Raw genomic sequence first — 230,686 nt, forward strand, 5'->3', positions numbered from 1 at the left:
GATGAACATCTACAATGAAGCATTTGGAATGCGAAAAATGGGGTATGCACAGGCGAAAGCGATGATTTTTCTGGTCATTATCGTGATTATCTCAGTGGTTCAAATCTCACTGACACGGAAAAAGGAGGTCAGCGCATGAAGCAATCAAAAGTGAAACATCCACGACAGGTTAAGAAGTCTCTACTGATTTTTAGCGGATTGTTACTTGCTAGTCTGTGGTTTTATCCATTTTTCTTAGTGGTGATCAATTCATTCAAAACTAAAGCAGAGATATTCCAAAACACACTCACTTTACCAACTGGGCTAACACTTGATAACTATATCGAGTCGTTCGAGCGATTGGATTTTTTCAAAAGTGCAGCTAATTCGTTACTGATAACGATCGGATCACTAGTGTTGATCGTGTTCGTTTCTTCAATGGCGGCCTATGCGTTATCGAGAAACACGAGTCGCTTAAGTTCATTTCTTTATTTTATTGTCGCAATTGGCTTATTGATTCCTTTTCAGGGAATCATGATTCCCTTGATTTCACTTTTTGGGCAAGTCAGTATGCTGAATCAACCAGGCTTGATGGTGATGTATCTAGGATTAGCAACAAGTATGTCGACCTTTTTATATTACGGTGCTTTACGAGGGATTCCGAAATCATTAGATGAAGCGGCATTGATCGATGGGGCAAATACCTTCCAAATCTATTGGCAAGTCATTTTTCCTTTGCTGAAGCCTACGACAGTGACAGTGATCGTGTTGAACGCCTTATGGTTTTGGAATGATTATCTGTTACCTTCATTAAGCATCAACAAAGCAGGGATGTATACAATTCCTTTACAGATGTTTTATTTCTTCGGCGAATTCAATAAGCAGTGGCACTTAGCACTGGCTGCGCTAGTGATCGTCGTCTTACCGATTATTATTTTATTTGTTGTCTTGCAAAAACATGTCGTAAAAGGCATTTCAGATGGCGCAGTGAAGTAGGAGGAAAATAAATGAAGTTTACAAACGGCTATTGGTTGGCAAAAGAAGGATTTCATCTTGAACACCCGAATCATGTCTATGAAGCTCAAGTGAAGGAGGATAACTTAACTCTTTTCTTGCCTTATAAACCGATCCAGACAAGAGGAGATACCTTGAACCTAGGGATGACGACCTTGTCTTTTGAATCACCAAGAGAAGATATTATCAAAGTACAACTGGTGCATCATGACAAAGCACAAATCGGTCCTCATTTTCAACTAAACAGACAGTCATCTTCTGTCATGATCGATATAGAAAATGAAGAATTTTATACGTTTCAATCAGGAAAATTAGTCGCACGAGTGCCGAAAAACGCCACATTCCAAATTGATTTTCTCGCGGAAGGGAAGCTTTTGACGTCTTCTATGCCAAAAGCACAAGCCACGATTCAAAGTAGTGACGGTATCCATTATATGCGGGAACAGTTGTCATTAGATCCGTATGAATATGTCTATGGCTTAGGTGAACGATACACCCCATTCATCAAAAATGGGCAAATCATTGACTGTTGGAATCAAGATGGCGGTACTGGTAGTGAACAAGCGTATAAAAATATCCCATTTTATTTAACGAACCAAGGGTATGGTGTCTTTGTCAATCATCCTGAAAATGTCTCATTTGAAGTTGGTTCGGAGAATGTTTCACGCACACAATTTAGTGTAGTAGGTGAACGATTGGAATACTATGTCATCTATGGACCCGATATGAAAACGGTCTTAAGAAAATACACTGATTTAACGGGTAAACCCGCATTGCCACCTGCATGGTCGTTTGGTTTGTGGTTATCAACTTCCTTTACGACGGACTATCGTGAAGAAACAGTCATGGGATTTATTGAAGAAATGCAGACACGAGAGATTCCGTTTGATGTTTTTCATTTTGATTGTTTTTGGATGAAAGAATTCGAGTGGTGCGGTTTTGAATGGAATCGCGAGCTGTTTCCAGATCCGCAACAACTGATTGAAAAAATCCATCAGAAGGGCTTGAAGGTCTGCGTATGGATCAACCCGTATATCGGACAAAAAGCGGCGGCCTTTCAAGAGTGTAAAGAGAAAGGCTATTTCATCAAAGATAAACATGGCGAAGTTTGGCAATGGGATCTTTGGCAAGCGGGTCAAGGAATCATTGACTTTACAAATCCAGAAGCGCGTCATTGGTACAAAGAAAGGCTGAAGGAACTCATAGAAATCGGTGTCGATTCCTTCAAGACGGATTTTGGTGAACGTATACCTACGGATGTGAATTATCACGATGGGTCTGATCCGCAAAAAATGCACAACTATTATGCGTATCTTTATAACGAAGTCGTCTTTGAATTATTAGCAGAATTACGCCCAGATGAAGCGGTCGTATTTGCTCGTTCTGCTTCGGTTGGTTCACAAAAATTCCCAGTTCATTGGGGTGGGGACAACTTATCGGAATACCCGTCCATGGCAGAATCATTAAGGGGTGGACTCTCATTTGTGTTATCCGGCTTTGGCTTCTGGAGCCATGACATTGGTGGATTTGAAGAGAATGCGACAGCGGATATTTATAAACGTTGGACACAATTCGGATTACTATCTACTCATAGTCGCTACCACGGCAACATTGAGTATCGAGTGCCATGGAACTTTGGGGAAGAAGCTGTGTTGGTCAGTCAACGATTTTCTAAATTAAAAAACCGCTTGATGCCTTATATCTATGAGCAAGCGGTAGAAACAGCGCAAACAGGTATCCCGATGATGCGCCCGGTGATGCTGGAATTTCCAGAAGACTATACGACGCATACGATCGATAAACAGTATATGTTCGGTGAACGGTTGTTGATTGCACCGATTTTCAATGAGCAAGGAAAGGTCACTTTTTATTTACCAGAGGGACGTTGGACGAATTATTTAGATAATCATGTATATGAAGGACAACAATGGCACACACAGACCTATGATTACTTCCACTTACCCCTCATGGTCCGTCCTAATTCATTGATTATTGAAGGTTCCGTGGATACGACCGCTGCATATGACTACACGAAAGACTTGACCGTACATGTCTTTGAGCTGACTGACACAGTGACGCAACAAGTGGTAGATCAACGGGGGTTTCCAGTTGGTACGATCACTGCTACCCCTGAAGATGATAGCTATCAGGTCAAGATAGAAGGGTTATCACATGTTCAAGTCGTGCTTAGAAATCGGAAAGTACAAGGATGGACGGAACATCCACTAGGCTGTTCCATCCTCGTTGAACACTAGAAGAGTCGTTTGATTTGAGACAACCAAAAAGACGAAACGACACTTTCACATCAACCAATGGGAGTAGGTAGAGTGTGCGTGCTGTTTCGTCTGTCTTGTCTAGCTATCAATGGTGGTTCCGAATGAATGGGAAATCGAAAGAGAGAAATTACTCTCCCATCACCATGACGTGACAGGTTCGGTTTCGTACACGGTTTTGGTCAAAGTCTATGAAGTATTAGAAGATATAAATGTGGTTCTGATACGTATAGATTCACCTTTTATGTAAAAAAATAGGTAGTTGAAGTGATTGGGATGCTTAGTGAGAAACTTTAAAAATGATTTAAGACTGGAAGCCTAGATACCTCTCAGTCTTTTTGTTATTCATTCCAACTTTTATTGACAAAGAGCCTGTTTCGTATTCCATTAGTTACAAAACAAAAAACTGTGAATCCCTTCATTAACAAAGGATTCACAGTTATTTTGATTATTCTATTCCCACTCCACTATGAAAATAGTATTACTTATGAATTTGTTGAGCTTAAAACTAAAGCTAGTAAACGAGTGATTGCTTTAGATGATGTAACAATTAAATATTTACATGAAAGGAAACAACGGCAAGATGAACAAGGTGGAATTACATTCGTATTGTCATATAATAGCGTTCCAACACAAAAACATACGATTCGGCATACTATAAGAAGACATGCTGACATTGCAAAAGTACACAGTATACGAATACATGGTTTAAGACACTCTCATGCATCTCTCCTTATTAGTATGGGTATGAATGCTCTTTTGGTAAAAGATCGTTTGGGTCATGAAGACATTCAAACTACTTTAGGAACTTACGGGCATTTATATCCCAATACGAATTTTACAGTTGCGGAATCTTTAAATAATTATATAAAGACTGAGATGCCAAAAGAAAGTTTAGTAAAAGATGTTAAGAACCAATTTAAGAAATAAAAGGAGTAGCTGTGATAAAAGTGTGATAATGAAAAGACAAAGAGCCGACAAATGTTGATTAAAAAAATGAAGATCGCACAAAAGGCACCACATTATCTGGTCGCCAATGCAGACCATGGTTCAGAAAGCAATTACCGCTATTTGGAGGAAGAACTTCCCCGGCATACAACAGTTAGGCTTGCTCATTATAGCAATCAACATGATGAAATTGAAAAAAAGCAGTGCCTTATCTACCCAAAATGAAAAGAAAAACAAGGAGCACTCGAAAAATCACATGATTTTCGAGTGCTCCTTGTTTGGGGAGAGAGTGTAACTAATGAACGTATGACACACTCTGGGGCTATATCAATTCTTAAGCTTATTTAATTCGTCACGCATTTCATTTAATTTGTGAAGTACATCGTCAAAGTCTTTTCTATTCTGCAAAATTAAAGTTTGAATTTGGACAATACAAGAAATTAACATCAAGATAACAATTGAAATAACAACGAAAAAAACAATATTATCCACTTTCATGCTCCTTTCCATTATCTCCGAAATGAAGAAATTCCAATATTGACGCTTTCGTTTGTTTCCCGCTTTTTTTGTAAATAACTTCTCCGTCAGAAATTTTTATAAGAGTGGGCACTGCATCAATAGATAAGTTTTCAGCAATGTCATCTAATTTCTTTGAATCAATTTTCCTAGCTTCATCAGTATTATAATAGAATATTTTTTCAGAAGCATCATTAAGAACATCTCTGAGTACCGGTTCAAATTCGTGACAATCTGGACAAGTGGGGCGTCCGATGTAAACCATAATATCCTCGTGCATATTCAGCTTGTTCTGTAATTCTTCGGATGTAATTAGTGGCAATACATCTGATAAACTAGCAAAACTTCGATAAGAAAATACAGATATTAACGATATTACAATAATAAAAACACTTATAATGAAACTCTTTCTTCTTTTGCTCATATATTTAGAGTTTGAAACAACCGCCGATTGTTGTCAACGATACACCAGCAAATGCACAAAATCCACCGATACAAGCTGCACAAGCAGTGCCTAAAGTGGCAATACATAAAGCGCTACAAGCTGCAAGAATAACTCCTGCTAAATAATAACTAACACCCAAAACAACAACAAGACAAGCGATTATCTGCACAGCTCCTCTTTTGTTGGAATTTTCTAGTACTTCATTTGTAACATTTTGAATGTCATTTTTGATTTGTTCGTTAGAAACGAATGTATCATCTAAAATTTCATGATTTACCAAGTTATTGTTTGAATAAGAATGAATTTCAAATGTATTTTTTTGTGACTTAGTAATCAAAGTTTCTTGAAGTGCTTTCAATTCTCCATTTGAAGAATAAGTTGCAGTAACATTACTAATGAAACTATAGTCTTCACTAGCAACAGGGAGAGTAATTACATAATATTCTTCATTTGTTATTTTATCTATCGTTTGTACAACAACTATTTTTGCTTTGTCTAGGTAGGTGTTATCGATGTGCAGCTGTACTTTATTGTTCGCTAAATCTTTTGAAAAATAGTTGGTTACATTTTCTTTTTCGATTTGGCTTACTTCAAAAGTATTTTGAGAGGTTTCTACCATTTTATCTACTAATGTATTCTGTTCATCAGTAAGTGAGGTTAAGTCAACTCCCATTTTTTTAATCTCTTGCATGATTGATTCTTTGGTTTTAGATAATTCATTAGTATTTTTGATTTCTGATGCTTTAGCAATACTTGTCATTGAAGGTACTATAAAAGAAGCTAACGTAATAACTGTCAGTAATAATGTTAGGAACTTGAATTTTTTCATATAAATATTCTCCTTAAAAATTGAATTTACATAACCATTGGAGTTGCTCTTAATTTCCTGAAAATTATCGATATATTAATCCATCAGTCATCAGTTCAAATTCTTCTGTTTTACAAGGTAATTCATTGATTATTGAACATCAATGAACCACTCTCTGAATAGTTGCATTAAAAAATCAAACATATTTTCACCACCTTATTATTTTATTCTTCACATATGGTATTATAGTAGCAAAGAAAAAGGAATTTAAATTATGGTCAAAATTTTCACATCAAAAAAAATAAAATAACGGAGAGTGTATGGAGGTTTATGAGCTATTGAGAAAACTTCGTGTAGAAAGAGGTATTTCTCAAAAATATTTATCCGATAAAATAACAACCAGAGAAACTTATGTGAAATACGAAAATGGCAAAACAAATATTCCGTTTGTTATTTTAATTGGATTACTGGAAAAAATGAATTTAAATTTAGATGAGTTTATTTTTTACCTAGACAAGGATAGTGTAAGAGAAAAGAATTGGAGCTTAAAGAAATTAGTAAAGAATATTAGGAAAGATGAACTAAATTTCCAACGTACATTGCGAGTACTTCGAGAGAAAGCTAGAGATACAAATGATATAGTAGATATTAGGAATTATTTAGTTGTTAAGACAGTGGAGTGGTACCAATTAGTAGATAGCGAAAGAAAATTAAGTAATTCTGATAAAAAATATTTATTGAAGCTAAAAAATTATTTGGAAGCTGTTGATGAATGGGGTAGATTTGAAATAGCAACCTTTAGTACACTTTTATTTGTATTTGAAACAACTTATATAAAAGGTCGGTTAGCAGATATTGAAAGGAAAATAGAAAAAAATAAAGATTTTGAGATTTTTCATTCAATATTACTTGGTATGTATAACAATGCTTTTTTATTAATGCTCGAACGCAAAGAATCAAATTTAGCTAAAAAATATTTAGAGAAGATAAGTGATGTTCGTCATAGTCTTTTATTTTTTGGAGATACAGGAGTTTACTATAATTTTTATAAATTACTTTTCAATCATTTAACAGAAGAATCTGGACGAGTTGCTGACTTGTTACAGTATTTTCAAGGGTTAAAAATGATAGGTTCTCATAGCTTATCCAGACGTTGTAAAAGCGATTTAAGGAAGTTTGAACTTATTTACAATATTACACCAATATTTTTTGTGGATTAATCATTACAAGCGTGGGTGAAAACGGGAACAATTCTGGAACATGCACTGCACTATCATTTAGAAAAGTAGTGAAATTTTTTCTCACTAAATTTATTAGTACATTAACTACTCATTAGTCTTAAGTATTAATTGAGGATCACTGGGACTATAAAGACATTCAATTTACTTTAGGTACTTCTGGATAATCATATAAATACTGAATTATCAAAAAGAGTTTTGCCAAAGATGTAAGAAATGAAATAACGATTAACTGTGATAAAAGTGTGATAATGAAAAAACAAACAGCCGACAAACACTGATTTAAAAGAGTTTGTTGGCTGTTTGTTATTATTCCCACTCCACAGTTGCTGGTGGTTTAGAGGTAATATCGTACACGATACGGTTCACGTGTGCGACTTCATTGACGATACGTACAGAGATTTTTTGTAGTACATCCCATGGGATACGTGCAAAGTCAGCTGTCATACCATCGATCGATGTGACCGCACGGATACCGACTGTGTAGTCATACGTACGACCGTCGCCCATGACACCAACAGAACGGATACCAGGTAAAACAGTGAAGTATTGCCAGATGTCACGGTCAAGACCGGCAGCGGCGATTTCTTCGCGTAAGATCATATCTGATTCACGGACGATCTCCAATTTTTCTTCAGTGATTTCACCTAAGACACGGATACCAAGACCTGGTCCAGGGAATGGTTGGCGCCAAACGATTGAGTCAGGCATACCAAGCTGTGTCCCTAGTTCGCGGACTTCGTCTTTGAATAATGTGTTCAATGGTTCGATCAATTCAAATTGCATGTCCTCAGGCAAGCCACCTACGTTGTGGTGTGATTTGATCGTTTGGGCAGTTTCTGTTCCACTTTCGATTACGTCGGTGTAAAGTGTTCCTTGTGCTAAGAAAGACACACCTTCTTCGCCGGCAAGCTTTGTTGCTTCATCGTCAAATAAGTATACGAATTCGTTACCGATGATTTTACGTTTTTCTTCAGGATCAGAGACACCTGCAAGTTTATTTAAGAAACGTTCTCTTGCATCTACTTTGATGATGTTCAAGCCGAATTTTCCGCCTAAGCTTTCCATGACTTGATCCGCTTCGCCTTTACGCAATAGACCATGGTCAACGAAAATCGATGTTAATTGATCACCGATGGCTTTTTGTAAAAGGACACCAACGACACTTGAATCCACTCCGCCAGATAAACCAAGTAAGACTTTTTTATCGCCAACTTGTTCACGGATTTTTTCGATCTGCATGTCGATGAAATTGTTCATTGTCCAATTGCCTTCACAGTGACAGATGTCAAAAGCAAAATGACGTAATAATTCGATCCCATATTCTGAATGACGGACTTCTGCGTGGAATTGGATACCGTAGAAGTTACGTTCTTTGTCTTGGATCGATGCAATTGGGCAATCGCTACTTGTAGCAACAGTTTCAAAACCTTCTGGTACTTTGGTTACTAGATCCCCATGGCTCATCCAAACGGTTTGTTGTTTCGGTGTTTGGCTGAATAGTGCCGCATCATCGGCTGTTACTTCAAGCAATGCTTTGCCGTATTCACGGTTTTTTGCAGGCTCAACAGAACCGCCAAGTTTGTACGTGATCAATTGCATACCATAACAAATACCCAACACTGGAATGCCTAAATTGAAGATTTCAGGATCAATGCCAAAAGCATTCTCATCATAGACACTGTTTGGTCCTCCAGAAAGGATGATCCCTTTCGGATTCATGGCTTTCACTTCTTCAGCTGTAATACGGTGGCTCAATAATTCAGAAAAAACACCTAAATCACGGATGCGTCGTGTAATCAATTGATTATATTGACTACCGTAATCTAGTACGATGATTTTTTCAACGTTTGTCATATCGGCAACGTTCGTCACATTTATTACCCCTATCCCTTTAAAATTTATCTCAAAATAGTTGAACTATTTTAAAATGCTAATATTTTCGCATGAAAATCGAATCGATAATATGATTTTCAGTTTTATGGAGAATTATATCGGCTCTTCCACGAGTAGGCAAGATATATTCGTTTAAATTCTTCAAATTCACATTTTTCCATACATCTCTTGCCATTTTAAATGCATCTTCACGATTACCAATGGCAAATTGGTAGTAATAGTTTTGTGGATGTTGAAAAGCTGTATCAAGTAACGCACCAAAGCGATCCAAATACCATTTTTCGATCAATTCAGAATCTGCATCAACGTAGACAGAGAAATCAAAAAAGTCACTGACGTAAATCTGTTGATTAGCTGGTAGTTGAAGCGTGTTGATTCCTTCGACGATCAAAATGTCCGGTTGTTGGATCAGTTCATATTCATCGGGAATAATATCATAGACATCGTGAGAGTAGACGGGAACTTTGGTTGTTTCTTGACCGGATTTCACTTGATTAAGAAAATCGATCAACCTTTCCATGTCATAGCTTTCCGGAAATCCTTTCCGGTCCATAATACCACGTTCTTTTAAGACTTTATTCGGATATAAAAAACCATCTGTGGTGATCAGCTGGACATTTCTTCGTTTGAATGTCCGAGACAAAATCATTTGCAATAAGCGCGCGGTGGTGCTTTTACCAACTGCGACACTTCCGGCAATCCCGATAATAAAAGGTGGGACTTGAGTATATTTATGAAGGAATAACCCTTTGCTCAGAGAGAGGGATTCAAACTCTTTCATATGCAGAAAAATCAAGTGCGCAAGTGGTACATAAATGTCGCGAACATCTTGCATGGAAATACGGTCATTCAAACTTTTTATACTATCTAGTTCATCTTGTGTCAATGGAGCTTGACCATTTCGGTAAAATTCGCGCCACTCTTCTCTTGCCACACGGTAATAATTCATTGGATCATTCATACATAGCCTCCTGGATTCTCCCATCAATGGACCTATTTTAACATAAATGCGTGTCAAACCCTACCACTTAGGCGAGAAACTAATTGGTTTTTTCTCATATCAGAGGATGGAAGAATAGGCGTTCTTTCTTTTTTGATAACTGAAAAGAGGCGAGGAGAATAGAGGATTGTGTAAGAAAAAAGTAACAGTTTAACTCAAAGTTAGCTGAAATGGCAGGAATAGAAGTAACATTTTGGGAAGTAAATAGACACCCACCAAAATTTGAAGAACAAATTCAGTGGATGCCGCCTTACTTTCGAAGATTAATCTCTCTGGGATCTCTTATCGGTGTTCATTTACGACATTGAAATACTTGTCTTATTTTGATTTCAGTATTTATCGTTTTGGCAGTAATAGGTGCCAGTATCAGCAGAGTCCATCATTTGTGTAGTGTGACATGTTTGATTAAAAATCGCTTGGATTTCTTTTTCAACCTCTGGATAGAAGTAAAAATTTTCTGATTCACTGTTTTTATAAAGATAAAAATGAATGGTTGGAAATGTTGGTAGAGAGACAAAACAAACAGGTTCAATAGCTAAAAGTTCTTGCACAAAGGTATTGGCTAATAGCATTCCTTTTCCTTCTGTAATCATTTTCGCTGCCCCTAAACTATCTGGACAGACGACATATTTTGGTTCATTGATCAGCTGCTTGACTACTTTTTTCGTAATCACTTGATGTTCTACATGGTCGAGTAAAAAGATAAAAGGTAACTCTTCTAGTACTTCCGCGGATAATATCCCATCTGGTTTTACAAAATAGTTACTGATTGCTACTTTAAGTTCCAAAGTGGCTAACCTTGTTTGAATAAATTTGGGGTGATCTAAGGTAGCAGAAGTAATGGCAAAGTCGATTTCTTTCTGGCTTAGTTTATTTAGCAGATCCAATGAAGGAATATAACGGTAGTCGATCGTAAAGTTTTGATGCCGGATTGGATATTTGTTTGCTTCAAAGATAAACGAAGCATCGCTTGTACCGACACGCAAAGAAGGATAGTCTACTGATTCATTTAATGAGATATTCAATTTCTTCGCTTCCGCCAAAATCAATTCTACGGAAGGAAGGATTGATTTTCCATGGGTACTCAATATGATCTTTTTCCCGTGACGTTCAAACAAATCTGTCCCGATTTCTTGTTCTAAACTTTTTAAAGAACTACTTAACGAAGAAATACTAACATGTAGCTCTTTTGAAGCTTGTGAGAGGCTGTTGAAACGGGCAATCATATAGAAATATTCTAATTTTTCGATCGACATACAGCTATGCCTCCTTTATCATTTTATTCTCCTTTTAAATGTCTCATGGGCCTCTTAAAAAAACAATAGTTATCGTGAAGCACACATAGAGATTAAACAATCCTTAATATTCTGTGAAATAAATCACTATGAGATTGGATGTGAGTTGGTCATTAATAAGTTTTTTGCTGGGAGGACAGTCATTGATTTGTTGTAGTGGATGAAGCGAATCTCAACCAAGTAAGGAAATCGAAATAGTTGAAAATAGCAATAGGATACCAAGACAGCCATTTTTACGTCAAGCGATGGTCATCGTTTTCTCGGTGGTGCGATTTTTGCTGACAACCTAAAAAAGCCTCCTTAATACATAAAGGTCGGCGTACTCAAATAAACATTGGAACGTGTAATTTGCAATTGTGGTGCGAAATTGTAATCACGTTGATTGAGCTTTGGCTTTCTGAGACGTAAGAAACAAGTTCTAGTTATCTTGGAAAAGCCTTAATTCGACAATCCCTGCTTTACTCGTTACTGTCTCTCGACATTTCCGAGCGATAACCTATGTTCTTCAGAGTAACTTCACCTAATATGATTATTTTTTCATCCACATCATATCGGTCAGCGGAAGTAAGAGTCAATAATGCTCATTTGTTTAATTGGATGATTCTCTCACGATTTGTCATCATAAAGGCGATAATATCAAGGGTTATGCTCGTTCGATGTACCCTGTTCCTACTTTCACGAAACAGATTACGCAAATACCGAAAAAGGACAAATAGAGAAATGTTAAGGGATGTGATTTTTCCTTCTGTATTGCATTAATTCGCTTGATTTTGTAAAAGACAATCGAAGACATACAGTTTCGCTTGCACCTTCTCATGGAACACGTTAGACTATGAACAACTAACAGATAAGAAGGATGGAAACTATGACGAATCATTATTATTCCGAACACCCAGAGATTGCTCATGAGTTTGACGAATGGTCATTTGAGCTAAGAGGGAAAACTTTTCAGTTCGTGACGGACTCGGGTGTGTTTTCACGTGAAACAGTTGATTATGGCTCACGTGTATTGATCGATGCCTTTGAATGGGCACAGCTACCAGATGGCAAAATTTTGGATGTTGGCTGTGGTTATGGTCCAATCGGACTTTCTCTTGCCTATGCGAGTGAACGTTTCGTGGAGATGGTAGACATTAATGCTAGAGCGGTTGATTTAGCCCAAGGAAATGCGAAGCGAAATCGAATCAAAAATGTAGCGATTTACCAGTCAAACATTTATGAAGAGGTGACAGAAACAGATTACGCTGCAATTGTCAGCAATCCGCCGATTCGTGCAGGCAAAAAAGTCGTACATGAAATCTTGACAGGTGCGTATCCTCGTTTACGTACGGGCGGTACTTTAACGATCGTCATTCAGAAAAAACAAGGGGCACCTAGCGCACAAAAGAAAATGCAAGAAACATTTGGGAACGCAGAAATCGTGATCAAAGATAAAGGCTATTATATTATCCGAAGTGTGAAAGAAGACTGAAAGCAACTGAATAAAAGCAACGAAACAGTCGAAGAAATAAGCAGTATTTCTTTGACTTTTTTTGTTTGTACAAGAAGTTGCTCAATGGATGTGGAAGGAAAATGACAGGACAAATAAAGTGAAAAATAAGGAATGCAAGATAGAAAAATAACATATTATTTAATGCTTTTACATATCTAAAATAACAGTGAAAAAGCACGTCGAGCTTTTTTAAAAGTCTATAAAATCAGAGCAATTTACATACACTAGGGTGGGGCGGTCGATTTTTAGAGTATAGATGTTACTACATCAAATAAACGAATCGTCATCGGTGATGGGTAAATAAAGTAGGATGAGGGGAAATGAGAGTGAACCACGAAACATAAGACATTGTTATAAAATTTATCTAGTGAATCTCTATATGATACTCATTTACTTTTGACCAAGCCTTTTTTCCCTCTATCCATTTCGAAAACCATTTGGTACACTGTTAGGGAATTTACATATATAAAGGGGGAACAAAAGTGAAACTGACAATTCGAGATATTGCTGAGATGGCAGGTGTTTCAGTGACGACTGTGTCACAGATTTTAAATAATAAAGGCAGCCGTTTTAGTGAAAAGACACGAAAAAAAGTGTTGTCGATCGTAAATGAACATCATTACAAGCCAGATTATTTTGCTTCCAATGTGATCAATCGTCACTCAAAAACGATTGGCATGATCGTGCCAGATGTGACGGATTTCTTCTTTTCTAAAGTGATCGAAGGGGTTGAAAGTTATTTAAACCCCTTAGGATATGTCATCATTCTTTGCAACTCCAGACATAGTCAAGACAATGAACTGAAGTATTTAAGGGAGCTTTCTCATCGATCCGTAGATGGTTTATTGTTAGCGACGCCGAATGTGTTGCCTCAAGAGTATGCACTTGATAGTAGTTTTTATAACAACATGCCGATCATCCTGATCGATCGTGGGTTGAATCGTCGAGATAACGGTCGCTTGATCGTGAAAGAATATGAAGGCGCTTATCAAGCTGTCTCGTTATTGATCAAAAATGGTCATACTAAAATTGGTATGCTAAAAGAGACAACTGGCTATTATCAGTTAGAAGAGCGATTCAATGGTTATCGTCATGCACTAAAAGATCATGGACTGGCGTTCAACGGTAAGTTTGTAGAAGAAGGAGACCTGACTGTCCAAGGAGGGTACGAAGCAAGTAAGCGCTTGTTACGTCATAAAGATGTAACGGCGGTATTTTGTGGGAATGATGCCATGGCGATTGGTTGTTACCAGGCAATCGATGAAATGGGCAAGCGTATTCCAGAGGATATTTCGGTCATCGGCTTTGATGGATTAAAATTGTCTGAGTATATGATCCCTAAGTTGACAACGGTCAAGCAACCGAGTTTCGATATCGGTTTTTATGCAGCTCGCTTTTTGATTGACACGATTGAATTTCCACAAAGAAAAGTTCCGAACAAAGTCTTTGAAACAAAATTAATTATTCGTGAGAGCGTAAAAACATTGACAAAGGTCTAGTAGGGCGTTATATTGCTTATGTAAGTGTTTACAAAGTTGATAAGATACATTGTGGGAAAATAGTAAACCGGTTTACTAAAGTGGTTTACCTTTTTCGAAATTCCTGTATAATACCGAATGAAGAACGAGGAGGATTACGGCATGCGGATGGTCGATTTGATCGAAAAAAAGAGAGATGGACACCAATTATCAAAGGAAGAGATTTCGTACATTGTCACGAACTACACAAATGATAACATTCCTGATTACCAAATCAGCGCATTATTGATGGCTATTTTCTATCAGGATATGACCGATGAAGAAATCACTGATCTAACGTTGGCAATCGCTCATTCTGGCGATGTGATCGATTTAAGTTCCTTAGATGGGATCAAAGTCGACAAGCATTCTACCGGAGGCGTGGGGGATACAACTACCCTGATTTTAGCACCTTTAGTAGCAAGTGTAGGTGCAACTGTGGCAAAAATGTCAGGGCGTGGTCTTGGCTACACAGGTGGCACATTAGATAAGTTAGAAGCTATTCCTGGATTTCGGATCGAACTATCAGATGAAGAATTCATCCGCACCGTGAACGAAAGTAAAGTAGCGGTGATCGGCCAATCGGGCAATCTCGCTCCAGCAGATAAAAAATTGTATGCCTTGCGTGATGTGACGGCAACGGTCAACTCGATCCCATTGATTGCTAGTTCGATCATGAGTAAGAAAATCGCCGCAGGAGCGGATGCGATCGTGCTAGATGTGACGACGGGTGACGGTGCCTTCATGAAAAATATCGATGACGCGAGACGCTTGGCGAAGACCATGACACGGATCGGCAAATTAGCCGGTCGCCAAACAGTAGCAGTGATCTCTGATATGTCTGAACCGTTGGGTGAAGCAATCGGCAACAGCTTAGAAGTCGTTGAAGCCATTGAAACACTTCAAGGGAACGGACCGGAAGATTTAGTTGAAATGTGCTATGCTTTAGGTAGTCAAATGGTCGTTTTAGCCAAAAAAGCGGAATCGATCGAAGAAGCGCGCGAAATGCTAAAAGAAGCCCTTGAATCAGGGAAAGCTTTAGCTAAATTCAAAGAAATGATCCAGAACCAAGGGGGCGACCCAACAGTTGTCGATGAACCTGCGCGGTTATTAACTGCTCGTTATATTTATGAACTGCCAGCGAAGACAACAGGTGTCGTGACAAAAATCGTTGCGAACGAATTAGGGATCGCAGCAATGATGCTTGGTGCAGGACGTAAAACGAAAGAAGATTCGATTGATCATGCTGTTGGTTTACGATTGAATAAGAAAATCGGTGATAAAGTAGAAGCTGGCGAATCGCTATTGACGATCTATAGTAATGAAGAAGACATTTCGCCAGTGATCGACTTGTTATATAAAAATATTGAAATCGGTGATACGGCGGAGAAGCCTATCCTGATTCATGACATCATTACAGAGTAGAAGGAGAAGAGACATGGAATTAAATCGAATGATCGACCACACAATTCTAAAAGCAGATGCAACAAAAGCAGATGTGATGCGCATTATTGAGGAAGCAAAAAAACATCATTTCTATTCAGTATGTATCAATCCAACATGGGTTGCCTTGGCGAAAGAGGAATTACAAGGTGAGCCAGTCGCTGTTTGTACCGTTATTGGTTTCCCATTAGGAGCAAATACGGCCGAAACAAAGGCATTTGAAACAAAGAATGCGATCGAAAATGGCGCAGATGAAGTGGATATGGTCATCAATATCGGTGCCTTGAAATCTGAACAAGACGATGTCGTGAAAAAAGATATCGAAGCCGTAGTCGAAGCTGCTAAAGATCGCGCGTTCGTTAAAGTAATCATTGAAACAGCCTTGTTAGAACAAGCGGAAATCATCAAAGCTTGTGAATTAGCGAAAGCTGCAGGAGCTGATTTTGTGAAAACATCTACTGGTTTCTCAACAGGTGGCGCGAAAGTGGAAGATATCCGCTTGATGCGTGAAACGGTTGGTCCAGAAATGGGCGTCAAAGCTTCAGGAGGTATCCACAATGAAGCGGAAGCCCTGGCAATGATCGAAGCCGGTGCAACACGAATCGGTACAAGTGCTGGTGTATCAATCATGTCCGGTTCAACTGGCGAAGGCTATTAATATTCTAAGGAGAAAAAGATGTCAGAAATCAAACAAGAATGGATCGATATCGCTATCGACGCTTTGGATAAAGCGTATGTGCCTTATTCCAAATTTCCAGTAGGTGCTTGTTTAGTGACAGCATCTGGGAAAACCTATCAAGGATTGAATATCGAAAATGCGTCATTTGGCTTAACGAATTGCGCAGAACGTACTGCGTTTTTTAAAGCAGTATCTGAAAAAAAAATGGACTTTACACATCTAGTCGTTGCAGGTCATACACCTGAGCCGATTTCTCCATGTGGTGCTTGTCGCCAAGTAATGGCAGAATTTTGTGAGCCAGAGATGCCAGTCACGTTGGTTGGCGACAATGGTGTGACGAAAACGATGACCGTAAGAGAGTTATTACCTTACGCATTTTCAGAAAAAGATTTATAAATTATGTTCAATTCAGTCAGCTGACTGTTGAAAAAACAACTACTTTTAGGGGGCTTTACAGAAATGAAAAAAGCAAAATTATTTGGTTTAGGTGCTATCGCACTATCAGCAGGCTTACTTTTAAGCGCATGCGGTAACGGCGGTTCAGATTCTACTGATTCAACCGGTGGAAACAGTGCATCAGGAACAGCAACTGCAGCATTGATTACAGATACAGGTGGCGTCGACGACCGTTCATTCAACCAGTCAGCTTGGGAAGGGTTAGAAGATTGGGGTAAAGAGGAAGGCTTGTCACGTGGAAACGATGGCTTCCAATATTTCCAATCTGCCAATGAATCAGATTATATTCCAAATATCGATCAAGCGTTAAACGCTGGCTTCAAGACAATTTTTGGGATTGGTTTTAAATTGAAACCTGCAATCGAAGAACAAGCAACAAGTAACCCTGAAACAAACTTTGCAATCATTGATGATGTGATCGAAGGAAAAGACAACGTCGTTTCAGCAACATTCAAAGATAACGAAGCTTCTTATCTTGCTGGAGTTGCAGCAGCTTACACAACTGAAACAAATGTGGTTGGATTTATCGGTGGCGTTAAAGGGGAAGTAATCGACCGTTTTGAAGCTGGTTTCAATGCCGGAGTTAAAGCAGGCGCTGAAGCGTTGAATAAAGACATCGAAGTATTGAACCAATACGCAGGTGATTTCTCAGCTCCAGATAAAGGACGTTCAATCGCACAAGGTATGTACGCACAAAACGCTGACATCATTTTCCATGCTTCAGGTGGTACAGGTAACGGTGTCTTCCAAGAAGCAAAATCATTAAATGAATCAGGCGACAAAAAAGTTTGGGTAATCGGTGTTGACCGTGACCAATCTGACGAAGGAAACTACACATTGAATGGTGAAGACAAAAACTTCACATTGACATCAACACTTAAAGGTGTAGGAACAGTTGTAAAAGATTTAGCACAACAATCAGCAGAGGGTGACTTCCCTGGTGGCGAACACACTGTTTATGGTTTGAAAGAAGACGGTGTAGGTATCACTGAAGGCCAACTTTCTGATGAAGCGAAAAAAGCAGTAGATGAAGCAAAAGAAAAAATCATTTCAGGTGACATCGAAGTTCCTGAAACTCCTGAAAGCTAATAAATACCATTTCTATAGCCTTGTTGGACAATTGTTTAACAGGGCTATCGTTTAGTTATCTACTTAATGTTGTTTTTTTATGCAAGTTGCTAGGTATCCCGATTTGGATAAGGGAACAACTTGTAACAAGTAGCTTAGCTCCTTGGATTTTGGTTACTCGATGAGCGACGTTTTGTGAACGATCGTCATCGTCCCTTTTATTTTTTAAACAATGTCGTCTGGATATAAATTGTTAGGATGTGAAAAATGTGGATCAAGAAAATATTGTCATCGAAATGCGAAATATCACGAAACAATTCGGTACTTTCAAAGCAAATGACAACATCAACCTTCAAGTGAAAGCAGGAGAAATCCATGCCTTGCTTGGTGAAAATGGTGCAGGTAAATCAACGTTAATGAATGTTTTATCCGGTCTTTTAGAGCCAACATCAGGTGAGATTTTGATGCACGGCAAAGAAGTAAACATCACGAGCCCGACGAAAGCCAATCAATTAGGGATCGGAATGGTGCATCAACACTTTATGTTAGTCGATGCATTCACAGTAACAGAAAATATCGTACTAGGTAGTGAGCCAAGTACAGGCGGTATCTTGAACCGTAAGAAAGCCCGGGAAGAAATCAAACGATTATCTGAGCAATATGGCTTAGCAGTGAATCCGGATGCGTACGTTCGTGATATTTCTGTCGGTATGGAACAACGTGTGGAGATTTTAAAAACACTCTATCGTGGTGCAGATGTCTTGATTTTTGATGAGCCAACAGCCGTACTGACGCCGCAAGAAATCGATGAATTGATCGTGATCATGAAAGAGTTAGTCAAAGAAGGAAAGTCAATCATTTTGATCACACATAAATTAGATGAGATCAAAGCAGTTGCCGATCGTTGTACGGTCATTCGTCGTGGTCAAGGGATTGGAACGGTCAATGTTAAAGATGTTTCTTCGCAACAGTTAGCCGATATGATGGTCGGAAGAACCGTCTCATTCAAAACAATGAAAAAAGAAGCACGTCCACAAGAAGTGGTGCTTTCTGTTGAAAATCTTGTAGTTAAAGAAAACCGCGGATTAGAAGCAGTGAAAGATTTGAGTCTGGAAGTCCGAGCAGGTGAAGTCTTAGGTATTGCTGGAATCGATGGAAATGGACAATCGGAGTTGATTCAAGCGTTAACCGGTTTACGTAAAGTAGAAAGTGGAACGATTCGTTTGAAAGACGAAGAGATCACGAATAAAAAACCACGTAAAATCACCGAATCTGGGCTAGGACATGTGCCAGAAGATCGACATAAATATGGTTTGGTCCTTGATATGACTTTATCTGAAAATATTGCCATGCAAACCTACTATCAAAAACCGTATAGTAAAAATGGTCTGTTGAACTATGGTGTGATGAATGAACATGCTAGAGATTTAATCGATGAGTATGATGTGCGGACAACGAACGAATTAGTACCAGCGAAAGCTTTATCTGGTGGGAACCAACAAAAAGCCATCATTGCTCGCGAGATCGATCGTGACCCTGATCTACTGATCGTTGCGAATCCAACACGTGGATTAGATGTTGGTGCAATCGAGTTTATCCATAAACGTTTGATTGAGCAACGTGATAAGTTCAAAGCAGTTTTATTGATTAGTTTTGAATTAGAAGAAATTTTAAATGTGTCCGATCGTATTGCGGTAATCCATCAAGGAAAAATCGTGGGGATCGTTGATCCAAAAGAAACATCTGAAAACGAGCTAGGTCTATTGATGGCGGGGTATACTTTAGAAGAAGCACGTAGAGAGTTAGAAAAGGTTGGTGACACACATGAATGATCGTAGCGAAAGGTTCCGTAATCTGCTAGTGCCTATATTTTCGGTTATTTTAGGGTTGATTCTAGGTGCTATTTTGATGGTTGCCTTTGGTTACCATCCAATCCAAGGATATTCTTCCATGTTGAATGCTTCGTTAGGTTCACAACGAAGTATCGGTGAAACATTAAGACAAGCAACACCTTTGATTTTTACAGCCTTAGGTTTTTCTGTTGCAAATTCAGCCGGATTCTTTAATATCGGGCTTTCTGGACAAGCACTGTGTGGCTGGATCATAAGCATTTGGACCGCGTTAGCTTTTCCAGATCTACCAAAAATCATTCTCTTGCCAATGTGCGTGATTTTAGGTGCACTTGCTGGGGCAATGGCCGCAGCTATTCCAGGATTGTTACGTGCGTTCTTTGGAACAAGTGAAGTTATCGTAACGATCATGATGAATTATATTTTGCTCTATTTAAGTACGTATACACTTCATGAAATAATGCCTGAATCTTATCGTTCAAGTTTAGACTCTTCAAATATGATCAGTGAGAATGCATCTTTACGTATTCCTTGGCTGACCCAGATGTTTGGAGGCTCTCGTGTGAATGGCGGACTCTTCTTGGCGCTGATTGCGTTAGTGGTTGTATGGATCGTCATGAAGAAAACAACCTTAGGCTTTGAGATCCGTTCTGTTGGATTGAATCCATATGCCTCTGAATATGCGGGAATGAGTAGTAAACGAACAATTGTCTTATCTATGGTTATCTCTGGTGGATTAGCCGGACTAGGTGGTGTGGTCGAAGGACTAGGAACATATCAAAACTTCTTCGTACAGACAACCTCATTATCCATCGGGTTTGATGGTATGGCCGTGTCATTATTAGGTTCTGGTTCTGCGATTGGGATTTTGTTATCTGCGCTATTATTCAGTGTCCTAAAAATCGGTGGATTAGGAATGCAGACTGGTGCTGGAGTACCATTTGAAATCGTCAATGTATCGATTGCCTTGATCATCTTCTTCGTGGGGATCAACTTCTTGATTCGTTTCCTTATGGCGAAATTCTTCCAAGGGAAAAAACAAGAGGAAATCGTCGCAACGATTGAAACGAAACCAAATCAACAAAATCAAGAAGGAGGAGAGCTGTAATGTCAACAGTAGAACTGATTTCCTTGATCCTTACATCAACACTTGTTTATTCAACACCGTTGATTTTAACCTCCTTAGGCGGAACGTTTTCTGAACGAAGCGGGATCGTCAACGTTGGGTTAGAAGGCATCATGGTGATGGGGGCGTTTAGTGCGGTCGTCTTCAACTTGACGATGAGTGACACATTAGGCTCAATGACTCCTTGGATTGCTATTTTAGTCGGTGGCGTAGTTGGTGTTCTCTTTTCCTTGATCCATGCAGTCGCAACAATCAGCTTGCGAGCAGACCATATCATCAGCGGAACGGTCATCAATTTGATGGCACCTGCTTTAGGTGTATTTTTGATCAAAGCATGGTATGGTAAAGGACAAACAGACAATATCTCACAAAACTTAGGTTACTTTTCATTTCCTGGATTATCTGAGATTCCAGTGATTGGTCAAATTTTCTTTAGAAATACATTTTTACCAGCGTATTGTGCGATTTTAATTGCTGTTATCGCATGGTTCGTCATCTTCAAAACTAAATTTGGTTTACGTTTACGTTCTGTTGGGGAAAATCCTCAAGCTGCAGATACACTAGGGATCAATGTATATGCAATGCGCTATTCAGGTGTCTTGATTTCTGGTCTTCTTGGAGGCATGGGTGGAGCTGTGTTCGCTCAATCGATCTCTGGGAACTTTTCAGCAGGAACGATTGTCGGTCAAGGGTTCATCTCAATGGCTGCAATGATTTTTGGTAAGTGGAATCCACTAGGTGCGATGGGTGCATCCTTATTCTTTGGTTTTGCACAAAGTTTGAGTATCATCGGCGCGCAATTACCAGTGATTTCTTCAATTCCACCAGTTTTACTACAAATTGCGCCTTATCTATTAACGATTATCGTTTTAGTGGCGTTCTTAGGTAAAGCATCTGGACCAAAAGCCAACGGTAAGAATTATATAAAATCCAAATAATCGTTTAGTGATTAAAAAGGGCGGGTTACGGGAAGTTTTTTTCGGCTCGCCCTTTTTACTTTATAAAGAAAATAAATAGAAAGAAGGAATACTCATGTTTAAACGCGTACATTTGATCGTCATGGATTCAGTCGGAATCGGAGAAGCACCTGATGCTGAAAAATTCGGAGATAAAGGTTCGGATACATTAGGTCATATTGCTAAAGAAGCTGGGTTGACGGTACCGAATTTGGAGCAACTTGGATTAGGAACGATTCGTCCTTTAGAAGGGGTCGAAGCAGTGCAAGATCATCAAGGGTATGCGACCAAATTGGAAGAAGTTTCTGTCGGCAAAGATACAATGACAGGACATTGGGAAATCATGGGCTTGAATATCAAAACACCATTTCGTGTTTTTCCAAACGGCTTCCCGGATGAATTATTGAAGAAAATCGAAGAATTCTCTGGACGTAAAATTGTTTGTAACGAACCTTATAGCGGAACAGCAGTCATTGACGACTTTGGTGAACATCAAATGAACACCGGCGACTTGATCGTTTATACGTCAGCTGATCCAGTGTTACAAATTGCTGCACATGAAGAAATTATTCCTTTAGAAGAACTTTATCGGATTTGCGAATATGTTCGTGAAATTACAAAAGATGATCCTTATATGATCGGTCGGATCATTGCCCGTCCATATCTTGGTGAGCCAGGTAACTTTACGCGAACAAGCAACCGTCACGATTACGCATTAGATCCATTTGGACATACGGTTTTAGACTCATTGAAAGAAGCCGGCAAAGATGTTATTGCAGTCGGTAAGATCAATGATATTTTCAATGGCCAAGGCATCACCGATTCTGTTCGTACAAAGAGCAATATGGACGGTGTAGATCAATTATTGAATGTGATGAAACAAGACTTCACTGGGTTGAGTTTTACAAACTTAGTCGATTTTGATGCGTTATACGGTCATCGTCGCGATGTGGTTGGTTATGCGCGTGCTATCGAAGATTTTGATTTGCGTATTCCAGAATTATTAGATGCAATGGCTGACGATGATCTATTATTAATCACCGCTGACCATGGGAATGATCCAACTTTCACTGGTACTGACCATACTCGCGAATACGTGCCATTACTTGCTTATAGTAAACAAATGAGTGGGCAAGGTAGTTTACCACAAGGTTATTATGCGGATATCTCTGCAACGATTGCCGAAAACTTTAACGTAGCAGCAACTGAAAATGGCGAAAGTTTTTTAAAACTATTGAAATAACGACGTGCATCATCCATCAATGAATCATCATTGGCTTTATTATGTAAGATAGAATAATCAAAATTTTATATATAGGAGAAAAACAATGAAATTAAATGAGATGTTACAAGAGACGACTGCGTTTATCAAAAGCAAAGGTGTCGGAACGATCGATTTTGGCATGATCTTAGGTTCAGGTTTAGGTGAATTAGCAGAGGAGATCGAAGAAGCAATCGTGATTCCTTATGATAAGATTCCGTTCTTTCCAACTTCGACAGTCGTTGGACATGCAGGTCAACTTGTTTACGGAACACTTTCAGGCAAAAAAGTATTGGCGATGCAAGGACGTTTCCATTTTTATGAAGGTCATTCGATGCAAACAGTCACTTATCCTGTGCGAGTGATGGCTGCGCTAGGCGCGCATTCAGTTGTTGTGACCAATGCGTGTGGTGGCGTGAATGAATCATTTGCACCAGGTGATTTGATGCTGATCACGGATCATATCAACTTTACAGGTCAAAATCCATTGATTGGGCCTAATGACGAAGAAATGGGGCCTCGTTTCCCTGATATGAGTGAAGCTTATACAAAAGCGTATCGCGAAATGGCAAAAGCAGCAGCGACATCATTGGACGTAGAATTAAAAGAAGGCGTGTATATGGGCTATTCCGGTCCAACGTACGAAACACCAGCTGAGATTCGCATGTCTCGCGTGATGGGTGCAGATGCAGTGGGCATGTCGACTGTACCAGAAGTCATTGTTGCAGCTCATAGCGGATTGAAGGTCTTAGGGATTTCTTGTATCACTAACTTGGCTGCTGGTATGCAAGCAAACTTGAATCACGAAGAAGTCGTTGAAACAACTGAGAGAGTCAAACAAACATTTAAATCATTGATCAAAGAAACACTTTCTTTACTATAAAAAATTGATTGAGAGGTCCGGAAATGAGTGTTCATATTGAAGCAAAACCAGGAGAAATCGCAGACAAGATTTTACTTCCTGGCGATCCACTAAGAGCGAAGTATATTGCAGAAACTTTTTTAGAGAATCCCGTTTGCTATAACCAAGTACGCGGTATGCTTGGTTATACTGGAACGTATAAAGGGGAAAGAGTCTCTGTTCAAGGAACAGGAATGGGTATGCCCTCAGCGATGATCTATGCGCATGAGTTGGTCAATTCCTATGACGTAAAAAAATTGATTCGTGTTGGCACATGCGGTGCCTTGTCAAAAGACGTACACGTTCGTGACTTGGTCTTAGCACAAGGAGCCGCGACAAGTTCTTCTATGATCGAAAAGAATTTCAACGCGTTCCATTTTCCACCAATCTGTGATTTTGACTTGTTGTTGAAAGCATACGAAGTAGCGAAAGAAAAAGGTTTTACTACACACGTTGGCAATGTACTATCAGAAGATTCTTTCTACAAAGACGATTTGACAGAGACATTCAAGTTAGCAGAACTTGGTGTGATGGGCGTGGAAATGGAAGCTGCTGCGTTGTATTATCTAGGTGCAAAATACCAAGTGCAAACATTAGCGATCATGACGGTCAGTGACCATCTGATCACCGGTGAAGAAACAACTGCCAGCGAACGTCAGACAACATTCAATGACATGATTGAAGTAGGATTGGAAACGGCGATTCAAGGGTAGTAATTGTAATGAAAGAATTTGATTAAACGTAAAAGTCATAATAGGGAACTATTTTGGCTTTTACGCTTTTTGCGTAAGTGTTACTGTAGGTTACTAGTAGATAAAAAATACAAATGTTATCTGTACAAGATTTTACTAATAGGTTTCTTTCTCTGCACCTTGCTATACAAAAAAAGGAAGGGGTATAATGAAAATAAGTAATACTTAATGTTTTTAGATAATTGAGAAAAGTAGGATGAAAACAACAAACAGTACTTTTACATAGTAAGTTGATAAATTGGAGGGGAGATATAAGAAGATATTGTTTGTTTAATAAATATAAGCATTATATGTTAGGAATGCGATAAGAAAGAGAATGACAGTGTTTTAACTATCTATGCGATTACTGCTTGCTTTTTCAGGAGACGGTGAGAAGGGGGACAAGATGACTCATCGTTCGATTAATTGGTGGTCAAGATGAAGGTAGATCACATTCGGTTAACTCTAAATAAAAGTATCATTCTAACTGTCTGGATAACCATTTTTTGTATAACAAACTTCGGAATAATAAGAAGTAAGACCATTCTCATATTATTAGAAAATAACCAATTGATTCTAAATCTGATAATGATTTTATTTATTTACTTACTTACTTTGCATGTCCGAATTAAATCGAGCATTACAAGGTCTGAATATGTCAATGATGAAACAAGTAGGATTCACTTTGCTACTTTTGTTAGTGATGAATTTTATATATATGGTACTTGTATTTGGTAGTTTTGAAGTAGTCTCACAAAATTACGATAGTGTTGTTCTATTTTCTGTCATAGTGATTGCCCTAATAAGTGAATAGTTTACCGTTACCTATTTTTGAGTATAACTGATTCTAATTGGTTAAAAATAGTGTATGGGTTGGTTTCAACAGGATTGTTTTTCTATGGGCATAGCTTTACATATGGCGGAAATTTATTAGCAATGGTCCAAATTCTATTTTTGACTTTAGCTACAACATATCTATACGTGAAAACCAACAATATATTACCTGCTATTATGTTACATAGCTTATATAATCTATTTGTCCTCTCGCTATTTATGAGCTAATAAATAGCCCAGCTTAGAAAGAATAGCTAGGCTGGGCTATCAGTAAAATGTCTAATATTATGGATCTTTCGAGTTATTCAGAATGGATTACTGATTGATTCATAACCTAAAAAAGGAAATTTAAAGTATACAAAGACAAATCATAACAAACAAGGTATACAGAACTAATCCGATTCTACTTAATTTTGTCTCCTTACCTTTCTTGATCTTGTAATAGTAATAGCTGTATAGCGAGAAGAGATAGACTACCACTATTAAAATCTTTCCTAAGATCATAGCTTTTGAATTGGACTTTGTGTTAGTGTATTCAAACTTGCAATAGGGAACTCATCTGTAGCTGTGATGCGACAGCCACCTTTTGATGATCCAACATTGATCCATTTCTTCATATCAGAATTTGCATCTCTAAAGCGAGTACCTAATATTGTAGAGCCAATTAATCCAAGTAATGCGCCTGCTGGTCCTCCAGCCATTGCTCCTCCGAGAACCCCTACAGATTGTAGTAACGTTGCACAGGTTCCATAGTCGTCGCGAAGATTAGCCATGGAAGATTTTGAAGAAGCAAAAGCATTATAACCCCCTGTTTTAAACATTTCTGAGTAGGAAGCTCTGCCTGAAATATAGACAGTTGATTGCGCCCCATCGTATTTGTTTATTAAGTAAAATGCTTCTTCTTCAGAAAGTGAAGTATTTCCGGTTAATTGTTTTTTTGATTGAATCATTTGATTGAACTCTTGTTCAAACGCTAGCCACGTATCATTTGAAACACGTGTTACAGTAGCTTTTTGTTCTTCTGGAAGCTCGGAAGCATAAGCGGTTAAGGTTGAGGGGAATATGACGGATAAAATACAGAGTAGTCCCAAATTAGCAATAAAATACTTCTTTAACATTTTTTTCATGATCAATTATTCCTTCTTTCCAAAAAAATTATTTATTTTATAATAGTGTTTTTTGTATCAAAGTATGCATTTCTTGTATGTAAAAGTATCCACTATTTTAAAATGCTGAGTTGTTCTATCTCTTGACAACATTAATTGTAGAATAAAAAAATGCTTTTTAAAATAAGCAATGTGAGTTATTTTATTTCTCGTTTTACCTATTTAAAAACGAGTAGGCATGAAATATAATAAAAATAGAGAGTTTTTTTGTAAGCTTTTGTGTTCAATTATTGTGTAATAGAGAACTATCAGGGAGATACAGTTTGGTATAAATATAGTCACTGAATCAACAGAGGAAACTTGAGAAAAAGTTTTCAAGGGAATTTATTGGCTTATCTTCTTAGCTATTCTCCACACCTTATATAAATTACCAATGCTCTTTAGAAATAGCACTGTGTTTTTATTTAGAATTATCGGAGTATTTCATCGATTTAAATCGAAAGGGATGACAGATAGTAATGAAAATTATCTTATTTGATGACCATGAACTTTTTTTACAAAGCCTTGAATTATATTTAAGGAAGTATTTTGATCACTTTGTTACATGTAATCACCGTAAAGATTGTCTTGAAGTAGTCAAGCAAGAAAAACCAGATATTGTGTTGATGGATATTCGGTTAGGTGAGAAAAATGGATTAGAAGAAGGGGAAAAAATACTCAAGTTGTTTCCAGAAACAAAACTAATGTTTCTTTCAGGTAGCACATTGATAAGAAATTATGAAGAAGCAATAAACATGGGGGCAAAAGCATTTGTCAATAAAACAAGTTCAGTGGAAGATCTCGTGACGAAGATTCATCTAGTAAATGGGGGAGATACTATTTTTCCAGAATATGAAAAAATATATGTAAGTTTAACAAAAACGGAAAAAAAAATTTTGCAGTTGGTAGCTCAAGGTAAGAGCCAACAAGAAATTGCTGAAATTATTTATAGTAGTCGACGGACGGTTTCAACTCATATGCAACACATTTTCAACAAGTTAAATGTTCACTCTACCGTTACAGCTGTAGTACGTGGGATTGAGTTAGGAATTATTACAATTGAGATGTAGTTCTTATTTAAAAGTATGAGCATATTTTTTACATAATCATCTTCATCTACTTTATTGAATAGACAATTTCACATTAAGTAGTATATAAGTTTAGATGTCAATCTTACTATTTATTCGTTTAGTTAGATGAGTATTAACAATAAAACATTAAAGAAAGTGGACACTATCGCTTGGGGAATAATGTGGGTAGTGTCTATATTATTTTTTAGTCATTACTTGTATATGAAGAATAAGATTCTTTACCTAGTAACATTGATACTCTGAGCATTAAAGAGCTAAGACTACAGTTTATCCAATGTCTAAAAAAAACAGCCCCTTCATCTCTTACAATAATAGGAGGTGAGGAGGCTGTCATACTTACAATAGAATATCTATTATAAGTAGTATTTTTTGATGACAGTCAAGTCGTCGTTTAATTCATAAACAAGTGGTTGACCTGTTGGGATTTCAAGATCCATGATGTCTTCATCAGAGATTCCTTCGATGTGTTTTGCTAATGCACGCAAAGAGTTACCATGTGCAGCAACTAAGACAGTTTTGTTGTCTAACAAAGCTGGTGCAATTTCGTCTTGCCAGAATGGCAATGCGCGTTCTAAAGTAACTTTCAAGTTTTCTCCACCAGGTACGTCGCGTTTGTCTAACATTGCATAACGACGATCGTTTGCTGCTGAACCTTCATCAGTTGCTTCCATTAATGGAGGAAGAGTGTCGTATGAACGACGCCAGATGTGAACTTGTTCGTCACCATATTTTTCTGCTGTTTCTTTTTTATTTAATCCTTGTAATTTACCATAATGACGTTCGTTCAAGCGCCATGATTTGATTTGTGGTACCCAAAGTTGATCTGAGTATTCTAAAATCAAGTTACAAGTTTTGATGGCACGAGTTAATACAGAAGTATAAGCAACATCAAATTCGATTCCAGCTTCTTTGATTTTACGTCCGCCTTCTTTTGCTTCTTCGATTCCTTCTGGTGCTAGGTTTACATCTGCCCAACCAGTAAATTGGTTCAATGCATTCCATTCGCTAAGACCGTGACGAGAAAAAACTAATTTTGGCATGTTTAACTCTCCTTTAAAATAAGTGTTATTTCTGAAAATTTCAGTTCTGCCTTATTGTACAATGTTTTTCATAAGATTTCCATTGTAAAATGAAAGCTGTTTGTTTAAAAGACCACAGACGAACTAAAAAAAAGGCTGTAAACAAGCGTTATTACAGAGCTTTCACTCAAAAAACTTGTTTGACAACCTTTTTATCTATTAAGTAAAATAATTTCTGTTTGTTTAGTGTGGGTTCTTTCGATCAATTATTGAAATCAACGGGTTTGTACTTGCTAATTAATTGAATAATTGCTGAAGCTCTTTTTCAGGTAGGTTGATATATTTGTAGCAAGTGCCGACTGAAACGCCACATTTTGAAGAAATAAATTGGATCGTTTCTTTCTTTTCATAGTAGAGACGACGAATTTTTTTGATTGTTTTGGCATCGATTTTTGGTCGTCCGCCGATTTTTCCTTTTTTGCGTGCTTCATCTAATCCAATCAGCGTGCGTTCTTTGATCAATGCACACTCCATCTCAGCTAATCCTTCCATCAATTGGAAGTAGACCGTCCCCATAGGTTCGCGAGTATCGATTTTTTCTGTGATGCTGACTAGATGTAACCCACGGTCTTTAAATAATTTCGTGAATTCTGTTAGTTGTCTTGTCGATTTTCCTAGATGATGAAGCTGGCAAATCACTAATGTATCGCCTTGCTCCATTTTTTCGATGACTTTTTCTAAACAAATGGCGTCAGATAAACTGTCTTTTTGACCATACGTTTCGTGAAAAATTTCGTGACAACCAAAATCAGAGAGTTTTTGCATTTGAGCCGTCGAATCGACATCATTAATAGTTGTACGTGCATAACCGATAATCTTCATGGTGATTCCTTTCTAGCAAAGTTTTCTAAGTGTTTGAGACAAGTAAAAATGTAGCATAAAGTAACTGAAAAAGATAGTTTTTTTAGGCATTTTCAACGAATCTCTTTCGCATTATTTTTGAAAGGGAGTATCGAGTACAGACACGCCATTTTCAGAGGCAACGACAACCTTTGAAACCATATTTAAAAACAAGCCGTGTTCGACGACACCGACTAATTGATCCAAATAAGTCGCTAATTTTTCGGGATCTTCGATTCGTTCTAAATGAAGGTCAATAATATAGTGCCCACTATCTGTTACGACGGTCTCACCAGTTTCTGTTTGACGTAATACAGGCTGATAGTTTTTTTCTTTAAAAAGACGCATCAGTTGTTGAGAACCATAGGGGATGACTTCGACAGGGAGTGGAAAGCGCCCAAGTTGATCCACCATTTTTGATCCATCGACGATCCAGATCGTTTGTTTTGAATAAGATGCAACGATCTTTTCAAATAAAAGAGCAGCACCGCCACCTTTGATCCCCTGAAAATCGGCACTGATTTCATCGGCACCATCGATCGTTAAATCGACGACTGGGACTTCATCAATACTTTTCAAAGGGATACCTAAGCTTTCTGCTTGTGCTTTTGTACCGCTAGAAGTAGTGACACCAGTGATTTTCAATCCTTCTTCGCGCATGCGTCGGCCAATTTCTTCTACCATATAATAGGCAGTAGAACCAGTTCCAAGTCCAACGATCATGCCATCTTCAACAAATTCTGCAGCTTTAATGCCTACTAATTGCTTTAAGTTCATTTCTATCCCTCCAGCATTTTTATAGCTCTTTAACTGCTATTTTAGCTTGATTTAATCGAAAAAGATAGAGAGCATAACACAATTTTTATAGGATAGAAAAAAATGTATATGTTTGGTTGACATTCTTTTTTATCCGTGATATTCTAACCAAGGTGCTTTATCTACAGGTCTCTGTTAAGAGACGTGCTGACTGTTTATCAAAGCATATTTGATAAAGATGCATAACTGCATTTATTTTTTATCGCAAAAAAAGAACCACCTGGATGTGTGGAACTAGATGTGAATCGTGGGAAGGAGGAACTAGGAATGCCTACAATTAACCAATTAGTACGTAAACCTCGTAAATCAAAGGTGGAAAAATCTAATTCACCTGCTTTGAACAAAGGATATAACAGCTTTAAGAAAACTCAAACAAACGTGAACTCTCCTCAAAAACGTGGGGTAGCTACACGTGTGGGAACAATGACACCTAAAAAACCGAACTCAGCTTTACGTAAATATGCTCGTGTTCGTTTGTCAAACTTAATTGAAGTTACTGCTTATATCCCAGGGATTGGTCACAATTTACAAGAGCATAGCGTGGTACTATTACGCGGTGGACGTGTAAAAGACTTACCAGGGGTACGTTATCATATCGTTCGTGGTGCACTAGATACTGCTGGTGTGAACGACCGTAAACAAAGCCGTTCTAAATACGGTACGAAAAGACCTAAAGCTTAATTTTAATTATTTACTACAAATGAAAATCGAACCTACTATATAATAGTCGTTCGATCAACTATGAAGAATATTTCGGAAGGAGGAGTTACGGATGCCACGTAAAGGTCCTGTTGCAAAACGTGATGTTTTACCAGATCCTATTTATAACTCAAAATTAGTAACTCGCTTGATCAACCGTGTAATGGTTGACGGAAAACGCGGTGTTGCTGCTAATATTATCTATAATGCCTTTGATTTGATCAAAGAATCTACAGGTAACGATCCATTAGAAGTGTTTGAACAAGCAATGAACAATGTTATGCCTGTTCTTGAAGTTAAAGCACGTCGTGTTGGGGGTTCAAACTATCAAGTACCAGTTGAAGTTCGCCCTGAACGTCGCACGACTTTAGCGCTACGTTGGGTAGTTAACTACGCTCGCTTGCGCGGTGAACACACAATGGAAGAACGCTTAGCGAAAGAAATCATGGACGCTGCAAACAATACTGGAGCTTCTGTTAAAAAACGCGAAGACACACACAAAATGGCAGACGCGAACCGCGCATTTGCTCATTATCGTTGGTAAGATCCTCTCTGTCTGTCGGCTAATCCCACAGCAGAAAGTCAATTTACAATCGATTTAAACAAAGAGAGGAGTAAGAAAATGGCAAGAGAATTTTCGCTAGAAAAAACTCGTAATATTGGTATCATGGCTCACGTTGATGCAGGTAAAACTACAACAACAGAGCGTATCTTGTACTATACTGGTAAAATCCATAAAATCGGTGAAACTCACGAAGGAGCTTCACAGATGGACTGGATGGAACAAGAACAAGAACGTGGTATCACGATTACATCTGCTGCCACTACTGCGCAGTGGAAAGGTTACCGCGTAAATATCATCGATACACCAGGACACGTAGACTTCACAATCGAAGTTCAACGTTCTCTACGTGTATTGGATGGTGCTGTAACTGTACTTGATGCACAATCAGGTGTTGAACCTCAAACTGAAACTGTTTGGCGTCAAGCAACTGAGTACCGAGTACCTCGTATCGTATTCTGTAACAAAATGGATAAAATCGGTGCAGACTTCTTATACTCAGTAAAATCATTGCACGATCGTTTACAAGCGAACGCGCATCCAATCCAATTGCCAATCGGTTCTGAAGATAACTTCACAGGTATCATTGACTTGGTAACGATGAAAGCAGAGATCTACACAAACGATCTAGGCACAGACATCCAAGAAACTGAAATTCCTGAAGAATATGCAGAACAAGCACAAGAATGGCGTGAAAAATTAGTCGAAGCTGTTGCTGAAACAGACGAAGAACTAATGATGAAATATCTTGAAGGTGAAGAAATCACTCAAGAAGAATTGATTGCCGGTATCCGTCGTGCAACAATCAACGTTGAGTTCTTCCCTGTGTTAGCTGGTTCAGCATTCAAGAATAAAGGGGTCCAATTGATGTTGGATGCTGTTCTTGATTACTTGCCATCACCACTTGATATTGAAGCAATCAAAGGTATTGACTCAAAAACAGACGAAGAAACAACTCGTCCTGCAGATGACGAAGCTCCTTTTGCTTCATTAGCATTTAAAGTAATGACTGACCCATTCGTAGGTCGTCTAACTTTCTTCCGTGTCTACTCTGGTGTCCTTGAAAGTGGTTCATACGTATTGAACGCATCAAAAGGCAAAAAAGAGCGTATCGGTCGTATCCTACAAATGCACGCAAACACACGTCAAGAAATCGACAAAGTGTATTCAGGTGATATCGCCGCTGCTGTTGGATTGAAAGATACAACAACAGGGGACACATTGTGTGCATTAGATGCACCAGTTATCCTTGAATCAATCGAATTCCCAGAACCAGTTATCCAAGTCGCTGTTGAGCCTAAATCAAAAGCTGACCAAGATAAAATGGGTGTTGCGTTGCAAAAACTTGCAGAAGAAGATCCTTCATTCCGTGTTGAAACAAACGTTGAAACAGGTGAAACAGTTATCTCAGGTATGGGTGAGTTGCACTTGGACGTATTAGTAGACCGTATGAAACGCGAATTTAAAGTTGAAGCAAACGTTGGTGCGCCTCAAGTTTCTTACCGCGAAACATTCCGTGAAGCAACAAAAGCGGAAGGTAAATTTGTACGTCAGTCTGGTGGTAAAGGTCAATACGGTCACGTATGGGTTGAATTTACACCAAACGAAGAAGGAAAAGGCTTCGAATTCGAAAACGCAATCGTTGGTGGTGTGGTTCCACGTGAATACATCCCAGCAGTTGAAAAAGGATTAGAAGAATCAATGAATAACGGTGTTCTTGCTGGATACCCATTAGTGGATATCAAAGCAAAACTTTACGATGGTTCATACCATGACGTCGATTCAAATGAAACAGCGTTCCGTGTTGCTGCATCAATGGCTCTAAGAGCTGCTGCAAAACACGCACGTCCTGTGATCCTTGAACCAATGATGAAAGTTACGATTACTGTACCAGAAGATTACTTAGGTGATATCATGGGACACGTAACAAGCCGACGCGGACGTGTCGAAGGAATGGAAGCACACGGTAATTCACAAATCGTTAATGCAATCGTTCCATTGGCAGAAATGTTCGGATACGCGACTACATTGCGTTCAGCAACTCAAGGTCGTGGTACATTCATGATGGTATTTGACCACTACGAAGACGTACCGAAATCTGTTCAAGAAGAAATCATTAAGAAAAACGGCGGAAAAGCTGAATAATTTCTTAAAGCAAGGTAGTCTCGTGAAGAGATTTATCTAGAGACTGTATTTTTTATGCAGTTTCGTGTAAAATAACTTTTGATGATACGGGCATGTGATCGGCAATTTTGTCTATCACATACCTATCAGACAAATAAAAATTAAACTGTAATTTTAGGGAGGATATTTTAAAATGGCAAAAGAAAAATTTGACCGTTCGAAACCACACGTTAACATTGGTACTATCGGACACGTTGACCATGGTAAAACAACTTTAACAGCTGCAATCACAACTGTACTATCTAAGAAAAACGGCGGCCAAGCAATGGCTTACGATCAAATCGATGGTGCTCCTGAAGAACGCGAACGCGGAATCACTATCTCAACAGCTCACGTTGAGTACGAAACTGACGCACGTCACTATGCTCACGTTGACTGCCCAGGACACGCGGACTACGTTAAAAACATGATCACTGGTGCTGCTCAAATGGACGGAGCAATCTTAGTTGTTTCTGCTGCTGACGGCCCTATGCCTCAAACTCGTGAACACATCCTATTATCTCGTCAAGTTGGTGTACCATACATCGTTGTATTCTTGAACAAAGTAGATATGGTTGATGACGAAGAATTACTTGAATTAGTTGAAATGGAAGTTCGTGACCTATTAACAGAATACGAATTCCCTGGTGACGATGTTCCTGTAATCGCTGGTTCAGCTTTAAGAGCTTTAGAAGGCGACGCTTCATACGAAGAAAAAATTCTTGAATTGATGGCTGCAGTTGACGAATATATCCCAACTCCAGAACGTGATAACGACAAACCATTCATGATGCCAGTTGAGGACGTATTCTCAATCACTGGTCGTGGTACTGTTGCTACAGGACGTGTTGAACGTGGACAAGTTCGTGTTGGTGACGTTATCGATATCGTTGGTATCGCAGAAGAAACAGCTCAAACAACTGTAACTGGTGTTGAAATGTTCCGTAAATTATTAGACTACGCTGAAGCAGGCGATAACATTGGTGCGTTATTACGTGGTGTTTCACGTGAAGACATCCAACGTGGTCAAGTTTTAGCTAAACCAGGTACAATCACACCTCATACAAAATTCTCTGCAGAAGTATACGTGTTGACTAAAGAAGAAGGTGGACGTCACACTCCATTCTTCACTAACTACCGTCCACAATTCTACTTCCGTACGACTGACGTAACTGGTGTTGTTGAATTACCAGAAGGAACTGAAATGGTTATGCCTGGCGACAACGTAACAATGGAAGTTGAATTAATCCACCCAATCGCTATCGAAAACGGTACTAAATTCTCAATCCGTGAAGGCGGACGTACAGTTGGTGCCGGTGTCGTTACAGAAATCAAAGCTTAATTCATTTTAAGCCTAACAAAGTAACATTTATTCGGACGTTGAAGTTCGAGGTAAGGATCTTGATCCTTTGCCTCGAACTTTTTTTATTTCAGCAAACAATTGATTAGAGGAGAGGCTATGAAAGAGAGGAATATCCAAAAATATTCTTAATATGTAGTGAATTGCCTTTTTCCTCTAAATAGGAGAATGGAAATTGGAAGGAAAAACCACAAATCCTTCTATAAAAAAGAGGAGGATTTCTCTTTTTTTAATTGAATGAAAATTTATGAAAATAAATTGTTTTTTACAGCAAAAAAACCTTGCGTTGTGAATTTAGATATATTATAATGACAAAGGTGCGTTTACCTTAGGTGAATGGCACAGACGAAATCAAAATGATTTTGTCGGCTAAGAAACGAGAGGTTGCGACACGCCCGGACGCTTTGCCACGAACGAGCGTGACGGAAATTTTCGTGGAGCTATGTCTACTTTTCAAAATAGGCGAAGGAGGGAACAAGATGGCAAAACAAAAAATTCGTATCCGTTTAAAAGCGTATGAACACCGTATTTTAGATCAATCAGCGGATAAAATCGTGGAAACTGCAAAAAGAACTGGAGCTGGCGTTTCTGGTCCAATTCCATTACCAACTGAACGCAGTCTTTACACAGTTATTCGTGCGACTCACAAATACAAAGATTCACGCGAACAATTCGAAATGCGTACACACAAACGTCTTATCGACATTGTGAACCCAACACCAAAAACAGTTGATGCTTTAATGAAGCTTGACTTACCATCAGGTGTTAACATCGAAATCAAACTATAAAAACTAAACTAATAATAATGGAGGTGTACTCATGACCAAAGGAATCTTAGGGAAAAAAGTGGGAATGACACAAATCTTCACTGAATCTGGCGAATTAATTCCAGTTACTGTTGTAGAAGCTACGCCAAACGTAGTACTACAAGTAAAAACAATGGAAACTGATGGCTACGAAGCTATTCAAGTTGGTTACCAAGACAAACGTGAAGTTTTATCAAACAAACCTGCGAAAGGTCATGTTGCAAAAGCAAACACGGCTCCTAAGCGCTTCATTCGTGAATTCAAAAATGTTGAGCTAGGAGAATATGAAGTAGGAAAAGAAATTACAGTTGATGTTTTCCAAGCAGGAGACATTATTGATGTAACAGGTACTACGAAAGGTAAAGGATTCCAAGGGGTTATCAAACGTCACGGCCAAAGCCGCGGACCAATGGCTCACGGTTCTCGCTACCATCGTCGTCCTGGGTCAATGGGTCCAGTTGCACCTAACCGTGTATTCAAAAACAAACGTCTTGCTGGCCGTATGGGTGGCAACCGCGTAACTATCCAAAACTTGGAAGTTGTACGTGTAGATGCTGAAAGAAACGTAATCTTGATCAAAGGTAACGTTCCTGGAGCGAAAAAATCATTAATCACTATCAAATCAGCTGTGAAAGCTAAATAATAGTAGGAAGAAAGGAGGAACTAAGGAATGCCGAATGTAGCATTATTCAAACAAGATGGAAGCCAAAACGGTGAAATCACTCTTAACGAAGAAATCTTCGGAATTGAACCAAATGAAAGTGTTGTTTACGACGCAATCGTTATGCAACGCGCATCATTAAGACAAGGAACACATGCGGTTAAAAACCGTAGCGCTGTTCGAGGCGGTGGCCGTAAACCATGGCGTCAAAAAGGAACTGGTCGTGCTCGTCAAGGATCAATCCGTTCACCGCAATGGCGTGGAGGTGGCGTAGTCTTCGGACCAACACCACGTTCTTACAGCTACAAACTTCCTAAAAAAGTTCGTCGTTTAGCAATGAAATCTGTATTATCAGAAAAAGTTGCAGAAAACAACTTGGTAGCAATCGAAGGATTAAGCTTTGATGCACCAAAAACAAAAGAATTCAAAGAAGTTCTTGCTAAATTATCTATTGACTCTAAAGTATTGGTTGTACTAGAACCTGGTAACGACTTTGCAGCTTTATCTGCACGTAACTTATCAAACGTTTCTGTAGTAACTTCTGACAACGTTAGCGTTCTAGATGTTGTATCAAATACAAAAGTTTTAGCAACACAAACTGCTCTTACTCAAATTGAGGAGGTGCTTGCATAATGAACTTACTAGACGTAATCAAACGCCCAGTGATCACTGAGAAATCAATGCTTGCCATGGATGACAAGAAATATACTTTCGAAGTAGACACTCGCGCAAACAAAACTTTAGTAAAACAAGCGGTTGAAGCTGCTTTTGACGTGAAAGTCAAAAACGTGAACATCGTGAACGTACGTGCGAAATTCAAACGTATGGGCAAATATGCAGGATATACAAAAAAACGTCGCAAAGCGATCGTTACATTGACTGAAGATTCAAAAGAAATCCAATTATTCGAAGCTGCTGAATAAGCAACACTCGATAACTGATTAAATTAGGAGGGGAAAACGTGGCGATTAAAAAGTACAAACCTACCACAAATGGCCGTCGTAACATGACAGGTTCTGATTTTGCTGAAATCACAACATCAACACCTGAAAAAACATTGTTACAGCCATTGAAAAACCATGCTGGACGTAATAACAACGGCCGCATCACTGTACGTCATCAAGGTGGCGGACACAAACGCCAATACCGCGTGATCGATTTCAAACGTAACAAAGACAACGTTGTTGCTACTGTTCAAACGATCGAATATGATCCAAACCGTTCAGCTAACATCGCGTTAGTACATTATGAAGATGGAGTGAAAGCTTACATCTTAGCACCAAAAGGACTACAAGTTGGAATGAAACTTGTTTCAGGTCCTGAAGCAGATATCAAAGTCGGAAATGCTCTTCCTTTAGAAAACATTCCAGTTGGTACTGTGATCCACAATATTGAAATGAAACCTGGTAAAGGTGGACAATTGATCCGTTCTGCTGGTACAAGTGCTCAAGTACTTGGTAAAGAAGGCAAATACGTATTGATCCGCTTGAACTCTGGTGAAGTTCGCATGATCTTAGCTGCATGCCGTGCAACAATCGGTTCTGTAGGTAACGAACAACACGAACTTATCAATATTGGTAAAGCTGGCCGCTCTCGTTGGATGCGTAAACGCCCAACTGTACGTGGTAGCGTAATGAACCCTAACGATCACCCACACGGTGGTGGTGAAGGTAAAGCTCCAATCGGACGTAAAGCTCCAGTTTCTCCTTGGGGTCAACCAGCTCTTGGTTACAAAACTCGTAACAAGAAAGCTAAATCAGACAAACTTATCGTTCGTCGTAAAAATAAATAATTACTTTGACCATGTGTCGCACATTTTGAGAGGAGGTTCACCATGGGTCGTAGTTTAAAGAAAGGGCCTTTCGTTGATGAGCATTTAATGAGTAAAGTTGAAGCTCAAGCAGGGGCCGAAAAGAAAAAAGTAATCAAAACTTGGTCTCGTCGTTCGACAATTTTCCCAAGTTTTGTTGGATATACCATCGCAGTATACGATGGACGTAAACACGTACCAGTTTACATCCAAGAAGATATGGTAGGACACAAATTAGGTGAATTCGCACCAACTAGAACTTATCGTGGGCATGTCGCTGACGACAAGAAAACGAGACGCTAATTCGAGGGGAGGATAAAAGCAAATGGCAGAACAAATCACATCAGCTAAAGCAACTGCAAAAACAGTTCGCACTTCACCTCGTAAAGCGCGTCTAGTAATTGACCTTATCAGAGGTAAAAGTGTTGCGGATGCAATTTCAATTTTGAAATTCACACCAAACAAATCTGCTGGGATCATCGAGAAAGTATTGATGTCAGCAATTGCAAATGCAGAAAACAACTTTGACTTAGATGTTGAGAACTTGGTAGTATCTGAAGCATTTGTTAACGAAGGACCAACAATGAAACGTTTCCGTCCACGTGCAAAAGGTTCAGCTTCACCAATCAACAAACGTACAAGTCATATCACGGTAGTCGTATCAGAAAAATAAGGAGGGATAATCTGTGGGTCAAAAAGTACATCCAATTGGAATGCGTGTAGGCATCATCCGCGACTGGGATGCAAAATGGTTTGCTGAAAAAGAGTATGCAGAGTTCTTACACGAAGATTTAAGAATCCGTAAATTTATTTCAACTAGACTTGCTGATGCTGCTGTATCAACAATTGAAATCGAACGCGCAACTGGCCGCGTAAACATTTCAATCCACACAGCTAAACCAGGTATGGTTATTGGTAAAGGCGGATCTGAAGTCGAAAACCTAAGAAAAGAATTAAACAAATTAACTGGTAAAAGAATCCATATCAACATCGTGGAAATCAAAAAACCAGATTTAGATGCTAAATTAGTAGGTGAAGGAATTGCACGTCAATTAGAAAACCGTGTTGCATTCCGTCGCGCTCAAAAACAAGCGATCCAACGTTCAATGCGTTCTGGCGCTAAAGGGATCAAAACTCAAGTATCTGGACGTCTAAACGGTGCGGATATCGCTCGTTCAGAAGGATACTCAGAAGGAACAGTTCCTCTTCACACTTTGCGTGCGGATATTGATTACGCATGGGAAGAAGCAGATACAACATACGGAAAACTAGGAGTTAAAGTGTGGATCTATCGTGGAGAAATTCTTCCAACTAAAAAAAACACTGAGAAAGGAGGGAAATAAACATGTTAGTACCTAAACGTGTAAAACACCGTCGTGAATTCCGCGGAAAAATGCGCGGTGAAGCAAAAGGCGGAAAAGAAGTAGCATTCGGTGAATACGGCTTACAAGCTGTTGAATCACACTGGATCACAAACCGTCAGATCGAAGCTTCTCGTATTGCTATGACTCGTTACATGAAACGTGGCGGGAAAGTATGGATCAAAATTTTCCCTCATAAATCATATACATCTAAAGCGATCGGCGTTCGTATGGGTAAAGGTAAAGGGGCTCCTGAAGGATGGGTTGCACCAGTAAAACGTGGTAAAATCATGTTTGAAATTGCAGGCGTTTCTGAAGAAGTAGCTCGTGAAGCATTACGTTTAGCTTCCCACAAATTACCAATGAAAACTAAGATCGTAAAACGTGAGGAAATGGGTGGTGAATCGAATGAAGGTTAAAGAAATCAGAGAATTAACCACTGCCGAAATGCTTGATCAAGAAAAACAATTAAAAGAAGAATTGTTTAATCTTAGATTCCAATTAGCAACAGGTCAATTAGAAAACACTGCACGTATTAAAGAAGTACGTAAATCGATTGCACGCATCAAAACAGTTTTGCGTGAACAAGCTAAGTAATTATGGAAGGAGGCCATTAAGCGTATGACTGAAGAAAGAAATCAACGCAAAGTTTATCAAGGTCGCGTGGTATCAGACAAAATGGATAAAACAATTACCGTTGCTGTCGAAACAAAGAAAAACCACCCTATCTACGGTAAACGTATGAACTATTCTAAGAAGTACAAAGTACATGATGAAAACAACACAGCAAAAGTTGGCGACATCGTGAGAATTATGGAAACTCGTCCATTATCAGCTACAAAACGTTTCCGTTTGTTGGAAATAGTCGAAGAAGCAGTTATTATCTAATAACACGAGATTTTCCTATATAGATTGAATGCAAAATCTGAAAGGAGGATACACAACGTGATCCAAGCAGAAAGTCGTTTAAGAATCGCTGATAATTCAGGCGCACGTGAAATTTTGACGATCAAAGTCCTTGGCGGATCTGGTCGCAAAACTGCGAATATCGGTGATGTGATCGTTGCTACGGTTAAACAAGCAACGCCAGGTGGGGTTGTCAAAAAAGGTGACGTCGTTAAAGCCGTTATCGTTCGTACAAAATCAGGAGCTCGTCGTGCAGACGGTTCATATATCAAGTTTGATGAAAATGCTGCAGTGATTATTCGTGATGATAAAAGCCCTCGTGGAACACGTATCTTTGGGCCAGTTGCACGTGAACTACGTGAAAACAACTTCATGAAGATCGTTTCTCTAGCACCAGAAGTTTTATAATCTTGAGACACTTAACAAAGGAGGTGCGAAACAGTTATGTTTGTTAAAAAAGGCGATAAAGTTAAAGTGATCACCGGTAAAGACAAAAACAAAGAAGGCGTTGTATTAGCAGCGTTTCCTAAACAGGATAAAGTGGTTGTCGAAGGTGTGAACATGATCAAAAAACACCAAAAACCTTCTCAAGCTGCTCCTCAAGGTGGAATTGTTGAGATGGAAGCGCCACTTCACGTTTCTAACGTGATGGTCATCGACTCTACTGGTGTAGCTGGCCGAGTTGGCTACAAAGAAGTAGACGGAAAAAAAGTCCGTGTTTCTAAAAAAACCGGTGAAGTTTTAGATAAATAAAAAGTTTAAGGAAGGAGGGTCTTACTGAATGAACCGCCTAAAAGAAAAATATCTTAAAGAAGTAACTCCATCATTGATGGAAAAATTTGACTATAGCTCTGTTATGCAAACACCTAAAGTTGAAAAGATCGTCATCAACATGGGTGTTGGTGATGCGGTATCAAACGCTAAAAACTTAGACAAAGCAGTTGAAGAACTAACTTTGATCACTGGACAAAAACCAATGATCACAAAAGCTAAAAAATCAATCGCTGGATTCCGTTTACGTGAAGGAATGCCAATTGGAGCAAAAGTTACCTTACGCGGAGAAAGAATGTACGAATTTTTAGATAAATTAGTATCAGTTTCTCTACCACGTGTACGTGACTTCCATGGTGTAAGTAAAAAAGCCTTTGATGGTCGTGGAAACTACACTTTAGGTATTAAAGAACAATTGATCTTCCCAGAAGTAGATTATGATTTAGTAGATAAAGTACGTGGTATGGACATCGTCATTGTAACGACAGCGAACACAGATGAAGAATCTCGTGAGTTGTTGACACAATTAGGCATGCCATTCCAAAAATAATTAAAGGAGGCGAACTACGTGGCTAAAAAATCAATGATTGCTAAAAACAAACGTCCTGCAAAACACTCAACACAAGCTTACACTCGTTGCGAACGTTGCGGACGTCCACATTCAGTTTATCGTAAGTTCCATCTTTGCCGTATTTGCTTCCGCGAACTTGCCTATAAAGGTCAAATTCCCGGCGTGAAGAAAGCTAGCTGGTAAAAAAGTAAATTCGCATAAGAAGGAGGTAAAAGTTCAATGGTCATGACAGATCCAATTGCAGATTTTCTAACTCGTATCCGTAATGCAAACATGGTTAAACATGAGGCTTTAGAAGTTCCTGCATCAAAAATTAAACGTGACATCGCTGAAATCTTGAAACGTGAAGGTTTCGTCCGTGATGTTGAATATATCGAAGATGACAAGCAAGGCGTGATCCGCGTTTTCCTAAAATTTGGTAAAAGCGGCGAACGTGTTATTACAAACTTAAAACGTATTTCTAAACCAGGCTTACGTGTTTATGTTAAAGCTGGCGAAGTGCCAAAAGTTTTAAATGGCTTAGGTATCGCTATTATTTCGACTTCTGAAGGTGTTGTCACTGATAAAGAAGCTCGTGAGAAAAACATCGGCGGCGAAGTTATCGCTTACGTATGGTAATCAAGTAGAATCTACAAGGAGGTGTCTTTAAGTGAGCCGTATTGGAAATAAGATCGTTGTGATCCCTGAAGGTGTAACTATCACTCAAGATGGAAACAACGTTACAGTTAAAGGACCAAAAGGGGAATTGACTCGTACATTTTCTGCTGATATCAAAATGAATATCGAAGGAAATGAAGTGACATTCACTCGTCCAAATGACAGTAAAGAAATGAAAACTATCCATGGAACAACTCGTGCTAACTTCAACAACATGGTTGTAGGTGTTAGTGAAGGTTTCCAAAAAGGATTAGAATTAATCGGGGTTGGGTACCGTGCGCAAATGCAAGGAACAAAACTTGTATTGAACGTTGGTTACTCACATCCAGTAGAAATCACACCACCAGCTGGCGTGACTGTTGAAGTCCCATCTAACACACAAGTAATTGTGAAGGGTGCGAACAAAGAAGAAGTTGGCGAATTAGCTGCGAACATCCGTGGTACTCGTCCTCCAGAACCTTATAAAGGTAAAGGTATTCGTTATGTTGGCGAATTCGTACGCCGTAAAGAAGGTAAAACTGGTAAATAATCGTTTCGAAAAATTTCATAGAAGCCAGCAGCAGGAAAAAAGGATTTTGCTGAAGTATTTCTTCATTAAGAGAGAGTTTACTTGTGCCGCAGCTTCTATTTTTTCAAAACTGATCATTTCTACTGTCTGACAGTAGAAAAAATAAAAATAAAGAGGTGACAATTGTGATTACAAAACCAGATAAGAACAAAACACGTCAAAAGAGACACCGTCGTGTACGTAACACTATCTCTGGTACTGCTGAGCGCCCACGCTTGAACGTTTTTCGTTCTAACAAAAACATCTACGCGCAACTTATTGATGACGTAGCGGGTGTAACGCTAGCAAGTGCCTCTACCTTGGATAAAGAAATTTCAGGTGGAACAAAAACAGAAGCAGCACAAGCTGTCGGTAAATTAGTTGCTGAACGCGCAACTGAAAAAGGCATTAAAGTCGTAGTCTTTGACCGTGGTGGATACCTTTACCATGGCCGTGTGCAAGCTTTAGCTGAAGCTGCTCGCGAAAATGGACTAGAATTTTAGAAGAAGGAGGAATACCATTCATGGTTTATATCGATCCAAAACATTTGGAATTAGAAGACCGCGTTGTTGCAATTAACCGTGTAACAAAAGTTGTTAAAGGTGGACGTCGTCTACGTTTTGCTGCTTTAGTTGTTGTCGGTGACAAAAACGGACACGTAGGATTTGGTACTGGTAAAGCACAAGAAGTACCTGAAGCGATCCGTAAAGCAATTGAAGATGCGAAGAAAAACTTAGTTGAAGTACCTATGGTTGGTTCAACAATCCCACACGAAGTAATCGGTGCTTTTAGTGGTGGTAGAATCCTAATGAAACCTGCTGTTGAAGGTTCTGGGGTTGCTGCTGGTGGACCAGTTCGTGCCGTATTAGAATTAGCAGGGGTAGCAGATATCACTTCTAAATCTTTAGGCTCAAACACACCAATCAACGTTGTTCGCGCAACTGTTGAAGGTTTGAAACAATTAAAACGTGCTGAAGAAGTTGCAGCTCTACGCGGCAAATCAGTGGAAGAATTAATCGGATAAGGAGGACAAACATAATGGCTGAATTAAAAGTAACTTTAAAACGCAGTATTATCGGACGTCCTCAAAACCAACGCGATACTGTTAAAGCGTTAGGTCTTACAAAGATTAACAGTTCTGTGGTTAAGCCTGCTAATGAAGCAATCAAAGGCATGATCAACACTGTTTCTCACTTAGTGGACGTTGAAGAAGTTTAATTAAACAAATAAAATAAGAACTAGGACAATTAAGGAGGTGCCAAACCTATGAAACTTCATGAATTAAAACCCGCTGAAGGTTCACGCCAAGTACGTAACCGTGTTGGTCGTGGTACTTCTTCAGGTAACGGAAAAACTGCCGGACGTGGTCAAAAAGGACAAAAAGCTCGTTCAGGCGGTGGTGTACGTCTAGGATTCGAAGGGGGACAAACACCATTGTTCCGTCGTTTACCAAAACGTGGATTTACAAATGTTAACCGTAAGGACTACGCAGTCGTTAATTTAGATGTCTTGAATCGCTTTGAAGACGGAGCTGAAGTAACTCCTGTTGCTTTAGTAGAAGCTGGAATCGTGAAAAACGAAAAAGCTGGAATCAAAGTTTTAGCTAACGGAGAATTGAACAAAAAGTTAACTGTGAAAGCAGCTAAATTCTCAAAAGCAGCACAAGAAGCAATCGAAGCGGCTGGTGGCTCTGTTGAGGTGATCTAATGCTTAAACTATTAAAAGACGCTTTTAAGGTCAAAGATATTAGATCGAAAATCCTTTTTACTGTATTTGTTCTCTTTGTTTTTCGTTTAGGGGCACATATCACTGTTCCCGGCGTAAATGCAAGCTCATTACAAGACCTATCTAGCTTACCGTTTTTCAACATGTTGAACTTGGTAAGTGGTAGTGCAATGCAAAACTTCTCGATCTTTTCAATGGGGGTTTCGCCTTACATTACTGCTTCGATCGTTATCCAATTATTACAAATGGATATCGTGCCACGTTTTGTGGAATGGTCGAAACAAGGTGAAGTTGGTCGTAAAAAGTTGAATCAGGCAACAAGATATTTGACGTTAGTATTGGCATTTATCCAATCTGTCGGTATCACAGCAGGATTTAACCAATACGCTCAATTAGGTTTTGTCAACAATCCAAATGTCTCTACTTATGTAACGATCGGTTTGATCTTAACTGCAGGAACGATGTTTGTTACTTGGTTGGGTGAACAAATCACTGAAAAAGGTATCGGTAACGGTGTGTCAATGATCATCTTTGCAGGGATCATTTCGAGATTACCGGAAAGTGTACGTGAAATTTATGAAGATTACTTCGTAAATATCAATTCTTCCGATATCTGGAGATCTGCAATTTTCGTTGCCATCTTACTAGTTGCGGTTCTAGCAATCGTGACATTCGTAACATTTTTCCAACAAGCTGAACGTAAGATCCCGATTCAGTACACAAAACGTATAGCAGGTGCGCCAACAAGTAGTTATCTACCGTTGAAAGTAAATGCTGCTGGGGTAATTCCGGTTATCTTTGCAAGTTCATTTATTGCGACACCAAATGCTGTGTTACAAGCGTTAAGTGGCCGATTCGGATCTGAAAATTGGTATAAAATAATGATGGAGATCTTTAACTATAATACGGTGCCTGGCGCAACGATTTATACGGTATTGATCGTCGCATTTACATTCTTCTATGCCTTTGTTCAAGTAAACCCTGAGAAATTAGCGGAGAACTTACAAAAGCAAGGAAGCTATATACCAAGTGTACGCCCTGGTAAGGGAACTGAAGAGTATGTCTCAAGCTTATTGATGCGATTAAGTACAGTCGGAGCACTATTCCTTGGTTTAGTGGCGTTATTACCAATCATTGCACAAATGATTTGGGATCTGCCACAATCAATCGGGTTAGGTGGTACAAGTCTGTTGATCGTGATCGGTGTGGCTTTAGAAACTGCGAAACAGTTAGAAGGCTTAATGCTGAAACGTAAATATGTTGGCTTTATTGAGTAAGAAAGCGTGTTGAGGTTTTTCCTCAACACACGTTCTCACATTTATTAGGAGGGAAAGCAATGAACCTCATTTTAATGGGGCTGCCAGGTGCAGGTAAAGGAACACAAGCTGAAAAAATCATTGACGCTTATGGGATTCCTCACATCTCAACAGGAGATATGTTTCGTGCAGCTATCAAAAATGAAACAGCTCTTGGCTTGGAAGCAAAGTCTTATATGGATAAAGGTGCATTAGTTCCTGATGAAGTAACAAATGGAATCGTAAAAGAGCGTTTAGCAGAACCCGATACAGAGAAAGGCTTCTTATTAGATGGCTTTCCTCGTACAATCGAGCAAGCAGAAGCTCTAAATGCAATGTTAAAAGATTTAAATAAACAAATTGATGCTGTCATCGATATCCACGTGGGTGAAGAAGTTTTGGTTGAGCGTTTAGCAGGCCGCTTCATTTGCCGTAACTGTGGAGCAACTTACCATAAAATTTTCAACCCTACAAAAGTTGAAGACACATGTGATCGTTGTGGTGGGCATGAATTCTATCAAAGAGAAGATGATAAACCTGAGACGGTTAAAAATCGTCTGGCTATCAACATCAAAAATAGTGAACCAATCTTGGCTTATTATAAAGAACAAGGTTTGCTACACACTATCGATGGTGATCGTGAAATCGATGCTGTATTTACTGATGTCCAAAAAATCATTGAAAAATAGCACGATTGCCCGTAGCCGACTTGCATTAAGCAGTTACTCTTGTCAAGTTCAATAAATTATGATAGAATATGTCAGTCCGACTTCTAGAGAATCCTCTAGATGATCCATTTTGAGAATTTTGAGGTGGGAACTGCAGTTTCCGCCATTTTATCGTGTGAAAATGCGAAACAAGTACAAGGAGGTACTGTGCGTGGCAAAAGAAGATATGATTGAAGTCGAAGGTACAGTCGTCGAAACTTTGCCGAATGCAATGTTTAAAGTTGAACTAGAAAACGGACACCAAGTTCTTGCTACTGTTTCAGGTAAAATTCGTATGCACTACATTCGTATTCTACCTGGTGACAAAGTGACGGTTGAATTGTCTCCATATGATTTAAACCGTGGCCGTATTACTTATCGCTTTAAATAATTGTACTCCGTAAAACTACAGGAGGTATTATCATGAAAGTAAGACCATCAGTAAAACCAATGTGTGAACATTGTAAAGTAATTCGTCGTAAAGGACGCGTTATGGTGATTTGCCCAGCAAATCCAAAACATAAACAACGTCAAGGATAAATGGAGGTGCACTAAATATGGCTCGTATTGCAGGAGTAGATATTCCTCGTGATAAACGTGTAGTAGTTTCACTTACTTATATCTATGGTATTGGTAACACTACTGCGAAACAAATCTTAGCTAATGCTGGCGTATCTGAAGATGTTCGCGTTCGTGAATTAACGAATGAACAAACAGATGCTATCCGTGCAGAAGTAGATAAATTAAAAGTTGAAGGGGATCTTCGTCGTGAAGTGAACTTAAACATCAAACGCTTGATGGAAATCGGTTCTTACCGTGGAATCCGTCACCGTCGTGGATTGCCTGTTCGTGGACAAAACACGAAAAACAATGCACGTACTCGTAAAGGCCCAGCTCGCGCTATCGCTGGCAAGAAAAAATAATTCTTAAGTGAAGGAGGTTAAATCTTCATGGTAGCAAAAAAAGTGAATCGTAAACGCCGTGTGAAAAAGAATATAGAAGCTGGGATTGCACATATCCACTCTACATTCAACAACACAATCATCATGATCACTGATACTCACGGAAATGCTTTAGCGTGGTCATCAGCTGGTTCATTAGGTTTCAAAGGAAGCAAAAAATCAACTCCTTTTGCCGCTCAAATGGCAGCAGAAACAGCTACAAAAGCAGCAATGGAACACGGATTAAAAACTGTTGAAGTAACAGTTAAGGGACCTGGTTCTGGACGTGAAGCAGCAATTCGTTCATTACAAGCAACAGGTTTAGAAGTGACTGCAATTCGTGACGTGACTCCAGTTCCTCATAATGGTGCCCGCCCTCCAAAACGCCGTCGTGTTTAATGAGTGCCTCTCATTTTGAGTTCTATTAGTAACGTCATTGAACAAGACACTTTTCGTTTTGAAAGGGGTAAAGATAAGAATGATTGAGTTCGAAAAACCAAGAATCGCAAAAATTGATGAAGAAAAAGATTATGGCAAGTTCATCGTTGAACCTCTTGAAAGAGGGTATGGGACTACTTTAGGGAATTCCCTACGTCGTATTTTATTATCTTCTTTGCCAGGTGCTGCCATCACTAATATTCAAATCGATGGTGTACTGCATGAATTCTCTACCATCAAAGGTGTTAGAGAAGACGTCACTCAAATCATCTTGAACATTAAAGGTTTAGCACTGAAAATGTATGGTCAAGAAGAAAAAACCCTTGAGATCGATATTACCGGACCTGCTACAGTAACTGCTGGCGATATTATCGTTGATAGTGAGGTAGAAATTCTTAACAAAGATATGTACATCTGCAGTGTATCTGAAGGTGCTACGTTCCATGCTCGCCTAACGGTGAAACCAGGACGTGGTTATGTTCAAGCAGATGAAAACAAAAAAGAAGATATGCCAATTGGTGTTCTTCCAGTCGATTCAATCTACACGCCTGTACGTCGTGTCAACTACCAAGTAGAAAACACACGTGTTGGACATCGTGAAGATTTTGATAAATTGACAATGGAGATCTGGACAGATGGTTCAATCGAACCATTGGAAGCAATGAGTTTATCTGCAAAAATCATGACTGAACATTTAGACATCTTTGTCAACCTAACTGATGAAGCGAAAAACGCTGAAATCATGGTCGAAAAAGAAGAAACACAAAAAGAAAAAATGTTAGAAATGACGATTGAAGAATTAGACTTATCTGTTCGCTCTTATAATTGCTTAAAACGTGCAGGAATCAATACTGTACAAGAACTTACGAATAAATCTGAGCCAGAAATGATCAAAGTCCGTAACTTAGGACGTAAATCATTGGAAGAAGTTAAAGCAAAATTGCATGACTTAGGTTTAGGTTTACGTAAAGAAGATTAAACCTTTTACGAAGGAGGGAAACCAACGTGAGTTATCGTAAACTAGGACGCACATCTAGCCAACGTAAAGCGATGTTGCGTGATTTAACAACTGACTTATTAATTAATGAACGTATTGTGACTACAGAAGCTCGTGCGAAAGAAGTTCGCTCAACTGCTGAAAAAATGATCACTTTAGGCAAACGCGGAGACTTACATGCACGTCGTCAAGCTGCGGCTTTCGTACGTAATGAAGTTGCTAGCGTGCGTGAAGAAAATGAGGAAATCGTTATCGAATCAGCTTTACAAAAGTTATTCAACGATATTGCACCTCGTTATGCTGAACGTCAAGGTGGCTACACTCGTATCTTGAAGACAGAACCAAGACGCGGAGACGGAGCACCAATGGTTGTCTTAGAACTTGTCTAAAATCACACTAATAACATCACTTTATGGATGATTCTTTTAGAGTGTTATGATGTTGGAAGTTACTTATTCCGAGTCTAGCTCAGCGCTGCTCCCCAAGCGATTCGTTTGGGGAGTATGCACTCATCATAAAGTGTTTTTTTGTACCTTCAATTAACTGTCAAGACAGTCTTGAAGGTATAAAAAAACATTTTAAAAATCAGAAATGATTGAAAAATAAGCAGTTTTTTGATAGGGTTAATAGGAACTTTAGGATGAAGAGGGAGTACTTATGGAGCCGATTATTGAATTAGGAAAGATTAATTACAAATACCAACCAGAAGATTTACGACCAGCATTGAAAGATGTTTCTTTCACGATCAATAAAGGAGAATGGATCGCGATTATCGGGCACAATGGTTCTGGTAAATCAACGCTTGCAAAAACGATCAATGGCTTACTCCTTCCTGAGTCTGGGACGGTCAAAGTTGGTAATCAAATACTAAATGAAGAGAATATATGGACGATCCGCCAAAAAGTCGGCATGGTCTTTCAAAATCCGGACAATCAATTTGTTGGATCAACAGTAGAGGATGATGTGGCCTTTGGTTTAGAGAATCAAGGAATTCCTCGAGAAGAAATGATCGTTCGAGTGAAAGATGCTCTTGAAAAAGTTCGAATGTCTGATTTTGCGACAAGAGAACCGGTTCGTCTTTCCGGTGGACAGAAACAACGTGTGGCGATTGCCGGTGTTGTAGCCCTCCGACCAGAAATCATCATCTTGGATGAAGCAACAAGTATGTTAGATCCTGAAGGTCGTGAAGAAGTCATCACAACGATCAAAGAAATCAAAGAGGAAAGTCAACTGACCGTTATTTCAATCACGCATGATATTGATGAAGCAGCTAATGCAAATCGTATTTTCGTGATGAAAGAAGGCGAACTAGTGAATGAAGGAACACCGAAGGAGATTTTCTCTGCCGGACCTGAACTAATCAATCTAGGGTTAGATTTGCCTTTTCCTGAAAAACTAAAAAGTGCCTTGAAAGAACGTGGCATTGAAGTGCCTAAAGAATACATGACAGAAGAAAGGATGGTGGATTGGTTATGGACATCCGTTTTGAAAAAGTAAACTTTACGTACCAACCGAACACACCATTCGAGCAACGAGCTTTATTTGATATTGACTTGTTGATCAAAGAAAACAGCTACACTGCATTAGTGGGTCATACTGGAAGTGGGAAATCCACCTTGCTTCAGCATTTGAATGCGTTGATCAAACCGACGGAAGGAACCGTCCAAATCGGCGATCGTCAGATCAAACCCGATACAGATAATAAAAATTTGAAACCGATTCGAAAAAAAGTCGGTATTGTTTTTCAATTTCCAGAGGCACAGTTGTTTGAAGAAACGGTCGCAAGAGATATTGCGTTTGGCCCAAAAAACTTTGGTGTAAGTGAGGAAGAGGCGACTCTACTGGCAAAGGAAACCTTAGAACAAGTCGGCTTAGATGAGACGTATTTAGAACGCTCGCCTTTCGAGCTGTCAGGTGGTCAAATGCGACGTGTAGCGATTGCCGGTGTTCTAGCTATGAAACCCGAAGTTCTCGTCTTAGATGAGCCAACAGCTGGGTTAGATCCACAAGGAAGAAAAGAAATGATGGATATGTTCTGGCGTTTGCATAAAGAACAGCAAATCACGATTGTATTAGTCACCCATTTGATGGATGATGTGGCAAACTATGCCGATTTTGTTTATGTATTGGAGAAAGGTCGCATTGTTAAGTGCGGAGAACCAAAAGAAGTCTTCCAACATCTTGAATGGTTAAAAGAACGGCAGTTAGGGGTACCAACAGCCACTGAGTTTGCAGAGGAACTACGTGTAAAAGGCATCCATTTTGATGAATTGCCGATTACTGCAGACGCATTAGCGGACCAATTGGTCAAACTGGTGGGAGGTACTGCTCATGATGAATAAATTGATTTTTGGTCGTTATATGCCTGGAGACTCATTTATCCATCGGTTAGATCCACGTGCAAAGTTATTGGCAAGTTTCTATTTTATCGGCATTATCTTCTTAGCCAATAACTGGCAGACATATGCCTTATTAGCGGCGTTTACCTTATTTGCTGTTTTCTTGTCAAAAGTAGATATCAAATTCTTTATTCGAGGTATCCGTCCATTGATCTGGTTGATCCTATTCACTGTAGGCTTACAAGTACTGTTTACAAGTGGTGGAGAAACGTATTGGAGTTGGGGGATTTTCAATATCACTCAATTTGGTGTCATGAACGGACTATTTATTTTTTGTCGGTTTGTTTTGATCATCTTTATGTCCACTTTATTGACACTGACAACGCCGCCTTTAGAATTATCCGATGCGATCGAATATTTGTTACGACCATTGAAAGTTGTTCGCTTTCCAGTACATGAAGTATCGTTGATGCTTTCGATCGCTTTACGTTTTGTGCCGACATTGATGGACGAAACCGAAAAAATCATGAATGCACAGCGCGCGCGTGGTGTTGACTTTGGCGAAGGAAGTCTAGTGCAAAAAATGAAAGCGGTGATTCCTTTACTGATTCCGCTATTTGTCAGCAGTTTCAATCGTGCGGAAGATCTAGCTACAGCGATGGAAGCAAGAGGCTACCAAGGTGGGGAAGGTCGGACAAAATACCGTATCCTTCACTGGCACTTACAAGATACTATTGTTATGGTTGCTTTTGGGCTTATGACCATCGTACTGGTGTTTATCCGTAGCTAAACTTATCAAAGATGAATGAGAACAGGGGAAGATGAATGGTACGCTATAAAGCAATCATTGCCTATGATGGTACCCAGTTCAATGGTTTTCAGAAACAACCTAACGGACGAACGGTCCAAGAAGAACTGGAAAAAACCTTAAAGAAGATGGCAAATGGAAAAGAAATCACGATTTTTGGATCTGGACGGACAGATGCAGGGGTTCATGCAATCGGTCAAGTCATCCACTTTGATTATCCAGAAGAGCGACCTTTGGAACGTATGCGTTTTGGGTTAGATACGCAGTCGCCAGAAGATATTGCTGTAAAAAGTGTGGAGATTGTGCCAGAAACTTTTCACGCACGCTATCTAGTGAAAGAAAAAACCTATCAATTCAAAGTAGATATCGGAAAACCACGTAGTCCCTTCCGTAGACATTATGCAAGCTATTTTCCTTATCCAATAGATGTAGCAAAGATTGAACGAGCATTGCCTGATTTACTTGGTACGCATGATTTCACTTCGTTTTGTGCTTCTGGAAGTTCTATTGAAGATAAAGTACGGACTATCTATGAAGCCAGTTTACAGGTCAATGAAGCAGGCGATGAGTTGACGTTTACGTTTCGTGGTGATGGCTTCCTTTATAAAATGATTCGCATTTTAGTTGGAACGTTGTTAAAAATAGGCAACGATCGTTTGCCAGAAGATTGTCTGCCGGAAATCATTGCAAAAAAAGACCGCAATGCAGCAGGTCCGACTGCTCATCCGGAAGGGTTATACCTATACGAAGTAAAATATGAATAGCATACAAGAAAAAAGCGTTTCGGCAATCACCGAAACGCTTTTTTTATCTTACGCGACGACGTTCACGTCTTGGACGGTGATCATCGTTTTCGTTTATAGGATCAATAACGCCGCGAAACGGCTGACGTTTACGAAGGTACCATAGATACAAGATAAACAAGGCAATACATCCAATAAAGAGAAGTAAGCCAGGAATGAATCCTTTTGGCATGTAACTAAAAGTAATCGTATGTTCACCTTCAGGAACTTCCACCATCAAAAAGGCATCTTGGAATTTCTTCACAGGAACTTTTTCGCCATCGATTTTAGCGGTCCAACCACCATCATAAGGGATAGTCGTGGCTATCATCGTTTTTTCAGTCGCGGTTACTTTTCCTGTAGCTGTTCGACCGGTAGTAGTCATCTCTACACCGTTATTTCTGATTTGGTTGATTGCGGCTTGATACGCTACGACATCAAGTCCGACCACTTGTGGTTCCATAAAGCTGACTTCTTTGGTCCCATAGAAGCTTGCAGTGAAGGTAACTGTTGTGTCTTGTGGGTAATAACCTAAATCATAATATTGGCCAGTAATGTTAATTTGAGATTTTCTAGATACGCCATTGACGGTAATAGTTGCTGTAGAGCTTTCTAACTGTGCGAAATTCGTTGGAAACAGGCTGAGATATGCTTGGGTATTCGCAGGTACTTGGACTTCCCAAGTCAATTCTTTTGGTTGATTATTCGCTGTTTCACTATAAGTGACCCCATTTGTCGTTGTTGTGATCTTCGTGTTCTGTTGACTTTTTAGGGTTGGTTTGTAAAACGTAAAGAATGATTGATTCAACCCAGAAAGAGCATTCATCAAATTTGTTTGACTAGTTAGATTATCACCTATCGGCTGTTCGATCTTATTGATCGTCAAAGGTGCTTTAAAGGCTAATGGCACAGCATTACTATTTTCGTACAAAGTATAGTTGTCCGTTTGTTCGACGGATTGGAAGCCGTATTTATTAAAGCTACTGTCGTTTTTAGCAATATTGTATTTGATTCCCGTAAATCCATCCATCAACAAGGTGTTATTATTGTAGCGAATGTTCAAATTTGTTCCTCTAGAACGGAAGCCTAAAGTATCCAAGTAAGAGGAAGAGTTACGATTTCTGATTGAGGAGAACATACTGATTCCACTATAACCATAATTGATCGAATCATTCGGTGAAACAGGATCAAGGTTTTCTAATCGATAAAACGTATCGGAATCCTTTTTCGAGGCATCAACTAACGTTTTGATTTCAGGATAAGGTTCGGTATACAAACTTCTTGAGGCATAATTCCAATCATCGAGAATGCCATGGATCATACTGTTGGTATTGACTGCGGCTTCTGCTGTCATCAATAGTAACAGAAGAATACTCAAACGTTTCAGATCAAATGGGTGTTGTTGGAATAAACCAATCGTCAATGCGTAGAGCGCTAAAAAGACTAACGTCAAAACAAAGGATGTGAGCGTGACATACGTGTAACTGCCATCTGGTTTGATTCCCCATGCTGTAGCAAAAGCAGTCGCTAGTACAATGATGACGCCTAGCAATCGCTTCTGATCCTTCTCCTGTAGCTGTTCCCAACTATGAGCCGCTAACAAGAGTACGAGAAATGAAAAGAGATAGGCATAACGGAATAAGAACATATTTGGTGCGTGCATCCCATGCCAGAATAAATTCAAAGGAACGAAATAGAAGCTAGCAATCAAGATCGCGAATAGCCCACCGAACAACAACTTATTTTTCAAGGGGAATTTGCGACTGACAAAATACAAGAGGCATAATGCTAAAGGAAACAACCCAGCATAGATAAATGGGATCGATCCATATTTCGTCGTGTCATAAACACCCACCATGTTTTTCATCAATAAATCTAAATAAGAAGTTGCTTCCGTCTTCAATGAAGTGATCTGCGTCAACGCTTCGCCATTGGCACGTAGATCGAGAATGGCAGGCAGGATGATCACCATCGATGCACCTCCTGCTAATAAAGAGGTGATCCCATAAGGTAAAATCGTTCCTTTGTACCTCCGCCAATTCGTCAGTAGTCGTGTAACAAAGTATAAAAAGGAGAAGACCCCGACCATGAAGCCCATATAAAAACTGGATAAGAACAAAAGCAAGTAACTAACAAACAATAAAATAGGTTTCTTTTGGTCCATCACACGATGGATACCTAAAATGATCAGAGGAAGATAGACGAAGGTGTCTAACCACATGATGATCTCTGAATGGGCAGTGATAAATGAAATCGACGCATAACTGACACTTAATGCGACTTGCCCCCAATGTGGAATGCGATAGGTACGCGCTAGAAACCAGAAGGATAAACCTGCTGAACCAACCTTTAGTAAGGTGATGAGATACAAGGCATCTGGCATCAATTGATTCGGGAACAATAAAACGAGTGGTGTGAAAAGTCCACCTAAATAATAAGAAATCAATGATAGATAATTTAAGCCAAGTGAGGCATTCCACGTGTAAAAAATGCTTTGTTTCCCTAACAACATATTACGGAAGCTTGCATGAAAGTTTGAAAATTGTGAGAAAGCATCACTAGCCAAGATGCTCCGACCACTTCCTGGATAAATACCGATACTTAAATAAACCAATAAAAGAATCAGCAAAGGGATAAAGAAGCTAGCAGCTGCATAGCGGCCGTTTTCTTTTAAGAATTTTTTCAATGTTGTTTTCATTACAATTCAGTCACCAAATTTCTATTTGAAGTTATCATTAGTTTATCACATTCATGATTTTACTTGCTGAAAATACAACCAAATTCATAAAAAAATTACATTTGAAATTAAATAACATTTGTGAGTTTAAATTACATTTACATTAAGAAAATAACACAAAATAAGAAAACACTTTCTACTTTAAAATAAAGTGTTGACAGGCGTTTGCAAATACGTTATGTTTTATTTGTAACAATTATAAAAAAACATATACCTATCACTATCTGAGGGATAGTGGCACATAAAAGAAGACTTAAAACAATTATCTGGGTGATTGATTGTTTTAAGCCTTTTTTATTTTTTCTTCTTAAGTTTCATGTAGTTGAGGAAATGTCTCTCATTTGATAATGATTCGCAAAAAATAAAAACCGTTCATTTTGTTGAACGGTTCAAATCATTTCATTCAATTATACGCGTTCAACTTTTCCTGATTTCAACGCACGAGTTGACACCCAAACTTTTTTAGGTTTGCCGTCAATCAATACGCGAACTTTTTGTAAGTTAGGTTTAACTGTACGTTTTGTTGAGTTCATCGCATGTGAACGGTTGTTTCCACTTTTTGTCTTGCGACCTGTAAAGTAACAAACTTTTGCCATGTAAATTTCCTCCTTTGCCTTGATTTGGAGCAATAGTAAATTCAGCTCATACCAGAATAACATATCATATGGCGTAGGAATTTGCAAGCATATTTTCATAGAATTGATTGACATTTTCAGTGATTAATTGTAACGTGAACAAAGTCTTTTCCTAATTTTTTTCAATGGTTTTTGAGTACTTTAAGGGAACAACCTTTTATTTCGGTTGACGCTATGATAAAATGTGATAGTAGAAAAATGGGAATATTTTACCCGTTAAGGAGGCTCATTCATGGCTGTAAAAATTCAAACGTCAGCTGGAACCATTGAAATTACCAATGATGTCATCGCAACAGTTGTTGGTGGTGCCGCAACAGATGTATTTGGTGTTGTAGGAATGGCTAGCAAGAATCAAATCAAAGATAATATCACTGAAATTTTGCGTAAAGAAAATTACTCAAGAGGAGTAGTTGTCCGCCAAGAAGCTAATGGGATCGCAGTAGATGTTTATACAATCATTAGTTATGGCACAAAAATTTCAGAAGTTTCTCGTAATGTCCAAGAAAAAGTGAAATATAACTTGGAGACTTTACTAGGTGTTACAGCCAATTCAGTAAATGTCTTCGTGCAAGGTGTTCGTGTACTGCCAGACTAGGCAGGAGACTTGCTGACTGTTCAGCAGTCGATCTGAAGGAGGATTATCTAGGTGAGTGTAACAGAAATTAGTGCAAGCCAATTCCAGGAAATGGTTCAGTCCGGTGCGAATCGGCTACAAAAAAATGCAGAATACGTCAATTCCCTAAATGTATTCCCGGTTCCCGATGGAGATACCGGTACCAATATGAATTTATCAATGACAAGTGGTGCAAAAGCCGTTGTTGATTCTACCTCTGAAAAGGTAGGAGAATTAGCAGCGCTGTTATCTAAAGGTTTATTGATGGGGGCAAGAGGAAACTCTGGGGTTATTTTATCTCAGTTGTTCCGTGGTTTTTCAAAACAAATCCCTGATGTGACTGTTTTGACAGCAACAGATTTAGCTGCAGCTTTTACTCATGGGGTCGAAACAGCTTATAAAGCAGTAATGAAACCTGTCGAAGGAACGATCCTGACAGTCGCAAGAGAAGCTGCCAAAGCTGGTGAGAAAAAAGCAAAATCAACAGATGATGTGATCGAAGTCATGACTGCGGTCGTTAAAGGTGGGAAACGTGCGTTAGCAAAAACACCTGATTTATTGCCTGTATTAAAAGAAGTAGGCGTTGTTGATAGTGGCGGTCAAGGACTATTATTCGTATACGAAGGTTTTTTAACTGCGTTGAATGGTGAATACCAAGCAGACGAGGTCTATGAACCATCTCCTGCTCAAATGGACGATATGGTAAATGCAGAGCATCATCGTAGTGTGCAAGGTCAGTTAGCAACTGAGGATATCCATTATGGTTACTGTACAGAAATCATGGTGAAGATCGGTGAAGGTCCAACTGTAGATAGTACATTTGATTATGAAGAGTTTCGTAACTATCTAGATGGCCTTGGGGATTCCCTGTTAGTGGTCAATGACGATGAAATCATCAAAGTGCACGTTCATACAGAAAACCCTGGGGAAGTCATGAATTACGGACAGAAATTTGGTTCCCTAGTGAAAGTCAAAGTGGACAACATGCGTTTGCAACATGAAACGATCTTAGAACATGACCAAGCCCCTTCAGCGCCGGTCGCACAAACGAAGCCTCGTGTACCTTACGGGATCGTTGCCATCGCAGCCGGAAAAGGTGTGCAAGAGTTATTTGAAAGTCTAGGAGCAAACTACGTGATCAGTGGTGGACAGACGATGAATCCAAGTACGGAAGATATCGTGAAAGCGATCAATGAAGTGAATGCAGATAAAGTCATCATCTTACCGAATAACAAAAATATCTTTATGGCAGCTGATCAAGCGGCTGAAGTGGCTGAACTTCCAGTTGCTGTTGTTCCATCAAAAACAGTCTCTCAAGGATTGACAGCGATGTTGTCCTTCAATGAACAAGCAACGTTAGAAGAAAATAAAGAAACGATGACAGATGTGCTTTCAAGTGTTGTCAGTGGTCAAGTGACACATGCGATCCGCGACACGATGATCGACGGAGTGAAAATCACAGAAGGTGATTTCTTAGGGATGATCGATGGGAAAATCGTGATCTCTAATCCAGACATCTTAGCGACATCACTTGCTACATTAGAGCAAATGATCAACGAGGATACTGAGATCGTCACGATATTAACCGGAGAAGACGGGTCTGCAGAGCAAGCACAAGCATTTGCGGCTCAACTGAGCGACAAATATCCTGAGTTAGAAATCGAGATCCATCAAGGAGATCAACCTGTCTATCCTTATTTATTTTCTGCTGAATAATACAGCCTGAAGCCGATAGATAAAGCAGAAAATCATTTGAAAGGATCTTCGGTCAACGATTTGCAAATCGTTGACCAAGTTCCTTTTTTTGTTAAAGGAGGGAAATCTTATGCGTTCGTTAGCTGATCCAGTCACAGTGCTGGCAGGTGTTGGTCAAAAAAGAGCGGATAGCTTGGCTAGTCTAGGCATCCATACAATCGAAGACTTATTAACTTACTATCCTTTTCGTTATGAAGATATCCAAGAAAGAAATCTAAACGAAATCCAAGACCAAGAAAAAGTTACATTAAAAGGGTTAGTTGTCTCTCCGCCAGTAATGAGTCGTTTTGGCTACAAAAAAAGCCGTCTGCAGTTTCGAATGATGCAAGAACATGAAGTATTCAATGTTTCTTTCTTCAATCAGCCCTATTTGAAAGATAAAGTCATTTTATCTGAAGAAATCGCAGTTTATGGGAAATGGGATGCGAAACGTAAAGCACTAAATGGGATGAAGATCCTTGGTTCGCAAAGTCCAGATGATTTCTCTCCGATCTATCATGTCAACAAATCCATTCGCCAAACGACACTGGTCGATCTGATCCGTCGAGGGTTTAGTGAGTATGGTGATTTGATTGAAGAAAATTTACCACTATCTTTAATTGAAAAATACCGTTTGCTTGATCGTCCAACTGCTGTAAGAAGTATGCATTTTCCGCAAAATCATGAGGAAAATCATCAAGCCAAACGACGGATTGTTTTTGAAGAATTCTTTTTTTTCCAGATGCAGTTACAAGGACTGAAAAAAGCCGAAAAGTCTGAAAAGAATGGCTTAGAGATCCTTTATGATGTGGAACGATTAAAACAATTTACGAAAAAGTTGCCGTTTGAATTAACGACGGCACAAAAACGTGTCACTAATGAAATTTGCCGTGATCTCCGTAATCCACACCATATGCAGCGTTTGTTGCAAGGGGATGTGGGAAGTGGAAAGACCGTTGTTGCTGCGATTGCTTTATATGCGACAGTGACTGCTGGCTTTCAAGGAGCGTTGATGGTCCCAACAGAAATATTGGCGCAACAACATATGGAAAGTTTATCCCAATTATTTGACCCAAATGAAGTGACCGTTGCGTTATTGACCGGATCAACGAAAGCAAAAGAACGTCGCGAGCTATTAGAACGGTTAGAAAATGGGGAAATCGATATCGTTGTGGGAACACATGCACTGATTCAAGAAGGTGTCGCATTCCAAAATCTGGGTTTAGTGATCACCGATGAGCAACATCGTTTTGGCGTGAACCAACGAAAAGTATTGCGTGAGAAGGGTTGGCGTCCAGATGTGTTGTTTATGACTGCCACCCCTATCCCTCGAACTTTAGCAATTACAGCATACGGCGAAATGGATGTATCTGTAATCGACGAGCTTCCCGCTGGACGGATTCCGATCGAAACAAGATGGGTCCGAACACCTCAATTAGATAGCGTGCTAGAATGGACCTATAAAGAATTGCGCAGAGGGCATCAAATGTATGTGATTTGTCCATTGATTGAGGAGTCCGAAGCGTTAGATGTGAAAAATGCAGTGGAAATTTACGAAAAACTTCGTGAGTTATTTGCACCAGAATATGAAGTTGGCTTGTTGCATGGTAAAATGAAGAATCAAGAAAAAGATCAGATCATGGAAACATTCAAAGAAAATCAACTCCAGATCTTAGTGTCAACCACAGTGATCGAGGTCGGTGTCAATGTGCCGAATGCAACGGTCATGTTGATCATGGATGCGGATCGTTTTGGATTAGCTCAGCTGCATCAGTTGCGTGGGCGTGTCGGTCGAGGAAGTGAGGCTTCTTATTGTATCCTCGTGGCAAATCCGAAAAATGAACTGGGTGTCGAACGAATGAAAATCATGACAGAGACCACGAATGGCTTTATCTTGAGTGAAAAGGATTTAGAATTACGAGGGCCTGGAGAGGTATTTGGCTTCCGTCAATCCGGCTTGCCAGAATTTGCGATCGCAGATCTAGTAACAGATGGGAATGTCTTAGAGGTTGCCCGTGAAGAAGCTGCGGCAATCTGGCAAATCAAAGACTGGCAGTTATTACCTGAATATCAACCATTAACAGCCAAGTTGCAATTAGGCGAACAAGATAATCGTTATTTTGATTAACAGATTATCAATACTTTCAAAATGATGACAAGGAGTGGAAATAATAATGAGAATTGCAGTAGATGCAATGGGCGGAGATCACGCACCACAAGCCATTGTGGAAGGAATCGCTCTAGCACAAAAAGATTTCCCTGAGTTGGAATTTGTTCTTTACGGTAAAGAATCAGAGATCAAAAAATATTTGACAGACGAAAAAAATATCACAATCGTCCATACTGACGAAAAAATCAATAGTGATGACGAACCAGTTAAAGCGATCCGTCGCAAGAAAACTGCTTCAATGGTTTTAGCTGCCCAAGCAGTTAAAAATGGGGAAGCAGATGCGATTTTTTCAGCAGGAAATACAGGAGCCTTACTAGCAGCTGGCTTGTTTATTGTTGGACGCATCAAAAACATCGAACGCCCTGGACTAATGTCCACATTGCCAGTTATTGGCAAAGAAGGCGAAGGGTTTGATATGCTAGATTTAGGTGCAAATGCAGAAAACAAACCAGAACATCTTTTACAATATGGTATTTTAGGGTCATTTTATGCAAGAAAAGTTCGTGGTATCGGACGACCTCGTGTCGCATTGCTCAATAATGGGACGGAAGAGACTAAGGGCAGTGAATTGACAAAACAAGCCTTTGAACTTTTGCAAAATGAAACAAGCTTGAACTTCATTGGCAATGTGGAAGCGCGTGACTTACTAAATGGTGTGGCAGACGTCGTAGTAACCGATGGTTTTACCGGAAATGCAGTGTTGAAATCCATTGAAGGCACAGCGATGAATATGATGACCTTATTGAAATCTGCCATCTTGAATGAAGGCATCAAAGGTAAAATGGGTGCATTACTGCTAAAAGACGGTTTGCGCTCTTTGAAATCTGAAATGGACTATTCAAAACATGGAGGAGCTGTTTTATTTGGATTGAAAGCACCAGTTATCAAAACGCATGGTGCAACTGGACCAGATGCAGTTCGCTATACGATCCGTCAAATCCATACAATGCTTGAAACCAATGTTGTAGGACAACTGGTGGAGCAATTTGAGAAAAAAGAGGACTAAATTTTCTACGAATTGACAAGCTGATGGAGAAAAAAGGGTGGACATTCCAAAAAATTGTCAGTAAAATTAGCTATGGTGAAGAAAACGTAGTAGTTCTAAGAATTGTGGGGGTGAAAAAATTGACGCGCGAAGAAGTATTTAATAAGGTAGCTAAAATCATTTCAAATCACTTTGAAATGGATACAGACAAAGTGACAGATGAATTGAACATTAAAGATGATCTGAAAGCTGATTCAATTAGTATCATGGAATTTGTTCTTGAACTGGAAGATGAATTCGGTACAGAGATCTCTGATGAAGATGCTGAACAAATCGAAACAGTCGGCGGTGCCGTGGATTATATCAGCAAACACTTGAAATAAATTGAATAAATACACATCAACTGATGAATGAATTGGCAAAAGCCAATTTCAACTCAAAGCCAAGAAGTCAGAAATAGTTTAGCTATTTCATGGTTTCTTGGCTTTTTCAGTCATAATTATTTAAATAAAAGAGTTTTTTTAAAGAGAAGAAATATGTCACAACATTCGATAGAAAGAGGTAGTTTCACAACATATCTATTTCGTATGTATTGTATAATTATGCTTTTATAAAATAGGACACCTCTTAGGTTAAAACTGTTTTTTATATAAAAAGTGATTTTTGCAGATTTTTATAATGATTCTTAATTTATAAAAATAGTAGGATAAAGAGAAGGTTAGCCACATACCTCATTTTTTTTTAATCTTCTTTAGGAGCTGACATAGCTACGTAAGATTTTTCAGACAATTCTGGCAACAGTGTGAAATAATCTTGCAATATAAAACGGTTTTCTATATAATTATTAATAATTAATTACACACTCCTTAGAATGCTACTTATTTAATTTTTTTTTGCTAAGTTGTTATTCAGTGTAGGATTATTTTTTTTATTAAAAACTTCCATCGAGGGAGCAGAGAGGGGTATTCGATTGTCAGATAACCAATTATTAGATGTTCAGAACCTACACACAGGCTTCCGTCTAAAAGATGAATACTACGATGCAGTAGACGACGTTTCTTTTACTTTAGATAAAAACGAGATCTTAGCCATCGTTGGTGAGTCTGGTTGCGGGAAAAGTACGTTAGCTACAACGATTATGGGATTATTAGATCCTAACAATACAAAGATCACAGGGGAGATCATGTACAATGATTTAAATTTAATTGAATTAAATGAAACATTGTATAACAAGATCCGCGGAAATGATATTGGGATGATTTTTCAAGATCCATTATCTGCACTAAACCCTTTGATGAGAATTGAAGACCAAATCAAAGAAGGTTTGTCTTACCATACAAAAATGACTGCTGAGCAAAGACAAGCACGTGCATTAGAATTACTAGAACAAGTAGGGATTCCGAATCCTGCACGAGTTGGACGTCAGTATCCTCATGAGTTGTCAGGTGGGATGAGACAGCGGGTGATCATCGCGATTGCGATTGCATGTAAGCCACCGATCATTATCGCGGATGAACCAACGACTGCCTTGGACGTAACGATCCAAGCACAGATCCTTGACTTACTGAAAGATTTACAAGAAGAAACTAAAACTGGGATCATCTTGATCACACATGATTTAGGTGTCGTAGCTGAAATGGCGGATCGTGTTGCTGTGATGTATGGTGGACAATTTGTTGAAGTTGCAGGAGTCAAAGAGTTATTTGAAAATCCAAAACACCCATATACACAATCATTGCTAAATTCGATTCCACAAGAAGGAAATCACGAGGCAGAGTTACATGTGATTGAAGGCGTAGTCCCTTCATTAAAAAATATGCCACGAACAGGTTGCCGATTTGCGCCACGGATTCCTTGGATCCCAGCAAGCGCTCACGAAGAAAATCCAGTCTTGCATGAAATCGCACCGAATCATATGGTACGTTGCTCATGTTATAAACATTTCCACTTTAGAGACGAAAAAGGAGAGGTGTAGATGTCAGAATTAATTACAATCAAAGATTTGAAAGTTCACTATCCTATTCGCAGTGGGTTTTTCAACCGAGTAACAGACCATGTCTATGCAGTAGACGGTGTCGATTTTATTATTGAAAAAGGAAAAACATACGGACTAGTTGGAGAATCAGGTTCTGGGAAGTCCACAACCGGAAAAGCGGTTGTCGGCCTAGAAAAAGTGACTTCTGGCCAAATCATGTATGAAGGAAAAGACGTCACGAAAAGAAGTAACCGCAAAAAAATCGGCTACAACAAAGACGTCCAAATGATCTTTCAAGATTCAATGTCTAGTTTAAATCCTAAAAAACGAGTACTGGACATTATCGCTGAGCCGATCCGTAACTTTGAACGCTTGAGCGATCAGGAAGAAAAGAAAAAAGTCAAAGGCTTATTGGACATCGTTGGGATGCCAGAAGATGCGTTATACAAATATCCTCATGAATTTTCTGGTGGACAAAGACAGCGTTTAGGGGTTGCCCGAGCAGTAGCAACGAATCCTAAATTGATTGTTGCTGATGAACCTGTATCTGCCCTAGACTTATCTGTTCAGGCACAAGTATTGAACTTTATGAAACGCATCCAACAAGAATTTGGTTTGAGCTATTTATTCATCTCTCATGACTTGGGTGTCGTAAAACACATGTGTGACAACATCGCGATCATGTACAAAGGTCGATTTGTTGAAATCGGTACACGAGAAGATATCTATAATGATCCGCGCCACATCTACACAAAACGCTTACTATCTGCGATTCCACGAATTGATGTAGACAATCGGGAAATACAAAAACAAAACCGACGAAATGTTGAACGTGAGTATATCGAACATCAAAAAGATTACTACGATACAGCAGGGCGAGTGTATGATTTACGTACACTAACCACTACACACAAAGTAGCGTTGAAAGATGGAGGTGCTAGCTAATGTGGAAAACGATTCTACGAAGAGTTCTTTTGATGATCCCACAAGTGATCATTCTTAGTGTGTTGATCTTTATGCTAGCGCAAGCCATGCCTGGAGATCCGTTTACAGGATTGATCAACCCAAACCAAGATCCAGCTGTGATCGAGCAGATGCGTCAGGCAGCGGGCTTGAATGATCCTTGGTATGAACAATATTTCCGTTGGGTCGGAAATGCCTTACAAGGTGATTTTGGACAAAGTTTCTTGTATAAGCGTTCGGTTTCCTCTTTGATTGGAGAACGAATCGTCAATACTTTATATTTATCTATTTTAACTGTTATTATTACGTACTTGATTGCTGTACCACTAGGTATGTTAGCTGGTCGATACCAAAATTCGATTTTGGACAAAGCTGTTGTTATTTATAACTTCTTCAGTTTTGCTGTTCCATTATTCATTTTCGGATTGATCATGTTGTTTGTTTTTGGCTATCGTTTAGGTTGGTTCCCAACAAGTGGTTCTCAGACTTTAGGTTTCCAGGGAGGATTTTTCGCTCAATGGATGGATCGATTGCAATACATTTTATTACCATCGATCACACAGGCCTTTTTAGCCACAGCAGTAACGATCCAGTATTTACGAAGTGAAGTCATTGATTCGAAATCCTTAGACTTTGTACGTACAGCTCGTTCCAAAGGGGTGCCGACAAACAAAGTATTCAGTCGTCACATTTTCCGTAATGCAGCATTGCCGATGGCATCTCAAATGGGGTATGAAATTACTTCACTGATTGCTGGTTCTGTCGTTATCGAAAAAATCTTTGGTTATCCTGGTGTCGGAAAATTGTTTATTGACTCAATCGGTCAACGTGATTATACCGTAATCACAGCCTTAGTCTTGATTTTAGGAATCGCAACGCTCGTCGGAACACTGCTGTCAGATATTATCATGAGCATTGTTGATCCGCGTATACGAATCCAATAAAAAAATCAAACAGAAGGGAGAATCGATCATGAGTGATAAAAACAAAGAAGTTGCGCAAGAAAGTATCCCACCAATGGGTATACGAATGATTGCACGAGAATTCAAAAAAGATAAAGTAGCCATTTTTTCACTGGCTTTGTTAGTTGTTTTACTATTAGTTATTTTTATCGGGGCGATCTTTATTGACCAAGATAAAGTAATGTTTGTTAGTATTTTTGATAAGTATGCTGAACCTGGCGCCATCTCTTCTCAAGGATCAAAATTCCTTTTAGGAGCAGATGAAGGTGGACGTGATGTCTTCGGTCAATTGATTATCGGAGCAAGAAACTCTGTGATGATCGGTTTTGCGATTACGATCATTACGTCGATCATCGGAGTAGGACTTGGAATTCTTTCAGGGTTTTATGGTGGGATCATTGATAACGTATTGATGCGTATTGTTGATTTTATTATGATTTTACCGATCATGTTGATCATTATCGTGTTTGTTTCGATCATTTCGCGCTATAACGTTTGGTCATTTATTTTTATCATGAGTGCATTTTATTGGGTTGCTAAAGCCCGATTATTCAGAAGTAAGACGTTATCAGAAGCTAGACGTGATTATGTCAGTGCTTCAAAAACGATGGGAACAAGTGATTTCAAAATCATGTTCCGTGAAATCATGCCAAACCTTAGTTCATTGATCATCACCAACTTAACAATGAACTTTGCGGCAAATATTGGGATCGAGACCACTTTGACTTTCTTAGGCTTTGGATTGCCAGCTAATGTACCTAGTTTAGGAACATTGATCGGTTATGCAAGTAATGGTGAAGTTTTAGTGAATCGACAATGGATTTGGTTACCCGCGTCAATTCTAATTTTAGTGTTGATGTTGAGTATAAACTACGTTGGACAAGCATTTAAGCGTTCTGCAGATGCGCGACAACGTTTAGGATAAGAGAAGTGAAGGGGGAAAATAGGATATGAAGAAAACGATTTTTGGATTTGTCACACTGCTATCTGTGGGAGCATTAGCAGCGTGTGGAAATGGCGGCGGAACTAGCTCGTCAGGTAATAATTCAGCAGATAATGGGGATAAAAGTGAATTGACTTTCCCATTAGCTACAACGAATAATGATGAAGCAATCGAAGATGGACAGCTAGATGTGGCAGTAGCAACAGATAGTCAGTTCAAAGGATTATTCCAATGGGAATTTTACCAAGATGCCTTTGATGCAGCGTTTATGGCGCCTTCACATGAACCATTGTTTACAAATGATGATAACTTCACGATTACAAACGATGGAGCAGCCTCATTAGAATTAGATGAAGATGCAAAAACAGCAACAATCACACTTAAAGACAACGTAAAATGGTCTGATGGTGTCGATGTCACAGCAGATGATGTTATTTTCCCTTATGAAATCATCGGAAACTCTGAATACACTGGTATCCGTTACGATGATACATTCCGTAACATCGTTGGTATGGAAGAATATAACAGCGGTAGTGCAGATACGATTTCTGGAATTACAAAAGTAGATGATAAAACTGTTAAAATCGAATATAAAGAAATGAACCCAAGCATGCTTCAAGCAGGTGGTGGAATTTGGACATATGCAGCACCAAAACACACACTTGAAGGAATTGCTATCAAAGACATGGAATCAAGTGATCAAGTTCGTAAGAACCCTGTGACATTTGGTCCTTACTATATGAGTAACATCGTTGCTGGTGAATCAGTAGAATTCTTACCAAATGAATACTACTGGAATGGTACACCACAATTGAAGAAAATCACAATGAAATCATTACCAACAGCAAGTGCAACAGAAGCATTAAATTCAAAATTATATGACATGATTTTCCAAATGCCAACAGATACGTATGACACATACAAAGATATCGCTGGTTATACGAATCTAGGACGTCAGCAAACTTCATACACTTACTTAGGTTTCAAACTAGGTAAATGGGATGCTGAAAGTGGAAGTGTAGAATATGATCCAAACTCAAAAATGGCTGACAAAGCATTACGTCAAGCAATGGGCTATGCTTTAGACAATGCGGCAGTAGGTGAACGTTTCTATGCTGGTTTAAGAAGCAATGCAACTTCATTGATTCCACCAGTATTTGAAAGTTTCCACGATGCAGATCTAAAAGGCTTCACTCAAGATCTTGATAAAGCCAACAAATTATTGGATGATGCAGGATATAAAGATGTTGATGGCGATGGTATCCGTGAAGACAAAGATGGTAACAAGTTGACAATCAACTTTGCGTCAATGGCAGGTGGCGAAACAGCACAACCATTAGCAGATTACTACGTACAACAATGGAAAGAGATTGGTTTAGATGTTCAATATACAACAGGTCGTCTGATCGAATTCAACTCATTCTATGATCGTTTGGAAAATGATGATCCAGAAATCGATATCTACCAAGCAGCTTGGAGTACAGGAACAGATCCAAATCCAAGTGGACTATGGGGTGCAAATGCAGCGTTCAACTACACTCGTTTTGAGTCAGAAGAAAACACAAAATTGATCAATGATATCAATTCAAGTGCAGCATTTGATGCAGATTACCAAAAAGAAGCTTACAAAAAATGGCAAGAATACGCATTTGAAGAAGCTTTTGCTATTCCAACATTGTTCCGTAACGAAGTATTACCAGTAAACGACCGCGTCAAAGATTGGAACTGGGCATATGATGCTGTCAATCCATGGGCTGTTGTATCTGTAACTTCCGATTCACGTTCATAATCAACAAATGATAAAACCGAATCAGTTCGAGATAGGATTCTCCTATTCTCGGCTGGCTCGGTTTTTTTTAATAAGTAGGTCTGTGAAAGTTTTGTCACCATCAATCATTAATACATAACGAATAAACTATGGATGTTTTTTAATTAGGAAAAACAAGGAAATGTTTGTTTTTTAAGAATGAAAAATATATAATAAATATGAAAATAAATAAATTTAAAGAGAGTAGAGGGTATGTTTCATATATATACTTACTTTATCGACATTTTGAAATACTAAATCAAAAATAAAACATACAAAGGAGAATTTTATGAAAAACAAAAAATTAGTTGTTAGTGTTATTGGAACTGTTGCTGCTATAGGAATATTTGTCTCAATCGATCAAGTAAGTGCGTCAGAAATGAATGAACCTTTGATTATATCAAGCTATGCAAATATATTTGATATGGATATTGTGCAAGAACAAGCAGTAATGATTCAGCCGAAAATCACAATGGATACATTTTATGGCGGAGTAACCGGTATTCCTGGATTTGGTACAGTATGGGGAGAATTTACGCCATCTAGTAGAAGAGTCACAGTTCAGGCGAAGGGAACAAAAACTGTTAATGTCACAGGAGGACCTAGAGTAGAAGTAAGAGCAGAAGCTCCACGTGCATTTACGGGAAATACCTCTGGATGGTGGTGGGCATAGAGATTTAAGAACCTAAGACAAATTTTTTATACAGTATTACCCGAGCTATATAGAGATTACTGCTACGGTCAGGTTGTTACTAGAAGTCAACAATCTCTTCAGTGATATCTCAAATACAGTTCGGGTATTTAAATATTTGAAAACATATTTTAGGTCCTTTTTTTCTTTCATTATGAAAAAAATCTATCGAGGGTTATTTATAGTTACAGTGTTAAGTTTCCTTTATGCCATTTCTTTTATCGGAAATGAAGGAATCAAGAGTGCTATCCCAAATGCTCATTCGGGCATTGTGATTGAAGAAGCGAGTGGGACGATTGAGGAAATCAATCAAAAAATTTCTGCTTATGCAAAAAAACATCAAATTGCTATACATAAACTGGTTTTTAGAATTGGCGCTTCTGGTGAGACGACAAAGGAAATTTATACCTTTGACAAGGTGGAACGTTCGGAATACTTTTTTCCACCTATAAAATCGGATGTTGCCACCTATTTTTATGATTACACAGAGATGCAACATCAAGATGCGCTGGGTACTTATATTGTAACAGAAGCCCCTCCATCTGGAATGATTGCTGATTTTCATGATCAAGGAATCAAATTGGAGATTGAGGAGATAAAATGGTTCCAGTTATTGACAGCGGGTTTATTAATGAGTATTGGACAACTCTTCTTTATTCTATTTTTCTTTGTGATCTTAGCTTTACTGTTTTACAAAGCTTCTCTTCGTAAGAAAATTGGTGTGATTGAGATGTTAGGACATCGTTGGCTGATAGTGTCCTTCAAGGATAGTTTCATTGATAGTGCGATTTTTACTCTCTTGATGGTTGCTTTTTCTTGGTGGTTTCCACAATTACAGTTTCTTTATCGACCGATTTTTTTGGGGGGGCATTTAATGATTTGGGTTCTTCAATTATTTACGAGTGGGATTATTTTTTCGTTCGGTACGATTTCAGATAAAATAAAAGGAAGGAAACCTTACCGATTATTATTTAGTTTGAACCTTTTATTAAAGATCATCATCTTCACGTTTGTTACGGTGCAAGCCAGTACATTATCAAATAAAGTAATGGAGACGCGTGAACTTGAACAACAGCTCTCCCAATGGACAAGAATTCCTGACTATTATCAGTTAGCATTTAGTAGAGACACAAGTCTACTTGTAGACCCGGCAAAAAGTAAAGACGTGCGAAAGAAAGCACAAGCGTTGATCAATTCACGGTTACTTCCCTTGTTGGAAAAATCAGAACAGTCAGGTGGGATTTTTCTAAGAGACAATGAACTTGGTCATAGTAGTCCGACACTAAATTATATTGAAAATGACGCTTTTTGGTTAAGTAATCATCATGCCGTACAAGAATTGGCTATCAAGGATGCTGAAGGTCAATCGATACACTCATTAGATGATTCTTTTTTCTATCTGCTCATCCCTGAAAATAAGCGAATGTATACAGAAATGATCATTCAAGAAGCAGAGAATGAACTTGATTTTTATCAAAATTCTTTTGAGTACGAGACGAAAGCATATGAGGGGGAATTAAAAGTTCTCTATACGCAAGCAAACCAAGTCCTTTTTAACTATAACTTCCAACCCTATGAAAAAAATTTTTCTTCCAATCCAATTATCGTTTCCATGTCATTGCCATTGATCCAACCAAATATTGAAATATGGATACAGGATATTTCAAATGGGACTTACTTGTTTCGAGACCCTCAACTTGTCCAAGCATTTATTAAAGAAAATCATATGGAACATGATTTTTATGGATTGATTGCTGTAAAAGAAAGCATCAATCAATCTCTTATGGGTGTGAAACGTGAATATTATACAACCCTTAGTATTTTGTTCTTGATCCTTATTGGTTTTGTTTTTATTCAAGTTTATTTGAGTTTACTGTATGTGGAAATGAATAAGAAAAAACTGTTTCTCAAATATATTGCTGGTTGGGCTCTGCTACAGAGGCATCACAGATATTATAAAATAATATTAACCATTTCTACCGTTGTTGCGTTGATCTTACTACTCATCAATCATGCTTGGTGGCAGATTTTAATTCTATTACTATTATTTGAATTATGTATACTTTTATTCACTACGTATTTATCAGAAAAAAGAAAACGTCTGGAGGTGATCAAATATGATTGAAGCCAAAGAAATCACTAAAAAGTACAAAGGAAAAGTGATTTTTGAAAACGTATCTTTACATGTAGAGACTGGTTCAATAACTGTGATTACTGGAAGCAGTGGTGTAGGGAAAACGACGTTACTGAATTGCTTAGGACAACTGGAGCCCATAGATTCTGGTGAAATATGGATAGACAATCAATTCCTTCACCGTAAAAGTAAAAAACGTTTCTTTCGTGAGTATGCAGGATTTTTATTTCAGAACTTTGCATTGATCGATAATGAAACGGTCAAGCAAAATTTACAGTTAGTAGTAAAAAAAGAGGAAAAAATGATTGCTGCGCTCCGCAAGTTCCAAATGGAAGATTCATTGCACCAAAAAGTATTTCGTTTAAGCGGTGGTGAGCAACAACGAGTAGCTTTAGCTCGCTTGTTTTTGCAAATCCCTAAAATCGTTTTTGCAGATGAGCCCACTGCCTCTTTGGATAAAGGAAATCGGCAACTTGTGATCGAAGCATTGAAAGAATTGAATGAGCAAGGAGTGACGATCGTCTTAGTCACCCATGATTTAGATTTGGCAGAACAACTAGGTGGGCAAGTTGATATGAATGAACTGATAAATAGAAGGAAGTTAGTGTAGGTATAAGCATATAATGAATTGCGATACAGCCAATAAAAATCAAGGGAAAATATTAACGATCGTCTTTTTACACTTGTTTAGTGAGGAAGGATTTCCTGAGTTTCGCTCGATTTCCATCACATATTGTAAAGCTAACTTAGAGAACTTCTTCTCGGAGATTAACCAGCGAATGACTTAATGGCATAAGCTGAATTGTAAAACAATAGGATTCAAAATTAGGGAAAGATAGTCCAATTAAGTATCGATTAACGGATAAATTTTACAAGTATTCATAATAAAATACGACGATCTCACTCTGATAGAAAAAGAGATGAGATCGTCGCTTAAGTTTCTATTGATCTTTTGAGAGGGAGTGGTTTAGTATTGTACTGTTTAAAAAATTTTGTGTCATAGTTTATCTGTTCTCTAAGGTTGTGCTACTTTAGCTAAGATAAATAGTAGCTAAAAATGATTCTTTTCTTTTATTGTTTTTATTGCTTCAATCAACTCAGTCTCGATTTTACTTTTTGAGCGTAGCAAGCCAATTATTTCATTTAACTGTGCAACGATTTTTATTATACCGACAAAAACAACAACAAAAGTAAAACTAGATATTGAAAAAATTGTAATCACCAGCTTGCATTATATTTTGACGACCATAATTCGTCAGTTAACGTCACTCGAACGGTTCCGGCATTTCCGTGACTAGACACAAGACCACGGGCGCTCGCCGTTTTTCTAACTAATTCACCTGCAATTAAGTTACAAATAGCAACAATCACTGCACCAGCAACTGTAATTCCACATGTAACAGCAAGAGCATCTAATATGGCACTATACAATACACTACCTCCAGCTCCCATGACAAGTCTATCATAGAAATTATAGACAGACGTTTTACCAGTGCTAGTATTATAGTACATATTCCAGCCACCATTTTGCAGTTTGCCACCTACGCCTGCTACTGCACGAGAACTATAACTAGCACCATCAAACTCTTTCAGCAAATCATTGATGTTGTTCTTTACATCTTTGACTGTCATATTCATTACTTTCTTTTCAAAAGCAGTAGCAACGCTATTTTGAGTTGATGGTGTATTAGGTAGAGAACTAGAATATCTTAACTGTGCATCGTTCATTAATTCAGCAATTGTTTTGTCTTCAAATTTTTTTACTTGGACCACTTTTTGATTCTCACTATCTGATGCGTAAACAACAGAACTTAGTGAAGGAACTAATGGTGTTGCTAATGTTACTATTGCTATAGAGGTAGTTAAGAGCACTTGGAATTTGTTTATTTTCATACTATTCGACCTTCCATTATATGTAATTTTTTGATATTACGGATAGATTTTGAAAAAATTTTGTTCAACTGCTACAAATTGACAACTTCCCAACCAAATAATATCATTAAAGATGAAATCATTTTTCCTCCTATTTATAGTAGATTTAAAGTTTTTATCTTCCGATTATTGTAGGGAAACTTTACAAACCTTTGTTCTTTTTATTAATGTTTTCTCAAGTAATGTTCCTTATTTGGATTAGGTCAATTTCTAGTTTATCAAGATATGTGATTACCAAATAAATATGATTATCAGTGTTATAGATTAGATGCTTACTGCGTTATTATTTAGTGTATTACTAAATGTGATAATGTATCTTAGTTGTATAATAAGGTTATTTGATAGTTTGTACCAAAGTTAGTCAAAAATAAGTAGAAAATTTGGTGATTTTATATGGAACATGGGGAATTGATTAAAAAATTAAGAACCGATAGAAAAATAACGCGAAGAGATTTGAGCGAAGGGGTACATTCGATAAGCGCATTACAGCGGTTTGAAAATGATACCGCTAGAATTGACATAGATACCATTTGGCAATACTTGGAAAGAATGAATATCCAAATAGATGACTACTATTTGGAGTATTATAACTATCAATTAAGTAAAAAAGAGCACTTACGAAAAAAATTTAGGAGTGCAATTATTTCTGAGTATCATGCAAAAGAGTATCTAGACAACTTACAAGAAGAATATAAAAAAAGTAACGACATTTTTTTTCTGTATCTAATTGTTCAAATAAAAGCAGTTGCTGAAAAATTACCAAATTATAAACTTGGTAAGATAGATGAAAATGAATCAAAAAAAATTTTGGATTATTTGAGCAGGATAGAGGAGTGGGGATATTTCGAATTAGCAATGTATACTAATTGTTTAGGACTCTTTAAAAAGGAATACCGATTATTTCAATATAAGGATGTGCTCAATCAGTTTAGGAAATTTAAAGGTATACCTAAATATCAACATGCATTAATAAAATTTATTATAAATTCAATCATTTTAGAATTTTCTGATAAAAATTACGATAGAATTTTGGATTTGTTAGGAATTTTGTATGATGAAACAAAGGACTCAGATTACTTAAAAGGAAGAATTTATTGGAAATTTTTTTTCCGATTGTATCAGTCTGTCGTTGGGGATTTGGAATTTGATGGCTCGATAGCTATTGAGATGCTAAGGCTGCTTGGATATGAAGAAGAGGCAGTAAACTTTTTGGATATTGAAAGAACAATCTTGGACGATCATACATAAATTAGTTTGTCGAGTTAACAAGATGCATTAATCAGATCAGATATACTTTCACACCTATAAAATCTGATGTTGTTCCTTATTTTTTAAGATTACATAGAAATGAAAAAGAACAAGATTTGTTCAGTGCTTATATTGTAATGAAAGTACTCCTATTAAAATATTTGGACATTGTTTAAATATACGTGTGCTAAATTATACTGACTGAATAATCGCTGATTCCAACTACAATTAATATAACTTTAAACAGGCATTTTCTGTTTTTTGGAAAGTGCTTTTTTTGTTCTTTGATAAGTAATTAGCTGGATTTAGGAACATTACAAGGTTTAGTATACTTTTATGAAAAAGAATCTTCAACAAGGTTTATAAAGCTTTTCATACCTTTTGTCTCAACCATTTCATATTTTATAAAAAACCAGTATAATAAGGAAGTATTGAAAAAATAGCCATAAAGGAATGTGGGAAATGGACAATCAGCTAACAAAAGAATTGAAAGAAAAGTATAGCATCGTTTTTCACGATTTAAACTTACTTGAACAAGCTTTTACCCATTCATCCTATGTGAATGAGCATCGCAATTTGCAACTATCCGACAACGAACGTCTTGAGTTTTTAGGAGATGCTGTATTAGAGTTGATGGTTTCTGAATATCTGTATCGTTTGTATCCAGATATCCCAGAAGGAAAATTGACCAAAACTCGTGCAGCTATCGTACGTGAAGATAGTTTGTCCAAATTTGCCAAGGAATGTCGTTTTGATCAGTACATCCTGTTAGGAAAAGGTGAGGAGAACTCAGGCGGACGAACCCGTCCAGCGCTTCTTTGTGATCTGTTTGAAGCCTTTTTAGGAGCGTTGTACCTTGATCAAGGATTTGACGCAGCACATGCGTTTATTGAAACGGTGATTTTTCCGAAGGTGCGTGCCGGTGCTTTTTCCCATGAGATGGATCATAAAACAAGATTACAAGAAGTATTGCAAAAAGCTGGAGACGTGTTGATTGAATATCGTTTGATCAATGAAGAAGGTCCAGCACACGAACGTATTTTTTGGATCGAAGTATACGTGGATGATCGGTTGATTGGAACTGGACAAGGAAAATCGAAAAAACTAGCAGAACAAGCTGCTGCTGAGAATGCTTTAGCAGCACTAAGTAAGTGAGGGAAAGACTTCGTGTATTTAAAACGCATTGAAATAGCCGGCTTTAAATCATTTGCAGATAAAACAATCATTGAGTTTGAAAATAGTGTCACAGCGGTCGTTGGACCAAACGGTAGCGGAAAAAGTAATATTACTGAGGCTATCCGTTGGGTACTAGGAGAACAGTCTGCAAAAAGCCTTCGTGGTGGGAAAATGCCGGATATTATTTTTGCCGGTTCTGATTCCCGTAAACAATTGAATGTCGCTGAAGTAACCGTCGTATTAGACAACTCTGATCATTACTTGCCACTAGAGTATAGTGAGATCAGTGTAACACGTCGTTACCGTCGGACAGGTGAAAGCGACTTTTTCATCAATAAACAACCTTGTCGTTTGAAAGACATCCAAGAATTATTTATGGATTCTGGCTTAGGGAAAGAATCATTTTCGATCATCTCTCAAGGAAAAGTCGAAGCGATTTTTAGTAGTAAGCCAGAAGACCGACGAGGGATTTTTGAAGAAGCAGCTGGAGTCTTGAAATACAAACAGCGCAAGAAAAAGGCGGAGCAAAAGCTTTTTGAAACAGAGGATAATCTAAGCCGTGTCCAAGATATCATCTATGAACTTGAAGAGCAATTAACTCCTTTGGCCGCCCAGAGTGAGGCTGCGAAGGAGTTTTTACGATTAAAAGAAACATTGACTAACACAGATATCTCTTTGATGATTGCTGAAATCAAAGCGGCAAAAAAAGAGTGGGATGAACGACAACTACAATTAGATCAGTTCAACCAATCACTAACATCCTTAACGACACAGATCCAAACAAAGGAACAGTTATTAGCCGACAAACGCAAACAAAATAACCAGGCCGACCGTATGATCGAAAAAAATCAACAAACGTTATTAGCGTTGTCAGAAAAATTAAAGCAAACAGAAGGACAAAAAGAAGTATTACTTGAGCGAACGAAGCATACCCAAAAGAGCTCAAAAGAATACCAAGCTTCTTTAACTGAAGTGCAAGAAAAAGTGGCTCATTTTGAAGAATTACAAGCGACTTTGACCCAAGAAGTCAGTCAAAAAGAAGCAGAGATCCAACAGGCTGAAAAAGCACTGATGAGTACGCAACAAGAATTGGAAAAATACCAAAAATCAACCAAAGAATTGTTGGCAGAATTACGCGATCAGTATGTCGATCTGATGCAAGAACAAGCAACTGTCGGCAATGAATTGAAGTACTTGGAGCGTCAATATGTTCAAGAGACATCTAAAAGTCAGCAAACACTAGCCAAACAATCGGAAGTGGAAGCGAATGTTGCGGAAATGTCCGCCAAGCAAATCGAGTTGACAGAGCGACATGAAAAGCTACAGCAAGCATTGAATGAGGTCAAAGCGTCACTTGAAGTTGTGCAAACAAAAGGAAAACAAGCACAAGAGCGCTTGGCAAAAGAACAGCCCAAAATGTATCAACTGATGAACCAAGTCCAACAATTACGGGCACGTCAGAAAAGTTTACAAGAAATCCAAGAAAATTACTTTGGCTTCTATCAAGGTGTTCGTTTGATCTTGCAACAAAAGCAACGCCTCTCTGGGATCGTTGGTGCGGTTGCTGAATTGATCGATGTTCCAGCTGATTATACATTGGCAATCGAAACAGCTTTGGGTGGTTCAGCGCAACATGTCATTGTTGAAAATGAAGGCGATGCACGTCAAGCGATCACTTATTTGAAACAACAAAAAGGCGGACGAGCAACGTTTCTACCATTAACGACAATCAAACCTCGTCAATTACCTGCACATATTTTTGCACAAGCGCAAACAGTTGACGGGTTTATCGGGATCGCTAGCGAACAAGTGACTTATCCCGAACAGATCCAGACAATCGTTCACAATCTATTAGGGACGATTCTATTAGCAAAAGACTTAGCAAGTGCCAATGCCATTGCCCAACAGATTCGTTACCAGTATCGTGTGGTCTCACTAGAAGGTGATGTCATGAATGCCGGTGGTTCAATGACTGGTGGGGCGACGAAGCGAGGCAATCAAGGAAGTTTATTTGCACAAAATCAAGAATTAAAACAATTGACGAGTGAGTTTCAACAAGCGGATCAGGAGTTGCAAAGTCAAGAAAAGAAAGTCCAAGCATTGCAACAAGAAGTCACGGTTTTGGCAGAAGAACAAGAACTTCTGCGGACACAAGGGGAACAGTTACGCTTTGAAGAACAAGAAGTAGCAAATCAACGACAAAATGTGGCCAACGAACTCACTCGTTTTGAAAAAGAACAGCAAATCTCAAGTTATGAAACGCGTGAACTGCAACAATTCATGGAGAATTACCAAAAACAACAGGCAGAGCTTTTGGCAAAACAGCAAGAACTAGAAGTACAACGCCAAGAGATCAATGCTGAAATCAGTTCATTGAGTCAAGAAAGTGACAAGATGGAAGAACGTCGCGCGCAGATCCAGGAAAAACAAGCACAGGAGCAAGCCTCATTAGCCGTATTGAAAGAGCAATACAATCACTTACAGATCCAACTACGTGGCGCACGCGTACAAAAAAATGAGGCATTAGCCAAACAAGAAGGACTAGAACAACAACTGCATGCATTGACTGCGGACTTCTCTGATCACGAACTGACAGAAGAAAGTTTAGATCAACGAATTGCTGATTTAGCGACAGAAAGAGATCGCTTAAAAGCTTCTCTAGAAGACGCCAAACAGTCACGTGAAGAAATGCAAACGACTATCGATGCGTTGGATGCCGACCTATTAGCTGAAAACCGTAAACAAAAAGAACTTTTGACAGAGCAGTCACAGTTAGAGGTCCAAAAGAATCGTGCGGAAATGATTTTGGACAATCATCTGAATTACCTGCAAACGGAGTATCAGATGAATTATGAAAAAGCCTGTGAATCTTATGAAGAAACAACGGATGTAGCGAACAGCCGGGTAGAAGTTGCTTCGTTGAAACAACAAATCGATCGTTTAGGCCCAGTAAATCTAAACGCCATTGAGCAGTATGAGCAAGTGAATGAACGTCATACCTTTTTGGCTGCGCAACGGGATGACTTATTATCGGCTAAGGATCAATTATTTGAAACAATGGATGAAATGGATGATGAGGTACGGACTCGTTTCAAAGAAGTTTTTGAAGCAATCCGCCAAGAATTCAAAATCGTTTTCCCAAATATGTTTGGTGGCGGTCGCGCAGAGCTTGTGTTGACTGATCCGACTGATTTGTTGCAGACAGGGATTGAAATCGAAGTTCAGCCTCCAGGTAAAAAACTACAAAGTTTAAGTTTACTTTCAGGAGGAGAACGTGCATTGACTGCGATTGCGTTGCTCTTTTCGATTATTCGTGTCTGCCCCGTACCGTTTTGTATCCTTGATGAGGTCGAAGCTGCGCTAGATGAAGCCAATGTCAAACGCTTTGGTCGCTATCTCAGCGAGTTCCAAGACGATATACAGTTTATTGTAGTGACGCATCGTAAAGGGACGATGGTTGCTGCGAATGTCTTATACGGTGTGACCATGCAAGAGTCTGGGGTTTCAAAAATCGTCTCTGTCCGTATGGAAGACATCAATGAAGAAGGAAGAATGAGTGAAACGAAAGTGTAGGGGACGAAATGATCAAATTAATCGCTATCGATTTAGACGGAACACTATTGAACGAAGAAAAGAAAATCTCATCTGAGAATAAACAAGCTTTGGCTCAAGCAAAAGCACAAGGGGTAAAAATCGTTTTATGCACGGGGCGTCCGTTAGCAGCGATGGCTCACTATTTACAAGAATTAGGTTTAGTCGAAGAAGGCGATTATAGCATTACCTTCAACGGTGGCTTAGTCCAGAAAAATGATACTGGTGAAATCATCGAGAAAAAAGCGATGTCTGTGTCTGATATCCATCGTCTTTATGCGTTGGCACAAGAACTAGACTTACCGTTAGACGTCTTATCAGATAATGTCGTCTTGCAATTACCTAGTGCGCCTCAAAAGCAATCGATGTACAATGTATTAAACAACTTATTGCAATTCCAACCAGCAGTACTAGCTGATATCACAGATGAGTTTGTGTTGAACAAAGCAGTCATTGCCTATGAGCAAGAAGAACTAGATGCAAAAATCAAGGAGATTCCAAGCGCTTATTATGAGTCGTATGAAATTATCAAAACGCGCAATGTTTTATTAGAATTTATGCCAAAAGGTGTCACTAAGGCATATGGTATTTCTTTATTAGCAAAAGATTTAGGACTTGAACGTAGTGAGATCATGGCAATCGGAGATGAGGAAAATGATCTACCGATGATCGAATACGCAGGACTTGGTGTAGCCATGGAAAATGCGGTGCCTTTTGTCAAAGAAGCCGCTGATCATGTCACGGCAAGTAACATCGAACATGGGGTAGCAAAAGCGATCCAACAATTTGTTTTAGTGTAAAGGAGGTATACTATGGGATTTTTTGATAAGATCAAACGAGCCTTTACTGGTGAAGAAGCACCAGAAGAAGTAGAAGTACAAGAGAAATATGATAAGGGTCTAGAAAAGACCCGTAAAACGTTCGGTGAACGAATGAATGAACTGTTTGCGAATTTCCGTACGGTCGATGAAGATTTCTTCGAAGAATTGGAAGAAACATTGATCGGTGCAGATGTCGGCTTTGAAACAGCCATCAAGATCACTGAAGCGTTACGCCAAGAAGTGAAGCTAAGAAATGCCAAGAAACCAGCTGAGATCCAAAATGCGATCATCGAAAAATTAGTTGAGCTTTATGAGCAAGAAGGCATCGATGAAGTCAATACATTGAACCTCCAAGAAGAAGGATTGACAGTGATCCTCTTTGTTGGTGTCAATGGTGTAGGAAAGACGACGAGTATCGGTAAATTAGCACATCAATACAAAACGGAAGGCAAAAAGGTATTGTTAGCCGCAGCAGATACCTTCCGTGCGGGTGCGATCGATCAGTTAGTCGTTTGGGGAGAACGTGCAGAAGTTGAAGTGGTTCGAGGCAAAGCTGGTGGCGATCCTGCGGCAGTCGTTTACGATGCCATCGAAAAAGCCAAAGAACAACAAGCAGATATTTTACTTGTTGATACAGCTGGACGTCTGCAAAACAAAGTCAATTTGATGAACGAATTAGAGAAGATCAAACGTGTGATCCAACGAGAATTACCAGAAGCACCACATGAGATCTTACTTGTGTTAGATGCGACGACAGGGCAAAATGCCATGGTCCAAGCGAAACAGTTCAAAGAAACCTCTGATGTGACAGGGCTAGTTTTAACAAAATTAGACGGTACAGCTAAAGGTGGAATCGTCTTAGCCATTCGTAATGAATTGCACCTGCCGGTCAAACTTGTTGGTTTGGGTGAAGGCATCGATGATTTAGAAGCTTTTGATCCAAATGACTTTGTCATCGGTCTATTTAAAGGCTTATTGAAAGAAGAATAAACAGTATATGAGCATAAGTTCATCTAAAGAGCTTGTAACAAAGGTGTTCAACTTCAAGAAATAAAAAAGAAGCCACGGGAATCGTTCTTTAAATTTCCGTGGTTTTCCCTTTATTTTTGAAGAGGTTCCATTTGTTTCAGGCTCTTTTTTCTCCTTCCAATGGACTAGCGATATTCAAGGAACAATATTTCGAGTATAAACCAAAAATGAACCAGCGATTTTTTTGACTGTGTCCTGTCTGGCTATGTGCTATCTTATTGTTCAGTTTGGAGTCATTTTCCTACAATATCAGCTGTTTTTTTAAAAAAACACCCCTTTTTTCTCATTTTCAAACAATTTCATTCTTTTTCTTGGCGGTTTTTACTATAATGAAACATATGAATTGGAGGACATTTAACCATGAACTATAAAGAATTATTACTGCATCCTCGTTCACTACCATTCATTAGTCAAGCCCGTTTTGGGGTTGAACGTGAAGGGCAACGTGTGAACTTCTCTGGAAAGTTGGCAACAACCGATCATCCTGAGGTTTTTGGGGATCGTACGTATCATCCATACATCCAGACAGATTTTAGTGAAACTCAAGTCGAATTGATTACTCCGGTCACGGATTCTATCAACGAACTTTTTAAATACTTGGAAGCAATCTACGACGTTGCTTCACGCTCAATGGCAGATGATGAAATGATCTGGCCTTTAAGTATGCCTCCGGCTTTACCTGAAAAAGACGAAGAGATCATGATTGCGAAGCTTTCTAATTTTGAAGATGTCTTGTATCGTCGTTATTTAGCAAAGGAATATGGCAAACGCAAGCAAATGGTCAGCGGCATCCATTTCAACTTTGAGTTTGGTGATGATCTTTTACAATCCTTGTTTGTACAACAAACAGAGTTTACCGACTTTGCAGCATTTAAAACAGAATTATATTTTAAAACAGCACAGAACTTCTTGCGTTATCGTTGGTTGATCACTTATTTGTTTGGGGCGTCACCTCTAAGTGAAGACCACTATTTTGTCGGCAAGCCAGCACCAGCAGAACCGGTACGCAGTATTCGTAATAGTTCCTATGGTTATACGAACCATCCGAATGTCAAAGTATCCTATGCGTCAATGCAACAATATTTAACCGATATTGAAAAAATGGTGGAAGAAGGCAAGTTATCCGAAGAAAAAGAATTCTATGCACCGATCCGTTTTCGTGGTGGAAAACGTGTAGCTGATTTAGCAAAATCAGGTATTCGCTATATTGAACTGAGAAATATTGATTTAAATCCTTACGCACGTGTAGGGATCAGTCAAGCACAAGTTCAGTTTTTACAATCGTTCTTAATGTATATGCTATGGATGGAACATGACGTAGCAGTCGATGCATGGGTCGAAGAAGGCGAGCAGCGAAATGAACACGTGTCGTTAGAAAACCCTATGGATCAAACTGCTTTTTATGATGAAGGAATACTGCTTCTTCAAGGAATGAAAGAGATGCTTGTAGCTTTAGGACAATCCGAACGCCTACCATTGATCGATGACATGATCGCACAATTGGATGAACCACGTGAAACATTGGCAGGCAAGATTTATCAGCAAGCACAACAAACAAGCCAGCATGACTTTGCTTATACTTTAGGAAAACAGTATGAAGAAGAAAGTCATGAACGTTCGTATCAATTAGCGGGATTTCGTGACATGGAACTGTCGACACAGATTCTGATGTTTGATGCGATCCAAAAGGGCATCGAAGTAAAGGTCATAGATGAATCAGATCAATTTTTACGTCTACAGCATCAAGAGCATATCGAATATGTAAAAAATGCCAATATGACAAGTAAAGACAGCTACATTGTGCCATTGATCATGGAAAATAAAACAGTCACTAAAAAAGTGCTAAAAGAGGCCGGATTCCGTGTACCTGAAGGAGCCGAATTTACTTCAATCGAAGAGGCTTTGAACGCTTATCCACGATTTGCAGAACAAGCCTTTGTTATTAAACCTAAATCGACCAATTATGGGTTAGGGATCACGATCTTCAAAGAAGGAGCATCTTTAGAAGATTACCAGGCTGGTTTAGCAATCGCTTTTCGTGAAGATACTTCTATACTGGTTGAAGCATTCATGCCTGGAACAGAATATCGCTTCTTTGTGATCGATGGGCAAGTAAAAGCGATCTTACTTCGTGTTCCTGCCAATGTTGTGGGTGACGGAAAACGGACGGTGGAAGAACTTGTCGCTGAAAAAAACCTAGATCCATTAAGAGGCAGTCACCATCGTGCACCATTGGAATTGATCCAGTTAGGTGAACTTGAGCAGTTGATGTTAAAAGAGCAAGGACTAACCATCCATTCTGTACCTGAAAAAGATCAAATCGTGTATTTACGCGAAAATTCCAATATCAGTACAGGTGGCGATTCAATCGACGTAACAGATGAATTTTCAGACGCGTATAAACAAATTGCCCAACAAGCAGTGGAAGCCCTAGGAGCGAAAATCAGCGGCATCGATTTGATCATTCCTGATAAAGATATCGATCCTCAAACAGATGACCAAGCCTATGGCATCATTGAAGCAAACTTCAATCCAGCGATGCACATGCACGTTTACCCATTTGCTGGCCAAGGCAGAAGACTGACAATGAATGTCTTAGAGCTGTTGTATCCTGAAGTGATCAACAGACAAGAAGAGACTAAATAAATCATGAACCTGTAGGACAAAAAAATCATCCACATCACTAGATTTATCTAGTTTGTGAATGATTTTTTGTTTTGCCACAGGTACATACGAACGCTGACAAATTTTGATTAGAAACTCAAAGAATCGAGTGAACTTTTAGAAATTATTTGAATAATCGGTCCCAAAAGCTTTTTTTCTTTGGTTGTTCTTCTTCTTGTTTCGTTGGATATTTTTCTTCTACGTCAATAACGGGCTCATTCACCGCTTCTTTGGCCGCAATCAGTAGACCAATACTTTGCGGATCTTCAGAAACATGATCGTTTACAACCGTGAATTTCGTTTGATTTTTCGTTGCCAATTGGATGTATTGATTCTGGATATCCAGGGGTAAGGTCCCGTTTATCAGAATAAATGCTTCTGGTCGTTTCTCTAGTTCTTGTAGGAACTTTTCTTTATTTGTCGGCTCATTCATTTCAGCAACGGTCATACTGAGGTAGCAACGTTCACGAAAGGTACCTAGGTATTTATGCTGTTCTTCTGGGTTGACCAAGGGCGTGCCATACATTCCTTTGTCCAAATGATTTTTCAATTCATCTGATGCCATCCAATTTCCTCCTTTGTTGTTTTAAGTCATTATAACATAGAGGTTGTGACAGAAGCATTTTGACCTGATCAGTAAGCTAGAAAATTGAAAAATAGTTTTTCATATTTTGTCATTTTCTAGCTTAGTGTTGAAGGTTAGCTTTTGGATCACCGTGTAACCAGGTTGTGAGAAAGTCGTTTAGCTCCAAGCATTAAGGCAGAAATTGAGAAATAGCTTCCCACATTTTTAAGGTCAGAAACAAAAATGAATTTTATTTTTGTATCGTACACGTATTCTAAAATTTATAGGGATTGCTCTTATTTCATTAAAAAACGGTTGCTTTTGTTCAATGCTTCACTTAGAATAAGAATGAGAATCATTCTCAGTTAGCGAGGTAAAGGGAAATGCGCGTGGGTCGCTTGATGGTTTTGTTAGTTATTTTAAGTATATGTTCGCTATTTATTGGCGTGTCTCGAGTGGAATTCATGGAGATTATCCGATTTGAAGGACAGAGTATGCAATTGTTGTTGGCGACACGTTTTCCGCGAACGATCTGTTTAGTACTGGTAGGGGCAACGAGTAGTATTTGTGGGTTGATCATGCAACATCTGACTCAAAATAAATTTGTTTCACCAACGACAGCTGGCACGATGGATAGTGCGAGATTGGGTATCTTAGTGGTGATGCTCTTTTTACCGAATGCTTCTTTGTGGATTCGTTCAGCAACTGCATTTTTATTTGCTTTTGCAGGTACGCTCTTATTTTTATCTTTTGCACGATTTTTTCCACAAAAAAATCAGCTGATGTTACCATTGATCGGCGTGATGCTAGGAAATATTATCGGCTCTGCTGCAACATTTTTCGCCTATCAGTTTCAGTTAGTACAAAATATGTCTTCATGGCTACAAGGAAATTTTGCAACAGTCATACGGGGAAATTATGAATTATTGTATGTAACGATTCCTTTATTACTTATCTTATCTTTTTTTGCCTATCAATTTACGATCGTAGGCTTAGGTGAATCGTTCGCAGTGAATTTAGGGATGAATTATCGCAACATGCAACTACTAGGGATTGGCCTTGTTTCTTTAGCCAGTGCGATCACTTTGATCATGGTTGGGACGATTCCTTTCTTGGGAGTGATCATTCCAAATATCACAGCAAAGCTCTATGGGGATCAGGTACATAAAACGTTAGGAATTACCGCCATTTTTGGTAGTATCTTTTTGCTTATCTGTGACATGATCGCTCGTCTTGTGATTTTTCCTTATGAAATCCCAGTCAGCGTCATCGTAGGGATCATCGGTGGTTTGATTTTCCTTTACTTGTTAGTAAGGGGGCGCAAACATGGGTAAAAAGATCACTGGTCTATTTTTTATTTTGTCTCTACTCGTGATTGGCGTGACGATCGGCTATTTGACTATCAACACGTATGGTAATTGGGCTTTTGCATGGGCCTTACGAAGCAAAAAAATCATGGCGTTCATTTTAGTGGCACTCGCGACAAGCAGCGCGACCGTTAGTTTCCAAACGATTACCCAAAATCAATTTTTGACACCTTCTGTGTTAGGACTCGATTCCCTCTATGTACTTGTTCAAACCCTCCTCTTTTTCTTGATTGGTGGGGTGACGATGCTTCAGCAAACAGGCACAGCCTTTTTCTTAGTCAACGTGGCATTGATGGTTGGCTTAAGCCAGTTATTGTTTTTCTTTTTATTACGAAAAGAAGCCCCTAACTTATTCTTATTATTGATGACGGGGATGATTTTAGGGACACTTTTCAATAGTATCAGTACGTTTTTACAAGTGGTGATGGACCCGAATGAATATGATTTGTTGCAAGGGAAGTTATTTGCTAGTTTCGGTAATGTCCAGACCGCCTACCTCCTACCTGCTGCATTGTTGATTGGCTGTTGTTGGGTGTTCCTTTTTTATAAAAGACATTTTCTGGATGTCTTTCATCTAGGGAAGGATCAAGCAACGAACCTTGGGATTGAGACAGAGCGTTTTCAATTTTCTATTCTTTGTTGTGTCAGCTTGTTGACAGGAACAGCCACTGCTTTGGTGGGACCAATTACCTTTCTTGGATTTATTGTCGCAAACGTCAGCTATCGTTTGTTTGCAACGTATCGTCATGGTGTTTTGCTACTAGGAAGTTTTTTGATTGCTTTCTTGTTTTTGACTGGGGGACAATTGATCGTTGAGCAAGTGTTTGGGTGGAACACGACGGTCAGTGTGGTTGTAGAGTTCACAGGGGGTATTTACTTTATTACAAAATTGATTCGAGAAAGGAAGGAACTGGGATGATCAATTTGAATAGTGTCGAGAAGTCTTACCAAGGAAAAACGGTCGTCGAGGCCTTGCAATTGGAAATCTCGGATCAACAATTGACAGCCTTCATCGGTCCAAACGGCGCAGGAAAGTCAACCGTTCTTTCTATGATCAGTCGTTTGATTCCTAAAGATGCAGGTGAGATCTACTTGGATCACAATGAAGTAAAAGCTTGGAAGTCCAAAGAGATGGCAAAAAAACTAGCTATTTTGAAACAATCTAATGAGATCAGTATGAAAATCACAGTCGAGGAGCTTGTATCGTTCGGGCGTTTTCCTTATTCGAAAGGAAAGCTGACAACGAAAGACCATCAGATCATCGAAGAATCACTCCAGCATCTAGGGTTGGAAGAACTGAAGGACCAAACGATCGACACGCTTTCTGGGGGTCAGTTGCAACGAGCGTATATTGCGATGGTTCTTGCGCAAGATACTGATTACATTTTGCTGGATGAACCACTCAATAATCTCGATATGAATTTTGCGGTACAAATCATGCAAATTTTAAAGCGCCTTGTACAAGAATTAGGAAAAACGATCATCATTGTGTTACACGATATCAACTTTGCAGCGAGTTACGCAGATGAAATCGTCGCAATGAAACAAGGGAAGTTATTTAGACAAGGCAAAACGAACGATATTATTAAAAAAGAAGTACTAGATCAATTATACGAAATGGACATTCGAATCTGTGAAATCGAAGGACGCAGATTTTGTCTTTATTTCTAAAAACTACGAAGGAGCGTCAAAATGAAGAAAATAGTTTTAGGATTTTTAGTCATAGCATCATTAGGATTAGCAGCATGTGGAAATAACGAAGCACAAACGAGTGAAACCAAAGCATCAAGTACTGTCACAACGGATACAATGTTGACAGTCAAAGATAGCAATGGTGAGTCTGTAGAAGTGCAACAAAACCCTGAGAAAGTTGTAGTGTTCGACAATGGATCATTAGATACGCTTGATGCATTAGGTGTTGGAGACAAAGTCATAGGAGCGGCAACTAAAAATTTACCTGCTTACTTAGAAAAATATCAAGAAGTTGAATCTGCTGGAGGAATCAAAGAACCAGATTTGGAAAAAATCAATGAGATGCAACCAGATTTGATTATTATTTCCGGTCGTCAAAGTGATTATCAGGAACAGTTGAGCCAAATTGCCCCAACACTATATTTAGCAATGGATGCAGAAAAGCCATGGGAATCGATGCAAGAAAATGTGACAACATTGGCAAAGATTTTTGATAAAGAAAAAGAAGCAGAAGAAAAATTAACAGATTTAACGAAACAAATCGATGAAGTGAAAGAGAAAGCCAGCGCGCTTGATCAAACAGCTTTAGTTACTTTAGTGAATGAAGGGCAACTTTCAGCATATGGTTCAGGTTCACGTTTCGGACTCGTTCATGATTTATTTGGCTTTAAACAAGCCGATGATCAAATCGAGGCGTCTACACATGGTCAAAGTGTTTCTTATGAATATGTTTTAGAGAAGAATCCAGGGATTTTATTTGTGATTGATCGTACCAAAGCAATTGGTGGAGATACAAGCAACGATAACGTAGCTGCCAATGAATTAGTGGCACAAACAGATGCCGGTAAAAATGATCAAGTAATTTCATTGCAACCAGATGTATGGTATTTGAGTGGTGGTGGACTTGAATCAATGAACTTGATGATTGAAGATGTCAATCAAGCGCTAAAATAATTTTTCAATGAATAACTAAGAAAATGAGCCTGGTACATCAGTCATCTTGCATCCTACAACTGAATAAACGGTGTTCCAGAAGTAGCACCTTCAAAAATAAGCCGAGAAACCCAAAATTTGAAAAACAATTTTCGGGTTTCTCGGCTTATTTCTCGGAGCTAGGCACTTCTATCACAACCTCTGATTCAATGGGTGATTGTTTGATCGTTAGGAAAATCTAGTGTAAGGGTAAATTCATTATCGACTTCATAAGGATCGATTCGTGGGGTTGTATCATGGAAAAAGTGAGCAAGCCATTGTCGGAACATAAGATCGCCTCCTTTGATTTGATTAAAGGATACAAGGCGAACCTTAGAGAAAGCTTAAAGCATAGAATCAAGCATGTGTTTCGGCTAATGCTTGATAATTGACGATCTTGACTTGACGATAAAAGTCAGCTGGCAGTTTTGACCAACGTTTCAAAAGTTGATAAAAATAACTATCTTCCGCTTTGATTTTGTACTCACTTAAAATCAATCCGAAGTAGTTTGGTTTTTTCTTTGCTAATTTGTGATAGATCGACAATGCTTTTTCTTTGTCTTCATCAACAAATAGTGTTTTGACTTCAATATAAGATCCTTCAATGTTCTGTGTTTCTTCAATAAAGTAAATGCTTTTTATATACTCTGTCATAAGTAAGACCTCCAGCGCTTGTTTAGTTGTTAAGATAACAATAGCTAAAATTTGTTAATAAATCGTGAACAAATAATTATTCTTTTTCAGCAATTGTTTAAGTTTTTTCGCTTATCTATAGTTAATCTGTTATTTTAAGGAGATATTAAGTTTTGTCTTGCTTCTTTCCGTGAATTTCGATACAGTAATTTAAACTAAAGAAAAAAGTAGGGGATGCACATGGAATTATTGATCAATCGAAACTTAGTGTTTGCAGAAAATCGTGTCATAGAAACGGAACGTCTGATTTTAAGACCAATCACATTGGAAGACGTAGAAGATATATTTGAATATGCCCATGATGTAGAAACGACCCGCTTTGTTTTCCCTCGACATCAGTCGATCGAAGATACAAAAATCAGTGTTGCGAATTTTTTTATGGCATCACCGCTTGGAAAATATGCTATTGAATGGAAAGAAAACCGCAAGATGATTGGTACGATCGATTTGCGGATACAAGAAGGCGATGATACGGCTGAATTAGGTTACGCTTTAAATAAAAAGTATTGGGGAAAAGGAATCATGCCGGAAGCTGGAAAAGCGCTTCTGAAATTGGGCTTTGAAAAAATGGATCTCGTAAGGATCTTTGCTTATCATAATACGAAAAATAGTAAATCGGGACGAGTGATGGACAAGTTAGGAATGAGAGAAGAAGCTGTGATTCCTGATGCAAAACGAGAAAAAGGAGAAATTATTTCAATCGTTCTTAAAGGAATTACCAAAAAAGCTTGGTTGGAAGGTCACCCAAAAACAAGTTAGTTGCAACTTCGTACAAAAATCATTAAGCTAAAATTGAGGTGATTAAGATGGAATTTATCGTATCAAAAGAAGCGGAAGAACTGCTTCGTGGAAAAGTGAATGACAATGAACAATTATTGCTAGATGTAGAAGACGGAGATGGACCATTTGCGAATAGCCGGATCACTTGCCAAATCGATACTTCTTTTCGTCTGATTATTGTAGAAAAAGAAACATCGGCAGATCTAAGCTTATATTCTGAAGTAGTCGATACCCAAATGGGACCAATCAAAATCAAGAAAAGCGCACTCGTTTATTTGGATAATCCGACGACGTTAGCAGTAGAACCAACTTACAAGAGTCTGCAACTGAAAGGACCAGGAGGAATCATCAAAAATAACCTCCAAATCGTCACATCAACTATCTAAGATTTAGAAGGAAAAAGAATGGGAAATTTAGCGATCATCAGTGACTTACATGTGGACATCAATCAATTTGGCGAAGCTGAATTAATGCTCTTATGGGAAGTCTTACAACAAAAAAAGATTACTCGGCTTCATTTGGCTGGGGATACCGCCAATAAAGTCGATCGTTGTGTCGCAGTCGCTGAATTTTTTGCAGAGCGACTACCAACGACTTTCCATTTTGGCAATCATGAGTTAGCCGATGTTACTGGCGAAGCAATGATCAGTCATTTTCCAGACGTCCATTTTTTGAATGAGCGCTATATTCCATTAAATGAGAAAACCGTGTTATTAGGCATCAACGGTTGGTATGATTACCAATTCTCAGAAGAAAAAGACGTGAAGAAAATCGTTCGGATGAAGCGTTTGTACTGGTATGACCGCTTGATTGAGCGAGATGGAACGGATCTAGAAGTGAATGATCGAGTAGTAGAAGCAACACGATCATTATTGGATACGCTACACAAAAAGAAAATGAATGTGATCTTATCAACACATTTTGTCCCAAAACAAGAATTCATTGTTTACCAAAACGCGCCTTATGAACGTTGGAACCAACTCAATGCGTTCTTAGGTTCAGCTTCATTTGGAAAACTACTCGATCAATACGATAATCTTCAACAAGTCGTCTTTGGGCATACGCATCGACGGTTTGAGGATAAAGTACTCCAAGGAACGACGTATAGTTGTCGGCCGTTTGGCTATTATTACGAATGGCAATTGACACGAGATTTTATCGATGAATATCAATTGATTGATCGTTACAATCCAATGAAATTACGCGTATTATTACGAACGCATCGTCCAGAATTTAAAGAATACCAGTTACAACATTTAAAAAAAGAGTTTGAACAAGCAGTAACAGTGATTGCTTACTGAAAATTTGAAGACCACCAAGTATCGATTTAGATGACACTTGGTGGTTTTTCATATATTTTTTGGTTTTACTTCATCGATCGTGTAATCTAGCGTTACATCAGATAATAAGCTGCCAACTTCTTTTTTCAATTCACTTGTCTAAATGGATTCTTAATCGTTTTTTTGTCTTACTTGTGTCCATAATGATTAAATTCTCTCTTTGATGTACAAACTACGACCCTATCCTACCCTTATTTAGGGGGATATACGATAAGAATATTCTTTGTTACTCTATAGTAGAAACTGCTCCGAAGCGAATGGTTATACACTTCGGTTTTTTGTATTGATTTATCTAACCGAGATTTTATTCTTATTTTTGATAAAGATAAAACTTATCATGCCAATCACGAAGAGTACCAAGCCAAAAAGTAAAGTATGAGTGATGCCGATTGGCTAAGGTGCCACCTGTCCTTGACTAAAAACAAGTATTGAAGATATCCGATAAACAAAGAAACTGGCATCAAGATGATTTAAAGGATATTAAGCCAATCAGAGGATGATTTTAGCTTTGAAATCAATAAAAAACGGAAATCTAAGGAATTGTTTCCAAAGATTTCCGTTTTTATAGTACTCATTAATTTTATGCCATAAATAATGCTTTGTAGACAAATACTGCTACAACACCGGCACAAATTGGTGCAACAACTGGAACCCAAGCGTAATCCCATTGTGAAGAACCTTTATGTTTCAATGGTAACAACGCATGAACCAAACGAGGTGCAAAGTCACGTGCTGGGTTCAATCCAGGGCCTGTAGGACCACCTAGTGAAGCGACCAATGTCCAAACTAAGAAACCAAGAGCTAAGTGAGCTGTTCCTAAGTTATCTTGGAAGAAAGGTGCTTTTGTGATACCTAACGCGCCAAAGAATAAGACGAATGAACCGAAGAATTCGTTGACGAAACCATTGAATTTAGAACCAACACTGTTGATAGTTGAGAAAGTTCCTAAGACATGGTTTACATCTTCAGTTTGATCATAGTAAGGTTTATAACAAGCGACCACGATCAATTGTCCAAGAGCTGCTCCAAGTAATTGTGCAACGATATAAGGCACGACTTCTGCCCAAGGGAATAAACCATTAGAGGCTAAAGCGATCGTAAATGCCGGATTGATATGATTTCCGCTAATGCCACCAAAAATCATTGCTGGCATCATCACACCAAAACCATAACCAACAGCAATCAGCATCCAGTCACTGCCATATCCTTTTGTTCCTTTTAAATCTACGTTTGCGACAGCACCATTACCTAAAACGATCAATAATGCTGTACCAAGTAGTTCCGCCGCTAGACGGGTCATAAGTGAATAATCCATAATATCCTCCATTAATTTATTGAAATATAAAAAAGAAACAACAACACAGCGGGTGAAGTGTTCCGTAAGAGGTGTACTTCTGTTGTCGTGATAAGTGCAAAATAAAAAACGACTTCTTTATAGAAAGAAATCCGAGCAACAGTCGACACATTGATAAAACCCTATGACACAAAACACCAACCCTAACTATAAATATATCAAAAATAAATAGTGAATTTTATCAAATATTGTTGCTATCAACAAACATTTTTTGAAAATTTCAGAAAAAATGAAACTGAAATGGAACGAATAATCGCACTATGCACGATGAGTGAATCGTCTACAAAAAGAAGGGGATTACTGTAATTGAATGCCTCCTTAGCTTGTCTGTTTTGGTGTTTCAATAAGGATTATATGCTACAATGAGGAAAATAGTCGATAAGGGGTGAAGTCGTTGTATTTGTCTTCTGAGTACTTAAAACGTTTTGACAAAGACTTATATTACAAGGTGCTCTTACTCGAAAGCTTTGAGGATCAGGTAGGGCACACAGCGGCACAACTTGCACAAAAGGTTCAACTAGACGCACGAAGTGTAACCAGATATTTAGTTGAATTGATCAAAAATTATCAATTATTCAGTGGAAAAGAGCAATCTTTATTTACGAAGAATCATCGATCGGGTTATCATTTCTATGATTCTCTGGATCCTATTGAACGTGAACGCTTTTTGATTTACCTCGTGCAAAGTACGCTTAAATATCAGCTATTGCACGACATTTTTTTTGAAGAATTTCATACGCTCTATCAATTCTCACAAAAGCATTATATTAGTGAGTCAACTGCTCATCGGAAAATCAATGATTGGAAAGAACAATTTTCGAGGTATGGTATCCAACTCAAAAGAGGAAGCTATATTGCGTGTGGGGAAGAAGAAATCATTCGATTATACCTACATATGACTTTTTGGCAGTTATTTCGTGGTAAAGTTTGGCCCTTCGAAACTATTCCACAACAGGACGTCAAACAAATTGCTGACCAGATTTTACAGTTTTTTGATGTTCGGTTGAATGAGATCAAGAAACGGCGATTAGAGTATATGTTAGGTGCATTTTTCTTACGTAAATCACAAAAACATTTTGTGGTTTTAAATAATAAAAAACGACAGTTGATTGAAAAAAATCCACTCTTTGAAGCATTCAGTCAGTGGATGGCGCCTTTTTTTCCAAACTATTTCCAAGGGAAAGAAGAATTAGGTGCACTATTTCTAGTGCTGATGACCAGAGAAGAATACTATCAATCGTCAGGAATCCGTAAGCAGATTTTTGCTTTTCACCGAAAACAACAAACCGCTCCTTTTATAGCTCTATTAGAAATGAAGAATGCGTTAGTAGCATACTGCGAAGAAAAGCAGTTGACCGAGGAATCATTCACCAAAGAAGCAGAGAACTATTTGCTAAGTAGTCATCTGTTCGCGTACTTGTTTCCTCATGCGAAGGAAATGGTTGATGGGGAAGGTAGCAATTTTTCTAGACACTTCGTTAGTGAAAATGAGTCATTGAAACAATGGTTGCTGAATTTTTTCAATCGTGCAACACAACGTGCAGACGAGTGGGTCTATGAGAATGCGACTTTCTTGATGCGAAGGTATCTAACCGTGTTAAAAACGATGCGTGTTTTTGATCGACAATTACCAAAAGTCACTATTTTACTGATGACGGACTTTCCTCTTTTTGAAGAAGAATTACTAAAAGAAAACCTAAGGCACTTTTTCAGAGAGGAGTATCAGTTGTACTTTTTACCAGCGGATTATCGAGGAAGAGAGGTCGATCTATTACTATCCACAAGCAAGATCCATCGCAAACCTTGGGCGGATCTAGACTATTTCATCGTCACAGATGAACTTGAACTCTCGGATTATATCCGTTTATTTGATAAAATCAAAGAAATCCAAATAAAGAAAGAGAGAAAAAATCATGACATTTGAAGAAGTATTGCCACAGTTAAAAACAGGTGCAAAGGTTATTAGAAAAGGTTGGAGTGGATTTGAATTATATGTTGTTCTAGTATCCGATGATGAATTTGATGGTTGTCCAGTAACGCCTTATTTTCTGATCAAAACGAGCGACGAAGGATTTTCTAGCTTTGCGCCAACCGTTTGCGATATTCTAGCAGAAGATTGGATGATCGTTGAATGACGAATCATTATCCGGACTTAGCGAGTCAAGTCGTCTTTGTGACAGGTGCCGCTCAAGGAATCGGTGCTGCACAAGCAGAAGCTTTTTTAAATCAAGGAGCGAAAGTATTTGGTGTGGATTTGAAATTAGGTAAGATGGAAGAACTAGCCATAAAATATCCTACGCATTTTATCTCATTTCTCGGTGATATTTCACAAAAAGAAGTGATTGAACAAGCGGTCACTACGTGTCATGAAAAAGTCGGCGATATTTCAATCTTATTGAATACCGCAGGGATTCTTGATGGCTACAAGCCTTTATTAGACACAGACGAAACACTTTGGGATCGGATCTATGAGGTCAACGTAAGAAGTCTCTTTCGATTAACAAAACAAGTGTTGCCTGATATGCTCGAACAGCAAACGGGAACGATCATCAATATGGCCTCCATTGCAGGTATGGTGGCTGGCGGTGGTGGGATCGCGTATACGAGTGCCAAACATGCCATTATTGGGTTCACAAAGCAATTAGCCCTTGATTATGCTGCGCAAGGGATCCGTGTAAAAGCCATCGCACCAGGCGCCATCCAAACACCGATGAATGCAGCTGATTTTGCAGGTGACGGAGAGATGGCCAAATGGGTCGCAGAAGAAACGCCTGTTAAGCGTTGGGCACAGCCGGAAGAAGTGGCAGAATTGACGTTATTTCTTGCGACGCCTCAAGCGAGTTATATCCATGGAGCAATCGTTCCAATCGATGGTGGATGGTTGCTTAAATAGCTGAAAGAAGAATAAGTGGGGGAAACGTATGAAAGTGATCGATTGGTTGATGCCTCTTGGAATGATTAGTGTAGTTGCTTATTTTGTACATGTGTTTCTTGGGCAATACCTTTGGGAATCATATGATCCAATCACGACAGACATCAGTTCTTTAACCGCCGTTGGTGCGCCAAATGCGAATTTATTGAATATGATCCTGCTTATCTATGGTATAGGCTTTTTACTGTTTGTCATTGGAATGGTCGTGAACGCCTTTGAAAAGTATCATGGGATGACTCGGATCGGTTATCTGATTTTTCTTGTGATGGCAAGCACTACAGTGGTAGGCTATAAACTATTTCCATTGACAGGCGATAAGGCGGATATGAATTCCCAAAATACGATGCATATTGTTGTGACGATCATTGTCGTATTTACTACTATATCGTCTTTATTCCTTATTGGATTTGGTTATCTTAAACAAGAAAAACTACGTACGTTAGGAAAAATATGTATTGCTACCGCCATATTGATCACTTTTTTTGGCGCATTGAATCCAATTGGAATGGCACAAGGATGGAATATTTTAGGGTTGACGGAGCGAATGGTGATCTTCCCACTGCAAGCCTTTGTTTTCTTTCTGTCCTTCATCTATACGACGAATAATAAGCTGATAGTGAAAAATGAAATGGTATAACTGGATGATTATAGAAGTGTCTGGCTATGAGAATAAGCGATATCCGCCAAAAAATAGTTGCTCTATTTAGCGGATATCGCTTATTTTTAAAGTTTTTCTTTTTTTATCCTATTAATTTTTTAAACTAATTTTTGAATGTTGAATCGTAATCTTTTTCTTAAAGTAGTGCCAACATAAGCTGCTCCCGTACTTTTGAGCAACTCTGGTAACAAGAAGGGGAAGAACCCACTCAATAGAGCAGTTTGAATATACAAATGACTACTAAACGATAACCAAAGAGTTCCTACAGATAAAGCAAGAAGAGAGCCAAATAGATTGGCACACCAAGCATGGAAAAAGCGAGAATTAGTCTTCTCAATCCACCAACCAATTACGAAAGACTGAAGAATAAAACCAAAAAGGTAGCCACCAGATGGTCCGAATAAGATGCCCATTCCCCCAGTCATGCCAGAAAAGACGGGAAGTCCGATCAAGCCTAATAAGAGGTACATACAAACTGCGAGAGTACCAGCACGTTTCCCAAGAAACGTGGCGGTCAAGCCAATCGCAAAAGTCTGACCAGTAAGTGGAATCAATCCTAATGGAATAACAAATTGTGAGAGAACTGCAATGATTGCAGCAAATTCGGCAACGAGTATAAGTTCTTTTAATGATTTTGTCATCCGTTCTCCTTTCGTTAACCTTATTTATTTTTGTAGTTAACGAAATTATAGAGGAAGAGAAAATAAATGTAAAGTCTCTTTATGATATATTTTGAAAAAGCACATAAGAAGTAAGAGTACAAAAATATTTCCAAATGTGAGAAAAAGTATGAATAGCAAGTGTTTTGATACGTGATATAATTTTTATATAACATAATCAACTATATTTTGGCACATAGAAAAATGAGGATGATCATTCATGATCTTTCTACAGATAGGTGCCCAACCTAGTCAATGAACTGGTTTGTTGGTTGAAACGGCCAGTGAACATTCATCGATTTGCCATGGGTAACAAAAAGCTGTTTGACGAATGAATGTGCCAATAATCAGCAACTGTGAAAGTGACAAGTTAACATGTCTATCCACCATTGATAAAGGGAGAAATTAAGCAGTTGCTTGCTTAAAGGAGACATTTCATTGGAAAAACAATGATGCGAGACAGTTTATGAAATTTGAAGCATCACACTGTAGAGGACATGTTCTTTTCCTCGTCTAAATCAAGTGGGAAGTGGCAGTTAAAAGCTGTATCTTCAGAGAACAATTGAGAATATCAAAAACTTCGCTGTTTTATCACCCAAGTAGCGAATACAAATTGATTTCTCTTGCTATTGTTCGAGTCATGGATGCACCTGAACCTGCTAAAGCCAACATAAAAAGATAACACTCGACTCAACGAAATACGTACGTTGTTTTGAGGTCTATCTTTTTATGTGTGTCCGAGCGAAGAAAAGACACGGGGACATTATTTCTTATTACTTGGAGCTAATCGGATTTTTTGCAACCTTGATAAACGGTGTTCAAAAAGCAACACTTCGGACATAAGCCAAAAAAATCAAAAATGAAACAGCCATTTTCGATTTTTCTGGCTTATGCCTTAGTGTTGAGCGCTTCTTTCGCAACCAAAAAAAAACCAGCTATCCAAAAGATAGCCGGTTTTTTTGTACCAAAGTTTTTTGAATTATAGGCTTTGGTTGTAGTATTCAACGACAAGTGCTTCGTCGATTTCTGGGTACAATTCGTCACGTTCTGGTAAACGAGTCAATGAACCTTCTAATTTTTCAGCGTCAAAGCTTACGAATGCTGGACGTCCAACAGTTGCTTCAACTGCTTCTTTTACAGTTGAGATGTTTTGTGATTTTTCACGAACTGAAATCACTTGACCAACTGCAACGTGGTATGAAGGGATATCAACACGTTTGCCATCAACCATGATATGACCATGGTTAACTAATTGACGTGCTTGACGACGAGTAGTTGCAAGACCTAAACGATAAACAACATTGTCTAAACGTTGTTCTAGTAAGATCATGAAGTTAACCCCGTGTTTACCTTCTTTGATTTTGCTTGCTTTAACGAACAAGTTACGGAATTGACGTTCGTTCATACCGTACATATGACGTAATTTTTGTTTTTCAGTTAATTGCATACCGTATTCTGATTGTTTGCCACGGCTGTTTGGTCCATGTTGACCAGGAGCGTAAGGGCGACGTGCTAATTCTTTTCCTGTGCCAGATAGTGAAATACCTAGGCGACGAGAAATTTTCCATGATGGTCCTGTATAACGAGACATTAAAATTTCCTCCAATAGATAACTATATTTTTTGGAGTAAAATAATCCGTTAAAAAATTCATAATCGTATAGTTTGTTCTTCAATCTTCACCTTTGCAGCCGCGGTTACACAATTGAACCCGAAGCGGGGCAACAAACTAGGGACGAGTTATTATTTTTCTGCTGCATTATTTTACACGAATTACAGTATAAGCGATATGACCTATCAATGTCAAGAGAATAAGTAGCAAAAAAGCTTTACAAACCCCAGTTCTGTCTATAGAATAAGAGGGTATATGCCAAAAGCATGAAAATAATTGAACAAATCTTAAAGGAGAAAAGAGATGAACCCAGTATCACCGTTGTTTGAAAAGATTGAGGCATCAATCGAAAAGAAAGTTGATTTGATCGGAAATAGTTACGCCCGGTATGCCGTGCGTGCTTTATTAGCCAGTTTGTTCTTGACACTTGGAACTGCTGTTGCTTTTTCGATTGCGATCAAAGGTGAGCATATTGCTCATGGATTTGGAAAGATACTTTATGCGTTTATGTTTAGTTGGTCGTTAGTCATGATTTTATACATGAATGCTGAACTTGGTACCTCAAATATGCTTTATATGTCGGTCGGGGTCCAACGTAAGCGGTTAAAATTAGGTCTAGCTGCAAAAATTCTGTTTACTTGTATTTTATTTAACTTGATTGGTGGGGTATTATTTGGCTTTTTAATTTCCTTGACAACACCATTCCAAGATCTGCCCATGGATAATTATATGTTAGAGTCGATTGCAGTCAAATTGACGAAACCGACAACAACTATTTTGGTGGAGGCAATGTTTGCCAACATTGTAGTAAATACAGCGGTATTGATTAGTATGCGAATGAAAGATGATGCAGGGAAAGTCTTAGCGATTGTTTTCATTATTTTCATTTTTGCTTTTTTAGGCTATGAACACGTTATTGCCAACTTCCCGGCATTTACATTAGCTTATTTTGTTTCAGGTGGGCAGATGGATGCGATGACTGTTGGTAATGTGATCCACAATCTATCCTTTGCGTTGATTGGGAATTACGTTGGTGGTGGTTTAGTCATTGGTTTAGGTTATGCATGGTTGAATCAATCAAAATCATCCTATGTTGACTAGTTCGTTCCTTTAAAAATCGAAGGAGGCCATCCCTTGGAGACAATTGTTTTTCCGAATAATAAAGAAAAAGCTCAGCAGATGGAAGCTTACATGAAGCATCATTTCCGATTTGCAGGAGTTCCTAAGCCAGAAAGAGCGTTACTACAAAAGGCTCTTTTAAAAGAAAGCCAGAAGATACCTATTTCAGACTTACTTTTATTAGTAAAAGATTATTATATGCAGGAAGAACGTGAGTATCAGTATTTAGCGATCGATTTAGTCCAAAAGAACGTCAAACGTCTTTCTTTTGATAACTTAGTATGGTTACTTGAGCTTGTCTCACAGAAGGAATGGTGGGACAGTATCGATTCTTGGCAAAAAGTCTACAGCACGTGGGGAAAACTTCACCAAGAAGTTGAGGCGGTTTTCAAATTATTTGAAGGTCAAGAAGACTTTTGGTTAAGACGAATTGCGATCACCTTGCAACTAGGGTTTAAAGAACAGACAGATGTCGCTCTACTCGAACGAGCGATTGATGCAGATCGTTCAACAAAGGAATTTTTTATTCAAAAGGCTATTGGTTGGTCGTTGCGGGACTATAGCAAAACAAATCCACTTTGGGTAAAAGAACAATTGACAAAAGAATTAAGCAAGCTTGCAACGAGAGAAGCAAGTAAGTATTTATAGAGAGGCGAGATAGAATGACACGCAAATTAATTGCTTTTGATATCGACGGCACGTTGTTAGACTCCAACAAACAGGCATTGGATAGTACAAGGGAAGCCTTGGAAAAACTACGTAAAGATGGACATTTAGTGACGATTGCTACAGGGCGTAGTCGCTTTCACGCACAAGAAGTTATCCGTGATCTAGCATTTAGCAATTATATTCTATGTAACGGTGCAGCCGGATTTTTGGATCATGAACAAGTCTATAAAAATTTGCTGGATCAAGAACAATTACACAAATTTATTCAAGAAGCACAAGAAAAGGCTATTGATACCGCATTTGTTAGTTTAGATTCAATCAAACGCTTTTCATCTAATCGTATCGATATGATGGAAGATGCGATGCATTCATTTGGTGCACACTTACCAGAATTGGACGAATACTTTGTTGAAAAACAGGATGTGTATCAAGCGTTAGCTTTCTTTGATCACTCTTATGACCAACAATTCAGCGCTTACGATCGTATCCGTTTTGTTCGCTGGCACGAAAATAGTGTCGATGTGGTGCCACACGATGGTTCCAAAGCGGTAACGATCATGAACCTAGCCAATCGAGTAGGGATTGCGCCAGAAGACGTCATCAGTTTTGGTGACGGACAAAATGATCGCGAAATGCTTCGTATGTCTGGCATTGGGGTGGCAATGGGGAATGCCGTACCAGAAGTCCAAGCGGAAGCAAAAATGGTGACAGATACGAATGATCAAGATGGTATTTGGAAGGCATTGAAAGAGTTAGCTTTGATTTAGGTCATAAACATCATACAACAATAATTTTAGTTAAAAAGAGGGCATGCAACAGGATTTTTCTGATGGAATGCCCTCTCTTCTTATGGTTTTTGTATGATACATAAACGATAGGCCATCATATTATCATATAGGTACTATCCGACTTCTTTAAAATAGGAGGTGATATCATGGGAGCCATCATCGTACACGTCGTTTTGGTTCATGTTCTTCATAGGTTTAGCCCTGTCTATTGTTTACTTAGTAAAAAGAATTAAAAAATAAATTTTGATCAATTTACATAGTTAGAGAATAAAGTTATAAAAAGCTGATGCTAGTTAGTTCAAAATACCCTTTCTTGATATTCTAGAAAAGAGCTTCTTTTACAACCTCTTTCCTTTCTTTACTAAAACACTTATAATATAAGATACGTTAGAAGAGAAGAGGAAATCGTGTGCGGGTATTGTTTATTGGTGATGTAGTAGGTGCGATGGGTAGAGAAATGATCACAGAATATCTCCCTCGCTTGAAGAAAAAATATCGTCCACAAATGACGATCGTGAATGGTGAGAATGCGGCTTCAGGTCGTGGGATCACAGAGAAAATCTATAAAAAGTTTCTGCAAGATGGCGTAGATGTCGTGACGATGGGGAATCATACGTGGGACAATCGTGATATTTTTGAATTTATCGATGATGCGAAAAAAATGGTTCGTCCAGCAAATTTTCCAGAAGGAACGCCTGGGCAAGGAATCGTTTTTGTCAAAGTCAATCAATTGGAACTGGCGGTCATCAATATGCAAGCTCGTTCATTTATGGTTGATTTAGATGATCCATTTCGTAAAATGACCGAGTTAGTCGAAGAAGCTCGGAAAAGAACACCGATCATTTTTGTTGATTTTCATGGAGAAACGACGAGTGAAAAACAAGCAATGGGCTGGTTTTTAGATGGAAAAGTATCTGCTGTAGTCGGTACACACACGCACGTTCAAACGAACGATGCGCGAATCTTGCCACAAGGAACGGCGTATTTGACGGATGTCGGTATGACGGGTCCATATGATGGAATTTTAGGGATGCGCCGTGAACCAGTGATTGAAAAATTTTTAACGGCTTTACCAAAGCGTTTTGAAGTGGTGGAACAAGGTCGAGGGCTTTTAAGTGGTTGTATCTTGGACATCGACGACCAGACGGGACAGGCAAAAGATATCCAATTGATCCAAATCAACGATGACCGCCCTTACAGAGAATAGAAAGCGAGAGGGAATGTGCAGGACAAAACGACGATCCAATTAGAAGTCGACCAATTGGCGACTCTTTTAAAGAAGAATGAAACGATCACACGTTATCAGGAATTGGAACATAAAGTGAAACATAGTCGTTACTTGAATCAACAAACAGAAGCATTGAAGCAAGCGCAAAAAGATGCCGCACAATATGCGCATTATGGACAAAAAGAAGCAGAAAAAGAAGCGATCAAACGGATCGAAGTCTTGACGCAATCTATCGACGAATATCCTTTAGTGATCGCTTACCGCCGTCAATTGATGGAAGCAAATGAGTTATTGCAACACTTGACTCAAATGATCCAAAATGAAATCAATGAGTATGTAGAGGAGGAGCATAATGCCTCAAAAAACTAAGAACACTCCAATGATGGAACAATATCTAAGCATCAAGGCACAATACCAAGATGCTTTTTTGTTCTATCGTCTCGGAGATTTTTATGAATTATTTTATGAAGATGCTGTCAAAGCAGCACAAATCTTAGAACTGACATTAACTAGTCGAAATCGTAATGCGGATGATCCAATTCCGATGTGTGGGGTACCGCATCATTCTGCACAAGGATATATCGACAGTTTGATCGAAAAAGGATACAAAGTAGCGATTTGTGAACAAGTCGAAGATCCAAAGACGACCAAAGGCATGGTCAAACGAGAAGTCGTGCAATTAGTGACTCCTGGAACAGTGATGGATAGTAAAGGATTATCAGCCAAAGACAACAACTTTCTGACGGCAGTAGTTAATCAAGGTTCCGCTTTTGGGTTTGCTTATGCTGATTTGAGTACAGGTGAATTAAAAACAGCCCGCTTACTTGATGAAGAAGCTGTCTTGAACGAAACTTCCGCGTTACAAACAAAAGAATTGATTCTAGGAACAGAGATCAGTGAAACGTTATATGAACAACTAAGCACAAGACTTGGCTTAGTCTTCTCAAAACAAGAAAGTGTAGAAGAAAATGCAGAATTCAATTTTCTAACGAGTGAGTTGACGGATGAATTAGAAAAGGAAGCGACTGGAAAGTTACTTACTTATTTAGCAGTCACCCAAAAAAGAAGTTTGGCACATATCCAAAAAGCGGTCGAATACCAACCAGATCATTTCTTGAAGATGGATTATTATTCTAAATTCAATTTAGAATTAAGCCAGTCGATCCGTACTGGAAAAAAACATGGCACGCTTCTGTGGTTATTAGATGAAACCAAAACAGCAATGGGGGGACGTTTGCTAAAACAATGGCTTGATCGTCCGCTGATCCAATCCCATCAAATCAATGCTCGGCAAGAAATGGTGGCATCGCTGATCAATAGTTATTTTGAACGTCTTGATTTACAGAGTGCGTTGACGAAAGTCTATGATTTAGAACGTTTAGCTGGACGTGTCGCATTTGGTAACGTCAATGGTCGAGATTTGATCCAGTTAAAAACATCATTGCAGCAAGTACCGATGATTCGCGGGTTGATTGAAGGCATCGATCAAGGACAATGGTCAGAGTTATTAACAGATATGCAGCCAATGGATTCATTAGTGGAACTGATCGAACAAGCGATCCAAGAGGATGCACCTTTACAAATCACTGAAGGAAACGTCATCAAAGATGGCTTCAATGAACAGCTAGACACCTATCGTTCTGCGATGAGAAATGGCAAACAGTGGTTAGCAGAATTAGAAGCGCGCGAACGCCAAAGTACAGGGATCAAAAATTTAAAAGTTGGGTTTAATCGAGTGTTTGGTTACTATATTGAAATCACGAAAGCGAATTTGATGAATGCTGAACTGGAAAAATATGAACGTAAACAAACCTTAGCCAATGCAGAACGATTTATCACACCTGAATTAAAAGAATTAGAAACACAGATTCTAGAAGCGGAAGAAAAATCAGTAGATCTAGAATACCAACTCTTTTTAGCTGTTAGAGAAGAAGTGAAAAAAGCAATCCAGCCATTGCAAACCTTAGCAAAATCATTGAGTACTGTAGACGTCTTACAAAGTTTTGCAACGATCAGTGAACGTTATCAATATGTTCGTCCAGAATTAACGAACAAAAAAACATTGGTGATCGAAGAAGGACGTCATCCGGTGGTAGAAAAAGTATTAGGACATCAAGAATACATTCCAAATAGTGTGATCATGTCGGAAGAAGAAATGATCTTGTTGATCACTGGGCCAAATATGTCTGGTAAAAGTACGTATATGCGACAGTTGGCATTGACGGTATTGATGGCACAGATGGGCTGTTTTGTTCCGGCGCAAAAAGCAGTGCTGCCGATTTTTGATCGAATCTTTACTCGAATCGGTGCAAGTGATGATTTGATTGCAGGACAAAGTACCTTTATGGTAGAAATGATGGAAGCCAACCAAGCGTTGCGCCATGCGACACCGAACAGTTTGATTTTATTTGATGAACTCGGTCGAGGAACAGCCACTTACGATGGTATGGCATTAGCACAAGCTATCATTGAGTATATCCATCAACATGTTGAAGCCAAGACATTGTTTTCTACGCACTATCATGAGTTGACAGTGCTTGATACGGAATTGCCGCAATTGAAAAATGTCCATGTTGGTGCAGTCGAAAAAGATGGCGATGTGGTATTTTTACACAAGATGATGGACGGTCCAGCAGATAAAAGCTACGGGATCCATGTAGCTAAGATTGCGGGTCTACCAGATGAATTATTGTCACGTGCCTCTGCGATCTTAGCCTTTTTAGAATCAGGAGAAACGACACACCATGTCTCGGCACTTGAAGCATCTGTCACGAAAAAAAGCGACTACCCTAAGTCACAAACCAACCAACCAAGCCAGCAGGTCAATGAAGAGAGTCAACAACTATCTTTATTTGGTGAAGCAACGGAAGCTGAAACGCAAATCATTGCTGCATTGAAACAGTTGAACCTACTAGAAATGACGCCAATGGATGCGTTGAATAAATTGTACGAACTGCAAAAACAATTATAGGAAGAAGGTGCTGATCGATGGCGAAGATCCAAGAATTATCCGAACGCTTGGCCAATCAAATCGCCGCAGGAGAAGTCGTTGAACGACCTGCTTCTGTGGTGAAAGAACTTGTTGAAAATGCCATTGATGCCCATAGCTCTCAAATCGATATTCTCGTAGAAGAAGCCGGTTTACGAAAAATCCAAATCATCGATAACGGTGAAGGAATCTTAGCAGAAGACGTTGAAAATGCGTTCAAACGTCACGCGACGAGTAAAATCCATAACCGTGATGACTTGTTCCGCATTCGGACATTAGGGTTCCGAGGGGAAGCTCTTCCTAGTATTGCTTCTGTCTCTGAATTGACGATCGAGACAGCCAATCAAGATGAAACACAAGGGACCTATCTTGAATTAAAAGGTGGGGAAGTGTTGACACATCGCCCTGCTCCATTGAGACAAGGTACGAAAATCACAGTGAGCAATTTGTTTTTTAACACGCCTGCACGGTTAAAATACGTCAAGACATTACAAACGGAATTGGCAAATATAGGCGATATCGTCAATCGACTAGCATTGAGCCATCCCGACATCGCTTTTCGCTTAGTCCATGAGGGCAACAAGATGTTAGCAACAGCTGGTAACGGAGATTTGAAACAAACGATTGCCGGAATCTATGGTTTGGCGACAGCGAAAAAAATGTTGAAGGTTGAAGCAAAAGATCTAGATTTTGAAGTTTCTGGTTACATTTCTTTACCAGAAGTCACTCGTGCGAGTCGTAATTATCTTTCAACGATCATCAATGGTCGTTTTATCAAGAACTTTTCCTTGAACAAAGCAATCGTGGCAGGTTATGGTTCTAAACTGATGGTTGGTCGTTTTCCAATCGCTGTTTTAGAAGTCAAAATGGACCCGTTGCTTGTCGATGTGAATGTTCATCCAACGAAGCAAGAAGTTCGTCTATCGAAGGAAAAAGAATTGACTGAATTGATTGCACAAGCGATTCAACAAGCACTAAGTCAAGAAAATCTGATTCCTAGTGCAGCAGACAATTTACGTTTCAAGAAAAAAATCGCCGATCAACCTAAAACGGAACAAATCGAAATCGATCTTTCTTATGCGTTTGAGGAACCACCAAAGAAACCCCAAAGTTTAAATTTCGATCGCCAGACAGGTACATTTTACGTTGAAGAAAATCCACAAAAATCAACCTATCCTGTTGATAAGTCTGTGGAAAATGTTGAAAACTCTTCTGTTTTTTCTGAAGATACACTGAATTATCCAGAAAAAGAGGAAAAAACGGTGGATAACTCTGGTGAAAGTGTTGATAACTTTGTAGAAAAACTAGTGGATAACTTTCAACAAAATCATTTATCCACTGTTGATAACTACTCAGTACAAGAAGAACGAACAGCATCAGTAGAAGAGAAAAGCATAGAGGAAGAACCAAGATTTGAGCAAGAAGAAACCAAGTTGCATCCCGAGTTTGACATGAGTCAAGATAGCCGAATGTTGGAGAAAGCAATCAGTAAAGTCGAGCAGGAAGTACCAACACAACGCTTCCCACATCTTGAATATTTTGGCCAAATGCATGGAACCTATTTATTTGCTCAAAGCAATGAAGGCTTATACATCATTGACCAACATGCTGCGCAAGAGCGGATCAAATATGAATATTTCCGTGAAAAAATCGGCGATGTTTCAGATGATTTGCAAGAATTACTCGTGCCTTTTGTTTTAGACTATCCTAATAGTGATGCAATCAAGCTAAAAGAGAAGAAAGAACTATTGGAAGAGGCAGGCATTTATCTGGAAGAATTTGGTCAGAATAGTTTTATCGTGCGAGCGCATCCGACATGGTATCCAAGTGGGGAAGAAGAATCGATCATTCAAGGGATGATCGACATGTTATTGACAACGGGTGAAGTAAGTGTGAAGAAATTCAGAGAAGCCACAGCAATCATGATGAGCTGTAAACGCTCGATCAAAGCGAATCACTACTTGAACGAAGCACAAGCGAGGGTCTTATTAAAAGACTTAGCAAAATGTGAGAATCCATTCAACTGCCCTCATGGTCGTCCGGTATTGATCCACTTTACGAATTCCGACATGGAACGAATGTTTAAACGAATCCAAGATCCGCATTGATCCGCGAGATTCGGAAAGGAAGTTTTTGATGAAAATAGTATTGGCTTCACAGTCGCCTAGAAGAAAAGAATTACTCGGAAGATTAGTGCCAGCATTTTCGATCCAACCGGCAGATATTGATGAAACGCCTAAGCCAAAAGAAGACCCAGTTGCTTATGTCCAACGAATGGCAGCAGAAAAAGCAGCTGCTGTACAAAATAATGAAGAAACGTTAGTCATTGCTAGTGATACTACCGTAGTTCTAGGAAACGAAATCCTTGGTAAACCGGAGGATGATGAAGAGGCAAAACGGATGTTACGCAAATTCAGTGGTACGACACACGACGTCTACACAGCCGTCGTAATAACTGATGGGACGCAAGAAGAGTGCATCCTTTCCCAAGCATCAGTCACTTTTTATGAATTGACCGATGAAGAGATCGAGCGCTATCTAGCAACTGGCGATCACCGTGATAAAGCTGGGGCGTACGGCATTCAAAGTTACGCAGGGGCTTTCGTAGAGTCGATTTCTGGCGATTACTATAGTATTGTCGGCTTTCCGATTGGCGCAGTCAATCAGGCGTTGAAAAAATGGCCAGATCTTTTGTCCTAAAATCGTGGACAACTGTATCTAGGTGAATAAAATCAAAAACACATGATCCGAGTAGCAAGAAACGGATCATGTGTTTTTTCTGGTTACATTAGTTCATGACCTAGAGTCAAGCGTATCTGCTAGAAGCTATAAAAAAACATGGTAAACTTAATCTAGCTGAAGGGAGTGGACGAAGTGATTACAACGGATAAGTTTTATCATGGTGAAACGAAAAAAGCGCCGTTCTTTGAAGGTTGGTATTTTAAGCATCAAATCGGCGATGAAGTTTACGCATTTATTCCGGGTTACTCCATTGGAGAACAAGGAGAAAAGTGCCCGTTTATCCAAGTGATCAATCATGAGTCTTCGGAAGTCTTTCATTTTGATCGTGAAGTCTTCATGGTAAGCGAAGATCGTTTATTTGTGAAAATCGGTGAGAATACATTTAGTGAGGAAGGAATCACACTAGCTTTACGTAGCCCCTCATTGACGATTGAAGGAACGATTTCTTATGGAGAGTTTACTCCGTTAAAAAGGAGTCGCTATGCCCCGAGTATCATGGGACCTTTCTCTTATTTATCTTTTATGGAATGCTATCACGGAATTTTAAGCATGAAGCATTCGTTAGAAGGAACGTTGAGTTGGAACGGTCAATTGATTGATTTTACAAATGGAATCGGTTATTTAGAAAAGGACTGGGGAAGTTCCTTTCCCGCAACCTATTTATGGGTCCAATGCAATCAGTTTAGCGATTCGGATGCTCGCTTTTTCTTTTCCGCAGCAGAGATCCCGTTTTTAGGTTTTCGTTTTTTAGGAATCATTTCGATTTTGCAAGTCGGTGGGGAAGAATATCGCTTATCCACGTATGATGGAGCTAAAATTTCGGAGATTTTCCGTGAAGAGGAGCATCTGATCATTCGAATACAGCAAAAAAATATTGAACTAGAAATGCAAGTGTTAGCAAAAGAAGGGCATGCGTTGATGGCGCCACAACAAGGTCAAATGAGTCGGATCATCCGTGAAAAAGCGAGTACAGAGATGACCTTGATTGTCCGAGAAAACAAGCAAGAAATCTTTCATCAAAAGGGGAAGGCTGCTGGTTTTGAAGAAGTGGGCAATCTCCATGGGCACGAGTATTAAGGATCTTGATCATATAAAAGTTATAGCGCACCTTCAAAAATAAGCCTGAACCTCCAGAAATTAGAACAATTTCCCGAGGTTCAGGCTTATTTTTCGGAGCGATGTGATTTTATCACATTCGACTTATTCGACAATTAATTTATATTCACTGTAACCAGCAGCATCCATTTCTTCATAAGGGATAAACTTCAAGGCAGCAGAGTTAATGCAATAGCGTAAGCCACCTTTATCTGCGGGTCCATCATTAAAAACATGTCCAAGATGGGAGTCGGCTTCATTACTTCTTACTTCGACTCGGTGCATCCCGTGAGAAAAATCCGCTTTTTCTTTGACGTCTTTTCTGCTGATGGGTTGGCTGAAAGCTGGCCAGCCACAGCCTGCATCATATTTCTCTGCAGAACTGAAAAGCGGTTCGCCACTGACAATATCGACATAGATCCCTTTTTCATAAAAATCGTCGTATTCTCCAGTAAATGGACGTTCTGTGGCGTTTTCTTGTGTCACTGCATAAGAAATCGGAGATAATGTTTCTTTTAAGTCCTCTTTGTTTGTGTCGGTTGGTTTACTCATTGATACAGCCCCCTTTGTCTCCTAATCATACTGCCATCTGAAATAGAAGCAAACAATCTGCTTTAAGTAGGGAGGATAGCCTAGCAATTTAGCGGAAATTTAACGAACAGGTTTTACTTGCTACCTAATTACGTTGAGCTACTGGGCTTTTTCACAACCTTGATAAACGGTGTTCGAAAAGCTGACCTTCAACATTAAGCTAAAAAATTTGAAAAATATGAGAAGCTATTTTTCAATTTCCTATCTTACTGTTCAGGTCAGGACGCTTTTCTTACAACCTTGATAAACGGTGTTCAAGAAGCAACACTTCGGTCACAAGCCAAAAAAATCAAAAATGAAACAGCCATTTTCGATTTTTCTGTCTTCTGCCTTAGTGTTAATCGCTTCTTTCACAACCTAGATAAACGGTGTTCGAAAGCCAACTCCTTCAATAGTAAGTCAAAACGTGAAAAAATATGAGAAGCTATTTTCTCACGTTCCGTCTTACTACTCGGAGCTGAACGGCTTTCTCACAACCTTCTTCTTCGTGCAAATTCCACGAACCGGAATTTGTCGAGGCGGTGGATCGATTCAGTGTATTCGAAGCATTCAGTATTTTCTAAATAAACGAGGCCACGGACAATTACGACATAAGGATCGTCATGGAGGTCCATCGACTCTGAAATACTGGCATCGATTGGTTCGACAGTGATTTCTTTTTGGGCATAGGCAATGGAGAGATCTAGCTCATTTTCAAAGTATTCATAAATCGAATTGGCTGCTTGTTCCTTGGTTAAAGTAGGTACGGTTTCTTTTAATAAATAATCCCGATCTAAAATCACGACTTCGCCATTGATTTTTCTTTGGCGGACTAAATGCCAGACAGGTGTATTGACTGCCCAGCCAGTTACTTTGTGTAATTCGTTGTCGACTACAGTTTCTTCAAGTGTTTTTACGATCGTTTCACTCGGGATATGTTGATTTTCTTGGAGTTCCTTATAACTTGTTAGTCCAGCAATCGGGAAATCAAAACGATTTCGGTCTAAAACGATCGATCCTTTTCCTTGTTTCTTTTGAATATATCCTTCTGTCGTCAATAGATTAAGTGCTTTACGAATTGTTTCCCGTGAAACACCATAAATTTTGATCAATTGATTTTCACTGGGTAGTAAAGTATGAGGAGGATACTCTTTGTCTAAGATTTTCTTTTCTAAGTCTAAAAAAATTTCATTGAATTTGTTCATCGTTCCTCTGCTACTCAAAATATAGACAAAAATACCTATATCGAGATTTCTCTACCACTCACGTAGGTAGAATTACTGTTTCACCGAACGCCGCCTCGTCACTTCGACACTACTACGGTTTGTCTCGTTCTCCACAGTCGTTGATTCCCGACTAAGCCATCGGTACATATACAAAGTTGCGTGCTTATGCAATCACATTGTATTCCTTCACATCTTTCAAATTCATGCTTGCGTTATAATCTCTATCTGCTACGTACCCACAGTTCTCACAACGATAGGTACGCTCTGATAGCTTTAAAGCTACTTTCTTATGCCCACATTCATGACATAATTTCGAGCTAGGATAGAATCGATCGGCCAGTCTTAACTCAATAGTAGAGACTTTACATTTGTCTGCTAATTTTTTACGAAAAGCATAGAAAGATTGCTCTCTCACAGCTTTTGAAAGATGCCGGTTTTTCATCATCCCCTTGACATTCAAATCTTCAATTGTGATATAAGCTGGTTTGGTTTTTACTAGCTCTAACACAATTTTATTCACTCTGTCCCTACGGATATCTGTCAACCGTTTATGAAGTTTTTGTACTTTCAAGACTTGTTTTTCAATATTTTTGCGAGTAGCTTCTCCTCTCTTTGATTGTTTTTCGTTGACACGCTTTTTTTCGCTTTCGTATTTCCTCGACAGCTTGCGTTGTTGTCGTTTTAATTGTTTTTCGATTTTACGAATTTTTCCTGATTTATTGATATTTTTATAGGTTTTTCCCGTGGAAAGAATCGCAAAATCTTTTAATCCTAAGTCGATACCCACGCCTTCGGTAGGAGTATCGTTCAGTACTTGAGCGGTACAGTCCTGTTCCACGATGACCGACAGGTAGTACCGGTTTGCTTGTTGGCTGATTGTGCCACTCTTTATGCTATGTTTGTCATCGTGTTTAGGAATATAGCCTTTTTCGTTCAGTTTTACCCAATTCAAAGAGGGAACTTTTATCCGATGACGCTCACAACGGATGATTGTCTTTTTATCATTCTTCACGAAATACATCGATACATCTTGGTGCTTCTTCTTTTTAAATTTAGGAAAATTAGCTTTTCCTTGAAAAAAATTTCTAAAGGCTTTTTCTGTCTCCATAATCGCGTGTTTCGTTGACTTCGCATAAACAGCTTTGATCCACAGCTTGTCTGGATGGTTGGGAATGTAGTCGTTATTCAACCACTTTGAAAAATCTATACCTGAGACAAATTTCCCACCTGATTTATAGACTTCTTGGTTGTGGTAAATATAAAAGTTCTTTACAAAACGAGCAACACCAATGGTTCGATTAATGATTTTTTTTGTTCTTCTGTTGGAAGAATTTCTGTTTTGTACGCCACTAACATCTTTATCACCTTCAATCTCTTTATTATACTTATCTATCTTTAAATGTGACATAAATGGCGTCTACATTCTTCGCCATTACTTCGTCTAACAACAGATTCCATGTTTTACACTTGTAATTAAGACCACTGCCAATATCCACGATTACATCATCTAAAATTATGCCTTTTACATTTGCATATTTTCTCAAAAACTCAACTTGATTTTTCAAGTCATCTGTTTGTCCGACATTAGACACTCGAGCGTAAGCAATGTGCTTTTTGCCACTTGTATTATCGCCTTTGATGTAAGTTAAATAGTGATCTTCCGTGTAATATTTTCGATTTTTTGGTGTCCGATGTGCGTTTAACGTGCAATCGTTCGTTCTTCGCTTATAAACTATACTACAGCTATATGGAGATTTCAAACTGGACTTGGATAGAAGGAAGATGTTTCTACGACAAAGATAATAACGATTACAAGTTATTTATGTTTTTAGCATAAAACGCTTGCAATTTGTTGAGAAAAACATTATAGTGTGAGTACAAAGCAACTTGTATAAACAAGTCAAATGAAAGGGGTTTATGTTATGGGGAAATATCAAGCAGATGCCGAGAAGCTGTTAAAGGGAGTCGGCGGGAAAGAAAATATTGCTGCGGTCAGCCATTGTGCGACACGTATGCGCTTTGTTTTAAATGACCCTGCAAAAGCAAATGAAGCTGAGATCGAAGACATCGACAGTGTAAAAGGAATGTTTACCAATGCCGGTCAATTCCAAGTGATCATCGGAAATGATGTCTCAACATTTTATAACGACTTTGTTGCGGTATCAGGAGTTGAAGGCGTTTCAAAAGAACAAAGTAAAGCTGCTGCAAAACAGAATCTTAATCCGTTGCAACGAGCAATTGCAGTTCTAGCTGAAATCTTCACACCATTGATTCCAGCAATCATTGTTGGGGGATTGATTTTAGGGTTCCGTAACGTGTTGGAAGGCATTCAGTTCGAGAGTTTAGGTGGAACGATTGCAGAAAGTTCAACATTCTGGAATGGTGTGAATTCATTCTTATGGCTACCTGGGGAAGCGATTTTCCATTTCCTACCTGTAGGGATCACTTGGAGTATTGCAAAGAAAATGGGAACGACACAGATTTTAGGAATTGTTTTAGGGATTACTTTGGTTTCACCGCAATTATTAAATGCCTATAGTGTCGCTTCAACTGCCGCTGCAGATATCCCATTTTGGGACTTTGGCTTTGCACAAGTACAAATGATTGGTTACCAAGCGCAAGTCATTCCAGCGATGCTTGCCGGGTTCTTACTTGCCTATTTAGAGATTTTCTTCCGTAAGTATATCCCACAATCGATCTCAATGATTTTTGTCCCACTGTTTTCACTATTACCAACTGTTATCGCGGCTAATGTAGTGTTAGGTCCAGTCGGTTGGGCAATTGGTAACTGGATCTCATCAATCGTGAATACTGGCTTGACTTCATCGATCAGCTGGTTATTCAGTGCGTTATTTGGTTTCTTATATGCACCACTAGTTATTACAGGATTACACCATATGACAAATGCCATCGATATGCAGTTGATTGCTGACTTTGGTTCAACCAATTTATGGCCAATGATCGCATTGTCAAATATTGCGCAAGGATCTGCTGTACTTGCAATCATCTTCTTGCATCGTGGCAATAAAAAAGAAGAACAAGTTTCTATCCCAGCGATGATTTCTTGTTATCTAGGGGTAACGGAACCCGCAATGTTTGGGATCAACTTGAAATATGTGTATCCATTTGTAGCTGCAATGATCGGTTCTGGTGTAGCAGGAATGTTTGCGAACTTGATGGATGTTCGAGCAAATGCGATCGGTGTCGGTGGTTTGCCAGGAATCTTAGCAATCCAAGCACAAACGTGGTTACCATTCACGATTGCAATGATCATCGCAATCATCGTACCATTTGGTTTAACTGTAGTATTTAGACGTAAAGGGATCTTGAACAAATTAGATCCAGTTAATCCAGAAGAAGTAAGTGTATTACAAACTGCAGAAGGCGTATCTATTCCTACACAAAACTTTGAAGCCGCAGGAACAACTGCTGTAGCCACTGCCAATGAAGAGTTATTCGCCGTTGCAGACGGAAAAATCAAAGCAATTACAGAAGTGAATGATCCAGTTTTCTCACAAAAAATGATGGGTGAGGGCTATGCGATCGTTCCGGACAATCAAAAAATCTATTCGCCAGTAAATGGTAAAGTAACTAGTGTATTTGAAACAAAACATGCCATCGGTATTCTAAGTGAAACCGGTGTGGAAGTTCTTGTTCACATGGGACTTGATACTGTCGAATTAAAGGGTGCACCGTTCAATGTTCTTGTGAAAGAAGGCGATCAGGTCTCGCCAACGACACAACTAGCAGAGATGGATCTCAGTGCCGTTGAACAAGCAGGTAAACAAACAGATGTCTTAGTTGTTCTAACGAATACGGACAAAGTGGCTGATTTCTCATTAAGTAAATCAGGCCAAGTCCAACATGAAGAAATGATTGGTCAAGCGTCTATCAATCGCTAATACACAGAGAAAATATGCTACGAGTTTGGGTCTTTATCAAAGACCTAAGCTCGTAGTTCTGTTTTTGGGAACACTTTTTTTAAATCGCAAAGTATGCTACAATGGATAGAAATATGGGAACGTATGTGTGCGAAAGAAAGAGGAAATTTCAATGTATGAATATCTAAGAGGCATGGTGACTTTTATCAGTCCGTATTATATCGTTGTAGAAACGCAAGGGGTGGGCTATCAAATTGCGTTAGGTAACCCTTATCGCTATAGTAGTAAGTTAGATAAAGAAGTAAAAATCTATGTCCATCAAGTCATCCGTGAAGATGCACATTTACTATACGGTTTTGATTCACTCGAAGAGAAACAATTGTTTTTACGATTAGTCAGTGTTTCAGGGATCGGACCGAAAAGTGCATTAGCGATCATGGCGAGTGACGATCATTCTGGCTTGATCCAAGCGGTGGAAACTGGCGATGTCACTTACTTGACGAAGTTCCCAGGTGTAGGTAAAAAAACAGCACAACAAATGATCTTGGATCTAAAAGGCAAGTTTGGCGAGTTGAGTATCGATATGCCATTTTCTTTATTTGATGAAGCAACGGTTCAAGATGCAAGTGCCTTATCAGAGGCAATGGAAGCTCTATCTGCTCTTGGTTACAGTGAGCGTGAAATCAAACGTGTAGAGAAACAACTTAAAGAAATCGACAATCAAACAACGGATGAGTATTTAAGGCAAGCATTGAAATTGATGATGAAAAAGTAAGGAGGACGCTTGATGACAGATGAACATCTTCTTTCACCAGAACCTGGTGAGAATGAATTAAGTTTAGAAAAATCTTTGCGCCCTCAATTGCTTGCGCAATATATCGGTCAACATAAAGTAAAACAAGAATTGAGTATCTACATCGAAGCGGCATGTAATCGTGAAGAACCGCTAGACCACGTCTTGTTATACGGTCCTCCGGGATTGGGGAAAACAACGATGGCTATGGTCATCGCAAACGAGATGCAAGTCAATATCCGTACGACAAGTGGACCAGCCATTGAGCGACCAGGAGATCTGGTGGCAATTTTGAATGAACTAGAAGCAGGGGATGTCTTGTTTATTGATGAGATCCATCGCTTACCTCGCGTGGCAGAAGAAATGCTTTATTCGGCGATGGAAGATTTCTATGTAGATATCATGGTAGGGCAAGGGCCGACCGCTCACCCCGTTCATTTTCCGTTACCACCTTTCACGTTGATCGGTGCAACCACTCGAGCAGGGATGCTGTCTGCACCTTTACGTGACCGTTTTGGAATCATTGCTCACATGGAATACTATGAAGAAGAAGATTTAAGAGAAATCGTTTTACGATCTGCCGATATTTTTCAAACGGAGATCATCACCGAAGGGGCTTTAGAAATCGCACGACGTTCCCGTGGGACCCCGCGGATCGCTAATCGCTTGTTAAAACGAGTGCGTGATTTTGCCCAAGTACAAGGAGATGGCAAGATCGATCAGTTGATTGCTGACCGCGCATTGACACTCTTACAGGTCGATCAAGCGGGATTGGATTATGTCGATCAGAAATTGCTACGTACGATGATCGAGCTGTATGGTGGGGGTCCAGTAGGTCTAAGCACTTTATCCGTTAATATTGGAGAAGAGCGAGAAACAGTCGAAGATATGTATGAACCTTTTTTGATCCAAAAAGGCTTTTTGAAACGGACTCCTCGTGGGCGGATCGCTACCGCCTATGCGTATGAACACTTTGGCTATGACTACCAAGTGTGATCACTCTTTTCTATTGAAAGAGCAAATAGTAGAATAATGATTGAAGAGATGGGAGGGATCATTGTGGGAGACGCTTCACATACGAAACAAATGATCAAAAAAATCTTGGTGTCGCTTTGCGAAACACAGCCTTTTCGCAAAATCAGTGTGCAACAGATCGCACACGAAGCAGGCATCAACCGACAAACATTTTATTATCATTTCACCGATAAGTATGATTTATTGCGTTGGGTGTACTATGAAGATTCATTGCATTACCTAAAAACAGAATCGCTTTCTCTCGACAATTGGGAAGAGCAAGCATTGCTGATGTTAAAAGCCATTGCCGAAAATAAACAGTTCTATTCAAGTACCGTTAGTTCAGAACAGGAGATTCTGCAAAAGCAATTTTCTGCGTTGATCCAACCCTCATTTATTAAAATATTTGAGCAAATGGATGAAGAAAAACAACTAACTTCCAAAGATAAATTATTTTATGCTCGTTTTTTCTCCTATGGCTGTAGTGGAGTCTTAGTCAATTGGATCACACAAGGTTATACAGAAACACCCTTAGAAGTTGCAATGCAGTTCTTTCGTTTAGCCAAAGATACTGAATTGTATTCGTATCGGTTGTACGCATTGGAAGAAGAACAGGAAATAAAAGACGAATGACCTTTTTTCATTGATTCCAAAAATAGGAATACAAAAGGAGAGAATGCTATGACGAAAGTATTATTTGTTTGTTTAGGAAACATTTGTCGTTCACCTATGGCAGAAGGGTTATTAAAAAAGAAAGTAGCAGAACAGGATCTGTTGGATTCCTTCGTCATTGATTCGGCTGCAACAAGTACCTATGAGGTAGGTAGTGCCCCTCATCCAGGTACACAAGCGATCTTGGCAAAAGAACATGTTGATACGCAAGAAATGATTGCTCGCCAAATACGTCAAGAAGACTTCCAAAAATTTGATTGGATCATCGGTATGGATCAGTCAAATGTGGCTGACTTAAAGCAACTTGCGCCGATTGAAGCGCAAGAGAAAATCCAACTATTTTTGAGTCCAGTCATTGGCAAAAAAGCACAAAATGTACCTGATCCATATTACACGAATAACTTTGAAGAAACCTATCGATTGATCAATGAAGGCTTAGAAAAATGGCTTGAATTATGGATGGAAAACGACTTAAAATAACACATGTGTTGTTTGACGGTTTTAGGTAAAAGTTGGTATAAAATAAACTATATTCTTGTTTTTTTAAGAAAAATTGGATAAAATAGGAGTAATTAAGTAACATATTCTTAGCTAGGGGAGGGGTACATTCAATGGATGAAGAAACAGTATCACCAATGAAGAAACTGACAAAGTTAGTGACTAATACTTCGTTTCAACTTTTTGATTCATTTGTGAATGACACAGAAGAAAAAGCTGAGAATGTACGGTTACAAGGGGAGTTCATTCTCGAACTCCAGAAAGCTGCAGCTCAGAATAGTTTAGTGATTCTACAAGTGCGCGAGAATCCACTAAGCAATAAGTACGAAACCTTTTCCGGTTGGGTGGCAACGAAAACAGTTGAGCATGACCGAGTGATGATTCGCTTGCAAAACCAAGAGCAACAAATCCGAATCGTCCCAATTGAACAAATCGAAAAAATCACTAGTCTTTCGCCTACGGGAGACCAAGAGCGATTATCTAAATAAGAATAAAAGCTATGAAAAAGTAGATTGCTTTTTCATAGCTTTTTTATATGTTTTTCTTACTAAAGAGAGAATCTAAAGATTCTCAAAGAACTTGATTTGTTGGATCGGTATGAATAAAAAAAAGGACCTGCTAGCCGGGGAGCTAGCAGGAAAGGAGTTAAAAATGAAAAAGTGTTGTTAGGGTTGTTTGTTGGTATACTTATATATTAAAGGTGAGTTGTGAATATTTTGTGACGAAAGTTTACCAAAGTTGTTAATTTTTTTATACAAAAAGTTAAACATCTCTTTTTTTGTTAGCTAACCATCAAGTCAGACTTTTTTTCATTTTTAAAGAAACTCCAGAATAATCCGATGATAAAGCCAATCAATGCTGGTGTGATCCAGCCCATTCCTAATGAGAAGAATGGGAGATAGGAATCAGCGAATGTTAAAATTCCTTTGACGAAACTTGTTTGCTTAATTGAATCAGGACAAGCATTCAGTCCATCCACGATGGAAGCGAGTAATGTGAAATATGTGGTCATTCGATAAACAGAAGTACGTTGTTTAAATAATGGGCCAAACAATACAAGTAAGATCAAGGTCATTGCCAATGGATAAATAAACATCAAGACCGGTAAAGAGATCTGAATAATATTCGTTAAGCCCACGTTTGCAACTAAACATGCTAATAAACTTGTTCCGGTTACAAAGAATAGATAGCTTCTTTTAGGAAACAATTCAGTGAATGTTTCTGCGAATGCAGTAATCAGTCCGATACCTGTTTTTAAACAAGCAAGAATCACGATAAAGGCTAATAGGATACTCCCGTAAGTTCCTAAATAGTGATCAGCAATTTGTGCCAAGGCGATACCACCATTCGCACTCATTGGGAATGTTCCTAGACTCATTGTTCCTGCATAAGAAAGTAGGGTATAGATGATCCCCATCAAAACGATGCTGATCGCGCCTGATTTGATCGTATCTCTTGCAATATCAGAAGGCTTTGTGACACCCATGCCACGAATCGTCGTGACGATAATGATCCCAAAAGCTAAGGCAGCTAACGCATCCAACGTGTTGTATCCTTGTGTAAAACCAGTGAAGAATGCTTGGTTTTGGTAGTGAGGTTGGACAGGCGCATCCGACACTGAGCCAAGTGGGTTGATAAAAGCAAGTAATAACAAGATACCTAGTAATACTAAAAATGCGGGATTCAAAAATTTACCAACATAATCCAAGATTTTAGTTGGACGTTTGGATAACCACCAAGCAGCTAAAAAGAATAAGAAACTAAAAATAGCTAAAAATAATGTTTGATTTTCTGCTGGAATAAAAGGTGCTAAGCCAATTTCAAAAGAAGTAGTTGCCAAACGTGGTAAGGCAAAAAATGGACCAATGACTAAATAAAGTAAGACAGTAAAAATAAGTGCATAAGTTTTATTGATTCGTTGTGCTAATTCGTAGACACCAGAGGTCTTTGAAACACCGATCGCAATGACACCTAAGAATGGTAAACCGATCCCTGTAACTAAAAAGCCAAGATTTGCCCAGAAGATATCCGCACCAGCTTCTTGCCCCATATGGACAGGAAATATAAGATTACCAGCTCCAAAAAATAGGCCAAATAGCATGGAACCGATGAATAGATTTTCTTTGAATGATAATTTTTTTGACATAGAAAACTCCTTTACTTTTTTGTATTTTGTTAAAAGTAACAAATTATGTGATGAATTGCAACAATTTTCTGAAAATTATCGAATTCTCTAGAATGATGCTACACATTGACGAAACGACTGCTAACCCTGTGAGAGGAATAAGTAGCGTGTTTTCACTGCCTCGAAAAAATGTTAGTCAAAAGATCACTCCAATATCTGAATCTTCTTAATTTGAAGAGGTTTCTCACAACCACATGTTACGTGAGGTTGCGCAAAAGTTCAACCGATAAAGCGATCGGAACAAAAACAATAAATAAAAAGAAGAACCGCAACTTTTTGAGTAGGATGACCTTGCTCAATCAAGTTGCGGTAGTTTGAATACTAAGGGTGATTTGATACTTTATTAGTTATTCAAAATGCGTGACAAGAACTCTTTCGTACGTGTTTCTTTTGGATGAACGAAGATATCTTCAGGACTTCCTTCTTCCGCGATCACACCTTTATCCATGAAGATCACTCGGTCAGATACCTCTTTCGCAAATTCCATTTCATGGGTTACGATGATCATTGTCAGTCCAGTATGGGCTAGATCTTTGATCGTATTCAATACTTCACCGACCATTTCAGGATCAAGGGCAGAAGTTGGCTCATCGAAGAGCATCACATCAGGGTTCATTGATAGAGCACGAGCGATAGCGACCCGTTGTTTTTGACCACCGGATAGTTGAGAAGGACGAGCTTCGATGTATTGTCTCATACCGACTTTTTCTAAGTTTTCGATTGCCACTTTACGGGCATGCTCTTTCTCTCTTTTTAAGACAGTGGTTTGTCCAGAAATACAATTTTCTAAAACATTCATATTATTGAAAAGATTGAAAGATTGGAAAACCATACCGACATTTGTCCGATACTTTGGTAAATTATATTTTGGTGCTAAGACGTTTTCGTTGTTGTAAATGATCTCGCCGCCTGATGGTTTTTCTAGTAAATTGATACAACGTAAGAATGTTGATTTACCTGAACCAGAGGAACCGATGATGGTCACGACTTCCCCTTTATTGACGGTCATGCTAATATCTTTCAGCACTTCATTGTCGCCGAATTTTTTACTTAAATGATTGATTTCGATGATATTCTCACTCATAGGACTGCCTCCTTATTCCTGTAGGTTCGCGTTGTTGACTTCTTCAATTTTTGTATACGCAGTAGGTCCGTCGATTTTCTTCTCAATCACACGTAGGATTCTTGTGATCGTGAAGGTCATGATCAAGTAGATGATCCCAACGATCGTGAATGTTTGGAAGAATTGGAAGTTGGCACCAGAGGCAGAGTTTCCTTGGAAGAATAGATCTGCTACACCAATGACACTTAATACGGCGGTGTCTTTGATATTGATGACAAACTCATTTCCAGTAGCCGGCAAAATATTTCTCAATACTTGCGGAATCACTACTTTACGCATCGTTTGACTGTGGGTCATGCCGATTGCTTGGGCTGCTTCAAATTGTCCGCCATCTACTGCAAAAATCCCACCACGTACAATCTCAGTCATATACGCACCAGTGTTGATCGAAACGATGAACAACGCAGCAATCGTGCGATCCAGAGAAATACCAAAGGCTAGAGCCAATCCATAGAAGATGACCATGGCTTGAACCATCATTGGTGTACCACGGAAGACTTCGATATAAACAGATAATAAGAAATTAGCTACTTTTTGGAAGAAGCGTGTCACTTTATTATCAGATTCTGGAATTGAGCGAAAGACGCCAATCAATAAACCTAATGTTGTTCCTACAACTGTACCGATCAATGCGATAAATAGTGTCAAACCAGCTCCACGTAAGAACATGTTGCCATATTGATCCCAAATCGTCTTGAAATCATGGAGCAAGCCAGTTTCTTCTGCATCTCCATCCGTTGACGCAGGTTGGTCTTCAATGGCTTGGTCCATGATAGCAATACGATCATCATGAGAAATACCGCTTAATATTTGGTTGACTTGTTGAAGATCAGGATCACCTTTACGCATCCCTACAGCAATCTGGACATCTTCGGGATTTGTTTGAAAGCCATTTGCTTCATCTAGTTCGAGCATTTTCAAGGCTGGGTTGACGCTTGTGGCGGTTACCCCTTCTGGACGTTCACTAACATAACCGTCAATCATGCCAGAAGCTAGTGCTGTTCGCATGGCTGAAAAGTTATCCATTGCTTGTTGCTTGTCCACTCCTGGGATCTGATCGATCACGTTATAGTGGAATGTATTCAATTGTGCAGTGATTTTTGCGCCAGAAAGATCTTCTAAGCTAGTCGCATTCGCAAACTTACCATCTTTTTGTACGACAATCACAAGTTCTGATTCATAGTATGGATCAGTAAAGTCGATTTCTTTTTGGCGTTCTGCCGTCGGACTCATGCCGGCAATGATTGCATCGATCTTTCCAGATTGAAGGGCAGGCGGTAAACCGTCCCATTTCGTTTGGACAATGACTAGTTCTTTTCCTAAACCTTCAGCTACCTTTTTGGCAATTTGTACATCATATCCGCCAGCAAAGCTGTTTTGTCCTTGAATTGGATAGGCATTGTTTGCATCTGTTTGTTGAGACCAGTTAAAGGGCGCATAACCAGCTTCCATTCCGACACGAAATTGATCGCTCGGTGTTTTATCATCTGCATGAGCCAAAGTGGTCAAGCTAAAGATCGATAGAATAAACGTAAAAATTAGAGTGAGTGTAACTGAATTTTTTTTCATCTGTCTTCTCCTTTTTGTTTGTTCACGTACGTGGTCCTTCAGGCATATACTGATAAGACCAACGTTCGCTCAGCTTCTTTGGCTGATAACCAAAGCGCCTTGACACGAGTGGTCGAATACATGCATTGCAGTTGCTTATCAAGGAGAAATAAAAAACGACCGCTTTGTAGGTACAAAAGGGCCGCTAAATTTCACAGAGTGATAAACCTCTCACAAAACATAGCGCAACTTAGCATCACTGCTAAGACAGTCCGTAAGCTGTTAACTTACGTCCCAACATACTTTTTAAGCAAAAAAAAGTACATTTCGGCGATCCTCCCTAGCCCTGCTTCCACATGTTTGCTTCACTCCACAGGTTTAATGATTCTCGCGACCTCTACCTCATTGATTGAGGCATCTCGTATTCAGTTATTTATACAAAAAATAGTCTACGATAGAGTAGCCACTTTGTCAATGAGAAACTACATTTTTGCAGAAAAAAGTTGATAAATAAAGAAATATCCTGTTTATTTAATTTCTTTCATGAAAAAAGGAAAAGAGAATGTTTTCAAAAAAAGAATAATTATACATTTTATGCAACGCTTAAATGATAGTAAAATAACGAAAAACAGACTGCAAAATCACGCAGTCTGTTTCCTTTTTTATCTAAAAGTATTTTAAGCTGTAGCTTTCTTAGGTTCACGACCAAGAATGGCTTGTAAAATAACTGTTACCCCATAAATAGCTAAAACGAGATAGATCAAACTAGAGTATTGTGTGATCCCCCAGCCCCATGTGCGATAAACAACTAATGTAATTGCTAGAACAATTGCTGCCAATACATTGAAAAAGGCAAACGCCCATAGATTTCCATTTTCTTTACGTACTAGATAGAAGATAGAGAAATAAATACTTAATGCTAACCAAGCGATACATGCTAAAATAACGCCCCAATAAATTAAGAATGCAACCATATTGATTCACCTCATTTCATACTCAAAATATACAGATCATTGGTATTGTAGCACGTTTTCATTGTTTTGTCAGTGATGTTTGTGAGTATTTTCTCAAAAAAAATCTCTGAATTTTCATTCGATTGAGGGTATGTTTCATTTTATTTCGATTATAATAGAAGAGAGGTGAGTGATAAATGTTGGAACAAACAATTGAAGAAGCAGCGACAGCGATAATTGAAAGTCAAAAACTGACCTTTCTAACAGGGGCAGGTGTGTCCACACCTTCTGGAATACCCGATTATCGTTCACTAACAGGTGTTTACCAAGGGATGGATCGTCCAGAATATTTGTTGAGTCATCAAGCGATGGATGAAGAACCACAAAAATTTTATTCGTTTCTCAAACATCTTTATCATCCCGAAGCACGCCCGAATATCATCCATCGAGAAATCGTAGAGTTGGCTAAAGAAAAAGAGGTATGGGTCGTTTCGCAAAATATCGATGGGTTACATGAAAAAGCTGGAAGTAAAAAACTAGTTAATTTTCATGGGAATCTGTATCATTGTTATTGTCGAAACTGCCATCAACCTGTTGACTGGCAAGATTATCTGACCAGTGACAAGCATCAACTGTGTGGTGGCCAGATCCGCCCAGATATTGTGTTATATGGAGAAGGGTTCCAGGATGAAGTATTAGAGCAAGCAGCTTTTGCTGTCAGTCAGGCCGACTTGATTGTGATTGTAGGGACAAGTTTCCAAGTCCATCCTTTTTGTGATTTGATCCAGTTTCGCTCACCACAAGCGAAGCTATTAGTCATCAATCAGACCCCTGTCTATCTATCAGAGGCGTACCGATTTGTCCAAACAGATGGAACGAAGGTGTTCAAAAAAGTACAGGAGAGTGTAAAATGACAGCTAAAACAGAAAAAGAAAAAATGATTGCCGGTGAACTTTATTTTGCGGGTGATCCAGAATTATCAGCCGATAGAAAATTTGCTCGAAGTCAAAGCCAGATCATCAACCAAGCGGAAACAAGTGAACTTCGCAGTCAATTACTTAAAGAGACATTTGGTGCTACCGGCGAGAAGATTTATATGGAACCAACGATCAATTTTGATTATGGCTATAATATTTACGTAGGTGAGAATTTTTATGCGAACTTTAATTGTACATTCTTAGATGTCAGTACGATCAAAATTGGTGATAACTGCATGTTTGCCCCTAATGTTCAGCTTTATACTGCCACACATCCACTACATCCAGTGAAGCGAAATAGTGGGTTAGAATTTGCTAAACCAATCGAAATCGGCAATAATGTGTGGCTAGGTGGTGGAGTGATCATCACTCCTGGAGTGACTTTAGGAGACAATGTCGTGGTCGGGGCGGGAGCAGTCGTGACCAAATCGTTCCCAGATAATGTAGTGATCGCAGGGAATCCGGCACGGATCATCAAACGCATCGATGAACCAATGCCTGAAGAGTCATTGGAAGAGTTGAGACAATCGATTGATCAAATCGATCACCAATTAGTAGAACTACTTGAAAAAAGAATGGCTACCGTCACGAAGATCGGTGATGTCAAACGAGCCACTAACCAAGCGGTTTACGATGGAAAAAGAGAACAACAAGTGTTGGATAAAGTTGCCAGTTGGTTGAAAACACCAGAATACAGTGAGACGATCTTAGCTACTTATGCAGATATCATGAAGCACTCACGAAACTATCAAAAGAAACGAATGGAGTAGATAAATGATTGAAGGAGAAACTCGCCGAAAAGAAATTATTGAAACGCTAGTTGATGCAGAGAAACCTGTCAGTGCCAGTAAGTTTGCTACTCGTTTTGGTGTCAGCCGCCAAATCATTGTAGGAGACATTGCGTTGCTACGAGCGGCAGGAGAAGCGATCGTGGCGACGGCCAGAGGATATCTTTTGGAAGATGAACAAGACAAAAATGGGTTCATCAGTAAAATTGCGGTACAACATCAGAGAGAACAAACAGAGGAAGAACTACAGTTGATCGTTGCTCATGGTGGCGAGATACTAGACGTCATCGTTGAGCATCCCTTGTACGGCGAACTGACAGGAATGCTTCATATCAAGACAGCAGAAGATATTCGTTCATTTATGAAACGTTATCGGAAAAGTCAGGCTTCGTTATTGTCTGAATTAACGGATGGGATCCATCTGCATACGATCCGTTACTCACATAAGGAAGTATTGCAACAAATCAAACAAGGCTTGGCAGAAGCAGGCATCTTGTTCGAAGGGAATCAATAATTTACTTTATGAGATTGAGATAGGAGTGTTTTTACTTCTATCTCAATCTCATTTTTTCTTTATTTATAAAATAATTGATTTATGCTATGGCAAAACTTTAACTATAATGAACAGAAATGCTACAAATACTTTTATTGAAAGAGGGAGAAAAATGCTTCGAGGAACAAATCAAAAAACAATTCTTTGCTTTGGAGCAGCTGAAAGCACTTTGGAACAACAGTTGAATGATAGAGAACTCAGGAAAAAAACAAATCCATATGACCCATTGGTTTATATGGAAGAGTTAGTCGACTATCTCATTCAACAACCTTTTGAGAATTTCTCTCTTCAACCCAAAGAGTTGATTGACCAAATAAAAGCAGGCAGCAAATACCCACTCTGGGAAGATATTCAAGCCATCATGATGGAGGACCCAAGGTTTCAATTGCACAGGATCTACTCGGAGCCGTTTCTTGAAGAGTATCAACAATACAAGGAAACAGGACAATTTGCCAATCATTCAATGAAAGATACTTTGGCTTATAGTATACGAATACAATTGTTAAAAAACACAGAATTATTAATGATTGAAGTTGCGAAAAATCGAAGTGATCTTGTCATCTGGATATCTTTAGATTCTTATGGTGGGAATTTTGCAGCAACGATCCAAGGGAAGCAAAACAGATATACAGATTTTACGTTACGCAGTTTATATCATGAAAAAGACAAACTCAAAGCGACAATTGTCTTTTGGGAGAATGGACAAATCGTCGCAGCTCCTTGGGAAAGAAATGCTAGATTATGGAGAAATTGTGTGGAAAATGATTTGAGAAAATCAGCGGCTATTTTCCCGTCAGAGAGACATCTTCTAATCTACGGATTATGGGTAGCACGTATCCACTTTAAATATGAAGATCAAGTTTTGTTAAAGCATTTCCAATATAAGGACACAAATGATGTTAATATCGATAAGTATAATGATATTTTAATGAACAGTACTTTTGAATATATAAAACATTGTCCTACAGAAAAAAGTAGAGAAGAATTTTTTAGTCATTGGATTGATTACCTCCCCGAAAAGGAACGCTATTTACCATTGTGGGAAACATATTATCATGTCACACAAACGATTGAAAAATTTCAATTGAAAAACATCTTTAAAGAGGTCATTTCAAAAGATTATACCCAATTTGATCGTCCAGAGATCAAACAACACTTCATAAAAAAAGGCTGTAAAATCGGGCTAGAACTTACTTTGTTGTCTCAACATGTAACAGTAGTCTTTCTATTAGACGAACTTTGTGATTTAAGAGTAGTAAAAAAAGTCCCCGGCATTACTGGAAGTGAACTACGCTATCTATATCGAAACTGGGAGCGGTTCAAGCAGCGAGTCGTTTTTATTGAAAAGAAAAAATTTGTTTCTCCACCTTGGGAGTCTGATCCGGAGTTTTGGGCGACCTATCAGCCTAAGTCAAAGAGCCTGGCACAACCAGAAGTGTCTATGCTTACTGAGAAAAAAGAATTTAAACAATTGAAAACATATGCAAAGACGAACAGTCAATCACAAAGCAAGCAAACGTTACGTGTCAAGGAGCGTTTGCGCTGACTGAGAAAAAATACGTATTTGAAAACGAAAGAGTAAAAAATAATAATTATATGGAGGTCAACGATGTTAAATCAAACAACAACTGACTTAACGAATGACTTTAGAAAAAAGTTGGATTTATTAGCTTTGTCTTTATCACTACAAGAAAATATCAATCATTTTGGTTTAAATAAAGATTATCAATTATTATTCTCAACGTATATCCAAATGATTCATGACGATCAAGACGAATTTTTTATAAAAAAAAGCCAAAAAGAAAATATCATTGAATCGCTAAAACGGACCAAAGATTTTTATGATTTTGAGAAAAAAGAACAAGTTCAAATGATTTTTGAAAAATTGAGAAATAATGATTCAACAGATTTCATGTTGATACCTTCTTCTTTTTATCCAGGAGAGCATGGACAAGTTTCACCTCATACATGTGGATTGACCGTTTATAAAAAAAATAATTCTTTTGTAGTGATGAAGGTGGATAAAGAGAGGTACTTCGATGATCAAACGGTTTCTTATTTTGAAATTCCTCCGACAAATATTGCGGAACTAAGTGAACTGTTTCTTACAGAGCGATTTCATGAAGTTCGCAAACCATATTTTGTATTGAAAAGGTTAGCAGCTCTTTCAACCCAAAACGAATCGATCGGTATACCAACCATCGTCATGAAGGGACAAAAGACTGGAAATTGTTCAGTTAACGAGGTTGATGCTGCGCTAAAAACAATTTTATTTCATTGTAGGAAAGATATCTTTTCTTTAGATACGAGTGAGCAAGTGACACCTAAATGGCATTCAGAACATGCTGAATCAATTTTGGAAATGCGTAAGCGATTTCTGATGGCTTTGAAAGGAAAGAATCCAGAGCTAAATCGGCAGCTTGATTATATATATTTTTATTATTTATTTAAAAAAGGGCAGCTCAAAAGTGAATTTTTAGAAAATATTGATACTAAAGAGCGTCGATGGCATCCACAAATCCACTTTCTTTTTAAGGAAGATCCTTATATTTCAGCAATATTCAATCATCCTGGACAACTTCCAACTATAGATGAGAACCTGATCCAAGAAAAATCCAGTAATATCATTGAGTCACTGGGCATTCATTCTACGAGTAAGCTTGCAGAGATTTCTTCTGCTGATTTAATAGAATATCTTGATGAACAAAAGTATATAACCAACATAATTAATGGTCGTTTACCATTTATCCAGGTTCCGATAGCTAAGGAAATGACCCAACGAATGATAGCTACCTTAGAAAAGAAAGAACAGGAAGTACAAGAGGAATTACACCAACGCAAAGTATCAAAAGAAACAAAGATTGAGCAGATACTGAGCGAACCTGGATTGCTTCACGACCCGCAGAAAACGATTTCTCTAATAGAAAAAAATGGCGAAAAGTTAAAACACGTATTGATTTTTGGTGACGAACAGGATAGAAAAGGCTTAATTGAAAAGTTGGATCATTTAGATCCTAGACAAAAAAAGATCCCCCATGATTCGAAAGTTTACATAGAAATGATTTTTCACGCCTTAAGAAAATGTTCATTTAATTACAAGGATCTAGAAAGAGCAATACAGGACAATCCTCTACTTAAAGAAATCATTCAAGTAATGAGAGATAGCATAGATTTGAACACAAACGCTGTTTATCCAATCCAATCATTGGGAGAGAGGCAAGAGTATACACAAACAATAGAATATACTAATCAAGTCTTTGAAGAGATTGTAGATGCGGGGAGCCAAAATCCCTTGATCCACCGTTCTGAATTGATCCTGATTGAAGCTGTAAAAAAAAGAGAAGATGTTGAGCTATGGGTACCATTAGATTCGCCTCCCTATCAAATGGATCAAACAATTGACGGTTTTAGAAATGAGGTGTTCGATCATGCGCTGCGAGTCTTGTATCTTCAAAGAAACCAACTGCAAGGTAGACTTGTTTTTTGGGAAAATGGGCAAAGAGCAGTTGCACCATGGGAGCGTGATCCGGAATTATGGGCAAATCGTGTGCCAAAATCAGTTATCAAAAATGAACACTTTCCTATAGAGGATCTACATATAGGGGTGACCAAAAAAGCAACTATCGATGTACTTCTACCGTTAAACGAAGAGACCAAGAAATGTGAACGGACATTCACTTCGCTAGATCAGATCGAACCACAAAAAGCTAAAGTAGTAGTCACTGATAACCTTAAAGATTTCAAGAGGGTCGTTACCCAATTAACCACGGTAGTAAAAAAAGGTCAAGTTGTAGTTGCCAAAATGCGTTCAAATGAACAAAAAAATGAATTAGATAGTTTCAAAAGCAGCTTATTTGGAAAAGAAACTTCACAAAACAAGGAAAGTGTAATAGAAGAATCCTTAGATGAGTTGAAGCTGTACAAAAATGTAAGTACACTATTTGGAAGAATAGCACCTGATATCAGAGGCGAAGTGAGGCTAGATCCACTACACAAACCAATAAAACGATTAATTGATCAAGCTACCGATCAATCAATTCAAAGAAAAAGTCAATCGTATCAAATAAAAGTGGTGGGGATGAATGATCGAAGCACGAACACTAGAGAGGAAGCTAAAAGTAAAACCCATTGCTTTAGTAGTATTGTGACTCGGTTCAATAATCTATTTGAAAAAGGGAGAAGCACTCCAGCAGAAAATGAGACTACCAAACAAATCAATTCAGAAAAAGTTAGGATGGCTACATCGTTAACTGATTTTCGGCAAACTAGATTTGGAAAGAATCTCGGGATGCACCAGAAAACAACATACCAACATAAAAAAATGTCGGAACGTTGATTCGCTAAGCTTTTTAACTTTAAAAGAAGATGTAAGAGTATTCGATACAAGGAACAAGTGTCTCCGTTTCTCCATTTCTTAAAAATGATGGAACAAGGCTAAGATGATTTTCTACGGTAGAAAAAATGAACAGAGAAAAGCAGATGCAACTGCCACTCTCTGTTCATTTTTGTGATTCTCCATTATTACTCGATCACCAAGACGCCTTCTTTTAAGGCAAAAGGATTTTGGTCGTTGATATGGTCATAGAACATTACGCCATTGATATGGTCAATTTCATGTTGCACCACGATGGATTCATAATTTTTTAAACGGATTTTTTGTTTCTCACCGTTTTTGTCATAATACGAAAGCGTGATTTTTGCATGGCGCACAACATACCCAGGAACTTCACGATCGACTGATAAACAGCCTTCACCTTCGCCTAAGCAAGCATTCTGGACGGAATGGCTCAAGATTTTTGGGTTATACATGACCGTACTCAACGTTGGTTCTGTGCTTTCTGGATCTGGATTTGGTACGTGGACCGCAATGATCCGTTTTGAAATATCAAGCTGGGGCGCAGCTAGGCCGACACCACCACGTAAATTTAATTCTTCTGCTTTGATTGGATCTTGGCTATTTTTAAGAAATTCCAACATTTCTTCTCCTAATAAAAGATCTTCCTCACTGAGTGGAAGAGCGACTTCTTGCGCTACTTCACGTAATGTTGGATTGCCTTCTCGAATAATATCATCCATTGTGATCATGGAATATGTACCCCTTTCTTATCAAACACTCTCTTTTCGGTTAATAGTTTACCATAAATTTGAAAAAGTAGTAGCCTGATTGTTTAATCAACTAGATTTTCTTAAGGATTCTACACTTGATTTATTAGAAAGATTCAGGTAAAATATAGCTGTATGTTTAAAGCATATGTCCTGTTACTTGGTTAAACGAATCACCAACGTTTTACTCAGTCACAGGGGAATAATTAAACGAGGTGAAAGAAATGGCAATTTCAAAAGAACGTAAAAACGAAATCATCAAAGATTACGCACGTCATGAAGGAGATACTGGTTCTCCAGAAGTACAAATCGCTGTATTAACTGAAGAAATCAACCACTTGAACGAACATGCACGTGTTCACAAAAAAGATCATCATTCATACCGTGGTTTGATGAAAAAAGTTGGTCATCGTCGTAACTTGTTAGCTTACTTACGTAAAACTGACGTTCAACGTTACCGTGAATTGATCCAACGTCTAGGCTTACGCCGTTAATTTTTAACAGAAAGTGGGGTTCGCGTGAATCTCACTTTTTTACTTTAAACTATCAAACATTTCTGTGAATCAGCTTGATGGACTCCTACTAACCAAATGAAAGGTGCAAAAGGTCGCTTTCGCGGTTTTCATTTGTTTAGTAGCGTCTAGCGTTCACGAGAAAGAAAAGGAGTATTTATGTCAGAAAAACAAGTTTTTAAAACGACATGGGGCGGACGTCCCTTAGAGATCGAAGTTGGCCAATTAGCCAAACAAGCCAATGGAGCAGTATTAGTTCGTTATGGGGATACGGTCGTATTAAGTGCGGCAGTTGCTTCAAAAGAAGCGAAAGATACAGATTTCTTCCCATTGACGATCAATTATGAAGAAAAAATGTATGCAGCTGGTAAGATCCCAGGAGGATTTATCAAACGTGAAGGTCGTCCAAGTACGGAAGCAACCTTGACTGCTCGTTTGATCGACCGTCCGATCCGTCCAATGTTTGCGGAAGGTTTCCGTAATGAAGTCCAAGTCACAAATATCGTGATGAGTGTAGAAACAGATTGTTCTCCAGCAATGGCAGCAATGTTAGGTTCTTCACTAGCTTTATCGATTTCAGATATCCCATTCGATGGACCGATCGCAGGTGTTGAAGTTGGCCGTGTCAATGGCGAATATGTCTTGAACCCAACAGTTGAACAAGCAGAGACTACCGATATCGAATTAAGCGTAGCTGGTACAAAACAAGCAATCAACATGGTTGAAAGTGGCGCAAAAGAAGTTTCAGAAGAAGATATGTTGGGCGCATTATTATTTGGATTTGACGCAATCAAAAAATTAGTCGCATTCCAAGAAGAAATCGTTCAAGCTGTCGGCAAAGAAAAAATGGAAGTTTCTTTATTACAAGTCGATGCTGACTTGAAAAAAGAAATTTTTGATGCATCGTATGGCACGATGAAAGAAGCGGTCATGACAGAAGAAAAATTAGCTCGTGAAGATAATATCGACCAAGTGAAAATCGATATTCGCGAAGCTTATGCAGAGAAATTTGCGGGTCATGAAGAGGAAGCACAATTACTAAAAGAAGTGAAACAAATTACGGAAGATCTTGAAAAAGACGTCGTTCGTGAGTTGATCACGATTGACAAAATCCGTCCTGATGGTCGTAAATTAGATGAGATCCGTCCTTTAGCATCAGAAGTTGGCTTGTTGCCACGTGTTCATGGTTCTGGATTATTTACTCGTGGACAAACACAAGCACTATCATCATGTACATTGGCACCTTTAGGGGAACACCAAATCATTGATGGCTTAGGTGTAGAAGTCAGCAAACGATTCATCCATCACTATAACTTCCCACAATTTTCTGTGGGTTCAACTGGTCGTGCCGGATCACCAGGTCGTCGAGAAATCGGTCATGGTGCATTAGGTGAACGTGCATTGGCACAAGTGATTCCTTCAGAAGAAGAGTTTCCTTACACGATCCGTCTAGTGGCAGAAGTACTTGAATCGAATGGTTCATCTTCTCAAGCAAGTATCTGTGCAGGTACTTTAGCATTGATGGACGCAGGTGTGCCAATCAAAGCACCTGTTGCTGGTATTGCTATGGGATTAGTATCTGATGGTGAAAACTACACGATTTTAACAGACATCCAAGGTCTAGAAGACCATTTAGGCGACATGGACTTCAAAGTTGCCGGAACAAAAGATGGAATCACAGCACTACAAATGGATATCAAGATCCAAGGTATCACGGAACAAATCTTAAAAGAAGCATTGGCACAAGCAAAACAAGCACGTATGGAAATCTTAGAAGAATTGACTTCAACGATTGCTACACCACGTGAAGAGCTTAGCCAATATGCACCGAAAATCGAAATGATCCAAATCGATCCTGCGAAAATCAAAGATGTCATCGGTAAAGGTGGCGATACGATCAATGGAATCATTGATGAAACAGGCGTGAAGATCGATATCGATCAAGACGGTAAAGTAAGTATTGCTTCTTCTGATAAAGAAATGATCCAAAAAGCAATCAAGATCATCGAAGATTTGACAAAAGAAGTCAAAGTTGGCGAAGTCTACCTTGGTAAAGTTGTTCGTATCGAAAAATTCGGTGCATTTGTCAACTTGATCAAAGGGAAAGACGGCTTAGTCCATATTTCTCAATTAGCGAATGAACGTGTAAACAATGTAGAAGACGTTGTGAAACTAGGCGATGAAGTGTTGGTGAAAGTGACAGAGATCGACAAACAAGGTCGTGTGAATCTTTCAAGAAAAGCAATGTTGAACGAAGAGGACAAGAAGTAATTCCATCGTTTTAAGATAAAAGTTTTTTAATAAGCGTACTACTACGAAAATAATTTTATATTTTCAAAAGTAGTACGCTTATTTTTTAAAATCGATAAAGAAAAGACATAAAGGGTCAATTTAAATTTTCTTAAAAAACACTTAGTTATTTAAAGTGCAAAAGGAGGAATGGAAATGATCCATTTTTTATTCTCATTGATAGTAGGTGGCATATTAGGATTCGTTGCTGGAGCTGTTCTTAATGAAGATGTACCAGGAGGCGTCACTGGAAATATTATCATTGGTTTCTTTGGAAGTTGGTTAGGTGAATTTGTGTTAGGCGATCTAGGTCCGTCGATCAGTGGCTTTTATCTTATCCCATCCTTGATCGGGGCACTCGTTTGTTTAGCTCTCTACTCATTTACTGCTGATTATTTAAGAAGGCATCGTTGACTTAGTTATTTTTATCGAATTTATTGACACCAAGGTTGAATCCTTGGATAATTAGGTGAAATTTAGGTCAATCATAGGATTGGAGAAATGAGGGGGAACAGTGACAACAAAGCATAACACAAAAAAAATCTCGATGGCAGGGTTACTCGTAGCCATGGGAGTTGTTTATGGAGATATCGGTACGAGTCCGCTTTATGTAATGAAAGCAATCGTAGAAGACAATGGCGGCTTGCGAGGGATCAACCCAGATTTTGTTATCGGAGCAGTCTCCTTGATTTTTTGGACTTTGACATTATTAACGACGATCAAATATGTCGTGATTGCATTAAATGCAGATAACCATGGGGAAGGTGGTATCTTTTCTTTATATACTTTGGTTAGAAAAGGCGGTAAATATCTGATCATACCTGCAATGATCGGTGGCGCAGCATTGTTAGCAGATGGCGTACTGACACCTGCTGTAACGGTTACGACCGCTATTGAAGGATTACGTGGGATTCCACAATTCTTTGACCGTTTCGGCAATGACCAGAACATCATCGTCATTATTACTTTAGTTATTATTTTTGTTTTATTCATGGTCCAACGATTTGGTACAGAAGTCGTCGGGAAAGCATTTGGCCCGATTATGTTTTTATGGTTCACCTTTTTAGGCGCGATGGGCTTGTTTAATTTCAGTCAAGACTGGACAGTAATCCGTGCCTTAAATCCTTATTATGCGATCCAGTTGCTATTTAGTCCTGATAATAAGCTAGGTTTATTCATTCTAGGAAATATCTTTTTGGCAACTACTGGGGCAGAGGCGCTTTATTCTGACTTAGGACATGTCGGAAAACGAAACATCCGTTTAAGCTGGCCATACGTTAAAGTATGTTTGGTATTGAATTATTTTGGGCAGGCAGCATGGCTGTTGAATGTCTATCAAAATACAGAAACACAGGCGATCGAAAACTTGAATCCATTTTTCCAAATGATGCCGGCTAGTTTTACTGTCATTGGGGTCATATTTGCAACGATTGCGGCTGTTATCGCTTCGCAAGCGCTAATTACTGGATCATTTACTCTAGTTTCAGAAGCAATCAAATTGAAATTATTGCCTCGATTGAAAATCATGTATCCTGGAAGCAGTATCGGACAGATGTATATTCCGGCAGTGAATTTGATTCTATGGATTGCTTGTTCACTGGTTGTCGTGACCTTCAGAACCTCACATCATATGGAAGCTGCGTACGGGCTGTCCATTACCGTAACGATGTTGATGACGACTGCCTTACTTTATTTCTATTTGCTCCAAACTGGCTATCCGAAGTGGTTGGCTCATACAATTACCTTTTTCTTTGGGGCAATCGAAGTCGTCTTCTTTATTTCAAGTATCGTGAAGTTCTTCCATGGCGGTTTTGTCGCTGTGCTGATTGCTTTAGTCATTCTAGCAGTCATGTTTGTTTGGGAACAAGGAAATATCATTCGTGAATCGGTCGCAGAAGAAGTGGCATTAAAAGAATATATTCCACAACTTCAAGCATTGAAAGAGGACAAATCCTTACCAATGTATCAAACAAATGTGGTTTTCTTAGTGCCAGATATGGCAGATGGGAAGGTCGGTCGTCAGTTCGTGTATTCTATTTTAGATAAACGACCAAAGCGGGCGAAGGCCTATTGGTTTGTCCATGTAGAAGTAACCGATGAACCTTATACGAAAGAATATCAAGTGGATATGATGGGGACCGATTTCGTTGTTCAAGTGAACCTGTTCTTAGGATTCCGCGTGCAACAAGAAATCAATGTCTACGTTCGACAAATCATCCACGATTTAATGAAACAAGGACGTCTACCAAAACAACCACAGACGTATTCATTGACTCCAGGAAGAGAAGTCGGCGATTTCCAATTCATCTTGATCGACGAAGTAGTTTCCAATGTAACAACTCTTGGGAAATGGGAACGACAAATCATGCAAGCCAAACTTGCCATCAAGAAAATCGCTACGACGCCAGAAACATGGTTTGGTTTAGAATACAGTGAAGTCAAACATGAAACAGTACCTTTGCTGATTGGTGGAACAAGAAAAACGTGGTTGAAAGAACGAAAAAATAAGTAGATAAAAAATTAGTTTATGCTATACTAAATCTGAAAAGAGGAGTTGCGTCAACAACTCCCCTTTGACAGTACCGCTTAATTAACAGCGGCATATTTCAAGTTATTTTTTACAAAATAACCGTCCTAGGCCGAGGACGGTTATTTCTTTTTGTCGTCGCTAAGCAATGCTACAACCAATGTGACCAGAGTGATGGTAAACATACCAAAGCTGAGCATCAATTGGACTGTATCGAGTGCCGACAAAAGGCGTCTCCTTTCGTAAGATTTAGAAAGGATGTGCATACGCACCACCTCGCTTTCGAAGGATAGCCACCGTCATTAAACTGTACTGTCACGTAATAGCATAGCACATGCGCACATTTTAAACCTTAATTTATAAATTTTCTTGTTATTGAATAGCTGTTGAATGCTAGTGATACAAGTGAATAAATCCTCCCATTATTTAGAGTGATCTAGTAGAGAAGCAGAAATCAAAAGCCTCCTAGTTATACTCTTTTTACGAAAAGTTGTACAATTGAAATGGAAAAGTGAGGCGAAACAAATGGTATTAAATTTTGTCATATTATTTTTGATGATAGCAATCACTGCTTTTTTTGTTGCGAGTGAATTTGCTTTGGTAAAAATCAGACGTTCCCGTTTAGAGCAATTGGAAAAAGACGACGTGAAGAACGCTAAACTAGCGCTTCATGTGACCCATCATTTAGACGATTATTTATCTGCAAGTCAGTTGGGTATCACATTGACAGGCTTGATCATTGGTTGGGTTGGCGAAGGTTCTGTGGCAGCATTGTTGGAACCTTGGATCGGTCAACTTCCGATCGGACGGGGAATAAGTGCAACGATCTCTGTCGCATTAGGGTTCATTCTGGTGACGTATGTCGACGTTGTGGTGGGGGAACTTTTGCCGAAAAGTTATAGTATCGTCAATACGGAACAAGTGGTGTTATTCGTAGTCAGACCCTTGCATTATTTTTATCTGGCGATGTTTCCTTTCATCTGGGTATTGAATCATTCGGCAGCAAGCTTAGGTAAATTGCTAGGCGTGAAACTAGTATCAGAAGGTGAAGAGACACTCTCGCAAGAAGAATTGACTTTAGTTGCCCTCAATTCTTACCAGCAAGGCGAGTTGACAAAGGATGAATACCAGTACTTAGAAAATGTCTTTGAATTTGATGACACGCTGGCAAAAGACATTCAAGTAGATCGGACATCGATGCAAGTTTTTGATGCGTCAGATACAGTCAAACAAGCCATCAAGGAATCGATTGAACGCGGGCATACGAGATATCCTGTCATACTGGAATCCAAAGATAATGTGTTAGGATACGTGACATTACCTGCGTTGATCAAACAATCTTTAGAAGATGACCAGATAACGGTGGAGTCTCTGATTGAAGAACCAATCGTGACAGCAGAAACTATCCCCATCAAAAAACTATTGACGATCATGCGAAGAAAAGGAAAACATATAGCGATCTTAAAGGATGAATATGGTGGGACAAGTGGACTTGTCACGATCGAAGATATTTTAGAAGAGATCGTCGGTGAGATTCGAGATGAAACAGATGTGGATCAAGCGTTGATTGCGAAACAAGAAGATGGTAGCTATATTGTTTCAGGTAAGTTGACGCTTGATGATTTTGAACGCTACTTCAATGAAGATGTGCCAGAATTTGAAGAAACAAATTTCATCACTCTGGCTGGTTTTATGTCGAGCTATCAAAAAGATATCGAGGCAGGTACAGTGATTACGATCGATCAATTTCAATTCACCGTTTTAGAATATGATCATGCACATATCGACTATTTCAGCTTGGTGATTTTACCAACGAATCCATAAAAAAAAGTGTTCTTCCCATAATATAGGAGGAACACTTTTTTTGAATCTAATAACTGATTTCAGCATCTTCAATTGAAAATTGCTGTTGTTCGGCATCTAACTGTTTCAAATGTTTCACAGCGCGGATATAAGAGTAGAGCAAGACAATGACAGAACCAGCCCAAGCAAGTGGTGAAGCAAGAGCAGCACCTGGATAGCCCCAGATCCCAGTCAGAATGATCGCAGCGAAAGAACGCATGATCAGCTCCATCATCCCTGCAATCGTCGGTACTTTACTTTGACCAAGCCCTTGTAAAGTGTAACGTAAGATAAATAGGATAGCTAAGATCCAGTAAAGGGAGCCGTTGATGTTGAAATACGTTTGCGCCAAATCAAAAACGACAGTTTCATTTGGGCTGACAAACAAGCTCACCAATGGTCGGCCAAGGAAAATAACAATTGCTCCGGCTAAGAAACTAAAGCCAATACTCATGACTAATGTTTGACGAACGCCTTTTAAGATACGTCCATATTGTTTCGCTCCATAGTTTTGTGCTGCAAAAGTCGCCATCGCAATCCCAAAGGACATCATAGGTTGAACAGCAAATTGATCGATTCGACCAGCTGCGGCTTGGGCAGCTACGACATCTGTACCTAAGCTGTTTAATGCAGATTGCAAGACGATTGCACCAATCGCAATGATCGAAGATTGGAACGCCATTGGTAAAGCAACATTTAAATGTGTGCGGATCTCTTGTTTATCGAACGAAAAATCTTTTTTACGTAATTGAAGCATCGGAATCTTTTTCTTGATATAGACGATACATAATAGACTAGAAGCAATTTGCGCAATCACTGTTGCAATAGCAGCACCTTCTACTCCCATACCGAAGTTGATAATAAAGATCAAATCCAAGACAACATTGATAATTACCGCAACGATCAAAAAGAGTAAAGGCGTTCGACTATCACCAAGTGCGCGAATAACATTTGACAATAAATTGAAGCTGACGGCAGCAAAGATTCCCCATAGGATGATGACGATGAATGTTTGTGCTTCATCGATGATATCTGCAGGTGTTTGCATCAACTGGAGCATCGGACGAATAAATACTAAGCTAAGGACGGTTAAAATCACAGTAACAATGACACTAATCATGACACTTGTAGCAAAACTTTTTTTCAAACCACGGAAGTCTTTCGCACCATATCGTTGTGCTGTAATAATGGCTAAACCAGCGGTTAGACCTTGAGCAAAGCCAATAATCAAGAAAGTCAATCCACCGGTAGCTCCTACAGCTGCTAGTGAGTTTTTCCCTAATGTCTGCCCAACGATGATCATATCGACCATGTTGTAAAACTGCTGAAAAACATTGCCTATCAATAAAGGGACAGTAAATAGCAAAATCAGTTTGGCTGGGCTTCCTTTTGTTAAATCGCGCATCTTGTAAACTCCTTATTTCTTTTAAAATTTAGTTAGTAGTATATAGTGTTTACCCTTGGAATACCAATTAGAATCTCATGATAAATAAATAGCTAAAATGCTTTGTGTTTTCTGAAAATTTTCAGATAAGGTCATCATAAAAGTAGCCAAGAAGTGAGTCTGCGATGAAAATCAAAGAGTCAACTACTTGGCTATCGTGCAAAACAAAGGGTTTATTTTAGTACTGTTTAATTTCACTTGGGAGAAGAATGGTTTCTCTGGTCCCATCATCATAGGCAAATACTTGCGCCGGATACTGTGGAGAATAAGGGAATGGCAAATCGATCCCCATCTCAACGGTACTGCCCGCTTGAGAAAAATGCAAGGTTACTTTTCCATGATTGTTCATTAAATCAAAAGCTAAAATATTATCTAACGGAATAACACCCTTAAGGTCTAAATCAATAATGAACCAGATACTATCGATCAGTTCATCTGGTAAACTTGATACCACACCTAATGATGCGTATCGATTACGGTTATTATCAAAACTTTCAAACATCGGCTTAGCCTCCTTTGTCTAAAAAACCGAAATGACGAGAACAACATATTATTATCAGGATAAACGAGTTATACTTTTTTAACGTTGGTTCATTCTAATAAACATTTATACAAAATGCAACAATATTTGCATACTTTTTTTCAAAGTATAAGAAACTTTTAAGAGGACTTCAAGAAACCTTATTATATAAGGGTTTTTGCGCTTATCAAAAAACAAATAAGGGTTGATAAATAGGAATATACCATTCTTAAAACAATTTTTTTTTTTAGTGGGAATTAAAAAAAACGAAGCAATGACACAAGTCACTGCTTCGTTGATCAAAAGACGTTTATTCTTCAGTTGAACCAATCACTTCTGGTTCTGCTGCTTCACCAGTTGATTCTTCTTCTTCTGTTGGTGCAACAACTGCGGCGATTTGTTCTTCTCCATCAGTAATGATCGTGTATGCGTCATTTTTCGGTAGATCCGCTACAGTGATCGAATCACCTAATGCTAAATCAGTGATATCCACTTCGATGTTTTCTGGTAATTGATCTGGCGTAGCAGAAACAATCACAGTATATAAGTTTTGAGCCAATACACCACCAGATTTTACACCAGTAGATTCGCCGACAAGGACAACTTCTGTTTCGACTTCTGTTTCTTCTGTCATATTAACAGATAGGAATTCCACGTGTTCTAATTGGTTGGTAAATGTGTTTGATTGGATTTTATGAACAAGTGTGTTGACTTTTTTTCCTTCAATGTTCATTGTGATAACTGTGTTTGCGGCATTCTCACGCAATACTTTACTAAATGTCGCACTATCAAATGAAATTGGCGTGCTTTCTACATTGTAGCCATAAACGATTGCAGGAACTTTTCCTTCATGACGCAATTTGTTTCTCAATGAACGGGGACGTACTTCTCTTTTACTTACTTCTAATGATACTGACATAACCAAAATTCCTCCTTAAAATGTGACTGTCTGCTTTGGTGTCAGACAGATTTTATTTAAGTGAATGTCACATGGTCTCTTGCACATTATCAGGTAGCGCGAAAAAACGCAAAAAGACAGATGCGCGCATCTGCCCTTAAAAAGTCAGGATTCAACTTTTCTCCACCAGGTCATTACGCTGTGTATGAGAAATCCAATTCACTTTACTCTTTAACCGTAACGCGATTCACTGAGTAAGTCAAGGAAACAACTTAGCGTTTCCATTTTGCATGGTGTATGATTCAGGTTATAATGCTTATGTAGCTAGGAAAGGAAGCAGTTATGCGGTTAGATAAATTAATAGAAAAAGAATTAGAAACATCACGTAAAGAGATGAAACGACTTTTTGCGATGAAACTCGTACGTATCGATGGTAAAGTGGAACAGAAACAGAATCGTAATGTGGATAGTTTGCTCCACTGTATCGAAGTGGATGGCGTAAAGCTACATACAAATGAAGTATACTTTATACTGAATAAACCGAAAAGAGCAGTAACAGCGGTGACGGACATTCACAAAACGACTGTTATCGATTTGTTGGCTTCAGCCGATCGCACACAACCTTTGTATCCAGTTGGGCGATTAGACCGAGATACAACAGGTTTATCGTTGATCACTTCCAATGGCCAATTAGGTTATGAAATGTTGTTGCCTGATAAAAAAGTACAGAAAACATATGTAGCAGTTGTCAATGAACAAGTGACAGAAGCTGATCGAATTGCTTTTGAAAAAGGAATTGTTTTTGATGGTGGTTACCAATGCTTACCTGCACATTTAGAGATTCTTGTCGCGCAACATAAAAAAAGTATCGTACGACTGACGATCGAAGAGGGGAAATTCCATCAAGTGAAAAAGATGTTTTTAGCTTGTGGAAAAAAAGTCACTGCATTGCAACGAATCAGCATGGGCCCATTACAACTAGATCCGCATTTGACTGAAGGATCTTATCGCTCATTGACGTTAGACGAACTAAAAAAATTAAAAAAATATTTTAAATAGTAATAATCATGAATTGATCGTTCATTCAATGAGTTTGTTTTACACTCCTATTAGGAGTAAAATAGGAGTGAGAGGTGATGTTCTATGTCTGAAATCAAAGAAAAAGATAAAACCAACGAAAAAAAGAAAGTCCAAGTGAATATCAATAAGAATCTAGCTACTGACGTCGAAAGCATTTTAGATTCATTAGGAGTAAATCCATCAATCTTAATCACTGCTTTATATAAAAGGGTAGCTGCCAGAGGAGAAATTCCATTTGAGTTATCTTTAACAAGTAAAGAGAAGGCTGAACTGCAGTTAATGAGAGTTGCGGAAGAGTCTGTTGAAACTAATCCGCCAGAAAATAGCGGTGACCACGAAGATCTAGTGTCATGGATGAGAGATCTAGATGAATAGTCATGACGTGTTCTTGATCTATATTCCCTTTAACGATGGCAGTGGAGGGAAAACTCGTCCTGCTATTGCTATCCGTGTTCGAAGCAGAGGTTCATTCTTGATTCTTCCTATTACAAGTAAATATGAGAATAAATCAAAGGCGATCAAAAAGCGATATTATGAAATAAAAGACTTAGATTCTGCAGGATTAAACAAGAAATCTTGGGTAGGTACAGGAAACCGATTTGAATTGAAGAGTAATTTCAATCCCTACAGAGTCATTGGACATTTCTCAGAAGAAGATATTATTGGACTTTCTAAAATGATTTAGTGTCATTTAATAAGCAAGTGCACAGCCGGCGGTTCTAAGGCACTTGTTTATTTCTTTTATAGATAAACAATCAACAACCCACGAAAATGCAAATAAACGAAATATCAAATATAGAAGAAATAGGAGAATCAGATGAAATATCATACATTATTATTCGACGTAGATGATACGTTGTTAGATTTTCAACAAACAGAAACAGAAGCCTTGCACCAATTGTTTGCGGAACAAGGCATTGAACTGACACCAGAGATCAGAACAAGTTATAAAGCATTGAATCATCATTTATGGCGAGAATTTGAAAAGGGGCAGATGACAAGAGATGAAGTGACAGGCAACCGCTTTGGTCTGTTGTTCCAACAGTTTGGCAAGACCGTAGATAGCCAAGCAATGGATCAACGTTATCGACATTATTTGAATCAGGGCCATCATTGGATTCCTGGAAGCCATGAATTACTGGAAGCAGTGTCAAGTGAAGCAGAACTTTATATAGTGACGAATGGGGTTTCTCAAACCCAACATCAACGATTAACAGATGCTCGGATGATTCATTATTTTCGAGAAATTTTTGTCTCAGAAGCGATTGGCGCACAAAAGCCAATGAAGGCTTTTTTTGATCACGTGTTTGCTAATATTCCTGAGTTGGACAAAGAACGAACGGTGATTATCGGTGATTCACTGACTTCTGATATCAAAGGTGGAAATGAAGCAGGGATCGATACGATCTGGTTCAATAAAAATAAGTTGCCTGAAATACCAGAGATCCAACCAACCTATCGGATTGATTCTTTAGAAGAACTTTACCCGCTCTTGGAAATCTCACCTCATTAATTTTCAGAAAAATAGTGCATTTTCCTTTTTTTTCGCTATAATAGATTAGAATGAAAAAACGGATATGAAAGAGGTTTTAGTCAATGACAAAAAGCAAGCCAATTATCATTGGTGTGACGGGCGGATCGGGAAGCGGAAAGACAAGCGTCAGCCGAGGGATTTTTAGTCACTTTCCAGACCACTCCATCATGATGCTTGAACAAGATTCTTATTATAAAGATCAAAGTCATCTTAGCTTTGAAGAACGGTTGAATACAAACTACGATCATCCTTTTGCCTTTGATAATGAACTGCTGATCCAGCACGTTGAAAAACTACTGAACTATGAAGCCATTGAAAAACCAGTCTATGATTATGTTGCTCATACGAGAAGTCAAGCAACAATCATCCAAGAACCAAAAGAAGTGATTATTTTGGAAGGTATCTTGATTTTAGAAGACGAGCGTTTACGTGATTTGATGGATATCAAGATCTATGTAGATACAGACGATGACATTCGGATCATTCGCCGGATCAAACGTGATATGGAAGAGCGCGGCCGTACCTTAGATTCTGTGATCGAACAATATTTAACAGTCGTTAAGCCGATGTATCATCAGTTTATTGAACCAACAAAACGTTACGCTGATATTATCGTTCCAGAAGGTGGCGAAAATCACGTAGCTATTGACTTGATCACAACGAAAGTTGCTAGTTTTTTGAATCACCAGTAAAAAGATAAGAACAGGTGTTAGAACTGAAGTAGCCGTTATGCCTATCTTCTAAAACCAAATAAACGGCGTTTTATAAGTAACTTCTGCGGGTAATCAGCCATAAAGGAAGTGCTCAAATCCGAGAAATAAGCGTGAAAAACCGAAAATTTTTCTTCAAATTTTTGGGATTTCACGCTTATTTCTGAAGGAGCTACTTCACGTTGTTTACTCGGGCTTAGGAGGCACAAGAGGATCAAGCTTCTGTTGTTCGAAGTTGCATACGACGATTTTGTAGTTGTTCATTACTTGTTCTTTTATGAAACATAGAAAAATGAAAAGTGTAGGAGAAGCGTATGGCTGAGAAGAAAACATGGGTACATAGAACCATCCAAGTCGCACCACTCGTTGGATTAAGTATTTTTTTCATATTGATCATGTATGGCTATCGACATGGAATCTTTCAATCAGCAGATTCTTTGCAACAATTCATGCAACAGTTTGGGAGCTATGCGATCATTTTATTTATTCTTATCCAAATCATCCAAGTGATCATTCCGATTCTGCCAGGAGGGATTTCTTCTGTTGCAGGGATGTTGATGTTTGGAAATGTCTTTGGGTTGCTGTATAGTTGTATTGGCTTGATTATTGGTGAAGCAATCGGTTTTTTATTCGTGCGTTATTATGGTACGAGTTTTGTCCGTTTTATCTTATCACCAAAAAAATTCCAAAAATTTGAACAGCTAGTCATTGAAAAAACAAACAATATCAAAAAGGTATTGATCGTTACCTTACTTTTACCTTTTGCGCCAGATGATTTGATTTGTCTCGTCGCTGGATTGACGAAGCTTTCATTTAGAGAATACATGCAAATTGTTATTCTTTTAAAACCTTGGTCGGTCGCTGTATATAGTATGATCATGTTGTTTTTATTCCAGCAAGCACAAGGGCATTTTTAGTTCATTGAATGGAGGAAGTAAAATGTTGGAGAAAGTAGTAGTAACTGAGAAAGAACTCGATGAACTCGTGACAGTTATCCATGAAGTATGGCCCGAAGCCTTTACGCCGATTATCGGTCAAAAGCAAGTCGCTTATATGTTGGAGACGTATCAATCGAAAGAACAGATCGGAAAAGAATGTGCAGCAGGGGTCAACTATTTCTTATTGAAGTTAGAGGGAAAAACGATTGGCTATACTGCTTATGAAAAGATGGGTTCTTCGATCTATTTAAGTAAACTCTATATTCTTCGAGACGTACGAGGGAAAGGTTTGACCTCAGAAGTCTTTCGTTGGTACGAACAATTAGCAAAAGAAACAGAAGCACAGGAGATTTTCTTGCGTGTCAATCAAGGAAATCAACAAGCAATCGCAGTCTATCAACATCAGGGATTTGTCATTGAGGGAGAATTGATCAGCGATATCGGCGAAGGATTTCAAATGGTTGATTATAAAATGAAAAAAAGACTCGCATAAAATGGTAGCTTGTGTTAAAGTATACGTTATGCGACGGGTCGAGAAGATCTCTGAACGTTAGAGGTCTAATTGATTTTGGCGGCACATGATCCACGGATCACCTACCGGATGTAGGCGTGCTGGACAAGACTTTTGTGGAGAAGGACTTGTCTGTCTGATTCTTTCAGGCACCAGTGAGTGGCGAACAGAAATGTTCAGCACTCAAAAATAAGCAGGGATTCCCAAATTTGCTAGTCAAATTTTGTGGAGTTCCTGCTTTTTTGTCTATCGGTTGGCTGCGGATCAGTGGGCTGCTTTCACAACCTCTATAGGGTGTTGGCTGCTTTGCTCCTATGGTATAATCAGTTTTGTACCTACAGACATATGGGTATGCCTATAGAGATGATGCGTTGACATGACAAGTAACTCATGTTTAACACGTAAGGAGTTTTTATATGATTGATAATATCAAACGATTTGGGCGGAACTTTACCCAGACGACACCTTTTATTTTGAGTAATACGGTTATCTTGGTGCCGTATCTTTTATTTTTAAGTTTGAGTGATGGGAACCAATGGTTGTCGATTTTACCCTTCACTTTGTTCTATACCTTTCGAATGACAGGTCTGTTTTTAGTTAGTAGTATTCGCTTTGGTCTGGATAGTTATACCTTGTTGATGATTTCTTTATTGATGGGTGGCGCAGGTTCGTTGATCGGGATTTTTGGCGTCCTTTATTTCCCGCTGTATTATCTGTCAAGTGTACTTTTAGGACTAAGTGCGGCATGGCTGATCCCCACAAATATCACAGTGAATTACCATGAAAAACAACAGGGATTCACGAACATGTCAGCAAATAAATTTCCATTTGCGATCCTGTTGTTGCTTGTTTTGTTTCGGGTGATCGAGCTTCCCGGGTCGACGCAAGTCGTGATGACGTTAGCGTTATATACATTGTTCTACATTATGGCATACCATACGATCAGTCATTATCCTCGCTATGAATTGGATTTTAAAGAGATGAAGTCGAATGTGGTAGTGACCAAAGAGTTGCTTTTATTTATCGGCTTTTTCGTTTTGTTGTTTCTTTTGAGAAATGCTCGTTTGTTGATTGATCCTGCATTATTTGACGTAGCAATCTATGGATTTATGCTGTTGTTTCTATTTGCAGCTTTTTATCTTGGAAGGGCTAGAAAGCAGTGGAAATTACCTACTTGGTTAAATAGTTTTACTTTTCTGAATGGCATGTTAGGTAATTTTCTTTTTTTATTCGGGACACTTTATATCGGCCGCGTCTATGGTTTCGACTATTTAGGCGTATATATGTATTTACCTTATATTGCAGGCATGGTGTTAGCCAAAATCATTGGCAATCAAGCAATCCAGATTCCCACGATCGAACCAGTCCTCATTCAATTAGCTGGATTATTTAGTTCGTTGATGGTTCTGTTACTTCCACAAATCGGCTTTGTGGTTGGTTTATTCTTATTAAGTTTTTGGCACGCGGTAGTAGGTAGTTGGTTGAATCGTACGTATTATGAGATCGATACAGAAATACCGATGGATAATCGTGTCATCAAAAAGTTTACGACACAAAACAAAGGAAGTGTGACCCATCAATTTTTATTGATGTCATTGCTGTTGGTGACGGCACGATGGTTGGACGAACCTGTGAGTGTATTGCTCCAATTGACTGGTAGTCTGAGCGTACCAAAAGCGATGATCCAATTGTTAGTTTACGTAAAATGGATAAATGTCAGTGTATTGATCCTGGGAGTAATCGCTGTTTATCTTTTATGGAGGAAAGAACATGCAAAAAATATTCATTGATGGTGACGGCTCCCCAGTGAAAAATGACGTGATTGAAATTGCGGCATCTTTTCAATTAGAGGTGATGATCGTGACAAGTGTCGATCACTATACCAATAAAGAGTATCCAAGCTATGTACAGTTTGTATACGTCGATAAAGGGGCAGACAGTGCAGATTATAAAATCGTCGGGCTGATCAAAAAAGGTGATTTTTTGATCACTCAAGATTATGGCTTAGCTTCATTGGTCTTACCTAAAGGTGTTCGAGTCTTTCATCAATCGGGGAAGGAATTTGATACCACGAACATTGATGGATTATTAGAACAACGTTATCAAAGCAGTAAGTTGAGAAAAGCGGGCATTCGGACGAAAGGGCCGAAGCCTTTCACTCATGAAGATCACCAAAGGTTCAAAAAAGCGTTGATCCGAGCGCTTGCAGAAATTTGAATAGAATATAAAATAGGTGAACATTGTTTCTAACTAAACAGAAGCGGTGTTCCTCTTTTTTATTACTAAAAAAGTACGATATCTTTGATTGATTCTATAACAAAAGATATAATTATGAAGATTATTTAGTTATATAATCATATATTTTTAACCAAAAAAGAAGGGAGTGCAGAAAATGAAACATGTGAAGGCGTTGGTGGTAAAAGCAATCATGATTTGGGCAATTTTGTGGATCGTTTTAACGGGACTGTATGGTGTTAGTTTCATGGATTCAACGATTGTCGGAGTAATCATTGTTGTCATGATCTATGTATTAGGTGATTTATTGATTTTACGAAAAGTAGGAAATATCGCGGCTACAATTGCAGATGCTGGTTCAGCTGCAGCCATTCTATGGTTATATCTTTATTTTATGAACGATATGACGGATATTTGGATGAAGGTTTTAGTACCGGCGGTATTGATCGGGATCGCTGAATGGTTCTTCCATAAGTGGTTGCTCTCGCAAAGAATCGTACCAGATGAACGAAAAATGAAATAATCAAAACAAAAAAGCTAAAATTATCAAATAGATAGCGAGTAAAAGGCTACAGACTAAAAAACAGGAATAGTCGTATCCGCAACTCTAATCATCAAGCAATGAGGTTGTGTCAAAAGTACACAGCTAAAAAAATAAACGAGAACATCCGAAAATAGTTTCATATTTTGGGATGTTTTCGTTTATTTTCGTCTTTTTTTATAATAGTTGATCAGTGTATCAATGGCTAAAAAGAGAATGACCACAGCTGCGATCGTATACGTGAATATACCTAATAGTGTAATAAAATTGATTTGATCGTCTGGTGCAGCTTGGACAAGCAACGAAGAGCCGACGATCAATGCGGCGAGTATCACACCAAATACTAAACGGTTCACCATACTTTCGATCCGGTTCATCAGTTGGTCTTGTTTTTTTAGTTCCAAATTGATTTTTCCTTGTCCAGAACGCCAAGTTTCTAGAAGGTGATAGACTTGTTGCGGGATTTTCGGTACGGTTTTGATACCATCGAGTATATCTAAGCCCGCTTGCTTCAAGGTATCTTCGACAGAGAGATGTGCTAAGAAATATCGTTGTGCAATGGGCGTAGCGACTTCCATCAAAGATACTTCAGGATCAAGGACACGAATCACTCCTTCTAATGTGCTAAACGCTTTAAGCAATAACGTGATATCACGATCGATTTGTAAGTTGTTCTGGTGGCAAATCGAGACGATCTGCGCAAAGACTTCTTGCAAGTCGATTTCTTCAATGGGGAGGTCTAAATATTGCGTCAAAAAGCTAGCGAGTTGTTGATGGAATTCACTTTCATCAAAAGGCCCTTCTTGTTGACATAAGTTGATGACGGCTTTTTCAATACGGTAAATATCTCGTGTATAAATCGCTAAAACGATTTCCATCAGCTTTTGTCTTAGCGAAGCGGAGAGACTACCCATCATACCGAAATCAATATAACTGATTGTATATGGTTGCAATGGTTCAGTGACAGTAGCAGTCGTTTTGAAAGAAATCGAGCCTAGTTGTTTTTGGTGTTCTTTTGTGTCTGTCGTTACATTTTCTGAAAGTTCTTCAACGCTTAAAGGATGGAACAATAAATTCCCAGGATGTGGATCGGCATGAAAAAAGCCATCGTCAAAGATTTGCTTCATAAAATGTTCGATCAATCGTTTAGCCACTTGTTGTTTCAATTGAGTATTCGTAAGTGTCTCAATGAGGCGTTCATCCGTTTCTTCAAGATTCATCAATTGGTTGAAGTTCTTTCCAGACATTTCTTCCATCACAATAACTTTTTTTGTGCAAAGTGCCTCATAGATTTTAGGGGATCTAATTTCATACCAATGGTTGTTTAGATTATAGAAACGTGCACCATTTTGACTTTCTTTGTAGAAGTCCAATTCGTTTGTCAATGAACGTTTGACTTCTTGCAACACGCCTTTTAAATCGATGACGCTTGTTTCAGGAATATATTTGATCAAAGGAATCGCCCGTTCGAATAACTGTAAGTCCATCATGATTTCCTTCGCAATATTTGGATGTTGGACTTTTACAACGACTGCATCGCCATTCTTTAACGTTGCACGATGCGCTTGACCCATAGAGGCAGAAGCGAAAGGTGCTTTATTGAAGCTAGTAAAAATCGTTTCTAAGGATGCGTCTAATTCCTGTTCAATCGTTTTTTTCGTCGTGACAAAGGGATCACTTGGTACATTGTCTTGCAATGTTTTGAATGTCTTAGTAAACTCAGCAGAGAGTAAGTCATCACGGACAGAAAGCATTTGCCCAATTTTTATAAAGGTTGAGCCAAGTTCTTCAAAGGCTTTTTTTACTTGTTCAGGATTTTTTTGTTGGATCAGATTAGGCAGAACATTTTCTTTGATGAATACGTGAATGATTTCTGTTAACCGGCTTCGAGAAGTAGTTTTGGTCATAACTATGCCTCCTTTCTCTTATCATAACGATAAAGAAAAAAAGCGACAACTATTCCGCTGTTTTTTGAATAAAATGACATGTACCTCACCTTTTTTCAAATAAGCTGTTTGCATCTTTTGTTTTTGTGCTAAAATATGAAGTAAAAATGAATGATATCGAATACAGGAGGAAAATCTTTTGAAGATTACTTTATTATATGGTGGACGCAGTGCGGAACACGAAGTTTCGATTCTTTCAGCGTTTTCCGTTTTAAATGCTATTTATTATGCTTATTATCAAGTACAGCTCGTATTTATTAGTAAAGACGGACAATGGGTCAAAGGCCCGTTGTTGACTGAAAAACCTACAAGTGAAGAAGAATTGCACTTGACGTGGGACCCAAGTGGGAAAATGACAGAAGGATTTACGGGTACTGTCATCAATCCAGGAGAGATCAAAGAAGAAGGAAACATCGTCTTCCCAGTTCTTCACGGTCCAAATGGCGAGGATGGCACGATCCAAGGATTCTTAGAAACCTTGAATATGCCTTACGTCGGTGCGGGTGTACTGACAAGTGCTTGTGCCATGGATAAGATCATGACAAAATATATTTTACAAGCAGCCGGTGTACCGCAAGTACCTTATGTTCCAGTTTTGAAGAATCAATGGAAAGAAAATCCTAAAAAGGTATTTGACCAATGTGAAGGCTCATTGCTTTATCCGATGTTCGTGAAGCCAGCAAATATGGGATCAAGCGTGGGGATCACTAAGGCTGAAAATCGAGAAGAATTACAGAATGCCTTAGCAACAGCTTACCAATACGATTCACGTGCCATCGTTGAACAAGGAATCGAAGCACGGGAGATCGAAGTCGCTGTTTTAGGGAATGAAGACGTCCGCACGACCTTGCCTGGTGAAGTGGTAAAAGACGTGGCATTTTACGATTATGATGCGAAGTACATCAATAATCGCATCGAGATGCAGATTCCAGCAGAAGTACCAGAAGAAGTCCATCAAAAAGCACAAGAGTACGCAAAATTAGCGTATACGATGTTAGGTGGAAGTGGCTTGAGCCGTTGTGATTTCTTCTTGACGAATAAAAATGAATTATTCCTTAATGAATTAAATTCAATGCCTGGATTTACAGCATTCAGCATGTACCCCTTGCTATGGGAAAATATGGGCTTGAAATACGGTGACTTGATTGAAGAGTTGATCCAATTAGGCTTGAACCGTCATAATCAAAGACAAAGTTTCTTTGACTAATTGAAACGTAATCAGCACAAGTATGAATGTGTCGAAGTAGTATGTATAGCAAAATAAAGGTTGTGGATGATCATCTGGTACTGATTGAAAGCGAAAGATTTTTACTATTCGACGCTATCAGTATTGGCGATTTTCACCACCTTTTTTGTTCCTATTCCTATAGGACTACTGGTCTAAATCGAAAGGACAGAGAATGGATGAACATAACAATACAAGAAATTGCTCAAGCAGTTGGCAGTCATCATGAGTCAACCCAATCAATCACAGGAGTAGAATTTGATAGCCGCAAAATCAAAGAAGGCGATTTGTTCGTTCCTTTAGCTGGCACAAGAGATGGGCATGAATTTATTGAACAAGCTATCGCAAATGGGGCAGTTGCTTCTTTTTGGAGTTGGGCAGCCGAAAAGGCACCAGAGGGGATCGAGATCATACCAGTTTCTGATCCTTTAAAAGCAATGCAAGAGTTGGCGCAGTATTATTTAAAAAAAGTTGGGGCGGATGTAGTGGCTGTTACCGGTAGTAATGGGAAGACGACCACAAAGGATCTAACAGCTTCTGTCTTAGCGCAAGGATATAAAACTTATAAAACACAAGGAAATTACAATAATAATATTGGCATGCCTTATACGATCTTGCATATGCCTCAGGATACTGAAAAAATCGTTTTAGAAATGGGAATGGATCATGCCAATGAAATTACGGAACTCTCGTTGCTGGCACAACCAAAAGTTGCAGCAATCACGATGATCGGTGAGGCTCATATCGAGAATTTAGGGTCACGAGAAGGTATCGCCAAAGCAAAAATGGAAATTGCTGACGGGTTGCTACCAGACGGATTATTGATCGTACCGAATAATGAACCATTGTTAGAACCGTTGGTTGCTCCATTGTCTCAAAAAATCAAGACGTTTGGAATCGAACAAGGCGATATTTCTGCACAACAAATCATCGAAGAAAAGCAACAAACGACATTTATCGTTGAAGGCGAATCATTCACGATCCCTTTACCTGGTAAGTATAATGTGACGAACGCGCTGATTGCTTATGCGATCGGGCAGTTTTTCGGGTTGTCTCTGTCGGAAATCCGACGAGGTCTAGCAACTGTCTCAGTGACACAAAATCGAACAGAATGGCTGACTGCTGGAAATGGGGCAGCGATCTTAAGTGATGTTTATAATGCCAATCCTACAGCCATGGGATTAGTCTTAGATACTGTAGCAAGCCTCCCAGCAGCGGGACGAAAACTTGCCGTTTTAGCCGATATGTTGGAGCTAGGAGTAGACTCGCCTCTCATGCATGCTTCAATGAGTGAACATATTTCTTCAGACATCTTCTCGATGATCTTTTTGTATGGAAAAGAAATGCAGGCGTTAAAAGATGCTTTGGCTCAGAAATATCCTGATTTGCCGGTTTATTATACCGAAGAAAATAAAGAGCAATTGATTGCAGCGGTGATTGCTGAGATCCAGCCAGATGACACGATTGTACTAAAAGGTAGTAATAGTATGGGCTTGATTGAAGTGGTCGAACGACTACAAGAAATGAAATAAAAACTGTAAACTTGCAGAAAACAATAAATTATGCTAGAATAACCTATTGCCGAAAGATGAAGAGAAATTGGACTGGCTTGATGATGAAATGCGAAAGCCAGATGTCATAACAATGATAAAGCTGAACGCGACCCGTTTGGCTTTTCTAATGCCTAAACTTCGCAAAGTGATTTTTCGGTGGTGCCACAGGGGCTAAGAATGGATGGGAAACGTGCGTGGCCACTGTCAAAAAAGCAACAGACACTTTGACCGAACAAAAGACGGGGTAGCAAACTATAGCTACATCCTCAGTTAACAACCATATAGGAGGATTCATTTGAAATTTAAAGAACTAGAATTATCACCAGAATTATTAAAATCAGTAGAACGTGCAGGATTTGAAGAAGCAACACCGATCCAATCAGAAACGATCCCACTAGCCTTGGAAGGCAAAGATGTGATTGGACAAGCACAAACAGGAACAGGTAAAACTGCTGCGTTTGGCTTACCGATGTTAGAGAAAATCGATGCAAATCGTCAAGAACTACAAGGATTGGTTATTGCACCAACACGTGAATTAGCGATCCAAACACAAGAAGAACTTTATCGTTTAGGACGTGACAAACGTGTCCGTGTCCAAGCTGTCTATGGTGGCGCCGATATCGGTCGCCAAATCCGTGGATTGAAAGACCGTCCACATATCGTCGTTGGTACACCGGGTCGTATGTTAGACCATATCAACCGTCACACATTGAAACTTGGAACAGTTGAAACATTAGTATTAGATGAAGCAGACGAAATGTTGAACATGGGCTTCTTAGAAGATATTGAAAGTATTATCTCTAAAGTACCAGACCAACGTCAAACACTATTGTTCTCAGCAACAATGCCACCAGCAATCAAAAACATCGGTGTGAAATTCATGAAAGATCCAACACACGTGAAAATCAAAACCAAAGAAATGACTGCTGATTTGATCGATCAATACTATGTACGCGCAAAAGAATACGAAAAATTCGATGTGATGACTCGCTTGCTCGATGTACAATCACCAGAATTAACGATCGTCTTCGGACGTACAAAACGTCGTGTAGATGAATTAGCTCGTGGCTTAGAAGCTCGTGGCTATCGTGCAGAAGGTATCCATGGCGACCTTTCCCAACAAAAACGTATGAGCGTATTACGTTCATTCAAGAGTGGTCATTTAGATATTTTAGTTGCTACAGACGTAGCTGCACGTGGTTTAGATATCTCAGGAGTTACTCATGTATACAACTATGATATCCCACAAGACCCAGAAAGCTATGTTCACCGTATCGGTCGTACTGGTCGTGCAGGTAAAGGTGGTATGTCAGTAACTTTCGTTACACCAAACGAAATGGGTTACTTACATGTTATTGAAAACTTAACGAAAAAACGTATGACAACTTTACGTCCACCGACTGAAAAAGAAGCATTCAAAGGACAACTAGGCGCTGCTATTGAACAAATCGAAGAAAAACTTGAAGAGAATGGCTTAGATAAATATCTGCAAACTGCGGATAAATTATTGGAAGAATACTCTGCTCAAGATTTAGTCGCTTTATTGTTGAAAACAACAGCCAAAGATCCATCAGATGCAACACCAGTAAAAATCACACCAGAACGTCCATTGCCTATGCAGAAAAAAGGCTACAACAAAAATGGTAAACGTGGTGGCGGAAGTGGCGGCGGAAACAACCGTAATCGTCGTGATAATGGCAACTACCGTGGCAACAAAAATTCAAAAGGTAGCGGTAGCTACAGCAAAAACCATAACAAACAAAAAGACAATGGTGGAAAACGCACAAACGACAAAAAACGTGGTTTCGTGATCCGCACGAACAACGACTAATCCACATGTAAAGTGGTGGTCTTAGAAGGACCATCCGAATAAGCCCGTCAGATCCAAAAATAGCTTACCTATTTTTGGCCTTGGCGGGCTTATTTTGTATTGTTTATTTGGCAATGATAGATAATGAAAAAAACAAACATACTCTCTCTTTCATTACATAAAGAAGTAGAGATCATAGGGTAAAAACCTACTAATAATGGGAAGTCTAAGAGTATTAAGTATAAATTTAACGTAGTTCCTCTTTTTAGTAGGTAATTTAGATAACTTTAACAAAAATGTTATTTAAAAAAATAAAATATTTAGCTTTTTAAGGATATAGCAACAAATTTTTGTTTTTTTTGTTTATTAAGTAAAAATAATTTCTTTTTTTATGCGTGATCCATGGTAAATTAGAATTAATACCAATAAAATGATTTTATAAACAAACAAGGCGGAAAATGATTTATATATCAGCTGTTTTTCGAATTGTAAGTCTTGTTTTTTTGAAAAACGTTCGTAAAAAAAGAAATGAAGTGACTTGAACTGTTTTCTTTGCATCAGAGATTTTTATCAATCAATTCTCAATGGTTTTTTATTGGAGAAAATGAAGAAGTGGGTTTTCACTAGGAAACAACTTTCATTTTTGTTATTTCTAGACTTATTGGTGGTAAATTGTCTAAAATTTGGTAGAATTAGAGTGTTCTAAAATTTTTTGAAAAGAGAATCGTGTATGATAAAAGGGATTGGGATTGATGCAGTTGAACTGTCGAGGATTGCTAAGATCATTAAAGAAAAGCAAAACTTTATTGATCGTGTACTGACACCAAGTGAAATCGAAATGTTTCGTTTGCTGCCATTTCATCGTCAGGTTGAGTTTTTAGGCGGTCGTTATGCATGTAAAGAAGCTTTTTCAAAGGCTTGGGGAACAGGGATCGGTAAAGTTACCTTTCAAGAGATCGAAATTTTAAAAAATGGATCAGGACAACCAATTGTAACGAAATCTCCACATGAAGGAGCAGTCTGGGTCAGCATCACACATACAGACGAGTTAGCTTTTGCACAGATTATTTTAGAAGACTAGAAAGAAGGAAGAACAATGGTTATTGCTTGGCATCGTCCGACAAAAGCAATTGTACATAAACAGGCAATTACAGAAAATGTAGCAAATGAAATAGCTCGATTGAATGGGAAAGAATTGTTTGCTGTTGTCAAAGCAGATGGTTACGGTCATGGAGCAATCGAAACAGCAGAAGCTGCAAAAAAAGGTGGAGCTTCTGGTTTTTGCGTAGCTACTTTAGATGAGGGAATCGAGCTGAGAGAGGCAGGTTTCACACAACCTATTCTTGTATTGAATATGGTTCCGATCGATGCGTTGACACTTGCAGTCATCCACGATCTATCTATTACTGCGGGAATAAAAGAATGGTTGGAAGCTGCGGCTACTTATATAGCAGAACGACATCTAGAATATTTATTGAAATTGCATTTGAAAGTCGATACCGGAATGGGAAGAATTGGCTTTCTCAATAGTGCAGAAGTGAATGAGGCAGTGGAAATCATTCAGGATAGTCCCAATTTAGAATGGGAAGGGATCTATACTCATTTTTCTACAGCAGATCAAGCAGATACCACCTATTGGGAACAGCAGAACCAAAAATTCAGTGAGATCATCGAAAGTCTACCTACTTTACCAAGATATGTCCACAGCAGTAATAGTGCTACTGCATTATGGCACGAAAAAGCTACAGGCAATATGATCCGCTATGGGGTAGCAATGTATGGCTTGAATCCATCCGGTCACGCGTTAGCGGAAGTGTATCCCCTACAACCAGCGCTTGAACTTGTATCTGAATTGATCCAAGTGAAAGAGTTGCCAGCAGGAGAAGGTGTAGGTTATGGAAAAACCTATACGACTTCAGCTTCAGAATGGATCGGAACTGTACCAATCGGTTACGCAGATGGTTGGTTACGGAAAATGCAAGGTTTCTCATTATTAGTGGAGGGGAATTATTGTGAGATCATTGGTCGTGTATGCATGGATCAATTGATGATCCGTCTGCCCTATCAAATGCCAGTAGGAACTAAAGTTACGTTGATTGGGGAAAATCAACAGGCTAAAATCACAATGCAAGATGTAGCAGATCAATTGGGTACGATCCATTACGAAGTCGCATGTGTGCTAGGGCCCCGCATACCTAGAGAATATCAAGAGTGAGGAGAGGCGTATGGTAAAAAGAGGAGATATTTATTTTGCTGATCTTTCTCCGGTGGTAGGATCAGAACAAGGTGGGACAAGACCGGTCTTAGTGATTCAGAACAATTTAGGTAATCATTTTAGTCCAACGGTCATCGTAGCAGCAATTACTGCGAAAATGGCGAAACCTAAATTGCCCACACATATAGGAATCAAAGCGACCGGAACAGGGATCGAAAGAGACTCAGTCATTTTACTTGAACAAATCAGAACGATTGATAAGTCCAGATTAAAAGAAAAAGTCTGTCATTTGGAACGATCGATCATGTTAGATGTCGATCGTGCATTAAAAATCAGTGTTGGTATCGAAGCGCTTGTCCCAGTGTCAAAATAAAAGACAAAAACAGCACGCTTATACATAAAAAATAGCACCGTGTGTTTAGTCAATCATTGCGCGATTCAGCGCTTGGCAACAACAAAAAAGAGGAACTTCAATGGTCTGGGACATTCGTCCTATCGCACCACCTAAAACCGAATAAACGGCGGGAACAGAAGTAACCTCTTCGAAAATAAGGCGCCATCCACAAAAATTTGAAAAATAATTTTCGTGGATGGTGCCTTATTTCTCGAAGCTAAACATTTTGATCCCGACCTCTGGCTGTCGTGCCTTTTTTTGTTTGTGTGGTTCAGTTTTGCCGGATTTTCCAGTTCTATCGGAAGATATGGTTTATAAAATAACAATATATATATTGAAAATAAGATTATAATTTTATGAGTAACCAATTTAGACATTTTTTTAGAAACTATGGTAAGCTTTTTATAACAGATTTATTTGACTACACATAAAAAATTTATCGGGATGCTACATTTGATAGTGGACTAGTGGATAAAAGAAGATTAATTATTTATTAAGCAAAAGATGACAACATTCGGACAGTTTGATTTAACTGTCAAAAAATTAGTTGCTGGATTGAAAATAGGATTGAAAATCGTATGGTTTTCATGATAAAGTGATGCAGCTGAAACAAAAAAAGGTGATGAATATGAAATCAATAAAAAATACAATAAACTTATATTTACTTGATTGGAAACGAATTTTTAAAAATCCTGTTGCGACTCTCTTGATCATCGCAATTATGATCATTCCTTCATTATATGCTTGGTTCAATATCAAAGCATTATGGGACCCTTATGGCAATACAGGGGAATTACCGATTGCTGTTTATAGTGCAGACAAGCCGGCTGAGTTTGAAGGACAAGACGTTGCCATCGGAAAAGAAGTACTGAAATCATTACATGAAAATAAAGATTTAGGTTGGCAGTTTGTTGACTCTAAAAAAGAATTAGAAGACGGTGTACGGTCTGGGGAGTATTATGCTGGTATCTATTTGCCAGAGAATTTCTCGAAGGATTTATTAAGCTTTACGAGTGGTGATATCAAAAAGCCGGAAATTGAATATACAGTCAATGAAAAAATCAATGCCATTGCACCAAAAATCACAGATAAAGGTGCATCTACGATCCAATCACAAATCTCCAGTGAATTTATTCGGACGGCGAGCGAAACTTTACTAAAAGTCTTTAATGAAATTGGGTACGATATCGATACAAATCTGGTAAGTATCAATAAAGTAAAATCAATGATTTTATCAACAGATGAAAACTTAGATACGATCGATGGCTATACCCAACAAGTACTTGATCTACAAAAACAACTACCAGATATCAAAGACAAATTAGCGAAAGCAAATGAATTTGTTGATTATCTCCCAGAAGTGGATGAGATGGGACAAAAGGTCGTTGAATTGAACGATAAAATGCCAGAATTAAAGGAACAAGCCAAAATCATTCTTGACCTTCAACAAAAAATCCCGGAGATCCAAGATGCTGGACGACAAATTGCTGAAATCGACAACGATTTTTCATCAATCGAAGAAACGATGAATCAAGGAATCGAGGAAGCAAAACAAGGATTGACCATCATCCAACAAGTCCAAGACATCTTACCTGATGTGAAAAATTTAGAATCACAAGCGAAGAATCTCGCAGAGGATACCAAAACGGGCGCTGAACAATTAAAAGAAGCAGTACCAGGTATCACGACAAGCGTGAAGACGACGTTAGATTCGATTGGGCAAGTAGCGACCACAACAGGTTCATTAGCGAAAACAATCGAAAATGCTGTCAAAGATGGGCAATTGACAGATGATGAAAAAACGAATATCAATAACTTGTTAACTAATTTTATCAACAGTATTAATGAGCAACAACAAGCAACTGACAAGTTGATTTCATTTTTGGAAGATTTACAAGCCAATGCTGGTAATACAAAACTACAACCTATTATTGATACATTGAAGAGTGTTAAACCAGTATTAACTGATTTACAAAATCGTTTAACACGATTAAATGAAGCTGTTCAAGCAGGAGATGTTTCTCAAGTTACTAGCCTTTTAGAAGAAGTACAAGCTGCTGCTAATTCTGTCAACAGATTGATCAGTAGTATCAATGTAAATGAAGTCAGCACCACCGTTGAATCAATCTTGACTCAAGTGATCGATACGATCAGTACGGCGCAAGGTGCGTTGAGTAAAGCAGATCAAATCGACTTTGATTCGCTATTAAATTCAACCAAAGCAACCGTGACAAATGCGGTGGCGATCTTAGAGAAATATCAAAAAGAAATGCCTGCAATCGGTCAAGAGGTCCATGATGCAAATACGATGCTAAATGGTAATATGGAAACGATCGTAAATGGAATCAATAAGGGAGCTGACCTATACAATAACGACTTACCTGTATTAGAAGAGAAACTTGGTTTAGCTGCTGATTTTATCCAAAATGATTGGCCAACGATCAAAAATGAAATCAATACCACAATGACCACCGTCAACGATAAAATGCCAGAAGTCGAAACAGCAGTGAATGCTGCGGCAGACTTGATCACGAACGACTGGCCAAACATCAAAGCGGGTATCCAAAAAGCCGCAGACACGATCCGTAAAGGAGAAGAAGAGGTTGATCTTGGGGAAGTCATCAAACTCTTGAAATTAGATGCGACAAAGGAAAGTGAATTCTTTACGATGCCTGTGGAACTGCAAACTAATTCGTTGTATCCAATCCCTAATAATGGATCAGCAAGTACACCGTTCTATACTGCGCTATGTTTGTGGGTAGGTGCGGTCTTACTTTCAAGTGTCGCTACAACAGATTATTATTTAGATAAAAAAGCGCGTAAAAACTATACAAAACGGGAACAGTTTGGCGCCCGCATGTTGACCTTCTTGACGATGGCGATCGCTCAAAGCTTGATCGTTACTTTAGGGAACATGTTCTTGCTTGGTGTGTATGTAGTGAATCCAGTTTACAGTGTACTGTTTGCTGTTTTGATTGCTTTGTCATTTATGATGATCGTCTATGTTTTAGCAGCACTGTTTGACAATGTCGGCAAAGGGATAGCCATCATTATTCTTGTCTTGTCCATATCTGGTGGTGGTGGGAACTATCCAATTCAAGTTTCAGGGAAATTTTTCCAAATGATCAATCCTTTCTTGCCATTTACTCATGCAGTCAACCTCTTACGTGAATCAGCTGGTGGTATCTATTGGCCAAATGCGCTACATGCGATTTTGATATTAGTCGGCATATTTATTGTCGTAGGAATCGTTGGTACAGTATCCTATCCATTTGTAAGTGAAAAAATGAAGAAATTCAAAGAAGCTGCGCATGAAAGTCGAATCTTCCACTAGAAACGTGATGCCATCTATTCGTTTCTCGTAAAGGTTTGAAGTCTCAGTTTTTAAGTGAAGACGAGTTTAGGATAACGTTATTTTCCTAAGCTCGTCTTTTTTCTATACCAGAGAAAGCAAGTGGTTTAATTATGGAAATCACTCTGAAAATGAATTAAAAAAATATGGGGATTTTCTATCGGTATTTTTCCCGAATTTTGTTGACATTTAAAGGTCAAGGGCGTACTATAACATCTTGTTTACTATAAAAAATGACACCTGTAATTCGTAGGGGAAAAGGTGTGTAAAGGAGCATAGAAATTGGATTACTTAAAAAGGTTGTTAGTAGGGAAGCCGTTGAAGTCGGCGGAAAACGACGAGCATAAATTAACAAGGTTTGCTGCGTTAGCACTACTATCTTCCGATGCGTTGTCATCGATTGCGTACGGAACAGAACAAATCGTTGTGGTATTAGTGGCGTTGTCTGCTGCTGCGATCTGGTATTCATTGCCAATTGCTGCATTTGTTATTATTTTATTGATTTCATTAACTCTTTCTTATCGGCAGATCATTCACGCATATCCACACGGGGGTGGGGCTTACGTTGTTAGTAGTGAGAACCTCGGTAAAAATGCTGGACTGATTTCGGGCGGGTCTTTATTGATCGATTATATGCTGACTGTTGCGGTTTCCGTCTCAGCCGGTGCAGAGGCGATTACTTCTGCTATACCAGCTCTATATGGGCATCAAGTAGCGATTTCAGTGACTATCGTCCTCTTGTTGATGATGTTGAACTTACGTGGACTGAGAGAGTCAGCTTCGTTTTTACTATTCCCAGTCTATACATTTATTCTCGTCATCTCCTTATTGATTGTCGTTGGTTTGTTTAATATTGTGACTGGGGCAGTACCATTACAAGCAACAGCATTGCCTGGTGCAGTTGTCCCTGGGGTTTCCGTCGCATTGATCTTACGGGCTTTTTCTTCTGGTTCTTCTTCATTGACTGGTGTAGAGGCAATCAGTAATGCAGTACCGTTCTTCAAAAAGCCACGGGCGAAAAACGCAGCGATGACCTTGACGATGATGGCATTGATCTTAGGATTCTTTTTTGTAGGGATCACGTTTATCAACTATTGGTATGGAATCGTTCCTGAAAAAGAAGTAACTGTTCTTTCCCAAATCGGACAAGCTGTTTTTGGACATGGGATCTTGTATTATATCTTGCAATTTGCGACAGCTTTGATTTTGGCAGTGGCAGCAAATACAGGGTTTTCTGCCTTTCCAGTATTAGCCTATAACTTAGCAAAAGATAAATTCATGCCTCATATGTACCAAGATCGTGGTGATCGTTTAGGGTACTCAAATGGGATCATCACGCTTGCATTAGGGTCGATTGTGCTATTGTTTATTTTCAATGGCTCTACTGAACGATTGATTCCATTGTATTCCATTGGTGTATTTATCCCCTTTGCATTATCGCAAACAGGAATGGTCATCAAATGGAAAAAAGAAGGCAAAAAGTGGTGGACGAAATCAATTGCGAATATTACGGGTGCATTTATCTCTTATGCCATCATTGCAATTTTATTTGTTTACCGCTTAGGGGATATTTGGCCGTTCTTCATCATCATGCCAATCGTCATGTTCGTCTTCTATAAAATTCATGATCATTATAAAAAAGTAGCAGAACAACTTCGATTAGAAGACGAAGTAAACTTACACGAGTATGAAGGAAATACGGTTTTGGTACTTGTAGGGAACGTTACGCGGGTAAATACCGGAGCGTTGAATTATGCGCGTTCGATTGGTGATTATGTTGTTGCTATGCACGTTTCATTAGATGAGGATATCGAAAAGGAAAAAGAGATCCAAGCAGAATTTAAAAAGCATTTTCCAGATGTTCGTCTTTCAATCGTCCATTCTTCTTATCGGTCGATTCAAAATCCGATTTTGCGTTATGTGGACATAGTCAGCAAGAATGCTGCAAAACAAAATTATACGACGACCGTATTGATTCCACAGTTTGTACCAAATCGCAGATGGCAGAATATCTTGCATAATCAGACGAGTCTGAGATTGCGTTTACGTCTTTCTTGGCGTGAAAATATCGTCGTAAGTACGTATAGTTATCATTTGAAAAAATAATTACATGATAGCGAGTAACAATTTTTGACCTTAGAACAGCACTTTGGTGTTCTAAGGTTTTTTTATAGTTACATGAAATTGGGTTGGGTATTCAATTTTACGAAAAATGTATTCACGTTGTATTTATATTATGATGATAATAGATAGAATGGAGGGCGAAGATTATGAAGACTAGGAAACAAGGTAATGCGATTGTTTTAACTGTACCTACTAAATTTGGCATAGAAGAAAATGTTGAGTATAGTGCTGTTAAGGGAGAAGACGATACAATCACGTTTATAAAAAAGAAAAAAATATTTTTGATGAAGCATTTGAAAATGATGAAACAATTGATGCAAGTGCTGGTTTTCCTGAGGATTCACTGGTAGGAAAGGAAATTATTTAATGGCATATACTATTAATGGCTATACGCCTAAACAAGGCGATTTTGTGATTATTAATTTCAATCCCAGTATAGGTAGAGAGATTAAAAAAAGAAGACCTGCAATTGTTGTCAGTGCGAACCATTATAATGCAGTAACAGGAATGTGTGCGGTTTGTCCAATTACTGATACGAAATATAAAAACCATATTGCATTAGATAAGAGGCATAAACTACAAGGATATATCAATCCTTTTTAAATCAAAACATTTGATTTTATGGAAAAGCAGAGAAATATACGCTTCGTAGAGAAAGCCACTCTGGCTGAATTAGGTGAAGTGGCGCAAATCATTGATATGGTGTTTGATTTTTCGTCATTATTGTCAGAGTGAGTAGCAACTCATTTATTTATAGTTTATGTAGAACTGTACATACCAGAAGATTCAGTCAATGACTATCTATCTGAATTTCAAATAAAAAAACACCACCAAATCAAGAATTTATTTCTTGAACTGGTGGTGTTTTCAACTATTTAAAAATAGAAATCCATTGGGTTCAATATGGATTCTCTATGTTCGTCATCTTGAATGCTTTGCCGCAGGGTCTAAACGGCGTTCGATGATCCCTAAGACCCAGTCGGTGATGATTGCCATGAAGGCTGTTGGCAAGGCTCCGGCTAAGATGATCGACGTACCATCTGTGGCATTTGTCCCACGAATGATGATGTCTCCTAGTCCGCCAGCTCCGACGAAGGCACCGATGGCTGTGATCCCGATGGCAACGACTAAAGCATTTCTAATGCCTGCCATAATGACTGACACAGATAGCGGTAGTTCTACCATAAAGAGACGTTGGCTGGCTGTCATCCCCATCCCTTTACCGACATCAAGGATATTTTTGTCGACTTGGATCATCCCAGTGTACGTGTTCTTGATGATCGGCAATAGCGAATACAAGAACACCGTGACGATCACGACATTGACCCCTAAACCTAAACCAATCATCAAAATCGAAACCATCGCTAAAGAAGGAATCGTTTGGATGATATTTGTAAAACGGATCACCCAATTGGCTAACTTACGTTTTCGTGAAATGAGAATACCAACGGGGATACCGACGATTGCTGCAAAAAGTACGCCATAGATCGAAATGAGAAAGTGACGTAGGAACTGTGAAAAGACATACGTACCATTCTCTTGAAAATAATAAATAAATTGTTCAAGCCAATTCATGTTTTCCATCATCGTCACTCCCCTCCAAAGTATTGGTTTTCTTTTAAAAAGCGTTCTGCGACGACAGAAGGCTCAACCAAATTATTGTCTGCTTCATAGTTCAATTGTTGCATTTTTTCAGTGCTGATCGTATTACTTAATTTTGTTAATGCTTCTGCTAAACCCGGCGTATCTTTTAATAGTTGATTATCTACAACCGGTGCAGCGTCATAAGGTGGGAAAAAACTCAAGTCATCTTCTAGCATGACTAGATCATAACTAGCAATACGTCCGTCTGTCGAATAACCTAAAACGATATCCATTCTCCCAGCTTCTACAGCGTCATAGACTAGACCGATCTGCATAGGCAAGATGGAATCAAATGAAAAGCCATATGTTTCTTTGAAGCCGTCATAGCCATCTCCTTTACGATTGATCCAGGAAGTATCCACTCCAGCGACAAGTTCATCGGCGACATTTTTCAAGTCACTGACTTTCTTTAAATTGTATTTTTCCGCAGTATCTTTGCGAACAAGAAAAACGTAGGTGTTCTCGAACCCATAAGAAGGAAACCAGGTTTGATCATACCTTTTTTCAAATTCACGTTTTACGATATCAAATGCTTTTTCAGGATCTTTCTCAGGCGGTAAATTAAGGGTAGTAGTCAAATCCGTCCCTGTATAGCGAGCGGCAGAAATAGACGCGTCGCCGTTCATCATTGCTTGATGATTGATCGTCGTCGTTGCTAAGTTATTGATGATCGTCGTATTTTTTTCCGTATAGTGTTCAACCATCCCAGCAACGATACTGGCAATGATCTGAGCTTCAGAAGTGATCCCACCGGTGATAGAAATCGTATCTTCATCAGTATTACTTGCCAATCCTGGGAAGGAGCAACTTGCAAGTAATAAGACGGTCAATACGAGAACGACACTATTTCTGATTCGTTTCATTCGTCATTCTCCTCCCTCAATGCGATCGGAGTTAACCGATTCTCCAATAGTCCTAATAAGAAATCTGCAAGCAATGCTAAGATCGTTACAGGGATCGTTCCAGCGAAAATCAAATCGGGTTGATAATTATTCAAACCGCTAAAAATCAAATCGCCTAGCCCGCCTGCGCCGATGTAAGAGGCGAGGGTTGCCCATGCAATCACATAGACTGCTGCTAACCGGATACCTGCCATGATCGTCGGCATAGCGATCGGCAATTCGACAGAAAAAATCGATTGGATATTTGTCATTCCCATGCCTTTTGCGACATCGCGGTAATTCCAATCCACATTTTTCATCCCAATATAGGTATTTCTTAAAATAGGTAAAAGGGAATAGATAAATAGGGCAATGATTGCAGGCAATTTACCGACACCGAATAAAGGAATCATAAGTGCTAATAGGGCAAGAGAAGGGACTGTTTGTAACGCACTGGTCAGTCCAATAACAATCGTTGCGACTTTAGGAAAACGCGTCAAAAGAACACCTAAAGGAACAGCAACGGCAATCCCGATGACCAATGCAATTGCTGAAATATAGAGATGTTCGAGACTTTTTGAGAGGATCTCAGCGCCATGTTGTTGAAAAAATTCGGCCATTGGTTAAACCTCCTTTGTTTCAGATGGCGTACCAATTGCATCAGTAAGCGATGGTTCTTCGCCCCAGATCACGTCATAGACGATGTCGACAAGAGAGGCTCGAGTTAAAATACCAACGACTTTATTTTGTTCATCAACTACTGGCACATATTTTAAACCACGTTTTAAGATTCGTTGTAAGGTATCACGTAAATAAGCAGATTGTTTTACATAAAAAACATCCTTGTTCAAGATATCGCCAACACTCGAGACTTTTCCACGTTTCTTATCGATTGTTTCAACATCGATAAATCCTTTTAAGGTATTTGAATTATCCGTCACTAAAAGCGTATCGACGCGTTTTTCACGCATCAATTTGATGGCTTCTTGCAATGATTTTTCTGGCGTGATCGTGATGGCTTGGTTCAGCATGACTTCGCCTACTTTTGTGGTATCTGGTTTGGCTTGAAGTAAGCGATCTTCACCGATCAATTCTTCGACAAATTCATTGGCAGGGTGGCGTAAAATATTTTGTGGCGTATCAAATTGAATGACTCTACCTTCACTCATGATCGCGATACGACTGGATAATTTGATTGCTTCATCCATATCATGTGTCACGAAGACGATGGTTTTTCCTAGACGTTCTTGCAGATCCTTGACTAAATCTTGTAAGGAATCTCTTGTGATAGGGTCTAATGCTCCAAAAGGTTCATCCATCAAAATGATGTCTTGATTCGCCGCTAACGCGCGAACGACACCGATACGCTGCTGTTGACCACCAGATAATTCATGTGGGTAACGATCAAGCATTTCACGAGGAAGTTCCACCAGGTCGATCATTTTATCTGCTGTTTTGTTCCGTTCTTCTTGGCTGACCTTCAATAATTTTTGGACAAGAGTGATATTTTCCCGGATCGTCATGTGAGGCATCAAACCGATACTTTGAATCACATAGCCGATTTGTCGTCGGAGTTCAACGGGATTGATTTCTTGGATCGACTTTCCATCAATCAAAATCTGACCTTCTGTCGGGTCCGTCATGCGGTTAAGCATTCGCATCGTAGTGGTTTTTCCGCTACCACTTGTACCGATAAAACAGATGAATTCGCCTTTTTCAAAAGAAATATTGACGTTCTCGACCGCGACTTTTCCACCTTTATAAATTTTTGATACATTCTGAAATTCGATCATCATTGCACCTCTTCTTTTCTTTTCCATAAAGAATGTTCTTATAATAGTATGCCTAAAATAACTAAGGAATACAAATTTGATGATTTATTTACTATACAAATAACTAGACTAGTAGGCGTTTTTTGAAATTATAAATAAAATATAGCTGAAAAGATAACGCAACCAATCATAAATGAATGGAAGGATAAGATTTTTGCTTTTTGGCATTGTCGGCATAAAATGGTAAAATAAAAGGGCCAAACAGAGAAAGTGAGTGACGATATGTTAACAACAGAAGATTTCGATTTTGAGTTACCCGAAGAACTGATTGCCCAAACACCATTAAAAGACCGGGATCATTCCCGATTACTTGTAGTTGACCGTAAGACAGGTGGGATGATGGATAAACATTTCCATGAAATCATTGAGGAATTAAATCCTGGTGATGCGTTAGTGATGAATAATACACGCGTATTGCCTGCGCGCTTATACGGTGAAAAAGTAGAGACGGGTGCCCACTTAGAAGTATTGCTTTTGACCAATACAGAAGGTGACACGTGGGAGACACTGATCAAACCAGCCAAACGTGCCAAAGTAGGGACAGAGATCATTTTTGGTGACGGCCGTTTAAAAGCAGTTGTGAAAGAAGAGCTGGATCATGGTGGACGAATCATTGAGTTTGCCTATGAGGGGATTTTCTTAGAGAATCTAGAAGCGCTTGGCGAAATGCCGTTACCGCCTTATATCAAAGAACGTTTAGAAGATCCAGATCGCTATCAAACTGTCTATGCAGAAGAGAATGGCTCAGCAGCTGCACCAACTGCTGGCTTACATTTCACGACAGAATTATTAGATGAAATCAAAGCAAAAGGCGTGGAGCTTGTGTATTTGACACTGCATGTCGGTCTAGGAACCTTCCGTCCAGTGAGTGTCGATAAAATCGAAGAGCATGAAATGCACAGTGAATTTTATCGTTTGACCGAAGAAGCTGCTACTCGTTTGAATCAAGTTCGCCAAAATGGCGGGAAAATCGTGGCAGTAGGAACGACTTCAATCCGCACATTAGAAACGATTGGTACGAAATTTGATGGGGAGATCAAAGCAGATAGTGGTTGGACTGATATCTTTATTACGCCAGGGTATGAGTTCAAAGTAGTTGAAGCTTTTTCTACGAATTTCCATTTGCCAAAATCCACTTTAGTGATGCTAGTCAGTGCGTTTGCTGGTAGAGAATTAACATTATCAGCTTATCAACATGCCATCGATGAACGTTACCGTTTCTTCAGTTTTGGAGATGCGATGTTTGTAAAGTAACTTTTTAAGATAAAAAAGACCCCGACTCTCGATTAGTCGGGGCTTTTGTGCTTCGGAAGGAAACAAATAAATAGAATTAGTGTAACTTTCCATAGAACATGCAAAGTACGGTGTTGAATTTCTTCTTGATAAACAAAAAATCTTGTTTTCTTTACATCTTCAACAGTTGAATCATCTCTTGTTCCTATTCAATTTTCAGATGTTCATGTTATTTAATTGTTACGTATCCCACTACTTCTTTTTTTGAACGATTTTCGTTTCAAACAATCATACGCATTCGCTATTTATAATGGTTACTTCACATGCTCGTTAAGGTGAAACTTGTACTTCTAACAACTTTGTTTGCTTATACTACTCTATCGAGAAATTCTTCTATCTATTTGTCTTTTCCTCCTTCCTTATGGTTAAATCATACCACGTTTTGGTAGCGTTTGCAATTGATATGTATTGATTATTTTAAAATATTTCTCTTCATATGTATATGCGATATAGTTGAATTAATTAAAAAAATGATGTTATACTAAAATAGTGCGTTATACATAACGTATGATTTTTAAAGGAGGTATAGGATGGATAGTTACAAAAAAACAATAGAAGAAATAGCAGAAGAAACAAAAGTAGATATAGATCAAGGCTTGTCGATGACTGAAGCAAAAGAAAGAAGTCAAAAACAAGGCAAAAATCAATTCGAAGAAGCCCCCAAAGAATCACTCTTCAAAAAATTTATACGAAGTCTTTCAGATTTCACCACGATTGTTTTGTTAGTTGCCGCAGTCATTTCATTTTACACCGCATTTGCAACTGAACATGGAGACCTGTTCGAAGGACTCTTGATCATTGCGATTGTTATCATCAATTCAGTTCTAGCGATTGTTCAAGAAGGAAATGCAGAAAAAGCATTAGAATCCCTACAAGATATGAATAAACAAACCGCTACGGTCCTCAGAGATGGTAAAGTAGAAAAAGTAGATGCTGAGAATCTAGTTGTCGGGGATGTGCTGGTATTAGAAGCAGGATCAGCGATTGCTGCGGATGCTCGCTTAGTTGAAACATCACAATTACGTGTAGAAGAATCAGCTCTAACCGGTGAAAGTGAGGCTGTCGAAAAAGACGCAGGTTACATAAGTCAAGAAGATGACTCTCTCGGTGACCAATTGAACATGGTCTTTAAAGGTTGTACCGTTGCTGCTGGTCGTGGGAAAGCGATCGTCACAGCGATTGGTATGCAGACCGAAATGGGAAAAATCGCCGGATTATTAAATGACCATACAATGCAGAAAACACCACTACAAGTCCGTTTGAATCAATTAGGGAAGCGAATCAGTGTGATTGCATTAGCAGCTGCTGCCTTAGTCTTTTTGATTGGTGAACTTCAAGGGGAACCGTTACTTGAAATGTTCATGACTTCGATTTCCTTAGCTGTTGCCGCAGTACCAGAAACATTAACTGTTATCGTTACATTGACACTTGCTTATGGTGTACAGAAAATGGCGAAAAAACATGCGATTATTCGTCAGCTGCCAGCTGTTGAAACGCTCGGTACTGCGAATGTCATCTGTTCGGATAAAACCGGTACACTGACACAAAACCGGATGCGCGTACGTCGTGTGTGGAGTAAAGAAGATGAGGTAACAGATGTCGAAGATTCAATGACAAATAGCGCGATGGAAATTTTAAAAATGGCTGCATTATGTACAGATGTGACGGTTGAAAAAGAGGACGATGAATTGATCGTCAAAGGTAATCCAACGGAAGCAGCAATTGTACGTGCAGTTGAGGAAAACTATCATACAAAAGAAGAATTAGAAGAAAAATACCCAAGGGTTGACGAACTTCCATTCGACTCTGATCGAAAAATGATGACGACTGTCCATAAAATGGGTGATAAATATATCTCTATCACTAAAGGCGCATTTGATGTCTTAGCACCAAAATTTACGTCTGGAGACGTTGAACAAGCAGAAGTGGTCAACGACCGTTTTGGGAAACGTGCCTTACGTGTAATTGCAGTAGGTTATCGAACGTATGACGAAAAACCACAAGAAATCACTTCAGAAGCTTTAGAAAAAGATCTACGTTTGATTGGCTTGATCGGTATGATCGATCCGCCGCGTCCTGAAAGTAAAGGTGCTATCAAGCGTGCGAAAAAAGCTGGTATCAAAACAGTGATGATCACTGGGGATCATGTCGTCACTGCCAGTGCGATTGCCAAAGAATTGGGAATTTTGACCAATAGTAACGAAGCTCTTTCAGGTGCGGAACTCCGTGCGTTATCTGATGAAGAGTTGGATGATCGAGTAAAAGATTTATCCGTTTATGCTCGCGTAACCCCAGAAGATAAAATCCGAATCGTCAAATCATGGCAACGAACAGGTGCTGTGGTCGCAATGACAGGTGATGGTGTGAACGATGCGCCAGCATTGAAAGCGAGTGACGTTGGATGTGCGATGGGGATCACCGGTACAGATGTAGCGCAAAGTGCCGCTGACATGATTTTGACCGATGACAACTTCGCTACGATCGTAGATGCAGTTAGCCAAGGACGTTCCGTTTATCAAAATATTCGAAAAGCGATCAACTTCTTATTAAGCTGTAATATCTCTGAGATTTTTATCGTATTGATTGCGATGTTAGTTGGTTGGGGGGCACCATTTACAGCCGTTCAACTGTTGTTCGTAAACGTTGTTGCTGATGGACTACCTGGTTTCGCTCTAGGAAGAGAACCAGCAGAGGAAGGGATCATGAATGAAGCACCAATTCCTAAAAATGAAGGAATTTTCGCTCGTGGTCTAATGAAGAAAATTGCCATCAATGCAGGAATATTTACGGTAGTCACTTTATTTGGTTACTACTTAGGAAGCTTCGTCGATACGATCAGCCCTTGGGTTGATGCTAGTCAAGAAGTTGGCCAAACCGTTGCATTTCTAGTATTGGCTTACTCTTCGATCATTCATGTCTTTAATGTTCGTAGTAGTCAATCGATTTTCAAAGTGAACTTAGCAACGAATAAATCGTTAGTGGAAATGGCGATTCTTTCCCTTCTTATCACGTCAGCAGTCGCTTTATTACCATTCACGCAAGAATTATTTGGGTTAGTTCATATTAGTTTGAATCATTGGTTCTTAGTAGGAATCTTGTCGCTCATACCGATTGGGGTCAATGAATTGATCAAGTTCCACCAATTGCCAGATGAGGAAGAGACAGTAGAAGCACCAGAATCTGAAATGTAAAAAAATAAACACCAAAAAAGGATTGGAGATTTTCCAATCCTTTTTATTATGGTGAAAAAGCTGATTAAACTTGTTTTGGTAATTGTTCGTAAAAAGCAGCTTTAGTTGCAGTGATGTATGGATTCAACCATAGATAACCGATACCGACTGTGGCAATTGCTAAGATGTGCCATCCGATAAACGATAAGTCTAACCAGAATAATTTTCCTTTGTAGCCATCCATCAATTTACGGCTTGCTGTAATCGTATCAAGGATTTTTGGTTTTTCACCTGTTTCTGTTACGACATCATAGTAAATGAAATAACTTTGAGAATAGGCATACCCTTTGATGATCCCAGGAATGACTAAAAGCAATGCCCATAACGTAGTGAAAATTGTTGTCACTAGTGCTAACAATAGAACGCCACCGAAGAATACGCCTGAAAAACCTCGGAAAGCATCTTTGAATGGTTCGATCGTTGTTCGTTTCCCACGGATAATGTCTAAATAGGTCCAAGAAATCCCACTCATGAATAATGCACTGATGATCGTAGAAACGATCCCTCCACCTGAACTACTGCTACTTGAGCCATTCACCATTTCTTGTATTGAACTACTGTCTTGCATCGATGCAATCAGTAAAGCGGTAGGCAAAGCTAAAATAAGAATAATAGCAATTGTGATCAATGTTGGAATCAGATTCAACAAAATTGCTTGCCCCCAGCGTCCCTTTAAGCTATCCTTTGCTTGTTTTTTTAGTTCCCCAGAAGATACCATACACTTCACTCCTTTTTTTGATACCCTTAGTATATCAAAGAAGGGCCGAATTAGCTCAGGGATTACTCTTTCATTATTGAAAGGTTCGCAAAAAAAGCAGGTTAAAAAGAACTATAAAAAAAGAGAAGCTCTTGCAAAAAGTAGTTGAAAAGATTATGATGGTGGGAGTTGCAAACGCGATTCTATAAAAGAAAGTAGGGAATTGAATGACAGAACCTGCCATTCGTTATCGTTTAATAAAAAAAGAAAAACATACAGGCGCCCGCCTTGGTGAATTGATTACTCCCCATGGAACTTTTCCAACGCCGATGTTTATGCCTGTGGGTACACTAGCTACCGTTAAAACTATGTCGCCGGAAGAACTAAAAGAAATGGGTGCAGGCGTGATTTTGAGTAATACCTATCATTTATGGCTTCGTCCTGGAGAAGATTTGGTCGAAGAAGCAGGTGGCTTGCATAAATTTATGAATTGGGACCAGCCGATTTTAACTGATTCTGGTGGATTTCAAGTCTTCTCATTAAGTGATATGCGTAACATCGTTGAAGAAGGTGTGCATTTCAAAAACCACTTGAACGGCTCAAAAATGTTCTTGTCTCCTGAAAAAGCCATCAACATCCAAAATAAATTAGGTTCTGATATCATGATGAGTTTTGATGAATGTCCTCCATTTGATGAGAGCTATGATTATGTGAAAAAATCAGTTGAACGAACTTCTCGTTGGGCAGAACGTGGATTGAAAGCTCATGCGAATCCAGATCGTCAAGGATTATTTGGTATCATCCAAGGAGCTGGTTTTGAAGATTTACGTAAACAAAGTGCGAAAGACTTAATCAGTATGGATTTCCCTGGGTATTCCATCGGAGGTTTATCTGTCGGTGAACCAAAAGCTGAGATGAACCGTGTCTTAGAATTTACGACGCCATTGATCCCAGATCATAAGCCACGTTATTTGATGGGGGTAGGAGCTGCGGATTCATTGATTGATGGCGTGATTCGTGGAGTCGATATGTTCGACTGTGTTCTACCAACCCGAATCGCTCGTAACGGAACATGTATGACATCGCAAGGACGATTAGTCGTAAAAAATGCGCAATATGCCCGGGACTTCCGTCCAATCGATGAAAAATGTGATTGCTATACTTGTAAAAATTATACGAGAGCATATATTCGTCACTTGATCAAATGTGATGAAACATTTGGCATCCGTTTAACGTCTTATCACAATCTATACTTCTTATTAAACTTGATGAAACAAGTTCGACAAGCGATTATGGATGATAACTTATTAGAGTTTCGTGCAGCCTTTTTCGAAGAGTATGGGTTCAATAAAGAAAACGCAAAAAGTTTCTAGCAGGATTTGTGAAATTTAGTTAAAAAACTAGTTTCTAGCGCCTTTTTCTGCTAAAGTGTTTAGTGTAGATATTTAGTTAGTGAGGTGAAAAAAATGGGTTCATTACCAATGTTAGTGATGTTCGTTGCCCTATTAGGGATGTGGTTCTTTATGTCACGTACACAAAAGAAACAACAACAAGAACGTCAAAACTTGCTTGATAGTATGAAAGCTGGCGATGAAGTAGTCACGATCGGTGGACTTCATGGCGTAGTCTCAGAAATCGACGAGACAAATCGTACAGTTGTTTTAGACTGCGAAGGGATCTTTTTAGAATACGATCGAGCAGCCATCAAAACGGTAAAACCAGGTACAGGCGCGATGACAAGCACACCAATCGCACCAGTAGAAGAACCGACAGAACCAGAAGTAATTGAAACTGTTGAAGTTCCAGAAACACCTGAAGAGAAAAAAGAAGAAAAAGAATTATAGACACCGGTTGTTTGCCACGCGTGGGCTAAATGTATACGGAGTTCGATCATTCTTTATCAAAAAGACTGTCGTCATTCCTATCTCGTATAGAGATAAGAAGGCGATCAGTCTTTTTTGTGTGACTTTGCTAAATAAATCACATCTGCCATTATGGAGCGGTCACTCGATAATCTCTCTTGTGGAACGGACTGTTTCTAAAGAAAAATATAACTGTGAAAAAAATCACAAAAAAGTATTTACATCGAAAAAAAAGTGTTGTATGATGTGTATGTGAAATAATTAACAAATAACCATGACTCAGTAGGAGGAACATAATGGCTAAAATAATGGAAAAAGAAGAGACAAAAACTGTTGATGTACAAGCGATGATCGACGATTTAGCGACAAAAGCAAATGTTGCGTTGAAAGAAATGGAAAGTTTTGATCAAGAAAAAGTAGATCACATTGTGCATGAAATGGCAATGGCTGCATTAGATCAGCACATGCCTCTAGCAAAAATGGCTGTCGAAGAAACTGGCCGTGGCATCTATGAAGATAAAGCAATCAAAAATATGTATGCTTCAGAATATATTTGGAACAGTATCAAATATGACAAAACTGTCGGAGTAATCAATGAAGACACTCAAAAAGGATTGATTGAGATTGCTGAACCAGTCGGCGTCGTTTGTGGCGTAACACCAACAACAAACCCAACTTCAACAACAATCTTTAAATCAATGATCGCTTTGAAAACCAGAAACCCAATCGTTTTTGCTTTCCATCCAAGCGCTCAAAAATGTTCCGCTGAGGCAGCAAGAGTCGTTCGTGATGCAGCCATCGCAGCAGGTGCGCCAGAAAACTGTATCCAATGGATCGAGCATCCATCGATCGATGCGACTTCAATGTTGATGAACCACCCAGGAATTGCAATCGTATTAGCAACTGGTGGCGCAGGCATGGTAAAATCCGCTTATTCAACTGGTAAACCAGCTTTAGGTGTTGGACCGGGTAACGTTCCTGCATATATCGAAAAAACAGCAAAAGTAAAACGTGCAGTGAATGACTTGATCGTATCAAAAACATTCGATAACGGCATGATTTGTGCTTCTGAGCAAGCAGTCATCGTAGATAAAGAAATCTATGCAGCCGTAAAAGCAGAATTCCAAGCTCACCAAGTGTACTTCGTCAAACCAGCAGAGCTTTCAAAATTAGAAGATGCTGTCATGAATGAAGGTAAATACGCTGTAAATCCTGCAATCGTGGGACATTCAGCAATGGATATTGCAAAATTAGCAGGGATCAATGTACCAGAAGGAACCAAATTATTAGTGGCAGAATTAGAAGGCGTAGGGCCTGATTATCCACTTTCACGTGAGAAACTTTCACCGGTTTTAGCAATGGTCAAATCAAACAGTACAGAACATGCTTTCGAATTATGTGAAGGAATGTTGAACCTTGGTGGATTAGGGCATACAGCTGTCATCCATTCAGAAAACGAAGAGTTGCATGTTCAATTTGGACTACGCATGAAAGCTTGCCGTATCTTAGTCAACACACCATCAGCAGAAGGCGGAATCGGAAATATCTACAACGAAATGATTCCATCATTGACACTAGGTTGTGGTTCATACGGAAAGAATTCTGTTTCAAGAAACGTATCAGCAGTCAACTTAATCAACGTCAAAACTGTAGCGAAACGGAGAAATAACATGCAATGGTTCAAATTACCACCAAAAATCTTTTTTGAAAAGAATTCTTTGCTTTACTTGGAAAAAATGGAAAACGTTGAACGTGTCATGATCGTTTGTGACCCAGGTATGGTCCAATTCGGCTACTGTGACACTGTAAGAGAAGTATTAGCACGTCGTAAAAATGATGTGAAAATCGAGATCTTTTCAGATGTTGAACCAAACCCTTCAACAAATACAGTTTACGCTGGTACAAAAATGATGGCGGACTTCAAACCAGATACAGTGATCGCTCTTGGGGGCGGATCAGCAATGGATGCGGCGAAAGGCATGTGGATGTTCTATGAGCACCCAGATACTTCATTCTTTGGCGCAAAACAAAAATTCTTAGATATCCGTAAACGTACGTATAAAATCGACAAACCTGAAAAAACACAGTTTGTATGTATCCCAACAACATCAGGAACTGGTTCAGAAGTGACACCATTCGCAGTAATCACAGATAGCGAAACACATGTGAAATATCCATTAGCTGACTACGCATTGACACCAGATGTGGCAATCGTTGATCCACAATTTGTGATGTCAGTTCCCGCTTCTGTTACAGCGGATACAGGTATGGATGTATTGACACATGCTATCGAATCTTATGTCTCTGTGATGGCTTCTGATTACACTCGTGGGTTGAGTTTACAAGCAATCAAATTAGTCTTTGACTACTTGGAAAAATCAGTGAAAACACCAGATATGGAATCACGCGAAAAAATGCATAATGCGTCAACAATGGCTGGTATGGCCTTTGCCAATGCCTTCTTAGGAATTTGTCACTCAGTTGCGCATAAAATCGGTGGAGAATACGGTATCCCTCATGGACGTACAAATGCGATCCTATTGCCGCATATCATCCGCTATAATGCGAAAGATCCACAAAAACATGCGATGTTCCCTAAATATGACTACTTCCGTGCGGATACAGACTACGCGGATATCGCGAAGTTCTTAGGTTTGAAAGGGAAAACAACAGCAGAGCTTGTAGAAGCATTGGCAACAGCTGTTAGCGACTTAGGAAAATCTGTTGGTATCGACATGAGCTTGAGAGCGCAAGGCGTGACGCAAGAAACATTAGACACAACAGTTGATCGCATGGCTGAATTAGCGTATGAAGATCAATGTACAACAGCCAATCCAAAAGAACCATTGATCAGTGAGTTGAAACAAATCATTATCGACGCATATAATGCGTAATTCATAACTAAAAGTTGTCCCAACAACGAATCAAGCATGAGAGAATCTTCTCACTTGGTTCGTTGTTTTTTCTTTTTAAGATAATGTCTATCAAGCGATACACCAGAAGAATTTCCGGAAATAATTTTTGTAGAATCGCTCAATATGTTGTTAGAAGAGAAAAATGTCGTAGCTTTTTTTTCTAATATCTAAAAAAAGAAGTATTAGATAACTCGAATAATAGGTATTTTGATGAATATGCTATGCTACTATTTTTCTATAAAAAAGGAGATGAGATCTTGAAGAAATATATTGTTACTTTGTTGATTGCGTGTGTCGTTTCTCTTGGACTATCCTTTCTTTTGGAACGAGAAATCTTACGTAACATTGGCATTGGGTTACTTTTGATCGGAATTGCACTTTCTGGCACAGCAGTTTCAGGGGATCGCATGCGAGCGAATCAGGAAAATAGCGAGTTGGGTTTTCGTAAGAACTACTTTTGGTTTCCTTTACTTGCATGTTTGCCATTTTTTATGGTGTATACATTTTTATAAACGGTTGATTTTGAAGCCATGACGAGCGGTAGGCGTCATGGTTTTTCTTTTGATAGGGCTCTTTTTTACAGAAAACCCATTAATAATCTCGTTATGTCAATTTTAGATAGTTTTTGTTCAAATGATGCTATTTATTGAGAAAGCGTTTACTGATATATTAACAGCATAGAATGAAAGCGTTTAAAAAGGAGAGGGGAAATTGATTATTAAAGAGGAACTATTTGTACAGAAAGAAGTTGTAGAAGGAACGATTGACCGATTAGTGGAGAATTTGACGACGATCAACGATGATTTAGGTGAATTTTTATTGGATTTTGATGGGTTAAAGGTGGATGACAAAAGTTGGTCTATTTGGAACTGGCCACAAGGTGTAGGGCTATACGGTATCTATAAAAATTATCAGTTGACTAAAAATCCTCGTGCGGCGGAAGTGGTGAAGGAATGGTTTGAAGCACGGATGCAAGAAGGCGCACCGCCGAAGAACGTCAATACGATGGCACCAATCCTCACGATGGCGTATTTATATGAGGAGACAGGTGATACACGCTACTTGCCTTACTTGAAGCAATGGGCGGAATGGGTCATGAATGATATGCCTCGGACAGAGGAAGACGGATTACAGCACGCTACATATGGACCGGAAAATAAGAATCAATTGTGGGATGACACCTTGATGATGACGGTTTTGCCATTAGCCAAAATCGGTAAGCTCCTAGATCGTCCAGAATACCTAGAGGAAGCCAGATACCAATTTATGATCCACATCAAATATTTGATGGATAAACGTACAGGTCTTTGGTACCACGGGTGGACCTTTGAAGGTAATCATAATTATGCGGAAGCATTTTGGGGAAGGGGAAATTGTTGGTTGACGATTGCGATTCCTGAAATCATCGCGATTCTGGAACTAAAAGAAGGAGATGCTTTCCGTAAATTATTAATAGAAACGCTAGAAGCCCAAGTGCAAACCTTAGCAGATCAGCAATCAGAAAGTGGCTTATGGCATACCTTGATCGATGATCCAACCTCATACTTAGAATCATCTGCGACAGCAGGTTTTGCTTACGGTATTTTAAAAGCAGTGCATGAGCGCTACTTGCCAAAGAAATATTTAGAAACCGCCTATCGTGCGATCCAAGGGTTGCTTGAGCAAGTAGATGAAACTGGCGAAGTTCAAAATGTTTCGGTAGGTACAGGGATGGGCGATGATTTAGAGTTTTACCGTACGATTGGCAAGACAGCGATGCCTTATGGCCAATCGTTACTTGTATTATGTCTGACAGAATTACTTGTGTCGTATTGTTGATAGAAAGGAGAAAAAAATGAAAAAAACACTTGCTTTTGCTTTTTGTTTACTGGGAATCATCGGTTTGAGTGGTTGTAGTAGTCAGTCAAGTGTTGGTGTTGTCGCAAATGCAGAGGAAGAAGCAACGATCACTTTACGTTTTGCTTATGCCAGTAATAGTCAGCCAGTCATTGATGCAATGAATAAATTCGGAGAGTTAGTAGAAGAAAAAACAGCTGGCTCAGTCAAAGTAAAATATTTTCCTGATGGTCAATTGGGGGGAGAACGTGAATTGATCGAACTGACTCAATCAGGTGCGATTGATTTTACGAAAGTCAGTGCTTCTGCGTTAGAAAGTTTCCCTAAAGTCTATTCGATTTTTTCAGTTCCTTACTTGTTCAATGATGAGCAACATTTCTTCAATGTCATGGAGAACGAAGAGATCATGCCACCCATTTATCAATCAACGACAGATTTAGGTTTTTCTGGTCTCACCTATTATGATTCAGGGCAACGTAGTTTTTATATGGTCGATGGCCCGATCCACACACCGGATGATCTAAAAGGGAAAAAAATCCGCGTGATGCAAAGTGAAACGGCCATTAGAATGGTGGAACTACTAGGTGGATCACCTGTGCCGATGGGCAGTGACGAAGTATATACTTCGCTACAGTCAAACTTGATCAACGGATCAGAGAACAATGAATTTGTTTTGTATACAGCCGGGCATGGTGGTGTAGCCAAGTATTATTCCTATGATGAGCATACACGAGTACCGGATATCATCATCATGAACGATGCGATCAAAGAACGTTTGACTGCTGAGCAACAACAAGCAATCGAAGAAGCGGCGAAAGCATCAACGATTTTTGAAATCGAAGCATTCGCTCAAGCAATCGAAGAAGAAAAAAGAGTGGCAACGGAAGAATATGGCGTCCAGTTCAATGAAGTGGACAATACGCCATTTCGTGAAGCAGTCGCACCGTTGCATGACGAATTCAAAAATCATCCGGATTTTCAGACGCTTTACCGAATGATCCAAGAAGAAGGGGTGTAATCGATGAAAAAAGGAATCAGTCGGCTGTTAGAATTTCTAGGAGCATGTCTGTTGATCGGTATGATCATCATTGTCTTGTGGCAAGTATTCTCGCGAACGATTTTGGGTAATCCAAATACTGTAACAGAAGAATTAGTGCGTTTTGGATTAGTCTGGTTTGCGATGCTATCTTCCGCTTATGTAGTGGGTCAAAAAGGGCACTTAGCAGTTACACTGTTAAGTGAGAAACTGACTGGTAAGAAAGCGAATGTATTGGAGATCGTCGTTCAGTGTCTTTTTCTGGCTTTTGCAATCACGATCATGGTTTATGGTGGTTGGAATGCTGTGACATTGACGATGGGGCAAATTTCCCCTTCATTAGGGATTCCGATGGGCTATGTCTATTTATCGGTGCCGGTCTCAGGTGTTTTGATCATTATCTACAGTTTGATCAATTTGATTGAAGCAATGAATAGGAAGTCTGTCGTTCAGGAAAAGGGATAGGAGGAATTTGATGGCTTTAGAAGCAGGTGCAATTTTATTTTTTGTTTTTGTCTTTTTATTGATTGTTGGAATGCCCATTGCAATCAGTATCGCTTTTTCATCGATGCTCACGTTGTTATTAGCGATTCCCTTTGATGTCGCAGCGTTTAGTTCTGCGCAAAAAATGGTCGGGAGTATCAATAGTTTCTCATTGATTGCCATTCCATTTTTCGTTTTTTCAGGAATCATTATGAACCATGGTGGGATTGCTAAAAAATTAGTTGATTTTGCTATGTTGTTTGTTGGTCGGATCCCTGGGTCTTTGGCCCATACGAATGTTTTAGGAAACGCATTGTTCGGCTCAATCTCCAGTTCGGCGATTGCTGCTTCGACAGCGATTGGGGGCGTGCTGATTCCGCAACAAGTCGAAGAAGGGTACGATCGTAAATTTGCGACAGCAGTCAATATTGCTTCGGCACCTACAGGGATGGTGATCCCACCAAGTACAGCATTTATCATGTATTCTTTAGTTGCCGGAGGCGCTTCGATCTCAGCTCTATTTATGGGTGGCTATTTAGTGGGAGCTTTGTGGTCGTTAGGAATCATGCTCGTTGCATTTGTAGTGGCGAAGAAAAATAAATATCCGACAGTACCAAAAGGACAAGGGAAGCAAGTCGGAAAAGTGTTAAAAGAAGCAATCCCAAGTTTAGCTTTGATCGTTATCATCATTGGTGGTATTTTAACAGGATTCTTCACAGCTATCGAAGCATCTGCGATTGCGGTATTGTATTCTTTATTGATCTCCATGTTCTTCTACAAGACAGTGAAACTACAAGATATACCAAAGATGTTGGTACAATCCGTGGCGATGTCGGGAACGATCATGTTTTTATTAGCGACGTCTTCCATGATGTCATTCGCTATGGCATTTACTGGGATACCTCAAGCAATCAGCAGTCTGATCATTGGAGTCACTGATAATCGCTTCATTATTTTATTATTGATCAATATCATTTTGTTACTTGTTGGGATGTTTATGGATGTCGCGCCAGCGATTTTGATTTTTACGCCGATTTTCTTGCCGATCGCGACAAGTGTTGGTGTCGATCCAGTCCACTATGGCTTATTTTCGATCATGAATCTTTGTGTCGGTTCCATTACCCCACCAGTAGGTACCGGACTATATGTAGGAGCGAGTGTTGGTGGAGTTAAAGCAGAAGCGATGTTGAAGCCGCTGTTACCATTTTACGGTGTCATATTAACAGTTTTATTGTTGATTACGTATTTCCCCAAAATCGTGATGTGGTTACCGGATCTATTAGGATAAAGGAGAAAGCATGATGAAATTAAACCTAGTCGCCAGAGGGCATGACTTGAGCCATGTACAAACCGTGGATGATTTAGCAAAAAAAGTGAGTCAACAAAAAATTTCTACGCTACAATTGGCATTAAGTCGTTCATTTCCTACACTTCCATCAGATGGACAAGCCATCAATGCTGGAATGGGGCAATATATGAAAAATATTCTCGCAAAAGAAGGCGTAAGTGTCGGTATTTTAAGCTGTTATATCAACATGATCCACCCTGATCTATCTGTTCGTGAAACGGTGCTTCGTCAATTTGAACGATATCTCCAATGTGCTGCAAGCTTCGGGGCGACGATGGTCGCAACCGAGACGGGGAGCGTGAGTGAAGCAGGTTATACAGAGAAGAACTTTTCGGAGGAGGCCTTTTCACAAATCGTTGAAGCGATTCGCCAGTTAGTGCGAGCTGGCGAAAAATATCGAATGATGGTCGGTATCGAACCAGGGTTGAATCATCCTTTGTATTCGCTTGATCGCGTAGCAGAGTTAATTGAAACAATCGATTCGGATTATCTGGGTATCATTTTAGATCCAACGAATTTGATCACTGCAGAAAATCATCACCAACAAGTTGGATTAGTCGAAGAAGCCTTTGAACGGTTTGGAGAAAAAATTTGCGGATTGCATCTGAAAGATTATATTGTTTCTAACGAAGAAGAGATCATCCCGGTAGATCTAGGAACAGGCATGATCGATTATGAAGCCATTGTAAACATCGCACAGAAACATCGTCCCTATCTTTATATCGTCTTAGAAGAAACAAAGGATGATGCACTAAAACAAAGTGTAATCATGTTGGAACAAGCCACAGGATAAGAAAATAATAGAATACCCGATTGTTCAATAGTGAGCAATCGGGAAAAGGGGGATAGAGATGGAAAAGAAACCGATCAATGGAAAACAAGTGAATACGATGATTTCGGATCAGTATGAGATTTATCATGTAAAAGATATCGTTAGCCAAAACAAAACGGTTTATCATCATCATGATTTCTATGAGATCCATGCCACTTTGGAAGGAGAAGCCATTTTTTATTTAGATGGTCGTCAGTTTACGATCCAATCAGGAAATGTTTTATTGATCCATTCAAGAGATCTGCATCGGATCGTTCGTCAATCAACTGATGTATTCGAGCGTGTCTACATGTTTATCACCCCTGCATTCTTAGAGAGTCGTTCCACCAAGTGGTCCAATCTATCCGCCTGTTTTTGGCCGATTGGTGAACGCCGAAGCCGGATATTACATATTGAACCACAAGTACTAAAAGAAAAACTTTCTTTTATCGACCAAACGTTGGATCGAAAAGATTATGGTGCAGATATTCGTTATGAACAAGCGCTAGTCGAATATTTGATTTTTCTCAACCGTATGGTACAGATCGAAGAACATATTTCGGAAGAAAATTTCACTGTACCAAATGAACGGTTAGAAAAAATGCTCCAATTTGTCGCAGAGAATTTGAGTGAACCCCTCTCACTCAAACAAATGGAAAAAGAATTTTTCATCAGTAAATATCACGTGACTCGCGAATTCAAAAAACATACTGGTTTTACCTTTCATCAATACGTGATGAAGAAAAAACTACTTTATTCAAAACAACTATTAAGAGAGTACGGCAACTCAAGTTCCGTTTATAGTAAATGTGGTTTCGCTTCTTATCCTCACTATTTACGCGCATTCAAAACCGAATTTGGCGTAACTCCCAAAGAATTTTTGAAAAAAGATCTGGCAGGAGCGTTTGTTCATTATACGCATTATGAAGAAGAAAACAAAGATCCCTTTTAAATTATCGTTCTTTCCGATATAATTTCCTATATAGAAATAGGAGAGTGGAATATGGAAAATAAAAAACCTTATGGGACCGTTTTAATCAAAGCTTCGCATATTTTAGATTATCTAGCAGAGCATCCAGATGCTTCATTACAAGAAATTGCAAAAGGTATCGACATGACGTCATCTACTGCATTAAAAATTTTAGATACGTTATCCATGATTGGTTATGTAAATAAAAATCAAGAAAAAAATTATCGTTTAGGTGGGAAACTGGTCCGATATGCAAACAAAAATATCGATCAAATCGATCTAGTTGAACGTACTTTGCCATTTTTGGAAAAACTACAACAAACAATTGATGAAACCATTCATCTAGGTATTTTAGACAACAACGAGATTCTCTATGTCAATAAGTTGGACCCTAAAAATCAAACGATCCGTATGTCTTCAAAAATCGGTATCACGAGACCTTTATATAGTTCAGCAATGGGGAAAGCCGTCTTGGCGCATTTTACGGAAGAGCAATATCAACAGTATATCGAACAATGTCCTCTGGTCCCCTTCACTGAATATACAATTACCAATTCTTTAAAACTAAAAAAAGAGATCCAGCAAGTTAAACAAACAAAAATCGCCTTCGATGATGAAGAAGTCGAAAAAGACATTTTTTGCATCGGTACCTCTTTAGTTCATGAGAACCAGGTGGTTGGAGCGTTTAGTGTCAGTATGCCGAAATACCGATTAAGTGAAGAAAGCAAGGCTCAAATCATTCAAACGATCCTGCAAACGAAAGAAGAAATCGAAAAAACTTTTGAAAAAAGCTAAAAAGCGTTTGCATTTTTTTATTCCTGCCGTATAATGAAGATGTAAATTTCTTTATTGTAAACTATAATTTCCAAATAAGAAATGGGTGGGAAGATGAAAAAAATGGATATCTTATCTCGTTTGAAACAAGCGGGAGTTATTGCAGTCGTACGAGGAGCAACAAATGAAGAAGCACTGAATGCTTGTCACGCGATTATCAAAGGCGGACTAACTGGCATTGAGTTGACTTTCACCGTGCCACAAGCAGATCGAGTAATTAAAGAACTAGTAGAAACCTACAAAGACCAACAGGATGTGGTGATCGGTGCAGGGACAGTGTTGGATGCTATTACTGCGCGTTTAGCGATTTTAGCAGGTGCTGAGTATATCGTCAGCCCCTGTTTTGATCAGGAAACCGCAGAACTATGCAATTTATACCAAATCCCTTATTTACCAGGATGTATGACGATCGATGAAATCAAAACAGCGCTAAAAAGTGGCGTAGACATCGTCAAACTATTTCCTGGAAGTGCTTTCGGTCCAAGTATCATCTCTGCATTCAAAGCGCCGATGCCCCATGTCAATATCATGCCTACTGGTGGGGTCAGTTTAGAAAACATGCAAGAATGGTTTGAGGCAGGCGTGATCACTGTTGGTGTTGGTGGGAACTTGTTGGCTCCAGCAGCTCATGGAGATTTTGAGGAAGTGACAAAAGTCGCACAACAATATGCGGCAAAAATGAAAGAAATTACGAGGTAACCGCTGATGGGAAGAGTCGTGACACTCGGAGAAATCATGCTACGCTTGTCGACAGAACAGGGACAACGGTTACAAGACAGTGATCATTTTTGCGCGCATTATGGCGGTGGGGAAGCGAATGTCGCGATCTCATTAGCAAATTATGGACATATGGTTTCGTTCATGTCAAAAGTCCCAGAACATTCACTGGGTCTGGCAGTCGAAAAACACTTACGAAGCTATGGGGTAGATACTAGCCTACTGCTGAAAGGCGGCCCTCGGCTTGGCACATATTATATGGAAACAGGGATCGGTGAACGTGCGGCTTCAGTCATTTATGATCGTGCTGGTTCTAGTTTCGCGGTGATGGATCGCTTGGAATGGTCACTAGAGGATTGTTTTAAGGGAGTCGATCTATTCCATGTTTCAGGAATCACACCGGCATTATCAGAAAATTGGCGATGGCTGACAAAAGAACTTATGGAAGCAGCCAAACAAGCAGGTTGTCAAATCAGTTTTGATATCAATTATCGGGGCAAGCTGTGGACACAACAAGAAGCGGGTAAAGTGTTAGAACAATTATTACCACTCGTTGATATTTGTTCAGCGGGTGAGATGGATGCGCTTTATTTGTTAGGGATAGCAAAAGCACCTGAAACGACAGTAAATCCACTTATTTATTATTACGAAAAAATGCAAGAAAGATTTCCCAACATCCAAACGTTTTACTCAACCAAACGTACGGTGCATTCAGCGAGTGAAAATGATCTACAAGGTACCTTGTGGATGAAGGATAGCTATTTCGAATCGCCGCTTCATCAAGTCACTTCGATCGTTGATCGTGTGGGTGGAGGAGATGCGTTTGCTGGGGGATTGCTTCATGGAATTTTAGAAGAGATGCAACCACAAGCAATTATTGATTTTGCGACAGCAGCCTCTGCGTTGAAACACACGATTCATGGAGATTGCAACCAATTCAATCAAGCAGAAGTTGCTAGTTTTATCACTAGCGGTTCTGGAAAAATCATTCGATAAAGGAGAGTCTATCAACATGCAAGAAATGGAAACACGTTATACACATAGCCCAGAGGATATCCGTCATTATTCAACAGAACAATTGAGAAATGAATTTTTGGTAGAGAAAGTATTTGTTCCAGGGAAAATCAGTCTTACTTATACGCACAATGATCGTATGATCTTCGGCGGTGTAACACCAACAACTCATCCATTAGAAATCAAACTAGATAAAGAACTAGGTGTTACTTATTTCCTAGAACGTCGCGAGCTTGGTGTGATCAACATCGGCGGACCCGGATTCATTGAAATCGACGGTGAAAAAGAAGAAATGAAGAAACAAGATGGGTATTACATCGGTAAAGAAACGGAGCATGTAGTTTTCTCCTCGGTAGATCCAGAAAACCCTGCAAAATTTTACATCAGTTCTGTGCCAGCACATCACAAATATCCAAATGTAAAAATCAGCATCGATCAAGTGAAACCCATGGAAACAGGCGAAGGCGTCACATTGAATGAGCGCAAAATCTACCAATATATCCATCCAAACGTTTGTGAAAGCTGTCAATTACAGATGGGTTATACCATTTTAGAACCGGGTAGTTCATGGAACACGATGCCTTGTCACACACATGAACGTCGCATGGAAGCTTATGTTTACTTTGATTATGCAAATGAAGATACACGTGTGTTCCATATGATGGGTAAACCAGATGAAACCAAACATTTAGTCGTAGATAATGAACAAGCCGTGATTTCGCCAAGTTGGTCGATCCACTCAGGTGTTGGCACAAGCAATTATTCGTTTATCTGGGCAATGTGTGGTGAAAATATCACCTATACAGATATGGATATGGTATCAATGGATCAATTGAAATAGGAAAGGAAGATAAAAATGTCATTCAATATGGATATGTTTCGCTTAGACAATAAAGTCGCTTTAATCACCGGTGCGGTATACGGAATCGGTTTTGAGATTGCTCGCTCATTAGCAGAAGCTGGAGCAACGATCATCTTCAATAATTTAACTCAGGAATCAGTAGATGAAGGGATTGCCAACTACAAAGAAATTGGCATTGAAGCAAAAGGCTATGTTTGTGATGTGACGGATGAGTCAGCAGTACAAGCAATGGTCAAACAAATCAAATCAGAAGTTGGTCCAATCGATATTTTGGTCAACAATGCAGGCATCATCAAACGTACACCAATGATCGAAATGGATGTGGCGGATTTCCGTCAAGTCATCGACGTAGACTTGAACGCACCATTCATCATGTCGAAAGCAGTCATCCCAGATATGATTGAAAAAGGTGGCGGGAAAATCATCAATATTTGTTCAATGATGAGTGAACTTGGCCGTGAGACAGTAAGTGCCTATGCTGCTGCTAAAGGCGGATTAAAAATGTTGACGAAAAACATTGCTTCAGAATATGGTCAGTACAACATTCAATGTAATGGGATCGGACCTGGCTATATCGCGACGCCGCAAACAGCGCCATTAAGAGAAACACAAGAAAACGGGGAGCGTCATCCATTTGACCAATTTATCGTTGGCCGTACACCAGCCGCTCGTTGGGGTGATCCAATCGACTTAGCTGGACCATCTGTCTTCTTAGCATCAAGTGCGTCTGATTTTGTTAACGGACATATCTTGTATGTAGATGGCGGTATCTTAGCTTATATCGGAAAACAACCATAATAAACAAAGAATGACGAGTGCATCGTATGCACGCGTCATTTTTATTTGCGCCGACCATATTTTGATAATGGGATGTCTCTGGCTTCGCACCATTCTTTGACCGGGCCAGAAAAAATCAAGGATTGTTTGGTTAAATCACTTGTTTTTGTTGCACCGACCATAGCATAGAGCATTCGTAGTTCTTCTTGCCACTGTGCCATAAGAGCAATCGTCTCCTCGATCCCGTGTGTCATGTAGTGCGTCAAGATCGTTCCGGAAATCCCTACAGCGTTCGCACCAAGACACAATGCTTTAAAAATATCATAAGCATTTCGTATGCCACCCGAAGCAATGATTTCGGCGGCTGTATTTGCTTCGTTCGCTTCAAGTAAGGAGGACACAGTAGATTGCCCCCAATCCGTCAAATAAGCCAATTCACGTTTTTTACGACGAGCATTTTCGATTTGTGTGAAGCTTGTTCCGCTACGTCCACTGACGTCAATCGTCTTGATACCTAGTTCAGACAGTTCAATGATGGTCTCCCTCGTCATCCCAAAGCCAACTTCTTTTACGATCACTGGCACATCAAGAGTTTGTTGGATTTCTGAGATCAGTTCTTTCCACTGCGAAAAATCGCGATCCCCTTCAGGCATGACTAATTCTTGTGGTGCATTTAAATGGATCTGTAACGCATCCGCTTGGAAGAGTGCTACAGCTTCTTGGGCACGTGCGACAGAAGTACCAGCACCGACATTCGCTAAAATCTTCCCTTCAGGATAGACATCTCGCATCACCGTATAAGAATCTGCCAAGGAAGGATCTTTCAAGGCGGCGCTGACAGAACCGGTAGCAATCATCAACCCAGCACTTTTAGCAATCTGTGCAAGGTCATGATTGATCTTTTTTGTTTTTTCACTACCGCCAGTCATGGCATTGATATAGAAAGGACTAGAAAGCGTAAAACCTGCAACTTCTGTCTTCAAAGACACTTCATCGACCTTGCTTTGTGGAAGTGGATGATGGACAAGTCGAACGAAGTCAAATTCATTTATTTGTTTGTTGTGAAATGCTTTAGCTAATGATACATGTTCATCTTTTCGATTCATAACTTGTCCTCTTTCTGTTGATGGTAGACATGTAATGGAAGCGGGGTGATTTCAGCTTCTTCCCAAGCACTCATCAGTGGAAGGATACCTGATTTTTGGTCCACGATCACGATGCCACAATCCCCACCGCCAGCGCCAGAAGATTTCGCCGCGCCTTCAAATTGTTCAGCTAAACAACACAGTTTATTTAATGCTGGTGTTTCAATCAACACGCCAGTGATGGCAGACAGATCACGCAATAATTCACGATTTTTACGAATCATTTCTTGGATCAAAGCAACATCGTTTTCTTTAAAACCTTGGATCATCGTGTTGACGCAAAGCGTACTATCTTCAAGGAATTGTTGATACGCCGCCATTTTATCTTCACGAGAGCGATGTACTTGGTCCACTAAGTCGGAAGTAGAGGCAGGACTACCAGTCCAACCAATCAATAAACGGAGATCTTCCGGAGTGTGTAAGGATTCAATAGATAAACCAGGCCAATCGAGCGCTAATAATTCACTGATCGTTTTACTTGATTCTTGTTCTTTGAGCCATTGGTGGTCAAAAGTGGAGAAGGCGATCCAACCACCATAACAGCTAGCCGCAATATCACCACAAGAACCATTGTCTTGGACAGCTAGATTAGCTAAGGCTGCAATTTTAAAAATCTCAAGCTGAGATAAATTCAGTGCATAAAATTGGTTCAATGCTCGTACAGTCGCTACCGCTACTGCGCCACTAGAACCTAGTCCATACTTCCTACCATTTGAGCTATCTAATTCACTGGTTACCTTCAAGTCATAAAATGAAAGAAGAATGTTTTTTTCCTGTGCATATTTCTCAGTTAAACGTATAGCAGCAAGGATATAATGGAACGGGTTTTCACGGATATCTAGAATGAGTTCGCCTTTTCGTCTTGTCCAACGCACAGGCATTTCGCTATATTGTGCAGATTGGATACTCCCGACTTTCCGAGCAGCTTTCACTGTTACTGTGACGAATTGATCGACTGCCACGATGATTGCAGGATGCCCCGTTTCGACAACTGCGTATTCTCCAGCGATATAAAGTTTTCCAGGTGCAGATACTTCAACCATAACAATCTCCCTTTATTCAATAATCGTGATTCCTTGCCCAGCATGAGCAAGAATCACTTGTTGACGACTAAATAATTCAATGAATTTTGCTTGAACAGCCGTTTGATTTTTCTTTTCAACTAATACTTTGACGTTTGGGCCTGCATCCATCGTGAAATAGCAAGGAATGCCTGAAGCACGTAGTTCACGAACCGTTTGCATCGCCTTCAGACTATCTGGAGACCAGTAGGTGAAGGGTGGATTAGCCGCTAACGTGGTGCCGTGCATTTTTAACCCATTTCGCTCCATGATTTCGCCCATTTTTTGGAACGATTTTTCAGCGATTGCTTGTTTCAGCTCCCGTAGATCTGTTTCGACTGAATCAAGCCACCCTTGATAAAAATGTGAAGTTTCCACTGTTCGGCGCATCCCATCACGACTAGATACATCTTTTTGTTGATCATTGATCAATACAAATACCATGGCGAGTTCGTCTTCAAATCCATTAGAAGGGATTTGTTGCGCATATGAAGTTTGGTCATCATGCCCTTTTTCCCATTCCACGAAGCCACCAAAAATACTACGACAAGCAGAGCCAGAGCCGCGACGAGCTAGTCTGGACAGGGATTGTTTATCCAATTCTAGTCCTAGGGCTTCATTACAGGCGCCGGCTAACGCAGCTAGACCGCTTGCAGAGGAAGCTAACCCTGCGGCTGTTGGAACAAAGTTATGGCTGATCACTTTTGCGCGTTTATTTGTATTCGCTTGTATGCGTACAAGATCAAGGAAGCGACTGACTTTTTTGGTGGCTGCTTCTGTTTGTAATTCATGATCTAAATAGAACAGATCGTCTGTGAACGAATCTGAAAAAATCACTTCGGTTTCTGTGTAGAAAGCATCGAGAGTGAGAGATAAACTGTTGTTCATCGGAAGAATCAATTCTTCATTTTTTTTGCCCCAATATTTGATCAAGGCGATATTTGTATAAGCACGGGCTTTACCACTAAGCATAGGTATGTACTCCTAATCCTTGAATCCAAGTTTCAGCTGCGCCTGCTTGTATTAGTGCGTGGCTGATTTCTTGAGCTTCTGTTTTTGTTTGTGCTAAGGCAATCATACATCCACCACGTCCGCCACCGGTCAATTTTGCTCCTAAAGCGCCAGCAGCACGTGCGGTAGCGATCAGAGTATCTAAAAAGTCATTACTGATCGTCAAACTTTTTAGAATGCGCTGGGCATCATTCATTGCTTCAGCTAACTTTTCTGGCGAATTGTCGATAATTGCTTTTTTAGCTTGTTTCGTCAAGTATCCTAGTTGTTGGATTTTTTGTCCAGTTTTCTGCGCATCTTTCTCAAAAAGGTGTGCGACATCTTTCACTGCTGCACGTGTTTGTCCTTTGATTCCCGTATCAGCGACAATCAAGAAAGCATCAATATTCAACGCAAAATAATCAAAAGGATGGCCTTTTGTAAAATAAATCGGTTCAAATCCACTTGTTGCGGCAGCATCGATTCCACTGGGGTTTCCATGTGCGATTTTTTCAGAAACTTGCACATGTGCCAATAATTGTTCTCGTGATAATGGCAACTCATAGGCGGAATAAAAAGCTCGTGTGATCGCGGTGGCTACGGCTGCACTGGAACCCATCCCACGTTCTGCAGGGATGGTGCTCTCAATCGTTAAACGCAAGGTGTCTTGCACATGGTAGTGAGTTTTCAGACCAGCAATCAGCTGTTTGATATTATTCAACGCATGTGGTGCATCATGTAAATTTCCTATATAGTAGGAAGAAATAAGTTGATCTTTATTGAATGATTGGAGTGCTTCAAGTGTAGCTGTTACTTTTGTTGCATAAAACGGAAAGGCAATGGCAGGCTCGCCGTAAACGACAGCATGCTCACCCATTAAAATCAGTTTTCCACTCGATTCCCCTTGGCCATGAATTGCCATAATACAACTCCTTCTTTTCCTCTAAGAGTAGCTTTTTAACAAAAAATAAAGCGCCTATTACTATGTGCGCAATGTTTGTCCAAAAAAACAGTCCTTCTTTATTTTACTAAAACCAGTCAAGAAGTAAAATAAAGAATACGATTTCTCGACAAAAAACGTGATTTTCTTAATAAAATTTTGATTTTTCATAGGAAAGAATCTTGTCGATTTCGTTTGACACCACAAGATATTGGGGTTATATTTAGAAACATGAGAAAAAAACACTGTATTTAGTGGGAGAAGTGAGTTGGAGGGAAATGAGTGTGATTGTTTTAGCAGGAACGATAGGAGCAGGGAAATCAAGCTTAACAAAAATGATTGCTGATCATTTTAAGAGTCAGGCATTTTACGAATCAATCGATGACAACGAAGTATTGCCTTTGTTTTATGCAAACCCTGAACAATATGCGTTTTTATTGCAAATTTATTTTTTGAATAAGCGATTTGCAAGTATCAAGCAAGCGATGCAAGAGGATAACAATGTGTTAGATCGTTCGATCTATGAAGATTCATTATTATTTCATTTAAATGCAGATCTTGGTCGAGCGACAGCGACAGAAGTCCAAGTCTACGATGAATTATTGGCGAACATGATGGAAGAATTGCCCTATGCGGCATCGAAAAAACATCCCGATCTATTGGTTCATATTCGCGTATCTTTTTCAACCATGTTAGAACGGATCGAAAAAAGAGGGCGGGCATATGAACAACTTTCTTTTGACCCTAGTCTCTATGAGTATTATCAAGAATTGAATCGCCGTTATGATGAATGGTATGAAGCTTACGATGAAAGTCCTAAGATCCAAATCGACGGTGACTGCTTGAACTTTGTGGAAGATGAAGCAGCTAGAGTACAAGTGTTACAAATGATTGAAGAAAAACTAATGGAGATTCGCGAAGAAATCAGCGTATAAAAAATGTTCTGATTTAAGTGGAACTTTGGGAACTTTGAATTGTCCAGATAAAAAATCACAAAAAAGAGGCAACCACAAATGAGTGGTTGCCTCTTGCTTATTTCAATCGTTGTTTAGTTGAACAAAGGGTAGTGTGTTGATTTATTTAGGGTAGAATAATGAGTGAGCAATTCCTGGTGCCCAGTTTGTATCACCGTAGTTCAAGTGAGACTGCCAAGTAATATAAGTCACACCATTGTGGACAACTTCTTCACCGGCTGTATAAGAAACAGGTGAGAAGAAGCTACCTACTGTCCATTGACGTCCAGTAACGACTTCACCGCCGCCGTTTCCGCCATCGCCACCATTTTCGTCACCGCCGCCATTTTCATCGCGATCAGTTGTGATTGTTAATGTGTTACTTGCATCTGAAACATCGCCTTCATTGCTGATTGCGCGTACTACAAATGAGTATTGTGTCTCAGCTTTTAAGCCTTCTACTTCAAAAACAGTTTCAGTTGTTGAACCAATTACTTGGCCATCACGCAAGATTTCGTATTCTTTGATTCCTTTTGAGTGAGTAGAAGCTCCCCACATCAATGAAACGCTAGAACTTGTCTGACCCATTGAGTGTAAGTGGCTAGGTGCAGTTGGTTTTTCTTCTGTAGTTTCAGATAAAGTTGTAACAGATAAAGCTGTTCTTTCAGAAACTAGCCCTGTTTGTCCAACTGCTTCGATTTCATATTTATATGTAGTTTCTGCAGTTAGGTTTTGATCGCTGAAATCTGGTGAAGCTGTGTTTCCTAATAATTGACCATCACGGTAAACGTTGAATGATGAAGCATTTGCTTGTCCATCCCAAGTCAATTGAGTTGTTGAAGAAGTTACATTAGTAGTACGAACGTTACGTGGTGCTGTTGGTGCTACTGGAATTGCTGAATCACCTTTCAAGTTCACATCGATTACTTGGTAGAATGCCATTGCTGTATCATCTACATCCCAAACAGCTAGAACAACATGGTAACCAAGACGGTCATTAGGGATGTTCACTAAGTGTGATGGATTTGTTGAAGCTTGAGCCCCACCATGGTTGATCGTTGTTAACAATTCAAAATCGCTACGATCTAATTGATCGTTTGGATTCCAATCTGCTTTTGTGATATAGTAATGCCATTTAGTTGTAGGGTGAGTCGCGGTATAACGCCAAGTAAATGTATTAGGACCTGTGTTCAAATCTTGTTTTGTCCACATGGTCGAAGTTTGACGGTCTAAGTTGAAGTTGTTTCCAACAGCACCGTTTGCAGAAGCGATGCGTCCGTCAGCAGGGCCAGCTTGCGGAAAACCTTTTAATGCTTCTAATGATTGTGGTTCATAAATCACTGGACCGTATTTTGCTAATGCTGTATTATGGTTCACATTACGGTCTAAGGAACCTTGGTATGAACGACTGATCGGTGACTGCACATAACCGTGAGCTGAAGCGTCTTGTCCTCCGATAGATAAACCTACTCCTAATAAAACGCTAGAGCATAGAACTGTTGCTAAAATTTGTTTTTTCATGTTTCCCTCCATAGATAAAATGATATTTTAGATAACTAATAAGGTCGATGAGTATGACTCGTTCGATGTGCCTCGTTGTTATCTGTATTTAATATTATCAGAGAATTGCACTATTGAATAATCTGTTTATACCGAACATTAGGTAAAATTGGGTCTTGACTTCAAATGATGGTATTTTTATCCAAAACATGAATAAATATTGTTTTAAAGGCGTTTTTGTTGTCTTTTTTATTTGTTATTAGTTATTTATTTTGCATAATAAATAACAGGGAAAAATAAAAAGATAAAATTTGATTCTAATTGAGAAAGGTTGAAGTAGCGTTTGTAGTTATTTTTAACGTTTGCTTATTTTTAAAATATATCTTTTTATTGGCTGTTTTATTCCTTTTTTATGGATTTGACCATCAATTTTTTGGTCTGAGATTGTGATAGGAGCGTTCGGTCTTATTATCGAAAAAAGTCAAATTAGAATATCGTTTATTTGGATTCAAGAGTTTCGAGAGGACTAAATACCACCTCTCAAGCAATTCTATCTATTTTATCTATTTATAGAAGGAACGGGATACGAAGTGGGAGGGAATGTATTTTGCAATCTGTGATAATGGATAAGCGCTTTGAAAAAAATAGCACCTGTAATATTCGTCTCGAATGTTACAGGTGCTGGCTTATTTTTGAGGCAAAGAAAGTTGTTCTAGCCTCATTTTTATAGGGTTTTGTTTACGTGGAATGTTTTCTATATTATCGTTTTAATTACGTTGATAAGGTTTATTTTATTTAGGATAGAATAAGGCATGGGCAATTCCTGGCGCCCAGTTTGTATCACCATAGTTCAAGTGAGATTGCCAAGTGATATATGTCACACCGTTGTGAACAACTTCTTCACCGGCTGTATAAGAAACCGGTGCGAATAAGCTTCCTACTGTCCATTGACGTCCTGGAGTGACTTCACCACCCCCGTCACCGCCATTGTCATCGCGATCTGTCGTAATAGATAACGCATTGCTTGCATCAGATAGTTCATCCGTATTGCTGACTGCGCGAACCACGAATGAGTAGGTAGTGTTTGCAGCTAATCCAGACACTTCGTATTCTGTTTCTTTTGTTGAACCAATCAATTGATTGTTACGGTAGATGTTGTATTGTTTGATTCCTTTTGAATGAGTAGAAGCGCCCCACATCAATGAAACACTTGAACTTGTTTGACCCATCGAGTGTAAGTGAGTTGGTGTAGTTGGTTTTTCTTGTGTATTTTCTGTTGTAGTTTTTACTGTCAAAGCTGTTTTAGCAGAGACTAAGCCAGTTTGTCCAACTGCTTCGATTTCATAATTATAAGATGTATCCGCAGTTAAGTTTGTATCACTGAAATCTGGTGTTGTTGTGTTTCCAAGCAATACGCCATCACGGTAAACGTTGTAAGAGGCAGTATTCGCTTGGCTGTTCCAAGCTAATTGGACAGTTGAAGAAGTCACATTCGTCGCACGAACGTTTTGTGGTGCTGTTGGTGCTACTGGAATTGCTGAATCACCTTTCAAGTTGACGTCGACTACTTGATAGAATGCAGCGCCTGTGTCATGGATATCCCAAACAGCTAGAACGACATGGTAACCAAGCCGATCCTTTGGTATATTCACTGAATGCGATGGATTAGTCGAAGCTTGTGCCCCGTGATGATCGATAGTTGCTAATAATTCCAAATCGCTACGTTTTAAGGGCTCATTTGGGTTCCAACCTACTTTAGTAATATAATAATGCCATTTAGTGGTACGGTGAGATTGTGTATAACGCCATCTGAATGTATTCACACCAGTATCTAAGTTTTGTTTTGTCCACATCGTTTCTGTTTGGTTATCTAGTAAGAAGCTTCCTCCAACTGCACCATTTGCAGAAGCGATGCGTCCGTCAGCAGGGCCAGCTGCTGGGAAGCCTTTAGCAGTTTCTAATGATTGTGGTTCATAAATCACTGGACCATATTTTGCTGCTGCAGCGGATAAATTAACATTACGGTCTAAGTGTCCTTGATACGCACGACTGATCGGTGATTCGACATAACCGTGAGCAGAAGCGTCTTGTTCCCCAATCGTTAAGCTTGCTCCAAATAAAATCCCCGAGCATAAAACTGTACCAAAAATTTGTTTTTTCATTTTTTCCTCCATATGTAAATAAGATTTAGATAACGCATAATAAAAAACGAATTTCGTAATTATCTCTCTTTTGTGTTATCTGGAATTAAGATTATCAAATAAAATGAATAGTTACGAATCAGTTTATACCGATGTGTAGGTAAAAAAATGATAGAAACATAAATAGTATGATTTGTTATAACGTTGTTTTTTTAAGGATTTAGGTACCATATTTGGAAAATGAGAACATTTTTTTATAAAAAAATATTTCTTGGGATTAAGAATTGAATGATTTTGTTCAGATTCTATTTTAGTTATCTTAAAATAAAAGAAGTGAAATTATATAAAACGTAAATGAGGTAGTAGCAGAAGGGTGACAGATTCGATTGGTGATAAGGGAAGTAACAAAAATATCTAATTGCTGAGCTGTATTAGAAGAAGAACTGCTACGATTAAATAGAAAAAAGTGAAGAAATGATTGACAAAAATAAATAGATTTGGTATGATAATTAAGTTGAGAAATAAAAGCAGAAGCACCCGCTTCTCGCCTTAGTTGATACAGTCACTGGGCTAGATAGTTTTCATCTATATGTAGTATAGGTGGAGTACGTGCGGGTTCTATCAAAAGAACTCGTTTTTTTATTGCCGTTCATTCGGTAAGCTTTTCTTTCTCTCATAATATTTGGAGGTGAATGACCATAGCAAAGGATATGATGGTTAACGACGGCATTCGTGCACGTGAATTACGATTGATCGGTTCAGATGGTGAGCAATTAGGAGTTAAGTCAAAAGCAGAAGCATTGCAAATTGCAGAACAATCAAACTTGGATCTTGTGTTAGTTGCTCCAGGTGCGAAACCACCAGTAGCGCGAATCATGGACTACGGAAAATACCGTTTCGAGCAACAAAAGAAAGACCGCGAAGCGCGTAAAAAACAAAAAGTGATCAATGTAAAAGAAGTTCGTTTAAGTCCAACGATTGATTTGAATGACTTCAATACAAAACTTCGTAATGCACGTAAGTTCTTAGAGAAAGGCGATAAAGTGAAAGCTTCTATCCGTTTCAAAGGCCGTGCCATTACCCACAAAGAAATTGGTCAAAAAGTCTTGGATCGCTTAGCTGAAGAAACTGCTGATATTGCAACAGTGGAACAAAAAGCGAAAATGGACGGACGCAGCATGTTCTTGACGCTGGCACCGAAAAACGACAGTAAGTAATTTGAATGACTAACTGATTGTTGGACAGTCAATAGTCGGATAACGAAAGATTTTGAGGAGGAAATATAGTCATGCCAAAACAAAAAACACACCGCGGATCAGCAAAACGTTTCAAACGTACTGGTAAAGGCGGATTGAAACGCTTCCGTGCGTTTACAAGTCACCGTTTCCACGGCAAAACTAAAAAACAACGCCGTCAATTACGTAAAGCGCGCATGGTTTCTAGTGGCGATTTCAAACGTATTCGTCAACAACTAGCAAAAATGAAATAAGAACGTAAAATAATTGAAATTTAAAGATTTATTTTTATTAGGAGGAATTATACATGGCACGTGTAAAAGGTGGAACAGTAACTCGTAAACGTCGCAAAAAAATGCTGAAATTAGCAAAAGGTTACTACGGTTCAAAACACACTTTATTTAAAACAGCAAAAGAACAAGTAATGAATTCATACAACTACGCATATCGCGATCGTCGTCAAAAGAAACGCGACTTCCGCAAATTGTGGATCGCTCGTATCAACGCAGCGGCTCGTATGAATGGCTTAAGCTACTCAAAATTGATGCACGGTTTGAAATTAGCTGAAATCGACATCAACCGCAAAATGTTAGCTGACTTGGCTGTCCATGATGCAGCAGCATTTACTGCATTAGCTGACCAAGCAAAAGATGCTTTAGCTAAATAAGCGCTAGAATAGCTAAACACATCCAGGTTTTCTGGATGTGTTTTTTTATATCTAACAAACTTCAATAAAATTTCTGTTATGTACAAATAAATTGAAATAACCAAATAGATAAAGTACATGATATTTTTTTGAAAAGAAAGGTGACCATAGCTCATTTTTTGTCTTAGATAATGAATCTTTGTATATAGTTATCTGACTGAAATGTTTTTTCAAAAAACATTTCAGTAGCTCGTAATGAATCTTTTTTAATCATATGTACTTATTCTGTCGTTGATATTTAATGAACGCGGTTTCTTTGTAGGGTAAAATGAAGCAACTGATATATCAGTGGGATGAAATAGAATTGAGTGAGTCTATGAGCGAAATGATTATTGGCATGTTGTTGATTTTGTCGTTCTTTTTTATGGTTTGGTATTGTGTCAAAGGACTTAATTTGATGGTTGGTTTAGCGATCATGGCGACGATTTGGATGGGATTGGCGCTGATTGGTAATTTTTTCTCACCGAATGCCGCAATGGAAGGACAGTCAGTCATTGATGTGTTGACCCATGTATATGCTACTGGTCCAGCGGAATATGCGAAATCGATTTTAGTGAATGTATTCTTTGGTGCTTTTTTTGGTCGAGTATTGGTAGATAGTGGGATAGCGGCTACATTGATTCGAAAAGTGGTAGAGCTTGGCGGTGATAAACCGCGGATCACGATGAGCCTTTTATGTCTTGTAACGTCAATTATTTTTATGTCGATGACCGGGATCGGCCCAGTGATTTCAATTGCCGTGATCGTTTTACCGATTTTGATGTCGTTAGGAATTGCTGCACCTGTTGCTCTATTTGCATTCATGGGTTCGATTATGGCAGGGATCTTTGCAAATATTGTCAATTTCAAGCAATACCAAACGATCTATGCAGGGTTTAATTCTGCGGCTGAAAATTATACATACAATGATTACTTTCAAATCGGAATGATTGGCATGATCGTAAGTTTAGTAATCGTTTTGCTTGTAGCTAATATATCAATGAACCCGAAGAAACGCTATGCAATGGCAGCTGAACTTCCACGAGAAGGTGGGGAAGCGCCAATGATTTCTTGGTTGGCAGTCGTTATTCCTGTGTTGGGAGTGGTGTTATTAGAAATTCCGATTATTCTTGGTTTCATGTTGGCAGGGATCTGGGCGTTGCTATTTACTGGGAAATTACGTGGTGGATACAAGGAGATCTGTCGGCAATTCGCTAAATTATTTACAGATGGAGCAACAGATGTAGCACCGATGGTTGGCTTTTTGATGACTTTAGCGATGTTCAATAATTCGGCGGTATATGCTTCTTCTTATTTCTCTGCGATTTTGGGAGACTTTATTCCCCAGACACCTTTTGTGTTGGCACTTGCCTTTGCATTGTTGACGCCTCTAGGTTTTTTCCGTGGTCCGTTGAGTCTAGTCGGTTCGGGATCAGCGATTTTAGCAGTAGTTTTAGCAGTCAATCCGACAATGCCTGTGGCCTTCTTATTTCCGTTATTTGCGACGACGACCATTGCGCCACAGCATTTAGATATCACTCAATCCTGGATTGCATGGGGATTAGGGTATACAAAGGTTTCCTCTCGTGAATTCATGAAAAAATCGATTCCGACAGGGTGGGCGATCGGTGTGATCGTCTGTATCTTGACGTTGATCCTTTATGGTAATTTTTGATAGGTATAGAAAGTAAAAAATTTGGAGGATGCAAAATGAAGCGTGCAGTAAGAATGGGCATTGATGTAGGCGGTACCCATACAAAAGCAGTCGCAATCGACAATGCGACACATGAAGTCATCGGTAAATCATCTGTTAAAACAACGCATCACCATCCAGAGGGTGTAGCTGCAGGGGTCGTACAATCGTTCCAAAATTGTTTGCAAGAAAATCAGATCAGCCCCGAGGATGTTGTTTTTGTCGCGCATTCTACAACTCAAGCAACGAATGCCTTGATTGAAGGAGATGTGGCAAAAGTAGGAGTGATCGGAATGGCAAAGGGCGGGTTCGAAGGTTTTTTGGCAAAAAGACAAACTCGATTAGCACCGATTGATTTAGGGAATAATCGAAAAATAGACATTGCAAATGTGTTCTTGCCAATCAAACAATTGACAAATGAACGAGTGTTAGAGACGATTGCTACACTTAAAAAAGAACAGGCAGAAGTTTTAGTTTCTTCCATGGCTTTTGGCGTAGATAATAGTGAACCAGAACAAGTCATCTATTCACTTGCTTCGGAACAAGGGATACCAACAACGATGGCTTCTGAAATCACAAAGCTTTATGGTTTGACGAGACGAACACGAACGGCAGCGATCAATGCCTCGATTTTACCTAAAATGTTAGAAACAGCGACATCAACTGAACGTTCCGTTCGAACTGCCGGTGTCAATGTTTCTTTGATGATCATGCGTGGTGATGGTGGTGTAATGGAAATTGCTGAAATGAAGAAGCGACCAGTATTAACGATGCTTTCAGGTCCAGCTGCCTCTGTCATGGGTTCTTTGATGTATTTACGTGCCTCGAATGGTGTGTATTTTGAAGTTGGAGGGACAACGACTAATATTGGTGTTATCAGGAATGGGCGTCCAGCCATCGATTACTCAGTGGTCGGCGGTCATGCGACCTATATTTCATCGTTAGATGTTCGTGTCTTAGGTGTGGCCGGTGGTTCAATGGTTCGGGCAGATCGCACAGGGATCCTTGATGTGGGACCACGTTCAGCCCATATTGCTGGATTGGATTATGCTGTATTCACACCGATTGAAAAAATCGATCAACCGAAAATCGTTTTTTTCTCACCCATTGAGGGAGATCCGGCTGATTATGTCAAAGTGATTTTGGCAGACGGAAAAGAGGTCACTATTACCAATACATGTGCAGCGAATGTTCTTGGGCTTGTCCAAGAAGAACACTTTTCTTATGGTGATCCACAAGCCGCAAGAAAAGCCATGGAAGCTTTAGCAGCTTATTGTCAGACTTCTGTGGAAGATATCGCTGAGCAGATCATGGCAAAAGCTTATGCCAAAATCGAACCAGTGATTTTGGAACTGGCAGAAAAATATCAATTGGAAAAAGAGCAAATCTCCTTGGTTGGGGTAGGCGATGGAGCAGCGTCCTTGATTACTTATTTTAGTCAGAAAATGGGTGTTAAGTATTCAATACCAGAAAATGCGGAAGTGATCTCATCTATCGGTGTGGCATTAGCGATGGTGAGAGATGTGGTTGAACGAATCATTCCTTCTCCAAGTAAAGAAGATATTCGAGGATTGAAAAATGAAGCGATGAATAAAGCAATCGAATCTGGCGCTACACCAGAATCGATTGAGGTCCATGTTGAAATTGATCCACAGACATCGAAAGTGACGGCAATTGCTACAGGTTCAACGGAAGTCAAAGCGACTGATTTAACAAAGCAGATCAGTGAAACAGAGGCGTTGACATTAGCTGCAGAAGATTTACGGATGTCCCTCAAAGATGTTCGTTTATTAGCGAATACTGACTACTTCTATGTGGTTGGGGAAAATAGTCCAGAACATTCAATCGGCGCATTACGGATCATCGACCAAAAAGGATTCATCAAAGTTCAAAGAGGGTATGCAAAATGTCTGAAAACTACAGCTGAACAGTATCTCTCCGCTGTCCAACAATTATGGGAAGAACTTGCGGTCTATCAGACGGAGCTGATTGCTCGACCGGAATTTTATCTATGTATCGGCGCGCGTGTCGCAGATTTTTCAGCGACAGAATTTGAACAACTACAACTCTTGATGGAGTTAGAAATCGCGATGTTGGAACCAGCGGAAGAAGTGATCGTGATTGCGGGAAATATCAAGCAAAAGTAAACTAGATGAGTTGATTTCAAAATTAATGACGATTTCTGATAAACAGTGGTGTGATTATCAATTTAAACGAGAGATTTTAGTAGGGAAACTCTCACTTTCTGAGCAACGAGCATGGGGAGAACTGGCGAGACAATGTGGAGAAAGGTTAGCAGAACTGATTTATCGAAAGTACCATACAAGAAATATTCATGCGCTTTGTCGTACGTTAAATGTCGCTATCTCCTATGGAGAAACAGCATGGCGGAATGATCGTTTGACACTCGCCACTTACGATGAAACAACGGGGATCTGTTTAATGACAGAACCAATCCAGAAGTTTGAACAGGAAAAGATCACTGCTCTCCCACTGGAACAAGTGACTTCTTTGATTTTAGCACATGAATTGTATCATCATCTTGAAACATGCGATCCTACATTGTATACCCAACAGAAAACTGTAGAACTATGGCGATTTTTTGGGTATCGCCATCAGTCTAAGATCCGAACATTGAGTGAGATTGCAGCGATGAGCTTTTCGGAGAAGTTGAATAACGTAGGATTTTCACCATATGTGTTAGAAGTCGCTATGATTTGGCCGTATGATCCTCTACTCTGTGAGCGACTTGTTCAGTCATTGTAAATCTATTTGAATAAGGCAAAAGAAGGCGCAAACGTTCCTAAAAATTGCGGAGCGTTACGCCTCTTTTGAATCATCCTTCAGAGGATGCTTCAAAATAATTCGGATAATGAAGGATCACTTGTTCTTGTTCCTCAATGATCATATGGAGGTGGAGGTTACAAAGAAATCCCACTTCATCAAGTGCGTGTTCTTTCATGGCTCTCAATAAGATTTGATGTTCATCTAATACACGGCCCCAATCTAATTCAGAAATCGTCAAACGCAACCAACGGAAACGATCTAAGTGAGTGCTATAGCTTTCAAGCCAAGTCCATATTTCTTCTTTCCCCGCAACTTTGTAACACATTTGGTGAAAGGCTTTATCCAAAAGAAAGAAGGTTTTTTTGTCTTGTGCCAAGATGGCTTGATCCGTCTGTTCTAAAATCATCTCCAAGCGTTGATGAGCGGTATCGTTCATTTTAGCACTGCACTCTTGTAAAATCGGTTGTTCTAATTTTTCTCGCATGTAACGTGACAAGTCTGCGGAACGTATGTCGATTTTTGAGATATATGTACCGGATTGAGGAATTGTTTTGATCAATTCCTGATTTCTAAGTTGGATCAATGCTTCTCGAATTGGCGTGCGTCCAATCGTTAGTTGTTCTTCTAAGATTCTGTCGGAAATCTTACTCCCTGGAGCTAATTCAGAATAGATGATTTGTTGTCTGATAGCTTCGTATGCTTGTTGTTGCAAATTGTTCCCCATAGAACACCCCTTTCAAAAAGTTATATCCAGTATAGCATATCCTTTACTAGGAACAGAATAAGGGAGGAAGCAATAGGAACAGCGAACGGAAACACAAAAATAGAGCCGCAAACAATTGGTTTGTCGACTCTTTTCAATACATATCCATAGTGCGAACATCTCATCCTTTCACGAAAGCAACAGTCAATCTGGGCGAACTTCCTGCAGTTGTTTGACACGACCACCGATTTGATTGGCAAAGGTTTCTGATTCTTTTTTGTCTTTGAAGACAAGCAAGTTTTCCGGGTTTTTTTCACGTGTGCGACAGCCAGTTTTATCAATATAACCGTGTAGTACTTTCACGACATACATCATAATCACCTGCTTTTTTTCTTTCCATTATACAAATCGGGGGTTAAAAGGCAAGAATAAACACTTATTTTTTATTTTATTTTATTTCTGTTGCAGAATCAGGGGCTGCGTCGATGTTTGCATAAGTTTTAAACAGACTATCCAAGCTAGGATTGACACGGCTTAGTTTGACTAAACGTTGATTTTCTGCAAGTAAGAAACAGTGCTGGCTTGTACCGGTCGTCCGTAAACGCTGATCTTCTGTGTCGTAGATCTCATAACGGAAATTCAAGCGTGTGCCTGTGTAGCTTTCGATAATCGGTTGGATCAAGATTTTGTCCCCATAACGGATCATCTCTTTGTATTCGCAACTTACGCCTAGTACAGGGATGATGATGCCTTGTTCTTCGATTTTCTTGTAACTAAAATCCAAGTGTTCTAACAAGGCAACACGTGCTTCTTCGAACCAGCGGATATAGTTGCTGTGGTGAATGATACCCATTTGATCGGTTTCATAATAAAAAGGCTCTCTAAGGTAGCCGGTATATTTTTCCATTGTTATGCTCCTTCTTATCTTTGACTAAAATAATGCATCCATTTTGGGATGTACTGACTGATTTGAGTCGGTAAAACGACATACTGCTCTTTTGCTAATTGATCGCCGATAAAGCTATGCAAATAGACAGCGGCACTGATCGTTTGGTCATTTTTTGGAAACTGAGCTAAAAAACCAGCAATCATGCCAGCTAACGTATCCCCCATACCACCTGTTGCCATAGCTGGTGAACCTGCTGTATTGTAATAGATGCCATTTTGCCCATAGATCGTTGTTTGATGACTTTTTAAAACCAGAGATGCCCCTAATTCTTGTTGCTTCTGCTGATTATTCTCTTCAGATTGCTCATCTAAACGCAATCCACTGACGCGTTGCCATTCCATTTGATGGGGTGTGAGAACGGTATGCTCTGGATAAGGAAGCTCCAGCGAATACGTAGCGAGCAGTGTCAAAGCAGAACCATCAATGACTAACCATTGTTTTTCTGTTTGATTTGTCAGGACAAATTGCAGAAGTTCAAGGCTTTGTTGGTTGGTCCCTAATCCCGGACCAATCAGTAAGACATCGGCATCTTCAAAAGCCGAATGCCATGTTTCTTTATTTGTCCAATCCCCTACCATTGCCTCTGGTAAATGACTATGGACGGTCACGTGATTATTAGGATCTGTTACAACAGTTGTCAAGCCAGCCCCACTATGGACAGCTGCTAAAGCGCTCATGATGATCGCACCGCCAAACTGTTCATTTCCGCCAATCAGTACGACTTTTCCAAACGTACCTTTATGGGATTCCACAGGACGAGGAGTAATCACTTGTTGGAGTAATCGTTCATTTAATTCCATGAGAAAACCTCCTTTTTTTCATTATAGCCCATAATATTTAGGGAAAAAACTGTTTCGTTTATCCGTTGTCTGATTTTTTAAACAATTTGTCTGATTTATGTTATGATGAACTCGTAGACTGAATGAGTGGAGGAGTAACTTTATGACAATCAATTGGCAAAAAGAAGTCGAAGCACGTAAAGAAGACTTGCTTGAAGACTTAAAAAATCTTTTACGCGTAAGCAGTGAACGTGATGATTCAAAAGCAACTGCAGATGCACCATTTGGACCTGGGCCTCGTGACGCATTGAAACACATGCTTGCTTATGGTGAACGTGATGGCTTCGTTGTAAAAAACGTGGACAATTACGCAGGACACATCGATCTAGGTGAAGGAGACGAAACCTTAGGGATTTTTGGGCATATGGATGTTGTGCCTGCTGGCGATGGTTGGGATACTGATCCTTACGAACCAGTGATCAAAGACGGAAAAATCTTTGCTCGTGGGTCAAGTGATGACAAAGGACCAAGTATGGCTGCCTATTATGCGATGAAAATCATCAAAGACCTAGATTTAGAATTATCGAAAAAAGTTCGCTTTGTCGTAGGTAGTGACGAAGAAAGTGGTTGGGCAGATATGGCTTACTACTTTGAACATGAAGAAGAACCTGATTTCGGTTTCTCACCAGATGCGGAATTTCCGATCATCAACGGAGAAAAAGGCAATGTTTCTTTCGCATTCCGTTTTAAAGGCGATAATGCCGGTGACTATGTATTGAAATCATTTACGTCAGGTTTACGTGAAAACATGGTGCCAGGAACAGCGATTGCAAAAATCGAAGTACCAAGCGCAGATGCAGCAGTTGCTTTAGAAAAGGCATTTTATGAATTTGTTGAAGCAAACCCAATCAACGGTTCGATCGAAGCAGAGCATACATTTGTTACGATCAACGTAGTCGGAAAAGGAGCACATGGCGCAAGCCCACAATCTGGGATCAATGCCGGCTCTTTCTTAGCGAGCTTCCTTGATGATTATGAATTTATTGGTGCAGCTAAACAATTCATCCATGTGGCAGCTACTTACGTCCATGAAGACTTTTATGGTGAGAAATTAGGCGTTGCCCACGAAGACGAAAAAATGGGTAAACTAACAATGAACGCTGGGTTGTTTGCGTTTAAAGAAAATGGTTCAGAAGACGATAACTATATCAACATGAACTTCCGTTTTCCTAAGGGCACAACCACAGATGAATTAGAAAGCAAACTGAACAAAACAGTAGCAGACGAAGATGCGTCAGTTACTCGTGGTGCCCGTGTAATGGAACCACATTATGTACCAATGGATGATCCGTTGGTTGAAACATTATTACAAGTCTACGAAGATCATACCGGCGAAAAAGGCTACGAACAAATCATCGGTGGCGGCACATACGGACGCTTATTAAAACGCGGTGTTGCGTATGGCGCAATGTTTCCAGGCTACACAGATACAATGCACCAAGCAAATGAATTTATGAGTCTAGATGACTTATTCCGTGCTACAGCGATTTATGCAGATGCCATCTATCGTTTGGCAAAGTAAATCATCTTTATTCGTACTTCAACATTCATTACAAAAGTCAGAAATAGTTGTACGCCTATCTTAGATATAACATGATAAAATCATTAGGCAACAAATGACAAAGACTTGAGTGACACCTGGCCTTCAGAGAATTGGGCTTCTCTGAAGGCTTTTTTTGGATTCCAAAAAGCGGATATGTTAATAAATGAATAAACGTCTTCCTGACTAGTCATTTGTTTATTTGTTAGTTAAAGTTGTAAAGGTTATTTACATTTTCTTGTTATTCTATTAATATAATAAGTGTATACAAATTTTTGGGGGGTGAAATGAATATGCCTAAATACATCGAAATTGCTCGTTCTTTGAAAAATAAGATTATCGAGGGTGAATTTAAAGAAGGCGAGCTATTACCAAACCAAGAAGCATTGGCAAAAACCTATAATACGAGTCGAGTAACTGTCAGAAAAGCGATACAGTTATTGATTGATGAATCTTTGCTTTACACAAGACGGGGATCGGGGACATATGTTAGGAGCAACATAAAAAAGGACAATGAGAGTGTGACCCAGATCAATAGCGTATTTGGGACTTCTGCTCAAGAAGGGACGGCGGTGACTAGTAAAATCATCCGCTTTGATGTGCGTTTTCCCACTTCTTATGAGTCTGAAGAATTGAAAATAAAGGCGACTGATCCGGTCTATGATATTAAACGAGTGAGATATGTCAATGAAGAGGCGAGAAGTATAGAGACATCTATCATGCCTCTTAAGTACATCAAAAATTTGGACGAAGAGATTTTAAAGGGGTCCATCTATAACTATATCAGAGAAGAGTTAGGTTATGTGGTTAGTGCGGCCCGTCGAGTGATCATTGCTTCAAAGGCAAATCATTTAGATAGTGAAGAGTTTGAGATCGAGGTAGGCGACCCGATTTTGGAAACCAATCAGATCGTCTTTTTTGATGATGGTACGCCGTTTGATCTATCTAAGACAAGATATCCCTATACGTCAGGAAAAATAGTAGCAGACATCAATTAGATCATAATGTTTAAAAGACTGTGCTTGTCACGATCAAGTGTGGTCTTTTTTCTTTCGTCGACAAATAAGTATATACTAATTTTAATTATGTATTTACAAAAGTTATTGCAGGTGATATTCTGTATTAGAAGTTGATATACAACTTTAGACAATTCAGGAGGCATAAATAAATGGATGAGAAAAAAAGGGAAGCTTTGATGGGAAGATTTGTTTTAACAGCTCAAAAAATCGGCAATCAAATTTATTTAAGAACACTGCGTGATTCATTTGCTACTATCATGCCTTTATTTATTTTAGCAGGTATTGCTATTTTAATTAATTCGGTAGTGTTAGATCCGTCAGGTTGGTTCCAAAATATGATTAGCGCGGACACAATGGCATCTTGGCAAAACTGGGGATCGATCATTACGAACTCGACCCTTAATATCACTGGGATTATTCTTGTACTCACCATTGGCTATTTCTTGTCAAAAAATAGAGGGTTTGATAATCCAATCGGCGTTGTGATCGCTGTTGTTCCAGCATTTTTGACGTTACTCCCAACAATGATCGAGACAACACCGATCAATGCGGAAACGGCTGTGGAAATCAGTGGAGTCATCAGTTACGGAAATATTGGTTCAAAAGGAGTATTTGCTGCAATCATTACTGGATTATTGGCAACAGAGCTATACATTCGTCTGACACGTTCTAAAAAGTTGCAAGTCAACTTAGGAGATAGTGTTCCGCCAGCAGTAGGAAAATCTTTTAACACGATGTTCCCATTGATCATTGTCGTTTCATTGTTTGCCTTTGCTTCATTTTTGATCCAACTAACAGGAAATGATTTTATGAGAATCATTGAGCAATTCATCCAAGAACCGTTACGTGGTGTAGGTACTTCATTTATTGGTTACTTATTTTTAGTTTGTTTTGGCAACTTACTATTTTCTTTCGGTATTCACCAATCTGTCATCACTGGTCCGATCCTAGATCCATTATTGATGGTAAATATGAATGAGAATATGGCAGCTACTGCGAATGGTGAGGCTGCTCCTCACATCATCAACTCAGCGTTCCACCAAGTATATGGCGCTTTGATGGGGGGAACTGGTTCGACCATTGCTTTAGTGATAGCAATATTGATTTTTAGTCACTATCAAGCATATAAAGATTTATCTAAGTTGGCGTTAGGCCCTAATATTTTCAACATCAATGAACCTGTGATTTTTGGATTACCGATCGTCTTCAACTTACCGATGATCATTCCTTTTGTATTATCACCGATCGTAGGTACGACCATTGGCTATTTAGCAACATCGATGGAACTAGTTAATCAATGTGTGGTTCCAATTCCATGGACGACACCACCATTTTTAAGTGGATTTTTAGCAACAGCAGGTGATTGGCGAGCAATTGTTGTTCAAGCAGTTATTATCGTTGCGTTAGTCTTCTTCTATCTTCCATTCTTGAAAATCAGTGAACGGGTTGCTCGTATTAATGCTGAGATGAGTCTTTCTTAAACGATTGCTAAAAGGAAATAGACAAATGATAAATAGAACGATGATTGGGATGATAAGATGGTAAAGGAAAATTTTTTCTGGGGAGATTCCTCCTCAAGTATGCAAACTGAAGGTGCTTGGAAGGAAGGCGGAAAAGGATTGTCTGTTTATGACGTTCGTGAAGCGACTGAAACTACTTCAGATTGGAAACATGGGATTGATCGCTATCATAGATATGAAGAAGATCTTGATTTGATGCAAGAAATGGGTATGAATTTTTATCGCTTTCAAACTTCTTGGTCACGTGTCAATCCTACAGGTGATGGAGCATTCAATGAAGAGGGTCTCTTATTTTATGATCATTATATCGATGCGATGCTAAAACGGAATATTGAACCCATGCTATGTCTCTATCATTTTGATATGCCACTCCATCTTGCACAAAATTACGATGGTTTTATGAGTAAACACGTCGTAGATGCTTTTGTGGAATATGGGAAAAAAATGGTGGATCGTTACAAGAATAAAGTCAAGTATTGGGTAACTTTCAATGAACAAAACTTGTATTCAACACCGTTGGCACTATTATACGGGGGAACATTGAATACTGAAAATACAACGGATAACATTCATCAAATCGCGCATAATATCATGGTCGCACATGCCAAAATCGCCAACTATATCCATGAAACGACAGATGGACAAATCGGTGGGATGTTAGCCTATTCCAATATGTACCCTGCGACAAATCACCCCAAAGATGTATTAATTGCGAGAGAATGGGATGAGTTTATCAACCAGAATCTTTTGGATGCTTTTTGTGGGCGTAGTTATTCGAAACAAGTTTTGACGTTTGAAAAACAGTATTTGAATGTAGACATGACAGAGGAAGAACTTACTGAAATCGGAAGACTAACAAGTGATTATTTAGCGTTCAGTTACTATTGTACAGGAAGTATCAGTCATAAAAATATTCCAGCAGACGTTGCACCAAATTATTATTTGACGTATGGTGAAGTAGAAAATCCATTTGTTTCGATGAATGACTGGAATCTAGGAATTGATCCTCTTGGCTTTAGAGATATCATCAACAAGATGTATCAAAAATACAATCTACCGATTTTTCCCGTTGAAAATGGGATAGGCACGCAGGAAAATTGGGATGGCCATACACCTATTGAAGACGACTACCGCATTTATTACCATGAACAACATATTAAAGCAATGAAAGATGCAATGAGCATTGACGGCTGTGAAGTACTAGGTTATCTTGGCTGGGGATTAATTGATCTACCTAGCTCAAAAGGTGATATGGAAAAAAGATACGGGATGGTTTACGTCAATAGAGGAAATCATGATCTACGTGATATGAAACGCATACCTAAAAAAAGCTTCTATTGGTTCAAGGAATTTCTTCAAAAAGAGCAAGGCTGATAGGATGAGTAAATAATAGCAAAATAGATAGTTGCATGTATTCGCTGGATCAAGTGGATACATGCAGTTTTTTTTGTATATTCTTATTTGTTTGAAGAGTTAAGTGATGAATCAATAATACAGTTAGTCTGCTGAATGTTCACAAGCGACTATCTAGGCGGGATTTTTTACTTTATAGTTTGAAGGAAATACTTTTTTTATTTTCAAAAAAAATTGGTTCATTCTTTCGACATTTATCCAATAGAATAATTATTAAAGGGGGGGAATTACGATGGAACACGAAACATTGGAAGGGCTTAGAGAAAGAAAACAGCGTAAATTAGCATCAGTTAAAGAGCAAGCATTAAATGAAGTCGACAGAAATAAAGAAGTAACTAAAGATAGTAAAGAAGTATTACACAGTGGTGATTCTCAGACTATTGTGCAAAGCGAAAAAAATAAAGAGAGATAAATTTTCAAAAATCTAGAATATGAATAGAAGAGACTTGGACGTCCCGCCATCCTGTTCGATTGATACTACTTTCTAGATTTGTATGGTCACAGTGAATCTTAGAAACCAAACTTCTTCGAAAGAAAGGAGAGCGTGATGAGAGAAAAAGATCTAGAAAAGTTAAAAGAGAAAAGAAGACAAAAAATCGAGGGTATCAAACAACGTTCTTTTACAGAAATCAATAAAATCAAAGAGAAAAATATGAAGAAACTTAAACTAGAAAAAATGGACTTTAAAGAAAAAAGAACAAAAGATCAAAAAATGAAGGCTATGTATTATAAAATTTTAAGTCTCTAGAAGCGTTTTTGCATAAGTCGTCAACAATGCACAATCAGCCTCCACACCCAAAATTCTTCAAGTTTTGGATGTGGAGGCTCTTTGTGATGATCGTAAGTTTAAGATAAAACAGCTGCTGCAAGTGCCTGTTGTACAGCGATGATATTCTTATCTTTTCTAAATTGTAACGATTCAGCGGGTAATTCTGCGCTAGAGATCCAAATTTTCAATTCGGCATCTAAATCAAAATGCCCACTTGTTTCAATCGAAAAACGTGAAATCGAACGGTAAGGGATCGATTTATATTCGCTTTTTTTACCGGTCATTCCTTGTTTATCGACGATAATCATCCGACGGTCGGTAAAAATAATCAAATCACGTACTAATTTGAACGCTAACTCTACCTGTTCCATTGGAATCAGGATTTCTTGAACTTCTCTTGTGATATTGGTTGTATCTTTTTGGGTAGCATTTCCCATCAAGCCATCAAATAGTCCCATAAAAGCACTCCTTTAGTCGTAGGATAAAATTATAGTGATACTTCTATTTCATTGTAACAAAGGTTTTGAATGAACGATCAATTTATTCTTCAAAAGAACGAAAAAATTGAAGATGTAGGTCTAAGTTGGATCGATTCATACTAAACAGATGGTTTGAGCTTTGACTTTATTAGTGTTACGGTTGTTATGTAATTAAGAATAGAGGAGGAAAACTATGGGGAAATATGATTTACCGCAAGTAGAAACTCATCTTTATATTAATGGCAAATGGCTTGAAGGCTCTGAAGGAACAGTTGATGTCGTCAATCCAGCAACTGGTGAAACATTAGCAAGCGTTCAACAAGGTGGCGAAAAAGAGACAAAAGAAGCAATCAAGGCTGCCAACAAGGCTTTCGAAGATTGGTCAAGAACAGCACCAAGCGAACGAGCAAAATTAATGAATAAAATAGCTGATCTTGTAGAAGAAGACAGTGAACGTTTAGCAAAAATCATGACGATGGAACAAGGAAAACCGCTTGCTCAAGCGACGGCAGAAATCCAAACAAATGTCGAGAACCTTCGCTGGAATGCAGCGCAAGGTCAACGAATCATGGGAGAAATCATTCCTTCACCTGAAGGAAAACAATGGCAAGCACGTAAACAACCAATTGGTGTCGTCGGTGCCATCACACCATGGAATTTTCCTTCTAATATGATCATTCGTAAAATCTCACCGGCAATCGCCGCAGGATGTACGGTTATCTTAAAACCAGCAAAATCAACACCTTTATCAGCACTTGCGCTGATGGAACTATTCCACAAAGCTGGCTTTCCAGATGGCGTTGTAAATATCGTCATGGGTGATTCCTCAACGATCGGGAAGATTTTATCTGAATCGAATGATATCCAAAAAATCACATTCACAGGCTCAACAGAAGTCGGACAAATTCTAAATGAACAAGCAGCACCTACCTTGAAAAAAGTTTCCATGGAGCTAGGTGGACATGCGCCATTTATTATTTTTCCAGATGCTGATGTAGAATTAGCAGTCGATACATTGATCAAAACGAAATTTATCAACAATGGACAAGTATGTACGTCACCAAATCGAATTTTTATCCATAAAGAAATCAAAGAACAAGCAACAAAATTGATTGTGGAAAAAATCAGAGAAGTGACTGTTGGAAATGGATTAGACGATCCAACTACGGGGCCATTGATCAATGAAGAAGGCGTAAAAAAAGTTGAAGAACAACTAGAAGATGCAGTAGCTAAAGGAGCAGAAATCTTGGCTGGCGGTCATCGTCTAACGGACGGAGAATATGCAAATGGCTTCTTCTTTGAACCGACAGTATTAGATGGTGTAAAAAAGGAAATGGATATTTTCTACAATGAAACATTTGGACCAGTGATTCCAATCATTACATTTGAAGACGAAGAACAAGTAATCAAAGATGCCAATGATACGATTTTTGGTTTAGCATCGTATTTCTTTGCGACAAATATCCATACGATCCACAATGTAAGCAATAAATTGCAATATGGCATGGTTGGCGTCAATGACACGGCCATCTCAAATTCTGCGACGCCATTTGGGGGAGTCAAACATTCAGGATTTGGCCGTGAGAACGGAACTTTTGGGGTAGAAGAATATGTCGAAGTGAAGTTTGTGACGATTGCATCAGAGAAATAAATGATAAGATAAAAAAGAAGAGGGATGATTGCATAAAATCATCTCTCTTCTTTTTTATTTTGATGATACTCATGATAAACATGATAGAGGTTCAGTTCGTACTCTTTCTTTGCATTTGTAACGACCGTATCTAAAATCATACCGGTAACTAGTGAAAGTAAAGCTAGGATCATCAATCCTGTACTTAATATGGCTGAAGGGACTTTAGTAATAAAGCTCGTCAACATAAACTCCCGAATGACAGGAATCCCAGTGAACAGACCAGCTAAAAAGAAAATGACTGTCCAGATATTGAAAAATAGGATAGGTTTATAATCTTTACACATTTTAATAATCATCATAATGACTTTGAAGCCATCAGAAAAGGTATTCAATTTTGATTCGCTACCTTCTGGGCGATCACGGTAATCAATAGGGAGCTCAACTAATTTGAATTTTTTATCTAAGGCATGAATGGTCAATTCCGTTTCGATTTGGAATCCCGCACTCATGATTGGGAAGCTTTTAACAAAAATACGATTAAATCCGCGATAGCCAGTCATCACGTCTCTTATTTTTGTTTTATATAAACGAGTGATCGTATTTTTAACTAAATTATTGCCAAAATCATGGAAGGCGCGTTTATTTTCTTCAAAGTAAGTGCCATTAGAAAGACGGTCGCCAATAACCATATCAGCTTCGCCAGAACGTAATTTTTCTAAAAGTCCATGTACGGCTTCGGCTGGATATGTATCATCTCCGTCTACCATCAAATAATAATCAGCATCAATGTCAAAAAACATTTGACGTATGACATTTCCTTTACCTTGACGAGGTTCTTTTTTTACAATAGCACCCGCGGCAACTGCTAAGTCGTAGGTGTTATCCGTTGAGTTATTGTCGTATACATAAATATCTGCTTCTGGTAACTCTCGTTTAAAGTCGGCAATGACTGTGGGAATCGTTGCTTCTTCATTATAACAAGGAATCAGGACAGCAATTTTTTCTGTGTGATTCATTTTTCACTCTCCTAAATAAATTGAAAAAGTTTAAACTAAGCATAACCTATCATGTACGTTTATACCAGTTTTTACGCAAAAAAAGAAGCTCTTATCCATAGGAAAGCCTATTTCTAAGAGAATCTTTTAAAAATGAAATCAAGCATCTGTTCCTTTTTTTCTAGAAATATCTAAAACAGTACCAGTATAGGCATCTGCTAAAAATTCATAATAGACGACTTCACCATCTTCTATGCGAGAAATCCCACCACGATAAGCTTTTGAATGGATTGCAAATTTACGTGTCGGTTCTTTCTCAAAAGAGATCCAGGAGCCTTCAATCGAGCCTTCGTCTAAAAATGCTTCTTTGATGGTAGCTAAGACTTCATCAGCGGACATCGTTTTGTTACGGTTGTACCATAGTGCAGTTGCCACGCCACTTAATAATCCTAAACCAAGTCCGACAGCTAAACCACCTTTGAAATAGGCCTGTTCACTTTCTTCATACATACTGCTTGCCCTCCTTTACAATTACACAAGTTTCTTTGGCTTTATTTTACCACACTATCGGATTTTCTTTGAAATAAATAACCGTTTTGAAATAAAATACGGTATAATGATCACGATAGATTTGTCCAGATGCTATTTTTTTAAGACAAATCAAAGCTGAGATTGAAAGGAGACAAGTCTGAATTATAGACGATCATTATTATGGATGAAAAAACATTTCAACGTATCAAAGAATTAACAGAATTACAAGGAACAAGCGGTTTTGAACAAGATATCCGCGCGTACATGGAACAACACATGGAGCCACTAGTTGATGAATTACAATTAGATGGATTAGGTGGGATCTTTGGATTGCGCCATCACCAAGAAGCGGATGCCCCTCGTGTCATGGTGGCAGCACACATGGATGAAGTTGGTTTTATGTTGACACAAATCCAAGATAACGGATTGTTCAAAGTGGTTCCGCTAGGCGGTTGGAATCCTTATGTAGTGTCGGCTCAACGCTTTACATTGAAGACATCAACAGGGAAAAATTACCCATGTATTTCTTCTTCCGTGCCTCCACATTTATTACGTGGTACAAGTGGTCAAAAGTCAGTCGAAGTAACAGATATTTTATTTGATGCTGGTTTTGAATCAAAAGAAGAAGCAATGAGTTTTGGTGTCCTACCAGGAGATACGATCGTACCTTATGCGGAAACGATCAAAACAGCAAACGGCAAAAATATTATCAGTAAGTCATGGGATAACCGTTACGGTTGTACGATGGTCTTGGAAGCATTAGAAGCCCTAGAAAAAGAAACATTAGGTCATACGCTGATCGCCGGCGCTAACGTCCAGGAAGAAGTTGGTTTACGTGGATCAAAAGCTTCAGTGAACAAATTCAAACCTGATCTATTCTTTGCGGTAGACTGCTCTGCAGCAGATGATACAGTAACGAAAAAAGGCACATTTGGTCATCTAGGAGAAGGCACCTTGATGCGTATCCAAGATCCAGGATTGATCATGTTGCCACGTTTACGTGAATATTTACTAGATATTGCTGAAACAAACAATATTCCATATCAATACTTTGTATCAAAAGGTGGTACCGACGCGGGTGCTGCTCATACACAAAATGAAGGAATCCCAAGTACCGTTATCGGTGTGGTTGGGCGCTATATCCATACGCATCAAACGATGTTTAGTATCCGTGACTTTGAAGCAGCCAGAGAAATGTTGATCCAAACATTGAAGGGCTTAGATAAATCAACGGTGAATACGATCGTTTACGGAAAATAAGTAATCAACGAGTGAAGGCTATCCGCTTTTGCTCGTTTTTTATTTTTTAGATATAGTTTGGTCAGTTTTTTGTAAAGGTGTATAATTTAAGTAGAATATAGAATAAGAAAGAAGTGTAAACCTATGATTACTCCTAAAAGTCTTGAAGAAGTAGCCGGTTATGTTGAAAAAGGCAATCATATCTTTTTCTTTACTGCCGATTGGTGTGGTGATTGTCGCTTCATCAAACCACAAATGCCAGAGATCGAGCGTCGCTTTTCAGATTGGACATTTGTCGAAATGGATCGTGATGCGTATATCGACTTAGCAGCAGAATGGAATATTTTCGGTATTCCAAGTTTTATTGTCATCAAAGATGGGAAAGAGCTAGGTCGTCTGGTCAATAAAGATCGTAAAACAAAAGAAGAAATCGAACAATTTTTAACAAAAACGATTCAGCAGTGAGAAACGAGAGGAGTGGGAAAAATGGAACAAGCATATAAGAAAATATTAGTTGGAATTGACGGAAGCGAGCAAGCGTTTGCTGCATTCAAAAAAGCCGTTGAGGTAGCTCGTAGAAATGAAGGCACAGTATATGCGACGAATGTGATCGACCAACAATTTTATCAATTTATGGGGTATACGCCTATTGACCAATCCTTGATCGATCAACAGACTGAATCAGCAAAAGAATTGATTGAAGAATGTAAAAATTACGGCAAATCCGTTGACTACCAAAAAATAGAAGGTATTGTGGCTTACGGTTCGGTCAGAGAATCTATGGCAGTAAAACTACCAAAGAAATATCAAATCGACTTGATCATGATTGGTCAATCAGGGTTAAATGCCGTTGAACGTTTTATGACTGGTAGTGTGGCAAGCTATGTGATTCGACAAGCTCCGTGTGATGTCTTAGTCGTTTCAGAACCAAGAGAAGCCTAGTTTTTGATTCAATAGGCAGATCCTTGAACAAAAAAGACGAGGAAACGAAAGATGGTGCATTTCGTTTCCTCGTCTTTTTTTGTGATCCGTGCTTTCTTTTTATTCCGGCAAGCTTTTCTAAGAGAATTTATCATGCAAGAACCGCCTTTTTTTGTTAAGATAAAGCAAGAGAGTTTGGCGCTGGACTATGTGGGGTTTCCCGAAAGTACGATGTATTCAGTTGCCATAAATAAAAAACAACTTCAACAAATGATATTGGAGGAAACAAAATGATTTTTGCTTATAATCGCGCACATGTGGGCGACACACTAATGGTGATCGTAGCCGACGATAAAGGGACGGAAAATACCGCTATTCGCAAATGGAATGTTGCGCAGATCAAAGATGAATCTGGCCAAATCGTTGCATGGAACTTTTTCCATATCTCAGATTATCTAACAATTGAAGGCAACGGCCAAGTAACAATCTCAGAAGAACAACTAGCTGAATTGAACCGTTTGATCAAGGAAGCTGGCTTTGAAGAAACACTCGAAAAAGACAACCAGCCGAAAATCGTTGTTGGTTACGTCAAAACTTGTGAACCCCATCCAGATTCAGATCATTTATCTGTAACTGAAACTGAAGTAGATGGTGGTGAAGTTTTACAAATCGTTTGTGGCGCACCAAATATCGAAGCAGGTCAAAAAGTAGTCGTTGCCAAACCTGGTGCAATGATGCCAGACGGTATGATGATTTGGCCTGGAGAATTAAGAGGGGTCAAAAGTGATGGAATGATTTGCTCTGCAAAGGAACTTCACGTACCTAACGCCCCAGAGAAAAAAGGCATCTTAGTTTTACCTGAAGATGCGATAGTTGGCGAAGCATTCAAAAACTAGCAATAATAAAAAAGACGACTACCTCCACTGAGATAGTCGTCTTTTTTTATTAATTATTTGAGCCATTGGAACTATTTGAATTTCCTTGATTTAATGCAGTATTATCAATTGTCAATTTGATATCTACAGTTTTTTCTTCTTCGCCACGGTAATAAGTGATCTTCACAGTGTCACCAACTTTTTTACCATAAAGCACAGACTGTAATTCAACACCAGATGAGACTTCTGTATCATCGATTTTTGTGATGACATCATATTGTTCTAAGCCAGCTTTTTCCGCAGGCGTTGCTGGTTGAACCGAACGAATGATCACGCCATTTGTTACAGAAGATGGTAATTTCAAGATCTGTTCCTGTTGTTGTGTAGAAACGGCGGAAAGATCGGTCATTGTGATACCCAGTGCAGGGCGTGTTACTTTTCCATCTTTTTCAAGTTGATTGATGATATTTACGACATCATTACTTGGAATCGCAAAGCCCATTCCTTCAACACTTACACTTGAAGAATCAGAAGTCGATGCAATTTTACTTGAATTGATACCAATGACTTGTCCTTCGATATTAACTAGTGGACCACCAGAGTTCCCCGGGTTGATCGCTGCATCTGTTTGAATCGCGTTGATATTGACCGTTTCATTAGATTCATTGGTACTTGTCACTTGGCGATTCAAGGAAGAAATGATCCCTGATGTTACGGAATTCGCGTATTGAGAACCTAGAGGAGAACCAATCGCAATCGCAGGTTCGCCGACTTTCAATGAAGCAGAATCGCCAAATGAAGCAACAGTGTCGACTTTGTCAGCACTGATTTTCAACACAGCTAAATCAGTGTAAGCATCTGTACCGACTAATTCTGCTTTCACTTTTGTTCCATCTTTTAATAAAACTTCTAACCCTTGTTGTCCATCGACCACGTGATTATTCGTCACGATATAAGCGGAACCGCCCTCTTTTTTATAGATCACACCGCTACCTTCACTGTAAGCTTGCAATTCGCCATCTTCGCCACTACTTTCTTGTTGTTGGCCAAATAATGAACCAAACGGGTCAGATGATGAACTTTGTTTTTGTAGGTTGATAACAGAAACAACTGCTCCTTGTACTTTATCTACTGCAGAAGTGATATCTGAATCTACATTGACTTTTACATTTTCGACAACTGTTTCGCCTGATGCATTTTGTGTCCCACTGCTAGAAGAAGTCGTTACTGAGTTACCACCTCCAGTTGCTGCATAAAAAATACCGAAAGTCAGTAATCCGCCAATCACGCCACCAACTACGCCAAGACCTAGCTTTCGCCAAATGCCATTAGATTTTCTTTTTTTCATTTTTGGTGTCACATCTCTTCTGTCCATGTGATCTGCCTCCATTTATTATTTTCTAGATAAGTTAAGTATAGACTTATTTACTAGATTTAGTCTACTTCCAGACTGTGAACTTTTTATGAAAAACATTAGGAAAAATAATTGTTTTCAGATGAAAAAATTAAATACAAACTTATACACAGAAATTGTGGAAAAGTATTTGTAAAAAATGCGTATAATTGTCCATAAAAGTTATCAACAACTTGTGGGAAAAGTGGAAAAATCTGTGCGAAACATATGTTTGCTTAAGAAATACTTATGAAACAAGTAATAAAACCACGATAAACTGTGGATAAACCTGTGGAAGATGTGTATAACTATGTGGGAAAACTTTTTTAAATCACTTTCTTGAATAAGCATCCTCAATTATAATAAGGAAGGAATAAATCGACATGGAAGAATGAGGAAAGGAAATAATTATGAATATAAAAATCATCTCAGTAGGAAAATTAAAAGAGAAATATCTGATTCAAGGAAGCAATGAGTACGTTAAGCGACTTAAAGCCTACGGGAAAATCGAACTAATAGAAGTACCTGACGAAAAAGCACCAGAAAATCTTAGCGAAGCTCAAATGCGCCAAGTCAAAGAAAAAGAAGGCGAGCGTATACTCGCAAAAATCAAAGATCATGAATTTGTCTACGCTTTAGCGATCCAAGGCGAAAATCCTACTAGTGAAGCCTTTGCAAAGCAAATTGATCAATTAGGCATCCAAGGAAAAAGCCAGCTCGTCTTTGTCATCGGTGGCTCGTTAGGATTAAGCGATGACGTCATGCAACGCAGCAATGCCCAAATCTCTTTCGGCAAAATGACCTACCCCCATCAACTGATGCGCCTGATCCTCGTTGAACAAATTTATCGCGCATTTCGGATCAATACTGGGGCTCCGTACCACAAATGAAATAATTATCCATATCAAGATCGACTGTCAATAAATGGCGGTCTTTTTTTGTTATTTTAACGATTATGAGACTAAAACGATGTTTTATGATATATTTTATTTTTTCAATTGATTATTATATTAAAATGGAAATATGTCGAAGGTGTAAAATTAATTTTATCAGTTATTTTATTTGATCAAAGGGCTCATTTTTTTATGAAATAATAAAAATCGCTTTAATCGTTTTAAATATGAAAATAATTCAGAAAAAATTCGTATTTAGTTTAAGAAGACCAGTATCTAAAGAGCAAAGCTATCGTTTAGGAAAAAGAATGTTGCAAGAAATCAACCATCAAATATCTAAGAAGGTGAACGAATGTCAATAGACAATGAAATGATCTATGAGAATCAAAAAGAAATTTGGAAAGTGGAACAGCAACAAGACGAATTAGTAAATGGGAAACGTAGGTTAGAAAACCAGCTCCTTCAATTAGAAAAAGAACTTCAAAGAGGTTTTCGCCAATTATCTGAATTGAATCATGAAGATATCCAACAAGGTATGACCAATGCAATTTGGATGCAGAAGGAGTATGAAGCAAAGCAACAAACATTTCAACAACAATTTCATCAGGCACATGAAGAACTTGATTTTTCGTACAGGAAAACTTTACAAGGATTAGAAGTAGAAAGAGAAGAGTTGTTTGCAGAAAGGAGAACATTTGAGTGGGGAATCATCAGAATTTATGTCAGCGTTAAAGAAGAACTTAGCTAGTAGTAAAGAAACGATCAATCAACTAAAGAGAGGAAGTCAAAAAGTCGTGTCAGCTGTTAACGGAAACGAATTATCTGGTGCAGCATATACAGCAGGAAAAGGATTATTTAGTGAATTGATCATTCCGACAATTACACGAACAACGAATGCGATTGAAAAAATTGAACAGGAGCTACAAAGGTATAAAGTCTCGGATCAGATTGTAGCAATGGAAGGATACTTGGATGAGAACAAACTGAACCAGCAACTGGCGACGACGCGAGTTATGAAAGCATCAGTAGACACGACTTCTGCTTTTGTTCAGTCCAAAGCACAAAGTAATCCGTTCGTCGGCATTCTCGAAACATTGCTAAATGTCCAACGATATCTAGAACGTATGTCAGAGAGCTTTCAACAAGATATTGATCAATTACAAAATAAGCTAAAAAAATTACATAATTTCAATTCTCAAACTAGTGGATTATTCAGTCATAGTTTGGATGAATTGAAACTGGCAATGCAGGGTGTATTAGTGTTAAAGAATACGAGAGTGAGGACAGATGGTTCATATTTGTTACCCGAGGGGATAAATAAAAAGTGGTTTACTGAGGTTGGAACTGATAATAAGGTGAAGCAAATATTGGAGAAATTGACTGAGAAGATAGACTATGCCCATTCTATAGGGAACACTACATTAAGTGTCATCAAAGAATATGGTAAAGCAACTAAAGTAAAAGCAATAAGACTTGGGTCTAAGTCAGTTTCTAATTATTCGTTCTCTCGTACAACTAGGTACGCTAAAACATTAGAGAGTGTTAGTGATGATTTATTAGATTCAGTGGAAATTGTAAGAAGTAATAATATGTGGAAAGGTATAGGGATTGCTGGTACGATTGCAGTTATAGCTTTTGATTATGATACTCAAATGAGTAAATATAATGATATTGAAAGAGCAACTAGAAATACAGTTGCATATACGATAATAGATGCTAGTGGCAAAGTTATGGGGGCTTATATTGGGGGCATTCTTGGAACCTTGATACTAATACCTGGTGCAGGATCCGTACTAGGCGCAGTTATTGGAGCTGGTATTGGGAGTTTTGGAGAGCATGTATATGATTGGATTGAAACGGGGAAAGCTAAAAAAGCTTTTGATAATATTGGAAAAACTATTTCTTTAGGAATAAACAGTTTGAAAAACGATGTTGGTAAAGTCTTTGCCGGTTTTGGGCAATCATTAGGGAGTATATTCGGATGAAAAAGAAGAAGATTATTCCACTTTTGAAAATATCAGGAAATTCATCAATATATTTTGATTTTGAAAAGAGCACTCCATATGTACAACATTTTAAAGGGGCTTATACGGAAACAGCAGGAAAAAGCTACTCTAAAAGTAGAACTTTTTGGACAAGTCAAGTTCTTATGGTAGGAATGGTGACGTTTGGAACCATTTTAGATAGATTACTTATTTTTCCAGTTTTAGTTAGTTTACTTCTTGTGTGGTGTCTAGGATATGTGTTAGCACACGTTTTTATAGGAATAATGATAACTAATTCATTGGGAGAAAAAGAATATAGAAATTTTTCTCCCAATGAAATTCAAGGAGTTGTATCTAACTCACCAAAGTTTTGGATATTGTTGTTTGTCGAGTTTTTATTGACTATAGGAATACTCTTTGTTTCTATTATTTCGATTTTTGATCATATGCTAAAAGGTGAAGATTTTATAGAACTTTTATTTGGTGTGTTTAGTTTAGCAAGTTTAAGAAAAATAGTACCGCCTATTTTAGGAATTAAAGCAGGGGGAATACTAAAAAAACAAATAAAGGAAGGAAAATTTCATGATCAATAAACATATTTTACCATTAGGAAGTGTAGTGCGATTAAAAGGCGGAGATATCAAACTTATTATTGTTGGACGGGCACAGCTTTTTAATAATGAAGGAGCGATTGGTTATTTTGACTATTCTGCTTTAGGTTATCCGCAAGGTGTAATAGCGGAATCCAATTTTGCATTTTTTAATGATAAAGATATAAAAAAAGTCTTATTTGAAGGATATCGAGATGAGCAAGAAGTAGCGTTTGCTAATTCTTACGAAGAAAACATAAAAAACATACCTTATCCTAAATTAGTGATTGAAAGAGAGATTGAAGAGGAACCAGAAACTTTTGGGTTTTAAAAATTTAGTTATTAATATGGAATAACAGAAATAAAATACTATAGAACTGTTTTGAAACTAATTAAGTAATAGCTTATAGTGCTAAATTTTTCAGAATCAACTGAGAAACTTGAAGGAGGCTTTAGAGGATAGGAAACAACTGTGCCCAAGAGATTAAAAGAATTAATAGCAGATATTATTTACTGGAATTAAATGATAGATTGTACATTGTTGATTATTTTAAGTTAATGAGGCTGAGAAACTTTTTTCCGTTTAGTACCTTTTACAACAACGCTCCGAAAGAAAGTTGGACTGCATATAAAGTAACTGGATCAGCAGAAATTTTTGAAGGTAAAAAAACACCTGAAATACAATTTTATGTTCCTGAATCTTATGGGATTTTCAGTGTTTTTGTAATTAGTCCTTTTCTTATATTTTTGGGCTATCTTGAATCAATATATTTAGCTCTATTGATTGCTAGTCTTCTTAGTACATATGGAATAATATCAACCTGTCGACTATTACATAACAATAAGAAAGTGAAAGAACTAGTTAAAGATACGACAATTGTACAGTTAGTACTTGTTGAAAATAAAAGGTCAAAAATCTATGTTGTTCAGAGTAATTTTTTTTCATGTGTATATGGTATATTTGTAGGCTACCTATTTATATCAGCAATTTTATCAGGTGACTTTTGGGAGGTTATTTTTGTTTTGTTAGTATCACCTACAACTTCATTAATATTTGGAAAAATCATATCAAATTTTAGAGAAGTCCCAGATGTATCTTCTAAATATCAAATTGAAAAAAGATAAAAATCACATGAAAGATTATCAATTGAAATGATTGTACATTTAAAACCATTATTCTAATCTATTACGGGAATAAACAGAAGAACGTTTGAAAAGAAAGAATATGACTACTAGAATTTCCAAAATTTAAGTTTATATAGAATGTGTATTTATTTTTTAGTCCACCTTTAAGTATTTAGGAACATAGGTGCTGTATCTTTGAGTATCTATCAAGAAATCCTACCAAATAAAGAAAAATTAGGAAATCATTCATTGTTCCATAGGAATCTTGTAATAATTATTTGATAAGGTATCATCGTGGGGGATTGAGAAAGAGGATTCGTAATTTATGCCTAAGATTACAATGATGTTTTTTATTTTTCCAAATCAAAATCGTTCGTTATTTTTTTAAGGGACACATAGATATGCGAAATAATAAGAATTTTCTGAAAATTACTCTTTTGTTTCTCTCATGAAGATGTTAAAATGGTTGTTAAACTATAAAGGGGTGATTGTTTGTTAGAGAAATTCTTGGACATGTCGTTAGTTCAACGTATTGGTTGCGGTATTTTAATTGGTATAATATTAGGTATTTTTTTACCGACCTGGGGATTTATTGCTTTATTAGGAACGTTGTTCGTTAGTTGTTTAAAAGCGATTGCGCCGCTGTTAGTGTTTTTCTTGACTGCAGCTTCAATTGCAAAACATAAAATGGGGAATGAGACATTTGTAAAACCGATTTTAGGATTGTATTTAGGGGGGACTTTTTTCGCGGCTTTTGTGGCGGTGATCACTAGTTCGATTTTTACGGTACCGATCACTCTGCAGGAAACTGCTTCGGAACAAGCGCCTCAAAATATTGGGACTGTTTTATCAACGATGCTGACCAATGTCACACAAAATCCGATTCAAGCAATTATTGACTCTAATTATTTAGGTGTGCTATTTTGGGCGGTATTATTAGGATTGGCATTGCGGGCACGTACGGAAGCAACGAAAGAAGTTATCGATCAGATTTCGGTCGCATTGTCACAGGTGGTTCAATTGATTATTTCTTTCGCTCCGATCGGTATTTTGGGGTTAGTTTATGAATCAATTGCAACAACAGGTCTTTCTGGACTGACCGAGTATCTCCAATTAGTTCTTGTGTTAGTAGGTACGATGCTCTTTGTTGCTTTGATCATCTATCCATTACTTACTTTTTTGTTTATCAAAGAAAATCCCTATCCATTAATTTTCTTTTGTTTAAAAGAAAGTGCAATTTCTGCTTTCTTTACGCGTAGTTCTGCGGCGAACATTCCGATCAATATGATGTTGGCAGAAAAACTGAAATTAACAAAAGAATCTTATGCTATTTCGATTCCATTAGGAGCAACGATCAATATGGGGGGAGCAGCAGTGACGATTACAGTGATGACGTTAACGACTGTTCAAGCACTAGGTATCGAAGCTTCTTTCGCCTTAAAATTGATTTTAAGCATCTTGGCGGCTTTAGCTGCTTGTGGTGCATCTGGAGTAGCTGGGGGTTCATTACTATTGATTCCTTTGGCTTGTAGCTTATTTGGTATCTCAAATGATATTGCGATGCAAGTGGTAGGAATCGGGTTTATTATTGGGGTCATCCAAGACTCAGTTGAGACAGCTCTAAATTCTTCCAGTGACTTACTATTCACCGCAATTGGTGAACTAGGTGCTAGAAAAAGAAATGGCGAGGATGTTTCGATCAAAAGTCGTTTGAGTGAATTGCAATAGAGGAATCTTTCTATCGTCATTTGTTAACAGGGCTATCACAAAAGGTCGGGCCTTCTTCTACGGTGATTGGAGGGACCATTCTCAATACGATCATCGTAGAAGTTTGTGAACAGTTGATTTCTGAGGGAGTGAAACACCCACCGATTTTTTATTCTGCCAATATAGACGGTGGCGATCAATTGAATGCTGAATTATTTGAAACGTACAAAGAGGTCATTCATTATCCATTCACTTAAACTAGCTCGTCGTGAACCATTGATTTTAAAATGATAACTTTTTTGAGAATATAGTTAATAAGCTCTATCAAAGCAAAAAATCCTTTGATTTTAAACCACTGAATGTGACAGAATCAATAGGATTTTTTGTTTTGCAATTAAATTGAAAATGTTATTCTGTATATAAGAATAAAAGTGTTTTGGAGGAGTACATGGTTTTTTTACGACGTTATGGGCTTTATTTTTTATTTCTAGGAGTGTTGAGTGATTTTTCAACACCTTATATTTTGGGCTTGTTCTATCCAGGTTTAGATCAATTAAGGCTGCCAATCAGTGTATTCGGTGACGTCACAAGTCCAGTGAGAACATTCTTTCTTGTTTGTTCTGTTTTTTCAGGCATCTTTTTTAGCTTATCCTTACCTGCGCTGTATTCTTCGTTTGAAAAAGTATCTACTCATTTAGCGAAATTGTTGGTTGTTTCACTAGGTTTCTATGCGATAGGCGATTGCCTTTTTACAGGATTGTTTAGTCTTAACACCCAAGCTACTTCGTGGGATTTCTCAACGTGGGTACATAATGTTGGTTCTAGTTTAGGTTATAGTGGCTTTCTTTTATTTCCGGTTTTTGCTTTATTGCTCTATCGAAAAGAAGCGAATCAACCAATCAGTCGAGTGTATATCGTTTTTATCAGCTTGAGTCTGCTGAGTGCGATGATTTACGGACTGGCAAGGATCCCAGTGCTGAATCACCTTCCACTATTAGATAAACTAGGTTTTTGTCAAAGATTGAGTTACTTCTTCAATTATTTAACGATCATATCAGTAGGTACCAACCAACTAAAACGAGTGACAAAATAGCTGTTTGGGTGAGCGAAATGGTTATTTCTAAACAATCGAATAAGCGAGCTTCCTGAAGAGGATTTTTTCGAGAAATGAGCCGCGCAAGCCAAAAATAGGAGAGACTATTTTCGACTTGTGCGGCTCATTTCTCGAAAGTAGGTACTTCTGCTACTTTCTTGCTTGAAAAATTAGTACAGGCTTTCTTACTTTTCTGCCAACTTAATTGGCAGAAATCTCTACTTTTTATTTTGGAAGCGCAAACATATACTTGGTTCAGAAAGGAAAATCAATCATATGAAAACGAGAACGATTGAGTTACTTCAAAGATTTAGAGCATATCATTATCCAATCAAAGCGGAACAATTAGCGTTAGAGTATCAAGTCAGTCAACGAACGATTCGTCAAGATGTGCTGGATGTCAACAGTTGGTTGCGAGCCAATCAATTAGCAGAGATCCAAACGGTTCGTAAGCAAGGGTTTCTGTTGCGTTTAAGCGATGAGGAAGAAAAAAGACTGACAGAAGCATTGGTGACTTATCAAGAGGAGTTGTTGAATCGTGACGAGAGGACCTTTGATTTAGTGTTATCAATTGCTTATGAGCAACAGCCAGTTTATTTGAATCGTAAGGAAGAAGCATTCATGATCTCGAAAAGTACGATGGACGAAGATATGCGTCGTTTGCGAGCGGATTTGATCAAATACGGTATCGAAATCGTGAGTTTTGGCAGACAGGGATTGGTCTATAAAGGAGCGGAGCGCTCCATCCGCACGATGATTTATGACTTGATTAATAAAAATCTAGGGAGAATTGATTTTTCAGCAAGAAACGGTACGAAAATCACTGCGGCTCAAAGAATTTTCCAACAGTATTTTTCACCTTCGGAGATTGTAAAGCTCGAAGCCATCTATACAGATACTATGATCAGACAAGAAGATGATATCTACAAAAATCAACTGTTGCTGTTTACAATGATCTGGGTCCAGCGAGTCAGAAAGCATGAACTTATTTCAGCAATCAATTGGAAAAATAATAACGAAAAAAAAGACTGTTTCACTGATTTTATTGAAAAAGTCATCGTTGAGTTTCGCTTGACAGACGTTCCACCGGTTGAAAGAAACTACCTTCGTTTTACGATTGAGACATTCAGTTCAAAAGATATCAGTAATTCGTTGGAATGGGTCCAAGCCCAACTGTTGACGATCCAACTGATCCAGTTCGTCGAGGAACAGACCCGTATCCCATTTCACTTAAAAGAAGAAATCCTGTGTGAAAATCTTTATAAACATATGACGGCTTTGATCATTCGCATCAAACATCGAATCCAAGTCACGAATCCTTTGAAAGAAAATATTCGGGCCAATTACCGCCCCATCTATGAAGCAGTTGAATTATTTGTCCCAACGATCGAGGAAGTCATTGGTGGAGAGATAATCGAAGATGAACTTGCTTTTCTAGTGATCCATTTTTCGACGATTGCTAGCACGATCAAACAGAATGTCATGTACATGTATAAATCAGTGGTGGTTTGTCACCATGGACTGGCAACAGGCAATCTATTAGCAGAAAATTTAAAAGAGAAGTTCCCACAAATTGAAGTTGTCGTGGTATTGAGTTCTAAAGAAGCGGAGTTGGTGGATAAGTTAGATGTCGACTTGATTTTCAGTACGTTCCAATTATCAGATCAGAACAAACCACTGCTTGTGTTGGAGCCTATTTTAACCGATGCGAATCGTCCGATCATTGCAGATTTTTTAAATGCTCACCAAAAGGTCCAACGACTGATTCCGACAGAGAGTGGGCAAACAGAATTGTTTACCGACGTCTTGCGGATCGTGGAAGAAAGTGGAGGCAAGATTGATCGGCCAATCTACACCAAATTAGAAACATTATTTGAGCAAAATCATTTAGAAATCAATAAAAGGGAGATCCAACCAATGCTAAAAGACATTTTGACAGATAATCATATATTGATCCAAGAACACGTAGACAATTGGCAAGAAGCGATTGAACGAGTGGCTAAACCATTGTTGAAAGAAAATATCGTTGAGTCAAGTTATGTTGATGCGATGGTCCGTGCAGTAGAAGAGTATGGCGCCTATATCGTTATTGGCAAGAATCTGGCATTAGCCCATGCCAGACCAGAAGATGGCGTCAATAAGTTAGGCGTGAGTGTCGCGACAATTCGTCAGCCAGTTGATTTTGGCAATGAAGAGATGGACCCAGTAAAAATCATTTTCTGCTTAGCAGCAGTAGATTCATATTCCCATTTAACCATCATGAAGGAGTTGATCGAGTTGATCAATGACGAAACGAAATTGACTCGTTTGATCGAAAGTCCAAATGTAGATTTATTTAAAAAACGACTATTTAAGTAGCTAAAAGGAGAGAGTGGAATGAACAAATTGAATATTTTATTTGTATGTGGCGCAGGACTAGGAAGTAGTTTTGCCGCTCAAATGTCAGCCGAGGATGTATTGAATAAATTAGGCGTAACAGCTAAGCTGGATCACTGCGATATCTCTTCGGCCGTTTCGATGAAGCCAGATGTGATCATTACCGCAGAGAATTTT

General features: G+C 38.8%; 228 protein-coding genes, 3 pseudogenes, 2 riboswitches and 1 other annotated feature (2 of these 234 only partly in view). Of the genes and pseudogenes, 179 read left to right on the forward strand and 52 right to left on the reverse strand.

Translation table 11 applies throughout. The annotated features are described in order from the left end of the window. From IGK01_RS00240 to IGK01_RS00260, 5 genes are all read left to right on the forward strand, one after another. A protein-coding gene (locus IGK01_RS00240) for a carbohydrate ABC transporter permease (RefSeq protein WP_023518883.1) crosses the window boundary here: on the forward strand, nt 1-139 show its end. The gene continues 728 nt to the left of window position 1, outside the view; the window shows 139 of its 867 coding nt (coding positions 729-867); its start codon lies beyond the left edge, outside the window; it ends in the stop codon at nt 137-139. Further along, nucleotides 136-975: a carbohydrate ABC transporter permease gene (locus IGK01_RS00245; protein ID WP_019722785.1), complete on the forward strand. Its 840-nt coding sequence runs from the start codon at nt 136-138 to the stop codon at nt 973-975. The genes IGK01_RS00240 and IGK01_RS00245 overlap by 4 nt, the downstream gene beginning before the upstream one ends. A gap of 11 nt (nt 976-986) precedes the next feature. Beyond that, nucleotides 987-3,248 carry an alpha-xylosidase gene (gene yicI / locus IGK01_RS00250; protein ID WP_438840425.1) on the forward strand — a complete coding sequence of 754 codons (2,262 nt, stop codon included), beginning with the start codon at nt 987-989 and terminating at the stop codon, nt 3,246-3,248. 462 nt (nt 3,249-3,710) lie between these two features. Further along, nucleotides 3,711-4,196 (forward strand): tyrosine-type recombinase/integrase, encoded by a 486-nt coding sequence (locus IGK01_RS00255; protein WP_023518885.1) that lies wholly within the window; start codon nt 3,711-3,713, stop codon nt 4,194-4,196. Nucleotides 4,197-4,247: 51 nt separating this feature from the next. Continuing rightward, nucleotides 4,248-4,439, forward strand: a complete 192-nt coding sequence (locus IGK01_RS00260) for a hypothetical protein (protein ID WP_153829991.1) — start codon at nt 4,248-4,250, stop codon at nt 4,437-4,439. A 102-nt stretch (nt 4,440-4,541) separates the two neighbouring features. On the opposite strand, the gene IGK01_RS00265 is transcribed toward IGK01_RS00260, so the two are convergent. The 3 genes from IGK01_RS00265 to IGK01_RS00275 are packed head-to-tail and all read right to left on the reverse strand — an operon-like array spanning nt 4,542 to nt 6,004. Continuing rightward, complete coding sequence (locus IGK01_RS00265; protein ID WP_023518887.1) at nt 4,542-4,706, reverse strand: hypothetical protein; 165 nt, start codon at nt 4,704-4,706, stop codon at nt 4,542-4,544. Further along, a complete protein-coding gene (locus tag IGK01_RS00270) occupies nt 4,699-5,154 on the reverse strand; it encodes a thioredoxin family protein (protein ID WP_080674300.1) in 456 nt (151 codons plus the stop codon). Before IGK01_RS00270 ends, IGK01_RS00265 begins: the two co-directional genes overlap by 8 nt. A gap of 4 nt (nt 5,155-5,158) precedes the next feature. Next, nucleotides 5,159-6,004 carry a hypothetical protein gene (locus IGK01_RS00275; protein WP_226075949.1) on the reverse strand — a complete coding sequence of 282 codons (846 nt, stop codon included), beginning with the start codon at nt 6,002-6,004 and terminating at the stop codon, nt 5,159-5,161. Nucleotides 6,005-6,303: 299 nt separating this feature from the next. Between IGK01_RS00275 and IGK01_RS00280 the strand changes: the two genes are divergently transcribed. Next, nucleotides 6,304-7,203 carry a helix-turn-helix domain-containing protein gene (locus IGK01_RS00280; RefSeq protein WP_438840426.1) on the forward strand — a complete coding sequence of 300 codons (900 nt, stop codon included), beginning with the start codon at nt 6,304-6,306 and terminating at the stop codon, nt 7,201-7,203. A 327-nt stretch (nt 7,204-7,530) separates the two neighbouring features. Here the strand turns inward: IGK01_RS00280 and guaA are convergent, their stop codons facing one another. From guaA to IGK01_RS00295, 3 genes are all read right to left on the reverse strand, one after another. Continuing rightward, complete coding sequence (gene guaA / locus IGK01_RS00285) at nt 7,531-9,096, reverse strand: glutamine-hydrolyzing GMP synthase (RefSeq protein ID WP_019723174.1); 1,566 nt, start codon at nt 9,094-9,096, stop codon at nt 7,531-7,533. 58 nt (nt 9,097-9,154) lie between these two features. After that, nucleotides 9,155-10,078 (reverse strand): type I pantothenate kinase, encoded by a 924-nt coding sequence (gene coaA, locus IGK01_RS00290; RefSeq protein ID WP_019723173.1) that lies wholly within the window; start codon nt 10,076-10,078, stop codon nt 9,155-9,157. Nucleotides 10,079-10,446: 368 nt separating this feature from the next. Next, entirely contained in the window at nt 10,447-11,373 is a 927-nt protein-coding gene (locus IGK01_RS00295; RefSeq protein ID WP_137071895.1) for a LysR family transcriptional regulator, read from the reverse strand. Nucleotides 11,374-11,779: 406 nt separating this feature from the next. Beyond that, a riboswitch (M-box (ykoK) riboswitch) is annotated at nt 11,780-11,947 on the reverse strand. A gap of 330 nt (nt 11,948-12,277) precedes the next feature. On the opposite strand from IGK01_RS00295, the gene IGK01_RS00300 reads away from it, so the two are divergent. From IGK01_RS00300 to IGK01_RS00360, 13 genes are all read left to right on the forward strand, one after another. Continuing rightward, a complete protein-coding gene (locus IGK01_RS00300) occupies nt 12,278-12,883 on the forward strand; it encodes a class I SAM-dependent methyltransferase (protein WP_023518893.1) in 606 nt (201 codons plus the stop codon). Nucleotides 12,884-13,386: 503 nt separating this feature from the next. Then, nucleotides 13,387-14,403 carry a LacI family DNA-binding transcriptional regulator gene (locus IGK01_RS00305; protein WP_010734491.1) on the forward strand — a complete coding sequence of 339 codons (1,017 nt, stop codon included), beginning with the start codon at nt 13,387-13,389 and terminating at the stop codon, nt 14,401-14,403. A 141-nt stretch (nt 14,404-14,544) separates the two neighbouring features. Next, the gene (locus tag IGK01_RS00310) at nt 14,545-15,846 is read left to right on the forward strand and encodes a pyrimidine-nucleoside phosphorylase (protein WP_010734490.1); all 1,302 of its coding nucleotides are present in this window, start codon (nt 14,545-14,547) and stop codon (nt 15,844-15,846) included. Nucleotides 15,847-15,859: 13 nt separating this feature from the next. Next, complete coding sequence (gene deoC, locus IGK01_RS00315; protein WP_438840427.1) at nt 15,860-16,522, forward strand: deoxyribose-phosphate aldolase; 663 nt, start codon at nt 15,860-15,862, stop codon at nt 16,520-16,522. Between the two features lie 18 nt (nt 16,523-16,540). Beyond that, on the forward strand, nt 16,541-16,939 hold the full coding sequence (locus IGK01_RS00320) for a cytidine deaminase (RefSeq protein ID WP_010734488.1): 399 nt from the start codon (nt 16,541-16,543) through the stop codon (nt 16,937-16,939). A 63-nt stretch (nt 16,940-17,002) separates the two neighbouring features. Further along, nucleotides 17,003-18,088, forward strand: coding sequence for a BMP family lipoprotein (locus tag IGK01_RS00325; protein WP_010734487.1), 1,086 nt, complete (start codon nt 17,003-17,005; stop codon nt 18,086-18,088). A gap of 248 nt (nt 18,089-18,336) precedes the next feature. Further along, complete coding sequence (locus IGK01_RS00330; protein WP_019723072.1) at nt 18,337-19,899, forward strand: ABC transporter ATP-binding protein; 1,563 nt, start codon at nt 18,337-18,339, stop codon at nt 19,897-19,899. Further along, a complete protein-coding gene (locus IGK01_RS00335; protein ID WP_010734485.1) occupies nt 19,892-21,025 on the forward strand; it encodes an ABC transporter permease in 1,134 nt (377 codons plus the stop codon). Before IGK01_RS00330 ends, IGK01_RS00335 begins: the two co-directional genes overlap by 8 nt. Beyond that, nucleotides 21,025-21,981 carry an ABC transporter permease gene (locus IGK01_RS00340; RefSeq protein ID WP_010734484.1) on the forward strand — a complete coding sequence of 319 codons (957 nt, stop codon included), beginning with the start codon at nt 21,025-21,027 and terminating at the stop codon, nt 21,979-21,981. The genes IGK01_RS00335 and IGK01_RS00340 overlap by 1 nt, the downstream gene beginning before the upstream one ends. A gap of 94 nt (nt 21,982-22,075) precedes the next feature. Continuing rightward, the gene (gene deoB, locus IGK01_RS00345) at nt 22,076-23,242 is read left to right on the forward strand and encodes a phosphopentomutase (RefSeq protein ID WP_224434398.1); all 1,167 of its coding nucleotides are present in this window, start codon (nt 22,076-22,078) and stop codon (nt 23,240-23,242) included. An 85-nt stretch (nt 23,243-23,327) separates the two neighbouring features. Continuing rightward, complete coding sequence (locus IGK01_RS00350) at nt 23,328-24,143, forward strand: purine-nucleoside phosphorylase (RefSeq protein WP_010734482.1); 816 nt, start codon at nt 23,328-23,330, stop codon at nt 24,141-24,143. A gap of 23 nt (nt 24,144-24,166) precedes the next feature. Then, on the forward strand, nt 24,167-24,874 hold the full coding sequence (deoD, locus tag IGK01_RS00355; protein WP_010734481.1) for a purine-nucleoside phosphorylase: 708 nt from the start codon (nt 24,167-24,169) through the stop codon (nt 24,872-24,874). Nucleotides 24,875-25,702: 828 nt separating this feature from the next. After that, nucleotides 25,703-25,954 (forward strand): CPBP family glutamic-type intramembrane protease, encoded by a 252-nt coding sequence (locus IGK01_RS00360; RefSeq protein WP_080637952.1) that lies wholly within the window; start codon nt 25,703-25,705, stop codon nt 25,952-25,954. Nucleotides 25,955-26,226: 272 nt separating this feature from the next. On the opposite strand, the gene IGK01_RS00365 is transcribed toward IGK01_RS00360, so the two are convergent. Continuing rightward, complete coding sequence (locus IGK01_RS00365) at nt 26,227-26,853, reverse strand: hypothetical protein (RefSeq protein WP_041684161.1); 627 nt, start codon at nt 26,851-26,853, stop codon at nt 26,227-26,229. A gap of 497 nt (nt 26,854-27,350) precedes the next feature. Here IGK01_RS00365 and IGK01_RS00370 point away from each other — a divergent pair, with 497 nt between their 5' ends. Beyond that, nucleotides 27,351-27,941, forward strand: coding sequence for a response regulator transcription factor (locus IGK01_RS00370; protein ID WP_023518900.1), 591 nt, complete (start codon nt 27,351-27,353; stop codon nt 27,939-27,941). A 374-nt stretch (nt 27,942-28,315) separates the two neighbouring features. Here the strand turns inward: IGK01_RS00370 and IGK01_RS00375 are convergent, their stop codons facing one another. The 3 genes from IGK01_RS00375 to rpiA form a co-directional block, all read right to left on the reverse strand. Then, nucleotides 28,316-29,002 (reverse strand): 2,3-diphosphoglycerate-dependent phosphoglycerate mutase, encoded by a 687-nt coding sequence (locus IGK01_RS00375; RefSeq protein ID WP_010734478.1) that lies wholly within the window; start codon nt 29,000-29,002, stop codon nt 28,316-28,318. 276 nt (nt 29,003-29,278) lie between these two features. Beyond that, on the reverse strand, nt 29,279-29,863 hold the full coding sequence (locus tag IGK01_RS00380; RefSeq protein ID WP_010734477.1) for a recombinase family protein: 585 nt from the start codon (nt 29,861-29,863) through the stop codon (nt 29,279-29,281). A gap of 111 nt (nt 29,864-29,974) precedes the next feature. Next, nucleotides 29,975-30,658, reverse strand: coding sequence for a ribose-5-phosphate isomerase RpiA (rpiA, locus tag IGK01_RS00385; RefSeq protein WP_010734476.1), 684 nt, complete (start codon nt 30,656-30,658; stop codon nt 29,975-29,977). A 306-nt stretch (nt 30,659-30,964) separates the two neighbouring features. Here rpiA and rpsL point away from each other — a divergent pair, with 306 nt between their 5' ends. From rpsL to truA, 37 genes are all read left to right on the forward strand, one after another. Then, nucleotides 30,965-31,378: a 30S ribosomal protein S12 gene (gene rpsL / locus IGK01_RS00390; protein WP_010734475.1), complete on the forward strand. Its 414-nt coding sequence runs from the start codon at nt 30,965-30,967 to the stop codon at nt 31,376-31,378. Nucleotides 31,379-31,469: 91 nt separating this feature from the next. After that, entirely contained in the window at nt 31,470-31,940 is a 471-nt protein-coding gene (rpsG, locus tag IGK01_RS00395; protein WP_010734474.1) for a 30S ribosomal protein S7, read from the forward strand. A gap of 78 nt (nt 31,941-32,018) precedes the next feature. After that, nucleotides 32,019-34,103, forward strand: a complete 2,085-nt coding sequence (gene fusA, locus IGK01_RS00400) for an elongation factor G (RefSeq protein WP_010734473.1) — start codon at nt 32,019-32,021, stop codon at nt 34,101-34,103. 172 nt (nt 34,104-34,275) lie between these two features. Beyond that, nucleotides 34,276-35,463 (forward strand): elongation factor Tu, encoded by a 1,188-nt coding sequence (gene tuf / locus IGK01_RS00405; RefSeq protein WP_010734472.1) that lies wholly within the window; start codon nt 34,276-34,278, stop codon nt 35,461-35,463. A 497-nt stretch (nt 35,464-35,960) separates the two neighbouring features. Further along, complete coding sequence (gene rpsJ, locus IGK01_RS00410; RefSeq protein ID WP_010734471.1) at nt 35,961-36,269, forward strand: 30S ribosomal protein S10; 309 nt, start codon at nt 35,961-35,963, stop codon at nt 36,267-36,269. Between the two features lie 31 nt (nt 36,270-36,300). Then, nucleotides 36,301-36,930 (forward strand): 50S ribosomal protein L3, encoded by a 630-nt coding sequence (rplC, locus tag IGK01_RS00415; protein WP_010734470.1) that lies wholly within the window; start codon nt 36,301-36,303, stop codon nt 36,928-36,930. Between the two features lie 27 nt (nt 36,931-36,957). Further along, nucleotides 36,958-37,581, forward strand: a complete 624-nt coding sequence (rplD, locus tag IGK01_RS00420) for a 50S ribosomal protein L4 (protein ID WP_010734469.1) — start codon at nt 36,958-36,960, stop codon at nt 37,579-37,581. Then, nucleotides 37,581-37,871, forward strand: a complete 291-nt coding sequence (gene rplW / locus IGK01_RS00425) for a 50S ribosomal protein L23 (RefSeq protein ID WP_002290449.1) — start codon at nt 37,581-37,583, stop codon at nt 37,869-37,871. Before rplD ends, rplW begins: the two co-directional genes overlap by 1 nt. 38 nt (nt 37,872-37,909) lie before the next feature. Further along, a complete protein-coding gene (gene rplB / locus IGK01_RS00430; RefSeq protein WP_010734468.1) occupies nt 37,910-38,740 on the forward strand; it encodes a 50S ribosomal protein L2 in 831 nt (276 codons plus the stop codon). A gap of 42 nt (nt 38,741-38,782) precedes the next feature. After that, nucleotides 38,783-39,061 carry a 30S ribosomal protein S19 gene (gene rpsS, locus IGK01_RS00435; protein ID WP_010734467.1) on the forward strand — a complete coding sequence of 93 codons (279 nt, stop codon included), beginning with the start codon at nt 38,783-38,785 and terminating at the stop codon, nt 39,059-39,061. 22 nt (nt 39,062-39,083) lie between these two features. After that, complete coding sequence (rplV, locus tag IGK01_RS00440; protein WP_010734466.1) at nt 39,084-39,431, forward strand: 50S ribosomal protein L22; 348 nt, start codon at nt 39,084-39,086, stop codon at nt 39,429-39,431. 13 nt (nt 39,432-39,444) lie between these two features. Further along, on the forward strand, nt 39,445-40,101 hold the full coding sequence (rpsC, locus tag IGK01_RS00445) for a 30S ribosomal protein S3 (protein ID WP_010734465.1): 657 nt from the start codon (nt 39,445-39,447) through the stop codon (nt 40,099-40,101). Between the two features lie 2 nt (nt 40,102-40,103). Continuing rightward, nucleotides 40,104-40,538, forward strand: coding sequence for a 50S ribosomal protein L16 (gene rplP / locus IGK01_RS00450; RefSeq protein ID WP_010734464.1), 435 nt, complete (start codon nt 40,104-40,106; stop codon nt 40,536-40,538). After that, complete coding sequence (gene rpmC, locus IGK01_RS00455) at nt 40,528-40,716, forward strand: 50S ribosomal protein L29 (protein ID WP_002288664.1); 189 nt, start codon at nt 40,528-40,530, stop codon at nt 40,714-40,716. Before rplP ends, rpmC begins: the two co-directional genes overlap by 11 nt. Before the next feature lie 24 nt (nt 40,717-40,740). Continuing rightward, a complete protein-coding gene (gene rpsQ / locus IGK01_RS00460) occupies nt 40,741-41,007 on the forward strand; it encodes a 30S ribosomal protein S17 (RefSeq protein WP_010734463.1) in 267 nt (88 codons plus the stop codon). 57 nt (nt 41,008-41,064) lie between these two features. Next, nucleotides 41,065-41,433, forward strand: a complete 369-nt coding sequence (gene rplN, locus IGK01_RS00465; RefSeq protein ID WP_010734462.1) for a 50S ribosomal protein L14 — start codon at nt 41,065-41,067, stop codon at nt 41,431-41,433. 36 nt (nt 41,434-41,469) lie between these two features. After that, nucleotides 41,470-41,778, forward strand: a complete 309-nt coding sequence (rplX, locus tag IGK01_RS00470) for a 50S ribosomal protein L24 (RefSeq protein ID WP_010734461.1) — start codon at nt 41,470-41,472, stop codon at nt 41,776-41,778. Nucleotides 41,779-41,806: 28 nt separating this feature from the next. Further along, complete coding sequence (rplE, locus tag IGK01_RS00475) at nt 41,807-42,346, forward strand: 50S ribosomal protein L5 (RefSeq protein ID WP_010734460.1); 540 nt, start codon at nt 41,807-41,809, stop codon at nt 42,344-42,346. An 18-nt stretch (nt 42,347-42,364) separates the two neighbouring features. Beyond that, on the forward strand, nt 42,365-42,550 hold the full coding sequence (locus IGK01_RS00480; protein ID WP_002356214.1) for a type Z 30S ribosomal protein S14: 186 nt from the start codon (nt 42,365-42,367) through the stop codon (nt 42,548-42,550). Nucleotides 42,551-42,586: 36 nt separating this feature from the next. Next, nucleotides 42,587-42,985, forward strand: coding sequence for a 30S ribosomal protein S8 (gene rpsH, locus IGK01_RS00485; protein WP_010734459.1), 399 nt, complete (start codon nt 42,587-42,589; stop codon nt 42,983-42,985). A gap of 31 nt (nt 42,986-43,016) precedes the next feature. Continuing rightward, nucleotides 43,017-43,553, forward strand: a complete 537-nt coding sequence (rplF, locus tag IGK01_RS00490) for a 50S ribosomal protein L6 (RefSeq protein ID WP_010734458.1) — start codon at nt 43,017-43,019, stop codon at nt 43,551-43,553. 164 nt (nt 43,554-43,717) lie between these two features. Further along, nucleotides 43,718-44,074 (forward strand): 50S ribosomal protein L18, encoded by a 357-nt coding sequence (gene rplR / locus IGK01_RS00495; protein ID WP_010734457.1) that lies wholly within the window; start codon nt 43,718-43,720, stop codon nt 44,072-44,074. Between the two features lie 20 nt (nt 44,075-44,094). Continuing rightward, nucleotides 44,095-44,595 (forward strand): 30S ribosomal protein S5, encoded by a 501-nt coding sequence (gene rpsE / locus IGK01_RS00500; RefSeq protein ID WP_010734456.1) that lies wholly within the window; start codon nt 44,095-44,097, stop codon nt 44,593-44,595. A 14-nt stretch (nt 44,596-44,609) separates the two neighbouring features. After that, nucleotides 44,610-44,789 (forward strand): 50S ribosomal protein L30, encoded by a 180-nt coding sequence (rpmD, locus tag IGK01_RS00505; protein WP_010734455.1) that lies wholly within the window; start codon nt 44,610-44,612, stop codon nt 44,787-44,789. 48 nt (nt 44,790-44,837) lie between these two features. Next, a complete protein-coding gene (rplO, locus tag IGK01_RS00510) occupies nt 44,838-45,278 on the forward strand; it encodes a 50S ribosomal protein L15 (RefSeq protein WP_010734454.1) in 441 nt (146 codons plus the stop codon). Beyond that, entirely contained in the window at nt 45,278-46,573 is a 1,296-nt protein-coding gene (gene secY, locus IGK01_RS00515) for a preprotein translocase subunit SecY (protein WP_023518901.1), read from the forward strand. Before rplO ends, secY begins: the two co-directional genes overlap by 1 nt. Nucleotides 46,574-46,632: 59 nt before the next feature. Then, entirely contained in the window at nt 46,633-47,280 is a 648-nt protein-coding gene (locus tag IGK01_RS00520) for an adenylate kinase (RefSeq protein WP_023518902.1), read from the forward strand. A 190-nt stretch (nt 47,281-47,470) separates the two neighbouring features. Next, nucleotides 47,471-47,689: a translation initiation factor IF-1 gene (infA, locus tag IGK01_RS00525; protein WP_002288695.1), complete on the forward strand. Its 219-nt coding sequence runs from the start codon at nt 47,471-47,473 to the stop codon at nt 47,687-47,689. A gap of 32 nt (nt 47,690-47,721) precedes the next feature. Continuing rightward, complete coding sequence (rpmJ, locus tag IGK01_RS00530; RefSeq protein ID WP_002288710.1) at nt 47,722-47,838, forward strand: 50S ribosomal protein L36; 117 nt, start codon at nt 47,722-47,724, stop codon at nt 47,836-47,838. A 17-nt stretch (nt 47,839-47,855) separates the two neighbouring features. Then, a complete protein-coding gene (gene rpsM, locus IGK01_RS00535) occupies nt 47,856-48,221 on the forward strand; it encodes a 30S ribosomal protein S13 (protein ID WP_010734451.1) in 366 nt (121 codons plus the stop codon). A gap of 27 nt (nt 48,222-48,248) precedes the next feature. Next, nucleotides 48,249-48,638, forward strand: a complete 390-nt coding sequence (gene rpsK / locus IGK01_RS00540; protein WP_010734450.1) for a 30S ribosomal protein S11 — start codon at nt 48,249-48,251, stop codon at nt 48,636-48,638. A gap of 79 nt (nt 48,639-48,717) precedes the next feature. Then, a complete protein-coding gene (locus IGK01_RS00545; RefSeq protein ID WP_005880735.1) occupies nt 48,718-49,656 on the forward strand; it encodes a DNA-directed RNA polymerase subunit alpha in 939 nt (312 codons plus the stop codon). Nucleotides 49,657-49,682: 26 nt separating this feature from the next. Further along, complete coding sequence (gene rplQ, locus IGK01_RS00550) at nt 49,683-50,063, forward strand: 50S ribosomal protein L17 (RefSeq protein ID WP_010734449.1); 381 nt, start codon at nt 49,683-49,685, stop codon at nt 50,061-50,063. Between the two features lie 268 nt (nt 50,064-50,331). Continuing rightward, nucleotides 50,332-51,171 carry an energy-coupling factor ABC transporter ATP-binding protein gene (locus IGK01_RS00555; RefSeq protein WP_010734448.1) on the forward strand — a complete coding sequence of 280 codons (840 nt, stop codon included), beginning with the start codon at nt 50,332-50,334 and terminating at the stop codon, nt 51,169-51,171. Further along, on the forward strand, nt 51,147-52,016 hold the full coding sequence (locus IGK01_RS00560) for an energy-coupling factor ABC transporter ATP-binding protein (RefSeq protein ID WP_010734447.1): 870 nt from the start codon (nt 51,147-51,149) through the stop codon (nt 52,014-52,016). The genes IGK01_RS00555 and IGK01_RS00560 overlap by 25 nt, the downstream gene beginning before the upstream one ends. Next, nucleotides 52,006-52,803: an energy-coupling factor transporter transmembrane component T family protein gene (locus IGK01_RS00565; protein WP_010734446.1), complete on the forward strand. Its 798-nt coding sequence runs from the start codon at nt 52,006-52,008 to the stop codon at nt 52,801-52,803. Before IGK01_RS00560 ends, IGK01_RS00565 begins: the two co-directional genes overlap by 11 nt. 35 nt (nt 52,804-52,838) lie before the next feature. Then, nucleotides 52,839-53,585: a tRNA pseudouridine(38-40) synthase TruA gene (gene truA, locus IGK01_RS00570; protein WP_010734445.1), complete on the forward strand. Its 747-nt coding sequence runs from the start codon at nt 52,839-52,841 to the stop codon at nt 53,583-53,585. 43 nt (nt 53,586-53,628) lie between these two features. On the opposite strand, the gene IGK01_RS00575 is transcribed toward truA, so the two are convergent. Together IGK01_RS00575 and rpmB are read right to left on the reverse strand one after the other, a co-directional pair. Further along, nucleotides 53,629-56,301, reverse strand: coding sequence for a YfhO family protein (locus IGK01_RS00575; protein WP_438840428.1), 2,673 nt, complete (start codon nt 56,299-56,301; stop codon nt 53,629-53,631). A gap of 446 nt (nt 56,302-56,747) precedes the next feature. Next, nucleotides 56,748-56,936 carry a 50S ribosomal protein L28 gene (gene rpmB, locus IGK01_RS00580; protein WP_010734442.1) on the reverse strand — a complete coding sequence of 63 codons (189 nt, stop codon included), beginning with the start codon at nt 56,934-56,936 and terminating at the stop codon, nt 56,748-56,750. Between the two features lie 271 nt (nt 56,937-57,207). On the opposite strand from rpmB, the gene IGK01_RS00585 reads away from it, so the two are divergent. The 13 genes from IGK01_RS00585 (at nt 57,208) to IGK01_RS00645 (ending at nt 72,562) form a co-directional block, all read left to right on the forward strand. Then, nucleotides 57,208-57,570: an Asp23/Gls24 family envelope stress response protein gene (locus IGK01_RS00585; protein ID WP_010720424.1), complete on the forward strand. Its 363-nt coding sequence runs from the start codon at nt 57,208-57,210 to the stop codon at nt 57,568-57,570. Between the two features lie 51 nt (nt 57,571-57,621). After that, nucleotides 57,622-59,304, forward strand: a complete 1,683-nt coding sequence (locus IGK01_RS00590) for a DAK2 domain-containing protein (RefSeq protein WP_062805886.1) — start codon at nt 57,622-57,624, stop codon at nt 59,302-59,304. Between the two features lie 109 nt (nt 59,305-59,413). Then, nucleotides 59,414-61,450, forward strand: a complete 2,037-nt coding sequence (gene recG / locus IGK01_RS00595) for an ATP-dependent DNA helicase RecG (RefSeq protein WP_019722580.1) — start codon at nt 59,414-59,416, stop codon at nt 61,448-61,450. Nucleotides 61,451-61,496: 46 nt separating this feature from the next. Further along, nucleotides 61,497-62,498 carry a phosphate acyltransferase PlsX gene (plsX, locus tag IGK01_RS00600; protein ID WP_010734439.1) on the forward strand — a complete coding sequence of 334 codons (1,002 nt, stop codon included), beginning with the start codon at nt 61,497-61,499 and terminating at the stop codon, nt 62,496-62,498. A gap of 119 nt (nt 62,499-62,617) precedes the next feature. Further along, nucleotides 62,618-62,860, forward strand: a complete 243-nt coding sequence (gene acpP / locus IGK01_RS00605; protein WP_023518907.1) for an acyl carrier protein — start codon at nt 62,618-62,620, stop codon at nt 62,858-62,860. A gap of 587 nt (nt 62,861-63,447) precedes the next feature. Beyond that, the gene (locus tag IGK01_RS00610) at nt 63,448-64,452 is read left to right on the forward strand and encodes an ABC transporter ATP-binding protein (protein ID WP_010734437.1); all 1,005 of its coding nucleotides are present in this window, start codon (nt 63,448-63,450) and stop codon (nt 64,450-64,452) included. Continuing rightward, a complete protein-coding gene (locus IGK01_RS00615; protein ID WP_010734436.1) occupies nt 64,453-65,397 on the forward strand; it encodes an ABC transporter ATP-binding protein in 945 nt (314 codons plus the stop codon). It begins immediately after the preceding gene. Beyond that, nucleotides 65,397-66,359 carry an oligopeptide ABC transporter permease gene (gene opp4B, locus IGK01_RS00620; protein ID WP_010734435.1) on the forward strand — a complete coding sequence of 321 codons (963 nt, stop codon included), beginning with the start codon at nt 65,397-65,399 and terminating at the stop codon, nt 66,357-66,359. Before IGK01_RS00615 ends, opp4B begins: the two co-directional genes overlap by 1 nt. Before the next feature lie 28 nt (nt 66,360-66,387). Further along, a complete protein-coding gene (locus tag IGK01_RS00625; protein WP_010734434.1) occupies nt 66,388-67,302 on the forward strand; it encodes an ABC transporter permease in 915 nt (304 codons plus the stop codon). A gap of 25 nt (nt 67,303-67,327) precedes the next feature. Further along, nucleotides 67,328-69,109: an oligopeptide ABC transporter substrate-binding protein gene (locus tag IGK01_RS00630; RefSeq protein WP_023518908.1), complete on the forward strand. Its 1,782-nt coding sequence runs from the start codon at nt 67,328-67,330 to the stop codon at nt 69,107-69,109. 307 nt (nt 69,110-69,416) lie between these two features. Next, nucleotides 69,417-69,800 carry a hypothetical protein gene (locus IGK01_RS00635; protein WP_410779257.1) on the forward strand — a complete coding sequence of 128 codons (384 nt, stop codon included), beginning with the start codon at nt 69,417-69,419 and terminating at the stop codon, nt 69,798-69,800. Between the two features lie 208 nt (nt 69,801-70,008). Further along, nucleotides 70,009-71,943 (forward strand): DUF1430 domain-containing protein, encoded by a 1,935-nt coding sequence (locus IGK01_RS00640; protein ID WP_409173698.1) that lies wholly within the window; start codon nt 70,009-70,011, stop codon nt 71,941-71,943. Next, nucleotides 71,936-72,562, forward strand: coding sequence for an ATP-binding cassette domain-containing protein (locus IGK01_RS00645; protein WP_023518910.1), 627 nt, complete (start codon nt 71,936-71,938; stop codon nt 72,560-72,562). Before IGK01_RS00640 ends, IGK01_RS00645 begins: the two co-directional genes overlap by 8 nt. A 608-nt stretch (nt 72,563-73,170) precedes the next feature. Here the strand turns inward: IGK01_RS00645 and IGK01_RS00650 are convergent. Then, complete coding sequence (locus IGK01_RS00650; protein ID WP_023518912.1) at nt 73,171-73,845, reverse strand: hypothetical protein; 675 nt, start codon at nt 73,843-73,845, stop codon at nt 73,171-73,173. Between the two features lie 432 nt (nt 73,846-74,277). On the opposite strand from IGK01_RS00650, the gene IGK01_RS00655 reads away from it, so the two are divergent. From IGK01_RS00655 to gshAB, 6 genes are all read left to right on the forward strand, one after another. Continuing rightward, nucleotides 74,278-75,132, forward strand: coding sequence for a helix-turn-helix domain-containing protein (locus IGK01_RS00655; RefSeq protein WP_153829980.1), 855 nt, complete (start codon nt 74,278-74,280; stop codon nt 75,130-75,132). 462 nt (nt 75,133-75,594) lie between these two features. Next, a complete protein-coding gene (rnc, locus tag IGK01_RS00660) occupies nt 75,595-76,287 on the forward strand; it encodes a ribonuclease III (protein ID WP_010734427.1) in 693 nt (230 codons plus the stop codon). Between the two features lie 12 nt (nt 76,288-76,299). Continuing rightward, nucleotides 76,300-79,881, forward strand: a complete 3,582-nt coding sequence (gene smc, locus IGK01_RS00665) for a chromosome segregation protein SMC (RefSeq protein ID WP_438840429.1) — start codon at nt 76,300-76,302, stop codon at nt 79,879-79,881. An 8-nt stretch (nt 79,882-79,889) separates the two neighbouring features. Next, nucleotides 79,890-80,699, forward strand: a complete 810-nt coding sequence (locus IGK01_RS00670; protein ID WP_010734425.1) for a Cof-type HAD-IIB family hydrolase — start codon at nt 79,890-79,892, stop codon at nt 80,697-80,699. Between the two features lie 12 nt (nt 80,700-80,711). Continuing rightward, nucleotides 80,712-81,710, forward strand: coding sequence for a signal recognition particle-docking protein FtsY (ftsY, locus tag IGK01_RS00675; RefSeq protein ID WP_010734424.1), 999 nt, complete (start codon nt 80,712-80,714; stop codon nt 81,708-81,710). 399 nt (nt 81,711-82,109) lie between these two features. Continuing rightward, nucleotides 82,110-84,395 (forward strand): bifunctional glutamate--cysteine ligase GshA/glutathione synthetase GshB, encoded by a 2,286-nt coding sequence (gshAB, locus tag IGK01_RS00680; protein WP_349520721.1) that lies wholly within the window; start codon nt 82,110-82,112, stop codon nt 84,393-84,395. 142 nt (nt 84,396-84,537) lie between these two features. On the opposite strand, the gene IGK01_RS00685 is transcribed toward gshAB, so the two are convergent. Beyond that, complete coding sequence (locus tag IGK01_RS00685; protein WP_023518915.1) at nt 84,538-84,978, reverse strand: YueI family protein; 441 nt, start codon at nt 84,976-84,978, stop codon at nt 84,538-84,540. 383 nt (nt 84,979-85,361) lie between these two features. On the opposite strand from IGK01_RS00685, the gene IGK01_RS00690 reads away from it, so the two are divergent. Genes IGK01_RS00690 through IGK01_RS00705 form a run of 4 tightly spaced genes read left to right on the forward strand, consistent with a single transcriptional unit; the run spans nt 85,362 to nt 88,991 of the window. Further along, nucleotides 85,362-86,312, forward strand: coding sequence for an ABC transporter permease (locus tag IGK01_RS00690; RefSeq protein WP_153829978.1), 951 nt, complete (start codon nt 85,362-85,364; stop codon nt 86,310-86,312). Next, on the forward strand, nt 86,305-87,264 hold the full coding sequence (locus IGK01_RS00695; RefSeq protein ID WP_010734420.1) for an iron chelate uptake ABC transporter family permease subunit: 960 nt from the start codon (nt 86,305-86,307) through the stop codon (nt 87,262-87,264). Before IGK01_RS00690 ends, IGK01_RS00695 begins: the two co-directional genes overlap by 8 nt. Continuing rightward, entirely contained in the window at nt 87,261-88,016 is a 756-nt protein-coding gene (locus IGK01_RS00700; RefSeq protein ID WP_023518917.1) for an iron ABC transporter ATP-binding protein, read from the forward strand. The genes IGK01_RS00695 and IGK01_RS00700 overlap by 4 nt, the downstream gene beginning before the upstream one ends. 21 nt (nt 88,017-88,037) lie before the next feature. Then, complete coding sequence (locus tag IGK01_RS00705; RefSeq protein WP_010734418.1) at nt 88,038-88,991, forward strand: siderophore ABC transporter substrate-binding protein; 954 nt, start codon at nt 88,038-88,040, stop codon at nt 88,989-88,991. A gap of 185 nt (nt 88,992-89,176) precedes the next feature. On the opposite strand, the gene IGK01_RS00710 is transcribed toward IGK01_RS00705, so the two are convergent. Then, on the reverse strand, nt 89,177-89,299 hold the full coding sequence (locus IGK01_RS00710) for a hypothetical protein (RefSeq protein ID WP_010734417.1): 123 nt from the start codon (nt 89,297-89,299) through the stop codon (nt 89,177-89,179). Nucleotides 89,300-89,366: 67 nt separating this feature from the next. Next, the gene (locus IGK01_RS00715; protein ID WP_010734416.1) at nt 89,367-89,663 is read right to left on the reverse strand and encodes a hypothetical protein; all 297 of its coding nucleotides are present in this window, start codon (nt 89,661-89,663) and stop codon (nt 89,367-89,369) included. A 219-nt stretch (nt 89,664-89,882) separates the two neighbouring features. Between IGK01_RS00715 and IGK01_RS00720 the strand changes: the two genes are divergently transcribed. The 3 genes from IGK01_RS00720 to IGK01_RS00730 are packed head-to-tail and all read left to right on the forward strand — an operon-like array spanning nt 89,883 to nt 91,783. Then, the gene (locus IGK01_RS00720) at nt 89,883-90,461 is read left to right on the forward strand and encodes a GNAT family N-acetyltransferase (RefSeq protein WP_010734415.1); all 579 of its coding nucleotides are present in this window, start codon (nt 89,883-89,885) and stop codon (nt 90,459-90,461) included. Between the two features lie 47 nt (nt 90,462-90,508). Next, a complete protein-coding gene (locus IGK01_RS00725; RefSeq protein WP_010734414.1) occupies nt 90,509-90,868 on the forward strand; it encodes an iron-sulfur cluster biosynthesis family protein in 360 nt (119 codons plus the stop codon). Between the two features lie 18 nt (nt 90,869-90,886). After that, entirely contained in the window at nt 90,887-91,783 is an 897-nt protein-coding gene (locus IGK01_RS00730) for a metallophosphoesterase (protein ID WP_023518919.1), read from the forward strand. Nucleotides 91,784-92,402: 619 nt separating this feature from the next. Here the strand turns inward: IGK01_RS00730 and IGK01_RS00735 are convergent. Further along, a complete protein-coding gene (locus tag IGK01_RS00735; RefSeq protein WP_019723412.1) occupies nt 92,403-93,137 on the reverse strand; it encodes an MIP/aquaporin family protein in 735 nt (244 codons plus the stop codon). 433 nt (nt 93,138-93,570) lie between these two features. Between IGK01_RS00735 and IGK01_RS00740 the strand changes: the two genes are divergently transcribed. From IGK01_RS00740 to IGK01_RS00755, 4 genes are read left to right on the forward strand one after another with little or no spacing between them, the layout of a single operon-like run. Continuing rightward, nucleotides 93,571-95,100: a helix-turn-helix domain-containing protein gene (locus IGK01_RS00740; RefSeq protein WP_244063318.1), complete on the forward strand. Its 1,530-nt coding sequence runs from the start codon at nt 93,571-93,573 to the stop codon at nt 95,098-95,100. Further along, the gene (locus tag IGK01_RS00745) at nt 95,090-95,311 is read left to right on the forward strand and encodes a DUF2829 domain-containing protein (protein WP_010734410.1); all 222 of its coding nucleotides are present in this window, start codon (nt 95,090-95,092) and stop codon (nt 95,309-95,311) included. The genes IGK01_RS00740 and IGK01_RS00745 overlap by 11 nt, the downstream gene beginning before the upstream one ends. Then, the gene (locus IGK01_RS00750) at nt 95,308-96,069 is read left to right on the forward strand and encodes a 3-oxoacyl-ACP reductase (protein WP_153829974.1); all 762 of its coding nucleotides are present in this window, start codon (nt 95,308-95,310) and stop codon (nt 96,067-96,069) included. Before IGK01_RS00745 ends, IGK01_RS00750 begins: the two co-directional genes overlap by 4 nt. 28 nt (nt 96,070-96,097) lie before the next feature. Continuing rightward, complete coding sequence (locus tag IGK01_RS00755) at nt 96,098-96,745, forward strand: DUF998 domain-containing protein (protein ID WP_438840430.1); 648 nt, start codon at nt 96,098-96,100, stop codon at nt 96,743-96,745. Between the two features lie 119 nt (nt 96,746-96,864). On the opposite strand, the gene IGK01_RS00760 is transcribed toward IGK01_RS00755, so the two are convergent. Together IGK01_RS00760 and rpsD are read right to left on the reverse strand one after the other, a co-directional pair. After that, complete coding sequence (locus tag IGK01_RS00760) at nt 96,865-97,407, reverse strand: biotin transporter BioY (protein WP_438840431.1); 543 nt, start codon at nt 97,405-97,407, stop codon at nt 96,865-96,867. A 997-nt stretch (nt 97,408-98,404) separates the two neighbouring features. Next, on the reverse strand, nt 98,405-99,016 hold the full coding sequence (gene rpsD, locus IGK01_RS00765; protein ID WP_010734406.1) for a 30S ribosomal protein S4: 612 nt from the start codon (nt 99,014-99,016) through the stop codon (nt 98,405-98,407). A gap of 323 nt (nt 99,017-99,339) precedes the next feature. Here rpsD and IGK01_RS00770 point away from each other — a divergent pair, with 323 nt between their 5' ends. From IGK01_RS00770 to IGK01_RS00810, 9 genes are all read left to right on the forward strand, one after another. Further along, complete coding sequence (locus IGK01_RS00770) at nt 99,340-100,137, forward strand: formate/nitrite transporter family protein (protein WP_010734405.1); 798 nt, start codon at nt 99,340-99,342, stop codon at nt 100,135-100,137. A gap of 33 nt (nt 100,138-100,170) precedes the next feature. Beyond that, complete coding sequence (locus IGK01_RS00775) at nt 100,171-100,803, forward strand: DNA alkylation repair protein (protein ID WP_062805874.1); 633 nt, start codon at nt 100,171-100,173, stop codon at nt 100,801-100,803. A gap of 14 nt (nt 100,804-100,817) precedes the next feature. Then, a complete protein-coding gene (locus IGK01_RS00780; RefSeq protein ID WP_023518924.1) occupies nt 100,818-101,591 on the forward strand; it encodes an HAD family hydrolase in 774 nt (257 codons plus the stop codon). A gap of 430 nt (nt 101,592-102,021) precedes the next feature. After that, nucleotides 102,022-102,819 carry a TIGR00282 family metallophosphoesterase gene (locus IGK01_RS00785; protein WP_023518925.1) on the forward strand — a complete coding sequence of 266 codons (798 nt, stop codon included), beginning with the start codon at nt 102,022-102,024 and terminating at the stop codon, nt 102,817-102,819. 15 nt (nt 102,820-102,834) lie between these two features. After that, complete coding sequence (locus tag IGK01_RS00790; RefSeq protein WP_023518926.1) at nt 102,835-103,209, forward strand: YlbF family regulator; 375 nt, start codon at nt 102,835-102,837, stop codon at nt 103,207-103,209. A gap of 13 nt (nt 103,210-103,222) precedes the next feature. Further along, on the forward strand, nt 103,223-105,811 hold the full coding sequence (mutS, locus tag IGK01_RS00795; protein WP_375148587.1) for a DNA mismatch repair protein MutS: 2,589 nt from the start codon (nt 103,223-103,225) through the stop codon (nt 105,809-105,811). A 17-nt stretch (nt 105,812-105,828) separates the two neighbouring features. Continuing rightward, nucleotides 105,829-107,937 carry a DNA mismatch repair endonuclease MutL gene (gene mutL, locus IGK01_RS00800; protein ID WP_438747495.1) on the forward strand — a complete coding sequence of 703 codons (2,109 nt, stop codon included), beginning with the start codon at nt 105,829-105,831 and terminating at the stop codon, nt 107,935-107,937. A gap of 28 nt (nt 107,938-107,965) precedes the next feature. Continuing rightward, complete coding sequence (locus IGK01_RS00805; protein ID WP_065095878.1) at nt 107,966-108,529, forward strand: Maf family protein; 564 nt, start codon at nt 107,966-107,968, stop codon at nt 108,527-108,529. A 174-nt stretch (nt 108,530-108,703) separates the two neighbouring features. After that, complete coding sequence (locus IGK01_RS00810) at nt 108,704-109,648, forward strand: tocopherol cyclase family protein (protein WP_438840432.1); 945 nt, start codon at nt 108,704-108,706, stop codon at nt 109,646-109,648. A 123-nt stretch (nt 109,649-109,771) separates the two neighbouring features. Here IGK01_RS00810 and msrB read toward each other — a convergent pair whose 3' ends face one another. The 4 genes and pseudogenes from msrB to IGK01_RS00830 all read right to left on the reverse strand — a co-directional run. Beyond that, complete coding sequence (gene msrB / locus IGK01_RS00815) at nt 109,772-110,218, reverse strand: peptide-methionine (R)-S-oxide reductase MsrB (RefSeq protein WP_438840433.1); 447 nt, start codon at nt 110,216-110,218, stop codon at nt 109,772-109,774. A gap of 509 nt (nt 110,219-110,727) precedes the next feature. After that, complete coding sequence (gene treR / locus IGK01_RS00820) at nt 110,728-111,441, reverse strand: trehalose operon repressor (RefSeq protein WP_010734394.1); 714 nt, start codon at nt 111,439-111,441, stop codon at nt 110,728-110,730. 184 nt (nt 111,442-111,625) lie between these two features. Beyond that, nucleotides 111,626-112,870: an RNA-guided endonuclease InsQ/TnpB family protein gene (locus IGK01_RS00825; RefSeq protein WP_023518930.1), complete on the reverse strand. Its 1,245-nt coding sequence runs from the start codon at nt 112,868-112,870 to the stop codon at nt 111,626-111,628. After that, nucleotides 112,851-113,162 (reverse strand): annotated as a pseudogene (locus IGK01_RS00830) (recombinase family protein); the annotation flags it as partial. The pseudogene IGK01_RS00830 and the gene IGK01_RS00825, both read right to left, overlap by 20 nt. Before the next feature lie 222 nt (nt 113,163-113,384). Here IGK01_RS00830 and treP point away from each other — a divergent pair. The 6 genes from treP to IGK01_RS00860 all read left to right on the forward strand — a co-directional run bounded on the left by treP (nt 113,385) and on the right by IGK01_RS00860 (nt 118,808). Then, nucleotides 113,385-115,364, forward strand: a complete 1,980-nt coding sequence (treP, locus tag IGK01_RS00835; protein WP_023518932.1) for a PTS system trehalose-specific EIIBC component — start codon at nt 113,385-113,387, stop codon at nt 115,362-115,364. A gap of 151 nt (nt 115,365-115,515) precedes the next feature. Then, entirely contained in the window at nt 115,516-116,118 is a 603-nt protein-coding gene (ruvA, locus tag IGK01_RS00840; protein WP_010734391.1) for a Holliday junction branch migration protein RuvA, read from the forward strand. A gap of 12 nt (nt 116,119-116,130) precedes the next feature. Next, a complete protein-coding gene (gene ruvB, locus IGK01_RS00845) occupies nt 116,131-117,132 on the forward strand; it encodes a Holliday junction branch migration DNA helicase RuvB (RefSeq protein WP_023518933.1) in 1,002 nt (333 codons plus the stop codon). Between the two features lie 36 nt (nt 117,133-117,168). Continuing rightward, complete coding sequence (locus IGK01_RS00850) at nt 117,169-117,783, forward strand: TetR/AcrR family transcriptional regulator (protein ID WP_409173703.1); 615 nt, start codon at nt 117,169-117,171, stop codon at nt 117,781-117,783. A 48-nt stretch (nt 117,784-117,831) separates the two neighbouring features. Continuing rightward, nucleotides 117,832-118,302, forward strand: coding sequence for a low molecular weight protein-tyrosine-phosphatase (locus IGK01_RS00855; protein WP_010734388.1), 471 nt, complete (start codon nt 117,832-117,834; stop codon nt 118,300-118,302). A 131-nt stretch (nt 118,303-118,433) separates the two neighbouring features. Then, nucleotides 118,434-118,808, forward strand: coding sequence for a hypothetical protein (locus tag IGK01_RS00860; RefSeq protein ID WP_019724219.1), 375 nt, complete (start codon nt 118,434-118,436; stop codon nt 118,806-118,808). Nucleotides 118,809-119,101: 293 nt separating this feature from the next. Here IGK01_RS00860 and brnQ read toward each other — a convergent pair whose 3' ends face one another. The 4 genes from brnQ to IGK01_RS00880 form a co-directional block, all read right to left on the reverse strand. Continuing rightward, complete coding sequence (gene brnQ, locus IGK01_RS00865; RefSeq protein ID WP_224434410.1) at nt 119,102-120,466, reverse strand: branched-chain amino acid transport system II carrier protein; 1,365 nt, start codon at nt 120,464-120,466, stop codon at nt 119,102-119,104. 382 nt (nt 120,467-120,848) lie between these two features. Further along, nucleotides 120,849-121,589 (reverse strand): amino acid ABC transporter ATP-binding protein, encoded by a 741-nt coding sequence (locus tag IGK01_RS00870; RefSeq protein WP_010734385.1) that lies wholly within the window; start codon nt 121,587-121,589, stop codon nt 120,849-120,851. A 12-nt stretch (nt 121,590-121,601) separates the two neighbouring features. Next, entirely contained in the window at nt 121,602-123,197 is a 1,596-nt protein-coding gene (locus IGK01_RS00875) for an ABC transporter permease subunit (protein WP_010734384.1), read from the reverse strand. 212 nt (nt 123,198-123,409) lie between these two features. After that, a riboswitch (Lysine riboswitch) is annotated at nt 123,410-123,584 on the reverse strand. Between the two features lie 269 nt (nt 123,585-123,853). Then, a complete protein-coding gene (locus IGK01_RS00880) occupies nt 123,854-124,150 on the reverse strand; it encodes a hypothetical protein (RefSeq protein WP_010734383.1) in 297 nt (98 codons plus the stop codon). A 176-nt stretch (nt 124,151-124,326) separates the two neighbouring features. Between IGK01_RS00880 and IGK01_RS00885 the strand changes: the two genes are divergently transcribed. The 5 genes from IGK01_RS00885 (at nt 124,327) to IGK01_RS00905 (ending at nt 130,783) form a co-directional block, all read left to right on the forward strand. After that, nucleotides 124,327-125,043, forward strand: coding sequence for an NAD-dependent protein deacylase (locus IGK01_RS00885; protein WP_023518937.1), 717 nt, complete (start codon nt 124,327-124,329; stop codon nt 125,041-125,043). Further along, nucleotides 125,040-125,876 (forward strand): chorismate mutase, encoded by an 837-nt coding sequence (locus IGK01_RS00890; protein WP_010734381.1) that lies wholly within the window; start codon nt 125,040-125,042, stop codon nt 125,874-125,876. The genes IGK01_RS00885 and IGK01_RS00890 overlap by 4 nt, the downstream gene beginning before the upstream one ends. Nucleotides 125,877-125,880: 4 nt before the next feature. Beyond that, nucleotides 125,881-126,408, forward strand: coding sequence for a transcription repressor NadR (locus tag IGK01_RS00895; protein WP_010734380.1), 528 nt, complete (start codon nt 125,881-125,883; stop codon nt 126,406-126,408). Further along, a complete protein-coding gene (locus tag IGK01_RS00900; protein WP_438840434.1) occupies nt 126,305-127,993 on the forward strand; it encodes a hypothetical protein in 1,689 nt (562 codons plus the stop codon). Before IGK01_RS00895 ends, IGK01_RS00900 begins: the two co-directional genes overlap by 104 nt. 63 nt (nt 127,994-128,056) lie before the next feature. After that, entirely contained in the window at nt 128,057-130,783 is a 2,727-nt protein-coding gene (locus IGK01_RS00905) for a hypothetical protein (protein WP_438840435.1), read from the forward strand. 185 nt (nt 130,784-130,968) lie between these two features. On the opposite strand, the gene def is transcribed toward IGK01_RS00905, so the two are convergent. Next, nucleotides 130,969-131,532 carry a peptide deformylase gene (def, locus tag IGK01_RS00910; protein ID WP_153829968.1) on the reverse strand — a complete coding sequence of 188 codons (564 nt, stop codon included), beginning with the start codon at nt 131,530-131,532 and terminating at the stop codon, nt 130,969-130,971. Between the two features lie 242 nt (nt 131,533-131,774). Here def and rpsO point away from each other — a divergent pair, with 242 nt between their 5' ends. From rpsO to IGK01_RS00930, 4 genes are all read left to right on the forward strand, one after another. Beyond that, nucleotides 131,775-132,044, forward strand: a complete 270-nt coding sequence (gene rpsO, locus IGK01_RS00915) for a 30S ribosomal protein S15 (protein ID WP_010734375.1) — start codon at nt 131,775-131,777, stop codon at nt 132,042-132,044. A 177-nt stretch (nt 132,045-132,221) separates the two neighbouring features. Next, the gene (gene pnp, locus IGK01_RS00920; protein WP_023518942.1) at nt 132,222-134,333 is read left to right on the forward strand and encodes a polyribonucleotide nucleotidyltransferase; all 2,112 of its coding nucleotides are present in this window, start codon (nt 132,222-132,224) and stop codon (nt 134,331-134,333) included. 174 nt (nt 134,334-134,507) lie between these two features. Next, on the forward strand, nt 134,508-134,765 hold the full coding sequence (locus IGK01_RS00925) for a GlsB/YeaQ/YmgE family stress response membrane protein (protein ID WP_010734373.1): 258 nt from the start codon (nt 134,508-134,510) through the stop codon (nt 134,763-134,765). A gap of 100 nt (nt 134,766-134,865) precedes the next feature. Beyond that, nucleotides 134,866-136,863 carry a KUP/HAK/KT family potassium transporter gene (locus IGK01_RS00930; protein ID WP_062805860.1) on the forward strand — a complete coding sequence of 666 codons (1,998 nt, stop codon included), beginning with the start codon at nt 134,866-134,868 and terminating at the stop codon, nt 136,861-136,863. A 137-nt stretch (nt 136,864-137,000) separates the two neighbouring features. On the opposite strand, the gene pepG1 is transcribed toward IGK01_RS00930, so the two are convergent. Next, complete coding sequence (gene pepG1, locus IGK01_RS00935) at nt 137,001-137,144, reverse strand: type I toxin-antitoxin system toxin PepG1 (protein ID WP_077151249.1); 144 nt, start codon at nt 137,142-137,144, stop codon at nt 137,001-137,003. Nucleotides 137,145-137,403: 259 nt separating this feature from the next. Here pepG1 and IGK01_RS00940 point away from each other — a divergent pair, with 259 nt between their 5' ends. Next, complete coding sequence (locus tag IGK01_RS00940; protein ID WP_010734371.1) at nt 137,404-138,702, forward strand: hemolysin family protein; 1,299 nt, start codon at nt 137,404-137,406, stop codon at nt 138,700-138,702. A gap of 46 nt (nt 138,703-138,748) precedes the next feature. On the opposite strand, the gene IGK01_RS00945 is transcribed toward IGK01_RS00940, so the two are convergent. From IGK01_RS00945 to IGK01_RS00955, 3 genes are all read right to left on the reverse strand, one after another. Further along, nucleotides 138,749-140,125, reverse strand: a complete 1,377-nt coding sequence (locus IGK01_RS00945) for an MATE family efflux transporter (protein WP_010734370.1) — start codon at nt 140,123-140,125, stop codon at nt 138,749-138,751. 217 nt (nt 140,126-140,342) lie between these two features. Beyond that, nucleotides 140,343-140,666, reverse strand: a complete 324-nt coding sequence (locus IGK01_RS00950; protein ID WP_019722687.1) for a DUF960 domain-containing protein — start codon at nt 140,664-140,666, stop codon at nt 140,343-140,345. A gap of 328 nt (nt 140,667-140,994) precedes the next feature. Beyond that, a complete protein-coding gene (locus IGK01_RS00955; protein ID WP_023518943.1) occupies nt 140,995-141,603 on the reverse strand; it encodes a 50S ribosomal protein L25/general stress protein Ctc in 609 nt (202 codons plus the stop codon). Between the two features lie 321 nt (nt 141,604-141,924). Here IGK01_RS00955 and IGK01_RS00960 point away from each other — a divergent pair, with 321 nt between their 5' ends. The 10 genes from IGK01_RS00960 to IGK01_RS01005 all read left to right on the forward strand — a co-directional run bounded on the left by IGK01_RS00960 (nt 141,925) and on the right by IGK01_RS01005 (nt 149,113). Next, nucleotides 141,925-142,641 carry a 16S rRNA pseudouridine(516) synthase gene (locus tag IGK01_RS00960; RefSeq protein ID WP_023518944.1) on the forward strand — a complete coding sequence of 239 codons (717 nt, stop codon included), beginning with the start codon at nt 141,925-141,927 and terminating at the stop codon, nt 142,639-142,641. Between the two features lie 84 nt (nt 142,642-142,725). Then, entirely contained in the window at nt 142,726-143,037 is a 312-nt protein-coding gene (locus IGK01_RS00965) for a type II toxin-antitoxin system RelB/DinJ family antitoxin (RefSeq protein ID WP_010734366.1), read from the forward strand. Beyond that, a complete protein-coding gene (locus IGK01_RS00970) occupies nt 143,030-143,347 on the forward strand; it encodes a hypothetical protein (protein ID WP_010734365.1) in 318 nt (105 codons plus the stop codon). The genes IGK01_RS00965 and IGK01_RS00970 overlap by 8 nt, the downstream gene beginning before the upstream one ends. Nucleotides 143,348-143,479: 132 nt before the next feature. Beyond that, entirely contained in the window at nt 143,480-144,175 is a 696-nt protein-coding gene (locus IGK01_RS00975) for a YjjG family noncanonical pyrimidine nucleotidase (RefSeq protein ID WP_010734364.1), read from the forward strand. A gap of 83 nt (nt 144,176-144,258) precedes the next feature. After that, nucleotides 144,259-144,888 (forward strand): uridine kinase, encoded by a 630-nt coding sequence (gene udk / locus IGK01_RS00980; protein ID WP_010734363.1) that lies wholly within the window; start codon nt 144,259-144,261, stop codon nt 144,886-144,888. A 332-nt stretch (nt 144,889-145,220) separates the two neighbouring features. After that, entirely contained in the window at nt 145,221-145,823 is a 603-nt protein-coding gene (locus IGK01_RS00985) for a TVP38/TMEM64 family protein (RefSeq protein WP_010734362.1), read from the forward strand. 25 nt (nt 145,824-145,848) lie between these two features. Next, entirely contained in the window at nt 145,849-146,337 is a 489-nt protein-coding gene (locus IGK01_RS00990) for a GNAT family N-acetyltransferase (RefSeq protein WP_175401354.1), read from the forward strand. Nucleotides 146,338-146,771: 434 nt separating this feature from the next. Next, nucleotides 146,772-148,145 carry a hypothetical protein gene (locus IGK01_RS00995; RefSeq protein WP_023518946.1) on the forward strand — a complete coding sequence of 458 codons (1,374 nt, stop codon included), beginning with the start codon at nt 146,772-146,774 and terminating at the stop codon, nt 148,143-148,145. Then, nucleotides 148,126-148,572, forward strand: coding sequence for a YaiI/YqxD family protein (locus tag IGK01_RS01000; RefSeq protein ID WP_010734359.1), 447 nt, complete (start codon nt 148,126-148,128; stop codon nt 148,570-148,572). The genes IGK01_RS00995 and IGK01_RS01000 overlap by 20 nt, the downstream gene beginning before the upstream one ends. 175 nt (nt 148,573-148,747) lie before the next feature. Beyond that, nucleotides 148,748-149,113 carry a DUF2512 family protein gene (locus tag IGK01_RS01005; RefSeq protein ID WP_010734357.1) on the forward strand — a complete coding sequence of 122 codons (366 nt, stop codon included), beginning with the start codon at nt 148,748-148,750 and terminating at the stop codon, nt 149,111-149,113. Between the two features lie 179 nt (nt 149,114-149,292). Here IGK01_RS01005 and IGK01_RS01010 read toward each other — a convergent pair whose 3' ends face one another. Continuing rightward, nucleotides 149,293-151,038: an ABC1 kinase family protein gene (locus tag IGK01_RS01010; RefSeq protein WP_010734356.1), complete on the reverse strand. Its 1,746-nt coding sequence runs from the start codon at nt 151,036-151,038 to the stop codon at nt 149,293-149,295. Between the two features lie 178 nt (nt 151,039-151,216). Between IGK01_RS01010 and IGK01_RS01015 the strand changes: the two genes are divergently transcribed. The 10 genes and pseudogenes from IGK01_RS01015 to IGK01_RS01060 all read left to right on the forward strand — a co-directional run bounded on the left by IGK01_RS01015 (nt 151,217) and on the right by IGK01_RS01060 (nt 164,353). Then, on the forward strand, nt 151,217-152,284 hold the full coding sequence (locus tag IGK01_RS01015) for a D-alanine--D-alanine ligase (RefSeq protein ID WP_010734355.1): 1,068 nt from the start codon (nt 151,217-151,219) through the stop codon (nt 152,282-152,284). A 197-nt stretch (nt 152,285-152,481) separates the two neighbouring features. Then, nucleotides 152,482-153,834 (forward strand): UDP-N-acetylmuramoyl-tripeptide--D-alanyl-D-alanine ligase, encoded by a 1,353-nt coding sequence (locus tag IGK01_RS01020; RefSeq protein ID WP_062805855.1) that lies wholly within the window; start codon nt 152,482-152,484, stop codon nt 153,832-153,834. Nucleotides 153,835-154,150: 316 nt separating this feature from the next. Next, entirely contained in the window at nt 154,151-155,686 is a 1,536-nt protein-coding gene (gene cshA, locus IGK01_RS01025) for a degradosome RNA helicase CshA (protein ID WP_066026494.1), read from the forward strand. A 709-nt stretch (nt 155,687-156,395) separates the two neighbouring features. After that, complete coding sequence (gene acpS / locus IGK01_RS01030) at nt 156,396-156,746, forward strand: holo-ACP synthase (protein ID WP_010736606.1); 351 nt, start codon at nt 156,396-156,398, stop codon at nt 156,744-156,746. A 15-nt stretch (nt 156,747-156,761) separates the two neighbouring features. Further along, the gene (gene alr, locus IGK01_RS01035) at nt 156,762-157,880 is read left to right on the forward strand and encodes an alanine racemase (protein ID WP_010736605.1); all 1,119 of its coding nucleotides are present in this window, start codon (nt 156,762-156,764) and stop codon (nt 157,878-157,880) included. A gap of 10 nt (nt 157,881-157,890) precedes the next feature. After that, nucleotides 157,891-158,253, forward strand: a complete 363-nt coding sequence (locus tag IGK01_RS01040; RefSeq protein ID WP_019722700.1) for a type II toxin-antitoxin system PemK/MazF family toxin — start codon at nt 157,891-157,893, stop codon at nt 158,251-158,253. A 649-nt stretch (nt 158,254-158,902) separates the two neighbouring features. Beyond that, a complete protein-coding gene (locus IGK01_RS01045) occupies nt 158,903-161,608 on the forward strand; it encodes a YhgE/Pip family protein (protein ID WP_438840436.1) in 2,706 nt (901 codons plus the stop codon). A 300-nt stretch (nt 161,609-161,908) separates the two neighbouring features. Continuing rightward, a complete protein-coding gene (locus IGK01_RS01050) occupies nt 161,909-163,732 on the forward strand; it encodes an APC family permease (protein ID WP_010736602.1) in 1,824 nt (607 codons plus the stop codon). Nucleotides 163,733-163,896: 164 nt separating this feature from the next. Next, nucleotides 163,897-164,117, forward strand: a pseudogene (mazE, locus tag IGK01_RS01055) (type II toxin-antitoxin system PemI/MazE family antitoxin). Beyond that, nucleotides 164,117-164,353: a type II toxin-antitoxin system PemK/MazF family toxin gene (locus IGK01_RS01060; protein WP_010736600.1), complete on the forward strand. Its 237-nt coding sequence runs from the start codon at nt 164,117-164,119 to the stop codon at nt 164,351-164,353. The pseudogene mazE and the gene IGK01_RS01060 overlap by 1 nt, the downstream one beginning before the upstream one ends. A 318-nt stretch (nt 164,354-164,671) precedes the next feature. On the opposite strand, the gene IGK01_RS01065 is transcribed toward IGK01_RS01060, so the two are convergent. The 4 genes from IGK01_RS01065 to IGK01_RS01080 are packed head-to-tail and all read right to left on the reverse strand — an operon-like array spanning nt 164,672 to nt 168,068. After that, on the reverse strand, nt 164,672-165,334 hold the full coding sequence (locus IGK01_RS01065; RefSeq protein ID WP_062806264.1) for an ABC transporter permease: 663 nt from the start codon (nt 165,332-165,334) through the stop codon (nt 164,672-164,674). A 5-nt stretch (nt 165,335-165,339) separates the two neighbouring features. Further along, nucleotides 165,340-166,257 (reverse strand): osmoprotectant ABC transporter substrate-binding protein, encoded by a 918-nt coding sequence (locus tag IGK01_RS01070; protein WP_023518952.1) that lies wholly within the window; start codon nt 166,255-166,257, stop codon nt 165,340-165,342. After that, entirely contained in the window at nt 166,254-166,895 is a 642-nt protein-coding gene (locus IGK01_RS01075; protein WP_010736596.1) for an ABC transporter permease, read from the reverse strand. The genes IGK01_RS01070 and IGK01_RS01075 overlap by 4 nt, the downstream gene beginning before the upstream one ends. A 3-nt stretch (nt 166,896-166,898) precedes the next feature. Next, complete coding sequence (locus tag IGK01_RS01080; RefSeq protein ID WP_023518953.1) at nt 166,899-168,068, reverse strand: betaine/proline/choline family ABC transporter ATP-binding protein; 1,170 nt, start codon at nt 168,066-168,068, stop codon at nt 166,899-166,901. 261 nt (nt 168,069-168,329) lie between these two features. Here IGK01_RS01080 and queA point away from each other — a divergent pair, with 261 nt between their 5' ends. Continuing rightward, on the forward strand, nt 168,330-169,361 hold the full coding sequence (gene queA, locus IGK01_RS01085; RefSeq protein ID WP_023518954.1) for a tRNA preQ1(34) S-adenosylmethionine ribosyltransferase-isomerase QueA: 1,032 nt from the start codon (nt 168,330-168,332) through the stop codon (nt 169,359-169,361). Between the two features lie 569 nt (nt 169,362-169,930). Next, a complete protein-coding gene (locus IGK01_RS01090) occupies nt 169,931-172,591 on the forward strand; it encodes a calcium-translocating P-type ATPase, PMCA-type (RefSeq protein WP_010736593.1) in 2,661 nt (886 codons plus the stop codon). Nucleotides 172,592-172,655: 64 nt separating this feature from the next. Here IGK01_RS01090 and IGK01_RS01095 read toward each other — a convergent pair whose 3' ends face one another. Beyond that, nucleotides 172,656-173,348 (reverse strand): DUF975 family protein, encoded by a 693-nt coding sequence (locus tag IGK01_RS01095; protein WP_023518956.1) that lies wholly within the window; start codon nt 173,346-173,348, stop codon nt 172,656-172,658. A gap of 206 nt (nt 173,349-173,554) precedes the next feature. Here IGK01_RS01095 and tgt point away from each other — a divergent pair, with 206 nt between their 5' ends. The 15 genes from tgt (at nt 173,555) to IGK01_RS01170 (ending at nt 188,813) form a co-directional block, all read left to right on the forward strand. Further along, complete coding sequence (tgt, locus tag IGK01_RS01100; RefSeq protein WP_010736591.1) at nt 173,555-174,700, forward strand: tRNA guanosine(34) transglycosylase Tgt; 1,146 nt, start codon at nt 173,555-173,557, stop codon at nt 174,698-174,700. A gap of 93 nt (nt 174,701-174,793) precedes the next feature. Further along, nucleotides 174,794-175,171, forward strand: a complete 378-nt coding sequence (gene yajC / locus IGK01_RS01105; protein WP_010736590.1) for a preprotein translocase subunit YajC — start codon at nt 174,794-174,796, stop codon at nt 175,169-175,171. Between the two features lie 314 nt (nt 175,172-175,485). Then, entirely contained in the window at nt 175,486-178,083 is a 2,598-nt protein-coding gene (gene adhE / locus IGK01_RS01110) for a bifunctional acetaldehyde-CoA/alcohol dehydrogenase (RefSeq protein WP_019722420.1), read from the forward strand. Between the two features lie 278 nt (nt 178,084-178,361). Then, the gene (locus IGK01_RS01115; protein ID WP_010736588.1) at nt 178,362-178,616 is read left to right on the forward strand and encodes a hypothetical protein; all 255 of its coding nucleotides are present in this window, start codon (nt 178,362-178,364) and stop codon (nt 178,614-178,616) included. A 199-nt stretch (nt 178,617-178,815) separates the two neighbouring features. Next, nucleotides 178,816-179,922 (forward strand): beta-galactosidase BglB, encoded by a 1,107-nt coding sequence (gene bglB / locus IGK01_RS01120; RefSeq protein WP_438770458.1) that lies wholly within the window; start codon nt 178,816-178,818, stop codon nt 179,920-179,922. Between the two features lie 16 nt (nt 179,923-179,938). Further along, nucleotides 179,939-180,958, forward strand: coding sequence for a TRAP transporter substrate-binding protein (locus IGK01_RS01125; protein WP_438840437.1), 1,020 nt, complete (start codon nt 179,939-179,941; stop codon nt 180,956-180,958). A gap of 3 nt (nt 180,959-180,961) precedes the next feature. Continuing rightward, complete coding sequence (locus IGK01_RS01130) at nt 180,962-181,441, forward strand: TRAP transporter small permease (protein ID WP_010736585.1); 480 nt, start codon at nt 180,962-180,964, stop codon at nt 181,439-181,441. A gap of 10 nt (nt 181,442-181,451) precedes the next feature. Continuing rightward, a complete protein-coding gene (locus IGK01_RS01135; RefSeq protein ID WP_349521336.1) occupies nt 181,452-182,747 on the forward strand; it encodes a TRAP transporter large permease in 1,296 nt (431 codons plus the stop codon). 13 nt (nt 182,748-182,760) lie between these two features. After that, a complete protein-coding gene (locus IGK01_RS01140; protein WP_062805850.1) occupies nt 182,761-183,600 on the forward strand; it encodes a sugar phosphate isomerase/epimerase family protein in 840 nt (279 codons plus the stop codon). A gap of 58 nt (nt 183,601-183,658) precedes the next feature. Further along, on the forward strand, nt 183,659-184,570 hold the full coding sequence (locus IGK01_RS01145; RefSeq protein WP_062805849.1) for an AraC family transcriptional regulator: 912 nt from the start codon (nt 183,659-183,661) through the stop codon (nt 184,568-184,570). 51 nt (nt 184,571-184,621) lie between these two features. Then, a complete protein-coding gene (locus IGK01_RS01150) occupies nt 184,622-185,383 on the forward strand; it encodes an IclR family transcriptional regulator (RefSeq protein WP_010736580.1) in 762 nt (253 codons plus the stop codon). Nucleotides 185,384-185,476: 93 nt separating this feature from the next. Continuing rightward, nucleotides 185,477-186,121 (forward strand): bifunctional 4-hydroxy-2-oxoglutarate aldolase/2-dehydro-3-deoxy-phosphogluconate aldolase, encoded by a 645-nt coding sequence (locus IGK01_RS01155; protein WP_041684164.1) that lies wholly within the window; start codon nt 185,477-185,479, stop codon nt 186,119-186,121. A 6-nt stretch (nt 186,122-186,127) separates the two neighbouring features. Then, complete coding sequence (locus IGK01_RS01160; protein WP_010736578.1) at nt 186,128-187,135, forward strand: sugar kinase; 1,008 nt, start codon at nt 186,128-186,130, stop codon at nt 187,133-187,135. A gap of 16 nt (nt 187,136-187,151) precedes the next feature. After that, the gene (gene kduI, locus IGK01_RS01165) at nt 187,152-187,994 is read left to right on the forward strand and encodes a 5-dehydro-4-deoxy-D-glucuronate isomerase (RefSeq protein WP_062805847.1); all 843 of its coding nucleotides are present in this window, start codon (nt 187,152-187,154) and stop codon (nt 187,992-187,994) included. A 15-nt stretch (nt 187,995-188,009) separates the two neighbouring features. After that, a complete protein-coding gene (locus IGK01_RS01170) occupies nt 188,010-188,813 on the forward strand; it encodes a gluconate 5-dehydrogenase (protein WP_438840438.1) in 804 nt (267 codons plus the stop codon). A gap of 41 nt (nt 188,814-188,854) precedes the next feature. On the opposite strand, the gene fni is transcribed toward IGK01_RS01170, so the two are convergent. The 4 genes from fni to mvk are packed head-to-tail and all read right to left on the reverse strand — an operon-like array spanning nt 188,855 to nt 192,910. Next, nucleotides 188,855-189,898, reverse strand: coding sequence for a type 2 isopentenyl-diphosphate Delta-isomerase (fni, locus tag IGK01_RS01175; protein ID WP_114543023.1), 1,044 nt, complete (start codon nt 189,896-189,898; stop codon nt 188,855-188,857). Continuing rightward, complete coding sequence (locus tag IGK01_RS01180; protein ID WP_023518965.1) at nt 189,895-190,980, reverse strand: phosphomevalonate kinase; 1,086 nt, start codon at nt 190,978-190,980, stop codon at nt 189,895-189,897. The genes fni and IGK01_RS01180 overlap by 4 nt, the downstream gene beginning before the upstream one ends. A gap of 12 nt (nt 190,981-190,992) precedes the next feature. Next, nucleotides 190,993-191,970: a diphosphomevalonate decarboxylase gene (gene mvaD / locus IGK01_RS01185; RefSeq protein WP_062805845.1), complete on the reverse strand. Its 978-nt coding sequence runs from the start codon at nt 191,968-191,970 to the stop codon at nt 190,993-190,995. Then, nucleotides 191,963-192,910, reverse strand: a complete 948-nt coding sequence (gene mvk, locus IGK01_RS01190) for a mevalonate kinase (protein WP_010736572.1) — start codon at nt 192,908-192,910, stop codon at nt 191,963-191,965. The genes mvaD and mvk overlap by 8 nt, the downstream gene beginning before the upstream one ends. Before the next feature lie 296 nt (nt 192,911-193,206). Between mvk and IGK01_RS01195 the strand changes: the two genes are divergently transcribed. Next, a complete protein-coding gene (locus IGK01_RS01195; protein WP_034691297.1) occupies nt 193,207-193,863 on the forward strand; it encodes a deoxynucleoside kinase in 657 nt (218 codons plus the stop codon). 141 nt (nt 193,864-194,004) lie between these two features. Here the strand turns inward: IGK01_RS01195 and IGK01_RS01200 are convergent, their stop codons facing one another. Beyond that, on the reverse strand, nt 194,005-195,402 hold the full coding sequence (locus IGK01_RS01200; protein ID WP_438840439.1) for a lytic polysaccharide monooxygenase: 1,398 nt from the start codon (nt 195,400-195,402) through the stop codon (nt 194,005-194,007). A 770-nt stretch (nt 195,403-196,172) separates the two neighbouring features. After that, a complete protein-coding gene (locus tag IGK01_RS01205) occupies nt 196,173-197,543 on the reverse strand; it encodes a lytic polysaccharide monooxygenase (protein ID WP_137071930.1) in 1,371 nt (456 codons plus the stop codon). Nucleotides 197,544-198,041: 498 nt separating this feature from the next. Next, nucleotides 198,042-198,171: a sequence feature (ribosomal protein L20 leader region), on the forward strand. Nucleotides 198,172-198,214: 43 nt separating this feature from the next. Here IGK01_RS01205 and infC point away from each other — a divergent pair. The 6 genes from infC (at nt 198,215) to IGK01_RS01235 (ending at nt 203,901) form a co-directional block, all read left to right on the forward strand. Next, complete coding sequence (gene infC / locus IGK01_RS01210; RefSeq protein ID WP_010736567.1) at nt 198,215-198,739, forward strand: translation initiation factor IF-3; 525 nt, start codon at nt 198,215-198,217, stop codon at nt 198,737-198,739. Nucleotides 198,740-198,810: 71 nt separating this feature from the next. Continuing rightward, nucleotides 198,811-199,011 carry a 50S ribosomal protein L35 gene (gene rpmI, locus IGK01_RS01215; protein ID WP_010736566.1) on the forward strand — a complete coding sequence of 67 codons (201 nt, stop codon included), beginning with the start codon at nt 198,811-198,813 and terminating at the stop codon, nt 199,009-199,011. Nucleotides 199,012-199,064: 53 nt separating this feature from the next. Further along, a complete protein-coding gene (rplT, locus tag IGK01_RS01220) occupies nt 199,065-199,424 on the forward strand; it encodes a 50S ribosomal protein L20 (protein WP_019723984.1) in 360 nt (119 codons plus the stop codon). A gap of 355 nt (nt 199,425-199,779) precedes the next feature. Continuing rightward, complete coding sequence (locus IGK01_RS01225; RefSeq protein ID WP_142432881.1) at nt 199,780-201,117, forward strand: citrate transporter; 1,338 nt, start codon at nt 199,780-199,782, stop codon at nt 201,115-201,117. 35 nt (nt 201,118-201,152) lie between these two features. After that, nucleotides 201,153-203,282 carry a hydantoinase/oxoprolinase family protein gene (locus IGK01_RS01230; protein WP_438840440.1) on the forward strand — a complete coding sequence of 710 codons (2,130 nt, stop codon included), beginning with the start codon at nt 201,153-201,155 and terminating at the stop codon, nt 203,280-203,282. Continuing rightward, nucleotides 203,257-203,901 (forward strand): hypothetical protein, encoded by a 645-nt coding sequence (locus IGK01_RS01235; RefSeq protein ID WP_023518970.1) that lies wholly within the window; start codon nt 203,257-203,259, stop codon nt 203,899-203,901. The genes IGK01_RS01230 and IGK01_RS01235 overlap by 26 nt, the downstream gene beginning before the upstream one ends. Before the next feature lie 70 nt (nt 203,902-203,971). On the opposite strand, the gene IGK01_RS01240 is transcribed toward IGK01_RS01235, so the two are convergent. The 4 genes from IGK01_RS01240 to IGK01_RS01255 all read right to left on the reverse strand — a co-directional run bounded on the left by IGK01_RS01240 (nt 203,972) and on the right by IGK01_RS01255 (nt 206,374). Next, the gene (locus IGK01_RS01240) at nt 203,972-204,646 is read right to left on the reverse strand and encodes a GntR family transcriptional regulator (protein ID WP_438840441.1); all 675 of its coding nucleotides are present in this window, start codon (nt 204,644-204,646) and stop codon (nt 203,972-203,974) included. A 183-nt stretch (nt 204,647-204,829) separates the two neighbouring features. Continuing rightward, nucleotides 204,830-205,000 (reverse strand): hypothetical protein, encoded by a 171-nt coding sequence (locus tag IGK01_RS01245; RefSeq protein WP_010736542.1) that lies wholly within the window; start codon nt 204,998-205,000, stop codon nt 204,830-204,832. A gap of 73 nt (nt 205,001-205,073) precedes the next feature. Then, on the reverse strand, nt 205,074-205,532 hold the full coding sequence (locus IGK01_RS01250) for an acyl-CoA thioesterase (RefSeq protein ID WP_010736541.1): 459 nt from the start codon (nt 205,530-205,532) through the stop codon (nt 205,074-205,076). Nucleotides 205,533-205,546: 14 nt separating this feature from the next. Beyond that, entirely contained in the window at nt 205,547-206,374 is an 828-nt protein-coding gene (locus IGK01_RS01255; RefSeq protein WP_062805842.1) for an NAD(P)H-hydrate dehydratase, read from the reverse strand. A gap of 142 nt (nt 206,375-206,516) precedes the next feature. On the opposite strand from IGK01_RS01255, the gene pepV reads away from it, so the two are divergent. The 6 genes from pepV to IGK01_RS01285 all read left to right on the forward strand — a co-directional run bounded on the left by pepV (nt 206,517) and on the right by IGK01_RS01285 (nt 212,653). Next, nucleotides 206,517-207,935, forward strand: coding sequence for a dipeptidase PepV (gene pepV, locus IGK01_RS01260; RefSeq protein WP_438747518.1), 1,419 nt, complete (start codon nt 206,517-206,519; stop codon nt 207,933-207,935). Between the two features lie 311 nt (nt 207,936-208,246). Beyond that, complete coding sequence (locus IGK01_RS01265; RefSeq protein ID WP_023518974.1) at nt 208,247-208,951, forward strand: GntR family transcriptional regulator; 705 nt, start codon at nt 208,247-208,249, stop codon at nt 208,949-208,951. Between the two features lie 170 nt (nt 208,952-209,121). Then, nucleotides 209,122-210,453 (forward strand): PTS sugar transporter subunit IIC, encoded by a 1,332-nt coding sequence (locus IGK01_RS01270; protein WP_023518975.1) that lies wholly within the window; start codon nt 209,122-209,124, stop codon nt 210,451-210,453. A 57-nt stretch (nt 210,454-210,510) separates the two neighbouring features. Continuing rightward, complete coding sequence (locus IGK01_RS01275; RefSeq protein ID WP_438840442.1) at nt 210,511-211,866, forward strand: glycoside hydrolase family 1 protein; 1,356 nt, start codon at nt 210,511-210,513, stop codon at nt 211,864-211,866. A 271-nt stretch (nt 211,867-212,137) separates the two neighbouring features. Continuing rightward, complete coding sequence (locus IGK01_RS01280; RefSeq protein WP_010736535.1) at nt 212,138-212,317, forward strand: hypothetical protein; 180 nt, start codon at nt 212,138-212,140, stop codon at nt 212,315-212,317. 135 nt (nt 212,318-212,452) lie between these two features. After that, nucleotides 212,453-212,653 carry a hypothetical protein gene (locus IGK01_RS01285; RefSeq protein ID WP_010736534.1) on the forward strand — a complete coding sequence of 67 codons (201 nt, stop codon included), beginning with the start codon at nt 212,453-212,455 and terminating at the stop codon, nt 212,651-212,653. A 98-nt stretch (nt 212,654-212,751) separates the two neighbouring features. Here IGK01_RS01285 and IGK01_RS01290 read toward each other — a convergent pair whose 3' ends face one another. Next, nucleotides 212,752-213,132 (reverse strand): PH domain-containing protein, encoded by a 381-nt coding sequence (locus IGK01_RS01290; protein WP_010736533.1) that lies wholly within the window; start codon nt 213,130-213,132, stop codon nt 212,752-212,754. Nucleotides 213,133-213,346: 214 nt separating this feature from the next. Here IGK01_RS01290 and IGK01_RS01295 point away from each other — a divergent pair, with 214 nt between their 5' ends. Next, the gene (locus IGK01_RS01295) at nt 213,347-214,804 is read left to right on the forward strand and encodes an NAD-dependent succinate-semialdehyde dehydrogenase (RefSeq protein ID WP_438840443.1); all 1,458 of its coding nucleotides are present in this window, start codon (nt 213,347-213,349) and stop codon (nt 214,802-214,804) included. Nucleotides 214,805-214,842: 38 nt separating this feature from the next. On the opposite strand, the gene IGK01_RS01300 is transcribed toward IGK01_RS01295, so the two are convergent. Together IGK01_RS01300 and IGK01_RS01305 are read right to left on the reverse strand one after the other, a co-directional pair. Then, entirely contained in the window at nt 214,843-215,802 is a 960-nt protein-coding gene (locus tag IGK01_RS01300; RefSeq protein WP_062805833.1) for a glycosyltransferase family 2 protein, read from the reverse strand. A 138-nt stretch (nt 215,803-215,940) separates the two neighbouring features. Beyond that, on the reverse strand, nt 215,941-216,291 hold the full coding sequence (locus IGK01_RS01305) for a PepSY domain-containing protein (protein WP_019724280.1): 351 nt from the start codon (nt 216,289-216,291) through the stop codon (nt 215,941-215,943). A 201-nt stretch (nt 216,292-216,492) separates the two neighbouring features. On the opposite strand from IGK01_RS01305, the gene pepA reads away from it, so the two are divergent. The 5 genes from pepA (at nt 216,493) to ytpR (ending at nt 219,368) form a co-directional block, all read left to right on the forward strand. After that, entirely contained in the window at nt 216,493-217,572 is a 1,080-nt protein-coding gene (gene pepA, locus IGK01_RS01310; RefSeq protein ID WP_023518981.1) for a glutamyl aminopeptidase, read from the forward strand. 123 nt (nt 217,573-217,695) lie between these two features. After that, nucleotides 217,696-218,016 carry a thioredoxin family protein gene (locus IGK01_RS01315; RefSeq protein ID WP_019724278.1) on the forward strand — a complete coding sequence of 107 codons (321 nt, stop codon included), beginning with the start codon at nt 217,696-217,698 and terminating at the stop codon, nt 218,014-218,016. A gap of 21 nt (nt 218,017-218,037) precedes the next feature. Then, entirely contained in the window at nt 218,038-218,493 is a 456-nt protein-coding gene (locus IGK01_RS01320) for a universal stress protein (RefSeq protein ID WP_010736527.1), read from the forward strand. A gap of 51 nt (nt 218,494-218,544) precedes the next feature. Beyond that, on the forward strand, nt 218,545-218,766 hold the full coding sequence (locus IGK01_RS01325; RefSeq protein WP_010736526.1) for a hypothetical protein: 222 nt from the start codon (nt 218,545-218,547) through the stop codon (nt 218,764-218,766). After that, nucleotides 218,763-219,368 (forward strand): YtpR family tRNA-binding protein, encoded by a 606-nt coding sequence (gene ytpR / locus IGK01_RS01330; protein WP_409173721.1) that lies wholly within the window; start codon nt 218,763-218,765, stop codon nt 219,366-219,368. Before IGK01_RS01325 ends, ytpR begins: the two co-directional genes overlap by 4 nt. Nucleotides 219,369-219,417: 49 nt before the next feature. On the opposite strand, the gene IGK01_RS01335 is transcribed toward ytpR, so the two are convergent. Further along, nucleotides 219,418-220,722, reverse strand: coding sequence for a S1C family serine protease (locus IGK01_RS01335; RefSeq protein WP_010736524.1), 1,305 nt, complete (start codon nt 220,720-220,722; stop codon nt 219,418-219,420). A gap of 428 nt (nt 220,723-221,150) precedes the next feature. On the opposite strand from IGK01_RS01335, the gene rlmH reads away from it, so the two are divergent. The 11 genes and pseudogenes from rlmH to IGK01_RS01390 all read left to right on the forward strand — a co-directional run. After that, nucleotides 221,151-221,630, forward strand: coding sequence for a 23S rRNA (pseudouridine(1915)-N(3))-methyltransferase RlmH (gene rlmH, locus IGK01_RS01340; RefSeq protein WP_010736523.1), 480 nt, complete (start codon nt 221,151-221,153; stop codon nt 221,628-221,630). Nucleotides 221,631-221,985: 355 nt separating this feature from the next. Beyond that, nucleotides 221,986-222,381 (forward strand): hypothetical protein, encoded by a 396-nt coding sequence (locus IGK01_RS01345; protein ID WP_438840444.1) that lies wholly within the window; start codon nt 221,986-221,988, stop codon nt 222,379-222,381. After that, a complete protein-coding gene (locus IGK01_RS01350) occupies nt 222,311-223,618 on the forward strand; it encodes a hypothetical protein (RefSeq protein ID WP_438840445.1) in 1,308 nt (435 codons plus the stop codon). Before IGK01_RS01345 ends, IGK01_RS01350 begins: the two co-directional genes overlap by 71 nt. Next, the gene (locus IGK01_RS01355) at nt 223,615-224,211 is read left to right on the forward strand and encodes a hypothetical protein (RefSeq protein ID WP_062805828.1); all 597 of its coding nucleotides are present in this window, start codon (nt 223,615-223,617) and stop codon (nt 224,209-224,211) included. Before IGK01_RS01350 ends, IGK01_RS01355 begins: the two co-directional genes overlap by 4 nt. Then, entirely contained in the window at nt 224,201-224,539 is a 339-nt protein-coding gene (locus IGK01_RS01360; RefSeq protein WP_224434436.1) for a DUF4176 domain-containing protein, read from the forward strand. Before IGK01_RS01355 ends, IGK01_RS01360 begins: the two co-directional genes overlap by 11 nt. 200 nt (nt 224,540-224,739) lie before the next feature. Then, nucleotides 224,740-225,333 carry a hypothetical protein gene (locus IGK01_RS01365; protein ID WP_023518987.1) on the forward strand — a complete coding sequence of 198 codons (594 nt, stop codon included), beginning with the start codon at nt 224,740-224,742 and terminating at the stop codon, nt 225,331-225,333. A 492-nt stretch (nt 225,334-225,825) separates the two neighbouring features. Next, nucleotides 225,826-227,061 carry a serine/threonine transporter SstT gene (gene sstT / locus IGK01_RS01370; RefSeq protein WP_034691300.1) on the forward strand — a complete coding sequence of 412 codons (1,236 nt, stop codon included), beginning with the start codon at nt 225,826-225,828 and terminating at the stop codon, nt 227,059-227,061. Between the two features lie 23 nt (nt 227,062-227,084). Then, nucleotides 227,085-227,297: pseudogene (locus tag IGK01_RS01375) on the forward strand (hypothetical protein); the annotation flags it as partial. A gap of 191 nt (nt 227,298-227,488) precedes the next feature. After that, nucleotides 227,489-228,133: a DUF998 domain-containing protein gene (locus tag IGK01_RS01380; protein WP_062805824.1), complete on the forward strand. Its 645-nt coding sequence runs from the start codon at nt 227,489-227,491 to the stop codon at nt 228,131-228,133. Nucleotides 228,134-228,409: 276 nt separating this feature from the next. Then, a complete protein-coding gene (locus IGK01_RS01385; RefSeq protein WP_062805823.1) occupies nt 228,410-230,491 on the forward strand; it encodes a BglG family transcription antiterminator in 2,082 nt (693 codons plus the stop codon). Nucleotides 230,492-230,509: 18 nt separating this feature from the next. Further along, nucleotides 230,510-230,686, forward strand: the 5' portion of a protein-coding gene (locus IGK01_RS01390; protein ID WP_010736508.1) for a PTS sugar transporter subunit IIB. It continues 126 nt past the right edge of the window; 177 of the gene's 303 nt are visible here — the first part of the coding sequence; the start codon lies at nt 230,510-230,512; its stop codon lies off the right edge, out of view.

This window comes from Enterococcus sp. AZ080 (assembly GCF_051714945.1).
Lineage (GTDB): Bacteria > Bacillota > Bacilli > Lactobacillales > Enterococcaceae > Enterococcus_B > Enterococcus_B pernyi.

Coding starts and splice junctions, on each gene's coding strand:
- IGK01_RS00245 (WP_019722785.1), top strand. CDS start 136: ATGAAGCAATCAAAAGTGAAACATCCACGACAGGTTAAGAAGTCTCTA.
- yicI (WP_438840425.1), top strand. CDS start 987: ATGAAGTTTACAAACGGCTATTGGTTGGCAAAAGAAGGATTTCATCTT.
- IGK01_RS00260 (WP_153829991.1), top strand. CDS start 4,248: ATGTTGATTAAAAAAATGAAGATCGCACAAAAGGCACCACATTATCTG.
- IGK01_RS00270 (WP_080674300.1), bottom strand. CDS start 5,154: ATGAGCAAAAGAAGAAAGAGTTTCATTATAAGTGTTTTTATTATTGTA.
- IGK01_RS00275 (WP_226075949.1), bottom strand. CDS start 6,004: ATGAAAAAATTCAAGTTCCTAACATTATTACTGACAGTTATTACGTTA.
- IGK01_RS00280 (WP_438840426.1), top strand. CDS start 6,304: ATGGAGGTTTATGAGCTATTGAGAAAACTTCGTGTAGAAAGAGGTATT.
- coaA (WP_019723173.1), bottom strand. CDS start 10,078: ATGAATGATCCAATGAATTATTACCGTGTGGCAAGAGAAGAGTGGCGC.
- IGK01_RS00295 (WP_137071895.1), bottom strand. CDS start 11,373: ATGTCGATCGAAAAATTAGAATATTTCTATATGATTGCCCGTTTCAAC.
- IGK01_RS00300 (WP_023518893.1), top strand. CDS start 12,278: ATGACGAATCATTATTATTCCGAACACCCAGAGATTGCTCATGAGTTT.
- IGK01_RS00310 (WP_010734490.1), top strand. CDS start 14,545: ATGCGGATGGTCGATTTGATCGAAAAAAAGAGAGATGGACACCAATTA.
- deoC (WP_438840427.1), top strand. CDS start 15,860: ATGGAATTAAATCGAATGATCGACCACACAATTCTAAAAGCAGATGCA.
- IGK01_RS00320 (WP_010734488.1), top strand. CDS start 16,541: ATGTCAGAAATCAAACAAGAATGGATCGATATCGCTATCGACGCTTTG.
- IGK01_RS00325 (WP_010734487.1), top strand. CDS start 17,003: ATGAAAAAAGCAAAATTATTTGGTTTAGGTGCTATCGCACTATCAGCA.
- IGK01_RS00335 (WP_010734485.1), top strand. CDS start 19,892: ATGAATGATCGTAGCGAAAGGTTCCGTAATCTGCTAGTGCCTATATTT.
- IGK01_RS00340 (WP_010734484.1), top strand. CDS start 21,025: ATGTCAACAGTAGAACTGATTTCCTTGATCCTTACATCAACACTTGTT.
- deoB (WP_224434398.1), top strand. CDS start 22,076: ATGTTTAAACGCGTACATTTGATCGTCATGGATTCAGTCGGAATCGGA.
- IGK01_RS00350 (WP_010734482.1), top strand. CDS start 23,328: ATGAAATTAAATGAGATGTTACAAGAGACGACTGCGTTTATCAAAAGC.
- deoD (WP_010734481.1), top strand. CDS start 24,167: ATGAGTGTTCATATTGAAGCAAAACCAGGAGAAATCGCAGACAAGATT.
- IGK01_RS00365 (WP_041684161.1), bottom strand. CDS start 26,853: ATGAAAAAAATGTTAAAGAAGTATTTTATTGCTAATTTGGGACTACTC.
- IGK01_RS00370 (WP_023518900.1), top strand. CDS start 27,351: ATGAAAATTATCTTATTTGATGACCATGAACTTTTTTTACAAAGCCTT.
- IGK01_RS00375 (WP_010734478.1), bottom strand. CDS start 29,002: ATGCCAAAATTAGTTTTTTCTCGTCACGGTCTTAGCGAATGGAATGCA.
- IGK01_RS00380 (WP_010734477.1), bottom strand. CDS start 29,863: ATGAAGATTATCGGTTATGCACGTACAACTATTAATGATGTCGATTCG.
- rpiA (WP_010734476.1), bottom strand. CDS start 30,658: ATGAACTTAAAGCAATTAGTAGGCATTAAAGCTGCAGAATTTGTTGAA.
- rpsL (WP_010734475.1), top strand. CDS start 30,965: ATGCCTACAATTAACCAATTAGTACGTAAACCTCGTAAATCAAAGGTG.
- rpsG (WP_010734474.1), top strand. CDS start 31,470: ATGCCACGTAAAGGTCCTGTTGCAAAACGTGATGTTTTACCAGATCCT.
- fusA (WP_010734473.1), top strand. CDS start 32,019: ATGGCAAGAGAATTTTCGCTAGAAAAAACTCGTAATATTGGTATCATG.
- tuf (WP_010734472.1), top strand. CDS start 34,276: ATGGCAAAAGAAAAATTTGACCGTTCGAAACCACACGTTAACATTGGT.
- rpsJ (WP_010734471.1), top strand. CDS start 35,961: ATGGCAAAACAAAAAATTCGTATCCGTTTAAAAGCGTATGAACACCGT.
- rplC (WP_010734470.1), top strand. CDS start 36,301: ATGACCAAAGGAATCTTAGGGAAAAAAGTGGGAATGACACAAATCTTC.
- rplD (WP_010734469.1), top strand. CDS start 36,958: ATGCCGAATGTAGCATTATTCAAACAAGATGGAAGCCAAAACGGTGAA.
- rplW (WP_002290449.1), top strand. CDS start 37,581: ATGAACTTACTAGACGTAATCAAACGCCCAGTGATCACTGAGAAATCA.
- rpsS (WP_010734467.1), top strand. CDS start 38,783: ATGGGTCGTAGTTTAAAGAAAGGGCCTTTCGTTGATGAGCATTTAATG.
- rplV (WP_010734466.1), top strand. CDS start 39,084: ATGGCAGAACAAATCACATCAGCTAAAGCAACTGCAAAAACAGTTCGC.
- rplP (WP_010734464.1), top strand. CDS start 40,104: ATGTTAGTACCTAAACGTGTAAAACACCGTCGTGAATTCCGCGGAAAA.
- rpmC (WP_002288664.1), top strand. CDS start 40,528: ATGAAGGTTAAAGAAATCAGAGAATTAACCACTGCCGAAATGCTTGAT.
- rpsQ (WP_010734463.1), top strand. CDS start 40,741: ATGACTGAAGAAAGAAATCAACGCAAAGTTTATCAAGGTCGCGTGGTA.
- rplX (WP_010734461.1), top strand. CDS start 41,470: ATGTTTGTTAAAAAAGGCGATAAAGTTAAAGTGATCACCGGTAAAGAC.
- rplE (WP_010734460.1), top strand. CDS start 41,807: ATGAACCGCCTAAAAGAAAAATATCTTAAAGAAGTAACTCCATCATTG.
- rpsH (WP_010734459.1), top strand. CDS start 42,587: ATGGTCATGACAGATCCAATTGCAGATTTTCTAACTCGTATCCGTAAT.
- rpsE (WP_010734456.1), top strand. CDS start 44,095: ATGGTTTATATCGATCCAAAACATTTGGAATTAGAAGACCGCGTTGTT.
- rpmD (WP_010734455.1), top strand. CDS start 44,610: ATGGCTGAATTAAAAGTAACTTTAAAACGCAGTATTATCGGACGTCCT.
- rplO (WP_010734454.1), top strand. CDS start 44,838: ATGAAACTTCATGAATTAAAACCCGCTGAAGGTTCACGCCAAGTACGT.
- secY (WP_023518901.1), top strand. CDS start 45,278: ATGCTTAAACTATTAAAAGACGCTTTTAAGGTCAAAGATATTAGATCG.
- IGK01_RS00520 (WP_023518902.1), top strand. CDS start 46,633: ATGAACCTCATTTTAATGGGGCTGCCAGGTGCAGGTAAAGGAACACAA.
- rpmJ (WP_002288710.1), top strand. CDS start 47,722: ATGAAAGTAAGACCATCAGTAAAACCAATGTGTGAACATTGTAAAGTA.
- rpsM (WP_010734451.1), top strand. CDS start 47,856: ATGGCTCGTATTGCAGGAGTAGATATTCCTCGTGATAAACGTGTAGTA.
- rpsK (WP_010734450.1), top strand. CDS start 48,249: ATGGTAGCAAAAAAAGTGAATCGTAAACGCCGTGTGAAAAAGAATATA.
- IGK01_RS00545 (WP_005880735.1), top strand. CDS start 48,718: ATGATTGAGTTCGAAAAACCAAGAATCGCAAAAATTGATGAAGAAAAA.
- IGK01_RS00555 (WP_010734448.1), top strand. CDS start 50,332: ATGGAGCCGATTATTGAATTAGGAAAGATTAATTACAAATACCAACCA.
- IGK01_RS00560 (WP_010734447.1), top strand. CDS start 51,147: ATGGACATCCGTTTTGAAAAAGTAAACTTTACGTACCAACCGAACACA.
- IGK01_RS00565 (WP_010734446.1), top strand. CDS start 52,006: ATGATGAATAAATTGATTTTTGGTCGTTATATGCCTGGAGACTCATTT.
- truA (WP_010734445.1), top strand. CDS start 52,839: ATGGTACGCTATAAAGCAATCATTGCCTATGATGGTACCCAGTTCAAT.
- IGK01_RS00575 (WP_438840428.1), bottom strand. CDS start 56,301: ATGAAAACAACATTGAAAAAATTCTTAAAAGAAAACGGCCGCTATGCA.
- rpmB (WP_010734442.1), bottom strand. CDS start 56,936: ATGGCAAAAGTTTGTTACTTTACAGGTCGCAAGACAAAAAGTGGAAAC.
- IGK01_RS00585 (WP_010720424.1), top strand. CDS start 57,208: ATGGCTGTAAAAATTCAAACGTCAGCTGGAACCATTGAAATTACCAAT.
- recG (WP_019722580.1), top strand. CDS start 59,414: ATGCGTTCGTTAGCTGATCCAGTCACAGTGCTGGCAGGTGTTGGTCAA.
- plsX (WP_010734439.1), top strand. CDS start 61,497: ATGAGAATTGCAGTAGATGCAATGGGCGGAGATCACGCACCACAAGCC.
- IGK01_RS00615 (WP_010734436.1), top strand. CDS start 64,453: ATGTCAGAATTAATTACAATCAAAGATTTGAAAGTTCACTATCCTATT.
- opp4B (WP_010734435.1), top strand. CDS start 65,397: ATGTGGAAAACGATTCTACGAAGAGTTCTTTTGATGATCCCACAAGTG.
- IGK01_RS00625 (WP_010734434.1), top strand. CDS start 66,388: ATGAGTGATAAAAACAAAGAAGTTGCGCAAGAAAGTATCCCACCAATG.
- IGK01_RS00630 (WP_023518908.1), top strand. CDS start 67,328: ATGAAGAAAACGATTTTTGGATTTGTCACACTGCTATCTGTGGGAGCA.
- IGK01_RS00635 (WP_410779257.1), top strand. CDS start 69,417: ATGAAAAACAAAAAATTAGTTGTTAGTGTTATTGGAACTGTTGCTGCT.
- IGK01_RS00645 (WP_023518910.1), top strand. CDS start 71,936: ATGATTGAAGCCAAAGAAATCACTAAAAAGTACAAAGGAAAAGTGATT.
- IGK01_RS00650 (WP_023518912.1), bottom strand. CDS start 73,845: ATGAAAATAAACAAATTCCAAGTGCTCTTAACTACCTCTATAGCAATA.
- IGK01_RS00655 (WP_153829980.1), top strand. CDS start 74,278: ATGGAACATGGGGAATTGATTAAAAAATTAAGAACCGATAGAAAAATA.
- rnc (WP_010734427.1), top strand. CDS start 75,595: ATGGACAATCAGCTAACAAAAGAATTGAAAGAAAAGTATAGCATCGTT.
- IGK01_RS00670 (WP_010734425.1), top strand. CDS start 79,890: ATGATCAAATTAATCGCTATCGATTTAGACGGAACACTATTGAACGAA.
- ftsY (WP_010734424.1), top strand. CDS start 80,712: ATGGGATTTTTTGATAAGATCAAACGAGCCTTTACTGGTGAAGAAGCA.
- gshAB (WP_349520721.1), top strand. CDS start 82,110: ATGAACTATAAAGAATTATTACTGCATCCTCGTTCACTACCATTCATT.
- IGK01_RS00685 (WP_023518915.1), bottom strand. CDS start 84,978: ATGGCATCAGATGAATTGAAAAATCATTTGGACAAAGGAATGTATGGC.
- IGK01_RS00690 (WP_153829978.1), top strand. CDS start 85,362: ATGCGCGTGGGTCGCTTGATGGTTTTGTTAGTTATTTTAAGTATATGT.
- IGK01_RS00695 (WP_010734420.1), top strand. CDS start 86,305: ATGGGTAAAAAGATCACTGGTCTATTTTTTATTTTGTCTCTACTCGTG.
- IGK01_RS00700 (WP_023518917.1), top strand. CDS start 87,261: ATGATCAATTTGAATAGTGTCGAGAAGTCTTACCAAGGAAAAACGGTC.
- IGK01_RS00705 (WP_010734418.1), top strand. CDS start 88,038: ATGAAGAAAATAGTTTTAGGATTTTTAGTCATAGCATCATTAGGATTA.
- IGK01_RS00710 (WP_010734417.1), bottom strand. CDS start 89,299: ATGTTCCGACAATGGCTTGCTCACTTTTTCCATGATACAACCCCACGA.
- IGK01_RS00715 (WP_010734416.1), bottom strand. CDS start 89,663: ATGACAGAGTATATAAAAAGCATTTACTTTATTGAAGAAACACAGAAC.
- IGK01_RS00720 (WP_010734415.1), top strand. CDS start 89,883: ATGGAATTATTGATCAATCGAAACTTAGTGTTTGCAGAAAATCGTGTC.
- IGK01_RS00725 (WP_010734414.1), top strand. CDS start 90,509: ATGGAATTTATCGTATCAAAAGAAGCGGAAGAACTGCTTCGTGGAAAA.
- IGK01_RS00730 (WP_023518919.1), top strand. CDS start 90,887: ATGGGAAATTTAGCGATCATCAGTGACTTACATGTGGACATCAATCAA.
- IGK01_RS00735 (WP_019723412.1), bottom strand. CDS start 93,137: ATGGATTATTCACTTATGACCCGTCTAGCGGCGGAACTACTTGGTACA.
- IGK01_RS00745 (WP_010734410.1), top strand. CDS start 95,090: ATGACATTTGAAGAAGTATTGCCACAGTTAAAAACAGGTGCAAAGGTT.
- IGK01_RS00750 (WP_153829974.1), top strand. CDS start 95,308: ATGACGAATCATTATCCGGACTTAGCGAGTCAAGTCGTCTTTGTGACA.
- IGK01_RS00755 (WP_438840430.1), top strand. CDS start 96,098: ATGAAAGTGATCGATTGGTTGATGCCTCTTGGAATGATTAGTGTAGTT.
- IGK01_RS00760 (WP_438840431.1), bottom strand. CDS start 97,407: ATGACAAAATCATTAAAAGAACTTATACTCGTTGCCGAATTTGCTGCA.
- rpsD (WP_010734406.1), bottom strand. CDS start 99,016: ATGTCTCGTTATACAGGACCATCATGGAAAATTTCTCGTCGCCTAGGT.
- IGK01_RS00770 (WP_010734405.1), top strand. CDS start 99,340: ATGAACCCAGTATCACCGTTGTTTGAAAAGATTGAGGCATCAATCGAA.
- IGK01_RS00780 (WP_023518924.1), top strand. CDS start 100,818: ATGACACGCAAATTAATTGCTTTTGATATCGACGGCACGTTGTTAGAC.
- mutS (WP_375148587.1), top strand. CDS start 103,223: ATGGAACAATATCTAAGCATCAAGGCACAATACCAAGATGCTTTTTTG.
- mutL (WP_438747495.1), top strand. CDS start 105,829: ATGGCGAAGATCCAAGAATTATCCGAACGCTTGGCCAATCAAATCGCC.
- IGK01_RS00805 (WP_065095878.1), top strand. CDS start 107,966: ATGAAAATAGTATTGGCTTCACAGTCGCCTAGAAGAAAAGAATTACTC.
- msrB (WP_438840433.1), bottom strand. CDS start 110,218: ATGAGTAAACCAACCGACACAAACAAAGAGGACTTAAAAGAAACATTA.
- treR (WP_010734394.1), bottom strand. CDS start 111,441: ATGAACAAATTCAATGAAATTTTTTTAGACTTAGAAAAGAAAATCTTA.
- IGK01_RS00825 (WP_023518930.1), bottom strand. CDS start 112,870: ATGTCACATTTAAAGATAGATAAGTATAATAAAGAGATTGAAGGTGAT.
- treP (WP_023518932.1), top strand. CDS start 113,385: ATGGGGAAATATCAAGCAGATGCCGAGAAGCTGTTAAAGGGAGTCGGC.
- ruvA (WP_010734391.1), top strand. CDS start 115,516: ATGTATGAATATCTAAGAGGCATGGTGACTTTTATCAGTCCGTATTAT.
- ruvB (WP_023518933.1), top strand. CDS start 116,131: ATGACAGATGAACATCTTCTTTCACCAGAACCTGGTGAGAATGAATTA.
- IGK01_RS00850 (WP_409173703.1), top strand. CDS start 117,169: ATGATTGAAGAGATGGGAGGGATCATTGTGGGAGACGCTTCACATACG.
- IGK01_RS00855 (WP_010734388.1), top strand. CDS start 117,832: ATGACGAAAGTATTATTTGTTTGTTTAGGAAACATTTGTCGTTCACCT.
- IGK01_RS00860 (WP_019724219.1), top strand. CDS start 118,434: ATGGATGAAGAAACAGTATCACCAATGAAGAAACTGACAAAGTTAGTG.
- brnQ (WP_224434410.1), bottom strand. CDS start 120,466: ATGTCAAAAAAATTATCATTCAAAGAAAATCTATTCATCGGTTCCATG.
- IGK01_RS00870 (WP_010734385.1), bottom strand. CDS start 121,589: ATGAGTGAGAATATCATCGAAATCAATCATTTAAGTAAAAAATTCGGC.
- IGK01_RS00875 (WP_010734384.1), bottom strand. CDS start 123,197: ATGAAAAAAAATTCAGTTACACTCACTCTAATTTTTACGTTTATTCTA.
- IGK01_RS00880 (WP_010734383.1), bottom strand. CDS start 124,150: ATGGTTGCATTCTTAATTTATTGGGGCGTTATTTTAGCATGTATCGCT.
- IGK01_RS00885 (WP_023518937.1), top strand. CDS start 124,327: ATGTTGGAACAAACAATTGAAGAAGCAGCGACAGCGATAATTGAAAGT.
- IGK01_RS00890 (WP_010734381.1), top strand. CDS start 125,040: ATGACAGCTAAAACAGAAAAAGAAAAAATGATTGCCGGTGAACTTTAT.
- IGK01_RS00895 (WP_010734380.1), top strand. CDS start 125,881: ATGATTGAAGGAGAAACTCGCCGAAAAGAAATTATTGAAACGCTAGTT.
- IGK01_RS00900 (WP_438840434.1), top strand. CDS start 126,305: ATGGGATCCATCTGCATACGATCCGTTACTCACATAAGGAAGTATTGC.
- IGK01_RS00905 (WP_438840435.1), top strand. CDS start 128,057: ATGTTAAATCAAACAACAACTGACTTAACGAATGACTTTAGAAAAAAG.
- def (WP_153829968.1), bottom strand. CDS start 131,532: ATGATCACAATGGATGATATTATTCGAGAAGGCAATCCAACATTACGT.
- rpsO (WP_010734375.1), top strand. CDS start 131,775: ATGGCAATTTCAAAAGAACGTAAAAACGAAATCATCAAAGATTACGCA.
- pnp (WP_023518942.1), top strand. CDS start 132,222: ATGTCAGAAAAACAAGTTTTTAAAACGACATGGGGCGGACGTCCCTTA.
- IGK01_RS00925 (WP_010734373.1), top strand. CDS start 134,508: ATGATCCATTTTTTATTCTCATTGATAGTAGGTGGCATATTAGGATTC.
- pepG1 (WP_077151249.1), bottom strand. CDS start 137,144: ATGCACATCCTTTCTAAATCTTACGAAAGGAGACGCCTTTTGTCGGCA.
- IGK01_RS00940 (WP_010734371.1), top strand. CDS start 137,404: ATGGTATTAAATTTTGTCATATTATTTTTGATGATAGCAATCACTGCT.
- IGK01_RS00945 (WP_010734370.1), bottom strand. CDS start 140,125: ATGCGCGATTTAACAAAAGGAAGCCCAGCCAAACTGATTTTGCTATTT.
- IGK01_RS00950 (WP_019722687.1), bottom strand. CDS start 140,666: ATGTTTGAAAGTTTTGATAATAACCGTAATCGATACGCATCATTAGGT.
- IGK01_RS00955 (WP_023518943.1), bottom strand. CDS start 141,603: ATGTCAGTATCATTAGAAGTAAGTAAAAGAGAAGTACGTCCCCGTTCA.
- IGK01_RS00960 (WP_023518944.1), top strand. CDS start 141,925: ATGCGGTTAGATAAATTAATAGAAAAAGAATTAGAAACATCACGTAAA.
- IGK01_RS00965 (WP_010734366.1), top strand. CDS start 142,726: ATGTCTGAAATCAAAGAAAAAGATAAAACCAACGAAAAAAAGAAAGTC.
- IGK01_RS00970 (WP_010734365.1), top strand. CDS start 143,030: ATGAATAGTCATGACGTGTTCTTGATCTATATTCCCTTTAACGATGGC.
- IGK01_RS00975 (WP_010734364.1), top strand. CDS start 143,480: ATGAAATATCATACATTATTATTCGACGTAGATGATACGTTGTTAGAT.
- udk (WP_010734363.1), top strand. CDS start 144,259: ATGACAAAAAGCAAGCCAATTATCATTGGTGTGACGGGCGGATCGGGA.
- IGK01_RS00985 (WP_010734362.1), top strand. CDS start 145,221: ATGGCTGAGAAGAAAACATGGGTACATAGAACCATCCAAGTCGCACCA.
- IGK01_RS00995 (WP_023518946.1), top strand. CDS start 146,772: ATGATTGATAATATCAAACGATTTGGGCGGAACTTTACCCAGACGACA.
- IGK01_RS01000 (WP_010734359.1), top strand. CDS start 148,126: ATGCAAAAAATATTCATTGATGGTGACGGCTCCCCAGTGAAAAATGAC.
- IGK01_RS01005 (WP_010734357.1), top strand. CDS start 148,748: ATGAAACATGTGAAGGCGTTGGTGGTAAAAGCAATCATGATTTGGGCA.
- IGK01_RS01010 (WP_010734356.1), bottom strand. CDS start 151,038: ATGACCAAAACTACTTCTCGAAGCCGGTTAACAGAAATCATTCACGTA.
- IGK01_RS01020 (WP_062805855.1), top strand. CDS start 152,482: ATGAACATAACAATACAAGAAATTGCTCAAGCAGTTGGCAGTCATCAT.
- acpS (WP_010736606.1), top strand. CDS start 156,396: ATGATAAAAGGGATTGGGATTGATGCAGTTGAACTGTCGAGGATTGCT.
- alr (WP_010736605.1), top strand. CDS start 156,762: ATGGTTATTGCTTGGCATCGTCCGACAAAAGCAATTGTACATAAACAG.
- IGK01_RS01040 (WP_019722700.1), top strand. CDS start 157,891: ATGGTAAAAAGAGGAGATATTTATTTTGCTGATCTTTCTCCGGTGGTA.
- IGK01_RS01045 (WP_438840436.1), top strand. CDS start 158,903: ATGAAATCAATAAAAAATACAATAAACTTATATTTACTTGATTGGAAA.
- IGK01_RS01060 (WP_010736600.1), top strand. CDS start 164,117: ATGGCATATACTATTAATGGCTATACGCCTAAACAAGGCGATTTTGTG.
- IGK01_RS01065 (WP_062806264.1), bottom strand. CDS start 165,334: ATGGAAAACATGAATTGGCTTGAACAATTTATTTATTATTTTCAAGAG.
- IGK01_RS01070 (WP_023518952.1), bottom strand. CDS start 166,257: ATGAAACGAATCAGAAATAGTGTCGTTCTCGTATTGACCGTCTTATTA.
- IGK01_RS01075 (WP_010736596.1), bottom strand. CDS start 166,895: ATGGCCGAATTTTTTCAACAACATGGCGCTGAGATCCTCTCAAAAAGT.
- IGK01_RS01080 (WP_023518953.1), bottom strand. CDS start 168,068: ATGATCGAATTTCAGAATGTATCAAAAATTTATAAAGGTGGAAAAGTC.
- queA (WP_023518954.1), top strand. CDS start 168,330: ATGTTAACAACAGAAGATTTCGATTTTGAGTTACCCGAAGAACTGATT.
- IGK01_RS01090 (WP_010736593.1), top strand. CDS start 169,931: ATGGATAGTTACAAAAAAACAATAGAAGAAATAGCAGAAGAAACAAAA.
- IGK01_RS01095 (WP_023518956.1), bottom strand. CDS start 173,348: ATGGTATCTTCTGGGGAACTAAAAAAACAAGCAAAGGATAGCTTAAAG.
- tgt (WP_010736591.1), top strand. CDS start 173,555: ATGACAGAACCTGCCATTCGTTATCGTTTAATAAAAAAAGAAAAACAT.
- yajC (WP_010736590.1), top strand. CDS start 174,794: ATGGGTTCATTACCAATGTTAGTGATGTTCGTTGCCCTATTAGGGATG.
- adhE (WP_019722420.1), top strand. CDS start 175,486: ATGGCTAAAATAATGGAAAAAGAAGAGACAAAAACTGTTGATGTACAA.
- IGK01_RS01125 (WP_438840437.1), top strand. CDS start 179,939: ATGAAAAAAACACTTGCTTTTGCTTTTTGTTTACTGGGAATCATCGGT.
- IGK01_RS01130 (WP_010736585.1), top strand. CDS start 180,962: ATGAAAAAAGGAATCAGTCGGCTGTTAGAATTTCTAGGAGCATGTCTG.
- IGK01_RS01135 (WP_349521336.1), top strand. CDS start 181,452: ATGGCTTTAGAAGCAGGTGCAATTTTATTTTTTGTTTTTGTCTTTTTA.
- IGK01_RS01140 (WP_062805850.1), top strand. CDS start 182,761: ATGAAATTAAACCTAGTCGCCAGAGGGCATGACTTGAGCCATGTACAA.
- IGK01_RS01145 (WP_062805849.1), top strand. CDS start 183,659: ATGGAAAAGAAACCGATCAATGGAAAACAAGTGAATACGATGATTTCG.
- IGK01_RS01150 (WP_010736580.1), top strand. CDS start 184,622: ATGGAAAATAAAAAACCTTATGGGACCGTTTTAATCAAAGCTTCGCAT.
- IGK01_RS01155 (WP_041684164.1), top strand. CDS start 185,477: ATGAAAAAAATGGATATCTTATCTCGTTTGAAACAAGCGGGAGTTATT.
- IGK01_RS01160 (WP_010736578.1), top strand. CDS start 186,128: ATGGGAAGAGTCGTGACACTCGGAGAAATCATGCTACGCTTGTCGACA.
- kduI (WP_062805847.1), top strand. CDS start 187,152: ATGCAAGAAATGGAAACACGTTATACACATAGCCCAGAGGATATCCGT.
- IGK01_RS01170 (WP_438840438.1), top strand. CDS start 188,010: ATGTCATTCAATATGGATATGTTTCGCTTAGACAATAAAGTCGCTTTA.
- fni (WP_114543023.1), bottom strand. CDS start 189,898: ATGAATCGAAAAGATGAACATGTATCATTAGCTAAAGCATTTCACAAC.
- IGK01_RS01180 (WP_023518965.1), bottom strand. CDS start 190,980: ATGGTTGAAGTATCTGCACCTGGAAAACTTTATATCGCTGGAGAATAC.
- mvaD (WP_062805845.1), bottom strand. CDS start 191,970: ATGCTTAGTGGTAAAGCCCGTGCTTATACAAATATCGCCTTGATCAAA.
- mvk (WP_010736572.1), bottom strand. CDS start 192,910: ATGGCAATTCATGGCCAAGGGGAATCGAGTGGAAAACTGATTTTAATG.
- IGK01_RS01195 (WP_034691297.1), top strand. CDS start 193,207: ATGAGTGTGATTGTTTTAGCAGGAACGATAGGAGCAGGGAAATCAAGC.
- IGK01_RS01200 (WP_438840439.1), bottom strand. CDS start 195,402: ATGAAAAAACAAATTTTAGCAACAGTTCTATGCTCTAGCGTTTTATTA.
- IGK01_RS01205 (WP_137071930.1), bottom strand. CDS start 197,543: ATGAAAAAACAAATTTTTGGTACAGTTTTATGCTCGGGGATTTTATTT.
- infC (WP_010736567.1), top strand. CDS start 198,215: ATGACCATAGCAAAGGATATGATGGTTAACGACGGCATTCGTGCACGT.
- rpmI (WP_010736566.1), top strand. CDS start 198,811: ATGCCAAAACAAAAAACACACCGCGGATCAGCAAAACGTTTCAAACGT.
- rplT (WP_019723984.1), top strand. CDS start 199,065: ATGGCACGTGTAAAAGGTGGAACAGTAACTCGTAAACGTCGCAAAAAA.
- IGK01_RS01225 (WP_142432881.1), top strand. CDS start 199,780: ATGAGCGAAATGATTATTGGCATGTTGTTGATTTTGTCGTTCTTTTTT.
- IGK01_RS01230 (WP_438840440.1), top strand. CDS start 201,153: ATGAAGCGTGCAGTAAGAATGGGCATTGATGTAGGCGGTACCCATACA.
- IGK01_RS01240 (WP_438840441.1), bottom strand. CDS start 204,646: ATGGGGAACAATTTGCAACAACAAGCATACGAAGCTATCAGACAACAA.
- IGK01_RS01245 (WP_010736542.1), bottom strand. CDS start 205,000: ATGATGTATGTCGTGAAAGTACTACACGGTTATATTGATAAAACTGGC.
- IGK01_RS01250 (WP_010736541.1), bottom strand. CDS start 205,532: ATGGAAAAATATACCGGCTACCTTAGAGAGCCTTTTTATTATGAAACC.
- IGK01_RS01255 (WP_062805842.1), bottom strand. CDS start 206,374: ATGGAATTAAATGAACGATTACTCCAACAAGTGATTACTCCTCGTCCT.
- pepV (WP_438747518.1), top strand. CDS start 206,517: ATGACAATCAATTGGCAAAAAGAAGTCGAAGCACGTAAAGAAGACTTG.
- IGK01_RS01265 (WP_023518974.1), top strand. CDS start 208,247: ATGCCTAAATACATCGAAATTGCTCGTTCTTTGAAAAATAAGATTATC.
- IGK01_RS01270 (WP_023518975.1), top strand. CDS start 209,122: ATGGATGAGAAAAAAAGGGAAGCTTTGATGGGAAGATTTGTTTTAACA.
- IGK01_RS01275 (WP_438840442.1), top strand. CDS start 210,511: ATGGTAAAGGAAAATTTTTTCTGGGGAGATTCCTCCTCAAGTATGCAA.
- IGK01_RS01280 (WP_010736535.1), top strand. CDS start 212,138: ATGGAACACGAAACATTGGAAGGGCTTAGAGAAAGAAAACAGCGTAAA.
- IGK01_RS01285 (WP_010736534.1), top strand. CDS start 212,453: ATGAGAGAAAAAGATCTAGAAAAGTTAAAAGAGAAAAGAAGACAAAAA.
- IGK01_RS01290 (WP_010736533.1), bottom strand. CDS start 213,132: ATGGGACTATTTGATGGCTTGATGGGAAATGCTACCCAAAAAGATACA.
- IGK01_RS01295 (WP_438840443.1), top strand. CDS start 213,347: ATGGGGAAATATGATTTACCGCAAGTAGAAACTCATCTTTATATTAAT.
- IGK01_RS01300 (WP_062805833.1), bottom strand. CDS start 215,802: ATGAATCACACAGAAAAAATTGCTGTCCTGATTCCTTGTTATAATGAA.
- IGK01_RS01305 (WP_019724280.1), bottom strand. CDS start 216,291: ATGTATGAAGAAAGTGAACAGGCCTATTTCAAAGGTGGTTTAGCTGTC.
- pepA (WP_023518981.1), top strand. CDS start 216,493: ATGGATGAAAAAACATTTCAACGTATCAAAGAATTAACAGAATTACAA.
- IGK01_RS01315 (WP_019724278.1), top strand. CDS start 217,696: ATGATTACTCCTAAAAGTCTTGAAGAAGTAGCCGGTTATGTTGAAAAA.
- IGK01_RS01320 (WP_010736527.1), top strand. CDS start 218,038: ATGGAACAAGCATATAAGAAAATATTAGTTGGAATTGACGGAAGCGAG.
- IGK01_RS01325 (WP_010736526.1), top strand. CDS start 218,545: ATGGTGCATTTCGTTTCCTCGTCTTTTTTTGTGATCCGTGCTTTCTTT.
- ytpR (WP_409173721.1), top strand. CDS start 218,763: ATGATTTTTGCTTATAATCGCGCACATGTGGGCGACACACTAATGGTG.
- IGK01_RS01335 (WP_010736524.1), bottom strand. CDS start 220,722: ATGGACAGAAGAGATGTGACACCAAAAATGAAAAAAAGAAAATCTAAT.
- rlmH (WP_010736523.1), top strand. CDS start 221,151: ATGAATATAAAAATCATCTCAGTAGGAAAATTAAAAGAGAAATATCTG.
- IGK01_RS01345 (WP_438840444.1), top strand. CDS start 221,986: ATGTCAATAGACAATGAAATGATCTATGAGAATCAAAAAGAAATTTGG.
- IGK01_RS01355 (WP_062805828.1), top strand. CDS start 223,615: ATGAAAAAGAAGAAGATTATTCCACTTTTGAAAATATCAGGAAATTCA.
- IGK01_RS01360 (WP_224434436.1), top strand. CDS start 224,201: ATGATCAATAAACATATTTTACCATTAGGAAGTGTAGTGCGATTAAAA.
- IGK01_RS01380 (WP_062805824.1), top strand. CDS start 227,489: ATGGTTTTTTTACGACGTTATGGGCTTTATTTTTTATTTCTAGGAGTG.
- IGK01_RS01385 (WP_062805823.1), top strand. CDS start 228,410: ATGAAAACGAGAACGATTGAGTTACTTCAAAGATTTAGAGCATATCAT.